Below are 226,005 nucleotides of genomic sequence, written 5' to 3' on the forward strand. Positions count from 1 at the left end.
CCTGCGTCCCCCCGGCCCTCACATGGCGGGCGAGGAAACGCAGCCAGATCCCTGCCTGCTCCGCCTCCCAGGTGCGGTCGGCCAGCGCGCCGCCGTAAACGGAGGGGATGAACCGGTCGAAGAGATGGGCCTCGATGGCCGAACTGTCCGGGAACTGCCGCGGGTCGAGCAGCTCCATCGGATCGGCCCGTGTGTCGCTGTACGCCGCACGGGCCAGGCCGACCATGAGCGGGGTCGACAGTGCTCGGCGCACGTGCCTCGCCTGCCCGTCCTCCTCGCCCAGCCGCGCGAGCACCGGGTCCCACGTTGTCAAGGTCCCCTCCCCCGACTTGACCTTGCGGCTGGTGCGGGGCAGATACTCGGCGAGCTGATCCACGGTGAGCCGTTCCAGCTCGACCACGGCCGTTGCCGTGAGGACATCGCTCTGTGCCACGGCCTGCTCAAAGGCCGTGCTCCGGCTGGTGAGCACGAAGCATGCGTCGCGGCCGAGACTCGCATTGAACTCGGCCAGTGCCGTGGCCTGTGTGACCGTCGGGATCTCGTCGAAGCCGTCGAGCACGGGCAGGATCCGCCCGGTCTCCAGGAGCGCCTGTGCGATCGCCCGTCGCTGGGCGCCGCGGGCGGCAAGGCTCGGATGGCGGTCGGAGACGAGCGCCGCGGCCCACTGCCACAACCCCTGCTGCCGCGGGTCCCAGGAGGCGAGCGGGAAGATCACGGGCACGGGACTACCCTTGAGCGCCTGCCGAGCGAAGCGCAGTGCCAGCGCGGACTTGCCCCCGCCCGGCGGGCCGAGAACGACGAGCCGACGCGAGGGAATACGCTTGTACACCTCGTTGATCTCGGCGAACTCCCCCTCGATGTCGGGTATCTGGCCACTGTCCCGGCTGATGTTCTCCCAGTGGTCGACGAGTTCGGGATCGCCCTCGCTCCAGCGGACCCGCAGCGGGATGGGATCGTGCACCCGGGAAAGCCGTTCCTCCCGGTCGTACATCGTGCGCAGCCTCCCGGCCAGCTGCGTTGCGGCGATGTCTAGTTGACGCTCGGAGAACACGCCACGCCGGCCCCGGCGTGCCCGCACGTGGGCGACGCCGAGATACGCGGCCACGACCAGCAGACAGGCAGCGACCGTCCAAGCGGGGCCGGGGCGGCGTCGGCCGAGGTCCGACACGATCAGCGCGACAGCGGCGAGGGCCAGGAACAGCACCGCCACGGGCCGCAGCAGCCCATGGATCTGGGGGCTCTCCGGGCGATGGACATGGAAGTGCACGCCGCCGTGGATCGCGCCGGCCTGGATGAGGTTCTCGACGTAACCGCCGTCCATGCGGTTGACGACCGTATGAGGGACACGCCCGAAACGGCGCGCAAACCACTGCCCCCTCGGCCCCCTCATGAGCCCTATCGTGCCATCGCCTCGATCAACTCACGCTGCCTTTGCAAGTCTCGATCAGGTGGGCGCGGTTCAGCCCTGGAGGTTCTCCTCGACGGTGAAGTCATCCAGGTCGGCAAGAACAGCGTCGCTCTCTGTCGACAGGCCGGAGCGGCGAACAGGGTGGCGGCGATACGCAAGGCCAGGGGCAGGCCCGCACAGGTTGACGATGGCTGCGGCTGCTTCGGGGGCATCCTGAACACGGGTGTCGGCGGGTCCGCGGGCCTGTAGGACGGCCTGGTGCAGCAGGGCGCTGGACACGACGGTGTCGAGGACCTTCAGGTCGTGCGGACGGGCGTGGCGGCGTGACCTCCGGGGGCAGCACCACGGTGATGTCGCGGCCCTGGATCGCCTCGTGGAAGAACACTCCGCCGCTGATCGCGTTGGACACGTTCCCGTCCTCGCCGGCTGTTCGACTCAGTCTTGCGTCGACCGCGTCTCGCCTTCGGCGGCAGGTGGAGGAGGAGCGGAGGCGGTGAAGGACAAGCCGGAGAAGTCCCGGCCCTGCAACACTGTCCCGTACTGGGTACCGCCGCTGATCGTGTTGCGGACGCCACCGTCACCGGTACGCACCAGCTTCGCCTGCTCATGCCACTGTTGCAGACCAGCAGAGAATTCCGTATCCACCACTGCCCGCACTGCCAGCGCGGTGCTCAGCGCCTGCGCACGCGCCGCATCCTCGGGTTCCTCCCGAAGCCTGGCGAGCTCCGCCTCCCCGGTGCTGACCGCTGGGGCCTGGGCGGATTCGCCTTGGCGACGCCCGAACGGGCGGCGCACCAGCGTGGTCAGCCCCACCCAGGCCTGTCGCCCGAGTTCACCGCCGGCGCCCCCTGCCAGCGCCGCGAGCAATGCCACCGAAATCGGATCCATGCTGTACCACCCTCCGTAGCTCATGCTGCACCGGGAGTGGACACACTACGAGAGGCCGCAGTGCAGAGGGCGCCGATCCGGCAATCCGCCCTGGGACCCGGCAGCGCCCACAGACAGACCAGACCTCGCCGTCTACACCGAGAGCACGTTTTTCGAGACCGGCCGTTGCGAACCGCCGCACAGGGGTACGCGACGGCGTTGGAATTGCCGGACTCCGGTACCTCGGCGGCCTGGCCCGTCGCCGCCGCTGTGGTGGCTGCGGTGCACTCGCAGTTGCCCGTTGAAGGACCTCGCATCGCTCCAGATGCGCACGCTGCACCGCCGACGCTGCTCCTGGCGAGGCCCTCCCCGCGCAGCAGCCTGTGTCATCTGGCCCGTGCAAATAGTGCGCTGCATCCAGCGACACCCCAGCGGCCTCCCGACGACCGCCACCGCCGACCGGGTGTGATCCTCGCCTGCGCCGGCCTCGGCGGTCAGCCGGTCAACGCCTTCGTGTTCCGTTCACCTGCACGCGTGATCCCCAACTCTTGCCGCACCCGGAATCATGCTCCATGAACCGCGTAAATCTATAGGAAAAGGGCAATATGCTTCGACACCGTGTCGTGGTGCGGCACCTGACCCGCGCCACCGTGACCTCGTGCTGCGCCGCTGCTCTCGCCCTCACACAGACGGTGCAGGCCCACGCGGCGAGCCGCACGGTCAACTTCAACTACCAACACATCTGGAAGACACCCGAGTTCGAAACGGGTATCCGCGGCCGCATCCACTTCACCGTCAAGAAGTGCGACCACCCCAACGGGGACATGACCGTGCTGCTGAGGCGCACTGATGGCTTCAACTACGTCGTGGGCAGCCGGAACATCAAGTGCCGCGCTGGCCACACGGCCAACTGGGACGACGATCCGGCGGGGACCTACGAGTTCGAGCTCGGCAAGCTCGACGACTACAAGTTCTTCAAGGGCACCGCCACCTACTCGTTCAACGCCGCCAGGTAGCCGCTGGAGCCGGGCTCGGGCCGGTACCCGGTACCGGGCGCCGGCTCCCGGCGCGGCGAAGGCACAGGGCTCGCGGCCGCTCGCCGGTCCGCCCTCGGCCGTGTACCGGACACTCCAGCACTCAGCCGGCCAGGCCCTTGACGGCAAGGTCGTCGACGACGTGCCGCAGCGCGGCAAGCGCGGGGTCCGCCGACGGATCGGAGGCGGCGACGGCGGCCTGGATGGCGCCCAGGACGCGGGCGACGTCGAGCAGCCGGTACTCCTGGGCACAGGAGATGCCGAACTTCGCGTCGCAGTACACCTCCCACGAGTCTTCCCTGCCAAGTCCAGCGTGTCGACGAGTGCTGTCAGCTTGAAGCGTCAGCCATAGGCTCGCCAGGGGGCCCAGGCTCGTCGGCTGCGGGAAGGCTGAGGGTGGCTTGGAGTCCTCCGGCTGGGCTTTGGCCGAGGTGGAGGGTGCCATGGTGGAGATGGGCCTGCTGTTCGACGAGGGCGAGGCCGAGGCCGGAGCCCGGCGCGCGGGTTCGCGGGCCGCGGGTGAAGCGCTCCTTCATCGCGTGGCGTTGGTCCGGGGGGATGCCGGGCCCGTCGTCGCTGACGGTGATCCGGACCGTGCCGGCCTCGTGGGTGAGCTGGATGTCGACGGTGCCGTCGGGGCGGCCGTGGAGGGCGGCGTTGTCGAGCAGGTTGTCAACCGCCAGGCGCAGTCCTACGGGCCAGCCGGTCAGCGTCGCGGGGGTGCTGCCGTTGAGGCGATAGGTGGTGGGGTGGCGGCGGGCCGCGTGGCTGACAGCCTCGTGGAGGAGTGCACCGAGGTCGACGGGGACACGGTCGGGCAGGGCGTGCGCGTCGCCGCGCGCGAGGGTCTGCAGCCCGGTGAGGAGGGCAGTGATGCGGTGGTGCTCCGCGCCCATGGCCTCCAGTGCGCGGGTGCGCTGTGGTGCGGGGAGGGTGGGGTTGCGCTGGAGGGTCTCGATGGTCATGCCGAGGCTGGTGAGGGGGGTACGTAGCTCGTGGCCGGCGTCGGCGGTGAAGCGTCGGGTGGCTTCCATGCTGGTGCGCAGTTGGCGAGCATGCCGTTCAGGGCGCGGGAGAGGTCAGCGACTTCCTGGGGGCCTGTCACGGTGGGGAGTTGGGGGCCTGTGGTGTCGGCACTGATGGCGAGCGCGCCGGTCCGCAGGCGTTGGAGAGGCTGGAGGATGATCCTGGTGATCAGCCACACGCCGACGGCCGTGGCCAGAGCGGCGGCGAGGGTGACGGCGACGACGATGGCGGTGTTGTCGGCGACACGGCGTTCGATGTGGTCGATGTCCTGGAGGACTTCGAGGCGGTCCCCTGTGGCGTTGAGGGGCTGGGTCAGGGTGCGCCAGGTCTGTCCGTCGGCCTCGATGGTGCTGTAGCCGTCACGGCTGGGCAGCGGGGGCGGGGTGGGCGGAGTCTCGCCGCGCTGGGCGATGACCTGCCCGTCGGAGATGAGGCGGACCAGGCTCTGGCTGCCGGCCAGCAGGCCGCCGTAGTCGTCCCGGCCCTCGTCAGCACCCTCGTGGTCCCCCTGCCCCAGGAGCTTGTCGGCGTCCTGGCGGACCTTTTCGGCGCGTGCGGTGAGCTGGCGGTCGACGTCGGTACGGTCACGGTGGTCGATGCGGGCGACGATGACCAGTCCGGCGAGCGCGACCACGACCGTCACCAGTACCGCGACGGCGGCGGTGATCTGGGTGCGCAGGCGCCGCTTCACGGGCCGGTGCGCAGGACGAGGCCGATCCCGCGGACGGTCTGCAGGATCCGGGGGCGGCCGTCGGCCTCGAGCTTCTTGCGGAGGTAGCCGATGAAGACGTCCACCACGTTGGTGTCGACGTCCCAGGTGTAGCCCCATACCTGTTCCAGAAGCTGGGCACGGGAGAGGACCTGGCCGGGCCGGTGCGCGAGGGCGAGCAGCAGGTCGAACTCGCGGGTGGTCAGGTGCAGGTCCCGCCCCGCGCGGGCGGCCACCCGCCGGGCCGGCTCGATGGTGACGTCGCCGATGACCAGGGGCCGTACGGCGGTCGACTCGTGCAGGCGGACTATCGCGTGCAGGCGGACTATCGCGTGCAGGCGGGCGGCCAGCTCGGCGATGGAGAACGGCTTGACGACGTAGTCGTCCGCGCGGGCCGCGAGTCCGGCGACCCGGTCGTCGACCTCGTCGCGGGCAGAGAGCATGCACACCGGCAGCGTCCGGCCCTGGGCTCGCAAGGACTGTACGACCTCAACGCCGGACAGGCCCGGCATCGTCACGTCCAGGACGATCACCGACGGCAGCCGGTCGGCGACCTGCTCCAGCGCGTTCTCGCCATCCTCGGCGAGGCGGACCGTGAAGCCCTCCAGCCCGAGCCCCAGGTCCAGTGCCTCGCGTACGCCCGGGTCGTCGTCGACGACGAGCACCTCCGGCTTCCTGCCTGCCGCCAGCCCCGGTCAGGACCAGGCCAAGCCCGGCGACGACACCCCCGGCGACGGCGAACACGTCGGCAAACCCGGAGAGAACAAGTAGCTCTCGAAGCCATCGAACCCGTATGCCAGGCGTCTCAACGGCGGCGCCGCGTACGGGTTCGGATCGCGCTCAGGGTTTTGTGAACCCGCGCGCTTGCGGGACGAGAGCACCGTACGAGGCTGGTCGGCGAGTTGCGTGTTGGTGGTGCGTGCGATGTTCGCGCAGGCGGGAACACAGCGGTCCAAGGCGGGTCCCCGGTGCCGACGCGGTGGCAGAGGGCCTTGTCACGGTTGTAGCCGCACATGAGGACAGCGTGAATTGCCCGCCGCGCGGCCGGCCCTGACACGTCGGCGCCTGCGGCGAGATCGGCGTGAAGGGCGGCGAGAGTATCGGCGGTGGCTCGGGCGGTCTCGATGCCGAGGAGCTCGTGGATGCCGGCGTGGCTTCGCGCTAACGGTGGAGTCGGGTATGGGAACTGTCCGAATGCCTGGCGGTTCGCGCGTTGAATTCCTGGGTCTGCGTCTCCGCTGTGGCTCGGGTGAGGATCTCGTCCGCAGTCTCCGCGGGTGACTGCTCGGAGGTGTCGATCCACAATCCGACCCGGGGCGTCTCTCGTTGGAGAATCCGGTCCAGTGGATCGATCTCCCATGCGTTGTAGGCGGTCTTGGGTCTCGCGGCGTCTCGTGCCGCTATGGCCTTGGGCTGCGGCACGAGAACGATGACGTGCAGGGGGCGGTTGCGGATCTGCGCGATCATCTGGGTGAGGTGGTCACCCAGGATGACGTCTTGAGCGACCACGGTGAAGCCGGCCTCGAAGTACTGGTCGATGACCTTCGCCGTCAGGCTGTGACGCAGTCGGAGTTGCCGCAGTGCTTCGTCAGATGGATCTGCCGTCATCTCGGCACGGCCGTTGATGACCATGCGCCGGAACTGGTCGCCCCGCACGTGCACGGACTGCGGGAGTCGTTCGGCCAGCATCTGCGCAACCGTCGACTTGCCTGCGGCCGGGATGCCGGTGATGAGATAGATCGCCTGGTCAGGGCGAGGTTCAGGACTGGTCGGCTGTGTCACAGGGCTGGATTCTCCTTGATACGGCTGCTGACGTCGACAGCGTAGGCGGCCCGGTCCCCAGCGGATGCCTGCTGCCACTGGACGGCGACTTTGATGTGGACGCCGAGCAACCGGGCGAGGATCGCGGCGGGGAGTTCGGTCGCGAGAGTGAACAGCGCGGTGGAGCGATCCTTTTGGGGCCGGATACCGATCTTGTGGAGACGGATGCCTATCTGACTGTCCCTGAGGGGAAATTCTGTCCCTGAAGTTCTTCAGCCCGAGCGGCTGGAGCGGCTGCGTGCGCAGATACGGGGCCCGGCCGCATGGGCACAGGGAAGCTCCGTTTGTGTCCTGGAGCAACGTTCAACCCGCACGCGACGCGTGGTCTTCCCGGATCCGCAGGCGGGTTCCCGTGCGTAGACGTCCAAGAATCCGGGAACCCGGACGCTTCCAACAGCAGCAAGGCCGACCAGGACCCCAGTACCTGGCAGCCGCCCGCCCAGGGCTACCTCTGCCCGCCCTGACCTGCTCGGCCAGCCCGCCGACCGGCAGCACCCGGAGCCGGTCGGTGAGGCGGAGCAGACCCGTTATGGCGACGGATGGCTGATCGAGATCAGCCTCAAGAACCCGAGCTCCGAGGGCCCGCTGAGCGCGAAGGAGTCGACGCCTTCATCGCGTCCGGGGATCAGCCCCCGCCACGCGTGGCGCCGGCCAGGCCCCGCCCCGTCCCTCGCTCCAGGGCGGGTTTACGGAGACGAGACGCGCGCATAGATGGCCGTATCTGGCTGGCGAGTTGAGCGTTGTCGGGTTCATGCGGGCGCCGCGCGGCGGCGCGCTCTTCATCACGGAGGTGGCACAGATGACGCAGTGTTCCGGGGCGGCCCAGCACCCGATCCCGCCTGCGGTCCAGGAAGCGTACGGGACGGCCGATCTCAGTTCGATGCCCTTGTTCGGCGGGGGGTTCATCAATTTCGGCTATTGGCAGGACATCGACCTCGACCAGCCGCTGAGCGAACATGACCGGATCTGCAGCCAGCAGGCCCTGTACCGTCACGTTCTCAGTGCTATGGCGCCCACCGAGGGACTACGGGCACTGGAGGTCGGCTCCGGGCTGGGGGTTGGCGCCGCGGTGGCGCTCGAGGAGTACGGCTTCGCGCACGTCACCGGCATGGATATCCATCCACAGCAGCTCAGGCGGGCTGAACAGGCCAACTCCGCACTGCTGGCTCGCCGCCCCGAACGGTTGCTCTTCGCCCACGGCGCAGCCGAGAACATGCCCTTCGGCGACGGCACGTTCGACTGCGTGTACAGCGTCGAGGCCGCCCAGCACTTCCGCGACCTCGGGGCATTCGCTCAGGAGACCGCACGCGTGCTGCGGCCTGGCGGTCGCGCCGTCGTCACCAGTTTCTTCGTCCCCGACGCCGATCCGGCCCGGACCGGGCGGCTGGCTGAACTGCTCGACACCTTCGCCACCGGCCTGGACGTCGCGCATACCGTCCCCTTGCTGACCAGCAGCCTCGAGCGGGTCGGCCTGACGGGGGTCTCTGTAACCTCGATCGGGGCGTCGGTGTGGCCCGGCTGGGACCGCTGGCTGGCGGGAATGTGGGAGCCTGGCACCTGGCCTCGCAACTTCCTTCGGGCCTTCCGCGAAGGCACCCTCGACTACTTCACGGTCACCGCGGAACGCCCGGCGGTCTGACGGGCCCGAATCGACCGGCGGCTCGCGCTCCGCACGGCTCAGGTCGGGCGGGGCCGGGCTCGGTTGTCGGGAGTCGAGCCGGCCCGGACGGAAGTCCAGGTCGACGACGTTCACGTTCGGCTGTGCGAGGACCTCGGCGTCCAGCGCCGCCGCCTGTGCCGCCAGGTCCTCCAGGGTGTAGCCCTGTCCAGCGGGCGGGCCGCGAGGCTGTCGGGGAGCATCTCCGCATACGTGGCCGCCTCTTCGCCGTAGATCCGGCCGAAGTCGCTCACCTCTGGCAGCCGAAGGACCAGGCCTCGATGTCGCGGTAGTGGATCGGTCCGCGGCTACGGCCGACGTTGCTGCCGACCAGGTGCAGGCGTTCGGCAGGCCATCGGCGGCCGGTGAATCCGGCGAAAGTTTCGGCGATTTCACCTGCCGAGGATCGATCTCCTCGGCGGGCTCGGGCCAACGTCAGATGGGGGCGCAGGGGCCGGTCTTCGAAGGCGACACCGCAGTTCTTGACGGCGGTACGCACATCGGCAGCGAGCATGTGCAGCTCATCCAGATCTCCGTCGATTCCGCTCCACAGCACCCGGTCGTCGAAGTTTCCGCTACCGCGTAGGGCCAGACACAGTGGCTTGTGGTCCGCCGCGAGGTCGGCGAGAGGCGGTCGCAGGAGCGGAACTGCCTCGGCGGACAGTTCCCCGAGGAACGCCAGGGTGATGTGCCAGTCTTCTATGCGGTTCCACCGCATGTGCGGGTGCGTGGCATAGGCGGGGCGCAGCGTTCGGGCCAGCTCTTCCTTCGCGTGGTCTGGCGGGGCAAGGGCGATGAAAACCCGAACTGTCGTCGGCTGAGTTGGATCGTTCACACCGGACTTCGTACCGCACTCGGGTCGTGGATGCGACAGCCCGGGTACTGCAACGCCTGCGCCGCCTTGCAGCGACGCCACCCCAGACATCGCCCCAGCCGCAATCCACACGCTCGCCGGCTACGAGTGGATCAAGAAAAACTCCCTGGGAGAGCACCACGATGGCGTTGCAACTGCATTGATGGCGTTGCAACTGCATTGGCAGTACTCGAGCTCGCCGTCGGATGTCGAGTGGCTGGACAGCCAGTGCCAGGACGGCTGGCGCAGAGCGGCGGTCAGCCCCACTCCTGTAGCGGGCAAAGTTCCTGGGCCCCCAAGCCTGGCGGGCCGTTCATCTCGGCGGTGCCGCGGACTGCTGGCGGGGCGGGCTGGTCAGTCGTGATCGGGCCGGGCGTGAGAGAGGGTGGCATCGGTGTCGTCTCCCTTCGGATGTGCCGTAGCCCCGGGCTGCGGCACGATGGGTTCGGGCTGCGGCACGACGGGTTCGGGAAGAGTGCGGAACAACAGCCAGCTCAGTGCGGGCATGAGGATGAGTGGCGACAGGGCGGCCTGGAGGGATGTCGCGTCGGCGAGGCTGCCGATGAGAGGGCTCGCCAGACCGCCGATGCTGACGGTCAGACCGAGTGTGATCCCGCTGGCGGTGCCGACGCGCGAGGGCAGGTAGTCCTGTCCGAGCGTGACCTGCAGCGAGAACGGGACGTACAGGCCGGCCGAGGTCAGTGCCACGCACAGGTACAGGGCCGGCCCGGGTACGAACACCACCCCCGCGACCGATCCGGCTGTGAGCAGGTACGACCAGCGGGCAACGGTGATCCGGTCCCAGCGGTCGGCCAGCGCGCCGCCCAGCACAGAGCCCACCGCGCCGCCCAGGTAGAGCACGAACAGCGCCGCGGTGCCCGCCGCCGTGCTGCCGCCCATGCGCTCCTTGGCGTACAGCGAGATGAAGGTGCTCAGGCCGACGAAGACGATCGACCGGCACACCACGGCCAGCGACAGCTTCACGAACGAAGCTCTGTCGTCGACCCCGGCCCACACAGCCGCACCGGCCCCGGCGGACTGCTGCTGCTCCAGCGCACGCAGCACGGGCAGACACAGCACGGCACCAACGAGCGCCGGCAGCACCAGCAGCGGCGTCAGGCGCAGACCCCCGGTAGCAACAACAGCGGCGACCATGAGCGGGGCCGCCGCAAAGCCGAGGTTGCCGCCCACAGAGAACCAGCCCATCCCACCGTGGCTGCCCCGGCCGGCGATCCGGGCGACCCGCGCGGACTCGGGGTGATAGGCAGCCACTCCGACTCCGGACACCGCCACGAACACGAGGGTCAGCGCGTAGGGGCCACCCACCCCGCTCAGCGCGATACCCAGGCCGCCGAGCAGTGTGCTGACCGGCAGCAGCCAGGGCATCGTCCAGCGGTCGGTGAGGACACCGAACACCGGTTGCACCACCGACGACAGGAGGGAGGCGGCGAGCACGATGCCCGAGACAGCGGCATAGCTGTAGGCGCGTTCGGCGACGAAGAACGGCACCAGGGACGCCACGGCGCCCTGGTAGATGTCGACGCAGGCGTGCCCGACGGACAGCAGGGTGATTGATGTTTTCCTTCGCACCCCGTCATGGTCGGCGCCGGACACCGTGTCGCGCTTCCGATAAACTGCCAGACGATGACGAAAATCCGCCATGAACCGGTCGCGCCGACCCGCACCCAGCGGCTGGCGCCCGGCGCCGCGATAGACCCCCACCGCCACGACGACCACCAGATCGTCTACGCCGGCCGCGGTGTGCTGGCCGTCACCACCAGCGCCGGCTCCTGGGTCGCCCCGGGCACCCGTGCAATCTGGGTACCGGCCGGGACAGTGCACGCCCACCAGGCCCACGGCGAGCTCGAACTGCACCTGGTGGGGCTGCCTGCGGACGAGAACCCGCTCGCCCTGGAGACACCGGCTGTACTCGCGGTGAGCCCACTGTTGCGCGAACTGATCGTCGCCTACACACGCACCCAGGACGACCACAGCCCCGAACGGGCCCGCCTGCGCGCGGTGTTGCTCGACCAGTTGCGGGCCTCGCCCCAGCAGCCACTGCACCTGCCCACACCGACCGCTCCCCTGCTGCAGACCCTGTGCGACATCCTGCGCGCCGATCCGGCCGACAGCCGCACCCTCACCGAACTGGGCCGCGAGATCGGGGCGAGCGACCGTACCCTGTCCCGGTTGTTCCGCAGCGAACTCGGCATGACCTTCCCGCAATGGCGCACCCAACTACGGCTCCACCACGCACTGGTCCTACTGGCCGACAGCACGCCCGTGACCGCAGTTGCGCACCTGTGCGGCTGGTCGTCCGCCAGCGCGTTCATCGATGCCTTCCGCCGCACCTTCGGCCACACACCGGGCGCCCGGCCGAGGGACTGACAGAGCGCAGCCCGCGATCCTTGCCGTGGCCCTGCTCCGCCCAGGCTCACGCTTTGCGGGACAGAACCTCATGGCCCAGGGTGCCGACTTCCCGGCGGAACGCGCGCCGGAGCAAGCCCCGCCGGAGAGCCGGACTCAGTTACCCACGCCGAGGCCGGACATGAACGCGGACGGGTATCGGTCGCCGCGCGCCGCACCCGGCGGGACCGCCTTCTCGATCTCGGCGAGGTCGTCCGCGGTGAGGTTCAGCTCCATCGCGGGCAGCGCCTCGGCCAGCCGCTCGCGGGTGCGAGCGCCGACCAGCGCGACAATGTCCTCGCCCTGTGCGGCAACCCAGGCGAAGGCCAACTGGGCGACGGTGCACCCCTTCGCCTCGGCGACCCGGCGCAGCGCCTCCACGAGGGCGAGGTTGTGTTCCACGTTCTCGCTCGAGAACCGCGGGCTGAAGGCGCGGAAGTCGCCGGGGCCGGCGCTGTGACCGGCGGACCAGTGGCCGGAGATGAGGCCGCGACCGAGGACGCCGTACGCGGTCAGGCCGATGCCGAGCTCCCGCAGCGTGGGCAGGATCTCAGCCTCCACCGCGCGGGACAGAAGCGAGTACTCGATCTGCAGGTCGGCGACCGGGTGTACGGCGTGCGCCCGGCGGATCGTCGCGGCGTCGACCTCCGAGAGGCCGATGTGCCGCACGTACCCGGCGTCGATCATCTCCTTGATCGCGCCCACCGTCTCCTCGATCGGCACCGCCGGGTCCAGCCGGGCGGGACGGTAGATGTCGATGTGGTCGGTGTCCAGCCGGGTCAGCGAGTAGGCCAGCAAGTTCTTCACCGCCTCGGGGCGGCCGTCCTGCCCGCCGAACTCATGACCCGGTCCCCGCAGCTGACCGAACTTGACACTCAGTTGGTAGCTGTCCCGGTCCCGGCCGCGCAGCACCTCGGCGAGCAGCAGCTCGTTGTGGCCCATGCCGTAGAAGTCGCCGGTGTCGATCAGCGTGACACCGGCCTCCAGCGCGGCGTGCACGGTGGCGATACTCTCCGCGCGGTCGGTCGCGCCGTAAGCGCCCGACATGCCCATCGCACCCAGGCCCAGCGCGGAAACGGCCGGGCCGGTGCTGCCCAGGGTTCGTGTCTGCATCGCGTTCTCCTTCGTCGTCGGTCTGGCACCCACCCTGCGCCCGCGCCGCGACGTGCGGGAGCGGAGCGTTCATCATGGGAGAGCCGCTCCCTGGCTCCGCTTGCCCCCGCGAGCGACCATGGGGCCATGCAACGTGACCAACTCGCCGACTTCCTGCGCCACCGCCGCGAGGCGATCAGCCCGGGCGAGGTCGGTATCGCCGACGGCCCCCGCCGCCGCACCGCCGGCCTGCGCCGGGAAGAGGTGGCCACGCTCGCCGGCATGTCGGTGGACTACGTCGTACGCCTCGAGCAGGGACGCAGCAGTCAGCCCTCGACCCAGCTGCTCGGCGCGCTGGCCCGGGCGTTGCGCCTCTCCGACGACGAGCGCGACCACCTGTTCCACCTGGCCGGCCACCGGCCCCCGCCCGCCGACGGGGTGGCCCGCCTGGCTCGCGCCGGCATGATGCGCATGCTCGATCTGCTCGGCGACACCCCGGCCCTGGTGCTGTCCGACCTGGGCGAGGTCCTCGCCCAGAACCGGGCAGCCGTCCTGCTGACGGGCGACCTCACCGGCTTCCTCGGCGACCGGCGCTACGTCGTATACCGCTATTTCACCGACCCCGCCGCCCGCGCCGTCCACCCGCCCGAAGAGCGGGAGTACCACGCCCGCCAGCTCGTGGCCGACCTGCGCGCGGTCGCCGGCCGCCGGTCCGGCGACCCCACGGTCGCCGGACTCGTCGACCGGTTGCAGACCGCGAGCGCCGACTTCCGCCGACTCTGGGCCGAGCACGAGGTGGCGGTCCGGCGCGCCGACCGCAAGACCTTCCAGCACCCGCGGGTGGGCCACCTGGTGATGGACTGCGAGACCCTGGTCACTCCCGACCAGGGTCAGCAACTGCTGGTGCTCACCCCGGCGGACGCCGAGGCCCGCGAGCGGCTGGAGCTGCTGCGGGTACTCGGCATCGAGGAATTCCCCGCGGCGGCGACGGACACGCCCCTACGGTGAAGCGGCCGACCGCGGGTCACCGGCCAAACCCGTCACCCGACCCGTCGGACAGGCCCTAATTCTCGGCCGCCCGCCCGGCCGCCACGTACCCCTGGAGCATCGCGCCGAACTCGTCCGCCGCGATGTCGCAGTCCTGGAACTGCCCGTACAGGTCGATCAGCCGGACGGTCTTGGTGCTGACGCGCTCGGCCGTGGCGGAGGAGGTCGCCAGGGAAAACCCCGACCCCCACTGCTGCGAGTCGGCGTGCCACGCCGCCAGGTACGTCTCGGCGGCCTTGGCGGAGGCGATCCCCAGAAGCAGGGTCTCCACCGCCCGCCGGAGATTCTCGTCTCCGGCGGGCTCCCTGGACGCGACCCAGTCCTCGTCCTCGTCCAGGGCGAACGTCCACACGACCGGGGCGATGGACCCTGTCATCACTTGCCTTTCGGGACGAAGGTCAAGGGCTGGTGGACACTTGGTGCAGCCCTCACTGCGTATTTCCGGCGCATGACGGGTCAGCAAGGGGAGACATTGTCTCGTCTCGGTACGCAGAGGGGGCGGCACGAAGGGGCCTTTTGCTTGGTGATCTGCGTCTCTGGTGGGCCTGGCCAGGGCTCGTTACGGCGAGTTCCAGGCAGAGGTTTAAGGCAAGGATCAGTCAAGTACCGAAGCTTCAGAGCACAGGGGCAACGGTGACTGCCCATGCCGGCGAACCGGAATCGGCGGCCGCGGATTCGCTGGAGGAACGCGTGGAGGAGCTGCAGGATGAGAATGCGCAGCTTCACGATGTGATGTGCTCGCGCGTCGTGGTGGACCAGGTGCTCCGCTCATGATCGCCAGGACAGCCCCTAGTGCTGGACTCCGTGGACGAGGTGCAGGTCGGTGGCGGTGGAGGCCGCCAGGGCGGAGAGTTGCCCCGAGCCGGCCACGGGGGGACGCTGCCCCCGCTGAGGCCGGGCGTACTGCGCGAGCCGCTGCAGCGTACCGCTCCTTGTCGAAGCCGGGTGGCCGGCCACCGGTGCTCCCGGCCCGCAGACGGCCGGCCGCTTGGTCGGCTTCCCGCTGCGGCGGCCGGGCGATGACCTAGAACAGGGCATTCACGCCTTCCTGAATCATCGTCAGGTCTGCTGCGACCGCGGCGGTCGCGTGGACGCCAGGGGCGATGAAGCCAAGCCAGCGTAGGAGGATGTTACGGCGCGGCTCGTCGCGGGCCAGTTCCGTCTGCACCTGTTCGGCGGCCGCGACCAGCTCCGCCCCGTCCTCGTAGTACTCCTCGTTGCGGCGGAGTTCGTCCAGCAACAGGCCGACCGCGGCGCACAGTTCCGTGACGGCCTCGGCGTGTTCGGCCGGCGTCTGAGTGCCCGTCACCGTGGCACGGCCCAAGGCGACCATGCTCTGCTCGATTCGCACATCCCGGCCGGCCTGGATGCCGCTGACGTGCCCCGCCTCCCTACGCGCCCCGTGAGCCGACATCATGTCACCTCTGTTTTACCGGCTGCGGGTTGTTCCACTGGTGGCCGCTGCCTCCGGCACGCACGCTGGAGTCCTTGATAGAGATGTCGCGCCCCGCGAACAGACCGGAGTTGTAGATGGAAGTCTGCCGCTGGATCAGGTCGCTGGAGTCGATGTTGTGGTCCTCCAGGAACTGCACGAGGGCGTCCAGCACACGGTGTTCGATCGTCTTGGCGTACAACTCCCGGTCCAGCGCCTGGAAGTACCGGCAGAAGAGCCAGTCGCTCGCATCCTCCCGGAGACTGAACTCCGCGCCGTAGTCGAAGGACCGCAGGCGGATCCAACGCTCCTGTCGGCGTTGTTCGCGGCGCCTGGCGAACGGCGCACAGAGGTCTCCGAGGATCGCGAAGGGCGCACGGACCAGTAGGATCGGGGTGCGTACCCCGGCCTCGGCAACTAGCTGGCACCACTGCCCGAAGGTGGGTGAATCCAACAGCCTGTCCACGGTCCGGTACTTCTCCCGCACTGGCGCGAGCAGACAGTTGCTGCCCTCGATGAACGCGGTGTCGCGGCCGGACAGCAACGCGCATCTCAAGAACAGGGTACTGACTAGTTCGCCGCTCCAGCCGGTGACCCGGATCGCCAGATAGGGTCGCGCCTGGCCCTTGCCGTCCTCACGCAGCTCGCGCAGGAGTGCGTCCGAAACCTGCGCCCCGGGCGGTCCGGCCAAGTTGCGCAGCACCTCGCCGCGGGTGCGGTCGTCGATTCCGATCAGCAGGTCGGCCCCGTTGACCAGGAGCACATCGGAGATGTCCATGCCCGGCAGCTTGAGGGCCCCGACCCGGGCGGAGATATGGGCGTTGAGCTCGTGGATGGTGAAAGGGATGACCTGCTTGCCTGCCTCGGGACGTCCGGTGTTCAGGGCGAACGACCAGCTTCTGAAGGTCTCCCCGTGCCCGACGAAAGGCTCGAAGCGCGAGGAGACTATGACGTTGCCGCGGTCACGGAGTTCGATGGCCTCAAGGCGTGCGGCATCCCTGACCCCTGGTGGTCGGGGGGCGTACTTCGGATCGAAGTTTTCCCGCTTCAACTTCCGGGAGACGACGCCGTAGTGCACCGAAAGCAACTCGGCGGCCACGACCACCCAGGCCACGAGCAGACCCAGGAGAAGAGATGCCCCGTAAGTGAACGGCAGAGTGACCACCATGACGACCAGCAGGAGGAGGAGTACGACATCCCGCCGCTGCTGGCGAGTGTGGGCGGCCAGGGCGTGTCGCAACACGCAGCCAAGGTCCACGCCGGGCGAGGAAGCGGCGGCACGCCGCGGCTCGTGCACGATCCGGGCGACCGCCTTGCGAGCGAGCCCGATGTCGGTGTGCATCGCGGCGCACAGGTATCGGGTGACGTCGTAGGAGAAGTGAGGGGGTGCCCCCGCCGCGGACGGCGGCTGCGGCATGGGAGGGGGAGAAATCGGCGTACGCGCCGTATCGCGCGCGGGCCGGGCAGGCCAGGTGGGCGGAGGAGGAACGGGTGGGCGGCCGCGAGGTGCGCCGCCGTGTGGGTCGACGGACGGGTTCATCGCTTCTGCCTTAGGGAGTCGTTCAATTGCGCCACATACGCGTTGACATACTGAGCGTGATCGGCAGATCGCCTGAGCGTTGCCCATTTTACTCCGATTTGCACACTCTTTCTCAACTTTGATTCCCGTAAGCCCGGAGGTCACAGGAGACCAAGCGGTGGCTGCGCCGGACGTCCCGCGTCCGGGCGGGTGGTGGTTCGAACGGTGCCGGATTACGACCGCCGGCCGTCCCTCTGGCGCCCCGGCCGACTGGCGTTACCGGCCTCAAGTGCTTACCCAGAAGCCGTTGAACTCGTGACGCGGCTGTACCGGTTCGGTTTCGACACCGTAGACCACAGTCCGCTGAGCGAATCCTGGACCGGTCAGTTCGTGCCGCCGAAGATTGACCGGACAGGGATCCGCGGCTCACCTCGTGGCCGGGTGCCTGTAGGTGGGGAGAGCGGCCTGCTCCGAACGGCGTCGGCTCGCCCGGCTCGCTATGGCGCGTTGGTGAAGGAGCGGCGGTAGGAACGGGGCGGCACACCACGGCGGCGCACGAACTGTTCGCGCAGGACGGCCGCGCTTCCGTATCCGACCCGGTGGGCGATCTCCTCGATCGTCAGGTCCGTGGTTTCCAGGAGTTCCTCGGCGCTGCTCAGTCGCAGGCTCCGGAGCCAGGCGTGCGGGGTGGTGCCGGTCGCGGCGGCGAAGCGGCGGGCGAAGGACCGTTTGCTCATCACGGCGCGTCGGGCCAGTTCCGCGACGGGAAGCGGTTCGTGGAGGTGCTCACGGGCCCAGGCGAGCACCTCGGCGAGACGCTCGTCCTGGCAGTCGTCAGGGACGGGGGAGGTCAGGTACTGGGCCTGACCGCCGTCCCTGTGGGAGGGCAGCACCATGTCGCGGGCGACGGCGTTGGCCATCGCGGCCCCGTACTCCCGCCTCAGCAGATGCAGGCACAGATCGAAGCCCGCGGCGGCTCCCGCACCCGTGGTGATCCGCCCTTCGTCGATGTACAGGGCGTCGGGGTCCACAACGACGTCCGGGTGGCGGCGGGCCAGCAGTTCGGCGAATCGCCAGTGCGTGGTGGCCCGTCGGCCGTCGAGCAGGCCAGCAGCGGCGAGCGCGAAGGTGCCGACGCAGTGGGCCGCGACCAGCGAGCCGCTCTCGTGTGCGGCCGACAGCGCGTCAAGCACAGCGGGACCGGGTGGCGTACGGAAACCGGCCCATGGCAATGCGATCGCCAGATCAGCGGCAGCCAGCCGGTCCAGGCCATGCGCGACCGTGAGCGGCACGCCGAGGTCGGTAGGGACCGGCCCGGGCCGGTCCGCGCACAGCACGAAGTCGAAGCCGGGCAGCCCCTCCCCGTGAGGGCCGAACACCTCGGCAACGATGCCGACGGCGAGCATGCCGACACCAGGGGGAACGTACGCGGCAACGGTCACGAAGGGCGGCACAGGAGCAGTGTGGCACGAATGGCACGAATCCTGCGATGAGAGGCAGCAGTGCCACTCGTCAGTGGCCGACCCGCCCGGAAGGATGGGGGACATGACAGACGCACCGCTCGGCCGCAGCGCCGTGTACACGATCCTCACCACCGGCTACGTCGGCTCCACCGGACCTGGAGTCGCCGCCACCGTCTCCTACGTCGCCGACGGCGGCCGGCATGTGGTCTTCGACCCGGGCATGGTGGCGAGCCGCGACCACATCCTCGGCCCGCTCGCGGAGTTGGGGCTCGGCCCCGACGACATCACCGATGTGGTGCTCAGTCACCACCACCCGGACAACACCATGAACGTGGGCCTGTTCGGACGGGCCACGGTCCACGACCACAAGGTGGAGTACCTGGGCGACCAGTGGAGGAACCGGGACGCGGAGGGCTACGAACTGACCCCGTCGCTGCGGCTGATCCGCACGCCGGGACACAGCCTCGAGGACATCACCCTGCTGGCCGGCACGGACACGGGCGTGGTGGCGTTCGCCGGCGACCTGTGGTGGCACTCGGACGGCCCCGCGGACGACCCGGTAGCCCCGGACCGCGAGGTACTCCGCGCCTCCCGGCTCCGCGTGCTGGCCGCCGCGGACCTGATCGTGCCCGGCCACGGCAGCCCCTTCAAGGCCGACATCACCGCGCCACGCTGACCAGCCTTCGGCGGCAATGAGTCAAGGTTCGCTGTCACAGGGCAGGGGCGCACGGCTCGGTGACGATCGCGAACGAGGTGGTCACCATCAGGACCGCCACGGCCGGAGGCATCGCCGTGTGGGTGGTCTGGCCGTGTGCCATGCCGTTGCGGATCTTGCGGCCGTAGTCGAGGTACTCCGCCTGCCGGGCCGTCAGGACCCCCGCCCCGGCGCCCTGCTCGATGAGCTTCCGCAGCGGCTTCTTGCCGGCGTCCGGGATGCGGTCGCGCAGCACGATCTCCACCGCGATCAGGAAGTGCATGACCGCCACGGCGGAGAACTCGTAGCAGACGTACGAGTGGCGCAGCAGCTCGCGGGCCGTGTGCAGGACCGTCGCCGCGGCCTCGGGTACGCCGTCGGGCACGGGCAGGTCCTCAGCGAGGTCGTGCATGTCGGCGTAACTGTCGACGAAGTGGTGGGCGCTCGTCCGGCACCGGGAACGGCAGCCGCTGGGCGGTGATGCGCGCAGTCCGGCAGTTGCGCCCACCAGGCAACAGCGGCTCTTCCCCGGGGCCGTGGTGACGTTGTGCCGCAGTTGGCCAGTGCTTCCCGAAGCGCGGCTGGTCGTGGACTCGTGTTGCTTGGTCGTTGGCCAGAACGTCGCGCCGTGGCTGGCCAGTCCACAGGCGCTTTGGTCACGCAGCGCACATTGAACGGTCTGCCGCGGAAGGAGCATCGGCTTAGGTCACTGGGTGGGATCATGAGGAGGATGGCCGAGATACCCGCCCTGATCACCGCCCACTGGCCGGTCGCGCCGTCCGGGGAGACCGACTGACTGCTGCAGTTGACCAACGGCTGATCGAGATCCTCGTTCAATACAGGCCAGCGAGAGCGGACACTCGCTGCCTGGGGTACTACAGCCCGTTGATGCTCGGCACCACCGACTTCCGCCCTGGGCCCGTTGAGGCAACTGCTCGATCCGTGCCCGCTGTCATCAGTCAGCGACACACCCGGACCAACGATCGGATAATTCGCAGAAAGCAGCCTGGTTGATCCCGGCGGGCCCGTATCGGACCTTAGCGCCGGGCCAGCGCCAGCACACTCAGACCGAACATCAGGACTCCCAGGGGGAGATGGACCGACGGGACGTGCGCGATGCCGAGCAGGACCTGGACCGAGGCAAGTACGAGGAAACCGGAGGCGTGCCAGACAGGCCGGGGCGAGCCGCCGCCCGGCTTCCACGCCAGCACCGCGGCGAGCACATACAGCATCGACGCCCCGTACATCACACGGGCTCCGACACTGTGCAGCGTCTCTCCGTAGGACGAGGTCAGCAGCAGTCCGGCGGAGACCGCCTGAAGGAAGATGGTCAGGGTCTGCAGGGCGATCGCGATCTGCAGGAACGAGGCGCTGCGCTGTGCGTTCGCTGTCGCCGTCACCTGAGTGGCCATGTCACAGTCCTCTTTTCCGCCCTCGGGCAGTAGATCGATAAGGTCTCACCAGCCCGACGACGCGGGCCTGCGAAAGGTAAGGCGAGGGGGCGGCCGGAAGATGGGGACTGTCGGGAGCACCGATGGGATAGCCGGCGAGCGACACCAACTGATCAATGTCGCTTACCGGTTGCTCGGTTCGGTGACCGAGGCCGAGGACGCGGTACAGGATGCCTACGCACGCTGGTACGCGCTGCCACGAAGTCGGCAGGAGGAGATCCTGTCCCCCGGCGCCTGGCTGACGACGGTGACCAGCCGCATCTGCCTGGACCTGCTCGGCTCGGCGCGGGCCCGTCGTGAACGCTATGTCGGCGCGTGGCTGCCCGAGCCGCTGCCCGACCGCACCGAGAGGGACCGCGCGGGCGGCGCCGGCCCCACCGGCCCTGCGGACCCTGTCGACCAGATCGTCCTGGACGAGTCGGTGGCCATGGCCTTCCTCGTCGTCCTGGAGTCGATGACGCCCGCCGAGCGGGTGGCGTTCGTCCTGCACGACGTTTTCCGGTACCCGTTCGCCGAGATCGCCGACGTTCTCGGCCGGACCCCTGCGGCCTGCAAGCAGCTGGCGGCCTCCGCCCGGCGGCGGGTGAGCGTCGCGCGCACTCCGGTGACGGCGACCGGCCAGGCCGACGTGGTGAGGCACGTCAAAGAGGCATGGGAGACCAAGGACATCGCAGCCCTCGTCGATCTCCTCAACCCGGCCGCCGTGATGACCGCCGACGGCGGCGGCATGGTCGGCACGGTCCTGCGCCCGGTCGAGGGCGGCGCGCGCATCGCCCAGTACATGGTGGCCATTGCCGACAAGGCTCCTGGGCTCGAACTCCTGGAGCGGTCGGTCAACGGTGTGCCGGGCCTGGTGGCCCAGCGCGCCGGCGTCGTCGTGACCGTAGCCTCTTTCGACGTCTCCGACGGGCGCGTCACCCGGATCTGGGCGGTCCGCAACCCGGAGAAACTGCGGCCGTGGGCGCGGGAGGGCTAGAGCCTGTCCGGCGCATCATGTGACTACTAGGCTGCGACGATGGAACGCATAACCGATGTGCCCGAGAGTCCCGCCCAGTCTGCCGATCCGGCCCGGGTGAATGACTACGACAGCTTCGCCGAGGCGTACTCGGCGGAAACCGAGAACAACCTCGTGAACGCGTACTACGCGCGGCCCGCGATGTTAGCCCTCGCCGGAGACGTGGCCGGCCGTCGGATCCTGGACGCCGGCTGCGGCTCGGGCCCCCTGTCCGCTGCACTGCGCGACCGCGGTGCCGTTGTCACCGGCATCGACGCCAGCGCCGGGATGCTGGCGCTGGCCAGGCGGCGGCTCGGTGACGACGTAGCCCTGCACGTGGTCGACCTGAGCGACCGCCTGCCGTTCGACGACGGTGCGTTCGACGACGTGGTCGCGTCGCTGGTGTTGCACTACCTGGAGGACTGGGGGCCGACGCTGGCCGAGTTGCGGCGAGTGCTCAGGCCCGGCGGCCGGCTGATCGCGTCGGTGGACCACCCTTTCGTGGCCTACACGTTCCAGGATCCTCGGCCCGACTACTTTGCGACCACCAGCTATACCTTCGACTGGACGTTCAACGGGCAGTCCGTCCCGATGAAGTTCTGGCGCAAGCCATTGCACGCGATGACCGATGCCTTCACCACCGCCGGTTTCCGCCTTTCCGTCATCAGCGAGCCGCAGCCCGACCCGGCCGCCATTGAGCTGTTCCCCGACGCCTTCCATGACCTTTCGACCAAAACCTGCTTCCTGTTCTTCGTCGTCGAGGTACCGCCGTCGGCTACCGGCTCGGACGACTACTGAGGTTTTCGGTTCGGGGTGACGACCTTGCGGGACCGGGATCAGCCCTCGGAGGTTCGTAGTCGTAGCCCTCCGGTCGCTCCAGCTCTCGGTCTGGTCGTCGACGGTTGCCGGTCGCCGGTCGCCGGTCGCCGGTCGCCGGTCGCCGGGTCGAAACCACGGTCGCGGACGGTCGTTTCGGTGGCTGGATCGTGGCTGGATCCGCGGCGGATTTTCTGTGTTTCCGCTCAAGGGGCAAGCGATAAGTGCGGTGCGCGGACACAGGCACAGGAGGCCGGACATCCGATCTGTCCGGCCCAAGCTGGTGGTGGAAGTCGGCGTCGATGTCGCCCGAGACGCCTGCGGCCGATGGCACCATCCCGCACGCTGGCACCTTGCACGCCCCGACCTCTCCCCCGCCTGACGTCGCCACACTGACACGACACGGCGCGTCGGGCCCCGGCCGGAACCGATCCGCAGACTCCGCCGGCATCTACGCAGTGGTCCCGTGGCGAAGGGCCGCGGGAGCGGGCCTCAGGTCTGGGAAGGCGGTGTGGTGAGGTCGAGGGTGAGCGGGGCGGTGTCGCCGGTGCCCAGCCGGCCGAGCGAGAAGGCCATGGAGGCGCCGACGGTTTCTGGCGTGCGGAAGGACTCCGTAGTGCCCACCTAGAGGAAGTGCTCGCAGATCGCTTCCGGAGTCGGGTCTTCCTTGAAGAGCATGCCGTCTGTGGCCCCCAGGAAGATCCGCCCCACCCGGCGACCGGCCGCGTGGAGCAGCTCCCCGGTGCAGGGCACCCGCTCGTGGGCCAAAAACGCCACCACAGACGCGACATGCCGGGCGGGGAACAGTGACGTGAGGAGGCTGGTCATCTGTTCGTCGCCCTGGACCGCCTCCAGGGACATACGGGTACCGGCGATGGGGACGACCGCGTTGACCTTGATCCCGTGCGCTGCGCCCTCGGCCGCCAGCGAAGTCGTCAGCCCCAGGACGGCGCCCTTGCCCGCGGCGTAGACACTGAGCCCAGTGTCGCCGAACAGCGCATCCGAGCACGTGTTGACGATGCGCCCGTAACCGGATGCGACCATGTGCGGCCAGACCGCACGCAACATGTTCAACGTCCCGCCCACGTGCGTGTCCAGCACCCGGCGGCACTCGTCGTCGGAGAGCTCCGTGAGCGGCCGCAGGATCGAGATCCCCGCGTTGTTGACCACGATGTCCAGCCGCCCCCACTGCTGGTCGGCGGTGGCAACCAGTGCCTGCGCGCCGGCCGTAGTGGAGACGTCGTGAATGTCCGCGACGGCCTCGCCGCCCATCGCGAGGATTTCCTCGGCCACCGCATGCGCGGGCGATGCTGACGACCCACGACCGTCAATCCCGGTTCCCACGTCGTTGACCACCACCCTCGCGCCCCGCGTCGCCAAGAGCATCGCGTGCTCCCGGCCCAGCCCACGCCCAGCACCGGTCACCACCGCTACACGACGGTCGAACATAAGCGGGTCCACCGCGTTCATCGGTCCTCCCCAAGAAATGCCCTACCGGGTCCGCCCGGAAGCGAGCACCCCACCCAAATCGGCCCGTACGTCCGGCACCTGCCCATCGGCCGCGATCCACGCAAGGACACCTGGGATCCCGACCGGAGCGGGCTGCCCCCGCTCACCGTCGTCCCACTCTGGCCCGCACCAAAAGGTCCCGGCAGGGAGCGTGGCGGCCGGACCGACGCACGCGGCCGCACCACCCCTGCCCCCAAACGCTCCGGCGCGCGCCGCTGCGCGAGCGCACGTCAACTGGCTGCGAACCGGCACACAGTAGCGACTTCCCTGGGACACGACGGCCCGGCTCCCCGGGCAGCCTTGCTCCGGATTCAGCGAACCCGCGCGCCTCGCGTCGCGCCGCACTCAAGGGACTGTTCACCGAGCACGGACTGACGGCGTCGTGGGCGCGGTCACCGACGCCCTCCCCCACAGCCCGCTGCCTCGACGCAGCCGTACGCGGCGATGGTGGCGGTGTGCCGACCGTTCAGCAGGACCCGGCCCAAGTCAGGCTCGACCATGCGGTTTGATCAAGCGCAGCAACGTGGTCTTGCCGCATCCGGAGGGGCCCACCAGGACCGCGGTCTCTCCTGACCCGGCCTCGAAGCTGAGGTCGTCCAGAGCCAGGGCCCCGTCGAGGTAGCCCTCGCTCCCCGGTCGAAGCGGATCAACCGCCCTTCCTCGCGCGGGTTCAGGACCGCCGCTTGTGGTCATGGCGCCACGTACACGCCCTCCCGTGAGAGTCGATCGCGCATTACCGATGACCGGGTTCGCCGTAGTGCGCGAACAGCGCCAGCTGATCTTGGATCCAGGGGTTGAACGCCAGCAGCTGGCCCTGTACCCAGGGGTCGGGGCGGTGCTTCGCGACCTGGCCGCCGTCCAGGCTGCGGGTCGTCGTGTCCGCGGTCACGACAACCCGCAGCGCCTAAAGAAGGGCAGGTCCGCCGTCGCAGCCATGGAGCAGCGGACACTGCAAGGAGGAAAGACCATGAAAGAGGATCACCTGAATGTTGACGAATAGGTGGGCGAGGTCCTGAAGGAGCGCTGAGTGTGCGGAATCGTTCCGATTGGCTGGCGCGCCTGTGGCAGGGGGCGTGGGTGGGCCGTTGAAGCCCAGGACTCCCGGATTGCCGGAGCCTTGGACCCCGCCCCGTCTGTGCGACCCGTCTGTGTGACTCGACATCGGGTCGGACTCGTCGACCGAAGAAGACTGCCGGCCACCGGGACAGGAGGATCGCTCCTCACCCGCAGACGACCGAGTCACCCGGCGGAGGTCAGGACCGCCCCGCGTGCCGGCCGGAGCATGCTCAGCCGCGGTAGGTCTCCAGCAGCCGCAGCCAGACTTCGCCGAGGGTGGGGAAGGCGGGGACGGCGTGCCAGAGCCGGTCGAGGGGCACCTCGCCGGCGACCGCGATGGTGGCCGAGTGCACCAGTTCCCCGACTCCGGGGCCGGCGAAGGTGACGCCCACCACGGTGTTGCGGTCGGTGTCGATGAGCATGCGGGCCCGGCCACGGTAGTCGTCGCCGTACTGGTGGGCGCCGGCGACGCGGGCGAGGTCGTAGTCGACGACCTCGATGCGGCGTCCGCTCTGCTCGGCCTCGCGGCTGGTCAGGCCGACGGAGGCGACCTCGGGAGTGGTGAAGACGACCTGGGGGACGGCCGCGTGGTCGGCGGTGGCGACATGCGCGCCCCAGGGGGCGTCGTCGATGGGCTCTCCCTTGGCGCGGGCGCCGATGACGGTGCCGGCGATCCGGGCCTGGTACTTGCCCTGATGCGTCATCAGGGCGCGGCGGTTGACGTCGCCGACGGCGTAGAGCCAGCCGCCGTCGACGCCGGTGACCCGGAAGGTGTCGTCGACGGTCAGCCAGTCGCCGGGGGTGAGACCGACGGTCTCCAGGCCGACGTCGCGGGTCTGCGGGGCGCGGCCGGTCGCCAGCAGGATCTCGTCCGCGGCCAGCTCCCTGCCGTCGGACAGCGTGATCCGCACCTCGCCGTCCTCGCCGCCCTCGCGGGCCATGGAGGTGACGGTGGTGCTGAAGCGGATGTCGACGCCTGCTTCGCGCAGTCCGTCGGCGACCAGTTCGCCGGCGAACGGCTCCATCCGCTCGAGGAGCCCGTTCTCGAGGACCAGCATGGTCACCTGGGAGCCGAGGGCCTGCCAGGCGGTGGCCATCTCGACGGCCACCACACCACCGCCGACGACGGCGAGGCGGTCGGGCACCTTGTCGGCGCTGGTGGCCTCGCGGCTGGTCCAGGGGCGCACGGTGTCGAATCCTGGGATGGGAGGCAGGGCGGCGCGGGTGCCGGTGGAGACGGCGACGGCGTGCCGGGCGGTCAGGGCGATGGTGTCGCCCTCAGAGGTCTGCACGGCCACCTCCTTGCAGCCGGTGAGTCGGCCGTGGCCGCGTATGAGGTCGACGGAGACCGCGTTCAGCCAGTCGGCCTGGTCCTCGTCCTTCCAGTACGAGGACATCATGTCGCGGTGTGCGAGGACCGCCTCGACGTCCAGCGGCCCCGCCACCGCCGGGTCGAGTCCGGGGACGCGGCTCGCGTCGGCACGTGCCACCACCGGCCGCAGCAGCGCCTTGCTCGGGTCGCAGGCCCAGAACGAGCACTCTCCGCCAAGGAGTTCGCGCTCCACGATCACGGCGCTGAGCCCTGCGGCGCGGGCGCGTTCGGCCACGTTCTCGCCGACCGGCCCCCCGCCGATGACGATCACGTCGTAGGTGCGGGCTGTCTCGTTCATCACTGCTGCGTTCCTCACTGCTGCGTTCCTCATTACTTCGTTCCTCACTGTTTCGTTCCTCATTGCTTCCGTGGCTCGGTCGGACACTCCGGCGGCCGCGGCCCATTACCGGCCCTGTTTGCCGTTTCCCGCCGCCGGACGGCCCCGGGCTGCCACGCCGCACGGGGCCGAGGGGGCGGTCGCGGGTTGGGACGGCCCCGGCGGCAAAGCCGTCTCTCGGCCCCGCGGCGCTCACGGCGGCCGCTCGGCCGGGGCGGCCCTGTGGCAGCCGACCGCCGGGCGGCGGAGAGCACCCTGGCGCTCGGCCGGCGGTCCGGTGCCGGCCTTCGGCCCGGGCCGCGAGAACCACTGGGCCGGACCGGCTGCCATCCGGGCCGGACACGGCCCGTTGCAGCCCTTGGACGGCGGCTTGTGCGGTGGTCAGCGGCCTGGCAGGCGCTGCGAGACCTCCTGGAGCACCCAGCCGTTGCCGTCCGGGTCGCTGAAGGTGAGGAAGGAGCCGTAGGAGGCGCGCTCGGGGTGCAGGCCGGCCAGCCGCTCCTGGCCGGGGCCGCGGTGGGTGACGTCCCCGCCCTCGTGGCCGTGGAAGACGCCGCCTGCGTCGTGGAAGATCTCGCTGACCTCGATGCCGCGGCCGGTGAGCTCCGCGCGGGCCTCCTCGATGTCGGAGACGATGAGGTACAGGCCCTGGAACGAGCCGGGTGCGATGGGGGTCATCCCCTCGCCGAAGATGATCGAGCACTCGGAGCCGGGCGGCGTGAAGTGCACGATCCGGAAGTCCTCGTTGGCCGTGTGGTCGACGTCCAGGCGGAATCCGACCTTCTCGTAGAAGGCCTTGGCCCGGTCGATGTCGGAGACGGGCAGCACGATCATTTCGAGCTTCAGATTCATGGGGATGTCCTTGTTTCTTGACGTCGGTGGATTACGCCCAATGCGTCACCGGTTCAACAGGTAGTGGTCACGGCCGGGGCGCGTCGCCGCCTCCCGGCTGTTGCGGCGGACGGCGGTGACGGCCGGAGGGGTGGCTCGTCGGCGGCCCGCGGCGCGGGATAGGCTTATTCGGATCAGCGGTCCACATAAGCGGACCACTGATCCGAATATATGGACCACTGATCCGGATAGTCAAGGGGGGCCGATGCGGGCCGACGCCAGGAAGAACCGCGACCACCTGCTCGCGGTAGCGGGCGCCGCCATCACCGAGCAGGGCGTGGACGTGTCGCTGCGCGACATCGCGCGCAGGGCCGAGGTCGGACTCGCGACGCTGCTGCGTCACTTCCCGACACGCGAGGCGCTGCTCGATGCCCTGCTCCACACGAGCTTCGACGAGCTGACCGCCAAGGCGGGCGCCCTGGAAACGTCCAGCTCGCCCGACGACGCTCTCGTTTCGTGGCTACGCGACTGCGTCGCGTGGACCACCGAGTACCGGGGCGCGGTCGTGCTGATGGCAGCCGCCATCGAGGACACCGAGTCCGCACTCCACGCTTCGTGCGTCACTCTGCGCGCGGCCGGCGCGCGGCTCCTCACCCGTGCCCAGGCCGCGGGCATGGCGCGGACCGACATCGACGGCGCCGACCTGTTCGCGCTGGTGGAGGCGCTCGCCTGGCTCGGCGACCAACCCTCGCTCGCGCCCCGCGCCGATCACCTCTTCGCCGTCGTCGCAGGCGCGATCCTGACCAGCACAGCGAGCAGCGATACCGAGGCAGGAACGCCACCCTCGCACCCGTAGCTGAAACCGCCGCGCACGCCGACCGGGCGCACCCAGCCGCACGCCCGGCAAGAGCGGATCGACACCGAGTTAGTACTACAGCCGTAGATCGTGATCTTCATGCTTGAGCGGCTTGACGCCGGTAGTGGCTGGTCTGGGATCGGGCCTGGTGGCGGCGTCGCCAGACGGACCAGCGAAGTCGGTGGACAGGGTCAAAGACGGTCCGGTTGACGAGCGTGATGAACAGTCGTTGGATCTCGTCACAAGTGAGCGGTTTCAGCTCGTCGGGCGAGGGATGACCCTCGTGTTCGTTCGCGCGGAGGACAGCGAGGAAGGCATGCGCGAGCATGGCCAGGGTGACCCAGCGGGACCAGGACGGGTAGCGGCGGACCTGGTGCTCGTCCAGGGCCGCCAGGCCCTTGCCGGACTGGAATAACTCCTCGACCCGCCACCTTGACCCAGCGACGCGCACCAGGGTGGTCAGCGGCACTGCGGCAGGCGAGTAGCAGCGGTAGTAGGCACGTTCGCCGGTGCTGCGGTTGCGGCGGATCAGCAGCTGCCGGCTCCCGGGCCGGGGATCGGTGAGGTCGATGGCGGCCCAGTCGTAGAAGCGGTGGCCCTCGGCTCCGGCCCCTGCGGACAGCTTCTGCCAGGCGCTCTTGGGCACCTTCCTGGCCAACATGTCGGCGCGAAACCTCCCGGCGCCTGTGGTGACTTCGTGCGAGCAGGCCACCGCGAGGACGTAGCCGGTGCCGCGTTCCTCCAGCGCGGTGCGCAGCCTCGGGTTGTCGCCGTAGACCTCGTCTCCCGCGACCCAGGCGGCCCGATGGCCGGCGTCGAGGAATCGGGTGACCGTGCGAGCGGCCAGCTCCGGCTTGGTCGCGAACTCCGTATTGTCACCGAGGCCGGCGGCCCGGCAGCGGTCGGGATCGGAGGTCCAGGAACGCGGAACATAGAGTTCCCGGTCCACTGCGGCGTGCCCGCGGCGGCCGGCGTAGACCAGGTAGACGGCGACCTGGGCGTTCTCGATCCTGCCCGCGGTGCCGGTGTACTGCCGCTGGACTCCAACGGTGTCGGTGCCCTTCTTCACGTCGCCGGTCTCGTCGACCACCAGCACCGCCTCGTCGTCGTGCAGATGCTCCACCACGTAGTCACCCACCTCGTCGCGGACCTGGTCGGCATCCCACTTCGCCCTCTCGAGCAGGTGCTGCATGTCGTCCGGGGTCCTGTCCCCGGCCCACTCGGCGATGGTCCAGCAGTTCTTGCGCGGCAGGTCCGACAACAGGCCGAGTACCAACTTCCGGGCCCGGCGTCGGGATTCGACCCGTGTGAAGCGTCCCGCTATCCGGCTCATCAGGCCCTCGAAGGCCTCCCGCCAGCAGGCAGGGTCTACGCTGTGACCTGCGGCCACCGCATGATTGTTTGTCTTCACACACCGATGATCAACGGTGGCCGCACCCGTCTCCACACCGCGTCAGGTCGCGCAGCGTCTGCCTGCCGTCCTGTGTATCGGAGGGCTTGTGCAACGTGGCGAAGTCTGGTGGGTCCAGTTCGACGAGCGGAGGTTGGTCGTACTGCTGTCAGGAGACGACGCGTCCGGGTTCCAGGTGATGCAGGTCGTCGCTCCGGCGGGCCTCGACATCAGCGGTCTGGGCATCGAAGTGACGGTCGGCGCCGGTGAAGGGCTGCCGCTCGAAGGCGTGCTGCGGCTCGCGTTCCCGCGTCCGGGCTTCACCCCGTGCACGTGGCTGACCACCGTGTCCCGGGACGACCTGATAGAGCGGGCGGCCGTCCTGTCCTCCAGGAAGCTCAGCGAGATCGACGATGCCCTCCGACTTGCTGAACAAGCACAGGAGCGGACCCCGGCAACGACCGCGAAGCTCAGCGAGATAAGGGACGCCCTCCGTCGCGGTGAACTCGGTTAGACGGAGAAGGAGCCGACGCCCGCGACGGCATGGGCGATCTCGGGCGAGATGATCCACGCTGGACACCTGCCGCCTCGACGCCCCTCACCATCGAGATCACGATCTACGGCTGGAGTATTAGCCAAGGCGGTAAAAGTCAGCTGCTGGAGGTCCGGTTCGCCTGCCCGGACATCACCCGGGCCTGCGACCTCGCCCGCACGTTCGCCGATCTCATCCGCCATCGGCGCGGATACCTTCTTCTGGAGTGGATCCGCCAGGCCGAACAGGCCCCCCAAGCCGATGCAAGGCTTCGCCGGCTTCCTCCGCCAGGACCTCGACGCCGTCCCCGCAGGCCTCACCCTGGAATGAGCGTTGTTCAACCGGAATTCGCTGGTCATGGGGCTGGCGTGGGCAGGGGCTGAGATGCTCGTGCCGGTCGTGGGTGTGATCGGTAGCAGGTGATCATCCGACACATTCCCGGTTCGCCGGAATCGCGATGCCGGGCCGGGATTGCCTCACTGCTGGTCTGGGTGATGCAGCGGAGGGTCGTGCTGGCCGATCGCGCCGAACGGCTGCGCAAGGAGCTCGCCGAGATCGATGCCGAGGTGGCCCGGCTGGAGGCAGCGGAGGTGGTGATCGGGCAGTTCATCGAGGCCGAGGGGAACGGGCAGGCCGACGACCCGGCTGTGGTGCAGGAGTTGGAGCGAGTGACGACGACTCCTGGTGCAGGCGGGATGCTGCTGGTCCCACATCGCGAGCCGGACATGGACGAGAGCGCGCTGCGGGACCAGCAGCATCCCGGCATCGGCCCCCGCCAGCCCTGTGACCTGTAGCTTTAGGTCGGACGGTGCCTATTGTCGGTGCGGTGCGCTTCACTGTCCGCCATGGAGCTCACGCAAGCGACCGTCAACGACCTGCTGGCCCAACTCGGCCCAGGAGACAGCTACATGTATCTGCCCAGCGACCTGGACCCGCAGGACCTGACCGACCTGCTCGACGGCAGGTACGGCGCCGCGCGCACCCTTGTCCTCGATGGCTTCACCGATCCGACGGTCGACGAGTCCAGGGGCGCGGCTCTTCTCGTCCCCTTCGAGGACCGGGCCGTGAAGATAAGGGCGTGGGCGTACGGGGATCAGTGGGTCGGCACGGGTACGGCACGGGACGCCAAGGGAGCCGAGCGGCCGGTGTTGGTGGTCGCTCACAGGGAAGTGCCAGAACCCTTGGCGGTCGCTCCGGATGAAGACGAGGACGTCGACTGGATGGAGCGGCTCATACGGATCACCGGCTGGACACGGCCCGCCCAGCGGCCGGACGTGGACTGGGCGGAGGTGGAATCGCGTCTGGGCACCGCGCTGCCGAGCGACTACAAACGCATGGTCGAGACGTTCGGCGAAGGCGCCTTCGACGGATACCTGGACCTGAACCAGGAGCCGTGGACGGATCTCAGAAGGGACGGTCTGCTCATCTGGGCGGGCACTGAACACGAGGACCTGTACTGCTGGAGGGCCGACGGTGACGACCCCGACCGCTGGCCCGTCGTGGTCCGGTCCTTTGACAACAAGGACGTCCCCTTTGACTGCCAGGCCGCGAAGTTCGTCTGCCGCATCCTCATCGACCCGCACCACCCATTCACGATGGCCCGCTATTTCGACACCCACTGGTTCATGAACTACCGGGAAAGCGGCTGACCGAACCCCGCCGCCAACGGCCCCGGCTCTCCTCCGAGCCTACGAGGCACTCCAGACCCGGCATCGCGATTCCGGCGAACCGGGAATGTGCCGGATGATCACCCGCTACCGATCACACCCACGACCGGCACGAGCATCTCAGCCCCCGTCCACGCCAGCCCCATGACCAGCGAATTCAGGTTGAACAACGCTCAATGGAGTGCGGGGATCGTCGAGGGGCATGTGAACCGGGTGAAAGCCCTCAAGAGGGCTATGTATCGCAGGGCGCCCTTTGAACTCCTCCGCATCCGCATCCTCACCCAGCCATGACAGTCACGAAACTTGTGGCGCTGGGTGTTCACGAACTTCCACTGCGGCTCGGCGTCCATGTACCAGGGTGTGCGTCATGGATGGAGTTACTGGGGGCACTGTTTTCGCCCTGATCGGTGTCCTTCTCGGGACCGTGGGAGCCCTCGTCGGGCAGCATCTGGCAACCCGCGTCGAAGTCAACGCGATCGGCAGCAGCGCACGGACGGAGTCCGCGCTGAGCGCAAAGAAGCCATCCTGGGCTTCCTGGCTGCCGCGCAACGAGTCGAGCTGATACTCGATCGCAGAGAACTTGGCCTGTCGGCTCCTGAAGACCCACAAGACGAGAAACTGCATGACCTGTGGCTGGCGAAGAAGGCCATTGAGTTGGCCTACACACACGACACGGGCCAGGCTGCCCATGACTACACCAAGGCGCTACATGCACCCATGCGCAACACCGTTGCGCCTGAGCTTGCTCCCACCGAACGGGACTCTCGCTATGCTCATGCAAGCGGCACGCGACGCCTTGGAGAGCGGCCGCCCGAGGATCCAGCGATGATGCCCAACCGACTCGTCAGCCTCTCCTGCCTACCCTGTGATCGCGATCTTGGCGGAACTGCAGACAGAGTCTTGTAAACGACGAGGGGCGCTCCCCTTTCCTGAGTTGATTACGAGTTGATGGTTGTGGGGATGGCGGGGAGCGCAGAGTGCACGGCGGCCAGCCAACTGTGAGGTCGGCGGGCCGGCAGGGTGCCTATGCTGACGCACCATGGAACAGGAGCTGGAGACTCCTTTGACCGGGGCCCTGCCAAGGTCCGCGAGAGCCTCGGCTTTCAGCACGGTGAGAACCGGACTGACTTCCGGGCACGTGACTGGTCGCCCGCCCAGATCACCGCTGCGGCGCAATTGCTGCGCCGACTGCACGACGCGACCGCCGACACGCCGATCGCGGGCGGCGAGGAGACGGTGTGCCACAACGGTTTCTCCCCGCTCGACGTCGCCTTCGTCGACGGCCTTCCTGTCTCCGCCTTCGCCTTCGACCAGGCCGCTCCTGACCCCCGCATGACCTCGCCTGTTCCGCCTGGCTGTGGCTACTCGGCGCCGACATCGCCCGCCCTCTCGACCGCCAACTGGCCCTGCTGCGTACGTTCCTGGACCTGTACCCAGGGCGCCCGCCTTGGCGGTCAGCTCGTCGAAGCTCGTGTGGAGCAGGGCATCGAGCAGCGCCTCGCGTGTCGGGAAGTGACGCAGCAGCGTCGCGAGTCCGACCTCGGCCCTGCGCGCGATGTCGCGCAGCGACACGTCCACGCCCTGCTCGGTGATGGCGGCGCCCGCTACCGCGAGCAGGTGGTCGCGGTTCTTCCTGGCGTCGGCCCGCATCGGCCCCCCTTGACTATCCGGATCAGTGGTCCATATATTCGGATCAGTGGTCCGCTTATGTGGACCGCTGATCCGAATAAGCCTATGCCGCACTGCGGGCAGGAGAAAACGATGCCGACACACACGATGAGGGCGGTCCGGCTCCATGAGCACGGCGGCCCTGAAGTTCTGCGTTACGACGAGGTGCCGATTCCCGAGCCGGGACCGGGCGAGGTGCTCGTTCGCGTGCACGCGGTCGGCGTCAATCCTCCGGACTGGTACCTGCGCGACGGGCTGACCAACCTGCCTCCGGAGACGAGGCCCAAGTTCAGCTTGCCCGTGATTCCGGGGACGGACCTGTCGGGCGTCGTCGAAGCCGTCGCCGCGGACGTGGACGGTCTCTCCGTCGGTGATGAAGTCTTCGGCCTCCTTCGCTTCCCCAGCTTCGACGGCAGCACATATGCCGAGTACGTGGTCGCGCCTGCGTCGGACCTCGCACTCAAGCCGGCCGGCATCGATCACGTGCACGCCGCCGGGGCGCCCATGGCCGGGCTCACCGCGTGGCAGTTCCTGATCGAGCTCGGCCACGATCACCCGTCGCCCTTCCAGGCGGCACAGCATCGTCCGGTGCCACTCGGCGCCAACATGACAGTGCTCATCAACGGTGCCGCGGGCGGCGTGGGGCACTTCGCGCTGCAGCTGGCGAAATGGAAGGGTGCACGTGTCATCGCGGTGGCGTCGGGCGCGCATGAATCGTTCCTGCGCGAGCTCGGCGCCGACGAGTTCATCGACTACACCAAGAGCCGTCCCGAGGAACTCGTGCACGACGTCGACCTCGTTCTCGACGCCGTCGGTGGCCCCGACAGCAAGCGATTCCTGCGCACGCTCAAGCGCGGCGGCTCCCAGTTCCCCGTGTTCTTCGGCGAGTTCGACGAAGAGGAGACCGTGAAGCTGGGCGTCACAGTCACAGGCACCCAGGTCCGCTCGAACGGCGCGCAGCTCGCCGAACTGGGACGCCTGCTCGACGCGGGCACGGTCCGCGTCGCGATCGACAGCACGTTCGCGCTCGCGGATGCCCGAGCCGCGCACGAACGCGCCGCCCGAGGGCACATCCAGGGCAAGATCGTGCTCACGGTCGCTTAGGAACGAGCCGTTCCACCGACGCGTCCGGCACTCGTCCGCGGGGCACCGGTGGCCATCGAGACGCCGATGCGGAGGGCTTGGGGCGCGTCTTTCGACTAGGGGATGTTGTGAAAGTGCTGGTCACAGCCACTCGTTGAGGACTGTGACCAGCACCGTCGCCTCTAGGGCGGCAAGGGGCCGGTCAGTGCACCAGCAGGTTGATCACACCCGTGAGGTCCTCCTCGCCGCTGCCCTCGGCTAGGCGACGGCGCATCAGCTCGAAGTAAGGGCTGAGCAGTTCGGGACTGACGCCCTGCTGCTCGGCTGTGCTCAGGAAGGTCGGCGTGCCGGCCACCTGCATGGCGAGAGTGGAGACGACACCCTTGGTGTAGTCGCCGCTCCGCAGATGGTCGGCGGTCTGATGAACTGCCGGGGCCATAGCGACGAGCCAGTCGGCGAGCATCGGGGCGAGTGACGTGGGGTCGATGTCCTCCTTGTGGATCAGGGCAAAGGCGTGTGCGACCCCGGCGAACATCCCGTACATGGCGCTGAGCAGAGCCATGTCGTGCAGGGCCGCGAAGCCCGCGTCCATGCCGACGTAGGTGGTGCCGGCCGGGATGCCCAGGGTCTCCTGGTGCCGCTCGAACAGCTCCCGCGAGCCGCTGCAGAAGACGTAGCTGCCGGCTTCCGGGACGCCGATCATCGGAGGGACAGCCATGATCCCGCCGTCCAGGTAGCGGGCGCCGCGTTCGTTGGCCCACTCGGCGCGGGCGCGGGCCTGGGCAGGGGTGCTGGTGGTCAGGTTGACCAGGTCCGTGTCGGCCAGGTCGATGCCAGCCAGCACCTCGTCGACCGAAGAGTCGTCCAACAGACAAACAATGACCAGGGTGTTCGCTGCGACCGCCTCAGCGGCGCTGTCCGCGACCCTTGCACCCTCGGCGGCGAGCGCCGCGGCACGGGCCGGCGTGCGGTTCCAGACGGTGAGCCGGTGGCCGGCGGCAAGCCAGGTACGGGCCAGCGCGGTGCCCATCGCGCCGAGTCCCAGCATCGTGACGGGTGTCTTCTCAACAGCATTCTGTGTCATGCCGATTAGGCTGGTCACAGGCTCGGGGGTGATCAAGTACGCACTTCGGAGTGGGTGGTTACCCTGGGGTGAGCGAGCACGTCAGGAGGGTGGGGCATGACGACACTGAACCGGCCGGGCGCACCAGACGGACACGTCTGCGGGATCGACACCGTGATGGAGGTGATCGGCGGCAAGTGGAAGGTGCTGATCCTCTGGGCGCTCCACGAGCGCCCCCACTGCCGCTTCGGCGAGCTGCGTCGGCTGCTTCCGGGGATCACCGAGAAGGTGCTGTCCTCTCACCTACGCGAGATGGAAGCGGACGGCGTCGTGCACCGCGTCTCCTACGACGAGGTGCCGCCCCGCGTCGAGTACTCGCTGACCGAGGACGGCACGCGCCTCAACGACGCACTCCAGCCGCTGGCCGCCTGGGGACGCGAGCGGTCGACCGCTCGAGGACTGGAAGAGGGGGCGGGCTAGGCGTTTGGTGAAGGTGCTGGTCACAGCCACTCGTCCAGGACGGCGACCAACACACTCGCCTCGTAGCGGACGGCAAGCTGGTCGTATCTCGTGACCACCGCCCAGTTGCGCTTGAGGCGGTTGATCCCGCATTCGACGGCATGGCGCTCGCAGTAGCTGAACGGGCAGCCGGCAGGCTGGGCGGACTCAAGCCGGGCGGCCGGTTCGACCGCACGAGGATGCAGGCCCTCATGGCGGCCGCCTGGTTACATGACCAAACGGTGAGGGCTGCCGCGTGAGCCTCAACTCCCTTACTACGGTGTCCGGATACACCAGAACACCACCGCCGACAGCCCGGCCGACGCCGGGGCGGCGAAAAAGTTGGTGTGCGGGGCCGACGGAAGCGGGTAACGTCTTCGTCATGTTCTTCCAGACGCCGATTTACGAGTGAGAGCGTGATGGGCCCCTGCTGACGTCCTTCGACGTCGCCGCCCGTCCCCCACCGATGAATCCGTAGATCACTTCAAACCATTACCGGGAGAACCCGTGACCGTGAGCAAGAACATCAACAACCCCGTGGGCATGGGCGGCGGCCAGCGCAAGAAGCTGTCCCGCGCCGAACGGCAGAACAACGGTCCGCACCGGAACCTCGACCGCCAGGGTGCAGCCGACCAGAAGGCGGAGCTGGTGCGCAAGATGCGCGAGAAGGCAGGCGCAGCTGAGGGCGCCGGGCAGGCGGGCGACGGCTCCGCACAGAGCTGACGCACCGCCGCCGCAGGGCGGCACCGCACGAGGCAGGGCCCGGACCGCGACGCGCGGTCCGGGCCCTGCTGCCGTATCGGGGCCCTGCTGCCGTGCCGGGCGCGGCCGGTCCGGGTCAGCTCTCGGCCGACCACCCGCGTCTCAGCTGACCACCCGCGGCAGCCGCAGATTCGGCAGCACCGTCACCGCCACCACCCCGAGCTGCACCAGCAGCTCAGCGCGTTCCCCGTGCCCAGCCCGGGCGACACCACAGCCAAGGCCTGCCCCGCATCGTTGAGGCGGGCGGCTGAGGAAGCGAGGGCTCGCCGCCTACCCTCAGGTCATGCAGCCGCCTCAGGATCCGTCGAACGTCACGCATGTCCTTGTGGCAGCCTTTCCGGCACGTCTTGCCGGTGCCGTGCAGAGCGTCTTGGCGGTGATGCCGGACGCCAGGCTCGCGCCAGCGGAGTCATTCGAGGTTGTTGAGGTGCAGGGCGAGACCGTCGCCATCCCCTACCGGATCTACAACGAGGAGCCGGAGACCGGCGGCTCGGAGCGGCCACTGACCGAAACCCAGCAGATGATCTTGCATTGCCTGTACTCACGGCACAGTGATGGGAGGGTCCGCCAGCGCCACCTCGAAAAGATCATGGCGTCGAGCGAGCCATGGGTGGTCCCATTCGTGGTGCAGTTGGCCGGCGAGTACGTGCTGGAGATCCTTGACGCGATCGGCCTGGGTGTTCCCGGCCTCGCTGCCCCGGGGTCGGCTGACCGCAGGCTCTATGGCGAGTTCATCGAGCGCAATCCAGACTTCTTCGCACGCACGGAGCGACGCGTGGTGAGCTACTGGTCGTGCTACTACCGTCGGAAATATGAAGTGTTCGGGACGTATCCGGGGTCAGCGCTGATGGAGGCGTTCCGGGCCGCCGCGTCAGAACACGCCGGCGTGCAGTGGCCGCGGCGCACACCGCCGCCGTCGGCGACATGTTCGGCGGGTCCGCCTTAGGACTCCTCACAAAAGTGGTGGACTTGACCTGGTCAGAAGTCGGTGTCGCGCACGAGACCGCCGGGTATCGGGACGCGGTCAGCCGCGTAATCGCACGCGTCAAACCCGGCGACGTCGGCGACCATCCCCGGGATACTGGTCGCCCATGGATGAGGTCGAAGTCGTTGTCGCCCATTCCGAGCGCGCGACCCTGCGCGTCGGCGACGTGTTTCTGAAGGTGGACGCCGATCAGGCGCGCATCGACGTCGAGGTCGAGGCGATGTCCCTCGCGCCGGTCCCGACCCCGGAGGTCCTGTGGCGCAAGCCGCCCGTGCTCGCGATCGCCGCACTCCCGGGGACGACGCTTGGGCGCCTCGGCGGGCCGTCGACCGGGTCGTCGGCGGCGTGGGCCGCGGCGGGCACCGCCATCCGGAAGCTGCACGACGCGCCGCTGCCGCCCCGGGCCGGCCGGGCCGGCCGGAGCATCGTCGCGTTGGCGGCGGAACTCGACGCAGAGTGCGAGTTGCTCGTGACGAACGGCCTCCTGCCCGCTGACCTGGTCACCCGCAACCGCCAGGTCGCCGAGGCCGCGCTCCGGCCGTGGACTGCGGCGTTCACGCACGGCGACCTGCAGATCGCGCACGTCTTCGTCGAGGGCAACGAGGTCACGGGCATCATCGACTGGTCCGAGGCGGGCCAGGGTGATGCCCTGTACGACCTCGCCACCTTCACGCTCGGACACGAGGAGCACCTCGACGACGTCGTCGCCGGCTATGGCACCGACATCGACCTCGACGTGATCCACGCGTGGTGGTCGTTGCGAAGCCTGCTGGTGGTTCGCTGGCTGACCGAGCACGGCTTCGACCCGTTCGCGCCGGGCTGTGAGGTCGACGTGCTGAGATCCCGGATGTGAGGCTGCGCGGCCCGACTGCTACGACCGCGTTCTGACGCATCGAGCAGGCCACCCCCCTGGAGCGATCGCCCGCCCTTCCTCCCGACAAAGTGCGGTGCGCAGTCGTCGCCGGCAGATGACGGCGCAGCCGAGGGTGACGAACGCGTGGTGGATGTCGTCGCGGATCTCCCAGCGGATGCGCAGGCGGCGGAACCAGTGCAGCAGCGCGATCGCTCCTTCCGCGACCCAGCGGTACACGCCCAGGCCGGAGCCGTGCCCGGTGCCGCGCCGGGCGAGGCGCGGGGTGATCTGGAACCGGCGGACCTGTCCTGGTAGACCTCGTGGTCATAGCCGCGGTCGGCGTACAGATACCTGGGGCGGCTCAGTGGCTGGCCGCGCTTGCCGCCGATCGGCGGGACGGCCTGGATCAGCGGGATCAGTTGCTGACGTCGTTGCGGTTGCCGCCGGTGGTGATTGCCGCGAGCGGGATGCCGTGCGCCTCGACCATCAGGTGGTGCTTGCTGCCGACCTTGCCCCCGGCCACCAGGGACGGACCGGCGGCCGGCCCACACTTCATCGCGCGGATGTGGCCGGGGTCGACCGCTGCGCGGGAGGGGTCCAGCAGGTCTGCGGCCCGCAGCTCGGACAGCAGCAGCTCGTGCCGGCGCTGCCACACCCCGGCCTCGTTCCAGTCCCGCAGCCGTCGCCAGCAGGTCATCCCCGAGCCGATGCCCAGCTGTCGTCCAGGTCGTAGGCGTCTGGATAGTCGCAGGATGCTGCCAGCATCAACGAGAACTGACAGGCCGTCATTCCCGGAGGTCCAGAAACCTCCTTTTGTCAGGAGTCGTAAGCGCAGTCGTCGTCCTACCCGGCGAGGGCGAAATTGTGTAGGCGGGCGATGCCGAGCATGGCGTGGTGGACGCCGTCGCCATTGAGGCGGCAGTCGCGCAGGATCTTCCAGGTCTTCATGCGGGCGAAGACATGCTCGACACGGGCGCCGACTTGCCTGTGCGAGCGGTTGTGCGCCTCTATCCAGGCCACGAGCTCGGCTTCCCTCTTTCACGGCGGTGAGGGATGAGGAGCCCGGTGCCCTGGTAGCCACCGTCGGGGATGGTGACCGCGTGGCCCACAGCGGCCTTGGCGCCGGATCCCGCCCATGCCTTGCAGTCGTCGCGGTTACCGGGGTAGTGGTCGGCCGATCACGACGACCAGGCGACTGTCGGCGTCAATGACCACCTGATGGTTGGTGGAGTGCCGATAGTTCTTGGACTGCTTGGCCACCGTGCGGTCGCGAGTGGGCACCAAAGTGCCGTCCACGATCAGCACAGCGTCATTCCGGAAACGTCTGCGGGGTTGGAGAGCGAGATGCGGACCGAGCTGGTCGATGACCTGGTCGGCAGCGGACTTCCAGCCACCGAAGAGGGGTGCCAACTGGCGCATCGTCAAGTTGGTACGCCAGTACGTTACGACCAGCATGACCCGGTCCTGGAACGGCGGCCCCAGGGCCGTCCGCAGCGGACCACATCGGCGCCCTCGCGCCGCAGTGCGCTCACCAGCCCCCGGAGCTGTCGCGGACGCGGACTCGGCCCCGTGAACTGGGCTATCCACGAAGGCTCCGCCGCTGAGATCACACCAGGCACGCCAGACACACCAAGATCATCTCACTCGTCAGTCATTGCGGGACAAGCCTCAGCGCGTGGCTCGCACTGAACGCTGCCCGGCGTGCCCCAGCAGCCCGTCCGGCGAGCCCGCTGCATGCGCCGCGGCCCCGGTGCCAGAGGCAGCCGGGTCCTTGATGCGCGGGCGCGCCGGGGGCTTCTTGGCGCCCTCACCGACGACGGCGCCATCGCCACCGTGGTCATCGGCTCCGACCGCCAGGTCGTGTGAGCCTGCTCCTTCAACGACCACCTGCTCCTTCGACGAGGGCCTGCTCCTTCAACAACGGCACCTGGGCACCGAAACAGATCACCCTGCCCGAGGATCTCCTGACCGTGCCCGCCACCGGCGAGGCCGGGCACGGCACTGGCCGCACCGGTGGGAGCAGCACGTCACCAGCCGGCTCTGTGCGCAGCCTCACAGCGCTCGCACCTGCCAGGAACACGTCGGGCCCGGTCCTCCGGTGGGAGGGCCGGGAACTCGCGCGTTTGGCGTAGGGGGGTCGCCTGTCAGGGCCACAGCGCTGTGGTGAACAGATTTTTCAACCCTGCATCGGGTACACGGCGTCAGGGCGGACAGCCGCTCCGCCCAGTGACCGGCGTGAAGGAGAACCTGATGGACGGGATCGTCCTGCTCAAAGACGACCACAAGACGGTGGAGAAGCTGTTCAAGCAGTTCGAGAAGGCCGGCGACACTGCCCACACCGAAAAGCGGAAGATCGCCGACCAGGTGATCCAGGAACTCACCACCCACACCTGGATCGAGGAGAAAGTCTTCTACCCGGCTGCCCGGGAAGCCGCACCGGACACCAAAGACCATGTCCTGGAAAGCATCGAGGAGCACCATGTCGTGCTGTGGATGCTGTCCGAACTCAAGAACCTCGATCCGGCCGACGAGCGGTTCGACGCCAAGATGACTGTCCTCATCGAGAACGTACGCCACCACGTCGAGGAAGAAGAGAAGGAGTGGTTCCCCGAGGTCCGCAAGGCCATGGGCCGCAACCGCCTCACCGAACTCGGCGAGCAGATGGAGGAGGCAAAGAAGAAGGCCCCCCATGACCCCTTGGCCGTACCCAGCGCCGACGAATAGTCCCTCCGCTCTCGCACCTCACAGGCCTCGGCAGCACGGCACACGTCCCGTCATGCTTTGCTTCCCGAAGCCACCCGCTCGGGCTTCGAGGGGGGTGGGGCGGCGGCTCATGTCACGCGGTAGCGGGCGGCAGTTGCTGGCGCAGGGGGAGGCCGAGTCCTGGTGTGCCGTCCGTGCCGGGTCTGAATGAAGTCGGATACCTTGATCGACACTGCGAGTTCCTTCCGATCCGTTGGTGATGCGAGCACGAAGACTGCTGCTAATCCTCAGAGCCGGAGCCGGCGGATGACCGCGTACGTTCCTGCTGTCGCGGCGGCCGGTGCGGTGGCGAGCGCCGCGGCTGCGGTCAGCCGGGCGTCACAGACGCGGACGGAAGGGCGCGGGGCAAGCTTTTCCGGGTGGCCGGCGGGGGCGGGACCATTGAGGCCGAGCGCCAGGGCCTCGGCCAGATGCATCGCCTGCCGTCCTGTGTCTCCTTGGGTGATCCGAGTGCGGCAGCTGAACCCGTCGGCGACGATCATCGCGCGGGGAGCGGCGTTGCGGGCGGCGCCGAACACGTGATGCGGCACAGCTTGGCGCCGCAGGCCGTGCCGCAACCCGCGTGACAGCAGCCACGAGCGTCTGGCCGGGCACGTTGCACACCCCGGTGCTTCTTCCTGAGCACCCGCTCTTCGAACGCTCCGCCATGCGAGAGGGCCGGACTCGCTCGCCCTGTGACGGGGACACAGGAGACAAGAGCCGTCGTGGCGACCAGATCGGTGCAGTGCCAAGCCCCCGCAACCCGCATCGGCGCACACCGCCCGGCCAGCTGTGACTGCTCGTGTCACGGCGCCCTCGAGAAAGACCTGGACCTCGGCCAGCCGCCATCCAAGCGAATCCGTCCGCGTTCACCAACCTGGGCTGCCGGCAGCGACCGAAGCGACAAAGAAGGCCAAGCGCACACTCACCCCAAAGCGAGTAGCAGCAGGGATCACACTCAGTGATCCTCCAGGATGCGCGCACCCGAGGGGACTGCTTCGCTGGTCAGGCCCGCTCTCCCCGTTCACAAAGGAGTGATCATGAGCGCAACAGACCCTACCCGTGGTTCTGCCCAGCAAATGCGGCAGAAGGTCCAGGAGATGGAAGAGGCCGCCCAGCGCGCCTCCGACCCTCAGGAGCGCCAGAAGCTGCAGGACAAGGCCCGCAAGCTGCGCGAGCAGAGCGAGCGGCAGGGCGGCCAGTCTGAGGGCATCGACCCCACGATCTGACACCCCCGCACGACGCCGGCCGGCAGACTGTCGCATACCCCTCCCCCGCGACGGACTGCCGGCCGGTCCGCGTAGCCGCCGTGCCGAGGGCAGCATCCTCCAACCTCACAAGGCCTGTCCACGGGCACCCGCTGGGACGCAGAGCCGGGCCAGGGGCGCGCGCGAGCAACGGGATTCATGGACAACGCCTGGAGTCGGTCACCTCTGCCGACCCGACGGCTCGACCAGTCTCACTCCAGCAGCTCTTGGTGCCCCAACCGACCGAACGCCCATCCCCCAGGGGCGTTCGCCGGCGGCCACGGTCACTGCGCGAACAAGAGTCGTCCGGGCGCACTGCAGACGGCTGCCGACCTTTAAGGGGGCTTCTGATCTGGGTAGTTGGTGTTCTGGGATGTCTTTGTGACTGGCGCCGTTGGTGGTTGTTGCATGGGGTGTGAGTGTTCGTCCGCGTAATAGTCGTAGACGGTCTTGAAAGGCGGGAAGTCGTGCCGCAGGTACTCCCACGGGATGCCGGTGCGGTTGACGTAGAGGATCGCGTTGACGATCTCTCGCAGGTCGTGCACCCGGGCCGCTGTGCCGGGTCCGGCCCAAGCCCAGCGGGCGTCGGACACGTCACTGCGGTACGGGCGGAAGTGGGAATCGGACGGCACGACCCAGCAGGTCCTCGACCCGCTACGCGACAAGACCCGGCGGGCGCAAGGCCACAGTGCGGGGCCCACCGCGGCCGTGGTGGACGCGCAGAGCGTGAAGACGTCGGCAAACGTCGCCGAGACCAGCCAGGGCATCGACGCCGGCAAGAAGATCAAAGGACGCAAGCGCCACCTCATCACCGCCACGTTTCCGGTCTGGTCCTGGCTGTCCTCGTCACTGCCGCGAACGTGCACGACACCACCGGCGGCAAACAACTGCTCGACGACCTGGCCGCAGCACCTCCCAGTGTGACCAAGGTCTGGGCCGACGGCGGCTACCAGAACAGCATCTTCAACCACGGCGCCGGGCTGGGCAGCGATGTCGAGGTGGTGCAGGGGCCGCGCGCCAAAGGGTTCGAGCCGCTGCCGAAGCGGTGGGTGATCGAGCGGACCTTCGGCTGGTCGATGCAGCACCGCCGCCCGGCGCGGGACTCCGAGCCCTCCCGCAAAGATCCCGCACGATGATCCACTGGGCGATGGCTAACGAAATGTCCCACGAACTGACCGGGGAATCCACAGCAACCTCGCGAATCGAAACAGACATCCCACTCGCAACAGGCTGAACTTTGATCAGATGCTCTCTAGGAGCTCGTACCAGGGTCAGGGCTGTCACGGCCCGCCGGAAGAGCGCTGACGATGCTCGCTCTCGCGCACCTCTTGGGTGTGGCGGCCGATGTCGGTGACGCGATCCGCGAGGTCGGGATGAGCGGAGCGCAGGTGAGGGCCTGCCTCGTTGAGGGGACCCAGGAGTTGGGCCGGATCGCTGTTCCCGAGTGCGGTGTGCAGAGCCGTGAGCGCGTCCGTCGCGGCGAGGGGAAGATCCGGCAGAGCGGTGATGGTCCCGGCGAGCTGGCGCAGCGCGGCGGCGTGTTCATGGGCCCAGGACGCTACGGAGCGGTCCGCGGCACGTCGGCCGCGGGTGGCCTGTACGCGCTGTTCCTTGGTGGTGCCGGTTTCACCGGGACGCACGCGCAGGTAGCGGCGCTCGGCAGCCTGGCGGCTGGAGACGCCGAGGGGGTGGGCCAGGTCGGCCCAGCTGGCGCCGGCCTTGCGGGCCGTTTCGATCAGTTGGGGCTCCCAGCGGGCCAGCTGTTCACGTACTTCGCGCAGGAGCAGCAGCGCTGCTATGGCCTGCTGGGGGTCGTCGGTGGAGGCGACGTCGGCGGTGTGTGCTGTGCGCATGGCCTGGGCGATGGCCTCGATGGCGGTGGCCGTGGCCGTGAAGGAGGCCGGTGTGGGAGTGCTGTCGTCGCTCATCGCCTCTCCTTCGCAGGTCGATGCCGTTCATGGGCCCGTCATCCGTTGGATGACATGCAGCTTGTCGTCGTTCAGATGACATGCTACAACGGAGTCAGGTGAAGCGCATTGGCAGCAACTGCCTGAACTCATCTGGAGGTGTTTACCGTGTTGATGCGCACCGACCCGTTCCGTGAACTCGACCGGCTGGCCCAGCATCTGATGGGTCCGGGAACGTGGTCCCGGCCTTCCGCGATGCCGATGGACGCCTACCGAGACGGCGACCAGTACGTCATCGCCTTCGACCTGCCGGGCATCGACCCCGACGCGCTCGACATCGACGTCGAGCGGAACATGCTCACCGTGAGGGCGGAGCGACGCCCCCTGCCGAGGTCCGAGAGCGCCCAGACGGAACTGTCCGAACGGCCTCTGGGTGTCTTCTCCCGCCAGCTCGTCCTGGCCGACACGCTCGACACCGAGCGCATCTGCGCGGACTACGAGGCCGGCGTCCTGACCCTGCGTATCCCGATCGCCGAGCGAGCCAAGCCCCGCAAGATCAGCGTCCGCAGCACCGGCGAACGCCAGGAGCTCGACGGCTGATCCGCCGCTCGCAAGTCCGCCGACCGGGCCCAGGACGAATTCGCCCACGATCCCGCCCTGGGCCCCGGCGGCCCCGGCCCCCTCGCTCCACGCCGGAAAGCCCGTCCTCGCAAGGAATGCGGTTCACGCGAGGAAACCGGTCCACCGCAGGAAATCAGTCCACGCAAGGAAAGTCGTCGCGCCTCATGACCCTCGTCTCTCCCACCGCGCCCTCGGCCCCGAAGACAACTGTCACCTTCGTCCAGATGCTGGAAAAGGTGCGCTACGAAGGCGCCTACCCCACCCGCCGACAGGCACAAGACGTCCTACGCCGTGTCCTTGAGGCCCTCGGCCGCCAGCTGACAGGTGACGAGCGCGTGGAACTCGCCGCCCGTCTCCCCCGGGAAGCAGCCGGCTTCCTCGCCTCGCAGATCCCCACCAGCCAGCCACTGACCGGCTGGGGCTTCGTGAAAGACCTCGCCGAACGAACGGGCGGCACTCTGGCGACGACCCGCTGGGACACCGGAACGGTCCTCGGCGTCCTCGCCCGCCTCGCCGGTGACGACCTGACCGCCCGGATCATCGGGCAACTCCCCGACGGCTACGCCCTGCTGTTCGGACGGGCCCAACTCGTCCGGGCCGCCTGACCGCCCGGCCAAAGCCAACACCGTCACCGGACAAGAACGGCACACATGTCCGCGGTGACCGTCATGGCCGTAGTGCCCGCGCCCGGCTGCGGCGGCGGCCACTACCTTCACCCACCGCTGGCCTCTGCCCCAGCTGACTCGACACCCGGCCTGCCCCGCATCAACGACGACAACGTGGCAGCCATGGCCGCATGACCAGACAGCAGCCACGCCCAGCAGGCTCCGGCGCCCGTACAGGGTGACGAAGACAGGGCACGCTCCGGATGAACGACGCAGCGCCTCTGCTTGGCTGCGGGCTGGGCGCGTTGTGGGTACCGACAGCACAGATCCCGGCAGCCAACGGGCTGCCGGGATCAAAAGTGGTGCGCCTACTTGGACTTGAGCTGCTTAATCCTCGGGCTTCAGCCCGAGGTTGTAGATGGCGTTGAGGATCAGCAGGCCGCCGGTCAACGCGGGGACTGCCCACTGGAGGAACGTCAGGTGACGCTGCGCTGTGTCGGTGTCGAGGGGGTGTTCGGCGGCCCTCTCCGCGTTCTCGGGACGGTCGGAGGAGGCAAGCTCGAGCTTCTTGCCCAGTACGCGACTGGAGGCCGTGGCCGCCAGCGCCGCTCCGGTCAGGACCGTCTTGGCCAGCGTCGAGGGTGCCCCTTGCCTGCTCGGTTGGTGCGAACGGCCTCATCCTCGTCACGCTCCAGCCCACTCGATTGCCGCATTCAGGGCGGGGACTTCGCCGCCGATATCGCAGTGATGCACCCACAACCGCCAACGCCGACGACCCATCACCTGCCTCGGGCGCGCAGCTCCTCCAGCCCGGCTGCCAGCCACCTCGCGCCCGATACCTCGCGAGACCTGGCTTTCGAAGAGTGTGACCTCATGTTGCGCGTCGTCGAGGAACTCTGCGCCCGCGGACTGGTCACAGTGGGCGCCGCTCAGACTCTAGGTGATGTCACCCAGTTTGTCGTCGGCCTTTCCGCCGGGTTCTCCGCCTGGGCGCCCAAAAGGCTCTTGAACGCCACACGCAGCTGGTCCAGTTCCGAGCCCTGATCGCCTCCGGCGTCACGTGCCGTGTCGGCCTTGGGTCTACCTCCGCCGCCGTGAGGATGCCTTCTTTGCCGCTGTCTTCTTGGCTGCGGACTTCTTCACAGGGGACTTCTTCGGCGAAGCCGAGGACTTCCTCGCCGCTGACGTCTTCTTCGCGGGAGCCGACTTCTTGGCAGGTGCCTTGCGGGCAGCGGCCCTCTCAGGACGACGCGCGCCGCCTCGACCGCGCCGAGAACCCCCATCGCTGTCGTCGTCCGGCTTCCGAGCTGCGCGGCGACGCCGGGAAGCGGGCCTTTCCGGCTCCTCTTCTTCCTCCGGCTCCTCTTCTTCCTCCGGCTCCTCTTCTTCCTCCGGCTCCTGTTCGCCTTCAGGCTCCTCCTCGTCCTCCCCCGGCTCCTCCTCCGGTTCTTCTTCCTCGTCCTCTTCGTACTCGTCCTCGGCTTCCTCCCCCTCTCCTTCTTCGGGCTCTTCGCCCTCCGGCACTTCCTCTTCCTCGTCTCCCTCCTCCGGCTCTTCGTCGTCCTGCGGCTCCTCCTTGCCCTTGCTGCCCATGCGCTCGGTGCGCTGGTGCAGGGAGTCGGCCAGATCGGCGAGTTTGCGGTCGGCCGCCGTGGTCATCGCCTTCCGCCCGGCCTCGAGTACCTCACCGCGGAGCTGCTCGTTGAGGTCGGCGAACTGGGGGAGCTCACGCAGCCTCTTGACGCCCTCCGCCAACAGTTGCTGTGGTTCCAGCCCGAACCGGCGGCCGGCCAGGTAAGTCGCCATCGCGAACGCGACTCGTCCCTTCTTCGTCCGGCCCACGACATACCCGCCGAGAACTGCGGCGGCAAGAGCGATCTTGGGTACATCAGCCATCAGATTTCCCTTCAAAGGGCTACCGAGCAGACGCTTCGGCTGGCGAGTGGCGCCCGCACACGGGCCCCGCACCTCGCAGGCAGAGGACTCCAATGGAGCAGCGGCCGGTGGCCGCGCTCGTCGCTCCGCCCCTTCCCAGTCTGGGCGGTGCTTCCAGCAGCCGCATGCGGAGAACAGAACGTCACAGGGCCGCAACCGCGAGGCTGCCCATGCGTGCGGCGCGCTGGGCCAGGAGCTCGCTCTCGTCGCGCTGCCCGCCACAACCCTGGCGGCCTGGATTGTGGCGGGCCATGATCCGGCGCAGGTGCGCTTCGTCGGTGAGCACCTGCCCGAGGAAGACGGAGTACCGGGCAAAGTCAGCGAGCCGATGCTCGGCTTCGTCCCCGGCCGGACCGGTCAACCGAAGACGGGCGGTGTCGGCCCCGAGATCAGGTGTCGACCGCGGGCGAGCGCGTCTTCGGCCTGGACCTCGGCACGGAAGCCGGAAGGGCGTTGCGCAGCAGGAACGGGCGTGCGCATGGTCTGCACAGTGCTGCCTCTGGCGGGCACCATGCCGTCGAGCCGCAGCTGCCGGATGGCTGCCGATCACCACGGATCAAGTGGCGGGAAGGAGTCGTCCTTTCACACGAACAGGGCGGCGTACGCCGACGCGGGTCGGTGTACGCCGCCCTGGGGCGGGACGAGTGGCGGGAGGTGGCCCGCGCTGTCATGTCGGCTATTTGGGGTCGCGGTTGAACTGCGCCTTCGACCAGCGGTGGCCGAGGACGGTCAGGCCCAGGCACCAGGCGAGGGCGATCCACCAGTTGTTGCCGATCTCGGTGCCCAGCAGGAGTCCGCGCAGGGTCTCGATGGCGGGGGTGAAGGGCTGGTACTCGGCGATCGGCTGGAACCAGCCGGGCATGGAGTCCAGCGGGACGAAGGCGCTGGAGATGAGGGGCAGCAGGATCAGCGGCATGGCGTTGTTGCTGGCGGCTTCGGCGTTGGGGCTGCCCAGGCCCATGCCGACTGCGATCCAGGTGAACGCCAGGGCGAACAGCGCGAGCAACCCGAATGCTGCCAGCCATTCCAGGACGGTGGCATCCGTGGAGCGGAAGCCCATGGCGACGCCGACGGCCCCGACGAGGACCACGCTCATGATCGCTTGCAGCACGCTGCCGGCGACGTGCCCGAACAGCACGGAGCTGCGGTGGATGGCCATGGTGCGGAAGCGGGCGATGATGCCTTCGTTCATGTCGGTGGAGACCGAGACGGCGGTGCCGATCGTGGTGGAGCCGATGGTCATCAACAGGATGCCGGGGACGATGTAGGCGATGTAGGCGGAGCGGCCCGCGCCGCCGCTCATGGTGTCGCCGAAGATGTACACGAACAGCAGCAACAGCATGACCGGAGTGAGCAGCAGGTTCAGGGTGAGCGACGGATAGCGGCGGGCGTGCAGGAGGTTGCGGCGCAGCATCGTGGAGGAGTCGCGTACCGCGAGGGAGAAGGAGCTCATCGGACAGCCTCCTTGGGCTGGTTCGGCTGGGCGGGCACGGTGGTGGAGCCGGTGAGAGCGAAGAAGACGTCGTCGAGGTCGGGGGTGTGCACGGTCAGCTCGTCGGCCTCGATGCCGGCGGCGTCCAGCTGGTCGAGGAGGGAGCGCAGTGCGCGCTGGCTGCCGTCGCTGGGGATCTGCAGCGACAGCGCTTCGTCGTCGCGGGTGCCCTCGCGCAGTGCCGAGGCGGCGGACTGGTAGGCGGCCGGGTCGGTGAAGCGGAGGCGGACGTGTCCGCCGGGGACGATCCGCTTCAGCTCGTCGGCGGTGCCCTGGGCGGCGATCTTCCCGTCGCTCAATACGGCGATGCGGTCGGCGAGTTCGTCGGCTTCTTCGAGGTACTGGGTGGTGAGGAAGACGGTGACGCCGCCCGTGACGAGCTCGCGGATGATCTGCCACATGTTGTGGCGGGAGCGGGGGTCGAGGCCGGTGGTCGGTTCGTCGAGGAAGATGATCCGCGGGCTGCCGACCAGGGTCATCGCGATGTCCAGGCGGCGCTTCATGCCGCCGGAGTAGGTGGAAGCGGGCTTCTTTGCGGCTTCCACCAGGTCGAAGCGTTCCAGGAGTTCCGCGGTGACGCGCTGTCCCTCGGACTTGGGCAGGTGGTGCAGGTCTGCCATGAGGAGCATGTTCTCCTCGCCGGTGATCAGCCCGTCGACGGCGGAGAACTGCCCGGTGACACCGATCGCGGCCCGCACGGCATGTGCCTCTGCGGCCAGGTCGTGGCCCGCGACCTGGGCCTGCCCGCCGTCGGCGGTGATGAGCGTGGACAGGATCTTCACGGCGGTGGTCTTGCCGGCACCGTTGGGCCCGAGCAGCGCGAACACCGACCCGGCCGGGATGCTCAGATCGATGCCGTCGAGGACGGTCTTGTCGCCGTAGGACTTGCGCAGCCCGTTCGCCGCGATGGCCAGGTTGGTCATGAGGGATGCTCCTGTTCAGGGACCGCCGGCGGTGGTGTCGCCGTGGGTCAGAGGCTGCGGGCGGTGATGTCGCCGTGGGCGGTGGTCGCGTGGATGGTCAGGCCGGCGGCCGCCCCGTCGGTGTTCTGGAGCGTGTTGTTGATCCGGCCGTAGGAGGTGCCGGCGTCCAGGGCGGCGGAGACTCCGCGGGCGGCACCGACGACGATGTCGCCCATCTGGGTGCTCAGCGTGAGCGTGCCGCGGGCGGCCTCGGCGATGTTCAGGTCGCCCTTCTGGGTGCTGATCTCGCCGGGCCCGTTCAGGCGGCCGACCGTGATGTCGGCGTCGAGGCCGGTGAGGCGGGCGCTTGCGGCCTCGTCGAGCTTGACCGAGCGGTAGCCGCCCGCGAAGACGACGTCACCGAGTCGTCCGACGCCGCGGAATTCGGCGGCGGCCGCCTTCGCCTCGATGTGGGAGCCGGCGGGCAGCTGGACGGTGACCTCGACGGATCCGGAGTGTCCGAGGGCCCGGTTCTTGGCCTGCGGGGCCCCGATCCGCAGGACGCCGTCGCTGTAGGAGACCGTGATCTCTTCGGCTGCCTTCACATCGCGGCTCTTGGCGGCGTTCGCGGGCAGGACCTCGATGGTGGTGTCGGCCCGGTCGGCGGCAATGAACTGGATGCGTCCCGCGGGGATGTCGACGACGGCGGAGACCGGGGCGGGGGTGTCGAACTTCTGCATCGTGTGCTCCTTGTTCTGTGTTGCGCGCCCTTGCGGCCCGCTTTTCCAACGGCAGAAACGCTACGTTGCATTCAAGGTTCTGGCAACAGAGTCATTGCGCAAGATTTTCATCATCGCAGGTCAACACTCAAAACTTGTTGCAATGACCTCACGCCTAACGCAACACCCTCGCCTGGGGATCGTTGCAATGAATTGAGAGTGAACGCTATAGTGGGGGACATCGCAGACCGACGAAGGAGACCGTGATGCCGGGAGGCAGACTCACCCAGGAGGAACGCCAGCAGATCGCGCTGGGACTGGCCGACGGCCTCGCCTACGCGGAGATCGCCCGAGGCATCGACCGTCCGACCTCGACGGTCACGCGTGAGGTGATGCGCAACGGCGGCCCCACCGCCTACCGCGCCGACCTCGCCCACCGCGCCACCGAACACCGCGCCCACCGGCGCAGGCAGGCCGCGCCCCGGGACCCGAAGGCGCCCCCGCAGCCCTACGGACGCGACGAGGAAGCGGTGCGCGAGTACGAGGAGGTGTTCACCACCGTCATCATGGCTTCGGGCGCGCCCAAGATGATGTCCCGGGTGCTGGCCTGTCTCTTCACCACCGACGCGGGCAGCCTCACCGCGTCCGAACTCGCCCAGCGCCTTCAGGTCAGCCCGGCGTCCATTTCCAAAGCGATCGCGTTCCTGGAGAGCCAGGGCCTCGTCCGCCGGGAACGCGACGAACGCCGCCGAGAGCGCTACGTCGTCGACGACGACGTCTGGTACCAGTCCATGATGGCCAGCGCCCGCTCCACCGCCCAACTCGTCGAAACCTCACGGCAGGGCGTCAGCATCCTCGGCCCCGGCACCCCCGCCGCCATCCGCCTCGAGAACATCGCCCGCTTCCTCGACTTCGTCTCCGAAAGCATCGCCCGCGCCGCGGAACAGGCCCGCGAAATCCTCCACACGAAACCCGGAACAACCCCAGACAGCACCACCTGAGCCACCATCAGGTCGCCGGCAGAAAGGCAAGCACGCGCCCGCCGGACAGCTTTCACCCGCGGCAGCAAGAGCATGAACCGCCTGCCCGTCGCGTCACGGCGCATTCTCCAGGACGCCTGATCGGGCACACCTGGTGCACATGCCCGGGCGGTCCGTTGTCAGAGGCGGACGACGACCAGGGCGATGTCGTCGCGGCCGCCACCGGCGACGCCGAGCCCCGCGAGCAGGGCGTCCGCAAGCCGCTCGGGAACGAGGTCGGTCAAGCCGCCCAGCGTTTCCCCGAGCCGGTCCAGGCCGGTGTCGATGTCCTCCCCCCGGCGCTCGATCAGCCCGTCGGTGTACAGGACGAGGGCGTCACCACGGCGATAAGGGGCGCTGGCCTGCGGGCGCGGCACAGGCTCGGGCCGCGCACCCAGCGGCGGATCGGTGGCCTTGTCCAGCAGTTCGCACGTGCCGTCGGCGTGCAAGAGCACCGGCGGAGGGTGGCCGGCGCTGGAGTAGACCAGCAGTTTCGACCGGGAGTCAATGAGCACCGTGACCGCGGTGGCCGCGAGTGCGCCCTCCACCGAGCGGGCGTACATGCCCAGCACCTCCAAGGCCTGGGCGGGCCCGGCCACCCCCCGGCTCGCCGCAGACAGGGCGCTGCGGAGCATGCCCATGATGGTGGCGGCCTCCAGACCGTGCCCGACGACGTCACCGACGGCAACGGTGAACCGCCCCTCGGTCAGGTCAACGGTGTCGTACCAGTCGCCGCACACGTTCAAAGAGCCGATCGCAGGCAGGTACCGCACCGCCACATTTTCATGACGGGCCAGATCCGGGGAGTGCAGCATCGCCTCCTGCAATGTGACCGCGACTTCCCGCTCCCTCGCGTGCGCCGCCCGCAACTCCTCATTCAGCCGCTGCAGCTCACGGGCCCGGGCATACAGCTCGGCCTCCATCCCCTCCTCCCGCTCGGACAGCCGCCCGCCCTCCCCGCGGCTCCGAAAGCGGCGGGCCTGCACAAACGCGGTCACGTCCTCCACCCGGTGGATGATCCACGCCACATGCCCGTCCCGGTCAACAACGGGGGTGTTCACCGGCGACCACCAGCGCTCCTCGAACACCCCCGGCCGCGCGACCACGGGGATGTCGTACTTCTGCACCGCCATCACGTCCGCGGACCCCGTGGCCAGTACCCGCTCCAACGAGGCCCCCAGATTCCGCACCCCGTCGGCATCCGGGTCGGCCGGGTTGTCCGGGAACGCCTCGAACACATGCTGGCCGACCAAGTCCTCCCGGGTACGGCCGGTCGCCCGCAGATACGCCTCATTGACATCCACGATCACCAGATCTGGCGCCAGCACCAGATACGGGCTCGGCGTCGCGCCGAACAGCAACCTGTAGTCCAGCTCGGGCCTCACACGCTTCCGCCCCGTGCGCATCCTCGGCCTCGGCGGCCCTATATCTTCCACGCTACGCAGCATCAGCACGCTCCGCACGGCGTGGCGCCCACCCGAGGCGGACGGGGCGGGCGCGCCGTTCCTTCGGCGGCGGGGCGGGCTCGTGGCGCGGTCGACAGCTCGGTGTCTCCCGCGCGGGGCAGGCCGGCTCGGGGCGGTCCGGTGCCCAGCGGGCGGCGGTGATCGGTCATCGGCCGGTTCTTCCCTGGCCTCCCCGGGGGCCCTCCGGGACCCGCCAGCGCCGGGCCGGTATTGCGCCAGGGAGTCTCCGGGCCGGCCGACGGCCGTCACCGACGACGACCTGGCGCAGGGAGTACTGGTACATCTGCCTGGCGCTGATCTTCGCGATATCCATCACGCAGGCCACGCGTTCCCCAACTGGGAACCCATCGCAGCGCGAGCGTCGGCGAACCCGCGGCGACCGCCCAGCGCCCTGCCCCCTCCGTGCATTCCGTCAGCCCGTGCGTGGCATTTCGTCGATTCCTCGAAATCGGCCAGTACGGTCTCGCCATCACTCTCCAGCAGGGCGGACAAAACTCTTTTTTCGGGTACGCGGACATGGGTGCCGCCGTCGGTGGCCGACAAGGAACGAGGACGGAAATGCGTGACATCGGTAGTGTCGGCGGGCACAGCTCCCCTCCTGGCACACCACTGCGCGGACGGGTCGCAGTCGTGACCGGCGCCGCACGCGGAGTCGGTGAGGCCCTGGCACAGCGCCTGTCCGCCGCCGGAATGCTCGTCGCACTGCTCGGGCGCGAGGAGGAGACCCTGCGGCGGGCGGCCGCCTCCTTGCCGAACCGAAACATCTACGTCGAAGCCGACGTCACCGACCACGCCGCGCTCGAGGACGCCGCCCGACATGTGGACAACGAACTGGGCCCGGCAAGCGTGGTCGTAGCCAACGCCGGCATCGCCGCCGGCGGTCCATTCACCCGCACCGCGGCCGACCTGTGGCAGCGGGTCATCGATGTCAACCTCGTCGGATCCGCCAACACCGCCAGAGCCTTCCTCCCGCAGCTCACCCACACCCGCGGCTACTTCCTCCAGATCGCCTCCACGGCCGCCTTCGGCTCCGCACCCATGATGAGCGCCTACTGCGCCTCCAAAGCCGGCGCAGAATCCTTCGCCCAGGCACTGCGCGGCGAGGTCGAGCGCGACGGCATCACCGTCGGCATCGCCTATCTCCACTGGACCGGCACTGCCATGGTCGCCGGCATCGACGACCACCCCGTCCTGCAAGCCCTGCGACGGAACCAGCCCCGCTTCGCACGCCGAGTCCACACCCCCGCCCAGGTCGCCGACTGGCTCACCACCGGCATCACCCACCGCGCCCACCACATCTACGCACCACCCTGGCTGCGCTGGTGCCAGCCTCTGCGGCCGCTCTTCCCCGCGGTCGTCGCCCGGATCACCCGGCGCGAACTGCGGACCCGTTCCCACACCGAGCTGGCAGCCGACGTCACGGTCCTGGGCGCCGGCGGTCTCGCCGACTGGAACTCCTTCCTGTCCCGCAAACACCTCTAGGCGTGGAAAGACCCTGGGCGACGACGCCGGTTCATCGGGTTCTCTCTGTAACGCTTTTCGTGCCTCGAACCAAGAACAAGTGAAGTGCCTTTGAAGAACTCCGGTACACCTCCGACGAGGAGGACCGGGATGCCTCCGACGAGAAGGAGTCGCCTGTGGATGGCGCGGAACGGTTACGGGGTGGGCCCGCCGCAGCAGTACGTGACCCGCAGCTCTTCGAAGAGTTCTACCGGCGGCACGTGGACGCGGTGATGCGTTTCGTGGCCCGGCGCGTCGACGACCCGCACACCGCGGCCGACCTGACGGCCGAAATCTTCCTCGCCGTCCTCGACTCGGTCCATACCTATCGCCCACACCTCGGCAGCGAGACTGCCTGGCTGTACGGCATCGCGCGCAACGTCGTGTCGTCGGAGCGCCGCCGGGTCGCGCGGGAGGCGGAACGCGATCTGCGCTTCTCCGGACGGCGGTTGCTGGAGGCTGACGACATCGTCCGCCTTGAGGACAGGCTCGACGCGGAGAGCCCCGGCCGGCATGCCCTGGCGGCGCTGGCGAGACTTCCCGAGGGCGAGCGGGCCGTCATGGAGCTCGTCGCGGTGGATCAGCTCACGGTCACGGAGGCGGCGGCCGCGCTGGGCATACGCCAGGTCACGGCCCGGGTCCGGCTGCACCGGGCGCGCAAGGCCCTGCGGGAGGAGGCGGACGTCAAGGCCGCGAAGACGAATCCCGTGGCCGCGCAGGCAAGCTCCCCGGGAGCGGAGACGCCGGACGCATCGCTGTTGTACGTCACAAGGGGAGAAGCATGAGCATGAGGACGACGTTCGAGGACCGGCTACTGGGTGAGCTGAAGCGGGAGATCGAGCTGCGCGAGGCCGGAGTAGCCAGCACCGGAACGGCTGAGTTCAAGACGGGCGAGGGCAGGGCGAAGGCTGCCGTGGGTCGTCTGTTCGCTCCGCTCACTCCGCGCCGGATGGCTGCCGTTGCGGCGGCCTGTACAGCGGCCTGGCTCGCCGCGGTGATCATGCCCGGTTCGCCGGCCGGCTCGAACGCGTGGGCGGTGGATCCGGTCGGAGACGGCAGCGTCAAGCTCACCGTCCAGGACCAGAACATCAGTGTCGCGGCCCAGCGCGAGCTCGCGAGGAAGGTGCGCCCATGGGGCGTTCACGTGACCGTTGACGTGCTCGCTCCCGGCTACGTCTGTGAGCGCAGCAAAGTCGCCTCTCCGCTCGTGGCGAGTGATGAACACGGCAACCGTGTACCCGTCATTCCTTTTAAGTCCAGCTGGGACGTCACACTGCGCCGGGGCAACGTGCTGACCTTCGAGAACACCAAAGGCAGCTCCCAGCCTCGCGCGGTCGAGTTCTACGAGACCAGGAGCGAGGCCGAGCCCTGCGTTCCGATGAAGGTTGTCCTGCCGGACGACTAGCCGACGGAATTCACAAAGTCGCGTCGACGACCGCGGAGCCGTGGTTCCCCGGGCCGCAAGGCAACCAGGGGAACCGCACATGACGCACGATCAGCCTGCAGCGCGGACGATGGGCATGGCGAATTCGCCCCCACCTCTTGCCCCTGCTTGGACCAAGCACAGCCGCTGAAGATCACACGGGTGCCCGCGGTGTAAAGCGCCTCATCAGGCGTGTCCTGTCTTCGCCACCCTGTGGCCGCATCTTCGACGGCCGGATCAAAGGCTACGTATGGAACCCCCACCCCTCGTCCCTCCTTCCCCAAATCGGACACGCTCTGTAATGCAACAACTACCCCCAGCTACCATGTCGGCCGGTCTGTCGCGGTTGGGCTGGCTGGATGCGTTGCGCGGCATCGCGGCACTGGTTGTGGTGTTCGACCACTCTTCGTACGCCTTCATGGCGGAGTTCCGGCGGGAGTTGATGCCGCAGTTCAACACCAGCCGGTACGGCATCATGGTGTTCTTCCTGGTGAGCGGCTACATCATCCCCGCGTCGCTGGAACGCCGGGGCTGTGTCCGGACGTTCTGGATCGGACGAGTATTCCGCATGTACCCACTGTGGGCGGTTGCCGTCACCGCGGTCCTCGCCCTCCACCTGATGGGAATCGCCGAGATTCGCACCGGCTTGGGCAGGCAGAGCCTTGCCGCCGTGACCGTCGCCCATGTCACCTTGCTCCAAGAGCTGCTGGGGACGCCCAGTCTCCTTCTTGTCCTGTGGACGCTCTCGTATGAGATGGCCTTCTACCTGCTGGTGGTTGCTCTCTTCACGGTCCGCCTTCATCGGCGGTCGGCAGCGGTCGCCGTCACCCTGGCCGTGCTCGCCGCCGTATGCGGGACGGCAGGGGTCGTGCTGCCGGTCTCCGCCCTCTCTGGCGCGGTGGGCACCGGCCCGCTGGTCGCGGTTGCCTCGATCACCATGGTGGTCGCCCTCTGCTGTGCGAGTGCCGTGTCACCCGCGCTTCGCGTGTTCGGGGGCGTGTTGGGCGGGGTGCTGGCGCTTGTCCTGGCCCCCTTCAACGGCACGGTCCCTCTGTGGGAGGGCCTGGTGATCCTTGCCGTGATGTTCCTCGGCACCGCCGCCTACCGGGCCGAGCACGGTCAGAGCACCTGGCGGTACGCTGCGTGCACAGCCGTCGTGGTGGTGGCCTGCGCGGTGGGGAGTGCGTACCGATACGGCGACGGGCCTCATTTCACACGGCGCGGCTGGATCGTGGCATTCCTGCTGGCAGTGCTCACCTTCGGTGCCGGACTGGCGTTGCGCCGCCGGCGGGTACCGCGCTGGCTGACCGGGCTGGGAACGATCAGTTACTCGGTCTATCTGGTGCATCCGGTGCTGTTGGCGGTGACCGACGGCACGATCGGCCGGTGGCGGCGGGACAATCTCATGCTCGAAGTGGCGTTCTTCGCCGTGCTGCTTCCCCTGTGCGTGCTGACTTACCGTTACATCGAAGCACCAAGCCAGACATGGGGCCGAAAGCTGGAACACCGCGCTTAGCCGCCGTGCCGAAGGCCCGTGCCGCATGCGTCCCCCCATCCTGTCCGGAGCACCGCAGCGCCCCGGACCGATCAAGGTCGAGGGCACTTTGACGGCAGATAGGGGTCAGCGGGCGTTGCCCCGGGCTCACACCGGTCAAGGCCGCGTTCCCCAGAGGCTCGCCGTTGGCCAGGTCGCGGTTCATGACTCCTGTATGTCCGGCGCCGGTGAAACCGTTGCACCGGCCGCCAACAGTCTCTCCGCCAGCGCGCGGCAGCGGCCCCCGAGCTCCGGAGGATCGAGTATCTCGAAGTCGTACCCCAGCAGGAGTACGTGCATGAGCACGGCGTCGAGGCTGGCGGCGGTACGGCTCGACCCGCCGCCGTCGTACTTCGCTTCCGGACGGGTAGTCGAAACCGGCTTCGACCTCGTCGCGGCAGGCCCTGGCAAGCGCCATGAGCGCCTCGGGGCCGACCGGCGTGCGGCCTGCGCCGAAGAACTCCACCGAGCTGGAGAGCGCGCGCACCTCAGGCCGCAACCGGGCGGGCAGCACCTGGTCGAGCTTGGTCAGCGCCCGGAGCGCGGCGTCGCCGGAGCCGGCGACCGCGCCACGCGCACCGACGAGCAGCGAGACCGCGGTGGCGGTCGCCTCCTCGTCGTCGAGAAGCAGTGGCGTCGGGAGGAGCAACCTCGGGCTCAGGGTGCTCGATTAGGCTGATGGGGCAGCCTACGAGGAGGAGTTACCAAGCCGATGATCAGGCTCTCGCTGCCCATCACCACTGAACGGCTCACACTGCGTCCGTTCACACCGGACGACCTCGAAGACCTGTATGCGTACCAGAGCCTCCCCGAGGTCGCCCGCTACCTCTTTCGGCCGCCGCTGACCCGTGACCAGTGCGTGCAGAGTCTGGCGCGGCGCGTGGCCGGCACGGCATGGGCCGAGGACGGTGATGATCTGGTGGTAGCCGTCTGCCGCACAGGCGGGGCAACGGTGGTTGGCGAGGTCGTCCTGAAACTGGCGAGCGCGCGGGCCTGCCAGGCTGAAATCGGCTGGATCTTCAACCCCGCGTACGGCGGCCGGGGTTACGCGACCGAGGCAGCATCCGCGACCGCCTCGCTGGCCTTTGCCGAGCTGGGCGTCCACCGGCTGTTCGCCCGACTCGATGTGCTCAATAGCGGGTCGGTGCGTGTGTGCGAACGCCTTGGCATGCGCCGGGAAGCGCACCTCGTCGAGAACGATCTCGACGGCGAGCGGTGGGGCAGCGAGTACGTCTATGCGACGCTCGCCCACGAGTGGAAGGCCGATCGGGCCTGATGCTGTGACCGGATAGGTTCACCGGCTGGCCTCGTGGCCTGCGGGTGTATGAGTCACCGCTGCTCCCGGGTTCGGCTGGTCGCAGGGCTCATCGACGTTGTTTTGCGTGGTTGTAATCAACTTGCTGTCGCCCCGGCGGCCGGGCAAGGTCTGGATCATGCTCGGGCTGCGCACCTTGGAATCAGACGACTGGCCCCTTTGGCGGGAGTTGCGACTGGCAGCGCTTACTGACGCGCCCTATGCGTTCGGATCGACGCTGGCCGAGTGGCAAGGCTCCGGTGATCGAGAGGAACGCTGGCGTACCCGTCTGTCGATCCCTGGCGCGCGGGATCTCGTCGCGCTCCTCGACGGCCTTCCGGTGGGCATGGTCAGCGGAGTGCCGGGCGGGGAAGCAGAGAACGTGGAGTTGATCTCGTTGTGGGTCAACCCCACGGCTCGGGGCCAAGGCGTGGGTGACTACCTGATCCAGGCGGTCGAACGGTGGGGGGCGGAGCGCGGTGCCAGGACGCTGCGGTTGTCCGTGATGCCGGACAACCGCAAGGCGGTCGCGCTCTATGAGCGGCACGGTTTCACGGACACGGGTGAGTCCGGCAATCTTCTGCCCGCCGGCGTTCGCAGGGAGCGGGTCTTGGCGAAGAGCCTGGCCACCGTCTGAATCTCCGCGCCGGCGCACGGCGAGGTCTCCTGGTTGGTCAGGCTACGGCGGTGTGTGGGCGTCCGCCCCAGCGGATGCCCTTCTCGCCGCGACGCGGGCGCGTTCCTTGCGCCGGCGACCAGACGTCGGGGTGGCGGGCGTGGGCGTTGCGCCAGCGCAGATGGCGGTGCAACTGGCGGGTCTGGACGGTGTGGTGGGGGTGGTTCGGGTGGGGTGGCTCGGGTTGGCCAGGGTGAACTGCCGCAGCGGACCGAAGCGCGCCCGTCCGTTGTCCGTTGTCCGTTGTCCGTTGACGATCCGGCGCTCAGCCGGCGAGTACTGGCATGCGTACTGCCGCCGGCCCGCGGCCCACCGCACCCCTTCTTCAGGAAGGCGCTGACTGCGTCGAACTCGAGCAGGCCGCCGACGGCGATCCCGGCTGTTGTACGCGGCGTAGAGTTGCCCCATGGCTCGGCCTCGACAGTTTGACGAAGAAGAGGTTGTGCGGGCTGCCCGCGATCAGTTCTGGTCTGTGGGCTACAACGGCACCTCCATCGACGACCTGAGCGCTGTAACCGGCCTGGGTCGGGGAAGTCTGTATGGAGCCTTCGAGGACAAGCACGCGCTGTTCCTGCGGGCTCTGGACAGCTACAACAGCGACGCACTGAGAGCCTGGCGCACAGCTCTGGGCGGCCCCGGACCGGCCCTGCCCATGCTGGAGCGGCATGTACGCAATGTCGCGGACGGCATCATCGGGGACGTGGAACGCCGCGGCTGCATGATGGCCAAGATCGCGGCGGAACTGTCGGCCGTCGACGAGGGCGTGGCCGAGCGAATCGCCGCGGTTGTCCGCGGGCTGCACGGCGCGCTGCGGGGCTGCATCACGCGGGCCCAAGCGGAAGGCTCTCTGGATGCTGATGCGGACCCAGACAGCCTCGCCAGCCTCCTGCTTGCCGTGCTCCGGGGACTTGAGGCCCTGGGCAAGGCGGGAGCCACTCCCGAGGTCGTCAACGGGGCTGCTGAGCAGGCCTTGGCCCTCCTTCCCCGTGTTTCGCCGGACGAGCATGCGCCGGGTACCAGGTCCTCGACTGGTGCCTGACGTCGCTACGGCGCCACAAAACGGCTGTCGCCGGCGCGCCGCCGACCCAGCGTCACAGAGAGGGGCACAGGAACGAAGCGCCATACGGGTGCCAGATCCCTGGTATCGCGTGTCTGCGGACACGCGATGGGATGTCACTCGTCGCCGGCCGCCCTCGCCTCGGCGGCCCGATCAGGCGACGCGGACAACTCCTCCGCACCGAATGCTGCACCTGCCAGGCCCCGGCCACCCTCGGCAGCCTCTGTCCTGCCTCGCTGACAACCACTGGTGGCCCTGAAGTCGCACGACATGTGTGGCTCAGGCATCAAACGCCCGGCTTTCGCCGGCAGCTTGTCGGCTGCCGGCAGGACTCCTGTACGGGCAGCGCCGGCTACCAGGGGCGGACGAGGACGGTGCCGATCTTGCCGGGCCGTACCGCGTGCTCCACGGCGTTGCCCAGCTCGTCAAGGCCGTACGTTGCGGCCACGTCGAACTGGTCCTTGAGCGTGAGCGCGATCAGCTTCGCGGTGGCGACGTCGGATGCCCGTCTGTCGGCGGAGGCCTCGGACAGCCACCGGCCGATGTTCTTGCCCCGTAGCGTCAGCGACTTGTGCAGCAGCGTCGACGCATGCACCGAGATCGGCTCCTCGCCGATCTGCCCGTAGCTGACCAGCTTCCCGCCCGGCGTCAACAGGTCCAGAAGGCTCTCCGCCAGCTTCCCGCCGATCGGGTCCAGGGCCACACTGACCGGACGGCCGCCGGCGGCTTCGCGGACCTCGTCCGCCCAGCCAGGATGCTCTGTCGCCACGACCGGCACGTCGGGGAATCGCTTGCGCAGTTCGGCGGCGCCGCGGTCGCTGCGGACGACGTTGACGAGCGCCAGGTTGTGCACCAGGGACGCGCCCGTCAGCAGCCGCCCGACCGACGAGCCCGCGGCGGTCTGCACGAGAAGACCGTCGTATCCGAAGGCCGGGTGCTCCTGCGCCTCACGGCGCAGCATCACCGTGGTGAGCGGGTTCACCAGCATCTGCGCGGCGACCTCGTCCGACAGCTCGTCCGGTACGGCGACGAGCGCGTCGGCATCCGCCACGATCCACTGGGACCAGGCCCCCGGCTGCGGGAAGACCGTTACGCGGCCGCCGACCGTGACGCCCGGCGCCACCCGTGTTCCCGGGCCGATCGCCTCCACCACGCCGGTGGCCTCCACCCCGGCGGGAACCGGCTTTGTCGCCTCCTCGGGGTAGGCCTCTACGGCCTGGAGATCACCAGGGTGCACCGGGAAGGCGGTGGTGCGGATGAGGACCTGACCGGACCCGGGCGCCGGCTCCGGCTCCTCGATGACGGTCAGGACGTTGGCCGGCGACCCGCCACGGGTGTAGACGACACGACGGTTCATGATGCTCCTCCTGCGCGCTGGAGTGTGGGAGCCGGGGCGTCAGCCGACGTCCTGCAGCAGCAGGTGCTTTGCACTGAGCGCACCGTCCAGCTGCATCAGCCGCCCGCCGTCCCGCAGACCGCCAAGGTCCAGGGCGGCGAATCCGAATTCGTCCAGCAAGCCGGCCACGGCCGTCTTCGCGTCGGCGTCGTCGCCCGCGTAGAAGGCCACCTGTCGGCCCTCGGCATGCCGCGGGTCCGCGGCGATGAACGTGGCGAACAGGGTGTTGAGAGCCTTCACGAGCCGGGCGCCGGGAAGGTGGCGGGCAACCCACTCGCTGCCCGTGAGGTCACCGACGTCGTACCGTCCCCGCCAGGGGTTGGCCGCCGCGAACTGATTCGTCGTGTCGACGACGATCTTCCCGGCCCAAGTGGTGAGGCCTGTCAGTTCCGGCACGGCGAAGAACGGCACCGAGAGGAAGACGAGCTCCGGCTGCACCGCCTCCTCGGCCGTTACCGCACGGGCCTTCGGCCCCAGCCTGCCCACGAGGGCTTCGAGAGTCCTGGGACCCCGGCTGTTGCCGATGAGTACCTCATGACCGTGGCGGACGGCCTTGTCGGCGACCGCCTGTCCCACCTCTCCTGCGCCGAGTACGCCAATGGTGCCGTGTGTGCTCATGGTGCTCTTCCTTGATCGTGTGCAGAGACCGCGCGGGCTGCCCGGCATTGGCTCGTGCAGCCGACCCGGCCTGCAGAGGGGACCGTGCGCCTCCGCCTGTCAAGTGATCCACCGCCTCCACCCTTGCTCTCGCCGGTGGCGGGAGTCTTCGGCGATTCCATTTCCTGGGGCCTTCGGTGCTGTGCCGTGACGACGCCTACTCGCGGTGCGGGTTGAAGTCCAGCAGGACCTTGCCGTTTTTCTGCAGGTACGCGAGGGCCTCGGCGAAGTCCTTGGCCTGGTGGACGGGGGCGGAGGGCAACGTGAGCTTTCCCGCCGCGACCAGCCGCGCCGACTCCGCGCCGATGTCCGGATGACGGGGCAGGTACTCGTCCTGGTACATCCAGAACTTTGTTGTGGTGATGTTCTTCGCCCTCAGCACGTTACGGTCGGGCGTGAAGGGCTCGCCGCTCATGTAGCCGTAGATGAGCAGCAGGGCGCCGTCGGTCAGCACGTCCAGCAGGAGCGAGGTGGCCTTTCCACTGACGCCGTCCAACCCCAGCAGCACGGGATCGTCGCCGATGGCCGCACGCACGCGCACGGCCACGTCTGGGGAGTCGATCAGCACGATGTCGGCGCCGAGTGCCTCGAGTTCGGTGACGAGCTCCTCGCGGCGCACGATATTGATCGTGCGAAGCCCGCGCTCCTTGGCGAAGGCGATGACGGACCGACCGACCCCGCTGTTCGCCGCGTTCTGCACCACCCAAGAGCCGGCCGGAAGGTCACGCGACTCCACCAGCAGGCCTGCGGTAGTGGGGTTGATGGTGAGCATCGCCGCCTGTTCGAGGCTGATGGCCCGGTCCACGGCGGTCAGCTTCGCGGCCTCCGCCAGGACCTGTTCGGACCAGGCGAAGGTGCCGAAGGGAAGCAGGACCGTATCGCCGGGGCGGATGCGGGTGACGCCCGGTCCGACCGCCAGGACCGTGCCGGCTCCCTCGTTGCCGATGACACTCGGCAGTTCGGGGCGGACCGGATAGACGCCCCTCGCCAGGAGCAGGTCGTGGTGGTCGAGCGGGGCGTACTCAACCTGGATCAGCGCCTGCCCGGCGGCAGGAGCCGGAGGCTCGGGAACGTCCACGACCTTCAGACTCTGCTCCGGCTCGCCGAACTGCGTGAGGTGAATGGCGAGCATGGAACTCATCTCCTTGCAGTAAGTGCGGACGCAGAACGAGGCGCGAGGCGTCCTCGGCTCCGCGCCGCAGGCCCTTGCCGTTGGAGAGTCCCGGGGCGCGGGTCCGCATCGGGCCCCTGAAGTGACCGCCCAGTGCTCGGAGCCAAAGCCGAGGGAGCGAGCACGGCAGCCGCGGCGAAACCGAGCACCACGTGCCACGCATGCTGGAGCAGAGCCAGGCCGGCCACCCCGGAGGCGTTGCCGAACAGGCGACGAGCATGCGGGCTGCCCAGCACCGGCTCGTCCAGCGACCGGCGGCGTGTTCAACCTGCCGAGTGCTGCAAGGCAGTCTGCGCGCCTCCGCCCCTCAAATGATCCACAGCCATCCGGTGACACTCTCGGCAACGGGAGTCACAGCACTTCCGCCCCGAGGAACTGCTACACATATCCGGTTTTGTACCTACCAGTAAATAACTCGGATCCGGAGTACGCAACCGCGGATCCTTGTGACGAGCCGCCGGCTCTCCGAGCATCGCGAAGACCTGTTCGACATAGTCTCGCCTGGGAATATCTCTCACCTCTCCGGCCGGCCCCGGAGCGAGGTCACATCACGGCGTCGGTCTGAAGCGGGCCCGCAGTGATGCGGAGCGTCCGGATACGGACCGGCTCTTCCCGGTCGAGGTAGAAGATGTGCGTGAACGGGGCGCGCACCACCTTGTCCGGTTCGCTCTTCCTGGCCATGGTCGCCTCGCCGCGCAGCAGGCGGACGCCGTCGTCCGCGGTCCAGAACTCCAAGACCTCATGGGTGATGATCAGCGGCGCGTCGATCTTGACGAAGAACGCTTTGATGGCCTCGGCGCCGTGGATGTGCGCGGTGCCGAAGAACATGTCGGTGTTCTCGGTCAGGGGCGCGAAGCCCTCACCGAACTCCAGGGTGTCGATGGCGTCCATGAACTTCAGGACCCAGCTGGGCACGGCCGTCGCTTGTGCGGTGTCGTCTGTCATGGTGGTGGCCTTCCGATCAGGCTGCGGCAGGCAGGGCGGCAAGGAAGGCGTCGATCTCGGCGTTGACACCTTCGGGGTTCGTGCGGGCGGCGAGGTGGGCGGTGTGCTGGAGCAGCCGCAAGGTACTGCCCTCGATGGCGTCGGTCATCTTCCGCACCACGTGCACGGGGAACTGGCTGTCCTCCTCGCCGGCGGTGTTCAGGACGGGCATGTCCCTCATGCTGTTCAGGCGGCGGCGCTCGTCCTTGCGGCCGATGAGGATGCCGCGCAGCGCCCACGCGACCGACTTGCCAGTGCGTGGCCATGGTCAGTCCTCTCCGCGACCCCCGGGGAGACGTTCGGGATTCCTAGCAGCGTCCCAGTAGCGTAACGCTACTAGTTTCAAATCGCTACTACGCCGTGCCTCAGGCCGAAGCGGTCAACGGCGTCCCGAACCGGGGTCGCCCGGCGCCGCGGAGGCCGCTCCCCTCCCGCCCGTCCCCTGGTCACCGCCCTCCTCGGCGGACACCGGCCGCAGCGTCGAGGCCTCCACCGGCTGGTGACAGCTGCTGCACGCGAGATACGGATTGGTCGGGTTGCCGCACACTGTGTGCATCAGTGGGTGATGTGTGATGTCACCGCCGGTCGCATGGGTCTCGGCCCAACGCGTGATGGCCGCGATGGCGGGAACGACGAGTTCGCGGGCGCTGTCGGTGAGCTCGTACTCGTACCACGGCTTGTCCGAGCGGTAGGCGCGCTTGGTGAGCAGGCCCAGCTCGGTCAGGCTGTTGAGCCGCGCAGTGAGGATGTTCGCCGAGATGCCCAGGGCTCGCTTGATTTCGCCGAACCGGCCGACACCGAAGAACACCTCCCGCAGGATCTGGTAGTTCCAGCGCTCGGAGATCGCGGCCAGGAACTCCTGCCCGTGCTGGAAGGTGACGTGACTCCTGCGGTCGGACACGGCTTCTCCTAGTTTTGAATCAGAAGTAGTTCTGAAACGTTACTAGTAACCCTTGTCCGGGGCAGCCACGCCTGAGGGGTCGCGAAGACAGGCGAGAGCCGGTAGGCGTCCCCGTGCGTGATCACGCGGCCGGCGGTGGGATGCGGGAAGTGGGTGCCCAGCACCAGGGTGTCGGTGTCGGCGAGCGAGCCGAGCAGCTTGCGGCGCGAGGCCTCGGACCGCTCCGGGTGGATGTCGACGCAAGAGCCGATGGAGGGGTGGGCGAGCTGGACCGGGTGATGGATGCAGTCTCCGGTGATCAGCGCCGTCTCTCTTTGGTGAGGAAAAGGCCCAATGGTGGGACCGCGCGGACGCCCCCTACCCGGACTTCGTCGACCACCGCGCCGGGACCGACCGCAACATCGCGCTCTACATCCTCGAACCGGGGGTGCCGTCCACGATGAGCACCGTGTCCTTCGCGAAGCGGCGCCGGGGTTGTAGTGCTGGCAGCGGACCGAGGTGCTTCATGATGCGGTCGACCGCGGACTTCGAGATGCCGCACAGCAGGGCGAGCTGGCGGATCGTCAAGTTCGTGCTCCAGTACGCCGTGACCATCAGCATGCGGTCGTCCAGTGACAACTCCAGGGCCGGCCTCGGTGGACAGTATCGACGCCCGCGCGACGCAGTACCGTCACCGGTTCGCGAACTGGCGGGGACTCAGCCCGGTGAACGGGGCTGTCCAAGACGGCTCCGACGCCGTGATCACACCAGTCACAGCGAGATCATTCCACTGCCGCTGATCCCCTCGGCTCGTGAGGGCGGGTTCCGGAAGTGACGGCGAGGATGTCGCGGATCGCTTCGCGCAGGCTTCCGAAGTGGCGGTGCACGCCGTCCACCGCGACGGGTGCGTTGACCCCCCACACCGTCATCCCGGCACGCAGTGCGGACCGCACACCGGAGGGTGCGTCCTCGATGACCAGACAGTCCTGCGGGTCGGCACCGAGCCGCTTGGCAGCCAGTAGATAAGGGACAGGCGAGGGCTTGCCCTCCTCGACGGAGGCGGCATCAACGATGATGCTCGGGACCGGCAAGCCGGTCCGGGCGAAGCGGCCGCGCACCCGGTGCTCGTAATTCGACGTCACCAGCGCCCAAGACTCCGGCGGCAGAGCGTCCAGCAGCTCGGAAGCACCGTCGAAGGCCGCATACACGCCGGACCGGACGTCCTCGTCCTCGAGTTCATGCAGCGCGGCCAGGCACTCCTGCGGGTCACGGTCCGGAGCGACCTGCGCGAAGGTCTCCATCGGCCTTGTCCGCAAGGCCACTTGGTAGACCTCACCGGGGTCGAGTCCGTATCGCTCCGCCCACACCCTCCAAACCCGGCGCTGGTTGTCCACAGCATCGATCAACGTGCCATCGACATCGAACAGGACATACTTCTTGGCTCCAGGCTGAGCAGGTTCACCAATCACACCCTGATCCTGCCATCAGGCCCCGAGCAGGCAGTCTGCGGGACAGCCGGGCAAGTCGATGGAGCGGCCGCGCGCCTTGCTGAGCCTAGGTCCAGGCGGTCCACTTGTGCCATCGGGTCTGACTCCTACGTGAAGTCACACCTGATGCATGGCACTCCTCACACCACCGGCGATCAGTCTTGCTCGTCACACTGGATGCGGTCGCGGAACTATCGCGTGGGTCGGGTCCATCCAGGGTCCCTGCCGGTCACGGCCAGTGCCCGGTCGGACAGGGGCTCATCGGCCCCTTGCGGCACCTCACCGGCGGTTCCCCCTCGAGGCCATCGCGTAGGCCCACCGCTACCTGGAAGCCGGCGGCCAGGTCGGCAAGATCGTCATCTCGGTCACGCCCGAGGCCGGAACGTCCTCGTGACGTTCGACGCTTTCCCAAGAGAGGTAACCCGGCAACTAGAAACTCGTTCCAGTCGGCAGCACGGCATGCGCGATGCCGGTGAGGTTGCCCTGCGCGACGAGGATCTCCCTGCGGTTCGATCCGTCGAGACCGGCCGCGTAGACGTTCCCGGCGAGGTCGGTCACGTACATGCGGCCGCCGTCCGGATCGAGGGCGATGCCGATGGCTTCCATCAGGTGGGTCAAGAGGATCTCGGGTGTCCGCTGCGCGTCCGGCGGGTGCATCGGCGAGCGGTTCACGCTGTTGCCCCGCGGCGGGTCCCCGCGATCCGTCCAGTAGAGCATGCGCTCCGCGAGGTCGAGCTCCAGGTCGATCGGCTCCGGCAGCCCCTCGAACAGCACCTCGATGTCGCCGCGTTCGGCCGCGCTTTCCCCGGCGGGCAGGCTGATTCCGGCCCGCAGGATCTTTCCGAGTCCCGCGTCACTGGGGCCCTTCTGTGTCCAGTAGAGGTGTCCGCCGGCCGGGTCGACGGCGACTCCCACACACCACCTGGTCTCGTCGCGGCGGTCATCCTCTCCCTGCCCCGTCTGCACGAGGGTCTCGACGTGCGAGCCGTCGAGGTCGCAGCGCATCACGCGCATCCCCTCGCGATCGCCCCAGTACAGCTTCCGGCCGACGGCTTCGAGATACAGCTGCTTCGGCGTGTGCGTGACGCCGCTCGGGACGATCGTTGTCCGGTTGCCTCCGTCCAGGTCCACGCGTTCGATCGAGCCGTCGTTCTCCGGCGGAAGGCCCATGTTCGTCCAGTAGACGTGCCCGGCCAGGACATCGATGGCGACCCCGTCGGGGATCCTGCACCCGGTGACGATGACCTTCTTGTCGGAGCCGTCGGGGTTCACGGAGAACAAGCGACCGCCACTGCTGGCCTCGAGCACGAACAGTCTTTCCTGGCGTTGCGTCACGCTTCCTCCTTCGGCCCGCGACCGGCTGTGGCGCTCGGGCCGGACGGGTCGTGCTGGGCGCGCACGGCCAGCAGGGCCGAGAGCATCGCGTCGCGCCGGGCGGCCAGTTCATCGACCGAGCGGCCGCCCGCCTCCTCCAGGACGCCGCCCACGATCTCCTCCTTGAGCTCGGGCGTGAACTCGGGGATGCCCAGTTCCTGCCAGGACGCCACCATCCGCGGCATGAGGGTGTCCATGAAGTGCTGGATGCCGCCCTCTCCTCCGCCGAGATGCCACAGCAGATGGGGACCCATGACCCCCCATCTGAGCCCCGGCCCCCAGGACACCGCGTCGTCGGAGTCCGCCACGTCGAGCACTCCCTCTTGGACCAGGTACACGACCTCGCGGTACAGCGCGGCCTGGATGCGGTTGGCGACGTGCCCGGGAAGCTCCTTCTTGAGGTGAATCGGTTTCTTGCCGATCGCGGCGTAGAACGACATGACGTCCCGGATCGTCTCCGGGGCGGTCCTCGTCCCGCCGACGACCTCGACCAGCGGGACGATGTGCGGCGGGTTGAAAGGATGACCGATGACGGTCCGCTCCGGACGTCGGCACTCGGCCTGGATGACGCTCATCGTGATGCCCGACGAACTCGACGCGATGATCGCGTCCGGCGGGGTGGCGTCGTCGATGTCGGCGAACAACTTGACCTTGAGTTCCGGGCGCTCCGGCGCGTTCTCCTGTACGAAATCGGCGTCCGCGACGGCCTGACGCAGGTCCGCGGTGAAGCTCAGGCGGTCGGGCGAGGCTTCGGGCGCGAGTCCGATCGAGGCAGCCGCGTCCCATGCCGCCTCCACGTACGAACGCAGGGCCGTCTCCGCGGTGGGGCCGGGGTCGGTCGCCGTGACGTCGAAGCCTCGGACGAGATAGTGCGTCGCCCAGCTCGCACCGATCGTGCCGGTGCCCACGATCGCCACGCGGTGGACGGGTGTGTGTACGTTCATGACTGGTCACTGCTCCTGAAACTCGGACACGGGCTGCGGGGGAAGAGCGGCTGCGGCGGCCGGTATCAGCGGCCGTGCCAGACCGGGGCGCGTTTCTCGGCGAACGCCTGTGCGCCTTCCCGCGCGTCCTCGCTGGCGGCCAGTCCGCTCGTGAGCTCGTCCTGGCGTCTGAACGCGTCGCTCTCCTTCAGGCCCTGTGTCTCGCGCAGGACCTCCTTGACGGCCGCCAGTGCAAGCGGTGCGTTCCGCGCGACGCGGCCCGCGAGCTCCCGGGCCGCGTCCAGCGCGGCGCCGGGCGGGGTCAGCTCATTGACGAGCCCGTACTCCTTGGCTTCGACGGCGGTCAGCGGCTCGCCCGTCAGCAGTACGCGCGCGGCGACGTGGTACGGAAGTCGGCGCGGCAGCCTGACCAGTCCGCCCTCCGCCGCCACGAGACCACGCATGACCTCGGGAAACCCGAAGCGGGCGTCCTCCGCGGCGACGATCAGGTCGCAGGCGAGGACCAGCTCGAAGCCACCGCCGAGCGCCCAGCCCTCGACCGCGGCGACCAGCGGCTTTCGCACCGACGCGCGGGTGAGCCCGCCCAGGCCCCGGCTGGGCAGCAAGGGCAGCTCGCCCTTGGCGAACGCCTTCAGGTCCATGCCCGCGCTGAACACCCCGCCCGCGCCCGTGAGGACGCCGACCGACAGCTCCGGGTCCGCGTCGAGCAGATCCACGGCCGCCGCGAGCTGTACCGCGGCCTCGTGGTCGACGGCGTTCTTCTGCGCGGGGCGGTTGATGGTGATGGTCAGTACGCCGCCGTGACGCTCGTGGAGCACCAAGTCGGCAGCTTCGGGCGCCGTGCTCATCGCGGCCCCTCGGCTTCCGTCGGGCCGGGAATCGCTCCCTGGGCGCGCAGCTCGGCGATCTCGGCGGGGCCGAATCCCAACTCGGCGAGGATCTCGTCGTTGTGCTCGCCCAGGTCCGGCGCTCGCTTCGCCGGCACCTTCGGCACCCCTCGGATGTTGACCGGGCTGCTGATGGTTTCCGCCAGCCCGCTGACTCCTTCCAGCGGCACGACGATGTCGTTCGCGCGCAGCTGCGGGTCCTGCGCGGCCTCCTCCGGCGTCTGGATGAGGCTGTACGTGACGCGTTCCCGGGTCAGGGCGTCCCGCCAGTGGGCGAAGGGCTGCGAGCGGAACTCGGCGTCGAGCAGTTCGCTCAGCGCGGCGGCGTTCTCGACGAAGCCCTCGATGTCCGCGAAACGGGGATCCTCGAGCAGCTCGGGGTGCCCGATGGCCCGCGTCAGTCCCGGCCAGTGCGGGGGTGAGGCGACCAGCATGAACCACTCGTCGTCCGCGGTCCGGTAGGGGTTGATCAGCGGGTTCGCCGGCGCCTTCCGGTCGTGCAGCTCGAACGGTGTGCCGCCGGCGAGTGCGCCGGCCACAAGCGTTCCCGTGGCCCAGACGCCCCCGGCGAGCAGCGACGTCCCGACACTGGCCCCTTGTCCCGTCCGCTCACGGCGGTACAGGGCGGTCACGACCGCCGCGTAGATCGCGATCGCCGACATGTAGTCGCCGCTGCCCCAGACCGGGACCGTCGGCGGGGCCCCGGCGTCCCGGGTGGAGGCCAGCAGCCCGCTGCGCGACCAGGCGGCGGTCAGGTCGAAGCCCGGCTGCCCGGCGTCGGGACCGGCGTCGCCGAAGCCCGTGATGTCGGCGTAGACGACCCGCGGGTTCCAGCCCGCGACCTCCTCGTAGCCGAGGTGCAGCTTCTCGCGCGTGCCGTGCGGGAAGTTGGTGATCACCACGTCGGCCCAATCGACGAGGCGTTTGAGTACCTCGGTGGCCGCCGGTGACTTCAGATCGATCACCATGCCGCGCTTGTTGCGGTTGGCGAGGTGCCAGCTGTAGTTGGCCTGTGCCCGGGGGCTGGGCGGGACCGAGCTCAGCCGCCGTTGGGGGTCGCCCCTTCCCGGCGGCTCGATCTTGATGACGTCCGCTCCGAAGTCGGAGAGCACGGTGGCCGCGGCCGGTCCCGCGATGAAGCTCGACACGTCGAGGACCTTCAGGCCGGTGAAGACGGATTCGTTGGTCATTGTCGTCACCTCACGAAGGCGCTGAGGCCGCCGGTCACGGCGCGTCCGACGATGAGGGTCTGGATCTCCCGGGTGCCTTCGTACGAGTAGATGGCCTCGGCGTCGGCGACGAAGCGGCCGACCTTGTAGTCGAGGAGGATGCCGTTGCCGGCCAGCAGTTCCCGCGCCCACCCCACGTTCTCGCGCATCCGCACGGTGCAGTAGGCCTTCGCCAGGGCGGACTGTTCATCCCGGAACACCCCGGCGTCCTGCAACTGGGCCAGGCGCGTCATCATCCCGCACGAGGCCGTGGCGTTGCCGAGCATCTTCACGAGCAGGTCCTGCACGAGCTGGAAGCCCCCGATGGGGCGCCCGAACTGTTCCCGTTCCTTCGTGTACTGCAGGGCGATCTCGTAGGCGGCGAACATCACGCCCACCGCCTGCCACGCCACGCCGCTGCGTGTCTGGCGCAGGATCTTGGCGGTGTCCTTGAACGAGTGCGCGTTCTGCAGCCGGTTGGCCTCCGGAACGCGGCAGCCGTCGAGCACGATGTCGGCGTTCTGCACGATCCGCAGCGCCATCTTGTTCTCGATCTTCGTCGCGGTGAACCCGGGAGTGTCCTTCTCCACGACGAAGCCCAGCACATGACGGGTCTCGACATCGCGGGCCCAGATGACGACCAGGTCGGCGAAGGTCGCGTTGCCGATCCACCGCTTCGCGCCGTCGAGGATCCATGTGTCGCCGTCGCGGCGCGCGGTTGTCTGGAGGCCGCCGGCCACGTCGGAGCCACCGTGCGGTTCGGTCAGCCCGAAGGCGCCGATCTTCTCGAAGCGGCTCATCGCCGGCAGCCACCGCCGCTTCTGTTCGTCGGAGCCGCAGGTGAGGATGGTGCCCATGGCCAGACCCGTGTGCACGCCGGCGAACGTGGCCACGGACGCGTCGACATGCGCCAACTCCAGCGCGAGGAAGCCCGCGAGGAGGTTGCTCGGCCTGGATTCCGGGGAGTCCGGGTCGGCCCAGTCCATAAGACCGAGCCTCCCGAAGCCCTCGACCAACTGGAAGGGGAACTCGGCCCTGGCCCAGTAATCATCGACGATCGGTGCGACCTGCGTGCGGAGGAACTCGCGGACGGACTCGAGCTGCTCTCGCTCCCCGTCCGACAGCAGTTCCTCGTAGGCGAAGAAGTCGGCGGGCAGCAGCCCCTTGTCCAGGTAGGGACCGGACGGTGCCGGCAAGGTCGTTGTACCGCTCACTGCAGTCTCCCTCAAGCGCTGTGGGGGCGTGCCCAGAGACCCGCGCCCGTCAGAGCTTCCGGGCCTGGCGTTTCAGTACTCTGGCCCGATTAGACGCGGATCCCGGGCCGATCCACCCGGACCCGCGCCGCGCAGCGATGCTGTTGTCGCCACGGATCACTCCAGTGGCCCGTCGCCGCCCGGTGCGGGAGAGGTGAGGCAGGACTGCGAGGTGCCCGGGACGGACGCGGGCAAGCCTGCCGGTGAGCGGGAGGTCTACCGGGTACTGGAGGAAGTCCACACCCTGGCCGGGTGCCGCATGCGGGATCCAGTGCATCGGGTGCGCGGGATCCTGGTCCACTCCACCGCCGTCGCGGCGGGCCCGCGGACGGGGGCTGCCGAGCCGGGCCATGTCCTGGCCGGCCGTGCGTACTCCTCCCGGAAGATCCGCGAGTACCTGCGCGAGCGGCAGATCCCGCACGCCTACCCGGAGAAGCCTGACCGGGCCGGACACCGCCTCCCCGCGGCTCGGCCGGATGACGTCCGCCCGGATTCGACCATGGGTGATCTCCTTCGAGGCTGGTTGCCGCCTCGTGCTCGCGCCCCGCCGGGTGGGTGATGCCGCCCGGCGCGGACCACGAGGTACTACAGGCGGGCGGCGAACGCGCTGATGTGGGAGGCGACCTGGTCGGGCACCTCCAGTGGCGACAGGTGGCCGGTACCGTCGAGTTCGGTGAGGGTGGCAGTGGTGATCAGAGGAAGCAGGTGGTCCCGCAGGATCTGCGGCGGGTCCACCTTGTCGTCGCTGCCGGCCAGCACCAGGACGGGGACGTCGATCGCACCGACCCGGTCCGTGAAGTCCTCGACCAGCGCCTGTCGCGGCCACGCCATGCGCGCCGCCTCGCCTGCCCGGGAACTGTCCTCGTGAACCTGCCGGCGCACCTCGGCGGACAGCTCGCCGTTGGTCAGTACGAGATCGATGCTTTGGTCGATGGGTCTCGCCGTTGTCGTAGGCGTGCGCCAGCGTCTCCTGGAACTCGTGTGTCACACCGAACGGAGCCGGCGGGGCGGGTGCGACGAGCACTACGCCCTTCAGTCCGGCGGGGCGGCGAGAGGCGAGCGCCTGAGCCACCTTTCCGCTCATCGAGTGGCCCACCACGACGTATTCGCCGTGGCCGAGTTCGTCGATGACGCGCTCGGCGTCGTCGGCGAGCTGCTCGATGCCGTAGGGGCCAGGAACCTGGGTGGACTCACCCCAGCCGCGGTGGTCGTACGAGACGAACGCCCGCGCGGGGCTGAGGAGTTCGATGACCGGTCGCCAGGTGCGGTGGGAGCCACCCCAGTAGTGGAGGAAGACCAGGGTCGGCCCGTCGCCCTCGCGGACGTGGCCGTAGATCCGCCCGTCCTTCACGTTGAAGTACCGGCCGATCGGGGTGTAGGTGGTCACGGTGTCGTGTTCCTTACTTGGGCCGGTGCTGAGCCGCTGTGCTGCGGCCGCTGTCGGCGTGAGCCTCGGCGGTGGGCCATGCTGCGCATGGCTCCATCGTCGTCCGGCCCTTCTCGATCAACCACAAGCTCGTATGCCACCCTTCGCAATTTTCGGGACACACAAGCGGACGGTCACTCGCTGACCGACAGAGCCGCGCCGCTGCCCTCGGTGACCACGGCCGATGGCTGCGATCACGCCGGCGCCATCCCCCCCACTGCTGCGCTGATACGGCTGCTCGGGTTGCTGGGGCATGGGAACGCTCCGGGCACACCGTTCACCCTGCCCGTCCGAGCCGCACAGCCGACGCATTCACCGGCCATGGGCCGCCAGACATTCCTGCGGTTCCCGGGCAGCCTGTCCAGAAAGTTACGGTCGTAGCCTTGGAGCCATGGCTCCCCATCGCGTCGCGGTCCTGGTGCTGCCCCTGGTGCTCCCCATCGATCTCGGCATCCCTACGCAGATCTTCAACGCGCGGCCCAACACCCCGTACGAACTCACGGTGTGCGGCGGAGCCCGTGGCAGCATCACGACCAGCACCGGGTTCACGGTCGGAGACACAGCAGGACTGCCTGCTTTGGCCAGGGCGGACATGATCATCGTGCCCGGCTACTGGGAATATCAGCGGCCACCGGCACCCGAGGTCACGGCAGCTCTGAAACTTGTCTTCAGCCGAGGCGCCCGCATCGCCTCCATCTGCACCGGCGCCTTCGCACTGGCCGCGGCCGGGCTGCTCAACGGCCGTACGGTCACCACGCACTGGGCCAGCGCCGACGAACTCGAAATGCTCTACCCCCAGGTCCGGGTGGACCGCAGCGTCCTCTACATCGACGACGATCCCCTGCTGACCTCCGCGGGCGTGACCGCCGGCATCGAGCTGTGTCTCCATATCGTCCGCAAGGACCTCGGCGCTGCCGACGCCAACGACATCGCCCGCGAACTGTTCGCCGCACCGCGACGGCGGCCAGGCCCAGTACATCACCCAGCCCCTGCCCGAACCCACCGCTCACACCCTCGCCGACACCCGCGACTGGGCCCTGAGTCACCTCGACGAAACCCCTCACACTGGAGGTTCTTGCCCGGTACGCTCGCGTCTCCGCCCGCACCCTGGTCCGCATGTGGCGCCAGGAAACCGGCATCACCCCACACCAGTGGCTGCTCACCGCACGCATCAACCACGCCCGCGAACTCCTGGAAGTCACCGACCTCGGCATCGAACAGATCGCCGCCCAAAGCGGCCTCGGAACCAGCACCAACCTCCGTGCTCGATTCCGCGACACCCTCGGCACCACACCTTCCGCCTACCGGCGGACCTTCCAGGAAACAACCATGGCGGGGCCCCAAACCCGCCAGAAGTGAAACCCAAGAACCTGCGCGCCGAGGTGAGACAGGTCGACCGTGGCGGCGGCTCGGATGTCCCGAAAGGACGTCGAGGACACCATGGCGTTCAGCGCCCTGCACGGCATCCGCCCCATGACCGAAATCGTGCCACTGGACCGCGCGGACGAGGCCTACCAGAAGATGCTCGCCGGCAAGGCCCGCTTCCGGATGGTGCTCACGGCCGGCTGACACCCATCAGCCGGTGCCGCTCTCCAGTCACACCCCGCCTCGGCCAAGTCCCTCACTTCCGATCCGAGGCCACCCGGCCGAGGCGGATTCCGGCAGCGCCTGCCCTGGTCCGGTTGTTGCGGGCTTCGTCCTGCTGGCCGTGGGATCCGCGGGCCCCCGCCTCCAGAAGGCTGCGCTCGTGCCGGCAGCCGCGGACCTGGGTTGAGCAAGACGCGCATGGGGTCTGCGAGGGCGCGAGGTTGGATGCGAGCCGGGATGGCAGCACCGCCTCAAAGGCTTAACGCAAAATCAGGAAGGCCGTCGAAGAACTGATCGCCGAACGGGGCAGCGACAAGCCCTCGGGCTCGTGGTGGCATCTCGTCTTCTCCGGACCATGGAAACGATCAAGGGTGAGGGCTTGTTGTGCCTGAGCGTCCCAGTTGGCAATTGCGCGCTCCGGTTGGCCAACGTGACGCTCAGCGGCGCGGTGCGGCGATGGGCCGGCACCGCGTCGGCGGGATGTCGGCCGTCCGGCGGGACTGTCGGTGATCCATAGGCGATGTGTCGGTGGCCGCCGGAACCATGGGGGTCGAGTTGCCCAAGGGAGCAGCCGCAGCCGCCTTCCACAGCAAGGGACCCCCGTCACCATGTCATCCACTTCCTCCACCCCGCCATGGAATGTCCAACGGCTGCCCGGTGCCGATGGCCGCGTCTTCCTGGTCACCGGCGGCAACGCCGGCATCGGGTACTTCGTCGCGGAGCAGTTGTCGGCAACCGGAGCCACCGTCGTACTCGGCAGCCGAAATCCGGCCAAGGCCGAGGCCGCCACGGCCTCGATCCGTGCGCGTGTCCCCGGTTCGCGGGTGCGGGCCGTACGGCTGGACCTCGCCGACCTCTCGTCGCTCGAAACAGCGGTGGAATCGCTGGAGGTGGAGCGTCTTGACGCGGTAGTCCACAACGCCGGCGTCGCGCTTGACGACCCTCCGCGCGAGGAGACCGGGGACGGTCACGAGCTCATGTTCGGCACGAACCACCTCGGGCACTTCGCCTTGACCCAGTGGCTGATGCCGCTGCTGTCGGCTGCGCCGGCTGCCCGCGTCGTGACCATGGGCAGCTTCGCGGCAAAGTCCGAGCGGCTCGACCTGGACGACCTGCAGTCCCGGAAGGACTACCAGCCCAAGCGCACCTACGGGCGCTCCAAGTTGGCACAGATGTACTTCGGCGTCGAACTCGACCGCCGCCTGCGTGCTGCCGGCAGCACGGTGGCGAGCGTGGTGGTCCATCCCGGCGGCGCGCTGGACTCCCTCACCCCGTCGCGGCCACCGGTCCATGTGCGAAGTACCGGCGCCCGGCTGAGCGCGGCACCTGCGGCCCTCCTCCTCCAGGGCAAGCACGCCGGCGCATGGCCCGCGGTCCGAGCGGTGCTCGACCCGGCCGTGCGTGGAGGCCAGCTGTGGGGACCGCGCGTCTTCGGCCTGCGCGGCGAGCCCCGACGTGAACCGGTGTGGGACCACCTCGCGGACCCCTCCGTCGCGGCGCGGTTGTGGGACGCGAGCTGCGATCTGATGGGCACCGACCTCAGCACCATCTCCGGATAGCTCAGGCACGCGCGCGTTGGCCAACAGGTTGGCGAGCAGTTCCTGGGCACCTGGGGTGTGCAGCACGACGGTCTGGACGCGTGGGTGGAAGGCGTCGAGGTCGAGGATGTCGCGGGCGGCTGCCGGGTCGTGCAGGCGGTCGCGGACGTCTTCGACCCGGACGGCCGTGGGCGGTGGCCCGTCGTTGAGGTGCAGGCAGCCGAACGAGATCAGGCGGGCTCCACGCTCTCCCCGCCTCATCGCCCAGGAAGGTCGCCATCCGCTTGCCGAGCAGCGTCTGGCCCGGCTTGTTCCACCGCGTGTCGCGCGAGCCGAGCGCGTCGATCACGGCGAGGTCGCCACCCTCGTCGCGGGCGAAGGCTCGGGTGGGCAGCGCGGCCTTGCCCACCGGGTTGGCGGCGACCACCTCGTCGGTGTTGGCCGGCGTCCCGTCCGGCGTCACGATCACCTGTCCCGTGAGCGTGACCGCGTCGCCCGCCGGGTACGGCACGCGCATGGTCTCCACCACGCCGCTGAGCATGACGGCGAAGCCGACTGCCGCGATCACCGGAGCGGTGAGGGAGGCCGCCCGGCGCGAGTTGGCGCGCAACTCCGCCCGCACGCGCGTCTGGACATCCCCGAGGTTTCTCCGCTCGTCGCCCAGCTCACCGCGGCCGAGGAGCAGCTCTCCGCTGCCCACCAGGAGCTGCGCAGTCTCATCCGGGGGCTCAACCCGCCGGTGCTCGCAGACCACGGCCTGGTCGCCGCCGTTCAGGACCACGCGAGCCGCTTCCCCATCCCGGTCACCGTCGATCTCCAGTTGCCGGGAAGACTTGCCCGGCAACTCGAGCAGAACCTCTGGTGCGACTCGGCCGGCCAGATCACCGACAGCTCAAGGACGGTTCTTATCCGAAGGACGCCAGAAGTTCGCGCTCTCTGTCCGGGGCGAGTCCCGCGCGGCGTGGCCGGTGCAGTCCCTGCTCGCGTTCCCAGCGCAGTGTGTCGGCGAGGAGGCCGGTGCGGGAGCGGTGGCGCAGGCCCGCGGCAGTGGCGGCGGATCCGTCGCGCGCCGCCCAGCCCTCCCACCCCGGTTCGACCACCCACATGGGCAGTGAGTCGGGTCCCATGTACTGGGCCACTCCGTGCGCGAGGAGCTGCTGGGACGGCACGGTGATGACCGCTCCGGTGTGTCCGCCGACGCTGCGGGACAGCTCGATCCACTCGGCGAAGGGCACAGCCGGGCCAAGCGCGTTGTAGGTGCCTGTGGTTCGGTGTTCTGCGATGTCGAGGAGCCATGTCGCCAGGTCGCGCACGTCGATGGTCTGCGTCGGGGCGTTCGGGGTGTCGGGGACGAGCAGCGGCGCGTGGGGGGCTCGGGCGGCGCGGGCGACCCAGTAGCCGGAGCGGTCGCTGTGGTCGCCGGGCCCGCCGATGAGTCCGGCGCGCGCGATCAGGAGGCGGTCGGCCAGGGCCGTCCGGGTGAGCGTTTCGCAGGCGGACTTGGCCTCGCCGTACCGGTCACGGTCGACCTCTTCGCGGTCTGTGGCGGGCAGCAGGGCGGCGGACTCGTCAGCACCGGGCTCACCGTGGGAGGCGTATGCGCTGACCGAGGAGACGTAAATCCAGTGACGTGCCCGTGCGCCCAGGGCCGCAACTGCTTTCCGTACGAAACCGGGTTGCCAGGAAACTTCAAGCACAGCGTCCCATTCCCGGCCGGGCAGGGACGCGTACGCGGCGGGGTCTCGCCGGTCTGCGGCCACCAGGCGCGCGCCTTCCGCCACGGGACCGCTGTCGCCACGGGCCAGGCACGTCACGCGGTGGCCCCGGTCGAGGGCCTGCCGGGACACTTCACGCCCCAGCCAGGCCGTACCGCCGAGGACCAGGATCTCCATGCGCTCCATGGCGGAACTCAATCAGCACGGCCCGATCACGCCAAGAGGCTTCTGCCGAGGGCAGAGCCCGCGTCTGGCGTTGCATCCCCATCCTCCAGCCGTCAGCTGCGAGCACTGCCTGCTGGTCCGGCACCACATCGCAACTCCCCGCAGCTGCGGCAGGACCGGTTCCTGGACGAGGCACGAGAGACCGCGGGCCCGATCCGGCTGATGCGTTTGTTCGGCAGCGTCTCGCGCACCGCGATCCACTACGTCCGCGCGGCGGCCCACCCCGAATGCCTCACCATCGACCCCACCCAGGTGTGAGCCTTACTGACGCCGCTGGCCAAGGACACAGAACTCGTTGCCTTCGGGGTCTGCCAATACAACCCACGATTGATCACCCTGGCCGATATCGACACGCTGTGCGCCATGAGCCACCAGACGAGCCACCTCGGCGTCCTGGTCGTCAGGCCTGAAGTCGAGATGCAGTCGGCTCTTGGCCTTCTTGCTCTCATCAATCCGGACGAAGTCCAACCCCGGCAGGCGATCCGGCTCCGGGCGGATCTCGAACTCGTCATCGGAGGAGTGGACCACTACCCAACCAAGAGCCTCGGCCCACCACTGTCCCAGGGCTGCCGGATCTACCGAGTGAACAATTACCTGTTCCCATTCCAAGGTCATCCGCAGAGCTTAGACCTACCGGGGCTTCGAAAAACAGGGCACTCAGGCCTCCCTCATCGGGCTGAACCCGGGCACTTTTCCCCCGCGGAACAACCGCCACCCACAGGCTCGGCACACACCAGCGTTCAGATTCCGCGAACCCGGTGGTTTCGGAGTACGACCGCTGCGCCGCCTCCGAAGTGCTTGTCACCCGGTGTCAGTTACGGTAGCTGAATCTCGGCCCGGGCGGTCACGACCCCGTCGCGGTCCTGCGTTGCACGTGGTGCCTACCGGCCCCGCTGGTCGTGCATCCATCCCACCCGGGCTTGGCTGTACCGCGTCGGTCTGGCGAAGCCCAAGCGTGTGCCGGCGCTCGCTCAGGAGCGGGCGCTGGACCGGGTTATGGCCGCCGGGCCGACCCGCCTCGCTTGCGGCCGGCGCTTTCACAGCTGTCTGCCGCTCAAAAAGTTCGGCTCCCGCCTTCTCCGGAGCAACGCCGCGAAGCATTCCGGCAGATGTCAGGCGTTCCACCATTCGTCGGTGCCACAGCCGACCTCGTAGTGCCACCATCCTTCGTCTCGCCCCCGCTTCAGGAGGGCCTTGATCCCGGCGAAGTCCGCGCCTGCCGGTGCGGTGAAAGCCACCATGGGGAAGTCCTCGCTGAAGACCTCGCCTCCGAGCCCGAACGCCGAAAGGCGCTGACGCACCGCCTGCGGCCTACGTCCGAGGGGACCGGTGGGCACGGGCACCACACGGATCGTGCAGTTGCCGGAGGAACTGACCCGGTGGACAGCCCAGTGGAGCCCGTCGGAGTCGGTTCGGTACCGCACTACATCGCCCTCGGCGATCCCGTCCTGAAGGAAGGGAGCGTTCTGCACACTCGCCGTCTCGTCGCCGAGTTTCGTCGCCCACAGGCCCTCGGTGTCCTGCGGGAACCACCCCTCGCGAGGGATGAACCGGAAGCGGACCTTGATCTTCTCGACCACGTTCTCCATGACGGCCATCATGCGCCGATCGTCAATGACGCCTCGCACCAGGTCTGAGCTGGAGCCCATAACATCCGGACTCTTATGGTGCGGCCGCAGTGGCGGTGCGAGCAACGATCTCTCGAGAGGTCGGGACACCCAGATTGACGGCTCCCTGCTTCCGGGCGATCTGCGCGTCGAGTTGGGCGATCGTTTCGTCGGCGTGGGTGAGGCTGCTCTGCAATCCTTCGATCTCGCCGAGCCAGCCCTCGCGTTCGGCTTCCAGAATCCGTGCGAGGAGGTCGTCGCGGATCTCGACGAGCCGCGGACGCTCCGTCGCGTGAACGATCAGGACGGAGCACCCCACGCAGGCTTCTCTGAACTACCGCACTCGACCTTCGGTGCTGGTGTCAGCGCCTCGCTCGGATCTTGTTGCCGCCTGGTCGTGGCTGTCCCGGTGCCTCGGTCAGATCATGTGGTTGGGCTTCCGGGTGTGCGGAGGGTTCGGCGGATGGCGTTGCGCAGCCAGTGGTGGGCTCCGTCGGCTGTGTGTCGGGGGTGCCAGGCCATGCCGATGGTCAGTGGAGGCAGTTCCAGGGGGATGTCGAGGAGAAACAGTCCGAGGGCGATGGCGTCGTCGGTGAGGGGGGAGGGGGCGGCGCCGGGGGGTGCGGCAGGTACGAGGCAGACGACGTCGCTGCGGGTGGCGAGGGTCATTGCGGCCAGGTGGCTGGGGAGGACGAAGCTGACCCGGCGGTGGAGGTTCTGCTCCGCCAGGGCGGTGTCGAGGGGGCCGCTGAACCGGCCGCGGCGGCTGACCGCGACGTGCTCGGCGGCGGCGAGCCGGGCCGGGGTCAGGGGTCCTTCGGTGAGGGGGTGGCCGGGCCGGACGGCCGCCATCATGCGGAGGCTGACCAGTTCTTCGACCTGGGTTTCGGGGTCCACGTGGTCGATGGATCCGATCTCCAGGTCTATCCGGCCGTCGCGCAGGGCGGTTCCGGCCTCCAGTTCCTCGGCCCGGAGCCGGAACGAGACCCCCGGCGCTTCCTGCTGGGCCAGGTGCAGCAGTCCAGGCGCCAGTGCCGCGCCGACCAGGTCGGCGGCTTGGAGGGTGAAGGTGCTGCGCAGGTCGGCGGGGTCGACGCCTGTGCCTGGGCTGAGCAGTGCTCCGAGGCTGCGTACCACCGCGGCGGCTTCGTCGCGCAGGGACTGGGCGCGTGGGGTGGGGACCATGGCCTGTCCGGCCCGGACCAGGAGGGGGTCCTGGAGGATGCGACGGAGGCGGGCGAGGGTGCGGCTCATGGCGGCGGGCGAGGTGTGCAGGCGGGCGGCGGCGCGGGTGACGCTGTGCTCGGCCAGGAGGGCGTCCAGCGCGATGGCGAGATTGGCGTCGATGACCGGCTCTGGGCTGTTCACCAGCATCATTCCATTTCAGTCAATGATTCCGTGCTGAAGTTCCCATTGTGGCAACACGGTTGCCCTCCGCAGGATGAGGGTCGTACCGATCCGGCACGACCTGCGAGGCTTTCATGATCGTTATTACCGCTCCCACCGGGAACATCGGCCGTCACCTGCTTTCCAGGCTCCTGGAGTCCGCCCCCGCCGCGGGTGAGGAACTGCGCGTGATCGTGCGCGACCCCGCCCGGCTTCCGGACGCGGCGCGCGGACGTGTCGAGGTGATCACCGGCTCGCACGCAGACACCGAGGTCCTCGACCGGGCCTTCGAGGGTGCGGACGCCGTCTTCTGGCTCGTCCCCCCGGACGCCTCCCTGGCCCCGCACGACGCCTACAGCGGCTTCACCCGCCCCGCCGTGAAGGCGCTCGCCGTCCACGGTGTCGGCCATGTCGTCGGGGTCTCGGCGCTCGGCCGCGGCACCCCGGTCGCCGACCGCGCCGGCCTGGTCACCGCCTCCCTCGCCATGGACGACCTCATCGCCGGTACCGGTGTTGCCTACCGGGCCCTGGCCAACCCGTCCTTCTTCGAGAACCTCCTGGAGGAGTCCGACTCGATCCGCGACAAGGGCGTCTTCACCGACACCGTCGACGCCGACCGCAAGGCCCCCCTCGTCGCTGTCGCCGACATCGCGGCCGCCGCCGCCGGCCTGCTGCTGGACCGCTCGTGGACCGGCACCGGCAGCGTCCCGGTCCTCGGGCCGGAGGACCTGTCCCCCAACGACCTGGCCCGCATCATGACCGCACAGCTCGGCCGCCCCGTCCGCTACGAACGCCAGCCGCTCGACGAGCTGTACACCACCCTCGTCGGCTACGGCCTCAACGAGGCATTCGTCCAGGGCGTCGCCGACATGAAGCGAGCCAAGGACGAGGGCCTCGACGCCGGTGTCGCCCGCACCCCGGACACCGCCTCCCCCACCGGCTTCGAGCAGTGGTGCGCCCAGACCCTCAAGCCCGCCGTCCTCTCCTGAGGGCCCACCACCCGTCGCCGGAACACATGGTGCCCAGCGCACCAAGACCACCTACACCTTTGGAGACGTCCTGATGCCCACTGAGGAAACCGAACCGCCGGTCACGGCGTTCATGCTCGTCAAGACCACACCCGAGTGGCTCGCCCTGACCGTCCAGGAACGTGTGGACGCCTTCACCACCCAGGTCCTGCCCGCGATCGAGGCCAGGACCAGCGGCGTCAGGTCACGCTTCTACGACACGGAGTTCTACTCCGCTCGCGTCACCGACGTCTGGGTGTGGGAAGCGGAAGACCACCACGCCTACCAGCTCCTCATCGACGCACTGCGCGAAACCCCGTTCTGGGACCGCTACTTCGAGGTCGTCGACCTCCTCGTCGGCACCGAGAACGGCTACGCCCGCACCTACGGCCTCGAACCCGTCGCCACCATCACCACCTGACACGCCGCCCACACCGACCGCGCGACTGATCCGATGTCCTCCTGCCACAACCGGCCATGGACATCGGACCAGGAAGAACGAGAGATATCGGCTGTCCGGACAGGCGCCGTAGTCGTGCTCGATGCGCCGGCGGACCTTGGCCAGTCGGATCAGCTCAGAGATGGCCGTGTCGGTCGGCAGGTTGGACAACCAGTACTCGGTGGGTGCCTCGGCGCCGTCGGGCCATTCGATCAGCAGCCGGCAGTCCGGCAGGATCCCGTCCCACCAGCCTTGTTCTGCCGATGCCGTGGCTTTGATCGGGCGCTCGACGGCTTTGCCGGCCGTACGGACGTATGGCGGCGAAGCGGGAACGTAACTCTCCTCGTGAGCCCTGGCGCCAGGCGAGGGTGGTGAAGCCGTTCGCTCGGGTCCCGCCAAACACGGCCTGGGCCTGCACCACTTCGAAGGCCGTTCCTGGTCCGGCTGGCATCACCACATCACCCTGGCGACCGCCCTCCCACGCCTTCCTCACCGAACAGCGCCTGTCCCCAAATGTCCCCGGACCAGCCTCACCCTTTACCAAGTCCTCGACACCCTCCAGAACACCCTGAGGTGCTGGACAGGCAACGGAGCTGACTCGGCTCAGGCGGTGGCGGCCAGCGGGGCAGTGGCTTCCCAGACGAACCCGTCCGGGTCGCTGAACGGGCCGGCGGCGCTGGAGAGCACGAGCCGGTGCGATCCGGTGCCGTCGGCGGGGACACCCGCGTCCTTGGCGAGAGCACGGCGCTTGTACAGGGCCAACTTGACGGGGCCCGACCCGGTGGCGAACTCGACGTACTTGCCGCCGAAGCTCTTGCCCACGGTGAGGCCCTGCTCGACGTAGAACTGCTTGCTGGCCTTCACGTCCTCGACGCCCAGCAGGAGCACGAGCTCGTCGAAGTCCCGGGTGACCGGGCCAGTGTCCTTCTTCGTCGACGTCGCGATCTTCCAGATCGTGCCGTCCGGGGCCTGAACGGTGCCGCCGTAGCCCCACAGCGACTTCGAGGCGGGCTTGAGGGCGGTGGCGCCGGCGTCGAGGGCCGCACCGACGAGGGCGTCGACGTTGCCCGGCTGGGACACCACGAGCGACAGCGTGAAACCACGGAAACCGGTGGTGGGGGCCTCGGAGGCGCGCAGGCGCACGTGCGACGAGTCCAGTCCGAAGGCGGTGGAGTAGAAGCGGGCGGCGGCCGTGGTGTCGGCCACCTCAAGGGTGACGGAGGCGATGGAGTTCATGTCTTCGACGATAGGGGCGGCCGGGTCACCGATGCTTCTCCAAAACTGCCCAGTTCGGCCGCGGCCCCGAGCCACGGGCCCGAGCGGCCTTCCGACCGCCGCGGGAACCCACCTGGACGGCGGCCGGTAGCTGCACCACACCGTCACCAGCGACCCCGACTACCGTCGACGTCCTCACGCTGATCGTGCCCTGCGCCCGCGAGCGCGGCTGCGTCGGCCGGCAACTGGAGGACGAGCGTGACCTGCTGGAGCTCCTCGCGGACCTGCACTGTGGCTTGCTGACGACGCTGGGGTGGGGTTTACCCCCGTGCGGGTGGGCCAGTCAGCCGGATACCGGGCCAGGACCGTTGCGAAGATCATGAGTTCCGAAGCTGACAAGACGGACAGGAAGGAGCGACCGTGCTCAGCAGGAACTCACCGGTCGAAGAAGCCAGGGCGCCCAGGTGGCGAGCAAGGAGCAGGCGCGCCACGGCCGTTGTTCTGCTCGCCCTGGTGGCCGGCACGGAGCTGGCTGCCGGCCCTGTCGCTGCCGCGCCGCATGCAGCCGACCGCGTGGATGGCGTGTGGCGCTTGGACGGCTACGGCACCGTGCTGTCCGTCGAGGACGGGCGGCTGCGGGAATACCAGACGACCGCCGTCAGCTGCCTGCGCGGCGACACCGCACGGCGCACAGGCCAGGCCGGCAACTCGGTGATCTATACCGGCGACGACACGACCGTCTACCGGATACGCCCCGCAGCGGGCAAAGCCGGCGCGACCCTGCACTTCGACGGCTCGGTCGGCGACCGCCGGCTGCGGCGCCTTCCGGCACTGCCTGCCAGATGCACCGAGGCTGCACCGACGGGAGCGCTGGCGACCTTCGACGTCTTCTGGCAGACCTTCGAGGAAAACTATCCCTTCTTCGCAGCCAAGAAGACCAACTGGCAGACAGTCAGGGACCGATACCGTCCAAGGGTCTACGACGGGATGCCGGACACCGAGCTTTTCGCCCTTCTGCGGGAGATGGTGCTGCCGCTGTACGACGCGCATGTGGGTATCGACGCCGGTGACACCGGGAGCTTCGCGCAGAGCCGCCCCGGCACTATGCCCCCCGGCCCCGGACTCGACCAGCAGGCCCAGCGCTTCGTCGAGCAGCACGACCTCGCCGGCATGCGGCTGCGGACCTTCGCGAACGGCCGTATCGGGTACGCCCGGTTGCCGGACGGAACCGGCTACCTGCGGGTCTCCGGCTTCGGCGGATACGACGGCGACAGCCCTGCCTACGCGCGCAACAGCGCCGTCCTGGATGAGACGCTGAGCCAGGTGATCAGGCCGGGGCTCCGGGGTCTGGTGCTGGATCTACGGATCAACGGGGGCGGTTCCGACGCGCTGGCGCTGCAGATTGCCGAGCGCCTGACCGATCCCGCGTACGTGGCCTACGCCAAGCGGGCACGCAACGACCCGATCGACCCAGGTCGCCACACCCGCCCGCAGCCGGTACGCGTCCGGCCGGCAGCCGACCGGTTCCGGTACACCGGCCCAGTCGCAGTGCTCACCGGCGGTGAGACCTACAGCGCCGGCGAGACCCTCACCCAGGCCCTCATACAGCGCCCGGCGAGGACCGTACGCATTGGACAGAACACGCAGGGCGTCTTCTCGGACGTTCTGGAGCGCACCCTCCAGAACGGCTGGTCCTTCGGCCTGCCGAACGAGGAGTACCTCACCCCGTCCGGCGGCAAGACCTTCGACGGCGAGGGCATCCCCCCTGACATCCGCACCGGCAACTTCCTTGAGGAGATCGCCAACGGAACCCACGACTCCGCGTTCACACAGGCTCTCGCGGTAATACGGCGCCGCGCCGAGTAATGCCGTTCCCGTCCCCTTGCCCGACAGCAATGCCAGCGGCCGGGTGCTGTCCGTTCTCGTGGACATCGACCCCAGCCTCGAGTGGTTCGTATCGGCATCCCGGAGCCGTACGCCACTCGGCGCACCGAGGCCATGGCCGACCGGGACAACGCCTTCTGGGGCGAGGCCATCCCCACCATGGAGGAGATAACCGGCAGGAAACCGCGTTCGCTGGCCAACTTCCTGTCCGACTACGCGACCGCATTCGCCCGGCAGCCGATCTGAGCTCTCGGAGGACCAGGCGCGCCCACGAGATCATTAACGCAATTGCGGATATAGCCTCACATTTCCCACCTGGTACTCCGGGGTTGGACAAACCTGCTCAACTGCCCACCCGACGACACGGCCCGGAGGAAGTAGCTGGGACATGGCGTCTACACGTACACGGTGGGAGATGTCGTGGATGTCGATCTGCGCAAGCTGCGCTACTGCCTGGTGGTGGCCGAGGAGTTGCACTTCGGTCGGGCCGCCGAGCGGCTGCACATCACCCAACCGGTGCCGTCCCGGCAGATCCGCGCGCTGGAGCAGGAGCTGCACGCGCGGCTGTTCACCAGGAACAAGCAGACCACGGTGCGCGCCTCAATCCGACTCTGGCTCCGCCGATGACCCGCCGGATACTCCCCTAGGCATGGTCGAGTCGGTCGGCCATGCCGGCCAGGTCGTCGGCGTGCAGGTCGAACCCGTCCGAGGAGGTGGGCGGGTCGCCGACGGGGCGGGCGACGTAGGCGGTGCGCAGGCCAAGGCTCTGTGCTCCGCGCAGGTCCCAGGCGTGGGCGGCGACCATCAGGAGCCGCTCCGGCGGTCGCCCGGAAACGGTGACGGCCAGCTGGTAGACCGCTGGGTCCGGCTTGTAGGTCCGGGCGTCTTCGGCGGACAGGGCCTGGTGCCAGCGCAGTCCGGCGTGCGCGTTGAGACCCAGCAGCGCCGTCCGGCTCGCATTGGAGAGTCCGATCAGCGGGAACCGTTCGGCGAGCCGGGCGAGCCCTGCCACGGTGTCAGGCCACGGCGGGAGCCTGCGCCCCGACAGGGCCAGCGCCGCTACGGCGGCCGGGTCGTCGACTCCGACGGCGTCGGCGACGAGCCGGGCGGCTTCCAGGTCGAGGACGTCGCTGGTGAGGTAGGGCCGGACGCCGTCGAGGATGCGACGTTGCTCGCGGTCGATGTGCTGCTGCCACAGCGACAAAAGCTGCTCGACCCTGGGATCGTCGAGGGATGGGTCGAGTTCACGAATGCCGGCGCGGATACCGGCGGGTTCGTCGACGAGCGTGCCGAGCACGTCGAACACGACGGCATCGATCTCCAGCTCTGACATGGGCGAGGTCTCCTGGACGAAGCAGGGGCGTAGGAGTGGCTGTTCACCGAACGCAGCGGGAAGCACCCTGATTCCCGAACCGCACGACCTGTGCGGCAACCGCATCAACGTCGCCGACCATCGCGCCGCCAAGCCGCAACCCACGACCGGCGCAGCGCCTCTGCTTGACTGCTGGGTGGGCGCGTTGCGGGTATCGGACAGCACAGATCCCGGCAGCCAGCGGGCTGCCGGGATCAAAAGTGTTGCGCCTACTTGCGCTTGATGGCGTCCTTGGCCTTCTCCTTGGCCGCGCGCAGGTCGCCCTTGGACTCCTCGGCGTGCCCCTTGCCCTTCAGGGACTCGTTGCCCGCCGCACCGCCGACGACCTTCTTGACCTTGCCCTTGGCCTGCTCGCCGTTGGCCTGGGCCTTCTCGTCCGCAGCCACAACCACTCACCCCTGTCTCACTCGAAAACGGTTCACTCCCCTCTCACCCCGAACTCCACTCTCAAACGGAAGATTGCCGCACGGGCTTTTCGTAACTCTGGGATCTCTGAAAACTACATAAGATCCGCAGGAGTGGAGATCGTTCCGCAGGGCACACGACGGCTCGGAGGTTGATAACTATGGTTCCTGTTCTTCTCGTTCTTCTGCTCGCTCTGATCCTCTTCGGTGCCGGTTTCGCACTCAAGGCCCTGTGGTGGATCGCTGTCATCGTGCTGGTCGTGTGGGTGCTCGGGTTCGTGATCCGTCCTGCGGGAAGCGGCGGTAAGCGGGGCCGCTGGTACCGCTGGTAGGCGGGCACTGATCACGACCTGACCTCGGTGGGCCCCGACGCCACCTCTCGGGGCCCACCCATGTCCCGTCTCCCTGTCACGGCGGGACGAAAGCGGTGATTCTGTTGATTCGGGGTAGTTGGAGGCCATGGCCGGAGGATGCCGTGGCGCCAGGAACCACGGCCTCCAGCACGGCACCTCCGGCCATACATATTTCCTCCCGACATAAATGTGTGGGGTCCGGGAGGCAGGGCACCCGGCCTTCTGAGAAAACGTCACCGAATTCGATGACGTCTGTACGACTTTGCAGTTCAACTGCGAGGGCAGCAAAAAAATCTCGATGAGGGAGCCGTTTTATGAGTGACAGCATCTGGGGCTACCAGCCGACCACCGGCCACACCGCGGGCACCGACCTGATCGGATACAAGGTCGAGGCCACCGACGGCAGTATCGGGAAAGTCGACAAGCACTCGGACGACGTCAACTCCTCGTACCTCGTCGTCGACACCGGCGTGTGGATCTTCGGCAAGCACGTTCTGCTGCCGGCCGGGACCGTGAAGACGGTCGACCAGGCCGAGCGCAAGATCTATGTCGACCTCACGAAGGAGCAGATCAAGGACTCCCCGGAGTTCGACAAGGACAAGCACGCCGGTGACGCCGGCTACCACGAGCAGGTCGGCAGCTACTACCAGAGCCACCGACGCGTCTGACCTCACAGCGCCACCCCGCAAGTGGGGCCGACCAAAGTGTCTTTGGTCGGCCCCACTTCTCGTGCGCCAGCAAGCGTCGTCAAGCGGATGGCCCGGGGTTGCCGGCTCCGTTCCCGGATCGTGTGGTGTGCATTCCCTGAACGGGGGTACGCGCCTGGTGCCGGTCTCCAGCAGCCGGCGGCACGGGGGCTGGATACACGTGGGAGGGCCCTGAGATGACAGTGACCGAGGCAACAAGAGCGCGGACGGTGGCGCTGCCGGAGATAGCGGACCCCTCGGGGGTCGCTCCCAAGGATGCCCGTCAATTGTCCCGGCTGTTCTTCGACAGGCTCGCCGTTCTGGAAGAGGGCACGCCCGAATACCAGTACGCACGTAACACCCTCATCGAGATGAACGTCACCCTCGTCCGTTTCGCGGCCGCGCGCTTCCGCAGTCGCAGCCAGGACGAGATGGAGGACATCGTCCAGGTCGGCACGATCGGGCTGATCAAGGCCATCGACCGGTTCGAACTCACCCGCGAAGTCGAGTTCACCTCCTTCGCGGTCCCCTATATCGTCGGTGAGATCAAGCGCTTCTTCCGCGACACCTCGTGGGCCGTGCACGTCCCTCGCCGCCTACAGGAAGCCCGCATCCAGCTCGCCAAAGCCACCGAGGAGCTCCAAAGCAGGCTTGACCGCATGCCCACGGTCAAGGAACTCTCCGAGCTGATGTGCCTGAGCGAGGAGGAGGTCAACGAAGCACGTCTGGCTTCCAACGGCTACACCTCCTCCTCCCTCGACGCCACCATCAGCTCCAGCAACGACGGCGAAGCCGCGCTGGCCGACTTCATCGGAACCGACGACAACGCCCTCGAACTCGTCGAGGACTTCAACGCCCTGGCCCCCATGATCGCCGAACTCGACGACCGCGAACGGCGCATCATCCACATGCGGTTCGTCGACGAACTCACCCAGGCCCAGATCGGCGAACACCTCGGCGTCTCCCAGATGCACGTGTCCCGCCTGCTCTCCCGTACCCTCGCCAAGCTGCGCGAAGGCATGCTCACCACCAACTGACCCCACTCGTTCGCAACACACCGGCGGCGCTCCGCACCCTGCGAGGGTGGGGAGCGCCGCCCGTTCATTCCAGCAGCCGGGTACGAGGCGGCCGAACGCAAAATCGCTCGGCCGGCCGAGCGGACGCACTCGGCTTGCCCGTCGCCTTCCGCGTCCAGACCCTCGAAGCTGGGCCCGATCCCCACCAGGCGCCGGATGTCGGCATCGACCTGGGCGTCACCCTGCCCATCACTCTGTCGGAGGGCGAAACGCACGAGCCCGGCGAATGGCTGACCCGCAAGGAGCAGGCCGGGCGGGCCCGCGTGATGCACGCAACGCAATCGGGGTGATCTCCGCGTGGAAGGATCTCGACGGGAGTACCGGCGCGGGGATCGGGGATGAACGGAATGATCGGGAGCGTGTTCCGGACTGCGGACGTGCCTGCGGACAACCGGTTCGACTATTGGTGGGAACTGATCGGCCGGACCCGCTCAAGCGAGATCATCAGTGCTCACGCCGCTGACTTCTGGGCGGAGTACCGGCTGATGGAGTTAGGTCCGGTGGCCGTGTGGTCGGCGTCGTTCCTGCCGTCGCGTTACCGGCGGAGCCCGAGAATGGTACGTCAGTCCGATCCCGAGACGTACCACCTGACGCTGCTGCTGGACGGCGGACTGGCTCTCGACCATGCCGGGCGGACCGACACGTTCGGTCCACGTGACCTGCACCTGGCCGACAGCTCACGGCCGTACGATCTCCGGTCGACGGGCGATCGAGAGCACCACGTCGTCAAGGGAGTGGCCGTGGACTTCCCCAAGGCGCTGCTGCCCCTGCCACCGCACCTGGTCCGGGGGTTGCTGGGCCGGGGGTTGTCGGGGCGGGAGGGCCTCGGTGCTCTGCTGACGGACTTCCTCGTCGGCCTGGACCGGCAGGCCGACACTCTCCAGCCGTCCGACGCGCCACGTCTGGGCACAGTCGTACTCGACCTGCTGTCCGCCTGGCTGGCCCAAGTGCTGGACGCGGAGACCGCCCTGTCCCAGGAGACCCGCCGGGTGGCCACGGCGGAAAGCATCCGGGCGTTCATCCGACAGAATCTGCACGATCCGGAGCTGTCGCCACCCGTGATCGCCGCCGCGCATCACATATCCCTCAGCTACCTGCACCGGATCTTCCAGCAACAGGCGCAGGGCGAAACGGTCGCGGCCTATATCCGCAGTCAACGGCTGGAAGGCGCCTGCCGCGACCTGGCCAGCACCTCACTGCGCACCACTCCCATCTACGCCGTCGCCGCCCGCTGGGGCTTCCTCCACGCCTCCGACTTCACCCGCACTTTCCGCACCGCCTACGGCCGCTCCCCCAAGGAATACCGCCTTCAGGCGCTGTACGTGCCGGAGTAGACGCTCAGCCAGGCGGCATCAGCCGGCTTCAACCGCTTCAGGCCTCGCCTCGACTCGTCGCGCCGTACGCCGATGCCGCGACGGGTACGCGGACAGACCACCGCCGCCCCAGTCCGGACCTTTCGGCTGTAGACGCAGCGTCAAGGAAGTTGGACGTATTGCTAACGACAGCCGGACAGCAGCCCGTCATTCTTGATCCGTCGACAGCCGTCATGGATCGCTGGGTGAACAGGTCAGGGAAGCGTGGACAATTACAACTTCGGCTGGGTCACGTCGCACAAGTACAACAACAGCGCGAACGCCTCCATCTGGATGGCCGGGATGATGCTGGATCCCTCCAAGCCCGCACTCTGCCCGTGAACGGCTTCAGCAGCAACATAGGTGTGGACGGCGTCGGGGCCGGGTGGAGGACTGTGCCTGGGTAACGCGGTTCCTCAGACCGTCATCGTCGAGTAGGCGGTGGCACATGACGCCCGGCTGAGCGCCCAACGCTCGCAAGGCGGGGCAAGTCCAGGCAGATCAGCTCCAGCCGTTGACCGGCGACTTCGGCTGCCCCACCGAGCCACCGCTCCCGACACCGCGTCCGGGACGGTGCCGAGAACCAGCACTCATCACATCACAACCGCCGCTGGAATCACTCCGATCACCACGAATACTCTTCTGGAGAAGACATGATGTGGAAACGCATATTCGCAACGTCCGCAGCCACGCTGACACTCCTCGGTGGCAGCATGCTGGCCACTGCCGCACCGGCACAAGCAGATGGCACCTGCCCTTCGAACGCCCTCTGTATATGGGATTCGACGTCCTTCGGCGGCCTCAGAATCCTGACACGCAGCACCAACACCTGCTTCAACATGGGGAAGTTCGACTTCGGTTACATCCGGTCCTACGACAACAACCTCTCCGTCAACGGCTACGTCCACAACTACGCCGGATCCGGTGTCTGGTACCAAGCCCGCACTCTTCCGGCCGGCGGGTTCAGCAGTGACATCGGTGTTCCGGGACTCGGCGGTCTCGCGGAGGACTGGGTCTGCATGGGTTCAGCAGATCTGAGCGACTTCGTCTACTGACCTTTTCGGATTGGCTTCGGGGGATCTGGGGTGAGGGTCAGTCCGGTTTCGGTGAGGTAGCCGTCAATGAGCTCGGGGTGACGCTGGATGTGGGCGAGCCCTCGGCGGAGGGTGCGGGTGAGGTGGTCGGGGTCGGTGAATGCGGTGTTGGCCATCGGCCCGTGCCGTAACCACGACCAGATGCCTTCCACGGGATTCAAGTCCGGGCTGTAGGAGGGCAGCTGGATGATGGTGAGCCATTCGTGGCTGCCTGCGTACTCCCGCAATCCGGCAGCACGGTGGGTGTTCAAATTGTCCCAGACGACAATGATCGGGGCGCCGAGCTGCAGGTGCGCGCGGACCAGGAGGTCGCGGTAGTCCTGCCAGGCGAAGCTCTTGCGTGCTCCTTTGAGGAGCAGGTGGAAGCGGGGCCGGTAGATCAGCCGGGACCTTTCGCCGGGCCGGTAGCAGCACAGTGCGGCGACCGAGATGCGTCGCCGGGACCGTCCGCGCACTCTGACTACGGGAGTCTGTCCGCGCCGGCCCCAGGTGCGGGCGTGTGGCGGCGTCATCGCGAACCCGGCCTCGTCCTCGAAGACGATGTAGGCCCCGAGCGCCGCCGCGGCACTTCCACCTGCGGCCACACGTCCTTCTTCCAGAGCTCGACCGCATGCTCGTCGCGTTCCAGCGCGCGACGGGCCGGGCTCTGCCAGGACCAGCCGTGGCGGTGCAGCAGCCGCCACACTCCCGCGATCGAGCAACTGACCTGGAACTGGCGGCCGATCAGCGTTCTGACGCGTTCCAATGTCCACCGCTGGTCTTCCCAGCTATGCGCGGCCGGCCCTTTGGCCAGCTCCTTTTCCAGCAGGGCGAACCGTTCGTCCGACAGCTTCGGCAGTTTCGCAGGTCCCTTCGACTTCAGACCCTCGATACCGCCTTCACGCCAGTTGCGGCGCCATTGCTCCACCGAACGCTCGCTCACCCGCAGGTCTTTGGCGATGTCCGAAGTCCTGTCACCTCGTGCGAACCTCACCCCGGCCTCCAGCCGGATCCCTTCACGCGCAGCCCGCCGCTCAGCGGTCAGGCCCCCACCATCCGCGTACCGCATAGCACCGGCCTACCGCAGGGATCACCCAACGTCACCACCCGAAGGCAACCCGAAAAGGTCAGTAACTCGTGCTGCACGGCACGACAGAGCGCGAGGGGCCCGCATGCCGCATGGCGGGCCCCCTCGGCATGGCATCGCTGCCGACACTGTGCGAGATGTCGAGATCAAGAAGTTCCTTGAATGGGTGGTGGCAGTGGCCGTGGTGCACAGAACGCAGATACGGAACATACTGCGGCGTGGTGTCGCAGGAGTACTTCTCGGCGCGGCCGTGACGTGGGGGTGTCAGCCCGTGGCTTCGGCGGACAACGGAACGGTCACCCGTACCGCACTCGCCTCCGACACGGAATTCACCACAGGGGGCGCTGTCGAACTGATCGGACGATCGATAACGCTGGGCGCCGGTGAATCGCGGCACGTGCGCGCCCGGTTGGAGGCGACGAGTTCGACGACCGCGGTCGTGGGGATGACGAACGCCATCCGATGTGTGAACTCGTCAGGCGTCACCGTAGGTGTCAAGTCGGCCTCCGCACGCAATCACGAGGGCTACGACACGACCTCGTATGCGACGGCAGGACACCTGCCGATCTACGCGGACCTGCTCTTCACCGCGCCGTCGGCGGGTACGTACAGGTGTGGCCTTGTCGGGTCGACATACTCGACCTCCGGTTCCGCCTACCACCTCACCGCGGTTGCGGGAAACACCTGGATCGAGATCAGCGACACCGCCCAGGTCGGCGCGGGATGGTGGCAGAACCCCTCGTGCGAAAGCGCCGATACCAACGGTGCCTGCACATACGTCGGCGGAGGGGCGGCGGATTCCGAGGCATGGGTCTTCTACGGCGACGGCACACCGGCGTCCAAATGGGAGGCTCACCCCTCCGCGAGAACCGTCGACGCGCAGGCGAACCTCGAGCTGACGACATGTCCCGTCGGCACCGCTTCCTGCGCGAGTGCGATGCAGGATCACCCTCGCGGCGAGAACGCGGTCGTGGACCTTCGATTCGACTTCATCCAGCTCGACACGACTGGGCACGCCTGCGCGACTCATCAGCAGTCGTCACGTAAAACCATCACGGACGACGCCCATCACTCCGTGAGCTACTTCGCGCTCTCCGACATCCCGATCAACTCGGCCTGCGGCACACGGACATTCATCATGCGCATCTACGTCAAACACGTCGAGGGGCAGACCCTCAAGATCGACGGCGTGCAGAGCGGGGTCACTTCGCTGACGAACGGAATCGCGTTCAATCGCTTTTCCTGACGCCGCGCCGCAAGCGACATCCGGCGTACAGCGGCGCTTCGCCGGACGCGTCGAAGCGCCTGAGACCGCAGCATCCGGCCGCGTAGATCGCTTCCGATCCACGCGCAGTCCGCGGTGAAGTACGTCCAGGACCCGTCGCTACTCACCAGTCGTTGATGACCCTCTTCATCGGCGTTGACCTGCGGGTCCTGGTGGAGGGTCTCGTGCGACAGGATGTCCCCGGGCAGGCAGAAGTCCTCGCAGCGGTGGCGCTGGTTGAACACGGCCGGGGCGTACGTCGGGGTGTGGATGTCAGCGCGCCCGCACGATGTGAAATCTTCTCCACGCGTGGTGGCGGATGATGCCGAAGGAGAAGCGGACGCTCACGAGCGCGGACCGCGATCCGCCAGGCCCGGCCCCACGCAGATGATCAGTATCGGAGTACGGCTCAAGGGGGAAGGCGGCGCATGGCGAGCGTAGACATGGTGGGAGGGGATGCCGGTGAGCGGTACCCCTGGGTCACCATCGAGGCGTGGGCCAAGGGTGGGGAGGCTGAGCGGATCGGCGCGGTCGGTGAGGCGCTCGCCGCGGAGGCTCAGCAGATCGAGGAACGACTGAGGGTCCTGCATCGCGACCTCACGTTCGTGCAGCGGGTCCTGGCACTCACTCCGGGGCGACCGTTCATGGAGCGACTTCTGGCCCTGAGTCGTCAGGTGCGCTATTCGGGGGCGAGCGACGAGCGCCTGCTCGCGTCGCTGATCGCGGAGGCGCAGTCCCTCGACGACGCGCTGTACGTCCTGCGGCATCCGGAAGGCGAAGAGCACCATGCGCTACGGGCCTGTCTCTTCCACGAGTTGCTCTTGCGCGGGGCAGCCCCCGACAAGCTGGTCCCCCACGCCACCCAGCGCCCCGATTTCCGCCCGTTCCACTGGAGCGGCCTTTCCTGGTTGCCGGCCCGGCTCTCGGAGATGGAGGGGCCGGACCTGAGGGCGTGGTTGCCGAACCGTCGCTATCAAGGGGGTGCCTCCGGAACCGTCCCGACGATGAAATCGCCGACGCCTGTCGATGTGGCTGCACGCCGGGCCGGCGCCGCCCACCGCGTCCGGGAGGCCACGCCCGCGCATCTGGCCGACCTGATCGGCCGGCCGGCCAAAGACGGCAGATGGTGCGACCACGAAGCACGGGTCTTCGTTCTGGACGAGCCCGTCTCTCCGGAGAATCTGCCGGGAGTCGTGACCACGTTGCCGTTGGACTGCTTGCAAGGGCTGGGTGAGCGGGACCGGTTCGAGGGTGAGGCATGCACGCTCGACTCGGTCTGGCTGACGTTGTTCATGACTGCCTCGGCCGGCGGATTCGGCTCAGCGGGCGTCCACGGTGCCTGGGGGCGTTTCAGCGCGTGGCTCTCCCTCGCGGGACTGTGCGGAGCCGAGTACCCCGAGGCAAGCGCTTCCGAGGTCGAGGAGCTGGCCCGGGCCTGTACGTGGTACCGGTTCGAGGCCGACACCGAATGGTTCCACAACGACCTGGACGACTACGGCATCGTCGCCCTCTCCCCCGACGGCCGCCGTATCGCCGTACTCGCCGCGACGGACACCGACTGAACCGTTCCGGCCCGGACCCCTGGAGTCCGTCTTCCTCTCCGTCCCCAGGGGCAGGATCGGCTTCTTCCCGGGAGCCCAGGTCAACACACCCCAGGTACGTTGGCCACCGTTCGCCCACTGCAATCAGCGCACGCCTTCACCGTCCGCGCCGCGGAAAGCGCCGCGCTGGACCGCGGAGTTGCCCGAGCTGCGCGACGGGACACCCCTTCGGCATCCGGTCGTTGATCTCGTGGTCGGTCGGGAGGCACGGTGCAGGGGCGCGTGTGCCCGGCGCACCTGCTCCCGAGACGTGCTCCGGCGCACGTATTCCCGTCGGTGAAACGGGGTGCCCGTTCACCTGTCGGGTCGTTAGTTCGGTTATGGGTAGATTTAGTTCGAGCGGACGGGCCGTCGTCCGCACTGTCACAGCATTCCTGCTCCTCGCCGCCACGGCCGTGGCCGGTCCCACCGCCACCGCCGATAGCGGCAGCCACTCGGCGCCGTCGGCGGATCCCGCGGCGATCCGCGAGTGGAACGTCATCGCCACCGACACCATCACCGCCAGCCTCGGCGCCCGTCCCTCCGGGCAGGCCGCCATCTGGCACGGGTTCGTCTCGGCCGCCGTCTACAACGCCGTGGTCGGTATCGAGGGGCGCTACGCCCCGTACAAGTGGCATGCGCGCGGGCCCTCCACCGCATCCCCCGAGGCAGCGGCCGTGACCGCCGCGCACCACGTACTGCTCACCTACTTCCCCGCCTCCCGGGCCCCGCTCGATGCCGCATACGCCGGGTCGCTCGCCAAGATCCCCGAGGGCCAGGCGAAGAGGCAGGGCGTGGCCTTCGGGGAACGTGCCGCCGAGCACCTCATCGAACTGCGCGAAGGGGACGGCCGGTTCGCACCGGTGGAGTTCACCGCTTCGCCCGCGCCCGGCGTCTGGCGGCCCACCCCGCCCGCCTACCTGCCCTTCATCGACACCTGGCTCGGCAGGCTTCGCCCGCTGCTGCTCACTTCCCCGGATCAGTTCCGGCCGGGCGGGCCGCCCGCTCTTTCCTCGGCCCGCTACGCCGAGGATGTGAACGAGGTGAAGACCATGGGGGCGAAGAGCGGCTCGTCCCGCACTGCCCCGCAGACCGAAACCGCCCTGTTCTTCGGGGGCAACCTGGTGGTGCAGTTCCAAGAGGCGTTCCGGGACTACACCGCCCGGCACCATCTGGGCATCGCCGAGACAGCGCGGCTGTTCGTCGCGGGGAACGCGTCGGCGACCGACGCCGTCGTCGCCACTTGGGACGCCAAACTCCACTACGGATTCTGGCGGCCGATCACGGCGATTCATCTGGCCGACACCGACGGCAACCCCGCGACCGAAGCCGACCCGCAGTGGCAGCCGTTGCTCGTCACACCGCCGCATCCCGACTACGTCAGCGGCCACGCCGCGGTCGCCGGCGCCGTGACCCAGACCCTGAGCGGGATTCTCGGGACCACACGCCTCGACCTCAACGTCTCCTCCGAGATCACCGGCACCACACGACACTACGAATACGCCGACCAGTTCAACAAGGACATGATCAACGCCCGCGTCTGGTCCGGAATCCACTCCCGCACGGCGGACACCGCAGGCTGCCGGGCCGGCAACCGCGTCGGCGCCTGGACATTCACCCACTACTTCCAACCGCTGCACTCACCGCGCCTGCACGCCACGCCGCCGATCCAGCCGACGTGCCCGCTCGGCAGCGCGAGCTGACGAGACCCGGCTCGATGCACCTGGGCTTCTGGGGCGCCCGATGGTCCTGGGCGCCCGCAGGCGGGCCATGACCTGCGCCGAGGCGAGTGCGTCCCCGGCCCCGCCGGGGTAAGGACGAACGCCGGGCGGGCGGCACCGCCCCATCGCGGACACGATGGATGGTGGTGGCCGCTGGGCCGCGAAACCGTCGTTCAAGGCATGACCGTCCAGCACGCCGCCGGGGCCACTTGTGGCGGCCCCGGCGGCCTCGAACCAACCCCTCGGGAGGGTCCATGCACGGCGGCATAGTGGGCCAGGTAGATCTCGGCCTGTTCGGCTGAGCTGCCGGTGGCCGGCGGCCGGCCCTGGGGCGTGTCCGATGGGTCGGCCGGGCGGTCCGCCGTGACCAGCCACGACGTGCTGCGTAGCCGGACCGTGCCGTCCGCCGCCTCGTGGTCGCGCAGAAGGCCCGTCAGGGTGCGGCGGGCGCGGGCCCGTGCAGTCGCGTCGGCCTGCTCCATCAGGTGGCGACCGGGGCCCGTTCCCAGCAGGAACTCCGCCGCGTCCTCGGCTCCGTGTCCCCATGCCCCGTACGTCTGCGCCTGGTTGATGGTGATGCCGGTGAACCCAGCCACGGTGAGGACGTGGCGGATACGGTCCGGGGCGGCCAAGGGCTGTCCCGGTCTCCCGAAGTCGCCGAGCGGCAGGAAGTCGCGCAGTGACGCCACCGCCGCCACCCAGCCGTTGAGCGTGGCATCGGCCGGGCAGACGAACGCCAGGCGCCCGCCGGGTCTCAGCGCCCGGCCGACGTTGACGAAGGCCGCTAAGGGGTCGGCGAAGAACATCACCCCGTAGCGGCTGATCGCCACGTCGAACGCGCCCGCCTCGAAGGGGTACACCTGCACGTCGCCTCGCGTGAAGGAGGCGTTGGCGATGCCCTCCCGCTCCGCGCGGGCCGGTCCGTCACCGCCGAGGCGGGCTGCGCCAAGGGGCTGTTGCACACGCACTTCGCAGGGCTCGATGAGTTCGTGGCCGAGCTCTGCCTCGACCGGTTCGCGCGGACGGCGGCGAAGGCGCAGGCGCTGTCGGGGCTCGCCGGGCAGGGCACTGTGGCGCGGAACCTCGACGCCGTCGCCCTCGCGCTGTTCGACTCCGGCGGCCCGGCCATGTCGGGCCTCGCCATGACCCGCCCCGCCGCCGCGCTGCGCATCCGCGAGGCTCTGGTAGACGGGGCGCCCGGCTTCACCGCGATCCAGGAGGCCATCACCGGCTACCTGAAGGCCGAGCGGGGGCTCGGCCGGGTGGCGGAGACCGTCGACCCGCGCACCGTGGCCCTCGCCATCGTCGGCACCGCCCACCACCTACTGATGACCAGCTGGCCGGGCGCACCTGACCCACGACCGCATATGGCGCGCCTGGTGGCCGCGTTGGTGGACAGCTAGGGACTGTCCAGCGAGTCAGGAGCGGAGCCAGAGACGTACGGCAGCAACGGTCACCGGTAGGGACGGGTCCGGCGCGCCGGATCGTGACCGCCAACGCGTACGGCGTCGCTGCGGCTTCGGCGTCCGGGCGGGCGGGCTCGGCGACTTCATCGCGGGCGCGGGGCCCACGGTCTGTGGCGTCTGCTCGGGCTCGGGAACCGGCGTGTGCGCACCGTCGCGGGCGGGCGGCCGGAAGGGAGGCCGCTCCGGTGGAATGGGCCGGCCGACGATCCTGTCGGGGAGGCGCGGGTCGGATTCCAGAGCCTGCCACACGCGGTCTGGGGCATCGAAGGGCGGCGGCGGGCGCCCCTCGGTCAGGGCTGCGAAACCGGCGGCAATGCGGTTGAGCTCGGTGAGACCGGCGGCCTCGCATGCGCGGCACGCCGCCAGCAGGGCCACCGCACGCTGGGTGGAGGGTCGGCAGCGCCGATGGCGTGGACGAGGCGGGGTCGAATGGGTCGGCAGCGCCGATGGCGTGGACGAGGCGGGGTCGAATGGGAGCAGGCCGTGCACATTGCCACCGACGCTGACGCTGCGCAGGTCCGGCTGGGCAGTCGCCCAGCCCCATTTCTCATCGTTCGTAGGCGAGCCGGTGCTCTCTTTCTGCTTGCTCCTGCACGAGGCGAGCGAGGCGTCCGGCTTCGGTGCGTTCGGCGGGTGTGAGGTCTGCTTCAGGACGCGGTCCGGCGCGGGCGGGGCGGGCCGGACTGCACCAGGTAGCAGTCGAGTTGGGGCTCTTCGTCCAGCCGGGTGTCCTGCTGGCGTGCCTCGTCCGCGCCTTTGGCGCCGGCGAACGCGTCCGCGAGGTACGGACCGAAGCGGTCCGTCGCCCTCGCCGTGGATCAGGTGAAGGCGGTGCTCAGCGTGTCCCCGGTCTGCGAACAGGCACCCGGCGATGTCGTCCCGGTCAGCCCGCCGCCGTCCGCTGCCGCGCCACCAGGGAGTCACCGGGTGTCCGACCGCCATCCCGGGGCACTCTGGAGCGTACGACCCGGCGATTACCCGGCGTCGCGGCGGATGGACAGAAAGGCGGCGTGACGTGCGGACTGTCGGAGTGGAGGAGGAGCTCCTCCTGGTCGACCCGGAGACCGGAGAGCCGAAGGCGCTGTCCACCGCGGTGCTCGCCCGGGCTGAGCAGGTCGATCCGGACCAGGACGTGTTCGAGAAAGAGCTGCACGGCCAGATGCTGGAGTTCGCCACGCATCCGCAGACGGACATGGCGGCCCTCGGTGCGGAGATCGTCCGTTGCCGCAAGGAGGCGGCTCGGCACGCGGGGGAAGCCGGGTGTGCGGTGGCAGCACTGGCCACCTCTCCCCTGCCGGTCAGCCCCTCCATCGCCATGAACCGCCGCTACCAGTGGATGGCCGAGCAGTACGGCATCGCCATGCAGGAGCAGCTCACCTGCGGATGCCATGTCCACGTAGCTGTCGAGTCCGATGAGGAGGGCGTCGCGGTCGTGGACCGCATCCGGCCCTGGCTTCCCGTGCTGGTCGCACTCAGCGCGAACTCCCCGTTCTGGCAGGGCAGGGACTCGTCCTACGAGAGCTACCGCAGCCGCGTATGGGGGCGCTGGCCGTCGGCCGGTCCCACCGAGCTGTTCGGGTCGCCGGAGCGGTACCACCGGCAGGTGGCGGACATGGTGGCCACCGGCGTCATCCTCGACGACGGGATGGTGTACTTCGACGCACGCCTGTCCCACCGGTACCCGACGGTGGAGATCCGGGTCGCGGACGTCTGTCTGCACCCGGACACCGCCCAGTTGATCGCCACGCTCGCCCGCGGGCTCGTGGAGAGCGCCGCGCGCGACTGGCGGGCGGGCCGGGAACCGGAAGACCACAGCGTGAGCCTGCTGCGGCTGGCCGCATGGCAGGCCGCCCGGGCCGGCCTGTCGGGGGAGCTGCTCCATCCGGTGACCATGCGGCGGCTGCGGGCCGAGTCGGTAGTGCGTGCTCTGCTGGAGCACGTCGGTGACGCCCTGGCTGACGCAGGTGACCTTGACCTGGCCCACGAGGCCGTGGCCGAGCTGCTGGAGCGCGGCAACGGTGCTCGGGTGCAGCGCGAGCTGCTGGAGCGGACCGGGAGCCTGCGCGACACCGTCACCGAGTGCGTACGCCAAACCCAGGGGTGAGCCCTCAGCCTGCACGACGGCCTGCACTACGGGCCGTCGTCGCACGGCTGACTGCCGATTAGCTCCACGCCGCCCCCGTGAGGCCGTGCCGACATCCTCCGACAATGCGGGACGAGCGTGCGCAGGGTCGGCGTCCGAACCGGGCAGAGCCGACCGGGCAGGGCGGTCTTCTCGCCCTGCCCGGTCCGGGTCCGGAGCGACGGGCAGTGCTCCGGGTCCAGCCCGGCCGGCCCTCGATCATCATCCAGACCCTCGTGCCCACGCCTGAGGCAGTACCGGCGTCGGATCCGGTGACAACGTGAGGTCCGTTGCCGGTCGCCGGTCGCCGGTCGCCGGTCACGGTGCAGGAATCAGTCCGGGCCGCGCGTGGGCGCGCGTTGCCGTGTCAGGCCGGGGCCGGCCTGGAACGGCGCGCGGGTCAGGTGTCGTCGGACGTGGCCCACTCGACGAACTGGATGATCACTCCGTTGGGGTCGGTGATCTGGAACAGGCGCTCACCCCAGGGTTCCTCGCGCAGCGGCATGGTGATCTCGACTCCCGCCTCGCGCAGGCGCTTCTCCTGGTCGTGGAGGCCGTCGGCGAGGGTGAAGGCCAGGATCAGGCCGGCGGCGTGCCGGTCGCGCTGTTCGGGCGGCAGGACCTGGGTGCCGCGGGCGAGCAGGACGATGTCCACCGCGTCGGCGCGGGTGAGGGAGGCGAAGCCGTCGGCGGCGGCCTGGACGGTGTAGCCCAGGTGGGCGGTGAGGAACGCCTGGGAGGCGGCGACGTCGGCGACGGTGAGCGAGACGGTGGACGCGGTGATCTGCAAGAGGGTCTCCCTGCTGAACGGGTAGGGCGGGCTGCGGAGCCGGTGGCGGTGGCGGGTCAGTAGCCGCGGCGGCGGGGGATGTTGCGGACGACCCGGGGCTCACGCCGTCCCCGCACGGCCCGGTCGGCGGCCAGGCGGCGAAGGTCGTAGCCCCCGCGCGGCGCGGGGTCGCGGACGTCGCGCCCGGCCGGGACTTCGCCGAGGCCGATCGTGAGGGCAGAAACCGTGGTGCGGTCGAGTTCGAACATGCACTCTCCTCTCCGTTCCCTCGTCGCAAACTTGCAACGGACGTAAATTTAGCCTGGTCTACATGGGGGCGTCAATATAAAAATGCCACGAGGGTAAGATTGCTCCATGGGTACCGAGATCACATCGCCCGCACAACCCGTCGGCCTGCGGGAATCCAAGAAGCACGAGACCCGGCAGCTCATCTCCGACCACGCCACCCGGCTGTTCCTCGCCCAGGGCTTCGAGCAGACCACCATCGCGGAGATCGCCGCCGCCGCCCGCATGGCCAAGAAGACCGTCACCAACTACTTCGCCCGCAAGGAAGACCTGGCCCTGGACCACCAGGAGGAGTTCACCGCTTCGCTGGCCAACGCCGTCGCCGACCGCCGCCCCGGCGAATCGGCCCTGGCCGCCCTGCTCCGCGCCTTCCACGACTCCCTCGCCACCCAGAACCCGGTCGCCGGGTTCTCCGGCCCGGCCTTCGCCCGCATGGTCGCCGACAGCCCCACCCTGACCGCCTGCCTGCGCGGCCTGCACGACCAGCGCGAACACCGCCTCGCCCAAGCCCTGGCCGACGCCACCGACACCACACCCGACGACATCACCGTCCACATCGCCGCCGGGCTGCTGGGCACCGTCCACCGCGTGCTGTTCCAGCGCATCCAGGACCTCACCCTGGCGGGCCACCCCAATGACCGGATCGCCCACACCATCACCGCCGAAGCCACCCAGGCCTTCGACCTGCTGGAACCCGCCCTCGCCCACTACGCCACCGCCTGAACCACCCGCTTCACCCCACGGCCGGGGTCAGCGCTGACGCCCTCACCCCGGCCGAAACGCCGCACATCGAGTCATCTGACACAGGACACGTGTGTCATCGGGCCCCGACGGGTGCGAGTTCGCACCAACCAAGTCCGCACCAACCAAGTCCGCACAGTGAGACGGCAGGTCTTGATCGGTGACTTCGCCGAAGAGGACGCGGACGACTACCTCGCCCGTCGCCTGTCCCGCGACGGGCAGCCCCTCATCGCAGGCGACATCCGCGCCGTCATATCCCGCCGTTCGCACGGCTTGCCGCTCCACCTGGACCTGTCGGTCACGAGATATCCGGAGACCCGCCGCACCGGCCGTACCCCGCAGTCCGCAGTCCGCCGACTTCGAAGCCGACTTCCCGGCGCTGGTCTCCCGCACCCTGTCCGACCTCACCCCTGGCGAACGGCACGTCCTGCGCTCCGTCAGCCTCCTGGACTCCTTCGACGTGCCACTCGTGACCCGGGCCGCGGGGACGGCCCACGACGCGCCAGCCCTGCGGCTCACCGAGCGGCCCTTCGTCCGCGAAAACCCTGGTACGTGCCGTGGAGCAGCGCGGCCCGCGCCGCCAGGTGCTCACCCGGATCGCTGGGCAGTTTCAGGGAGGCCAGCACGGTCGGACGGACCTGCTCCCACGTCTCGCCGTCCAGCAGCTTCGCCCGCGGGTCGCCCGAACCAACACCGCGGGAGCGCCGTCGTCGGCACCATGGAAGCCGTCACCCCGAAGGAGTGGCTGGCTGTCCTCGCGGTCAGCCTCGACGCCGTCCACCACACCGGCCGAGCCGCGCTCCGGCACCTGCGCGCCGCGCGGGGCTCCAACGTCGGATCGGCGGGAGGGCTTGGCGGCGACTACGGCATGGCCGCCTACAACGCCGCCAAGGGCGCGGTGGTCAACCTCACGCGCGCGATGGCCCTTGACCACGCCCCCGAAGTCCGCGTCAACGCCGGCCACCCCGGATTCACGCTCCACTCCGGGATCACCGCGGGCGCCACCCCTGACACGCCCGTCGTGCGGTCCTTCGCGGAACGCATCCCCTTGGGCCGCGTCGCCGAACCCGACGAGATCGCGAGCGTCGTCGCCTTCCTCGCGGGCCCCGATGCGCTATATGACCGACGCTCAAATCCCGGTCGACGGGAGCCTCACCGCTGCTACCGGGCAGCCCCGCATCGGGATGTGAACGCGTCCTGACACACCCCGAACCGGTGGGCCGCCCCGTCATCACCCGTGTCACGTACGCCGAAGAGCCCGTCAGGACACACGGCGGTTGCTCCGTGAGCCGGGCCCTGAAGCGCGCTGTGCGCGACGAGCGGGCCCACCGCCGACGGACCGCGCGCGGTACTCAACTCACCTGCAACCTTGGAGAGTTACTCCTCCTATCTCAGTTCCCTGCGAAGATCAGGGGATGGCCAGGAACGACGCCTCTACCGCCGTCCCGACACCGCGTGGTCGGGGCGCGTGCGCCGCCTCGGGTCCGAGCCCGGACAGCACGTCCGGCGCGACCTGATCACCCTCAAGGCGGCCGGAGTGCTCGACGGCTTCCTGGACCTCGACCCCGCCGAGGCGGTCCGCTCCACCGTCCTGCGCCGGGACGAGTCCGCCGACGCCGGCAGTACTCGGCCTCGAGCTCCGGCTTGCGCGCGAGGTTCGTGGCTGTCGCCCTGCTACGCCCTGGTGTCTGCCGGTCCCGGTTGGTGTTCCTCGGTGTCCTGCCCGGCGGCAGGGGCGGGTTCCGTTGGTTCGGTTGCTACGACGACCACCTGGTCGTCGGCACTCCATTCGCGGCGCTCGCTCTTGTCGGGGTTGAGCCGGATCCCGTGGTCCGGGGGAATCGCCCGGCGGTCGTGACGGCGGTAGCCGATGGCACATTCACCGCGGTCGCGCGCAGCGGCCACGACAGTGGCGAAGGTGGTTTCGCAGCCCGTCCGGACGTAGTGCCCTGCCTGTCGCAGGCAGATCGTGCTGCCATCGGCGGAGAACAACTCGTCGAACACGGGCGCCAGATGCCGATTCTGCGCGATTTGCGCCAGGAGTAGTCCGGTCAGCTCTCCGCTGACGATGACGTCGGAGCCGGGATTGACGGGTGCCAGGGGCCGATTGCGGTCGTCGGTGAGTTCGGTGATCACGCGCATTTCGCGTCCGGTACGTTCTTCCAGCAGCCGCAGGGCCAGCAGGGTGACCAATGTCCGGTCGTCGGGGCGGTCAGGACCGTCACCCGGCTCGGGGCCGAGGACGATCAGCCCGTCGTAGGGGGCGAGGTCGAGCCCGAGCAGGGTCTCGGGGCGTGACAGGTCGGCGGACTGGAACCGCACGGCCAGCCGGGCGGCCCCCGATTCCGGTTCCCGCGTCGGCCCGGGCACGGCCCTGTCCGTGACTACGTCCAGGACGGAACCCGGCCGGGCCGTGCGCCGCAACTGGTTGACGACGAGGGGCGCCCGCCGGTTCCAGCCGAGCAGCAGCAGGTGCGCGGCATCCTCCGGCGGTGGCTGGGCCATGGCGATCGCCGACGGCTCGACAAGGTGCCGGCAGTCCTCCGGCCGTGCCGAACCGTCGTCGCGTGTGAGGACTACCAGGCGACTTCCTGGTGCTACGAGTGTGGCGGCGGGCGGATTCAGCAGCGTACGTCCCTCGGCGGTGAGCAATCCGACCACACAGGACGTGGCATGGCCCAGAAGGGCCGCTCCGAAGGGACCCCCGTGGAAGGCGGTCGCTTCGGCGAGGTGGAACTCGTCGCCGGCGAAGTCGAGCAGATCGCGCAGGACGAGGGACAGCCCGGGGCGGCCGACGCACTGCGCGATCAGCCTGGCCGTGACGGTGTCGGTTTCCAGGACAGTGCCGCGCGGGCCTGCGGCCAGCCGGGCCGGTGCCCGGTAACGGTCGTCCAGTACCGCGGCCAGCACCGGCGGTCCGCCGGTCCCCTCGCCGAGCACCGCCCGCAGTGCCAGCAGAACGCGCAACACCTCGGCGTCGGCCGTCGGTTCGCCGGACGGCAGCACCAGCACGGTGCTCGCCGTCTGCGGGCTGACCAAGGCGAGCACGCCGGGGTCGCTGGCGGGACCGCTGCGGCAGACGAGCCGGGTCCGGCCGGCCGGACCGACGTGAGCGGCCAGCGCCCGCTCCATCTCGGTCTTGTCCCTCTCGGCGAGCACGACGACAGCCCGTGGCCGGTACGACGACTGGGCGGCGACCAGCTCACCCACGACCGTGGACACCTGGTCCGACCAGCCGAGCACGACGGCATGGCCCTGTTCCAGCACCGTCGACCGTCCGCGGCTCAACTCCGCCAGCCGCTCGGCCAGGCCTGTGGTGATCACCCCGACAAGGGTCGACACGCACAGCAGGGCGACGAGCCCGAGCAGGGCCGACAGCAGCATGCGCAGCGGTGTGCCGGTCACCGTGCCCAGTCGCAGTGTCTCCGCGCTGCTCCGCCACACGGCCGCCAGCCGGCCCGACAGTGACCGCGGCGAGCCGGGGTCCGTCCACACCAGCAGCGCACTCACCGGGACGACGACGGCCAGGCAGATGATCACCAGCCAGCCCATCAGGGTGCCGGTACTGCGGGCCAGCGTGCGGTCGAACCAGTAGCGTGCCCGGTCCTGTAACGAAACCGGCCGCCGGTCCTTCGAACGTTCCACTCCCGTCCCGCCTTTGTCTTGTACCGCGCTGCCTGCGGCAACCGTCCTGGAGGGGTGTCTGTCGTGCCGGTCGGCACGACGCCCGGCAGTGCCGGCCGGCACTGCCCGCCACCGCACAGTGCTGCGTTCGGTACCGGGACACGCGGTATTCGGGAGCCGATTCATTCTTTCGGGCAGGCACCCCGCCGGACGAGCCGACCAGGGCCGACCCGGCGGCCGACCTATTGGAGGCCGAGGCGGTTGCCTCCGTGTCCGGCGAGGAAGAGCGAGAGCGGGCGGTCGACGGGACACGGCCGGTGCGGCCGGTGCCGCGCCGGGAAGGTCCGCGCCGGATGCTGCCGCCGAACTGACAGGGGCGGCAGTGGTGGTGCGACAGGGCGCGCACCCCTGGAGCAGCAAGTGCACTGCCTGCTGCAGCGCCTTGGCGGCTTCACCGGCACGGCCTGCTCCAGGGAGGCAGTGCCCGTAGCTCCTGCGTGGCCCGTACAGGCACGCCGGCAGCATTCTGCGCCTGCTCCGGCTGGGCGCGTCGAGCGCGGTCGGCCTTGCGTCGGCCGGCGGTCGGCCTGCCGAGCAACCACAGCACGGCCGCGCCGAGCACGAACACGGCCCGCCCCTACGGCCCCTGCGCCGGGAGGGACGAACACCCGGACAGGCGTCCCGACCAGCCCGGCAACCATCACGCAGCGGACTGCCGCGGTGACCATCTCGGCACGGTCATCGCCCCGTCGGTTGAGGGATGGCCTCCGCCACCGGGTCACCCCCGCCACTCTGCGCACCGTCCGGTGCCACCGACCGCCAGCCCACAGCGGCGCGACCCCATCCCGTGCACCCTTTGACGCGCTCCGAAGAGAGGAGGCGACGATGTCGCGCCCCTCACCGTCCCCGATCCGGCGGCGCGCGCCGAGACTTGAGACACGTTTTACGCAACGCACGCAACTGCGGCCCACGCCATCGCTGTCTGACAGAGAGTCGGGCCCGCCAGGGCCGAAGAGCGAGAGAGCGGGGCAGGTCGTGGGACGGCGCAAGGGCGGCATAGGGATCGCACTCGTCACGAGTGTGATGCTGGTAGGCGCGAGTGCCTGCGGCGGGGGCAGCGGTGACAAGGCGAACGGGGACGACGCAAAGGCGTCGGGAAAGCCGGGGGCGAGCGCCTCTCCGTCACCGAAGAAGCCCGCGGGCCCGCCGATGCTGCTGGAGACGATCACCCCGCAGACGGGAACCACGGTCGGCGTGGCCATGCCGATCTCGGTGGTCTTCACGAACCCGGTGGCGGCAAAGGCACGGGCCGCGGTGGAGAAGCACATGAAGGTGAGCGCCTCACAGCCGGTGTCCGGCGCCTGGCACTGGTTCGGCGACAAGCGCGCCGACTGGCGACCGAAGACGTACTGGCCCTCCGGCACGAAGGTGAAGATCGACGCTGACATGAAGGGCGTCAACAACGGCAACGGACGCTACGGCGTGCACAGTTACACGCACACCTTCAAGATCGGTGACGACGTGCGCGCGGATGTCTCGGTGACCGGCCACACCATGAAGGTGACCCGGAACGGCAAGGTGGTGCGGACCCTGTCGATCAATGCGGGCAGCGCTCAGTATCCGACGTGGAACGGCACGATGGCCGTCATCGACAAGCAGGAGAAGGTCCACATGACCTCCTGCAGCGTGGGCATCAGCTGTGAGAAGGGCAGCCCCAACTACTACGACCTGACGCTGCCCTGGGACGTCCACCTGACCCAGTCCGGCACGTACGTGCACTACTCGACCGGGGACCCCACTCCGGGCAGCGGCAGCGCCCGCGGCTCGCACGGCTGCGTCCACCTGTCCATGTCGGACGCCAAGTGGTTCTACGGCCAGGTCAAGCAGGGCGACCCCGTCACCATCACCGGCTCGCCCCGCGCCAAGGCCCCGGCCGACAACGGCTACGCCGACTTCAACCTGGGATGGGACCAGTGGCTCGCGGGCAGCGCGTCCGGGGAGAAGACGACCGCGACGCTGTGACGCGCCGCGGTGGCGGCGCCGGTCAGCACGCGATGGTGTCGACCGCGAGGCCTCTGCCGTTCTAGCCCTTCGGCCTGATCAGAAACGGCTGGCCCTCCGACACACCCCGCTCGTCCAACCGCTGTTCGAGTTGGGTTCGGCTACGACCCCGCCGAGGCCCAGCCAGTGCTGACCTGCGCACGCGCCAGTACCAGGCCCTGTCACACTTCACACCGCAGGAACGCTACGAACTCGCCGCACAACTTCATCGGCTCGCCGGCATCATCGGCGACACCATCCCCCAGCCGGCCATGGGGAAGGCCATGCAGCACTGACAGGGGATGCCGAGGCGAGCAGGCTGACAGCCAACCTGGCCGATCATCAGCTTCAACTCCTCGCCGCCTTCAATGACGCACTCGGCTCCCCGCGCCTTGCCCCCGCCCTCGCCCGCCCGTCGGCACCTCGCCGCCCCTGTACCCGGCGCCACTCACTGGAGCGGCCGCCAACCCCAATCTGCAATGTCGCGAGGGCGAGACCGACGATCCCGAAAGGCCCCGGCAACTACCGCTCGTTGAACTGGCGGCGCTCCGGACCCATAGCTGGATCTCGCGTTGGCTGCAGATCCAGCAAGTCGCCCAAGACGCGGTTCGCGGCCCAGGCTGTGACTGACAGCCGCTCTCCTCAGTGGGCCACTACAGCACTCTGCCGCTCCAGCTACGGCTCTCCGCGGCGTCCGATCGGTCGGCGCAGCGTCCCGTTTACCGGGGGGGGCCAGTCAGTAGAGGTCGTCTCGTTTGGCGCCGAAGGGCAGAACCTGAGCTCGGTGGGTTCAGATGTTCAAGGGCGGCGAGAGCCGTCAACGGGCGGCGTAGGGCGGTTCAGTCGCCAGACCACGTCGATCCCACTGCCAGAGGGAGCTGCGGGCGGCGTTACCTGTTCACGCCGGACTTCGGTGAAGCCCAACCGGCGCGGAATGGCGGCGCTGGAGGTGTTGGCCAAGTCGTGCGCGACTTCCAGGTACTCCACGTCCGGCAGGGTGAACATCTCGGTGACCATGGCTGCGGTCGCTCTCGTGGCGATGCCCTGGCCGGTGGCGGCAGGGTGCAGCCAGTACCCGATGCGCCGGCCCTGAGGTTCGGCCCCGCGGTAGGTCTGGCACATGCCGATGAGAGTCCCGTCTTTGGCGATGGCGTAGTTGTACACGTCACCGTTTGCCCACTTCGACTCGGACTTCGCGAGGAAGTCCCGGGTGCTCTCCTCGCTGTGACGGGCGACCCACGGCTCCCAGGGGCGCAGGTGGTCCAGAGACTCCTCGATCAACTTGAATGCCGGAGCGAAGTCTCTCTGCCCCCGCCAGCTTCGCAGAACGAAGTCTCCACACTCGATGATCTGCCTCGGTCGCGCCATGACGGCCATGATTGCTCGCGGTACGGCTCTCTGCAACGGGATGCAAAAGAACTGGTGTCGGGGGGGGCGGCAGTGGTTGCCGTGCCGCTGGCCGAGGCCCGGGGTCTGTCAGGGCTGTGGGGTGCGCTCGCGTGCGCCAACGCGTTGCTGGTGGCCGGGCAGCACCCGTCCTTCCGACGCCACGGCTCTCTGCTGGCGGTGGCGGTGGCGGACGGGTTGTACGGGTACTGGCCCGAGGCGGTTCGACCGGATCTCGGCCGCCTGTTTCTTCCGCGCGGTACCCCCGGCCCTGCTCACGCAGGCCCGGCCCGGCGGGAAGATCCTGCTCACTCTGTCGGGCTGGCTCTACGGATACGCACGGGTGCTGCTCACGGTGGCCGATGACGGAACCGCCGAGGGCCAACTGCGCGGTGACACAGTGTCGTTCATGTCGGCGCGCAGACACGCGGCGCCGACGTATGGCAACCCGGCTCACTGGGCCACGGGTCTGCCGGAGAAGGCCCGTACGACGCGGCACAGTCCCGAGCGGATCACCATCGCCACCGATGAAGCGCTCCACCTGCGGTTCCTCGCCCAAAGCGCCGTGTCCGACGCGCAGATGACCACCGTCGGGGACGTGGTGCACCTGGTGGACGTCGTCACTGGCTCCCGCGACCCTCACCCCTGGCGAGGACAGTTGGGCTGTACGCGAGGGGGCCGGTGAAGCTGTGGCAGCGGATCGAGCGTGTCCTGGGCATCCCACTGAAGTCGACGATCAGGTCGTATCGTTCGGCTGAACTGATCAGGAAATCGAGCATTTTCAACGGAGCGCGGAAGCCGCCGTCTGTACCGATCAGCCAGAACGGCAGTTGGGGCTGAAGAAGTACGTCTCTGGGAACGTCGAACCTCAGCCGCCAGAAAGGCTCGTTCGAGGCGTTGAGAATGCGCAGCCGGTAGCGTCGCGGCTCCACTGCCAGGAATGGGTACGCCTTCCCGTTGAAGACCGGGGTGTCCTCGCCTTCCCTCGCGGTCATGGTGTAGGCGAGCGAGCCGTCCTGGTTGAAGGTCCGGTCCCGCAGGATGAGGGGGACCTCGAATGCGCCTCGCGGCAGCCCGAGCCGCTCGTCCACGGGGTCACGAACGAGGTAGAGACCGGGAAGGCCCGCATAGACGTTGAGAGCGCTCATCCCCATGGCGTGATCGTGATACCAGAGCATGCACGAACGGTCGTGGTTGGTGTAGCCGTAGATCGCTTCGTTGGGTTTGGCCCGGCTCGGTTCCAGGGTGGCGTAGTCCTCGGCATGGAAGCCGTGCGGGCTGAACGCCTGCATCGGCAGGCCGTCGGACTGTGGTGCTGTGTAACCGCCGTGCTGGTGTACGACGTTCCACAGTGATCCCTGGTCACGCTGAAGGTCGGCCCGAGATAGCCCATGCCGATCGGCTTGTGAGGATGGTGCGGGTTCGTGGCCCAGTAGCCCCACACGGGTGACGGCCCCAGGTCCCGGTGGAAGCGCCACGAGCCCTGCCGCATCGTGAGCTCGTAGTAGTCGGCACCCGGATAGACGTAAGGATCCGAGATGGCTGTCAGCGGCCTGGGCAGCGGGTCGACGTACTTCTCCAGCGGAGGGGTGCTTGGCGTCCCCGGGGGGGCCGTACACCCTGCCGGCGGGTGAGCCGGCGCCGCATACGCCCGCGCTCCCGGAACACCCTTTGGAAGCATGGCCGCACCCACCGCTCGCCGACTCGGCTGCTTCGTGTGCCGCGCCCCTGGGTCCGATTGGCTCAGGCACGGCGCGCCTCGGCCGTGCGGGCGGCCGCCGGTGGAGGATCGGTGGGGCGGCGGCCTGGCGACGGGCCGTCCGGCATCGCCCACCGCGTGAAGAGGTCCGGCCATGAAACAGTTCGACGACCCGCTGTTCCGGTCTCTCGCCGACCGGGCACTGGAACTCATCAAGGACGACACCCTCGGCGTCACGCCCCCCGCGACGTGACCGCCGCTCCGTGCGGGGACGCGCCGGGCGGCGGCCGCTACGGCGAGGCCGTCTTCCGTCCCGAAGAGGCGGGCGAGGGCGAGCGCATCGACTTCGGCGCCCTCGCCTACGACGGCATCACCATGGCGCGGCTGCGGGCGCTCGGGGTCGGCCCGGGGTGGCGCTGCCTCGACGTGGGTGCCGGCACGGGCACGGTCTCCCGTCGGCTGCTGGCCGAGGCCGGGGTGGCGAGCGTGCTCGCTGTGGACCGCGACGTACGTTTTCTCAGCGCGCGGCCCGTGCCCGGGCTCGACGTGCTGGAGTCCGACATCACTGCCCCCGACTTCGCCCCCGGCCGGTTCCGGCTCGTCCACGCGCGCTTCGTGCTGATGCACCTGCCCGGGCATGACCGCCTGATCACAGCATTGGCCGAACTCGTCGCGCCCGGCGGTGTGCTGGTGCTCAGCGACGCGATCGACCTGACGAGCGACCGAACACCCGGCACGCCGTACAGCGCGGTGATGCGGGCGATGTGGCAGGGGCTGCGGGCCACTATCGGCACCGATGTCTCCTGGGTGCCGTCGTATCCGCATCTGCTGCGTGGGGCGGGGCTCGTGTCCGTCGCTGCCGAGGTCCATGTGCCGCCGCTGCTGCCGGGCAGTCCCATCAGCCACTTCTGGGCGGACACGTGGGAGCGAAGCAGAGTGGCGATGCTCGCCACCGGCCTGGTCGACGACGCGGCCGTCGACGCGGCGCTCCGGTACCTGGGCTCCGACGAATGCGCCGCGCTGTCGGCCGGCATGCTCTCCGCCTGGGGATGGAAACCCGAGGAGGGCCCGCGATGACCCGGCCCGACCCCCAGCTGTGACGCTCAAGATGCCAACTCAGGTACTCACGGGAGGAAGACGGGGCCTGAGCAGTTGGCTCAGCACGGCCCCCTTCGGATCAGGGCTGTGGCTCGGCCTTGCGGGCGTGCTGCGTGGCCTTCCACGTCTCAGGCAGGAAGCGGTGCTTGAGGGCGGTGCGCTTGGTGGCGGCGTCACCGCCGACGACTTCGGCTCGGCCGTCCATCAGGGCAAGAAACCCCTGGCGGGCGACGTCCTTGCGGCTGTTCTTCTTCATGCCGGAGCCGAAGGCGGTGTTGTTCATGCCGGCGCGGGCGTGGAAGGCGCTGTCGGTGGCGCCGGGCATGAGGGTGGTGACATCGGCCCCGTGCTCCTTGAGCTCTTCGCGCGGGCCGAGGGCGAACATGCGGGTGAAAGGCGCGGGAAGGTCCGTAGACGGTTTCGTACGGGGTGGGCATGGTCGCGGGCAGCGACGAGGTGATCAGGATGCGGCCATCAGGCGTTCCTGGAGGACCAGGCTCGCGGCGAAGCCGACGGAGGCGACCGTGGCGGCCACGGCCGACATCGCCACTCCCGGCCGTAGGACGAAGAACAGATAGGGAGCCGCCAGCAGCAGGCGCAGCGGGGTCGCGAGACGAGAGCGCACCGCGGGTGGTACCAGGCGACCCACCGCCATGTCGCCCACGAACATGCCCAGCGCCCCGCACGCGTACAGCGTGCCGGCGGCTTGGGGGGCGTAGGAGACGTAGAGCGAATCGCTGCCGACCACCAGGCCGTTGGGGACCCACAGGCCCAGGTACGTCAGGCGGCGGGGGCGTGAGGACCACAGGAGGGCGTTGGCGCGCCAGGTCGCCGAGAGGGACGGGCGGCCCAAGAAGCGCGGTGGGCGGGCCGTGAGACCCAGGCGGGTGACGAGGGCCGACATCACGTACAGCGCCGCCGCGAGGAGCAGACAGGTCCGTGGGGACAGGAGCGCCAGCAGTGCGCCGCCCGTCGCGAAACCGGCCATCTGCACCAGGCCCCAGAGCATGTTGAACACGGAACGGCCCAGGACATAGCCGTCTTTCGGCAGGATCTCGTTCAGCAGTCCCCCGCGCACTCCCCCGCCCAGCGACGCGACCAGGCCCTGCAGGAGTACGACGGCGAAGACCGCCCGGACCGGCAGACCGGGCAGCGCCAGCACCGCCGTACCGGCCGCGAAGGCGAGGGCGAGGCCGGAAAGGATCGCGCGCGGGGGCAGGCGGTCGGCGCCCGAGAGCAGGAACGTGGCCCCCAGCAACTGCGCCAGCTACGGGCCGAACATGCTCACCGCCGACAGGAGCGGGGAGCCGGTGGCCCGGAAGACCAGCGTGGCGAGGGCCAGTCCGCCGACCGTCTGGGCCGCGGCGAAAGCGGCGAAGGAGAGCAGGAACGGGGCGAACTCCGGGGCGCGGAACAGGGTTCGGTAGCTGCGCATGCGTCGGAGTCTCGGAGCGGCCCAGGGACCTTGTTTGCTCATTCGCCGACACGCGAAAGGTCATAAGGTGCTCATGGAGGCATCGGGAGCCGAACCCGGGGACCGGGACCCGGAACCGGGGATCCACCAGGTCCTGTATCGATCGCGTTCGCCCCGCTTAGCCACCGACAGTGTGAATCCCGATTAACCGCGCAGTCCACGGCAGCAGGCTCCGGCCGTCTCCGGGCCTGCCCATGCGGACGGGTGCTACCGGAGGAGCGGGATCACCGCCTTCACGGCCGGGGTGAGCGGCGCCTCCTGGCCGAAGAGGGCGGAGCCGACGCCGATCGCGACGTGCGCGAGAGCTGTCGTCGCGGCGCACAGGACGCGGCCTGGGTCGCGGTGAGCGCACCGCCGGTCGCGATGACGAGGAAGGCAATGGTGATCGCGGCGGCGGTGACGAGCACCGCGATCAGCGCGGGGACGGGCAGTGGAACATGAAGTCCTTCCCGGCCGGACGTTCGCCCGGCTCACCCCTTCCGCCGCGAACCAGGCCGCCTTACCGGATCGAAACCCGACGCACGATGCACATCACACATGCGTCCCGGCCGCCGCACGGCGCCCTTCCCCGCCCTACAGGGCTGTGCCTGAGCACGCTAATTGGCCAAATGAGCATCACGGTTGGCCACAGTCACAGGCTGGATGCGGGTGAGCCGGGTGACGAACAGAGTCGCGTCGTCCGCCGAGTTGGTGGGGCGTGCGGCCATGAGAGCGTCGCACACCTCGTCCAAGGAAGCCTCGGTGTTGTGTACGGCCCGACGCAGCATGGCGATCCCCTGTTCGAGGTCCAGGAACGTGCTGCGGTCTTCGATCATGCCGTCGGTGTAGAGGACGAGCAGGCTCCCGGCCGGGACGACGTGGTGGGCGTCCTCGTACACGTGGTCAAGCCCCATACCCACGGGCGGCCCGGGGTCGGCCGCCAATATGTCCGCCGACCCGTCCGGGCGGACCAGCAGCGGCGGCGGGTGGCCGGCCAGTGCGAGCCGCAGGTCTCCGGTGACGCCGTCGTAGACGGCGCAGGCGCACGTGGCGGGGAGGTCGTTGTCGGCTCCATCGTCCAGACCGTCGAGGCGGGTGAGGAGCTGGCCGGGTTCCAGGCCCACGGCCAGCAGTGCGCGTGCCGATGAGCGGTAGCGCCCCATGGCTGCTGCCGCGCCCAGCCCGTGTCCCATCACGTCACCGATGGTCAACCCGATCCTCCCGCCGGGGAGTTGCACGGTGTCGTACCAGTCGCCGCCGGCCAGGGTGCCGTTCTGGGCAGGCAGATAACGGTGTGCAGATTCAGCCCAGGGGATGTCAGGCAGGCGTGCGGGCAGCAGCTGGCGCTGGAGGGTCAACGTGGCCAGCCGTTCCCGCCGATAGAGCAGGGCATTGTCGATGGCCATCGCGGTGCGAGCGGCGATGTCGCGCATGGTGAGCACATCATCAGGATCGAAGCCGCCCGGTCTTGTGAAGGCGATCGCTCCCAGGACCTGTCCGGCGGCCAGGAGCGGTACGGCGATTCCGTGGTGCGGCTGTTCCTGGGCCTCGTCCACGCGAAAGGGCACAACGGCGACCGAGCTGATGCACTCACCGACGGGGGCAGATGCCGCGCAGGGCGGCGGCAGATCCCGTTCCGGCTCGCGATGGCCGCTGCCTGCGGAGGTGCTCAGAGGGTGGACCCGCAGGCCGTCGGACGCGTCTGGGCCGGCAGAGCCCGCTCTCTCGGTGGCAGTGCGCGTCGGCAAGTCCGGGTCGCGATGCACTGCCCCTGCGAGGAGATCGACGTTGACCGTCCGGGCGAATGCAGGGACGCAGACTGCCGACAGCTTCGCAGCGACGCTGGCCACGTCCAGGCCCTGACTGAGGGCGGCGCTGATCCGGCTGAGCAGTTCCAGGCGGCGCTGGCTTCGCGCGGTGTCCAGCAGTTCCGCTCTCGCGTCACCCAGGTCGTGCACCACGCCGGCCTGACCCACGATGTGGCCGTCGGCGTCCCGAAGCGGGAAGAGGGTTCCTACGGCCGCGTACGGAGTGCCGTCGGCTCTGATCGCGGCGACGTGCAGACTGTCGATCGTTTCACCGCCGTCAGCGACACGCCGCAGCATGTCCTCGTACGCCTGCGGATCGGGGAGATCCAGGACATCCAGAATGCAGCGACCCAGGTGTGCAGCGACGGGCAGGCCGTTGAGACGGGCGAGGGCGTCGTTGACGAAGCGGTATCGCAGGTCTTTGTCGAGGACGGCCAGACCGATCGGCGACGATTGCAGAAGAAGGTCGACTGCCGCGGGATCACCCTGATGGATCCGCTGGCCGCCAAGGCTCGCTACGGCGACCAGACCCGTACCGGCAACGAGCCGGACCGGCACGGCCCGCCAGCGGACGCTACGGCAAGTACCGTCGAAACAGCGCAGCCAGTCCGTGCGGACACCATCGCCAGCCCGCACCAACTGAGCGACGAGTTCACTGCCGTGGCTGGTGGCTCGGTCCGCGAGTACGGACACATCGCGACCGATGATCTCCGACGGCGGATGGCCGGTCAGCGTCTGTGCCTCGGAACTCCACAGACCGATACGGCCCGCAGGATCGACGAGCGCGATGGCCAGGCCATCGTCGGCTGCCGCCGCGGGCAGGCCGCCCGGCTGCACCTCATACGGCCGTGGTGGCTCATGCGGGACAGACACCGAGACCACCTACCGTGTGTCATCGTTGCGGCACAACATGATCTCCTTGCGGGCGAACGGCATCTTCCGAACCCTGCTCTCGCCCAGCACAAGCTATGGGGCCGTCTCCAATTCTTCCGGGAGTGGCTGGGTGTGTCACTCGGAGGAGTGATTCGGCCAGGGCGGGGGTCACCGACAACCACGACCAGCCCTGTCCAAGCAGCGACCGGGGCCCTCCACGAGCGCGGGTTCAAACTCTCGCCGAGCACCGGAACTCCTGAGCACCGGAGTGGCCGGCTACTGCGCCCGCTACGGCGCTTCCCTCCCCGGCGCCCTCGTACAGCGCGCCGCTGAGCGCGGGATGACGACACTCGCGCCGACCGGCCGGGACACCGTCGCAGGTACGGTCCGCTTCCTCTTCCTCACGGCCGCCGCGGCAGCCGGCAGCCGGCCCGTCCTCGGAGTCGACGTCGCCCGTCGCCCCTCTCGGCCCGCCGGGCCCGTCTGCCGGACGGCCGCGTACGCCCGTACACGGCGGCGTGCACGTGACGGAGCCGCCCCTGCGGACCACTTTGCTCGCACAGAACTTGCTCGCACAGAACGCGGCCGGGTGGACCTGGCTGTGCCTCTGGTGTCCGCCGCGCACGCCGAGGCCGACGGCGCCCTGCCGGTGTCCTGACCTGTCCTGCGCGCGTACGCCGACCAGAACCTGGTGATGCTGCTCGGTCCCACCGCCGAACCGGTCCGGGCCCTGTCCGCCGGCCGCCCCGACGTCGCCGAGCGGCTGCTCGCGCCGGGGCGGGGGCTGGCCGGGGAGCGGCTGCGCCTGGAAGCCGTGTATCCGGGTCGGCAGGGCACCGGCGCGGGCTCGCTACGGCTGGTCGCGCGCACCGTGGGCCTGGCAGACCAGCCCGGGGTGCGCGCGGTGCTGACGAACTGGGCCATTGGAGTACGACGCGGCCCGCATGATGTTCAAGCGCGCCGACGAGCTCCTGGGCGCCAACCGGACCCTCCACGACCTGCGTCACACTGCGCCGCGAGCTCGGGCGCTGACACCGACGAGCGAAGCCCCGGCCTCACTCGAACGGCCGAGCGGCTTGGCGCCAGGACGCACGTGGTCAGAGGGGCTGGAGCCGGGTGCGCAGGAGGCAGAATTCGTTGCCTTCTGGGTCGGCCAGGACGTGCCAGCTCTCGGCGCCGGTCTGGCCGACGTCGGCGGGCCTGGCGCCGAGAGCGAGCAGCCGCTCCAGCTCGGCGTCCTGGTCGCGGTCGGTGGCGTTGACGTCGATGTGCAGTGGGAGCTTCCCGGGCCGCGGGTCGCTGCTGGCGCTGAGGACGAGGGTGGGCTGCGGGCCGCCGAAGCCGGCGTCGGGCGGCCCGATCTGGATGCTTCCGTCGTCCTCCCGGCCGAGTTCGACGTAGCCGAGGACCTTGCTCCAGAATGCGGCGAGCCGCTCGGGGTCGGCGACGTCGATGACCAGCTCACTGATGCGGCATGCCATGCCCGTCAGTGTACGTAGACAAACCGCGATCAGCCCCTGCATTTACGCCAGCACCGAGTTCCGCGGGGTACTCCCGCAGAAACGGTGCAGTAACCGGTCCCGCACAGCGGTCAGTTCACCCGCCCTCAACCTGACATCAGCAAGGTCCCCGCCCATAACCACACCAACGACCGAACTGCCCAACCGTCATGGCAAATACGGTTGCAGTACTGGGCGCCGGACCATGATCAAGCCGGCGAGGAGCCATCCCCCCAGGTGTCGGCGTCTCGCGTCGCCCACCATCTGATGGAGCACCACGTCCGGCTGCTCATCGAACTCGGCGCCTCGGACGCCGCGCACTTGCGCGGCATGGTCCCCGGACAGAAGGTTCTGGGCACCGAGGTGCGGGCCTCCACCCAGACCTCGCCGATCGAGGACACGGTGCCCGGCGGTGAGGAGGACAGGCTGGACGATGTCGATGGCGCGCGCATCGTGTCCCGCCGTGGATTGCTGCCGCGATCCACGGCGTACGGAGCCTGTTGCCCGAACGTGCGATGCGCTGGTCCCGCCATTGCGTCAGAAGCGTGTGAGCGGGCGGGGGTACGGTCTTCGACCTCAATCGTTGCGCTGTTCGCCGCATGATGCGTCGAGACCGGATCCCCCCTGCCCGGCTGTCACTCCGTGTCGAAGTCCGTCCCCCGGGAGACCTTCTCCCACTCGGTGAGCTCGGCCCGCACGGAGTCCAGGTGGCCGGTCAGGAAGTCGACCGCGTCGCCGCCGAGGGCAAGGCGGAGCGGGGTCTTCTCGGCGTCCAGAGCCAGCCGGATCGCCGCCGCGGCCTTCGCCGGGTCGCCGGGCTGACTGCCGTCGCTGCCCTGCACCAGCTGCCGGGTCGGGCCGACTTTCTCCGCGTACGCCGGGTTCTCCTCGGAGAAGTACGCCGCACCCTTGCCGAACAGGTTGGTACGGAACGCGCCGGGCTCCACGATCAGCACCTTGATGCCGAAGGGCGCCACCTCATCGGCCAAGCCCTCCGACAGTTGCTCCAGCGCCGCCTTGGTCGCGCTGTACGCGGAGAACCCGGCGAAGGACAGCTGGCCGCCGAAGCTGCTGATGTTCACGACCGATCCGCTGCCCCGCTCCCTCATCTGCGGCAGCAGCGCCCGGGTCAGCCGCGCGGGGCCAAACACATGCAGCTCGAACAGGTCGCGCAGCTCCCGCTCGGTGGTCTCCTCAAACGCCCCTACCTGGGTGCGGCCGGCGTTGTTCACCAGCACGTCCACCCTGCCGTAACGGGCCAGGACGTCGGCGGCCACCACATCGATCCGCTCGCCGTCGGTGACGTCCAGGCTGATCGCCTCCGCACGGTCCGGGTACGCGGCGACCAGGTCGTCCAGCGCCTCGGTCCGCCGAGCCGTGCCGATCACCGTGTCACCGGCGGCGACCGCGGCCTCCGCGATGGCCCGCCCGAAACCGCTGCTCGCGCCGGTGACCAGCCAGACCTTGGCGCTCTCGCTCATCGTCATCTCCCTCGTCAACTGCCGTTCGGGGCCTCCCCGTCGACAGGTCCCATCCTTCGGCAGGCACCAGGGCGGCGTCCAAGACCCTTTGTGATAGCCATGAGTTATGAACATCCATGGGCGCGATCTGCGCTACTTCACCTCGGTCGCCGAGGAACTGAGCTTCACCCGCGCCGCCGAGCGCCTGTTCATCTCACAACCCGCGCTGAGCAAGCAGATACGGATGCTGGAGAAGCAACTCGGCGCGGTCCTGTTCGAACGGGACCGGCGGACAGTGCGGTTGACCGCGGTGGGGAAAGCCCTGTTACCGCACGCCCGCGAGGTACTGGCCGCCTGGCAGGCCGCGGAGGCGGCGGTAGAGGAGGTGAAGACCGCCGAGCGATGCACTCTGGTGATCGGCATGTCCACCAGTCCGGGCCGCGGGCTGCTGCCCGCCCTGCGGACCCGCCTGGTCTCCCGGCATCCGGACGCGCAGCCCGTCCTGCGCCAGGTCAACTGGGCGGATCCCAGTGCCGGGTTGGCGGACGGATCCAGCGACGTCGCCTTCGTCTGGCTGCCGCTGCCGGACGATGACCGATACCAGTATGCGGTGGTGGCCCGCGAACCTCGGCTGGTCGCGCTGCCGGACGGACACCCCTTGGCGGCGCGGGCCGCGTCCGACCCCGAAGGGAAGGTGGACTTCACCGACCTGCTGGAGGAGCCCTTCCTCGCCCTCCCTCCGGAGGCCGGCCCGCTGCGGGACTACTGGCTGGCCCTGGACGCCCGGGACGGTCGTCAGCCGCGGATCGGCGGGGTGGTGGCCAGCGCCGAGGAGACCCACGAGGCGGTCGCCAGCGGCCAGGGGGTGGCGCTGCTGGCCACCGGTAACGCCTCGCTGGTTGTCCGGGACGAGGTGATCGCCGTGCCGGTCCGGGGCATTTCCCCATCCCAACTGGCGGTGGCCGCCGGCCGGGACGACACACGGCCACTGGTCCTCGCCTACCTGGCCGCTGCGCGGGAGGTTGGGGCCACAACCTGTTGATTCGGCGCCTGATGCGTCGTGGATCTCGCCGGCCCTGCTCTCATCGGCAGCCACCACGGCATGCCCAGGCGCCACCTGGATCTGGGGCAGGCCCACACCGCCAACCCGCCGATTACGGCGGCGATATATGTACACCGTTCGAGGAACCCAGCGCCAGCAATGGGATTGCCTCAGGAGCGGGCACCCGTGCCTGACTGTGCGAATCCCAGGCACCGGCCCTGCCGCGCTCCTTCATGGCAGCGCGGGAAGGGGAGCCACCCCGGCGTTCGCGGTGCCGCGAACGGACCATCCGCAGACGCTCGCGCGGCATACAGACGTAGGTGCCCGAGCCGGCACGTCCTTCGAGGAGGCCCTCGATGATCAAGCCGTCCATGGCCCTCTGCATGACGTTGCGCCCGACCCCGTACTTCTCGGCGAGCTTTGCCCGAGACGGCAGGCGCTCCCCTATCCCCCACTCTCCCGCGAGAATCCGTGCACGCAGCACGTCGGCCAATGCAAGGTACGGCGCCTCTCGGGGCATAGGTGACTCTCCGGTTGCTCTGCTACGCGGCAGCTGTTGATTCCAGGCGGCGTTGGCAAACTACTGCACCAGGTGAAAGCTACTGGAGTAGAAATGCGCTCAGTCCACTCCAGCCCTTCGGCTGCCACCGCTACCTCCGTGACCGACAGTCCCGGCGGTCGCTTCGGCGCCGGGAACCACCGGTGGAACAGAGTCACCCGTGTCTCCTCGGCAAGCCGTACCGCAACATCCGCCAGCACATCCGCGTCGTACGACAGCCACACCTGGAACCGGTGGGTGTGCGGGACCTCCGGGTTCACCCGGAACCAGGGCACCCCTGCCGCCCCGAGCGCCTTCCCGACCACCTCCGCGTGCGCCACGTACTCCGGCAGCCGGGGCAGCTCCCGCTCCAGACCGAGGAGCGCGCGCTCAACACCACCGGGTACTGCTGGACTCAAGAGGACGCCCCAAGTGCGGGGGCGCTCCCACAGCCGCGTCCCGTCGAAGTGGACGCCCGCATCCCGCTCCCGCGCGGCCTCGACCACGGCGGTCAGCTCCTTCCACGTCGGCAGGACGAACCCGGGCTCGCGGGGCGGCAGTTCGAGCATCAGCGTGCCGAAGGGCTCCTCGAAGTGGCGGACCTCGTCGGCGTCGAGTAGCCGCGGTTCTGACGTCGGGTGCACCGGTGGCGCGGGAGAAGCGCAGGATGGTGTTGAGACTCATACCGAGCCGCCGGCTGCCGAGTGGCGGACCTCTTGGGCTTCGCAGCGCAAGCACAACGTCACCTGGTGCTGACCGACCGCTTCGCCGTCACTTGAACGACCGACGTCATCCGGCAGTACATCGGCTGAGGTCGACACGGGCAGGAGTTCAGCCCACCGGCTCATGCTCGGGTGAGGACGACGGCGCGCCGGTCCATCGGTGCAGGGTGGCTTCGAGGCCGGTGACGGCAGCGTTGCCGGTGGTGTCGGAGGCCCAGGCGACCACCCCGTCCGGGCGTACCAACACCCCGGTCGGCGTCGCGTGGTCGTCGGTCACGCTGCTCACCCGCCCGTCCCAGGCCGCGGCGAGGCGGGCGAACGCGCCTTCCGGAGTGCGGTCGAGCAGCAGGAACCCGCCGTCGTGACCGTGGTCGGCCAGACGGGAGCCGTCCCTCAGCCACAGGTCGGGGACGAACCGCCCGACCAGCGGATGGTCGCCGAGCAGGTCGATGCGCTGGTCGACTCCGGAGATCTTCTTGACCGCGTAGGTCGTGCCCGCCCGAGTGCTCAGCAAATCGCCGACGACCTCCCGGAGCGCGGCCGACTTGGCGTCCCCGCGCAGCACCCCGATCTGGGCCCGCGTCCAGTCCAGCACCCAGGCGCCAAGGGGACGACGTTCGGCGTCGTAGGTGTCGAGCAGCCCTTCGGGTGCCCACCCGGCGACCACGGCGCCGAGCTTCCAGCCGAGGTTCATCGCGTCGCCGACCCCGAGATTGAGCCCCTGACCGCCGAACGGCGGGTGCACGTGCGCGGCGTCGCCGGCCAGCAGCACCCGCCCCGACCGGTAGGTCGCGGCCTGGCGGGCGTTGTCGGTCCAGCGGGTCGCGGCACCGCGCAGCGCGGTCAGCGTGACGTCGGTGCCCGAGACCCGGCGCAAACTGGTCTGCAACTCCTCGAGGGTGACCGGCGCCACGGGGGTCCCCCCGCGCGAGCGAAGCCGAGCGTGGGGGAGGTCTGCGGGAGGGCCGTCGAACTCCACGGTGACCACCCGCCCGGGCTGCGGCCCGTAGCGGTACGCCCCCCGGGTCGACCACGCCCATCCGTTGGCGAGCTTCTCCGGGTCGGCGATGTCGACGACCGCCAGATGTCCGGTGAGTTCGGGGTCGGTGCCGGGGAAGTCGATGCCCGCGAGGCGGCGCACGGCGCTGTGCCCGCCGTCGCACCCGACCAGCCACCCGGTGCGCACGGCGCCGGCGGCAGTGCCGACGAGCACGCCGTCGCCGGTGTCTTCGAGCGTGGTGACCTCCACTCCGCGACGCACCGGTACGCCGAGTCGCGCGACATGGTCGGCGAGCAGCTCTTCCAGCTCACGCTGCGGCACCAACCTCGCTCCGTCGGCCGCGGTGTGCGCGGCGAGGTCGGGATCGGACCAGTCCACGAGGTCGGCGTCGAGGACCATCCCCGCGAAGTGCCCGGTGAACCGCGAGTCGGGCGCTCGCCGGCCCTCACCGGGTGTCCGGTCGTCGACCATGCGGGTGAACGATCCCACCCGCTCGAGCATCTCTCGCTGCACCTTTTCGGCGGCAGGCAGCAGGCCGCGGCGGTCGAGTGCCTCGGCCGTCGGCATGTTGATCGACTGCGCCTTCATCGCCTCGTCCGGCTCGGCCCGTCGCTCGAGTACCTGCACCGTCGCCCCGGTGAGCGCCAACTCCGCGGCGAGCACGAGGCCCACCGGCCCGGCGCCGACCACGGTCACGTCCACATCCTGGTTCACATTCATGTTCACGAACAGTGTTCTATTTACGAACGGTGTTCGTGTCAAGTTATAGTGGTCGGGTGAACCCGAGAGAGCGACGCGCGGCGCGCCACCAGCTGCCGAACCCCGAGGCCGAAGCAGCCCCCAGGCCGCGGCGGCGCAAGGCCCCGATCACCGTGGAACAGGTCATCGACACCGCGCTGGGCGTCATCGCCACAGAGGGATACGAGGCACTGACCATGCGCCGACTGGCAGGCGCGCTCGACACCGGACCCGCCTCGCTCTACGCCCACGTGGTCAACAAGGCCGACCTCGACGAGTTGCTCATCGGGCGACTGTGCGCCGAACTCGTACTACCCGAACCCGACCCCGCAGCCTGGCGGGAGCAGATCCGCGGCGTGTGCACCCAGGTACGCGACCAGTACCTGAAATACCCCGGAATCTCCCGCGCCGCGCTCGCCATGGCCCCCACCGACCTCGAGACCCTGCGCGTCAGCGAAGGAATGCTGGCGATCCTGCTCGCCGGCGGCGTCGCCCCGCAGGCCGCCGCCTGGGCCATCGACGCCCTCTTGCTGTACGTGGCCGCCTACTGCCTGGAGATCTCCATCGCGAAGCAGCGCAGGGTCCACGACGAGGCGGACTGGGTCGTCGACACCGACGAGCTCCAGCGCCGACTGGCCGCGCTGCCTGCCGAGACCTTCCCTCACACCACCCGCTACGCGGCCGAGCTCACCGCCGGCGAGAGCCACGACCGGTTCGACTTCACCCTCGCCCTGATGATCGACGGCCTCGCACGCCGCTAGCCCGACATCGCCTTCCCACCTCGGTGGGCAGATGAGCAGGACATCGGTCGGGCCCCACGGTCAGACGGCCCCCGATGCGCCCGGTCCCTGAGGCTCGGCATCAGCATCCGTTTGGAACGGACGAACACGCCCCAGCCGATGATCGACACGTTGAACAGCTCGGTGAACGCGACGACTCCGGAGTAAGGCAGGTCGGGTAGGAGCGCAGCCAGTAGAGCAGCGGGACCAGCGCGAGGTCGACGCCTCCGATCCAGGCCACGTAGCGAAAAGGCCGGTGCACAGCGAGCGTGAACACGGCGGCCATCGCCGCCCCGCCCGAGGTGTTGGACAGCAGACCGACCGGGACCATCGCGACGGCGAGGCCGACCGGTCGCCGGCGCCACAGCCAGACCGCCGCACAGTTGTGTGGCTGATTGCTTCACGCGGTGACCTTGGCAATGAGCGCGGCGAGGTTCGCGACGGTCCGCTGGATCTTCTCATCCAAGGTGAGCGACTCGGGAAGCCGCGCACCGACGCCCGCATCCTTCTTGCCCCGCACATACAGCGAGCAGGCGAGGTCGCTGCATATGTAGGCGCCCACGGAGTTGCCCTGCTGCCCGGCCTTGCCCGCCTTCGCGGCGACCATCAGCGAGACGCCGCCGGTGTGGGTGGTCATGCACATCGAGCACATGCTGCGCCGCGTCTGCCAAGAAGTGGCACTGGGGCAGCGCAACGCGAGCGCCACCGGGCGTCCGTCCCGCTCGGTGGCGAGGTAGGCCCGGTCGGGGGCCTGGGGGTCCCGCCAGCCGAGGAAGTCCAAGTCGTCCCAGGGCCGTTCGGCCAGGTCGCGGGGGACGGACAGGCGCTTCGCCTCACCCTTGGTGCAGTTCACGAACGCGGTACGGATCTCTGGCTCGGTCAGTGGCTTCATAAGCAGCAGGCTAATTTGCCTAAATCTATTAGGCAAATGCATGATGGTTATCGCTAGATCGGAGGGAGGTTATGGTTCGAGCAGGGCTGCCCCTGGAGCGCCCGACCCGGCCGGGGACCGAACTGGCCGACGAGGTCTTGGATTCCCTCGACGCTCTGCTGCGGTCGGTAACCGGACCACGCCCTGACCCGCCGGGAGCCGCGCCGCCGGAGACGGTCCGCCACGCCCGCACGCCCGCGCAGGTACTCACGCACTCACGCACCTGAACAATCCGGAAATCTTGATCAACAGGCTGGGACAATGAACACTCAACACGACTGGATCACCACACCTGTCACCGCGGACATCCTGCGCGGATTCCTCGACGTGGAACCGACCGCGCAGGGCCTGCTGCCGCATCGGCTGCCCGCTAGGGCTCGCCGGCAGTCCCTGACAACCAACTGGCCGTGGCCGAGGCCCAGCCCTCCGGCGTGCGGTTGGCCTTCCGCACCCGGGCCACCACCATCGAACTGGACACGCTGCCGACCAAGCGGGTCTACCGAGGTTTCCCGGCCCCGGCGGACGGCGTGTACGACCTGCTGGTGGACGGCCGACTCGCTGCCCAGGCCACGGTGGCCGACGGTAACGTCCGCACGATTGTCGACATGGTCACCCAGTCCACCGAACTGCGTGAAGGGCCCGCCGGTACCGCCCGGTTCACCGATCTGCCGGCGGGTGGCAAGGACATCGAGATCTGGCTTCCGCATACGGAGATCACCGAGCTGATCGCCCTGCGCACCGATGACCCGGTCGAGCCGGCGCCGGACAGCGGGCGCAGGGTGTGGCTGCACCACGGCAGTTCCATCAGCCACGGCTCGAACGCCGCCCACCCGACCGCCATCTGGCCGGCCCTGGCCGCAGCCCAGGGCGGAGTGGAGCTGGTCAACCTGGGGTTCGGCGGCAGCGCGCTGCTCGACCCGTTCACCGCCCGGGCGATGCGGGACACCCCCGCGGACCTGATCAGCCTCAAAATCGGCATCAATCTCGTCAACACCGACGCGATGCGCCTGCGCGCCCTCACCCCCGCAGTCCACGGTTTCCTCGACACCATCCGCGAGGGGCATCCGACCACGCCGCTGCTGGTCGTGTCCCCCATCCTGTGCCCGGTCCAGGAGGACACCCCCGGCCCCCTCGCACCCGACTTCGACGGCGGGACCCTGCGGTTCAAGGCCACGGGCGATCCTGCCGAACGCGCCGCCGGGCGCCTGACGCTCAACGTCATCCGCGACGAACTCGCCCGGATCGTCGAACAGCGGACGGCTGACGACCCGAACCTGCACTACCTCGACGGCCGTGACCTTTACGGCGAGAAGGACTACGCCGAATTCCCGCTGCCCGACGAGGTCCATCCTGATCCCTCGGGACACCGCCGCATCGGCGAGAATTTCGCGCGGCTCGCGTTCGGCGACGGCGGCCCCTTCGCCGCCGAGGCCGACTGATCACATCGCGGTCACGCAGACGGCGTTCGCTACCTGGCCGTAGGGACAGCCTCGGCCTGAACCTCTACCAGGTCGCCCGCGAACCGTTGTTACTCCTCGCGTTCTGGACCAGCGCCTGCCCTGCCTGTTACCGCAACGCCTGTTACCGCAACACGCCAGACCTCCGAGCAGGAGAGGACGGAGAGCAAGCTTGGACATCAACCTCAGCGCCGTGATCCTCGGGCCGCCGAGCTGGAGTCCGAGATGCGTTCTGGCACCGGCTGCTGGGCGGCTCGATCGCGAAGACCGGACATCGCCCGCCTCTCGGCGTTCGTACGGCATCACATCACCATGCACGGCCGGTACTCCCTCCAGCTCCCCGACCTGCCCGGCGGCCTGCGGCCCCTGCGCGACCAGGACGCCCCCGACGACGAATGACGTGGCGCCCTGGCCCCGCACCGCCGGGCGGGAGCAACCTGGGACACATGGCCAGGACCACGGCAGGGCCTGAGCAGTCACCGAATCGGCACGCTGCTTGTCAGCACTGCAAAGAGTGGCAGAGATGATGGCACCGGCCATCCGCCATCCGCCATCCGCCATCCGCCATCCGCCGGCACTCAACCCGCCAGCTCTCCAAGGAGTGCCCAGGTACGGCGCCGGTCGGAGTCTCCGGCGATTTCCGTGCCCGAGAACACCACCTCCGTCGCCCCGGCGTCCCGGTAGCGCCGCACCTCGGCGGCAACCCTCCTCTCGTCACCGATCACGGACACATCGGCAGCCCGTTGACCGCCGGAGAGTTCGATGACCCGTGCATAGGACGGGATCTGCTCGTAGAACGCGAGCTGTTCGACGGCCTTTTCGCGTACGGAGTCGGCATCGTCAGTGACCACACCGTGCACCATCGCGACGATCCTGGGCGCGGGGCGGCCTGCGGCCTCTGCCGCTGCGGTGACGGCCGGGACGATGTGTTCGTCCAGGGCACGCGGGCCGGCCAGATAGGGCAGGATCCCGTCCGCCAGCTCACCACTGGCACGCAGCGCCTGCGGGCCCATCGCGGCGACGAGCAGCGGCACGCCGCCCTCGGCGCCCGGCACACGCGCGGAGATCGGCGTAGCCGCGGTGAGCAGCTCGCCGTGGAAGTCGGCGGCGCCGGTCTCGGTCAACTGCCGTAGTGCGGTGAGGAATTCACGCAGGCGCGCGATGGGCCGTTCGAAGGGAATGCCGAAACCCGCCTCAGTCAGAAGCTTGGTGCCGAGCGCCAGTCCGAGATGGTAGCGGCCGTGCGTGGCCGCCTGGGCGGTCTGGGCCTGGCTGGAGACGAGCAGCGGGTGGCGGCCGAACACAGGGATCGCGGACGTACCCACGTGCAGACCGGGCACTTCCCGCCCCACGACCGCCGCGAGCTGAGGTGAGTCGGCGCCGAAGGTCTGCCCGAACCAGGCGGACCGCAGCCCCGCCGCTGCGGCCTCGTGAGCAAGCCGCACTGTGGCGTCGATCTGGTTGTCGGCGTCGGTCGCGTTGAGCGCTACTCCTATAGCCATGTCAGCGCAAACCAGCGGCGGCCAGCCGCGCATTCCGGTTCTTGTGTGACGGCTCCTTGTCAGTTGTGTGTACGCGGCCGGTCAGTTGTACGTACGCGGCCGCCATGCGCGTCCGGCCCACCGACCCGCTGATCTTGGTGACAGGAAGCCTGCCCTCGTGGCAACTGCCGTGCTTCACCACAAGAAGCCACAACGGCACCCGGCCCACCGCCCCTGAGCAGGGTGCTTGATACTCAACAGGCCCGACTCACCGCGCCGCGGCGCCGCCAGGGGCGAAGCCAAGCCTCGTGCGGCCCCCGCGCGAGATCCAAGGACGACTACGGTGGCCGGCCCGCACAGCACAACCCGCACCCCCGGCCACCAGCACCCTCCCGACCACCCGACCTAAGGAACGCACATGACCCAGATGCCCGGCACGGCCAGATGCGCTCGCGCCATCCTCGTCGTCGTGGGCACAGTGAACGCCGCCACCGTCGCATGGCTGACGGCAGCCGCCGCCACGCTCGAGACCGGCGCCCTGGGCGAGCTGGTCCTGGGCATCCTGCTCCTCGCCGCAATCGTGTCTGCGGCACTCGCCATCGCCTCGTTCACCATCGCGGCGAAATTCACCCACGGCAGCAGCAAGACCCGCACCGGCGCGGCCGCCGTCGGCTGGATCACCATCCTCGCCGGCACCATCGCCCTTCTGACCGACCACCCCATGGGGGCCGCCGGCGCCGCAGCGGGCACACTCCTCACAGCCCTCTCCACCAGAACCGGCACCAGAGACTGGTTCGACCGCCCACGCCTCCCCCGACCACCCCGCAACGCAAACCACTGAACCGCCGGTTATCCCGGCATGTCGGTCCCGGTCGTGACCGATCCGCGGACCATGACCGCCGGTCGTGAACCTCGTCGACCCTCACGGTGACACGTTCGGTGCCGGCCACGTCCAGGACGCCGGGTACAGGCACCCGTGACATCCAGGCCAGCGACGGTGGTCGTCGCTAGCTGAGGCGGGACCGGCGGGGCGAAGCCGATCGCTTCGTCGTACTTCTGGCGGGTCGTCATCACGCAGTGGTGGAGCTGGCCGAGCAGACGGTTGAGCAGGTGGCGGACGACCACCCGGCTTTGCAGACGAGGGTGTCAGCAGACGACGGTGAGCGAGAACGGCCGGTCGCTGTCCACGGCGGCGCTGCCGCCGGCGGACGGCGTCGCGGTGCGGATGTAGAGCGTGTTGGGCCCCCCTTGCCGACCAGGATGGACGAGCTGCCCGGGCCGGGGTCGGTGCCGTTGTTGGTATTGATCGTGCCCAGAAGGGCGCAGTCGGCGAGGTTGCCGTAGATGTCCAGGGCGTAGCGGCCGGTGCCGAGCTTCCGGATCGCCGAGATGCCCGACCCGCCCAGGAGCACACCGTCCGCGCGGACCTTGGCCCAGGCGGTCGGGGCCGCCGCGGCGTGAGACACCTCCCGCGTCTCGGCGGACGCGGACGACACCGCGACCGCGGCCCCGATCGTGAGGGCCATCACCGCGGCCCCGAGGACCAGCTTCCTTGATCCGTTCGTGGTTCTCTCCCTGCCGAAGAATGAATCGGAGCAGGTGGCCCTCCCCGGGTAAGGGCTCACCGGGGAGGACTCTCCTCCCTCCCCGACCGGCAGCAGAAGGCCTCGCGGCGAGAGTCACCCCAAATGATCGAGCTGCCCTATGCGCACATTCACTCGAAAGAGCATTGTCGTCTCCCATCTGTCAGCGAAAGGCATGATGAGGCGAGACGAAGCCCCCACCAGCCGGAACCGACCGCCCAGCCTAGGACCCCGCCGGGCCGGGCTCCTACTGCTGTTGCTGATCCTGCTGCTGGTCTTGTTGCTGCTGGTCCTGCTGTTGCTGATCCTGCTGTTGCTGATCCTGCTGTTGCTGATCCTGCTGCTGGTCCTGCTGCTGGTCCTGCTGCTGGTCCTGCTGCTGCCCTGTTCCGGCAGGCGCGGACCCGTCATTCTGCGGCGCCACACTCTCAGGCGCAGAAGTCTCGGGCTCGACCTGCGAGGAAGGCTCCGCGGGAGTCGGCGCCTGGGGCATTGAGGACTCGCCGGCCGAGGGCGGTGGCGCCGGCTCCGACGACCCCTCCGAAGCCGACTCGGGAGAAGACGGCTCGCCCGAGTCCGGTGGAGGGGTGCCCTCCGACGGCGTCGACTCCCTGCCCGACTCAGACGACCCCGACTCCGACTCCTTATCCGACTCCTTATCCGGCTTCGACTCCTTATCCGGCTTCGACGAGGACGGCTTACCCGGTTCCGACGGCTTCGACGACTTCGACTCCTTGTCCGGCTTCGACGACTTGTCCGGCTTCGACGACTCCGACTCCGGGGACTTCGACTCCTTGTCCGACTTCGACGACTCCGACTCCGACTTCCCGCCCGACTCCGACGGGTTCGACGACTTCGACTCCTTGTCCGGCTTCGACGACTTGTCCGGCTTCGACGACTCCGACTCCGGCGGCTTCGACTCCTTGCCCGGCTCGGACGACTGCGACTCCCTGCCCGACTCCGGCGGCCGCTGCACCGGCGGCGCCGTCTTCTTGTCGTGCGTGCCCCGCTCGTCGCCCTGCTCCCGGGTGAACCAGTCCCCCTTCTCAGGGCCCGCCACCACAAACTTCTTCACCGCATGGGGCGCAGGCGCGACAACGACAGCACCCGAGGGCCGGTATCCGGGCCACGCATGACCCACCCGCTTGGGCGTGCCCTTCTGCTCGGCCGGCGGCGTCAGCGGGTTCCCGCACGCACAGCGCACCCGCGGCACACCACGGTCATCGACCAGGACCGCAGTGCCCGCCTGCAGCACAGCTTGATAGCTGGTGGCAGAGCCATTGCGGTAACCATGATTGGTCACCCGGGTATCCACTCTGAGATGCACCGGAGTCAGGGCCCGCAGATAGTCGGGAACATCAGAAGGCCCTATGTTCAACGCCGCGGCAAACGCCCTGTTCTTCGACGGCTCCGCCTTCAGCGCAGTGATCTGCTTCCCCACATCACAACTGGCGACATTACGTGTCCCGCCGTACAGACCCGGAGCATCACCATCCACACTCCGCGACACATCACTCTCCGCCGAACCAGGCAGCACAGGCATCACCGGCGGCGAAGCATCCTCCCGCACCGTCGACTCCGTAAACGGATCCACCCCCCTGCTCCCCGCAGACTGCAGGAAGACCTCACCCCGCTGTTGATCCGGGGTACCACCGGATCGTGTGAACACAACAACCAGCGCCACCACAGCCACCACCGCAGTGACGATCACCGCCACCCGCGGCACCGACTCCCACCACCTGTCCCGCCCCTCCCCACCACCACCCGCACCGCCCGACGGCCCACCACCCCCGCCACCACCCGACGCCCCACCACCACCCGGAGGCAGAGGCCCGTACTCCGGCTGAGAAGGAGACGCCAACGGACCCGACGGAGGACCCGACGGCCTCCCAGAAACACCCGACGCACCCGAGGAATGACCAGACCCACCATCAGACGGACCCGAAGAACCACCAGACGACGACGGACCCGAAGAACGGCCAGACGCGCCCGAAGAACGATCAGACGACGACGGTTCCACACTCACGAGCTCTACATCCCGCATCAGGACCTGCAGCGCACAGGCCAACCACACACAGCCACCGGGAAACCCGCCACCACACCCGCCGACCAACCGACAACCCCACCCACACGGGAAACCCGACCGACAGGCAAACCAGCAGCACAAGCCGAGACACAGCCACCCACCACCAGCCCCACACCATCACACTCACACCACCAACCCCCCCCCACACCACCATTGTGCGCAACCACCCCGCACACCCCGCAAGCCAGAAAACAACCCGCCTCAAAGAGCGAGCGGTGAAACCCCGCCACAACCAGCCCGGGACCTCCGACGAAATGGCTTACTCCTGAGATGGCAAGTGCGTAGCCAGGGCAGCTGATAGGGCACCGTCGTGCGGACAGGGGACCCCGGAGGGTAGGGCACCGATCACGCCGGGTCTCCGAAGGGAAAGATGCCGAACACATCCGGCCGGGAAACGACGCTCATGCCTGCTGCCGCCCCGGACCTGGCAGCCCGACGATCAATCCGATGAACCCGCTCAATGAGCCGCTCGGGCCAGGCTCGCTCTACTCAAAGCACCGGCTCGTCAAAGGACCGGCTCGCCGATGCCGAGCATGTTCCCCTCACTGTCACAAAACCAGGCACCGCGTTCACCCCGCGCGCCCTTGCTCGGATAGTTCCCTTCGATCTCCGCGACTTGGCCCCTCGTTCGAAACCCGGGCACGTCGACCTCCTCGAATACCACACCGCGCCGTCTGAGTTCCGTCATGACTGCCTCGATGTCGTCGACTTCCCACGCCATCTGAGTGAAGGTGCCGGGCGAGGAGCCCGTCGACTGGAACACCACGAAGTCCGCGCCTGAGCACCGATACAGCAGCCCACCAGGCCGTTCGTCGACCGGCTCCAGACCAAGCTGCTCACGGTAGAAGCGCCGCGCCCGCTCCAAGTCCTGGGCCGGCAGCCTGGTCGCTACGCGTGCCCCGGCCAGAAGGCTCCTGTCATCTGCGTTCATGGCCCCACTGTGCCGGGAGCAGCAGCCGCGCAGGCAATGGCAACAGCCACATGCCGCCATCCGGGCATGGCGGCCTCACCCGACCGGACGGGACCTCACCGGCGCGGACGGCCAAAGACCGGCCGGGCCCACAAAGGCGGCTCCGGGGGCGGCCCGGAGTGCTGCCCGGCAGCAAGAACCTCGGCATCCACCTGGGTCTGTGGATGCGATCCCTGAACGGCACCGCTCGCAGCGACACGCAAAGCCGCCACAAACTCCAGACACGAGCCGTAACGGTCCTCGGGAACCTTCGCCAGCGCCTTCGCCAGAACGGCGTCCATCGCCGGCGGAGTCCCCGGCCGCTTCTCGCTCAGAGCAGGCGGGGAGTCGTACTGATGCGCCCACAGCAACGCTATATCTTCATCCCGCTGGAAAGGCGGCCCACCCGCAAGGGTTTCGTAGACGACGCAGGCAAGACTGTACAGATCGCATCTGCCGTCCACCGGACGTCCCGAAATCTGCTCCGGCGCCACATAATCAAGCGTGCCGACAAATTCACCCACCGTCGTGAACCCGGTCAGCGACAGCGACTTCTTCGTCAAGCCGAAATCCGTGAGATAAACATGCTCAGGATGATCACTGTCCGTTCCCTGAGCAACCAGAATATTGCCGGGCTTGACATCCCGGTGCACCAAATCATGTTCATGAGCCGCATCAAGAGCCGACGCCACCTGAGCAGCGATACGCAACGCAGTCACCACCGGCAACGGACCATCCCGGTCAAGCAGAGCACGCAGATCCAGCCCCGATACATATCGCATCGCGATATACAGAACACCATCCATCTCACCGGCCTCAAAAATCGGCACGATATGAGGATGATCAATCGCAGCAGCCACCCGTGACTCATGCGTGAAACGCCGCCGGAAAATGTCATTACGCGCCATCTCCGGAGCCAGCAGCTTCAACGCGACCATACGATCCAGACGCAAGTCCCGGGCACAATACACAACGGCCATGCCTCCACGGCCGATCTCACGCTCCACCCGGTAACTGGCAATCTGCGTCCCCACCAGACCTGCAGCCCGGCCCGCATACACACCCAGCCCATCCGACGCCGTACCCATCACACGTCACCGTCACCCAACCCCGCCGCGGCCACCCGGGCCCTCGCCCCACCACCGGAACCCGCCTCGAAGGCACATCCCGGCACATCCAAACCGACAAACCGCCCACCCATACTCAAATACTATCCAGCCACCCTCGCAGCCGCCCCACCAAGATCCCCCCCTGCCCCCACCACCCACTCCGGGCCGTGGCTAGGCCGAGCCGTCTTCACGCCAGGCTTCCGGGCCGGCTGCCCCTTCGCCCGAGAGGGCCGCGTCCGTAGCAGCCGACGCCACGCCAGGCTCCTCGATGACCTCCGGCAGCGCCTGTTCGGCCCAGATCACCTTGCCCTGGGGGGTGTACCGGGTGCCCCAGCGCTCGGACATCTGCGACACCAGAAACAGGCCCCGACCTCCCTCGTCCATCGTCGCGGCGTACCGCAGATGCGGCGATGTGCTGCTGCCGTCGGCAACCTCGCAGGTCAGCGTACGGTCACGGATCAGCCGCACATGGATCGGCTCGGAACCGTAGCGGATGGCGTTGGTGATGAGCTCGCTCAGGACGAGCTCCATGCTGAAGCCGAGCTCGGACAGGCCCCACTCGTCGAGCTTTTGGGACATGGCGTCGCGCATCCCCGCGACGGCGGCCGGGTCGAGCGGCACATCCCAGTCGGCGATCCGGTCGGCCGGCAGGCCCCGGGTGCGGGCGATGACGAGGGCGACGTCATCCTTGGGGCGCCCGGGCAGCAGCTCGTCCAGCACAGCCTGGCAGCTCTCCTCGGGCGGCCGGTCAGGGTGACCCGCCAGCGCATCGCGCAGCAGTTCCATTCCCACGTCCAGGTCGCGCTTGCGGTCCTCGATGAGGCCGTCGGTGTAGAGGACCAGCTCGGCGCCCTCCGGGAGGTCCAGCTCGGCGGTCAGGAACGGCATGCCACCGAGGCCGAGGGGAGGCCCGGTCGGCAGGTCCACGAAGGTGACGGTGCCGTCGGGGTGGACGAGCGCGGGCGGCAGGTGCCCCGCACTCGCCATGACGCAGCGGCGCGTCACGGGGTCGTAGATCGTATACAGGCAGGTGGCGCCCACGACACCCGCGGCACTCTCCGTACCCGCCTCGTCCTGGTCGATGCGGCCGACCAGGTCGTCCACATGGCTCAGCAGCTCGTCAGGGGGAAGATCGAGTGTGGAGAAGTTGTGCACCGCGGTCCTCAGCCGCCCCATCGTGGCGGCTGCGTGGAGGCCGTGGCCGACCACATCGCCGACGGCCAGCGCCACCCGACTCCCCGGCAGGGGAATCACATCGAACCAGTCTCCGCTCACGCCCGACTGGGCGGGGAGGTAGCGGTAGCCGACGTCGAGGGCGCTCACCTCGGGCAGGGCCCTGGGCAGCAAGCTGCGCTGAAGGGTGACCGCCAGGGCGTGTTCACGGGTATAGCGGCGAGCGTTGTCGATGCTGACCGCGGCGCGGGCCACCAGCTCCTCCGCCAGCGACATCTCCTCCTCGACGAAGGGCTCGTGCTGCTTGGAGCGCCAGAAGTTGGCCATGCCCAGCACGACGCCGCGGGCCTGGATCGGGGCGGCGATGAGGGAATGGATGCCGTAGTCGATGATCGCCTTGGTGCGCTCCGGGTCCTGCGCGTGCCAGCCCGTGGCGGTCGACAGGTCGGTCACCAACTCGGAGTAGCCACTGCCGTAGCCGCGCGCCTGGGGCGTGGAAGGCAGAAAGTCGATCAGCTGACCCAGTTCGTAGAGCGGATGGTCGTCCCGGATACCGCACACGGCCGTGCGGCGGAGGTCCGTTGCCGTGGGGGCCGGCTCCTCGCCGTGCAGCACGGCGTCGGCCAGGTCCACGGTGACGAAGTCGGCGAAGCGAGGAACGGCGACCTGTGCCAGCTCGTCGGCGGTGCGCAGCACGTCCAGGGTGGTGCCGATGCCGAGTCCGGCGTCGTACAGCAGCTTGAGCCGCTCCCCTGCGATCTCCGCCCTTCCGGTCACCGCCTGCAACTCGGTGGAGTCGCGCAGTGTCACCACCGTCCCCTTGGGGCCTCCGTCGCGATCCGTGGGCCGCTGGTTGACGGCCAGCAGCCGTTCTCCGACAAAGTGCACCTCGTCGGTGGCTTCGCGGCCCGAGACGAGCAGCGCCAATGTGTCGGGGTCGAGGCTCGACAGCTCCGACACGAGCCGTCCCTCGACGTCCGGGGGCAGCTCCAGCAGCCGTCTGGCCTCGTCGTTCGCCAGCACCAGCCGCCCGTCGCCGGCGACGATGACCACCCCTTCGCGCACGGAGTGCAGCACCGCGTCGTGGTGCTCGTACATGCGGGCCATCTCGTCCGGGGCCAGGCTGTGAGTCTGCCGTCGCAGCCGCCTGCCCATCAGCGCTGTCCCGCCGGTGGCCACCGCGAGCGCCCCGGCTCCGGCACCCAGGATGATCGGTAGTTGCCGGGCCACCTGATTGGTCACGCTCTTGACCTTCAGCCCGGCGGAGACGAGGCCCACCACCTTGCCGTTGGTGTTCTCGACAGGGACGGTGGCCTGTACCTCGCGGCCGAGCGGGCCGTTGACGCTTTCCGTGTAGACCTTCCCCTCCAGCGACGGCCCGATGTTGCCCACGAACCGCTTTCCGATTCGGCTCGGCACGGGGTGCGTGTAGCGGATGCCCTTGGTGTCCATGACCACGATGAAGTCGACGCCGGCGGCCTTGCGCCCCGCCTCCGTGAGCGGCTGGAGAATCTTGGTCGGGTCGGGGCTCTGCAACGCCGCCAGGACACCGGGAGAGTGCGCGAAGGTCTGCGCTACGGCTACGGAGCGGCGCTTGGCCTCGGCATCTGTGTCCCGCTTCGACTGCAGGGCGACGGCCAACACGCCGCAGGCCACGAGCAGCACTACCAGAGCCACCTGGAGGACCAACACCTGCCCGGCTACGCTGCGCGGGCTCCTGCTGACCAGTGACCGTGACGAAAGACGTCGAAAACGGGCGAAACGGCTCGCCATGCGACCTTTCTAGCACTGGTGATCCCGAGTGGCCAGGGCCCGCCCGAGGAGTGACACTCACCTGGCTGCTCTCCTGCCCCGTTAAGCCACACCAGACTCGATGGCCCGCACGGCCACAGCGACACCGACTGCACCGGCGGCCACAGCAAGTCGGAGCAGGTCGGGAGCCGCCGCGGGGCGCGGCGTGTGCCCACGTTGCCGCGCTCAGATCACCCCGCCCAGCGCGGCTGTCGCGAGGCGCTGCGCAAGCGTGGCGCCGACGCAAGTGAAGCCGTCAACTACTCAGGCATTTACTGAAGGGATGTCCGCCGGTCCCGACTCATGAATCTCCCCGGACCGTCCTCGGCACAGGAACAGCAGAGATCGCCGAGTCTGCCCCGCCGCACCCGTCAGTCGGGGCCGGCTTCTGCGGGCGTGTGCGCGGTGGGGCGGTGCGGCCTCCGCAATGTCCGCCGGAGCGTTTCGAAGGCGGTGGGGCGTGGCCGGTCCGGCAGAAAGTCACGGATGCGAAGGGCGCATTCCGCCGGGGTGTGGAGGCTGCTGTCGATGTCGAGGTCATGCAGCTCGTGGGAGTGCACCGCGCCGTACTGCATCGCGGCCAGTCCCGGCTGCCGGTCACCGCGCTCGCTCTCGCGGCGCTCCAGCTCGGGCAGCGGACAGCGGACCCCGACCAGGACTGTGTCTTCGGGTACGAGCAAGTCGAGGAGGTCCAGCAGTCTCCAGCGTCGGCTGAGCGGATAGTCGACGACGAGGTTGTTGCCGCCCGCGGCCATACCGGCGACCGCGCGGTGAAACCCCTTGGCGGTGCGGTCGATCTCAGGCTGGAGTTCCTCATCGGATATGTCGCGTTTGCAGCGCATGGCGTGGAACGCGTCCACTGGCATGTGGAACCACGTCCCGTCCAGGATGTCGAGGAGTGCGCGGGCCATGCTGGTCTTGCCGGAGCTGGACGTGCCGTTGAGCAAGATGACCATGCCTGCGGCTGTGGTGTCGGGGATCCTCGCGTGGACCAGGTCCGCGGTGCCCGGAACCGCCTCGATCGCCATGGTGCCTTCCTTCCGCCTGTCCCCCAGCGCAAGGCTTGAGCCGGGTGTGCCACCGTCCCGATCATCGCAGGCGCCCTGTCCGTCGCGTTCCATGTCACGGCTACGGCGACGGGCGCGGGCATCGGGCATCGGGCAGGCCAGCTGGTCGGCCCGCAGAGGATGTGCCCCCGTTCGCGTTCGAACGCGGCACCAGGGTGCTGCCGACGCACGCCTCCCGCCTGTGGCCCGTCGCCGTCCATGTGGCCCATCGCCCCAGGCCACCCGACTCGCGTGGATCGGTCGGACCGTCGGGCGTACCAGCGCAATGCCCCGGGCTCCGGCGAGGGGTGCCCGGGGCTGGTGCTGTTGCTGGTGCGGGAGGGCACCGGCGGTCCCGGCCAGGTACTCCTCGTTATCCGAACTGGCCGGGCTGGTAGTCGCCGGCGGGCTGCTGGACGATGACGTTCACGCGGTTGTAGGCGTTGATGAGGGCGATGAGGGACACCAGGGCGGCGAGCTGGTCCTCGTCGTAGTGCTTGGCGGCATTCGCCCAAGCCTCGTCCGTGACACCGCCGGCCGCGTCGGCGATGCGGGTGCCCTGCTCCGTCAGCTCCAGGGCAGCGCGCTCGGCGTCGGTGAACACCGTGGCCTCCCGCCAGGCCGCGATCAGGTTGAGGCGCGTCGAGGTCTCCCCGGCGTGCGTGGCGTCTTTGGTGTGCATGTCGGTGCAGAAACCGCAGCCATTGATCTGACTGGCGCGGATCTTCACCAGTTCCTGCGTCGCGGCCGGCAGCGTCGAGTCCGAGACCGCCTTGCCTGCCGAGTTGATGTACCTCAGGAACTTGGCTCCGACCGGGTTGCCGAAGAGGTTCAAGCGAGCGTCCATGATGAACTCCTATGCCTTGCTGGTGGTTACACCTCCCTGACGGAACAGCTCGGCAAGATGTGACAGGAACGCAGGAACGAACGAATGTGACGTGCGTCTCCCCTCCCGCACAGCGGCAACGGCAGCGGCGGCGGCGACAGCTCCCGTGGTGCACCGTTCACGTTGCGGTGCAGAAGGCGCGCGGGGGACGTGGGGCGGCGTACCGGACGCCGCCGTGGAACCCGTCGCCCGCCCCGGCGCGGGGCCGGGGCGGGCGACGGGTTCCCGGATGTCAGAGCGATGTCATGACGTGCTTGATCCGGGTGTAGTCCTCGAAGCCGTACGCGGAGAGGTCCTTGCCGTAGCCGGACTTCTTGAACCCGCCGTGCGGCATCTCGGCGACGAGTGCCATGTGGGTGTTGATCCATACGCAGCCGAAGTCGAGGTTCTTCGACATCCGCATCGCCCGTGCGTGGTCCTTGGTCCACACCGAGGAGGCCAGTGCGTAGTCGACGCCGTTGGCGTACTGCACGGCCTGGGCCTCGTCCGTGAACGACTGGACGGTCATGACCGGGCCGAAGACCTCGTTCTGGACGATCTCGTCGTCCTGCCGCAGGCCGGAGACCACGGTCGGGGCGTAGAAGTAGCCCTTCTCGCCGACCCGGTGGCCGCCCGCCTCGATCGTCGCGTGCTCGGGTAGGCGCTCGATGAAGCCGCTGACCTGGGCGAGCTGGCCCGCGTTGTTGAGCGGTCCGTACAGCACGTCCTCGTCGTCCGGCTGCCCGGTCTTCGTGTCGGCCGCGGCCTTGGCGAGGGCGGCGACGAACTCGTCGTGGACCGACTCGTGGACCAGGACGCGGGTCGCCGCCGTGCAGTCCTGACCGGCGTTGAAGAAGCCGCCGACCACGAGGTCCTCGACCGCCTTCGCCAGGTCGGCGTCCTCGAAGACCACCGCCGGGGCCTTGCCGCCGAGCTCCAGGTGGACCCGCTTGACGTCCTTGGCCGCGCTCTGGGCGACCTGGATGCCGGCGCGTACCGAACCGGTGATGGAGGCCATCGCCGGGGTCGGGTGCTCCACCATCAGGCGGCCGGTCTCACGGTCGCCGCAGACCACGTTGAAGATTCCGCGGGGCAGGCCCAGCTCCTCCAGGACACCGCCGATGATCTCGGCGATCAGCACGGTGGAGGCCGGGGTGGTGTCCGAGGGCTTGAGGACCACCGCGTTGCCCGCCGCGAGCGCCGGGGCGAACTTCCACACCGCCATCAGCAGGGGGTAGTTCCACGGCGCGACCTGTGCGCACACCCCGACCGGTTCGCGGCGGATGATCGAGGTCATGCCCTCCATGTACTCGCCGGCCGATCGGCCTTCGAGCATCCGCGCCGCGCCCGCGAAGAAGCGGACCTGGTCGATGGCGGGGGCGAGTTCCTCGCTGCGGGTGAGGTGGAGCGGCTTGCCGGTGTCGCGGCTCTCCGCGGCGACCAGCTCGTCGGCCCGTGCCTCCATGGCGTCGGCGATCTTCAGCAGCGTGCGCTGCCGCACGGAGGGCGTGGCGTCGCGCCAGACGGGGAACGCCGCGGCGGCGGCCGCCATCGCCGCGTCGACGTCCGCCGCCCCGGAGAGCGGGGAGGTCGCGTAGACGTCACCGGTGGTGGGGTCCACCACATCGAGCGTGCGGCCGTCCGAGGCGTCCGCGAATGCACCGTCGATGTAGTTGCGGAACGTGCTGCTCATGGAACGTCTCTCCTGGTCAGGCGGCGGTACGGGCGGACAGGTGCTCGTGGACTGCGGTCCAGCGGCCGTCGTCGGCGCGGGCGAAGACGATGGTCTCCCGCTCGTGGACCGTCTCCTCGCCGGCGTCGGTGGCGACCCGGGTCTCCACGTCGTGGCTGAAGACGGCCGTGTCGCCGAAGTGCTGGATCAGCTGTGCGGACGAGGTGCAGCCGAGGATGCGGAAGCCGTCCTGCTCCACCCACTGCTGCCAGAGCGCGCGGTACTCGGCCGTGGAGCCGAGGCGCTCCGGGGTGGTGTGGAAGACGAAGGTCGCGTCCGGGGCGAAGGCGCCGAAGTAGTCGTCGAGGCGGCCCTCGGCGAAGGCGGCGACGAGCGCGTCCGCGGCGTCCTGGATTTCCCGGACGGTGGTGGTGCTCATGCACAGCTCCTGGTCACGGGCGTTCGACGGGCGGGGCCGGAACGCCCGGCGTTCGGTTGCGGGGGTGTCGGCGAGGGCTCAGTGGGCCGCGGCGGGCTCGGTGACGGGCTCCTCGGTGCCACCGGTGATCGGCGGCACCGCGGCGTCCGACGCCCGGACGAAGCGGGGGCCGGCCGGTCCGTACACGGCGCGCGGCTCGGGGAACAGGGCGAGCAGGGCGAGGTAGAGCACGGTCGCGAGGGCGAGGCCGACCGGCAGCGAGATGTCCGCGCCGTTCGCGAGGTTGCCGAGCGGGCCGACGAACTGGCCGGGCAGGTTGGTGAAGAGGAGCGCCACGACGGCGGAGACGAGCCAGGTGGACATGCCGCGCCAGTTCCAGCCGTGCGTGAACCAGTAGCGGCCGCCGCGCTGGCGGCGGTTGAAGACCTGCAGCGCCTCCGCGTCGTACCAGCCGCGCCGGGTGACATAGCCGAGCGCCATGACGATCATCCACGGTGCGGTGCAGGTGATGATCAGCGTGGCGAAGGTGGAGATGGACTGCGCGAGGTTCAGCGCGAAGCGGCCGACGAAGATGAACGCGATGGACAGGGCGCCGATGAAGAAGGTGGCCTGGACGCGGCTGAAGCGCGTGAAGACGCTGGAGAAGTCGAGACCCGTGCCGTACAGGGCCGTCGTGCCGGTGGAGAGGCCGCCGATCAGGGCGATCAGACAGAGCGGCAGGAAGTACCAGCCGGGCGAGATCGCGAGGAGTCCGCCCACGTAGTTGGGGGCGGCCGGGTCGACGTACTTCGCGGCCTTCGACGCGATGATCGACGCGGTGGCCAGGCCGAAGAGGAACGGCAGCAGGGTGGCGATCTGGGCGAGGAACGCGGCTCCCATCACCCGGCGGCGCGGGGACCCGGCCGGAATGTAGCGGGACCAGTCACCGAGGAACGCGCCGAAGGAGACCGGGTTGGAGAGCACGATCAGCGCGGCGCCGATGAACGACGGCCAGAACAGCGGGTCGGCGGTGGAGGCGAAGGCTCCCGCGTAACCGGGGTCGAAGTCGCCCGCGAAGGCGAAGGCACCGAGCACGAAGAGGGCCGACGCCGCCAGCACCGCGATCTTGTTGACCAGCAGCATGAACCGGAAACCGTAGATGCAGACGGCCAGTACGAGCCCGGCGAAGATCGCGTACGCGATGCCGTAGGTGACGTCCGACTCGGGGACGTCGACGAGCCGGTGTGCGCCGCCGACGAGCGCGTCGCCCGAGGACCACACCGAGATCGAGAAGAACGCGATGGCGGTGAGCAGGGAGAGGAACGAGCCGACGACCCGGCCGTGCACGCCCAGGTGCGCGGAGGAGGAGACGGCGTTGTTCGTACCGTTGGCGGGGCCGAACAGGGCCATCGGGGCCAGCAGCAGCGCACCCGCGACGAGGCCGAGGACGGTCGCCGCGAGTCCCTGCCAGAAGGAGAGGCCGAAGAGGATCGGGAAGGCGCCCAGCACACAGGTCGCGAAGGTGTTGGCGCCGCCGAAGGCGAGGCGGAACAGATCGATCGGGCGGGCCGTGCGGTCCTCGTCCGGGATCCGCTCGACACCATAGGTCTCGATTTCGGTGATCGAGGTCGTCACGGGCGCTCCACCTTCCGTTCATGCATGGGCACGGTTCCACAGTGTGTGGCCCTCGCATGTCCAGCGACAATTGTGCCAATCACAGAGCCGTACGCTGTCTTATGTGGCCAGAAACAAACTCACTGTCGAAGATCTGCTCTCCTTCCCGGCACTCCAGCTCTCCGTGAAGGCCGGCAGCGACGGTCTGGGCCGGTCCGTGTCCTGGGCGCACGCCAGCGAGCTCGCCGATCCGACGCCCTGGCTCCTGGGCGCCGAGGTGATCATGACGACAGGTCTGGCGGTCCCCCGTACCGCGGCCGGACAGCGCGCCTATCTGGAGCGGCTGGACGACGCCGGCGTATCCGCTCTCGCGCTCTCCGCGCAGCTGCACATGCCCCCGCTCCACGACGCGTTCTTCCGGGCGGCGGAGGAGCGGGGCTTCCCGGTCCTCGAAGTGCCGCTCGCCGTCCCGTTCATCGCTGTCGCCCAGGAGGTCGCGGCCTCGGTCCAGGAGGACGCCCGGCACCGGCTGGGCGCGCAGCTCCAGGTCTTCGGCTCGCTGCGCTGGCTGGTCGCCGAGAACCTCGACACGCCCGCACTTCTGCGCCGCCTCGAAGCCCTGTCGGGTTACGACGTCTACCTCTGCACACCGCAGGGACGCCCGCTCCTGCCCGGCGTTCCCACACCGGATCCCGGTGTCCTGCCCGCTTCCGTCGACGCTCCGCCGACCGTCCCCGGCGGATTCGTCCTCCCGGTGCCCGCGCCCGGCGGCCCCGCGGGCTTTCTCGTCGCGTACGAGCGTCAGGGCGCCCAGCCCGCGGGGCTCGCCGTCGTCCAGCACATCGCCACCGTGGCGGCGCTGCGGCTGGCGATGGTGCGCAACGAGCGCGAGACGCTGCGCCGCGAGGGCGCGGAGACGCTGGCCGAGCTGTTGCAGGAGGTGCTCGACCCGGAGACGGCGCGCCGCCGGCTCGCCCGGCACGCGATCGAGGGCGACACCGTGCTCCTCGTGGTGCGCCACACCACCGACGAGGCGCTGCTGCGCTGTCTGGAGGACCATCCCCATCTGCTGCTCACCTGGGGCGAGGACCGCTACGTCCTGGGGGCGCCGGAGCTGGCGGTGGCCGTCGGTGAGCTGCCGGTCGTGGCAGCCGGGATGAGCCGCCCCTTCCTGCCGGGCGCCGCACTGAAGGTCGCCCAGCGCGAGGCACTCTGGGCGGTCTCCAAGGCCGTGGAGTCGGGCCGTCCCGTCGTCCGGTACGGCGACGACTCGACGGGCCGGTGGCTGCCCGACGACCCCGCTGTCCTGACCGCACTGGTCGAGCATGTGCTCGGCGAGGTCCTGCGCTACGACGAGACCCACGACTCGCAGTTGCTGGTCTCCGCCCGCACCTGGATGGAGCGCGACCGCCGTACCGAGACGGCCGCGGCGGCGCTCCACATCCACCCGAACACCCTCGCCTACCGGCTGCGCCGCTTCGGCACGCTCGCCCACCGTGACCTGACGTCGACGGGGGCCCTGGCCGAGGTCTGGCTGGCGATCCAGGCAGCGGGGGCGCTGGGCCTCACCGACTAGGACGGCGCCCTACCCCTACATGGGGATATGCGGAAAATGGATCACTATCCCGGTTTGCCCCTTTTCTGGCCCGGCAAAAGAGAGAATCATCGCCCTTGAGCGGGCCGAAGGCCGGCCCCCCGCATCAAGAGGAGAATCCGCGCACCTCGCCCCCCAGAGCCTGACCGCGTGTACCCCAACCCGCCACTTTCCGGCGCGCGGCAGGTCATCGTTGGCACCGCGCCCTGGTCGCGGGCGGAGCCCACGACACCGACCGGGCATTCGGTGCAGAAAGCGAACCCATCATGCGAGTGACCGCTCAGCGACTCCGGGCCACTTCCGGTCCACGTGATACGGCTACCACCCCGACATCCTTTTCCGCCGCCGACGCCGGCATCCTTCTGCTCCGACTCGCCGTGGGTCTGCTGCTGGCCGGCCATGGCGCCCAGAAACTCTTCGGAATCTTCGGCGGCCCAGGGCTCAGCGCGACCGGCAAGGGTTTCGCGGACATGGGCTACCGTCCCGGGGACTTCTTCGCCGGCCTCGCCGGCGCTTCGGAGTTCCTCGGCGGCCTCGGTCTGGCCGTCGGCCTGCTCACGCCGCTGGCCGCGGCGGCCGTGGTCGGAGTGATGATCAACGCCATGGCCACGACGGCACCAAAGGGCCTGTGGGCAGAGAAGGGCGGCTTGGAGTATCCGCTGTGCCTGGCGGTGGCCGCCATCGCCATCGCCGCCGTGGGCCCCGGCCTCCTGTCGCTCGACCGCCCGTTCCGCTGGCGCCACGGAGGATGGGGGCCGGCCGCCGTGGCCCTGTTCCTCGGCGGCATAGGCGCCGCCATCGTGCTGGCCTTGAAGGCGTGAGCACCTGCCCCCCAGCGCGGGCGCCGTACAGGTGCGGTACGGCCGGCGTCTGCGTGCCGCCCCCCATCCACCGCTACGGCTAACCCCAGGCGCCGCTGAACGATTCCCGGCTCAAGGCCCGCGGCGGCGCACCTTTTACGGTGCTGGGCGGGGCTATACAGGACGAAAGTGTGCGATTTGGAGTCGCGGCGGACCATGCCCGACCATGGGCCCCGTCCCGGCGGTCCCGGGCATCAGTTCGATGAGAGGCGCACGACCCCATGCACGTCACCGGAACCGTCCCACAGTCGGCTCCGGCCCCCCAGGAGACCGTCGCGGCCCCCACACCGGCCGAAGACTCCACCGGCGCCACTAGCAGGCACACCCGCCGCTTCGGGCTACCCGTCGCCACCGCCCTGGTCATGGGCAACATCATCGGCGGCGGAATCTTCCTGCTCCCGGCCTCCGTCGCACCGTACGGCACGGTCAGCCTGGTCGCCTTCGGCGTCCTGACCGTCGGCGCCATCGCCCTCGCTCTGGTCTTCGGCCGGCTCGCCGAACGTGACCCGCGCACCGGCGGGCCCTACGTCTACGCCCGCGAGGCCTTCGGTGACTTCGCCGGCTTCCTCGCCGCCTGGGCGTACTGGATCACCACCTGGGTGTCGAACGCGGCGCTCGCCGTCGCCGCCGTCGGCTACCTCGACGTGCTGATCCCGGTGAACGACCACCGCTGGACCGCCTGCCTGGCCGCGCTCACCCTGCAGTGGCTGCCCGCGCTCGCCAACTTCGCGGGCACCCGCTACGTGGGCGCCGTCCAGATCGTCTCCACCGTGCTGAAGTTCGTGCCGCTGCTGCTCGTCGCGGTCGGCGGGCTGTTCTTCTTCGACCCGGACAACCTCGGCCCGTTCCACGCGAGCGGCGGCAGCGTGCCCGGCGCGGTGTCCGCCTGTGCCGCGCTCCTGCTCTTCTCCTACCTCGGCGTGGAGTCCGCCGCCGTCAGCGCGGGAGAGGTCAAGAACGCCCGGCGCAATGTGGGACGAGCCACCATCATCGGCACCACGGGCGCGGCGCTCGTCTATCTGCTGGGCACGCTGTCCGTCTTCGGCACGGTCGCGCACGACCGCCTGGTGCAGTCCACCGCGCCCTTCTCGGACGCCGTGAACGCCATGTTCGGCGGCACCTGGGGCGGCTGGGCCGTAGCGCTCGCCGCGCTCGTGTCGATGACCGGCTGCCTCAACGGCTGGACGCTGCTGAGCGCCCAGACCCCGTACGCGGCGGCGCGGGACGGCTTGTTCCCCGCCGCCTTCGCGCGACGGCGGCGGGGCGTACCGACCGTCGGCGTCGGCGTCACCGTCGTCCTCGCCTCGCTGCTCACCGTCTACAACTACACGTCGGGCTCGGCCAAGGTCTTCGAGATCCTGGTCCTCGTCACCACGTTCACCGCGACCGTGCCGTACCTGCTGGCCACCGCCGCGCAGATCTTCCACCTCCTCTCGGGGCGGCGGGAGCTGGTCGACCGGACGCGGCTGGTACGGGACGCCGTGGTCACGGCGGTCGCGGCCGCCTTCTCGATGTGGCTCGTCGCGGGCGCCGGGTACGCGGCGGTGTACCAGGGCGTGCTGTTCCTGTTCGCGGGGGTCATCGTTTACGCGGTACTGGCGGCCCGGCGGCAGAGGGCGGCCTGATCCGACGGCGGCCGGAGCCGCCGTCGGTGCGCGGCGCTTCCGCTGCGCTCACGCCACCGTGAGGAGCGTCGCCGTGAGGAGCGTCGCCGGCCACCCAGGTCGGTCGCGTTATCGGGGCGTCGACACACAGAACTCATGGCCGTCGGGATCGGCCATCACCACCCAGCTGACCTCGCCCTGACCGATGTCGATTCGAGTCGCCCCGAGGGAGACGAGACGGTCGACCTCCGCTTGCTGATCACCCTGGACAGGTGGAGCGAGGTCGAAATGCAGCCGGCTCTTCCCGGTCTTCGGCATCAGTGGCGGGCCGCCCCACGTGATCTTCGGACCGCCGTGCGGCGAGCGGATCGCGGTCTCCTGGTCCTGGTCCCAGACCAGCGGCCAGCCCAGCGCTTGGCTCCAGAAGTACCCGGCGTCCTGCGAACCGTCGCACGCAAGCGCTCCGATGAATCCGCAGTCAGCAAGGAAGTTGTTGCCCGGCTCGATGACGCAGAACTCATTGCCTTCGGGGTCGGCGAGCACCACATGACCCTCCTCCGGGCGTTGGCCGATGTCGATGTGCCGGGCGCCGAGTCCGAGCGACCTCTCCACAACCTGCTGCTGGTCATCAAGGGACGTGCTCGTCAGATCGAAGTGCATCTGGTTCTGGCCTGTCTTCTGCTCCCGGGTCGAAAGAAACCGGATCCGGAACCCAGTGTCGTCGCTCGGCAGGAGCGCGATGCCGTCGTAGGAGTCGTCGGCCATCTCCCAGCCCAGGACGCCCGCCCAGAAGCGCGCGAGACGGAGCGGGTCGTTCGCATCGAAGCAGAGCGCGTGGAGGTGGGAAGTCATCCCTCGGCATCTCCGATCTACTGACTGACAGCAAGAAGGCTTTCATCCAGGTCGTGGCTGGAGCCTGCCCAGACGGCGCCACCCGGTCAACTCATTAACAATCCGCGCTCAACCGCTGACGTCACAACATCGCCCTCGTCCACCAAGTCACAGGCTCGCGAGGAGATCGTCGAGCGGGGCCGGTACCTGTTCGGGGTCGAGGGCCTCGACGAGGAGGCGGCCGTAGCGGATCTTGCGGCCTCTCTTCGTGCCGAGGAAGCGCCGCAACTGCTGCTGCCGGGGCCGACCGTGGTGTGCGGGCTGGCGCATGAAGGTCTGCCAGGAACGAAAGTCGCCCTCGGCCCGGAGGATCTCCTCGACCCTTGCCGTGCCCAGCGCGCGGATGAGCTCGTCCTCCAGGTCCGTCACGCACACGAAGAAGCCCCGGCGCGGCGCCCGTGCCCGCTTCAGGCCCCGGTCGTAGAAGCGCTGTTCGCCCTCGTCGCACAGTCCTGTCAGGCGCAGGCCGAGGCCGGGCGGACCGAGGAGGCCGGCGTAGCGGCCGACGCTCATCGCCCCGCCCATCGGCACGACGCACACCCCTTCGGCGGCCAGGTCCCGGCCACGCCGGGCGGCCAGCGCCTCAACGGCCGCGAGGTCACTCAGTCCTTCCAGCAGCACCGCCGTCCGCACGCCCAGCCGCACAGCCAGATCACTCGCCGGCCCCTCGGGACCGCCGGTCGCCCAGCCACTGACCGCGTCCCGGAACGCCCGCATCTCCGCCATGGAGCGAGTCTGCACCTCCACCGACGACACGGCACGGGATTATTCGACGGCCCCCGCTCGACACGACCCGCGCCCTCGTCACCGGGGCAGCCATCACCCTGGAAATCCGTCACTAACAACAGAGATCAACACGGTCGACCTTTGAACACCAGGTGCGGAAAGAGTGTTTTGCCCCCCCTTGCCCCTGCGTTCCGCCCGCCAGGCGGTCAGGGCGGCCTCGATATCGGTCGTCCGCCGCAGCACGACCCGCGCGGGCTCATGGACGCCATCCTGTATGTCGACCGGACCGGGATCCCCTGGCGCCACCTGCCGCGCGACTTCGCGCCGCGGGAAACCGTCTACGGGCACTTCGCCGCCTGGCAAAAGGACGGCATCTTCAACCAACTGAACGGTCCTCTAAGCCAGTTGGAGCGGGAGGCCGCAGGCCGGGACGTCGAGCCCCAATTCCGTGCCCCCCAATTCCGTGCCCCTGGTTCCGTACCCCCTGGTTCCATGCGGTCTGCTGCCGAGATGAACGAGCAGATCCGGGCACCCTGGCTGCGCGCGGGCGGAACCCGCCGTGCGGTCAGGCGATGGCGTGACTGAGCCAGAGATCCAGTAGCGGGCGGCTGCCCAGGACCGTCATGCGCGGCTTCTCCGGCCGCAGCCGGCCCTTGACCACCAGCAGCAGGTCCGAGGGCGCGGCGACCACGGTGGCATCGGCCACGCTGGTGGTCGGGAGATTCCGGGTGACCTGCACGCCGTCCGGCGCACAGGTGATCAGCCAACTGGAGAACCCGCCCGCCGGCTCCTCCGCCGACCGGAAGCACAGCGTCTGGCCTCCGCGCGGCACCTCGGAGAACAGCGGGGAAAGGAACTTCCTGGCATCGGGATCCCCACAGGCGCTCAGGAAGGCGTCCACGAGGTGCAAGGCGACTTCCGTGTCCAGCTCGAACGGCAGGCCGGCCATCAGGAAGACGTCACCCCGGTGTACGGCCGCCTCGAAGAGCGCCCAGCGCGACCAGAACTCCTTGTTCTGCTTTCCGCGCGGCGCCCAGACCGGCACGTCGAGGTCCACCCCCTCGAGCGCCCCGACCAGCCGGTCCGCCGGCATGGAAGAGCCAGGTCTGCAGCGCGACCGGCACTGCGCCGTAGGCCAGGCCCCACAGGGCGAGGACGAGGAACGCCCCGACTGTCCACGTCCCGAAGAGGGGCATGAGCAGTTGCGACACGGCGAGGAGCGCCAGCACGGCCGGCACCGTGGGCCGCAATGCCTTGGTGAGCGCCGACGCGGCGGCGAAATTGCCCAGGATTCCGGCTGCGGCGAAGACCAGCAGCAGCGTGCTGATCAGGGTGGGGCCGGCTCCGGTCTGCTGCTGCAGGAAGGGCGCCACGAAGGTGTAAGCGGCGAACTGCGCCGTGATGGTCAGCAAGGTCATCACGAGCGCGACGCGCGCACGGCCGCTCTTGAGCAGGACGCCCAGGGAGCGCAGGGTGACGGCCTTGGTGACCGGGAGGCGGGGCAGGAAGAGTGCCTGGAGGATCACCGGGATCAGGCCGAGCCCGGCCACGATGAAGAAGGCCGCGCCAGCCGAACTGGTGGCCCAGGAGCGGGCCCGCGGGTACGCCCACGACGGTGCCCGATGGAGATGCCGCCGAAGATGAGGGCGGTGGCCCGTGGCGCGAGCTGCTCGGGAACCAGGCGGGTGCCGACCCCTACCGCGATGGCCCAGAAGCCGCCGATGCCGATGCCGAGGAGGGCACGGGCGCCCAGCATGGCGGAGTAGTCGGGCGCCAGCGGCTGCTCGGCGTCTTCGACGGGCAGGGCCAGCTGTTCACCGAGCCCGGCTTCAACGGCTGTGCGCACATGACGGCCAGCGCGGAGGTACGGCCCGGCAGCCCGGTGGAGGGCGCCGCCGACCGGTACCGGCTGTGGGTGCGGACCATGTTCACGGATCTGGCCCGGGAGGCCGGCGTCGCCGACGCCGAGGGCCTGGCGCGGCAGCTGCACCTTCTGTACGACGGCGCGGGGATTTCGGCGCGGATGGACCGCGACCCGTCCGCAGCGACGACCGCCCGCGCGGCAGCCGCCGCACTGTTCGACGCTGCAGTCAAGGACAAGGAACTGGTCGACGCCGGGCAGTAATCCGGTGGGACTCCGAAGCCCCCGCAGAGGACCAGCTCAACCGAGGGCATACACTCCGGCCCCGAAACGCTGGGCGCTGGAAGCACCGACGGATCCTGACGTCCACGCCCATCGCCCATCGCCCATTCAGGGATGAAACACCGCGAGGAGACCACCTATCGCGGCCTTACGCGGTACTGGTGCGGCTGCGCAGGTCGGTGCGGGCGGTGTCGAGGATTTAGTCGGTGGGGGCGGGGTCGGCATCGGCGACGGCGCGTGACAGCAGCAGGGCACCGGCCATCTCGCTGAACAATGGCGCGGCAGGGATCTTGCCGTAGCCCTTCCGTGAGGCCGCCGTCGCACACCTCTCGACGGATCTTGCGGGAGCTGATCGAGGGCGGCGCCGCTGGAACACCGGCGCCGCATCGGTACCGCGCCATGGCGAGCTTCTTCGACCCTGCGGCACAGGATCTGCATCAGCCTTGCATGAAAATGCGCGAGGATGCATACTCTTCCTATGTCTAAGGTCCTCACCTCCCTTCCCGCCGGCGAGCGCGTCGGTATCGCCTTCTCGGGCGGCCTCGACACCTCGGTCGCGGTCGCGTGGATGCGCGACAAGGGCGCCGTCCCGTGCACCTACACCGCCGACATCGGCCAGTACGACGAGCCCGACATCGCCTCGGTGCCGGGCCGCGCGAAGACCTACGGTGCCGAGATCGCGCGGCTGGTCGACTGCCGCGCGGCGCTGGTCGAGGAGGGCCTGGCCGCGCTCACCTGCGGGGCGTTCCACATCCGTTCGGGCGGGCGTGCCTACTTCAACACCACGCCGCTCGGTCGCGCCGTCACGGGCACCCTCTTGGTCCGGGCGATGCTCGAGGACGACGTACAGATCTGGGGCGACGGCTCGACCTTCAAGGGCAATGACATCGAGCGGTTCTACCGGTACGGCCTGCTCGCCAACCCGCACCTGCGGATCTACAAGCCGTGGCTGGACGCGGACTTCGTGACCGAGCTCGGCGGCCGCAAGGAAATGTCGGAGTGGCTTCTCGCCCACGACCTGCCCTACCGCGACAGCACGGAGAAGGCGTACTCCACCGACGCCAACATCTGGGGCGCCACCCACGAGGCCAAGACCCTGGAGCACCTGGACACCGGCGTGGAGACCGTGGAGCCGATCATGGGCGTGCGGTTCTGGGACCCCGCGGTCGAGATCGCCACCGAGGACGTGACGATCGGCTTCGACCAGGGCCGCCCGGTGACGATCAACGGCAAGGAGCTCGCCTCCCCTGTCGACCTGGTCATGGAGGCGAACGCGATCGGCGGTCGGCACGGCATGGGCATGTCGGACCAGATCGAGAACCGGATCATCGAGGCCAAGAGCCGCGGCATCTACGAGGCGCCCGGCATGGCCCTGCTGCACGCGGCGTACGAGCGCCTGGTCAACGCGATCCACAACGAGGACACGCTCGCCCAGTACCACAACGAGGGACGGCGCCTCGGCCGGCTGATGTACGAGGGCCGCTGGCTGGACCCGCAGGCGCTGATGGTGCGCGAGTCGCTGCAGCGCTGGGTCGGCGCGGCCGTCACCGGCGAGGTGACGCTGCGACTGCGGCGCGGTGAGGACTACTCGATCCTCGACACCACGGGCCCGGCGTTCAGCTACCACCCGGACAAGCTGTCCATGGAGCGCACCGAGGACTCGGCGTTCGGCCCGGTCGACCGGATCGGCCAGCTCACCATGCGCAACCTGGACATCGCGGATTCACGCGTCAAGCTGGAGCAGTACGCCGGCCTCGGCCTGATCGGCACCGGCAGTCCCGCCATCGGTGCCGCCCAGGCGGCCGCGACCGGCCTGATCGGCACCATGCCGCAGATGCCGGAGGGCAGCGCCGAGGCCATCGCCTCCCGCGGCGAGGTCTCCGGTGACGACGAGATGCTGGACCGCGCCGCGATGGAGTTCGGCACGGACTGACCAGCCGCGCCGAGCGGAAGGCTCGGCACCCCCGAGGGGGATGCACCACCGGGCAAGGCCGGCTCGGCGCCAACGGCGTCGGGCCGGCCTTTCCCGTTACCCGGGGCTGCGCGCTCTGCGCAGCGCACGACGTATGGATCGCCCCGCCCTCTCCCTCCTACCGAGGGCAGATGGACGCTCCCTGAGGGCAGACGGGCAAGCTCTACAGCCTTGACGTGACCGCGCCACGGCCCTACTGTCGCGACACCCCATGTTCATGTTGACACACAAAGTTCACAGACATGAACACCGGACGCGGAGTAGCAAGCGCGTCCGTCAACGAGCCCACCGAGCCGACGGGAAGGCACCCCCCATGCGCATGCGTACGCTGCTCACCTCCCTGGCCACCGCCACCGCCGTCACCGGCGGCCTGGCCCTCGCGGCTCCCGCCGCGCCCGCCAGCCCTGTTCCCACCGCCGCGGGCGTCGCCAACACGCCCAGCGGCCAGGGCAGTACGAACGTCGTCGCCTCCCCCATGGCGGATCCGTCCGTCGCGCCCGGCGGGAATTTCGACCTCTCGGTATGGCAGCTTCAGGAGCCGGTGGGCTCCCCCGGCTCGCCGACGACGATCCCGTCCTCCCGGCTTCAGGGAGCCAACGGGTTCCAGGACGCGTACTTCTACACGGACACCCGTGACGGCGCGATGACCTTCTGGGCACCGGAGAAGGGCGTCACCACACCGAACTCGAACTACGCCCGCTCCGAACTGCGGGAGATGAACCGCAACGGCACCGCCGCCAACTGGTCGCTCAGCGGCACGCATCAGATGAAGGCGACGCTGCGCGTCGTATCGGTCACATCGAACGTCTGCGTCGGTCAGATCCACCTCGGTACGGGAGGCTCGTCCACCAAGCCGCTGCTGGAGCTGTACTACCGGTCGAGCGGTGACATCGTCCTCGGCACGGAGAACTCGCCCTCCGGAGGGCAGACACTGCACACCGTCGGCCATGTATCGGTCGGCAAGACATGGAACTACACGATCGGGGTCTCGGGCGGCCACACCATCGACTTGACGGTCAACGGGAGCACCACGCACTACGCCATCCCGTCGTCGTTCGACGCCTACAAGCAGTACTTCAAGGCCGGCTCGTACAACCAGTCGTCCTCCGACAGCACCACCAAGGGCGCTCGGGTCGCCTTCTACGGCCTCACCGTCTCCCACAGTTGACGAGCCTCGACGCAGCGGCATCACCTTCCGCGGCGGTCCGGGGAGGTGCGCGCCCCACGGCGCCCCCCGACGAGTGAGGTGATGGCCCGCACCGGCGATCGACGCAAGTCGTGCGTCCGGGATGCGGGCGGCGAGCTCCGTACCAGGGGGCCGGCACGCGCTCCGGCCCGGCCGCGCGTCGGAAGCGGGTACTGAACCAACCGCTTCCGACGCGCGTCAGCCGGTACTGCCGGCACGATCCAGTGCACATGGGGCGGCCAGGATGGCGCCGTGTCGTCGCCGCGCCGACTACGCCATGTCGCTGCCCGCACCCGGCGCGTCAGCCCCCAGCGCCGCGTCGACCACGAGTTTGGCCTCCTGCTGCACCTGGCTGAGGTGGTCGGGACCGAGGAACGACTCGGCGTAGATCTTGTAGACGTCCTCGGTGCCCGAAGGGCGGGCCGCGAACCAGGCGTTGTCGGTGGTCACCTTGATGCCGCCGATTGGCGCGTCGTTGCCCGGCGCCCGGGTGAGGACCGCGGTGACCGGCTCCCCGGCCAGGGTGTCCGCGCCGACCTGGGCCGGGGACAGCTTGGCGAGCAGGGCCTTCTCCTCACGGGACGCGGGGGCGTCGATGCGCGCGTACGCGGGCTCACCGAAGCGGGCGGTCAGCGCGGCGTAGTGCTCCGACGGCGTCTTGTCGGTGACCGCCGTGATCTCGGAGGCGAGCAGGGCCAGGAGGATGCCGTCCTTGTCGGTGGTCCACACCGAGCCGTCCCGGCGCAGGAAGGACGCACCGGCCGACTCCTCGCCCCCGAAGCCGAGCGACCCGTCGGCCAGCCCGTCCACGAACCACTTGAACCCCACGGGAACTTCGACCAGTCGGCGGCCGAGGTCCGCGGCGACGCGGTCGATCATCCCGGACGACACCAATGTCTTGCCGACCCCGGCGCCCGCGGGCCACCGCTCCCGGTGGGAGTACAGGTAGGAGATGGCGGTGGCGAGGTAGTGGTTGGGATTCATCAGCCCGGCGTCCGGCGTGACGATGCCGTGCCGGTCGGCGTCGGCGTCGTTGCCCGTGGCGATCCGGTAGCGGTCGCGCTGCTCGATGAGTGAGGCCATGGCGTACGGCGACGAGCAGTCCATGCGGATCTTGCCGTCCCAGTCCAGCGTCATGAACCGCCAGGTGGGGTCCGTGAGTGGATTGACGACCGTCAGGTCGAGCCCGTGCTGTTCGGCGATGCGGCCCCAGTAGGCGACTGAAGCCCCGCCCAGCGGATCGGCACCGATACGTACGCCCGCCGCGCGGATCGCGTCCAGGTCCAGCACACTCGGCAGATCGGCGACGTAGGTGCCCAGGAAGTCGTACCGGCCGGTGCCGGGTGCGGCGAGCGCCTGGGTGTAGGGAACGCGCCGTACGTCTTTGAGGCCGCCCGTGATGATCTCGTTGGCCCGGTCCTGGATCCAGGAGGTCGCCTCGGAACCTGCCGGGCCACCGCTCGGCGGGTTGTACTTGAAGCCTCCGTCGGCGGGCGGATTGTGCGAGGGGGTGACCACCACACCGTCAGCGAGGCCCGAGGCACGGCCCCGGTTGTAGGTGAGGATGGCGTGCGAGACCGCCGGAGTGGGCGTGTAGCCGTCATCGCTGTCGATGAGCACGGTCACGCCGTTGGCCGCGAACACCTCAAGCGCGGTGACTCTGGCCGGCTCGGACAAAGCATGGGTGTCGGCGCCCAGAAAGAGGGGGCCGTTGGTGCCCTGGCTGTCGCGGTACTCGCAGATGGCCTGGCTGGTCGCGGCGATGTGGTCCTCGTTGAACGCCGTCGCCAGCGACGATCCGCGGTGTCCCGAGGTGCCGAACGCAACGCGCTGCCCCGGTTCGGCCGGGTCGGGATGCAGCGCGTAGTACGCCGTGACCAGCTTGGCAACGTCGATGAGGTCCTCGGGTCCCGCCGACGTGCCCGCTCGCTCATGCTGCATACCTCTGCTCCTCCACATCAGACGACCATTGCCTCACGTTCTCATGCTCCCCCCGCACGCCCGACATGCGCGATACCGCACGGCTGCCATGCCGCAGCCGAAGGCCGGATCCCGCAAGGCGGACAGTTCGGCTTCATCGACGGCGAGAGGCACCCCGTGGTCGGCATCGAGGACGGATGCTGAGGTCACCCGCGTGGCGTCGTCGTACGACCATCACCATCAGCGGCAGCCGGAAGGTCGGCATCCGACGCCGGTCTCCGGCACTTCGACGGCCCCTGAAATCAGCACCTTCGCACGGGTGTTGCGACCGTTGGCGGGTCCTCTCTCAACTCGGCCCCCAGGGGCAGCTGTCGAAGGCGAGGGGGACGGTTCCGCGGCTGGGCCTGCGGGGCTCTGCGCGGGCGCGTGAGCCGTGTCCGGAAGAGTAGGACCAGCGTTGGGCCTTGACCGGGGCACCCGGTGTGGCAAGGGCTGGGAGGCGGGCCTCGCAGCAAAAGGCGCGAGACCCGACTCTTCCCGAGACCCCGGAATCAGGTGCTCAGGCCCTGAATGGGTGCGAAGACCGCGCCGCCGTCGAAGTCCTGGTTGCACTGCACGGCTTGCAGGTTGCCGATGATGACGTCAGCCTGGCCGCCGTAGCGGTGGCCATCGCCGGCGTCAGGCCCGATCACCGTGCAGGAGTTGCCGATCGTCTGGTTGTTGTCCCCGTGCGCGACCCCGCCGCCGAGAGCCATGCCACCGACCATGACCGCTACGGCCGCGGCCTTCTTGAACTTGCTCATCACTACTCCGATTCCTTCGCACGCCGGATCCCTTACGGACCTCGCCTGCACAGTCACAGAAAATAACAGATCGCTCACTTAGCGTTGCAATTGCGGCACTTGCGTGAGCCGTGCCCTGGACACCGCGGGCACCCTGGCACCTGAGCACCCGGCCGTGCTCCCTGGCGCGGCGCGGGCGGCCTCGCCTCCCGCTTCGGCCGCACCCTGCTCTTCGAGGACTCCGACGAGGACCACGACGCCGACGAGCCGGTCTCGATCGTCGAGTACCAAGCAGGGCAGCACCCCCACGAACTGCCCCCACTGCCCGTACCGAACTCCCCACCCTCTTCCGGAAGTTAGCGAGGGATGATGACATCGACAACGGACGCTTTGCCCACCATCCGTTCCAGGAGACGACCGAAATCCAGACCCAGCGGATCACCGAACTCCCCGCCCCGACCTCGGATCAGCTGATCAGCTGATCAGCTGGGAGGCGCAGGGTCTGCCGGCCCCTGCCGAACGCTGAGCGCGGACGTGCGGTGTCCCCCTCGAAAGGGTCCACTTGGATGAAATGCGCCCCGCCCACGCCCTCAAGGAGGGACACATGGACGACATGGACTACTACGATCTCGGCACCCACAGCCGCTCCGTGACCACCTCGTCCCCCGAGGCCCAGCTGTGGTTCGACCGAGGGCTGGTCTGGTCGTACGCCTTCCATCATGAGGAAGCCGTCGCCTGCTTCGAAGCCGCGGCCACGGCGGATCCGGGCTGCGCCATGGCCTACTGGGGCATCGCCTACGCACTCGGCCCCAACTACAACAAACCCTGGGAGTTCTTCGACGAGCAGGACCTCGTACGGACCGTCGAGCGCACCCATGCCGCCGTGGAGCTCGCACACGCGAAGGCGGCCGGTGCCACCCCGGCCGAACGGGCGCTGATCGGCGCGCTGCGCGCCCGCTACCCGCAGGCGGAGGCCGTCGAGGACTGCTCGGTGTGGAACGGTCCCTACGCCGACAGCATGCGTACCGTGCACGAACTCGCGCCCGACGACCTCGACGTCACCACCTTGTACGCCGACGCACTGATGAACCTCACGCCCTGGCAGCTGTGGGACCTGCCCACGGGCGAGCCCGCCGAAGGCGCCCGTACAGTCGAGGCCAGGGCCGTCCTGGAGCGTGCCCTCGCCACGGACGCGGGCAGGCGGCACCCGGGAATCCTGCACATGTACATCCATCTGATGGAGATGTCCCCCGCCCCGGAGGCGGCGCTGCCTGCCGCCGACCGGCTGCGCGACCTGGTGCCCGACGCCGGCCACCTCCAGCACATGCCCTCGCACCTGGAGGTGCTGTGCGGCGACTACCGCGGCGTGGTGGCGGACAACAGCAGGGCGATCGCCGCCGACGAGAAGGTCCTCGCCCGGTCCGGGGCGATGAACTTCTACACCCTCTACCGCTCGCACAACTACCACTTCAAGATCTACGGCGCGATGTTCCTCGGCCGTTCCCAGGTCGCCCTGGAGACCGCCGCCCGGCTGGAGTCGTCCATCTCGGAGGAGCTGCTGCGGGTGGAGAGCCCGCCCATGGCCGACTGGCTGGAGGCCTTTCTCGCCATGCGGGTCCATGTACTGATCCGCTTCGGCCGCTGGGCCGACATCCTGCGCCTGCCGATGCCCGCGGACCCGCAGCTCTACAGCATGACCACCGCCATGCTGCGCTACGCCCGCGGCGTCGCCCTCTCGGCGACCGGCCGGGTCGCGGAGGCCGAGGCCGAGCGCACCCTGTTCCACGCGGCGGTCGCCCGGGTCCCCGAGACGCGCATGCTGTTCAACAACACCTGCGCCGACATTCTCGCGATCGCGTCGGCGATGCTCGACGGTGAACTGGAGTACCGCAGGGGCAACTTCGACGCCGCTTTCGCGGCACTCCTGCGGTCGATCGAACTGGACGACAACCTCCCCTACGACGAGCCGTGGGGGTGGATGCAGCCCACCCGGCACGCGTACGGAGCCCTGCTCCTGGAACGGGGGCGCGTGGCGGAGGCCGAGGCCGTCTACCGGGCCGACCTCGGCCTCGACGACACCTTGCCCCGCGCCTCCCAGCACCCCGGCAACGTCTGGGCCCTGCACGGGTTCCACGAGTGCCTCGTCCGCCTCGGCAAGACGGGCGAGGCGCAGATCGTGGCCCAGCAGCTCAGGATCGCCGCGGCGCAGGCGGACGTACCGATCGAGGCGTCCTGCTTCTGCCGCCTCGAAGCCGTCTCGGGCAGCGGGGAGGCGGACGGCTGCTGTGCGACGGAAGCCGGTCGGGGTCAGTGACCCCGGTGGCCCGGGCGGGCGCCCTGCCACAGGTGCCGCCGTCGGTGGCGTCCTGCTCGCCCCCCTCAGCTCCTGAGTCGGCGAGCGGGCCGCCGGCCTCTCCGATCCGGCTGTTCCGGTCGGCCGAGGTCGGTCCGCGCTGCCCAGTCCCAGGATCGCCGCCGCCCGACCTCACCTCGAAGGCGGATGAAGAGGCCCGGGGCGGGCAGGAGAGGTAGATGGCTGACCTTTCGCAGTTGCTGCAACAGGGCATGCGCCGCCGTCACCTGACCGCGCAGGCTCTCGCCGAGCGGACCGGCATCCGCACTCCCCGCATCCGCGTCTTCGCTCAGGACGGCGCCCGTGGTCCCGTCCATCCCACGGAAGCGGAGCTGGCTGAACTCGCCGCCGCGCTGGCCCTGCCTTTGCCGGAGGTCCTCGACGCTGCCCGCACTCCCGCCGAAGCGTCGCAGGTCTGACACTCGTTGCGGCCTCGTGCGCGCCGCGGCCGGCGCGCACGCCTTGGCGGCGCGGATGATCTGCCCCTGGGAGCGGCGCGGCGTGGAGGAAGCCGCGGCGCCGGCCCCGTGCGCATGCAACGTCGCTGGGCTGCCGCCGGCCTCGCGCGGTAAGGCCCGGGAGGGCGCCCGGCCGGTGGGACCGGGCCAGGCGTTCGGAGGCACGCATGCGTGCGGCCCCTCGGGTTATAGACGTACGAGGATCAAGGCGATGTCGTCGCGGGCGCCGCCGGCCACGTCGAGGCGGGCCAGCAGGGCGTCGGCCAGACGTTCTGGGCTCAGGCGCCTGTGGCGGGCCAGGGCCTCGGTGAGCCGGTGCAGGCCGGTGTCGATGTCCTCGCCGCGGCGTTCGATGAGCCCATCGGTGTACAGGACGAGGGTGTCACCTTGGGTGTAGGGCAGATCGGCCTCGGGGCGGGGGACGTGTTCGAGGCGGGCGCCCAGTGGCGGGTCGGTGGCCCGGTTCAGCAGGTCGCAGGTGCCGTCGGGGTGCAGCAGGACGGGGGGCAGATGGCCCGCGCTGCTGTAGATGATCCGGTGGTTGATGGTGTCGATGACCGCTTGGGCCACTGTGGTGACCAGTGCTCCCTCTACGGACCGGGCGTACAGACCCAGGACCTCCAGAGCTTGCGCGGGTCCGTCGACGGCTCTGACGGAGGCGCTCAGCGCACTGCGGAGCATGCCCATGACGGCGGCGGCCTCCAGCCCGTGGCCGACGACATCACCCACCGCGACGCCGATGCGGCCGTCGGGCAGATCGACCACGTCGTACCAATCTCCGCACACGTTCAGTGAACCGACCGCGGGCAGGTAACGCACCGCGACATCCCGGTGTCGGGCCAGGTCCGGCGAGCGGAGCATGGCCTCCTGCAAGGTGACGGCGACCTGGCGTTCACGGGCGTGGGCCTCGCGCAGTTCCTCGTTCAGCCGCTGCAGCTCCCGCGCCCGCGCGTACAGCTCCTCCACCGCCTCCCGCCCGCTGAGCGCCTCGCCGTCCGCCTGGGGGCGGTCGGTGTGGGGCACGACGAACGCGGTCACGTCCTCCACCTGGTGAATGATCCACACCACCTGCCCGTCCGGGGCGAGCACGGGGATGTTGACCGGCGACCACCACCGCTCCTCGAACACCCCCGCCTGACCTGCGACGGGGATGTCGTACTTCTGCACCGTCATCGTGTCCGGCTCCTTCGAGCGCAGGACCCGGTGCAGCGAGAGATCCAGGTTCCGCACTCCGTCAGCGCCGGGGTCCGCCGGATTGTCCGGGAAGGCGTCAAACAGGTACCGCCCGACCAGATCCTGCCTGCTCCAGCCAGCCACCCGCAGGTAAGCGTCGTTGACGTCGAGGATGATCAAGTCGGGACCCAGCACCAGGTATGGCGTGGGCACGGCCGAGAACAGCGCCTCGTAATCGATCTGCGGTGTCACAGGCTCCGTGCCAGTCCTTTCAGCATCGTCGGTGGGTCCTCCCGCTGCTCCTGTCCTGGCGCACAGGCGATCCTCTGTCACCCTCGGGCGATACCGACAGGAGAGTCAGGGCAGAACACCACAGAAGGTCACGAAAAGGTAGTATCGCCTGAATCATGCCGCATGTCTGTTTGCTTGCTGTTGACGCGGCTCTCGCCCTGACGATCACGACGCCCTTGAAAGAGGGCGGACGGGAAGACCCGAAAGCCCCGGAGGAAGCCGGAGCGAGCCCACGACGATCCCGTGCTTCCGACTCTCCTTACCGGCTGATCCGACGCGGAACCGCCACCGCGACGAGCTTGTCCGGGTTGCGGACGGCGTAGATGCTGGTGATCCTCCCGTCGATGATCTCGACCAGGAAGACGCCTTCTGGGTGGTCGCCGCTGTAGATCACCATCGCGGGCGTGTTGTTGCAGTTGACCACCTTGATCCGCGGGTCCGTCAGCCGTCCCATGCGGAAAATGCTCATGAGGACCGCGGCCACCTTCTCCGCCCCCACCACCGGCCGACGCGCCGCGGTGGTCTTGCCGCCGCTGTCCGCAGTCCAGGTGACGTCCGGTGCGAGCAGCGAGAGCAGCCCCTCCAGGTCACCGGTTGCCGCCGCGGTCATGAACGGCTCGGTGATCCGCGCGGCCTTCGCCGCGCCGACGGGCTCGAAGCGCTTACGCCGCGCCCGCACGTGCTTGCGGGCGCGGTGCGCCACCTGGCGCACCGTCACCCTGGACTTACCCACCGCCACGGCGATGTCGTCGTAATCGAAGCCGAACACCTCGCGCAGCACGAACACCGCACGCTCATCGGGGGTGAGTGTTTCGAGAACCGCTCGGCGTGCTCGTCGGTGCTCACGGGGAGGTGACCTCCTGCGAAGCGGAAGTCGGCCGCTCGGGGCGAGGGCCGCCCTTGGGCCAGCCGATGGAACCCGGCTTGCGGGCCTCGCGGCGGATCCTCTTCGGCACGACGAACTTGCAGGTCACCTCCTTGAGCGCCGCGCCCATGCGGCCGCCGATGTAGACGTTCACCGCGGTGTCGTCCTTGCGGGCGAGCTGTCGGATGGCGGCGCGTCGGCCGAGGCTGACGCACGCCCCCGTGAAGGCCAGGTCGATCACCGTCGGTTCGGTCCCCGCAATGGGGCTCAGCACGGTGTTGGCCGCCTGTGCCCCGAGCGGCCCGGCGGCGTAGCCGCTCATCCGCAGCGGCCGGCCCGACGGTGCGGCGGCGTCGTCGGCCGCGACGATGCGGGCGTCGTCGACGCTGGTCAGCGTCTCGTCGGTGAGCAGCCGGCCGAGCGGGTCGGTGCGCAGCCCGCTCGCCGCCGCCAGCTCCGGCACGCCGAAACCTGCCGCCCAGACGGTCAGTGCGCTCGGACGCACCGCGCCGTCGGCAGAACCGTCGGCAAGGACGACCGCATCCGGCCGGACCTCGGTCACCACGCCGGCCTCCAGCACGGCGACACCGTGCCGGGTCAGCCACTTGGCGACGTATCGGCGCCCCGGCGCGCTCAGGGAGGGGGCCAGGGTCCGGCCACACACGAGCGTGACCGTGCGTCCTTGCTCGGCCAGTTCGGCGGCCGTCTCGATGCCGGTCAACCCGCCGCCGACCACGGTGACCGGAGCATCGCGGGGCACCTCCTCCAGCCTGGCGCGCAGCCGCTGCGCGGACTCGAATTCAGCGATGGGCAAAGCGAATTCGACCGCGCCAGGCACCATTGACGGTGTCGCTGCGGTGCTGCCGACCGCGTAGATGACGTAGTCGTAGTCCAGGGCGCGGCCCGACGCCAGCCGCACGGTGCGGGCGGCGGTGTCGATGCGCGTGGCGCTGTCGACGACCAGCTGGCCCCCGCCGAGCAGCGTGCCGTAGTCAATCGTGGCGTCGCCGCTACGGGCCACGAACTGGTGCAGCCGGATGCGTTCGACGAACTTCGGGCGGGGATTGACCAGCGATCGCAGGCCGCTCGCGTGTGCCAGAGCTGTCACATGTGCTGGCCGTAGTACTTGCCGAACTGCTCAAGGTAACCGGGGTCGCCCGTGTGCTTGTCCCTGTCGAACTCGGGCGCATCCTTGATCTCGTCCTTGGTGCGGTCGACGTAGACCTTCCGCTCGGCAGTGTCGATGCGTGTGATGGTCCCGGCCGGGAGAAGCACGTGCTTGCCGAAGATCCAAGCACCGGTGTCGACGACGAGGTGGGCGGCTCCGACGTCGTCGGAGTGCTTGTCGATCTTGCCGATGCTGCCATCGGTCGCCTCGACTTTGAAACCGATGAGATCCGTTCCCGTCTGGTATCCCGAGGCTGGGTGGTAGCCCCAAATCTCTTCACTCACAACAGAATTCCCTTCCTTTGCTCGACGCGAAGAGCGGACTGCACCCATTGGTCCGTGAATCCATTTCTTCTGTAACCGGGTGCAGGGAGGTTGAGAGTGCAGTGACTTCTGGTGTCACGACCGGGACGTAAGTCCGCGAGGTACCGCCCTGGCCCTACTTCTTGCCCGTGCGGCAGAAACCGGTCGCAGATGGCCTCCAGACAAGTCCCGGCCGGGGTTGGAGACCATCTGCCGTTGAGTGGCCGTGTCGCACTCAGGTGCTACTGGTTCCGCCCGCCGCCAGCAGTGCCCTTGGACCTGCTCTGACCAGGCTGGCCCTGCTGCTTGCTCTGCTCCTGCAGGCCCCGGGCCTGCTCCTGGAGCTTCTGACGCTCCTGCGGGTCGGTCGTGCGCTCCGCGGCTTCGGTCAGCTTCTGGGCCTTCTCGCGCATCTGCTGTGCTCGGTTGCCGGATTCGCCTGCGGCGCTCATAGTCACTCCTTGGACTGTCGGGAAGAACATCGGGCTCTATCAGCCAAGCAGCACCCGATCACACCCGCATGCCGAACCGTCACCGTGCGCTATCACCGCAGGTCGGTCACCCCTCTTCGGCAACGAAGCAGAAAACTGCACAGCGCGAGCCATAGGACTCCCCTTCCTTCAGGAGGGGGAGGAAGTCAACCTGTCCATGAGCGGTCAGCGGCGCGCCAGTTGCCGTTCACCGGCGGCACCGGGTTCGTAGGGCAGGCCGTAGTGTTTGAAGATCGCTTCCTCCTGGTCGGCGGGCAGCACGTCGTCGGTGCCGATCGACGGGGCCTGTTTCACCAGTGCTCTGACATAGCCGACCTTGAGATAGCCCGGCCCGGCGATCGCGTCCTCGAGGGGGACGAAGGTCAGCCGGTGCCGGGTGGGCAGTCCGGTCCGTACGGTGGCCATGGCCGGCTCGTCGGTGGTGGTGTCCACGTAGACCGCTTCGAGGACACCGATCTTGTGGCCCTCGGTGTCGACGACGTCTCGGTTGCGCCACTCGCGGACATCGGCTGCGTGAATCATGGCCTTCCCCTTACGGACGGCTCATCCGCCGGTGGTGAGTCGCACGCCTGGTCTTCCGCGTAAAGCCGATGCAGCGCACGCCGCAGCGCCCGCTGTATCAGCCGCGAGAGCGGCTCACCCTCCCAGGCGGCGACCAGAGCCGCTGCCACGTCCGGAAGCTTGGTGTTGCACTGCCGCGAGATATCCACCAGTAGTTTCCTGGCCGGCCCACGGCGGCACGGGGCCAGGACCATCACCATGCCGTAGGCCTGGTCGATGACCGCACGGCCGGCCAGCGCCCGACGCAGTTGATCGATCTCGGCGCGCAGCGCCACGACATCCTGACCCGCCGGGTCATCCACCGAGGCCTCGGCCCTCAGATCCCACCAATCCTCCGGAAGCATGGTTGTGCGATGCATGGCGTCCGCCTCTCCACGATGTGCGTGCGTCCGGCGTGGCTGAAGCCGCCCCGGAACCTCTGGATGTCGGGCAACTTCATCGGTCATCCGCGGCGTTCACGGTCCCGACGGTCCTCGCGCGTCCAGCGCGCCCGGTGCTGACGGCTGTAGCGACGGTCCCAGCGGTCCTGACGATCCCGGCGGTTCTCGTAGTCCCGGTACTCCCCTAAATCGGAACCGTCACCAGAGATCCAGCCCCCGCCACCACCGCGGCCGTACCGGGTGGCGCCGAAGACCAACACGGCTGCGGCCACCCACCAGAGGGGGCTGAGGAAGCCGAGGCCGAACAAGACCACGATGAGGATGAGAAGCAGAACGAACACGGCGGGCCTTCCCGGAGCGGAACAAGGCATCACTGCCGGGGACCGGGGCCTGTTCGAACAGCATAGTCCTGCCCAGAGGTTGCGGATAGCCGCCCACGTCAGCGTCCTCTGCCAAGACCGGATGGCCACTTGACATCTGTTCAGGGAGTGCGGCGAGGGCTAGCGTGCACAGTACGGCCCGAGCCCCCGGCAGCGTCGATCACCTCTCGCGCTCCTTCGGGGCGCACCTGGCGCATCAGTGCCGGAACCTGTCCCGCCGCCAACGGGCCGCTCCCGCACTCGCCGTCGCTACGCGATCCTGGCGCAGCCTCGATGCGCCCCAAGCGGGCACCGCCCATCTGCTGTCCGCCGCGTCGCACACATTTCACGACAGGCGGTACACATGTACGCGCTGATCGTTCCCGCTTCGACTCCCTTCGTCCTCCTCGCCACCGTGATGGCCCTGTCCTGGTGGGAGGACCGTGTCCTGCCGGCGCCGCCGGCCGAGCCGGTCGACGCTCCCGCCGAGGCTCCGTTCACCCCAGCGGCACCTGCCCACCTCGCAGAACTCCCCCGCGTCGACACTGCGTTGACAAGGGAAGCCGCCGGGCGTTGACTGACAGCACGGCGTAGGGCTATGCCACTCCGAATTGCTCGGGCGCAGCATTCCACCTTCCCGCTTCGCCCGGACCCCGCGGAACTCAGGCACTTCCCGCGATCTGGAGGCCCGGCGATGGTATGGATTCTTCTCCTTCTGCTGATCCTGGTGGTGTTCGGGTTCGGTTTCACCATGCAGGCCCTGTGGTGGGTCGCCGCCGTATTGCTGGTCGTCTGGATCGTCGGCGTCGCGATGCGCGGACGTGGCGGTGGCGGGCGTGGCGTCGGCCGCCGGTACGGCCACAGTCGCAGGTAGCCCACACCAGGGCCCACACCAGGCGCTCTCCCCCCGCCCGCGGGAATAGCGGCCTGTACGGCAATCACCCGCGGGATCCCACCCAGCGAACATGCATGCAGAGGACAGCCATGAGCGTCGGACAGACGATCAAGCACAAGACGCAGGCATTCAAGGGCCGGGTCACCGAACGCATCGGCCGGACCACCCGCAACAGGCGACTGCAGCGTGAAGGCAGGACCGACCAGATCTCCGGAAACCTGAAGCAGTCCGGCGACAAGGCCAAAGACGCCTTCAAGCGCTGACCGCAAGCGCCCCGGGTGGCGCCCACGTCGCGCGGACACCACCCGGCAGGCCACGGGGACGCCGTGAGGGGCGCCCCCGACTCGCAGACCGTCGTCGGGAACTGTGCACCCGCGGGAATGCTCACCCGGTGCAGGCGGAACGGATTGCGGTTCGGCCCCAAGGTGTAGCGCACGGTGGGACAAGTCTGGCTGGTGTCCGTGGATACGTAGCGGATCCGGGTGCCGCGGCTGGTCAGTTGGGTCCACGCCCAGGCATCGTCACCGACACCGTCGACCTGTGCACCGCCACTGAGGCGAACGGTCTACACGTGGTACCGCCGGACCAGCGCGCGGATCCACGAGCCTGCCGGGGATTCTTCGGCTACTGGGGCAGCCACGCGGTCACGAAGCAGGTACCAGGTTGCCGTCCACGATGCCCGCGGCTCCCTCGGACTGCCGGTCATCCGTGGCACGTTCGCCAAGGCCCTCGATCCGGGGATCCCCGGCAACGCGCTGTACGGGCCGGAGGGCGGGCCCCTGCCACCGGGGCCCTCCCTCCGGCCGCTCCGACTCCTGGACGCGGACGACGAGCAGATCAGCCGCGTCAGCAGCGCTCCGAATCAGATGCACGCCTGAACGCCGCTACGCGGAAGCCACAACCGCCCCGGCCATGACCTGGGGAGGGTTGGGGAGGAGTGACGCGAGGTTGTCCCGCACGAAGTCCGACGCCCTCGAGATCGATTCCTCGGCACCGGCCCGGTCCTGGAAGACGCTGGTCGAGACCATCACTCCGTTCCCGGCATCGACCCAGTAGTAGGCCACGAAGCCGGGGACCTCGCGCATGAGCCCCACGAAGCCCTCGTTCACGAGGCGTGCCGCCTCGGCCGGATCGGTCACCCCTTCGTACCGCCGGACTGCTGCGTACATGGCCGATCTCCTCGTGGGTTCTGGGTTCGTCCTCTGCTGAGACTCCTTACCCCTGCGACAGCTACCTCCCTCGCGAGGCGTCCAGCAATCACCGGAAGGGCCGCCCTCGGTGATCCGAACGGCGGCTTCGGCGCCGGATCACAGCCCTGCGCCGGTGTGTCGCGGCCGATCCACGGCAGGCCTCATCACAGAGGAGTAGCGCACGCCCCTCCACACAAGTGATCGAGATGCCGGGGCTCACCCGCCGTCAGTTCCGAGGGTGCCGGTGACGTAGCTGCGGCAGTTCGCGGACTGACTTCGCCCAGCGCCCGGTCCCACAGGTAGCTGCTGGCCGTGGCACATCGGTGTTCAGGACGCCGGCCAGCTGCCAAGGGTAGGGTCGATCGCATTCGCGAGATCGCTGATGTGGATGGTTCGGGCCTTGAGGAGTTGTTGATGGACCACCCGGACCCTCGGCACAGGGCACGCCGGGCCACGTACGGATCCGTTTCCACGCACTTGTCGCTGCTGAGTGACCATCGACTCGGCGAAGTCGTGGCCGCAGCCACCCCTCTCGGTTCCGGCATCGGGGGCAGGTCGGCGGAGCTCGAGGTCGGTGGGACCCGAGTCTTCGTCAAGCGAGTCCCTCTGACGGACATCGAGATGCGGCCAAAGAACGTGCGGTCGACAGCGAACCTCTTTGGGCTGCCGATGTTCTACCAGTACGGGGTGGGCTCAGCCGGCTTCGGGACCTGGCGCGAGCTGGCCGTGCATACGATGACCACCAATTGGGTCCTCGGGAACGAGTACGAGGGCTTTCCGCTGATGTACCACTGGCGAGTCCTGCCGGACATCCCTCCCCAGGGATTCGCCGACATTTTCGGGGGCATCGACGGGGCGGTCGCGCATTGGGAAGGCTCGTCAGCCGTGCGTGAGCGGCTGGAAGCCATCGGCCGGTCCACCTTCAGTCTGGTGATCTTCCTGGAACACGTCCCGCAGACACTTGCCGCGTGGCTGGGCGACCAGCGAGGGGCCGCTTCGGAAGGCGAAGACAGCCAGGGGTACGCGTGGGCGGAGGAGGCCCTGACGCGCGGAGCCGCCTTCATGAGCTCCCGCGGGCTCGTCCACTTCGACGCCCACTTCCACAACGTCTTGACCGACGGCCGGTTGATCTATTTCGCGGACTTCGGTCTCGCCCTGAGCTCCGGGTTCGAACTCTCGCAGGACGAGGCCGAGTTCCTCACCGACCATCTCGCCTACGACGGCTGCTACATCGCGAACCATCTGCTGCGCCACCATCTACCCGACGGCGTGCGCGGCAAGGTGGAGCACGAGGCGTTTCTGCACAACTGGATCGCGGGTGAGAGGTCCGAGGGGGTCCCGCCCGCGATCGCCGCGATCATCGACCGGCACGCCCGGGCTGCCGTCGTACTGGACGGCTTCCACCACCGCCTGCTCAATGTGAGCAAACGGACACCGTATCCGGCCGCCGACATTGAGCGGGCCAGGCCGGGTGGTCGTTCAGCGGGGTAGAGGCGGGCGGGGTTGGCTGAGCAGCAGGCGGACCCGCCCATCGGAACCGGAAGGCTCCGAGATGGTGGTCAGCCGGGACCCCGAGGTTTCCCCGAAAAGCGGGTGGAATGTGCTCAGTGGAATGCCAGGGGCCCGCTCCCCCTGTCGGCGGATGTGTCGATGCGGGTCCGGGGCCAGATTGGCCGGCATGCGAATCCATGCACGTATGACCACCGCAGTGGCTCTTGTCGTCACCCTGGCCGTCGGCTCGGGCACGGCCGCCTCCGCCGCCTCCTCATCCGGCCCGATACCCTCGGCGGCTCATGGTGCCGTGCGGTTTGACCTGCCCGAGCCGACGGGGCGGCAGGCGGTCGGAACCACTGAACTTCATCTCGTCGACCGTGACCGGCCCGACCCCTGGGTCGCCGACAGGGACCGGGAGCTGATGGTCAGCATCTGGTATCCGGCGCGTTCGACAAGCGGATACTCCCGCCAGCCGTACATGCAGCCAGGCGCCGCGCGCTTCGTGGACGAGTCGGGCTCGTTCGGACTGGCCCGTCCCGGCGAGGTGGACTGGGCCGCCACCCGGACGGACGCGGCCTCGATGGCCCCCGCCGACGACCGGAGCAGGCGGCCGATCGTGCTGTACTCGCCGGGCCTGGGGATCCCCCGCGCGCTGGGCACCTCGACGGCCGTGGAACTGGCGAGCCGCGGCTACGTGGTAGTCACCGTGGACCACACCCATGAGACCACTCCGGTGGAATTCCCGGACGGCCGCGTCGAGTTGCAGAAGGAGCCGATGGCCGGAGCCGAGACGGTCAAGAAGGCGGTCGACACCCGGGTACGCGACACCCGCTTCGTCCTGGACCAGCTTGCCGTGCTGCGGGCCGGCCGCAACCCCGATGCTGAGGAGCGCCGTCTGCCCCGTGGGCTGGGCAGGGCGCTCGACCTGGACCGGGTCGGAATGTACGGCCACTCGGCTGGAGGTGTCACCGCGGCGGAGACCATGCGGGTGGACCGTCGCATCGACGCGGGCATCGACATGGACGGCACGCTCCAGTACAACAGCACCGAATTCCTCCCGGTGGCCCTGGAAGGGCTCGACCGCCCGTTCATGCTCATGGGCAAGGCGAGCCAGACTCATCTGAACAAGCCGTCCTGGCAGTCGTTCTGGGACCGCTCGACCAGCTGGAAGCGCGACCTGAGCCTGGAACGGGGTGGCCATTTCAGCTACACCGACGCCCAGACGATCGTGCCCGCCGTGGACGAGCGGCTGGACATCCCGGCGCAGACCCGCGAGCAGTTCATCGGCACCGTGGATCCCGAGCGCAGCACCGCAGCCCAGCGCGCCTACGTCACGGCGTTCTTCGACCAGCACCTGCTGGGCCGGCCCCGACATCTGCTGGACAGGCCTTCCCCGACCCACCCCGAAGTGCGCTTCGTCCGATGAGTGCGGCGGCCTCGGCAGCGGTACGACATCGTCGCGCCGCCGCCAGGTGTGAGGGCTCCTCGCAGCACACGGCCTGATCGCGGTCTGCCGACCTTCCGTTCATCAGGAACCTGGTCAGCCAGGGCGGGAGTGGTGATCGATGCCGGCCGCCGGTCCGTCCGTTCTCGGGCGGACCGGCGGTACTTCAGATGCCGGAGGGCGACGACGGGGTCGTACCGGGTACTGCCCGGCATCAGCACCGGCCTCAGCGCATCCGCTGCCGAACGTTGGCCGGAAGAGAAAGGTCCGCACCGGCTGCGCAGCCGAGGCGGCCGGCCGATCACGGCATGGCGGCCCGCTCGGCCGGCTTCTGGTCATCGCATCATGTCGATGAGTCCACGGGCCCGAGATCGAGCGGGGGTGAGGGAAGTCCGAAGTGGTCGGCGATGATCCGCACCGTGTGGGCGCCATCCGCGTTGAAGCCGGGATCGGCGTCGTACTCGGGGGTGTCCCGGCCGACGATCCGAGCGTCCAGCAGCTCGCGTACGAGCAGGTCGGCCCTGCCTCCGGCACGCCGTGACTCGCGGCGCCGACCGACGTTGAAGTACGTCTGCTCGAACCCGCCGCGGCTGTAGGCGAACTGGAACGGGTGCTCGGCGCAGTGAGGGACCATCCCTTGTTCTTCGCAGGGAATCCCGGCCTTCAGGCCGGGCGGGAATGCGATCCTCGGTCTGGAGGCGCGAAGCGCCGGAGATCACTGCGCCTGTGCGGTGACGGTCATGCCGGGCGCTTCTGGTTCTCGATGTAGTCCTTGACGATGTCCAGCGGTGCGCCGCCGCAGGACCCCGCGAAGTAGGACGGGGACCAGAACACCGAGCCCGTCCCGATCCGGTTGATCCGGCCGGTGTACTCCGCGCGCAGGTAGCGGGAGCTGACGCCTTTGAGGCTGTTGACGAGCCTGGACAGGGCGATCTTCGGCGGGTAGTGCACGAGCAGGTGGACGTGATCGCCTTCGCCGTTGAACTCCCGCAGTTCCGCGCCGAAGCTCTCGCACACGTCGCTCATGATCGCCTCGCAGCGCGTCAGCATCTCGCCGTTGAAGATCTCCCGCCGGTACTTCGTGACGAACACCAAGTGTGCATGGAGGTTGAAAACGACATGATTTCCTCGTCGGATATCGGGATCCGGTTCCCAGCGCGGTGACATACGCCAAGTGTAGTAGGATCAAGCGAACTCGACCGGAGGGGGTGGGCTGGATGATCCGTGCGTACAAGTTCCTCCTGCGGCCCACCGTCCGCCAGGCCCAGGCACTCGCCGAGATGCTGCGCGACCACTGCTCCCTCTACAACGCGGCGTTGCAGGAACGCCGCGACGCCTGGCGGCACCCGTCGAAGACCACCGTCAAGTACGGCGGCCAGTCCGCGCAGCTCAAGGACATCCGGGCGTTCGACCCTGAGCGTCAGGGCCGCTGGTCGTTCAGCTCGCAGCAGGCCACCCTGCGCCGCCTGGACAAGGCGTTCGCCGCGTTCTTCCGCCGGGTCAAGTCCGGTGAGACGCCCGGCTATCCGCGCTTTCGCGGGGTGAACTGGTTCGACACGGTGGACTTCCCCAAGGACGGCGACGGCTGCCGGTGGAACTCCACCCCGCACGACCCGGCCACCCGCGTCCGTCTCCAGGGCGTCGGGCATGTGAAGGTCAACCAGCACCGCCCGGTGGCCGGCCGCGTCAAGACCGTCTCCGTCAAGCGCGAGGGCCGTAAGTGGTTCGTCGTGCTCACCGCCGAACAGGACCAGCCCGAACCGCTGCCCGCGACCGGCAGCGCGGCCGGGATCGATCTGGGCATCGCGAACTTCCTCGCCGACTCCGGCGGCGGGTTCGTACCCAACCCGCGCCACGGCCGCCGAGCGGCCGACAAGCTCCAGGCAGCGCAGCAGGCCCTCGCCCGGTTCCCGCGCCGCAAGGCCAAGGACCGCACCGCCAACCACCGGCGCGCGGTGGGCAAGGTCGCCCAGCTCCACGGCAAGGTACGGCGCCAGCGGCTCGACCACGCACACAAGACCGCCCTCGGCCTGGTCCGCGCACACGACTTCATCGCGCACGAAGACCTCAGAATCCGCAACATGAGCAAGGCCCCCGCACCCAAGCCCGACCCCGACAAGCCTGGCACCTTCCTGCCCAACGGGGCCGCCGCCAAAGCCGGGCTCAACAAGTCGATCAACGATGCCGGATGGGGGGTGTTCCTGACGATCCTGCACGCCAAGGCTGAAAGCGCCGGACGGGAAGTGATCGCCGTGGACCCCCGCGACACCTCCCGCACCTGCCCCGAATGCGGGCACACCGCCAAGGAGAACCGGCCCACCCAGGAAAAGTTCCACTGCGTCGCCTGCGGCCACCACGCGCACGCCGACACCGTGGCAGCCACCAACGTTCTACGGGCCGGGCTGGTCCGTCGCAACGCCAACCCGGCATAGCGAGAAGCCCCCGGCTTCAGCCGGGGGAGGAGTCACGTAGTTCTGCCCGTGCGGGCACCCGCATGCGGGTGTGGACGCCAGGAAAACGGTGTCCACGCTACGCGGATCGCTTGCGCGGTCCGTATAGCGGTAGCCCGTGATATTGCGCGCCAGTTCCCAGGCGGACTCCCCACGCGGGGCGGTGTAGGCGTCGTGCGTCACCCATGCCCAACCGGACGACTCGCCGGTGGCGAGGGCGGGGCGCCCCGCTTCGGTGAAGATGGCGGACACGGTGGGCAAGGTCATGCCCTTGCAGAAGGTGACGAAGGTGTTCGGGGCAAGCCAGCTCACTTCGCGGTCACCTCCGCGGACAGAGGCGGCGCGGGCAGCGCGAAACAGTCGGCGATCACTGTGACGAGACGCTCGTGATCGTCGTAGTGGTGGTCGAAACAGTCGTGCCCGTCGTCGCCTTGTTGTCCGCATTCCGCAGTGGGACCGATGAGGTTCGCGGCCAGGAGTTCGGCAGACAGGTAGTCCGGGTTCTCGCCCACCCGCTGCTGGATGTCCTCGAAGCTGAAGCAGAGGATCGCGCGGCCGTCCCGGTGGTACTCGAATGCGGGCGGGAAGGCCTTGGCACTGCAGGGCTCGGTCACGAACACAACGATCTCCGCGCCCTCCGGGCACATGCCGCTGTAGTCGACGTCGTCGTAGTCCTCGGCATCCCAGTTGTGCATGTCGTGCACAGCCCACGCCCAACCGTTCGCCTCGCCGTACACGAGGGGTTCTCGTAGCCGGTCGCGAAGGCCTCGGGTGAGCGTGTCCAGTGGTATGCCCCGGGCGAAGACGACATTCACCTCGTGGCCGGGGAAGGGGCCCTGTATCCAGTTGGTCATGCGAGCACCCTAGGCGCGGGGACTGACAGCCGGACGCCGCTCGAACTCTGCTTCATCCGGCTTGGATCGCGTGTTGTGGCCGGTGGCGTGACCCACAGGCAGGTGATCGACGGGACTGCACCGGGTTTGGACCGGGGTGCAGTGGGGTGCCCCCCGGTCCAAACCGGCCCTGGAGAAGATCCGCGTCCCCCGGGACCGGACCGGACTGGACAGGGCCGGGCCGGGCCGGGCCGGGCAAGCCACGCTTGGCAAGCCCAGCTGCGCCAAGCGCCCGGATGCGAAGGGGCCTTCACTACGGCAGATCGGGCGCGTACTCAACGTAGAGTGGACTCGCGATCAGGTAGCGAGCCGTAGCTTCACTTCCTCGACGCGCCAGGTTGGCCGTAACCCGAGCGCATCCGCGCATCCAAGCCGACGTCTCCGGGTCTATCTTTCGATCAACTGCCGAGACAAGGGAGACAGTCCCTCGACGCACGACCGGGCCCCGGAGTGCTTCCCCCATGCTTCCGCTGAGGCCCGGGACGGGCGCCAGAGGGTCCTGGTGAGCGGCCAATTCGTCCGCCGTCCAACTCATTGCCCCTGTAGCGAGGAGAGCCATGAACGCGGCGAGTGTGCCGTACCCACCTGTACCGGACGCGATGACAGGAACCACGGGCTGGTCGGCTGCCTCTGGCAGTTGCGCCTGAATTACATGACTGATGGAGCCATGCAGCACCAGACGGATGCTTCCGGGTGTTTCATAACCCTCGACCGGCCTGACCGGATCTATAAAGAGCACCATGCTGCGAAAGGGGCCGTTCAGCGGTACGAGGTTGAGCGGTGCTTCGAACTGGATCCATCGGCCGGGGCGGAGCCCTGGCTCCGTGAACCACTCAGCTTCCAAGTCGATGCGCCGCATCACCTGCTGCAAGTGCCGGAGCCGAGAGCGTTCGGGATCTTTAGACGGCTCCAGGTCGACGCCGCCGATGGGGGTGGCGACCCTGATCGTCCCCTGGCGTCCGAAGCGGCGGGGTTCGGGAACGAACTGCCTCAGCTTCGCATCGGAGAGATAGACGAACTCCCGCATGAGCCCCCCGCCGTGCAGTTGATGGGGTCAGCATAGCGTTGCGGGGGCCGGACAGATTGTGATCGCTCTGGCGGCTTACCCGGCTTCGATGACCTGCGGCTCGTGCGGCTTGGATGTCGGTCACTGAGTCGCCGATCAATACGGCATCGGCGAGCGGGACGCCGTGGCGCGCGCCCGCCTGGAACTTACGTCGTCCGCGGCGAGTTCACAGTTTCTGAGCGGACCTGTCGGCATATGCGGTGCCGGGGGCCCGTCATCAGAGGGTCCCGGTCATCCGGCTCGGCACATGATCGCCCGGACAGCTCCTAGCCGATGAGGGCTTCGGTGATCTGACGGGTGGTCTGCGCGGCGACCCGGGGGTTGACGGCGGCGTACGTGGTGTAGGCGTTCAAGCCGGTGGCCAGGGCCCAGCCGCGGCCCCGGGCCCAGGTGGCGTCGTCCACATCGAGCGCGGCGCGGAAGGCGGCCCGGCTCCGGGCCGACATCAGGGTGAAGGCGATGGTCAGGTCGCGAGCCGGGTCGCCGATGCCGAGTTCGCCGAAGTCGATGACCGCGCTGAGGCGGCCGTCGAAGGTCAGCAGGTTGCCGGTGTGGAAGTCGCCGTGGAACCAGACCGGAGGGCGACCCCATCCGGGAGCGCTCAGTGCAGCGTCCCACAGCTCGGTCATGGCCGCCGTGTCGAACACGTCGTCGACTTTCGCGATGGCTGCCCGCGTCGCGCGGTCCCGGTCGGCCAGCGGCCGGACGGCGACGTTTTTGAGGGCACCCTCGGCTGGGACGTCCTCGGGCGCGAACCGCTGCAGGGCGGTCAGGAACTGGGCCAGTTCGACGGCGGCCTCGGACGAGTCGGCCAGCGCCTCGGCGGTCGCCACCTCGCCGTCCAGCCAGCGGGACACCGCCCATGGCCACGGATAGTCCAAGTCGGGCTCCCCCACGCCCGCCGGTACGGGGATGGCCAGGGGCAGATGCGGGGCGAGCCGGGGCAGCCACTCGGCCTCTTTCCTGGCCTGCCCGGCCGCCCCGGCGTGGCGAGGCAGCCGGACGGAAAGCTCCTCGCCCAGCCGGTAGATCACATGGTCCGAGCCGGCCGGGTCGAGCAGTTCCAGGGACAGCTCGGCCCACTGCGGGAACTGCGTCTCGACCAGGCGCCTGACCAGCGCGGCATCGATGGCGGGGCGGGTGTCCGCAGTTCTTCCGGTTGCCAAGAACGGCTCCTGCGGTCGGCCCGCTCCGTGTGGCGGGCGATCGAGGCCATCACAGTACGTCGCGGGCTCTCCTTTCAACCGGATTACTTGACGGCCTCGGCGCCGCATCCGGGTCGAGTGCCAAGGGGCGTCGGCCAGGACCTCCGGATTGGCTGCGAGCCTCTCGGCGCAAGCGGCAAGACCGCGTTTCCGCCAACGGTTCTGCCGGTAGATCGTCTCCGTGACAGCCGGGTCCACGCGCAGGTCGGACCGGACTCGCCCGGTGCGCGGCGAGCGTCTGGCGGAAGCCCGCGCAGGCCATCTCGCGCGTCTTCCCCGGCGCCTCCGGCACGGCCGCGGCCACCGGGGCGGGCTCAGGCTCGTGGGGCAGGGGTACGGCACGGCGCCCCGCACCGTTTGGGTGCGGGGCGCCGTGGCGTTGGGTCAGGCCGGGGTGACGTTCTCCGCCTGGGGGCCCTTCGGGCCCTGGGTGACGTCGAAGTTGACCTTCTGTCCCTCCTGCAGTTCCCGGAAACCAGCGCTGTTGATGGCCGAGTAGTGCACGAAGACGTCGGGGCCGCCGCCCTCCTGCTCGATGAATCCGAAGCCCTTTTCTGCGTTGAACCATTTCACGGTGCCGGTGGCCATGTTTCGTCCCCTTGTCCAGGGTCGGGGGGCACTGGCTTGTCAGTACCCCTGGGTGAGGTGATCGCCCTGGTCCTCGGGTCCTGCTGCACAGCACGACGCCCGCGGTGCGAACCGCGGGCGCTGAGACTTCGGAACCACGACTGCTGGCACGAAACTAACCGATCCGCAGTCGCCTGGCTACGCGGCGCAACGGAGGCGAGTGACAGCGATAGCGATCAAACATCGGCCGGGAGCCTCAGGACGCTGCGGAAGTCGCCCGCGTGGACACCCGAACGGTCTAACCCGCCGGGCCGATTGTCACTCACTCGTACAGACGGCCGATTTCTACCGAACCCGCTGCTCACGCCGGGTCGCCGTCGGTGGCGGAGAACCGAGTAGGTGGCGGAGAACCGAGGTTCCGTGTCGTAGCACGGCCGACACCGGCCGCCCGTCCACGGACGGGCGGCCGGGCCGTGTCAGCAACGCGTCAGCGGGCTGCCGGACAGTGAGGGTTTCCAGCGCGACGTCTCCCATCCGCTGTCCAGCACGACATCCCCCCACGCGCCATGGCTCGGAACCCCCGCAGTCCGCCCATGGAAAGGAACACACGCCACGAATGATCCGCACTGCACGAAGGATTGATGCGCCATGAAGTTCACCAACGATCTGTATATCGCCTCGGCCGCGTCCTGGCTGCCGGACGTGGTCTCGGTGGACGAGGCCATCGCGGCGGGACTGGTCGACGACGAGCACCGGAACCTGGGCTACGAGTCGATCGCCGTGGCCGACGGCGTCGCCGGCCCCGAGATGGCCGTCCGCGCCGGCCGGCTGGCCCTGGAGCGGGCCGTCGGGATAGAGCGGGACGAGGTCGGTCTCGTCCTGCACTCGTCCTGCGGTTTCCAGGGACACGAGATGTGGCCCGCGGCGGCCTACGTCGCGAACGAGACGGTGGGCCCGGCCGCTCCCGGCTTCGACCTCCAGCAGCGCTGCAACGCCGGACTGGGCTCGCTGTGCCTGGCCGCCGGCTACGTCGACGCCGGTTTCACCTCCGCGGTCCTGCTGACCACCGGAGACAACTTCGCCCCGCCCTGGGTCGACCGCTGGAACGTACAGCTCAACTTCATCTTCGCGGACGGCGGCACCGCTCTGGTGCTGTCCGGGCGGCAGGGCTTCGCGCGCGTCGTCTCCGCCACCCTGGGCGCCGACAACTCCCTGGAGCGGTGGAACCGGGGGACGGCCCCGTTCGCCACCGCGCCCGGCCTCGAAATGCCGCTGCCGTTGCGCGAACGCGGCCTTCAGCACGCGGTCACTCCGGAGGCCGAGGGCTCCTGGGAACGCTATGAGGCCGCCCTCATGGACACGACCCGGCGAGCGCTGAGTGAGGCCCAGGTGGGCGTCGAGGACATATCCCGTGTGGTGATGCCTCTCATCCACCGCGGTGTCTCACCCGAGAACTACGAACTGCTCGGCTTCACCGAGAAGCAGAGCACCTGGGACCTCGGCCGCCTGGTGGGCCACGTCGCCGCGGGCGACCAGTTCCTCGGCCTCGAACACCTGGTCAAGCAAGGCACAGTGGGACCGGGCGACCTCGTCCTGCTCGTCGCGGCCGGCGAGGGATTCAGCTATTCCGCCGCGGTCGTGGAGATCCTCGACGTCCCGTCCTGGTGACAGCCGGCCTCCGACAGCGCGGCGTCTGCCCCCGGTGTCTGCTCCGAGCGACGGACGCGCTCTGCGTGTGGCGGGCCGGGAACGGGCGCGGCGAAGGACTACGTCACGGGTGCGATCGCGGCGGGCCACCCGCGGAAGCCGGTCTCGGCCCCGTCGACCGCGGCCGGCGGACGCGCGCGGGCGGGTGAGCCCGGAGGGGCCCGATCCGAGTGCCCGGTGAGGCAGCGTCGTCTCGGGACCTCCGGGCCCCTGGGGCGGACCGCTCAACGGTCACACGGTGAAGCGGTGGCTTCCCGAGCCGACCTCGAACACCGCGCAGCCGTCCTCCGCGCGCACGAACGTTCCGTGCGTGTGCTGGACGCGGTCGGGGTGATCCGCCGGGATCCACACCTCGGCGGTGGTGTTGGGCGGCACGCTGCACGTCAGCACGAAGCCGCCGGACCGCTGCTGCCACCGGGTCGACACCGGACCGTGGAGAGAGGCGAACGTGGCCCGGGCGGAGGTGACTTCGCCGCCCGGGCGGGGGCGGATGACGACCTGCCGGTAACCCGCTCGGCCCGGAGCGATGCCGGCGATGTTGGCGTACATCCATTCACCCACCGAGCCGTAGGCGTAGTGGTTGAAGGAGTTCATCTCCGGGGTCTGGAAACCGCCGTCCGGCTGGATGGAGTCCCAGCGCTCCCACATGGTGGTGGACCCCTTGTCGATCGGGTACCCCCAGCTGGGGAAGGTGCGCTGGTGCAACAGCCGGTAGGCGACATCGGTGTGACCGGTGTCGGTGAGGACGGGCAGCAGCCGTGGGGTGCCGAGGAAGCCGGTCGACAGATGCCAGTCCTTCGCCTCGATGAGGGCGACGAGACGGTCGGCCGCCGCCTTGCGCAGGGCGTCCGGCACCAGGTTCATGGACAGCGTGAGGACGTAGGCCGACTGCGTGTCGCCCTTCACCTTGCCGTCGGATGCGACGTACGCCGTCTGGAACGCCTTGCGTATGCGGGTGAAGAGGTCGGTGTAGGGCGCGGCGTCCTTGCCCAACTCCGTTGCCATCCGCGCTGCCAGGTCGGCGCTGTGCGCGAAGTAGGCGGTCGCGATGACGTCCTTGGGCGTCTCGTCGGACACGTTCAGCCAGTCGCCGTAGCCGTCGGCCGGCCGCAGCAGGCCGTCACTGTGCTTCTCCAGATACCTCAGCCAGGCGTGCACGGACGGCAAGGCGTCCGCGAGGACCTGTCGGTCGCCGTACGCCTGATAGAGGGCCCACGGGACCGTGACACCGGCGTCTCCCCAGCCCGCGACGCCGTTGCCGAGGTTGCCCACGGCGGGTGCCACGTCCGTGAAGGCACCGTCCGACGTCTGCGCGTCGCGGAGATCGACCAGCCACTTGGTGAGGAAGCGGGCCGACTCCATCGTGTAGGCGGCCGTCGGCGCGAAGACGTTGATGTCGCCCGTCCAGCCGAGCCGTTCATCACGGGCCGGAGTGTCCGTCGGAACGGAGAGGAAGTTGCCGCGCTGACCCCAAGTGATGTTGCTGTGCAGCTTGTTGAGCATCGGCACGTTCGTCTCGAACTCGAACGTGAACGGCGCGGAGGTGTGCATGACCCGCCCGGTCACGGACGTCGTCGACGGCTTGCCGGGGAATCCGGTCACTTCGACGTAGCGGAATCCGTGGAAGGTGAAACGAGGCTCATAGGTCTCCTCACCTTGTCCCTTGAGGGTGTACGTGTCCGTCGCCGCGGCCGACCGCAGGTTCGCGGTGTAGATCGTGCCGTCGGGGTTGAGGACCTCCGCGTGCCGCAACCGCACCGTGGTGCCCGCGTCGCCCGACACGCGCAGCCGCACCGACCCGACCATGTTCTGGCCCAGGTCGAGGACGAAGACGCCCGGCTTGGGCTCGGTGACCTTTCTGGCGGGGAGTTCTTTCGCGATGCGCACGGGACCGTCCACCTGCGCGACGATCTGCTCCGGGACATCGTTGTCAGCGCCGCGCACCGCGAGCCACGCCCGGTCGTCGAAGCCCGGTGAGGTCCACCCGGCTGTCTCTTTCCGCGCGTCGTAGGTCTCGCCCGACAGCAGGTCGGCGGACACGATCGGTCCCGAGGCGGCACGCCAGTCGGGCCCCGACGTGATGCGTTCACTGGTCCCGTCGGCGTACTCCACCTCCAACTGGGCGAGAAGCGCCGGGCGTTCCCCGTACTGGTGCGGACCGAACATGCCGACGTTGCCCGCGTACCAGCCGGGGGCCACATAGGCGGCGAGCGCATTGGCGCCCGGGCGGACGGAGCTGGTGACATCGTAGGTCTGGTACTGCACGCGCTTGCGGTAGTCGGTCCAGCCTGGGGCGAGTTGGTCGCGTCCCACGCGCCGGCCGTTCAGATGCGCCTCGTACAGGCCGAGAGCCGTGGCATACAGACGGGCGCGGCTCACCTTCTTGTGCGGCAGCCGGAACTCGTGGCGCAGTTGGTTCGCGGCGGACGCGACCGGCGCGACCCGGCCCCACGGCCCGGCTCCCCATGCGGCGGCCACCTTTGCCGCCGGCCATCCGCTGTCGTCGAAGTCCGGCTCGCGCCAGCCGTCGGCCGGCTCGTGGTCCGTGGACTTCCACGAGGCGTCACTGAAGATCTTCTTCTCGCCGGAGGCCGTGGTGAGGACCAGTACGCAGATCCAGCCGGCGGGCCCGACGGAGGCGTTGGAGGCGGAGACCGCCAGGGTGTTGTTGCCGGAGTGCACGTGGTCCAGGACGTCTATGACGGCCGGACGACGCCAGCCCTCGTTGTCGGCCTCCAGGTCCGTGCGCGCCACCTCGGCGCCGTCGACGGAGACGGCGTAGACGTTGTCCGCGCTGATGGCCAGCGTGGCCCCGGTGATGTCGTCCGGCAGGTCGACGGTACGGCGGAACCACCGGGTGGCCGCCGGAGCGCTGTTCGCCGGTTCGCCCTCGGGGAACCAGATCCACGAACTGCCCTCCAGGGAAGGGGCCTCCGTGAGGGGCGCGGGAGCGGAGATCCACTTCGCGGACCACTGGGACGCGCCCATCAGGCCGGTCTCCCACCACGAGGGCGCGCTCCACTCCGAGGCGCCACCGTCGGCATCCCACACCCGCACCGACCAGAAGTAGCGGGTACGGGGCTTCAGTGGCGGACCGGCGTACGGGACGAGGACGGAATCGTCCGAGACGACCTTGCCGCTGTCCCACACGTCCGGGTGGGACAGGCCCGCGGCGCTCGATGCGACACGCACTTGATACGCGCTCTGGCGCCGGCCCGGTGCGGCCGAGGCCATCGGCCAGCTCAGGCGCGGGTGGGCCGCGTCCAGGCCCAGTGGTCGCTGAACGTATTCGACGCTCGGAGAGGTGACTCGCAAGGCACTCATGCCCGCCCTTCCCTCGGCAGACGTGGGCGCGGGCGCGGCCACGCCGGGTCCGGCTCCGGCAGCCACGGCGCCCACCGTGGCTGCGGCGCCCGCGAGGATGTTCCTTCTACTGATCACAGCGGCCCCTAGAGGTAGAAGGTGAATCGATTCACAGCGGTGAACGTAGGGGGCGCACGAGACGCGCGTCAATGAGCGTGCGTAGCCTTTGTTCGCCGACGATCAGGCAGCCTGCGGGAACGGACGGAGGCTGTCCGATTCGGCGGTGCCGCACTCGGATTGAACCCTTTCAATTCGAGTGCGGCGCCGATTCCAGCACACTCGCCCATCCCAGTACGAGCACCACGTACGCACCGCCGTCCGCCTCGCCACGGTGGGCAGACGGCGGAGGTCAGCCGAGTACGGGCGGGCGGTGGCCGGCCTCCCCCGTCCAGCCAGGGGTTCTAGGGGTTCTACCTGCCCGGCTGAGGCGGGTCAGACCTTCCAGGTGCGCAGTTGGTCGGCGACGGCGAGGATGCCGAGGCGGGTGTCGCGGATCTTGCTGACGAGGTCGGACAGGGCGCCGTAGGGCGGGTCGATGCCCTCACCGGACTGGTCCATGTACTGGGCGGCGATGAACGCGGCGAACAGGCTGTTGCGGTGCGGGAGAGGCTCCAGGCGCACGATGGTGTGCATCAGCGCGGCCGCCCGCCACGCGGCGTCCGGGTCAGCTGCGGCGAGCGTCGGCAGCTTGGTCTTGTGGCGGGCGATCGCCGCCACAAGCGCGGAGTAGTCCGAGACCGACATGTCCTCACGGCCGAGGGCGGCCTCCTGGACGTCGAGCAGCCAGGAGACGTCGACATAGAAGTGCATCAGGCGGCCGCGGCCCCGTCCCGGCGCTCGGACGGCGGCACCTCGTCGGCGAACGCGTCGTCGAACTCACGCCGCAACCGGTCGGCCCACGCGGTAGCCCCAGCGACGAACTGCTTGCGCTGCATCTCGCGGACGCCGAGGTCGTGCAGGTACTGCTTGAGGCTCTTGCCCTCGGCCGCGGCAGCCGCGCGCACACCCTCGAGCTCTTCGTCGGTGAAGGACACATTCAGTGATGGCATACATCGATGGTACCTAGTTGGTGCCTGGGGCGTCAGGCCCCACACGGTCACGGCGGGGACACCGAGAGAAGCCGACAGCCCCGCCGCCACCAAAACCCTCCTCGCCGACAGGTGTCTCACACCCCACTGCACGGCCCTCGGACCCCGTTGATCAGGCCGTTTTCCGGAGGATCAGCCGGGTGGGAGTGATGACACGGTGAAGCGAGTGGTCGCCATCGTCCAGGGGCGTGGCCGGGATCCGTTCGAACAGCAGACGCGCCATCAGGCGTCCCATGCCCTCGATGTCCTGGTGCACGGTCGTCAGTGACGGTTCGGTGGTCTCCACAAGTGGTGGCAGGTCGTCGAAACCGATGACAGCGACGTCCTCAGGGACCCTGCGCCCGTGCTCCTTCAGTACGCGCAGCGCGCCACAGGCCATCAGGTCCGACGCGGCGAAGACCGCGTCCAGGTCGGGACACCGGGCCAGCAGCTCGGCCATGGCGTCCACCCCGCCCCGCAAGGTGAAGTCGCCCTCGACGATCAGATCGGGTGCGCTGTCCGGCAGCACGTCCCGGTAGCCGTCGAGCCGGTCGACCGCGGCCGCCTGGTTGAGCGGGCCGGTGATGGTTGCGATGCGTTCGCGTCCCTGCGCGACCAGATGGCGGACGGCCTCCCGGGCTCCGCCGCGATTGTCGGCATCGACGTACGTGTACCGGTGACCGCGGTCCTCCGGGCTGAGGACCGGGCGCCCGCCGAAGACGGCAGGCAGGCCCATCCGATCGACCATCTCCGGAAGCGGGTCGTCCCCGCGCAACGAGAACAGCAGTGCGCCGTCGACGTGCCCGCCGCCCAGGAAGTTGCCCACGCGCGGGTAGTCGTCCGGCTCCTCGATCAGCAGCAGCACCAACTGCGCGCCCTGGCGGACGAGTTCTTGACGGATGCCGCGCAGGTGCCGGTCGAAGAACGGGTCGACGAAGAGGCGATTCTGCGGCTCGGTCACCACGACAGCGATCGCGTCGTTTCGCCGGGTGACCAAGCTCCGGGCGGCCTGGTTGGGCACGTAACCGAGCTCGGCCACCGCGGTGCGAACACGTTCGGCGACCGCGGGGCTCACTCGCGGCGAGCCGTTGATCAGGCGCGACACGGTGGACCGTGACACCCCGGACTGCCGGGCCACGTCCTCGAGCGTGGGGCGTTGTCCTTGGGACCGTCCGGTCACATGCGTCCTCCGATCCGGAGCAGTTCTTGCAGAACCTGCTGGGCCTGGTAGCCGTCCTCGAAGTCTGCCAGAGTTCCCGATCTCTGGGATGCGGTTACGGCACCGGCCCAGTCGTGGAGTTGGTCGAGGAAGGAGTCTCCCCAGCCGGTGACTTCTCCCCGTGGATCGTCGAGCCGGCTGGGCCCGAGGAGCTTCACCTGCTCCCAGTCGATCCCGGTCCGCAGATGAAGGACCGGACCGTCCTGCGAGTCGTGGGAAAGGTCGCCGCGGCTTCCCATGGCAGCCAGCGTGAACCCGGTCTCTTCGGGCTGTGAGGCCTTGGAAGCGGTCAGCGTGAAGGACGGGCCGCCCTCGATCCGGCCGCTGACGAAAGCATGATCGTCCACCTCCACGGCGTGACCGCCCTTGGCGGCGACCTTCGTCCGGAGCGCGACTTGGCAGCTCGCGAGATCGACGGGGCTCCGGAAGAGGTGATGGAGCATGTCGATCAAGTGCACTCCGAGGTCACCGAGTGCGCCACTGGTATGGCCTTCCGCCGCGCTGTCGCGCCAGGTGAAGTGCTGACGGGTGAGCGCGCTGGCACGTTTGAAAGCGACGTCGACGTGGACGACGCGTCCGAGCATCCCTTCACCGATGCGATTGCGGGCTTCTCGGATCACGTTGAGGTAGCGGTAATTGAATCCCACGGCGCACACGCCTGGTGCGACCGCGGCCAGGGCGCGCATGTCGGCCGCTTGCAGCAGGGAGACTGCCATGGGCTTCTCGCACAGCACGCTCCTGCCGTACGCGACCGCCTCACGCGCGTAGTCGGCATGTGTTCGGTTCGGCGAGGCGACCACCACACCGTCGGACGCCTTGTACAGCTCGTCGGGGGACGCGAACGCCACCGTTCCCGACGCGCGGGCCAAGGACTGTGCTCTCTCCCGGTCCAGGTCGAATACGCCTGTCAATAACGTGTTCTCACAGGCCGCCACCGCTTCGGCGTGCATGTGGCCGATGTTGCCGGCGCCTATGATTCCCACTCGCATCACGGTAGAACCCCCCTGAGCTCGGACAAGATTGCGTCGGCGTGAGATCTCGCGGACACCTGCGGATACCGGGCTCGGGCCTCCTCGGTACAGTTCCCGACCAGAAGTCCCCGGCCGACGGCGGTGAGCATCTCCAGGTCGTTGCCGCTGTCCCCGAAGGCGAAAGCGTCCGCCTCACTCACCGCGTACAGGCGGCATATGTACTCGACAATGTGACGCTTGCCGCAGTCCCGGGGAAGGAAGTCGACGTCATAGCAGTCGTCCGGATCCCCGGCGGCCGGATTGCAGCGGCTCAGGTTCACACCGAGCGAGAGCCTGTCCGCGGTGCGCCTGATCAGAGCGAGTTGACGAGCGTCCCGCTCGGGATCCTGCGCGAAGTAGTAGTAACTGATCACGCGGCTGCCGGGAGCGCGACAGGACTGTGGAACGAGCGGCACTCCCCGCGTGCGCAGTTCCCGGAAGGCCTCCTCCGCAAGGCCTTCCAAGTGCTCGCCGGTGGTGAGCATCCGCCGTTGCCAGCCCGGCTCCGGCTGTATCCCCGCCTCGCTGATGACGTGCAACTCGGTGCCGAGCGAGCAGGCTATGAAGTGCGGCAGGAAACGGAGGCCGTGCCGACGGGCCTTGCCCAGCACGGACGACAACGAGCTGCCGGTCACCCAGCCGAACAGCAGCCCGTGCCGCTCGCCGGCGTCCTCGAGGTAGTTCTCCAGCGCTTGCCGAGAACGCACCTGTTCAGGTGTGCCGCTGTGCGCCAGGTACGTCTCGTCGAAGTCGGAGAACACCACGGTCCGGACGGTTGACGCTGTCGGCAGCGGGCCTATGTCAGTGAGCGGTGGCACGGAATGCGGCATGCAGGGCTTCGATCACTCGGTCCTGTTCGGAGAGGGACAGATTGTTGTGCAGTGGCAGGTGGAGAACCCTCGCGTGGACCTGCTCCGTCAAGGGCAGGGCGACGTGTGCGAAATGCTTGCGGTGCAACGGTGTCTGCTGACGGTGGGTGAGTACGGGGTAGTAGATGTCCGTCTCCACTGCGTCAGCCGTCCGCATACGTGCTTGGATTGCGTCCCTCGCCTCCCGTCCGGCGGCTACCTGCACGCCAAACAGATGCCACGCGTGGTCGGGTGTGAAGGCGGGCAGGACAGCCGTGCCATCTGCCGCGAGCTCCTCCAAGGCGTCGAGATAGCGCTTGGCCAGGAAGGCCCTGCGGTAGCTGTTCAGGGTCAGGCGTGGAAGAAGCCCGAGGGCGACTGCGGCGGTCGAGTTGTCGATCTTGGCGTTCAGACCGAAGGCATCCTCCTTGACATTCTTCCGCTCCGGGTCGAAGCCGTGGTAGGCGAACCTCCGTGCCGATACGCCGACTTCAGCGTCACGGGTCACCACGGCGCCGGCCTTGCCGGTCAGTCCGAAGTTTTTGTACGGATTGAAGCTGAGCGCAGCTGCGTCCGAGTGTTGTCCGACTCCGGTGACGCCGATGGCCTGGCACGCGTCCTCCACAAGACCCAGGCCGTGGCGACGGGCGATCTCCGCAAGGCCCGGGACGTCGGCGAAGCGGCCGTAGAGATGGACGGGGAGGATGGCCCTGGTTCTGGGAGTGATGGCGGTCTCGACGAGAGCCGGGTCCAGAGTGTGGCGCACGGGGTCGATGTCGACGAGGACCGGGGTGGCGCCACAGGCCCATACGGCGTTCTCGGTGGCCGCGAAGCTGTTCGCGGGCATGATGACCTCGTCGCCGTGGCTGACGCCGACCGCTCGCAGGGCGATGATCAGGGCATCCGTGCCGCTGCTGGTCGCCACCGCATGCGGCACTGCGAGGAACTCCGCCAGGGCGTCCTCGAACTCGCCTATCGCGGATCCGCTCGTCAGTTCGCCGTCGGCCACCACGCGGGCGAAATGTTCGACGGCGATGCGTTGTTCGTCCCGCGTCCACAGCCGCGACTTGGGCAGAAAGGGCACCGGATCGCCGGCCGCACGACGGGGATCCACGGCGAAGACGGAGTCGGGGCCGGACGGATCGAGCCGCCCGACGTCCTCGGCCAGGGAATCGGACAGGGCTCGGTTGGCGAGGCTCCGGGAGCACCGGTACACCGGGACCTCGTGCCGCCGCACTTCCCCGACCAACCGGTGGATGCTTGTGCTGTCGCCGGTGAAGGAGTCGTTCAGGAAGGTGGTCATCGGCGTCTTCACACCTCGGCCGCATACTTGAGGAGCGCAGCGCAGCCGAAGGACTTCGCTGCCTGCTGGAGCAGCTCCGGGCTGGGCTCCTTGAAGTAGAGCAGTTCCCGTCCTGTCCGCATCGCCTGTACGGCCGTCGGCAGTTCCCGGTCGTCCGTGATGTCGACGACGATCAGGTCGTGCGCCGCCCCGACCCTGGCGATCTCTCGTTCGGCGCTGTCCAGATTGTCCGCGTCGACGACCAAGACCTCGTACGAGTGCCCGATCGGCAGTCTCTCGGCGACCGCTCGGCACGCGAACTCGAAGCGGAGATAGGCGTCGAACCAGCTGGGACGGCTCGTGCGACCAGGATCGAAGTAGGAGTCGAGCACCCATTGCAGCCTGACTTCGAGTTCCGGGTGCTTCGAAGTGAAGTACTCGAAGTTTTCCCGCCAGTCCGCGTAGCGCTCCTGGTCCGATTCGGGATGAAACTGGTGATATACGCGGGAATACAGGTTGTGAACGAAGGCCAGGCCGCGTCGGTGCAGACGATAGCCGAGTTCAACGTCTTCGAAGCTCCACTTTTGTATGTTCTCGTCGAACCCGCCGACGGCCAGCAGGTGTTCCTTGCGTACGGAGACGTTGCAGCCGTAGAAGAAGTGCCAGCCGGTGGCAAGGTTGCCCATGTTCTGCGACAGGGTGGCGGTGACCTGGGCACGCTCGTCCTGATCGGCGACCGGGGGAAAAGCCTCAGGAGTGAAAGAGCGTTCGAGGAGGGCGAGATCGACGGCTCCGGGCGCCTGGTAGTCCCGGAAGCCGATGGCCACGATCGCGGGGCGACCACGGTGACACCGGATGTGCTCTTGAACGAAGAGCGGGTCGATGATCTGGTCGCCGTCGACGAAGACAATCAATTCGCCGTCCGCCGCACGGATTCCAGCGTTCCGCGCTGCGGAGCGGCAGGACTTTTCGGTACGCGGCACATAAACGCGCCGGATCCGGTAGGTGAGCGGCAGCGAGTCGACGACCTCGCCGGTGCCGTCCGTCGAACCGTCGTCGACCAGGACGACCTCGAACTCGTCGGCCTCATCGAGTCGCTGATGATTCAGGGACACCAGACAGGGAGCGACAAGGTCCTTCGAGTTGTAAGTGGGGATGACGAGGCTGACTTTCACACGATTCTCCATGGAAATATAGGAGCTGACGGCAGCGGGTTTTCAGCTTCCGGCAACGGGAGCGCTCTTCGGCTTCCCCACGATGCGATGGGCCCTTTGGGGGGCAGAGATGTGTCGCCAACGGATGCTGAGCAGGAGGGCTCGGAGATTCTCGTCGATCGCCATGGCGATCATGACACCGATGATGGCGAGGCCGAGCGGCAGCGAGAGGGCGTACGCCAGGGGAATGAAGACTCCCCAAAGGACGAGGATTCCGACGGCGGCCGGATAGGTGACATGGCCGACGGCGCGCAACGTGCTGGCCGTGGTCATGATCAGAGAGGAACCCGGAAGATAGAGCAAGCCGCACCACAGGAGTAGGCGTCCGGACTCCGCCACCTCCGGGGAATCGGTGAACTGATCCATGATCCACCCGCCCGACAGGCCGGCCAGAAGCGCCAGGGTGAGGGCCACACCCACCCCCACCAGCCGTGTCGTTCTGGTGATGCGTCTGATCCGGTCCAGTTCGCCGGCACCGGCAAGATGGCCGACCGCGATCTGCAGTCCCTGCGAAAGCGCCGAGCCGAACATACCGATCATGTTGGTGATACTCAGCGTGTACATGCGTGCGGCAAGCTCATCGGGGCCCACGGCGGCGATGATGCGCGTGGTGGTGATTTGGGCGGCTTGCCAGAACGCCGGCTCCAGCATGGTGGGCAGGGCGAACGCCATGAGCAACGCGCCGTGCTCCCGCAGCCGCTCCGCACTCGGCGGACGCCGAAACCGGATCCGAATTCTGAAGAAGACCAGCCACGCGCTGAACAGAAGTCCGGCCGCGGTGGCAAGGGCTGTGGACAACGCGATTCCGCGCACGCCCCAGCGGGGCCCTGCCGGAAGCAGGACCAGGAGGTAGATCAGCACGATGTTGACGATGTTCGTGAGCACTGCGGCGAACATGCCCGCTCGGGTGAATCCGTTCGCCGCCATGACACCACCGAACATGGCCACCAGGGAGTGCAGGGCACAGCTTCCCCCCACGACTTGCAGGAAGGTGGTGCCATAACTCAGTAGCGGCCCTCGCAGGCCCAGCAGCTGCGCCATCTCCCTGGCCCATATGAGCAGGACGGCGCTCGCGACCACACCCAGCAGAATGTGCAGGAGCAAGGCTACTGAATAGCATTCCTGGACTTTTCGGTGTTTCCCCTGTCCAAGCATTCTGGCATACACGAGGCTGCCGCCCTGCCCCAGAAAGGAGAACATCATCAACACAAAGGTGGTGACTGTGTTGACGGATCCGACGGAAGCCGCGGCGGCGTCCGATATACGCCCCAGGGCCCAGGTGTCCACAAGCCCCATGCAGTAAGTAAAGGTCAGCTGTAGGAAAATGGGCCAGCTGAGAGAGAAAACTCCTAAATTCACCTTTGGTGGCACGATGACGTTTCTCTCCGCTCCCCCAGATCCCCCGCAGTGATTCTCACCTTGAGAATCCAGTGGATTGCGGTTCCACCGTCTGCGTCGAGCAACTCGCGCCCGCCCCACTGATCAGTTGGATGCTAGCCACCCGATCCACTCGGCGGGAAGAGCCGACTGCATCGACAAACCGGCACCCACCCATTTCTCGTCAAGGCATCGACATCCCCTGTGCGGGAGAAAACCACTTGGAGTGACCCGCAAACAGGGAAAATCCGCCCTGAAGTATTCGATCGCATGGATGCCCTGCAGAGCACAGCGTGACGAAAGGGGCTGGAGTGGCTGTTGTGGTGTGGCCGATCTACCTCTGATCTCGGCCAGTGGTCCGCCCTTCAGGACTCTGCTGAGGATTCCGCGTGCTCGAAGCGGATCACCCCGGAGCGGGCACCACCGCGAACTCGTTCGCCTGACTCAACAGCGCTAACAAGGAGCCGGAGCCGTACTTCGCGCTCAACCTCGCGGGTATGCGCGCACACTCTGAGTTCGCCGGGGACGGCGCGCCGTGGTTCTTCCCTTCCGGGAACCTGGAGTGGGCAGTGACGGACCGGCACGAGGACGCCGAAGTCACCGAAGTAGCGGTGAAACCCCAGTAGCCTCCTGCCTCGTCCTGGGCGGTCACGATCGTCACCGCCGCCGCGAGCCGTGACATCGCCTCTCTGAACACTCGGGCGTCCGGCACTCCGGAGGCCGGCAGGTGGTCCGCGTGACGCCGAGGCGTGGTCACGACGCGTCCTGCGCCACCGTGGCGTGGACCGGGAGACAGGTGAGACCGAGCATGAAGTTGGAGCGGAGGCGGGCCGGCGGGCCGGCGGGTTCGAACGTGATGCCCCGCCGCACGATCTCCTTCAGGAGCAACGCAATTTCCATCTGCGCGGCACCCATCCCGATGCACCGATGCACACCGACCCCGAAGGCGATGTGCCGGTTGGGTGTGCGGCGTACGTCGAATCGGTCAGGGTTTGGGAACTTCTCCTCGTCGCGGTTGGCGGACGCGTTCCACAGCGTCACCGGATCACCCGCGCGGATCAGTTGACCGTGCAACTCGACGTCACGTGTGGCGACGCGCTGCACGTAGGCGTTCGTCGACGTCCAGCGGAAGATCTCCTCCACTGCGGTCGGCAGGAGTCCGCCATCGTCGAGCAGCCGTTGCGCCTGGTCGGGAAAGTCCATGAAGGCCTGGACGGCGGCGGACGCGGTGAAGGGGGTCGTCTCGTTGCCACCCACCGCCACGTTCAGGCAGTTGTACAGGACCTCGTCCTCGGTGAAGCGACGGCCGTTGATCGAGGCTCCCAGCAGAATGCTCACCAGGTCGTCCGAGGGGGCGCGTCGCCTCGTCTCCATCAGGTCCATCATCACGTCGAAGATCTCGACTTGGGAGGAGACCAGCACCGCCGGCGGTGTCGAGTCGCTGTGATACCGAGGATCCTGGAATCCGATCATGGAGCGGGTCAGTGCGAGGAGGTGCAGGGCGTCCCTCCGCTCCAGGCCGAACATCGCCGCCAAAAGCCCGGCCGGCAGTTCGGGTGCGACGTCGGTGGCGAAATCACCGCCGCCGTCCTTCAGCACCCTGTCGAGCGCGGCGTTGACATAGTCGCGTACAACGCGACGGGCCCGGTCCATGAGAGCGGGCAGAAAGGCCCTGTGCACCTGCTGGCGCATCAGCCGGTGCTGCGGGTCGTCCGAGGCGATCAGCATACGGCCGGACGCGGAGTCCGCGTCCCTCCTGTGCGACCCGCCCATCACCGTCCCCCACCGGGACGAGAACAGGCCCGCGTCGACGTAGGCGTCGTGGACGTCCTGATAACGCGTCAGTGCCCAAAACCCGGACGGCCCCACGCCACTGGCGGTGTCGCCGCCGGTGGCATTCCAGTGGACGGGGCGATCACGGCGCAGGACTCGCCATGCCTCGTGTGGGTCCCCGTCGGTGAACAGGTCGAGGTCGGCGAGGTCGATCACCATGGCCGTCATGGTGTGAGCGCCTCCTTCCGCAGCCCGTCGATCAGGCGGGCCTGTTCCTCCAGCACGCTGTGCTCGAAGAGCGCTTCCGGGGTGACCGGTACGTCCAGTTGCCGCCGCAGCAACAGACGCACCCGAACCGCCAGGAGGGAATGTCCGCCGAGCGTGAAGAAGTCGTCCAGGACGCCGACCGACTCGACGTTGAGCAGGTCCTCCCAGATCGTGGCGAGAAAACGTTCGGTGTCGGTGCGCGGGGCCACGTACCGGTTGCGCCGGGAGGCATGATCCCCGAGCATGTCCGCCAGGCGGTGCCGGTCCCTCTTGCCGTGGGCGTCCGTAGGCATCGCGTCCAAGACGATGATCTCCGCCGGTACGAGATGAGCCGGCACCGTGGCCCTGAGGTGGCCGCGCAGCTCCCGCAGCAGGAAGTTCTCCCGGCCGACGACCACGAAGGCCACCAGCCGCTTCTCCCCCGGTTCGCCGTCGCTGAGGACGGCCGCCTCCGACACCGCCTCGTAGCGGCACAGGGCCCGTTCGACCTCCTGTGGTTCCACCCGGTGACCTCGAATCTTCACCTGGCTGTCCGTACGCCCCAGGTACTCCAGCGCGCCGTCCTCACCGGAGCGCACCCGATCTCCCGTGGCGTACATCCGCGTGCCGTCGCCGGCGAACGGGTCGGCCACGAATCTCCGTGCGGTGAGCCCCGGGCGCCCGAGATAGCCACGCCCGACGCCTGGCCCACCCACGTACAGGTCACCCGGCACGCCCGCCGGCACCGGCCGCAGCCGCTCGTCCAGTACGTGGAGCCGGGCGCGGCCGAAGGAGTGGCCGATCGGCACCTGCTCTCCCAGAAGCGCGATGTCGATCACGGGGAAGCCGCTGCACGCGACGGTGGCCTCGGTGGGGCCGTACAAATTGAACAGCTCCCCGGTGAAGCCGCCCTCGCGCAGCGCACGGCAGGTCGCGGGGAGCAGGACGTCGCCGCCGGAACACAGCAACCGCAGTCCAGACAGAGCCTCGCGGTCGTGTCGGGCAAGGTGGTTGAGGGCGATGGCGGGGGCCAACATGGCGGTGATGCGGCGTCGGCGAAGCTCCTTGCCGAGGTCGGTCTCCATCAGCTCCGGGATGCCCGGCACCACGACGACCTCCGCTCCTCCGGCGAAGGAACGCCACACCTCGAAGGTGAAGGTGTCGAAGGAGATGCTCGACGACTGCGCTGTGCGGTCCCCCGGGCGCAGGAGCGGCAACGTGTCCGCGAGCGCGAAGTCGACCATCTGTCGATGTTCCAGCACCACCGCGCGGGGTGTTCCGGTGGAGCCGGATGTGAAGAGCACGCAGGCCGCGCCGGCGGGCTGCGAAGGCGCGAGCGACGCCGGCGGTACGGCGGCCCGGCCGTCGACATCACCGCAGGACCCGTCGGCGGCCGGGCCACTCGGTGTGGATGGCCACTCCAGCACGGACAGACCTGTCTGCGCCATGCGTTCCACCCAGCCGGGGGCGACGAGCACGTGGGTCACCGCGCCGTCGCGAAGCATCTGGTCACGGCGCTGTGCGGGATACACCTCGTCGATGGGAAGGTAGGCGGCGCCGGCCCGCAGGATGGCCAGCACGGCGACAACCACCGGTACTCCCCGCGGCATGTGGACCGCGACGGTGTCCCCGGGGGACACCCCGCGCGCGATGAGCTCGCGTGCCGATGCCCTGGTGGCTTCTTCGAGTTCGCGGTACGTCAATCGGGCGTCGCCGTCGCTGACGGCGACGGCCGTCGGGTGCCGCAGCGCGGTCCGTTCGAACAGTTCGCTCAGCGTGCTGGGCACGTGCGCCTTCATGGTGCGCCTCCGGTGGTGGTGGTCGCGCCGGACAGCGCGTCGGCGAACTCGTCCTCCAGCACACGGGTCAGTGCCGTGGGCGCGGCGAGATAGCTGAGCTTGCCGCCCTCCAGGACCCGGTGGCGCGTGTTCCCGTACGCGTTCCACTGATGCATGGTCTCGGGTGACACTTCCGGGTCCGCGGTCCAGCCGATGGCCGTCAGCGGGCTGTGCACCGGACGCGGCGCCGGGATCCGGTAGCCGTAGCACAGTTCCACGTCCGCCCTCAGGACACGCAGGGCCAGCGGGAGAAGCTCGGGCAGAATCTCTCCTCCGCCCAACGCCTGCGACACGTGGTTCAGTTCGTCGGCGAACTCCTCGTCCGTCATGGACGGGTGGTAGATGCCGCTCACTCCCGGCTCCGGAGCACGGTATCGCCGCTGTGCGTGCAGGTGCGGCGCGGCGGCGGACGACACCACGAGCAGGGTCGCCCGGGGCAGTCCCAGGTCCTCGATGCGGGTGGCCAGCGCGTGGGCCAACAGGGCGCCCATGCAGTGTCCGAACAGCACATAGGGCCGGTCGAGATGAGGAGTCAGGGCCTCGGCGGTCTCCGCGGCGAACTCCGGCACGGTGCGAAACGGGGTGTGCCGGATCCGATTCTCCCGGCCGGGCAGCTGTACAGGGCATACCTCCAGCGGCCCGATCCGGGTCGGCCATCGGCGGTACGAGGAGGCACCCGTGCCCGAATAGGGAAGGCAGAAGAGGCGGGCCCGGGCCTCCGGCGAGGGCGGCCTGAGCAGCCACCGTCCGGTCGATTGCATTGCTGTCCTCCAACAGGCTGTACGCAGACGCGGGCGCCTTGGCGAGGGCGCCGAGCACGCGGTGCGGGCCGCCCCTGAGATGCCTTGCGAGGGCTTTGCGCACCGCGGTTGCGCAGGGCGGTGCGCCTAGGTCAGTGGGCGGCGGGCGTGCCGGACGCGACCCGGTCGACTGTCGCGCGGAAGCCGGCCAAGGCCGTGACCGGGTCCGTACCGTCGGCGAAGAGGCACGAGTTGACCAGGACCGACTGGAAGCCGAGCGCGAAGGCCTGCTCGACATCGGCGGTGGAGCCGATACCACCGTCGAGCATGACCGGGACCGGACTGTCGACGAGCATCTCCCCCATCGGTTCGAGGTGCTGGGGCTCGATGCCCCGTCGAGCCCCGATGGGCGATCCCATCACCCGCACCATCGTGCTCCCCAGTTCCACGCACTGCGCGAAGGTTCGGGCGTCGGGTGTGATCAGCGGCCACACCTCGAACCCGTCGGCGGTCAGTTCCCGGGCCGCTTCCACCACTTCGGCGTTCACACTGAGCTTGAAGCCGGGGTCGAGGACTTCCAGCTTGATGACCCGGATACCGGTCAACTGGGCGGCCTGACGGGTCCGCTTGACCGCCTCCGCCGCGCTGGTGGGGTGGTTGATGTTGAGGACGGGGCTCAAGGCCAGTTCCTCACCGACGAGCGCCATCACGGAACCCAGCGTCGCCGTGTCGTAGCCCACGGGCAGATCGTCGCCCGCGGTGACCTGGTCGATGGTGTGGGTGTTCACGGCGAGATGTCGGCAGCCGCTGGCGCGCAGCATCTCGGCGGCCAAAGAGGTGTCGACACGGTGGGCGGGCTTGGCACCGAAGCAGTGGAAAAGGTCGATCACGATACTCCTCGGAGGCGCGAAGTGGATGGGGTGGGGCGAGAGACGGGGGTGAGCCAGGAGGGACGGTGCGGTCCGTCGCCCAGGACGGCCTCCCGATAGGCGCGGCTCAGCGCGTCCGTCACGGGACGGCCGGCCGCGTACGTGTGGGTGTCGAGACCCGCCACGGACACCAGGCCGCTCGCCGTCCCGGTCAGGAACACCTCGTCGGCGGCGAGCAGTTCACCGGGCTGCACGGGTGCCTCGGCGGTCTCGATGCCCAGGTCTCCGGCGAGGGTCAGGACGGTGTCGCGGGTGATGCCCGCCAGGACGCTGTCCTCGAGCCAGGGCGTCACCAGGCGGCCGTCGCGAACCAGGAAGACGTTGGCGATCGTGGACTCCGCGACCCTGCCGGAGTTCGGGTCCAACTGGATGGCGTCGTCGAATCCGTCCGCGGCGGCGCGTGTGCGGGCCAGCGCGGACACCACATACGTGCCGGTCGCCTTGGCGCGCACCGGAAAGGTGAGCTGTGACGGACGGCGCCAGGGCGACACCGTGACCCGTACGGGTCGGGACGGGGTGTCGTCGGGGGGAAGGGCCCAGATCTCCGTGCCGAGAGTGAAGTGGAAGTCCCGGAGATTCACGCCGAGGCGCGGCTCTCGGGTGTAAAGCACGGGCCGCACGTAGGCGTTGTCCAGTCCGCTTCCGGCGGCCGCGTCCCGCACGTGCCGGCGCAGGGCGGCCAGGTCGTAGGCATGCGGGATGCCCAGCAGGGCCGCCGAGTCCAGCAGCCGCTCCAGATGCGCGTCGAGCCGGAACAACACCGGGCCTGCCGGCGTCGTGTACATGCGGATGCCTTCGAAGACGGCCGTGCCATGTTGGACACTGTTGCTCCCGAACGGCAGGTCCCGCTCCTGCCACAGTCCGTCCATGACCGTGGTGTGGGAGGCTCGCGTGGTCACCATCGGGCCCCCACCTCCGAGGGCCGGTCGGCCGCCGCGAGCACGGCTGCCGCCATGAGGTCCTGTCGGTCAAGGACGGCCGCGTGGTCGCCGGGGAGCAGGCGTACCGAGGAACCGGCCCCGCCCAGGCGCGGCCACACCGTCACATCGGCCTCGCGGGCCAAGGGGTCCTCGGTACCCCCCAGGGCGTGTACCGGGCAGTCCAGGACCACCGGACGACGTGGGTGGCTCGCCACGGCGGCGCAGTCCGCCCGCCACACCGGCACCATCACGGAGAGCAGCTCAGGGTCGTCCAGGACCATGCTGGGCACCGTGCCCTGCGCGGCCAGCGCCGCTGTCAGTTCCTCGTCCGGCAGCGTGTGCACGGCACGTCCGGCCAGCAGGTGAGGCGGTGGGCAGCCGGCGACGACCAACCCGCCCGCGCCGGTGCCGCGTTGCTGCAGCCGCGCCGCCATCTCCGTGGCGATCAGGGCGCCCATGCTGAATCCGAACAGCACCAGTCGGTCGGGGGAACGACCCAGGCCGAGCTCCGCCTCCAATTGGTTCCACAGGTCGTCGGCCAGATCCGTGAAGCGCGCCGCGGCGGTCTCCGCGAAGCGGCTGTCGCGTCCCGCCAGGGCGGGCAGATGACAGTGCCCGTGCTCGCGCAGTTCCGCCACCATCCGGGAGTACGCACCGCGGCCGCCGCCCACGGGCGGGTACAGGGCAAACCAGCTTTCGGTCACTTGGGCGCACCCGCCGTTTCGCGCAGCGCGACACGCAGCCGGCCCAGCTCCTCGACGCTCTCCAGGACTTGTTCGCGCGGCAGCCCGAAGTCCACGAGGCAGCCGAGTTCGGTGATGCCGGCGGCGCCGAGCCGCTCGACCTTCGGCAGGCAGCTCTCCGCACTGCCGAACAGCCCCGAGGTCCCCATGTAGCGGCGCAGCCCGTGCTCCAGGAGCGCTTGGCGGTCCGCTTCGGTCACCTCGTCCGGGTCGATGCCGGCACCCCCGCCCGCGGCGTACTTGCTGAACAGGTCCATGTGGGCGGAGAGATACCGGATCAGCGGGCCGCGGACGCGCTGTTCGACGCTGGCCGGGTCGGATGCCAGGTGGGTGTGGAGCATGCAGGTGACCTGGCGGCCGTCGGTGGGGTGCCCTGCCTCGGTGAGCGCCTGGTGGTAGAGACCGACCCTCTCGGTGATCTCGTCGATCGTCTGCTCCAGCAGCGCGGTCAGGACATGCAGGTTGAGCCGGCCCGCCGTGCGCCAGGTGTCGGGATTGCGGGAACTGGTCAGCCACACCTCAGGGGTGCGTTCCGGGCGCGGGTAGGTCCGTACCTCGACAGGACGTCCGCCCGGTCCTTTGCGGGTGATGCTTGCGCCGTTCCACAAGGTGTGCAGGTCTGCGAGCCTCTCTTCCAGTACGTCCTTGCGGCGTTCGTAGCCCTCGGGGTTGAGGACGAAGTCGTCCGCGTGCCAGCCGGAGGCGAGGGAGATGCCCATCCGCCCCCGGCTGAGCGAGTCCAGAACGCCCCATTCCTCCGCCACCAGCAGCGGGTCGCGCAGGGGCAGCACGACGCTGCCGGAACGCAGGGCGATTCGGCTGGTGCGCGCCGCGATGGCGGCCAGCAGGAGGCCGGGGCTGGGGTAGGGGGCGCCGAAGGGGTCGAAGTGCCGCTCGGGCACCCAGATCGCGTCCAGGCCAAGGGAGTCGGCGAGTTCGGCGCACTCCAGCACGAGGGCGTGTTTGTCCCAGGCGTGGTCGTCGGTGTCGGCGGAGAAGAAGAACAAGCTGACCCTGGGCGTGGACTCCGCGCCGTTCGACGGAATGCCCGCCGCGGGGGCGCCGGCCTCGGGCGCCGGGCCGGCGACCGGCACCGCGCGGTCGGGGGTGGCAACCGTGTGCGGTGTGGTCGTCTCGGGTGTCGCCGTCCCGTTGGCGCGGGTGCGCTCGCGCAGGAGCCGTTCGGCCAGACGGCGGCGCTCGGGACCGAGTGCGTCGAGGGAGGATCGTGGGGTGTCCGTCGTCATGCGCCGGTGTCTCCTTCCAGCTCGGCCAGCCGGGCTTGGACCTCGTCGTCGGACAGGGCGGCGACCTCGGCGAGCAGGGCCGCCGTCTCCTCGTCGTCCTCGGAGGTCCGCGCCGCACCGCTGTCCGGCACGGGTACTCCGAGCCGTTCCAACTGCTCGGCCAGACCCACGACCGTGGGCAGTTCGAACAGGGTGGTCATCTCCAGGCCTTCGGCACCTTCCTTGCGCATGCGCGTGACCATCTGCATGGCCATGAGGGAGTGCCCACCGATCTCGAAGAAGCTGTCGTTCAGCCCGAATTCGTCCGTGCCGAGCAGTTCCGTCCACAGCGCGGCGACGTAGCGCTGCGCGGGCGTGGTGCCGATCTCCTTGCGGGGCGCGGGCTTTTCCGGTGTGGCCTGCGCCCGGGGGGCGGCCTCGGCCTGCTCGGTGCGTACGGTCTTCACGGGCAGCGGGTCGAGCCAGTGCCGGGTCCGGGCGAACGGATAGAGCGGAAGCGACAATCGAAGGCGTTCCTCTTGGGCGTAGAACTCGCTCCAGTCGACGTCCCCGCCCTCCAGCCAGAACCCGGTGAGCAGGTCGAGCAGGTCCTGTGGCTCTTCGCCGCCCTCTCCCGCGAGCGTTGTCAGGGAGGCCGCCTGCGTTCCCAGACCGGCGGCCAGGCGGGTCAGCGTGTGGCCGGGTCCCAGCTCGATGAACACGGAGACCCCATCGCGGACAAGGGTGTTCAGGCCGTCGTTGAACCGTACGGTGTGGCGCAGCTGTCGTCCCCAGTAGTCGCCGTCGGTGGCCTCCTGCGCGGTGAGGTACCCGCCTGTGACGTTGGAGACGACGAGTCCCTGCGGCGCGTGCAGCTCGTGGGAGTCGGCGGCCTGCCGGAACGTGTCCGCGGCCGTGTCCATCAGGGGCGAGTGGAACGCTCGGGTGACCTCGAGCCGCCCGCAGGAGACGCCGTCGGCGCGCAGGCGGGCGGCCAGTTCCTCGACCTCCTGTGGCGCACCGGACACCACCACGAGCTGATCGGCGTTGACCGCGGCCAGGGTGAGATCGCCGGGCACGTCGTCCAGCAGCTTGGCGGCCTCTTCCTCCGCGAGGTTCACGTACAGCATGGCGCCCTCGGGAGTCTCGCTCATCAACCGGCCGCGCCGGGCCACCAGTTCGACGGCCGGCGCGAGGTCCAGTACTCCGCCGAGCGTGGCGGCCACGAGTTCGCCGACGCTGTGCCCGAGCATGGCGTAGGGCCGGACGCCGTAGTCCATGAGGGTGCGGCCAAGGGCCCACTCCACCGCGAACAGCGCGGGTTGGGTGTACTCGGTGGCGGTGAGGGTGGTTCGCGCCTCCTCCAGGGTGGACGCGTCCGGGCGCAGTACCGGCAGCAGGTCGACCCCGGCGCGCTCCTGGAACAGACCGATCACGCGGTCCAGGTGGGCGGCGAACACCGGGTCACCTTGCGCCAGTCGGGCCCCCATGGCCGGAAGCTGGGTTCCCTGCCCGGGGAAAAGGAAGGCGGTGCGCACCGATCCGCGTGCCTGCGCCTCGCGTTGGCTGCGACTGCCGCGTGTGGACAGTCCATAGGCCACGTCGTCCAGGTCGTGGGCGGTCAGGGCGCGGCGCAGCGGGAGTTCACGCCGGCCGGTGGCCAGGGTGTGGGCCACGTCGGCCACGTCGGCGTGCGGGTTCTCCCGAGCCCACTGCCCCAGTGACTGGCTCAGATCCTCCAGCGCCTCGCCGGACTTCGCGGACAGCAGGACGGGGTGACGGCGCCGGCGTGAGGCCCCGCCGGAGCGCACCGGCGGAGCCTCCTCCAATACGACGTGGGCGTTGGTGCCGCCCATGGCGAGGGAGTTCACCGATGCCAGCAGCGGTTCGTCCCCCTCCAGGCGGGTCAGTTCGGTCGCCACCCGGAACGGCGAGGAGTCCAGGGCCAGTTTGGGGTTGGGGCGGCGGAAGTTGACCACGGGAGGAACCTTGCGGTTCTTCAGGGAGAGGACGGTCTTGATGAGACCGGCGATGCCCGCGGCGGCGTCGAGGTGGCCGATGTTCGGCTTGGCCGATCCCAACCAGCAGTACGAGGTGTCCTCGGTCCAGTCGCGGAACGCGCGGGTGAGCGCCGCCACTTCGATCGGGTCGCCCAGCGGGGTGCCGGTGCCGTGTGCCTCAACCATCTGGATGTCCCGCGCGTCGACTCCCGCTCGGCGCAGCGCACGCGCCACGGCGCGGCTTTGCCCGTCCACGCTGGGCGCGGTGAAACTCGCCTTCGCCTGACCGTCGTTGTTGATGGCCGAGCCGCGAATGACGGCGTGGATCTGATCACCGTCCCGCAAGGCGTCGGCAAGCCGCTTGAGCACCACCACTCCCACGCCGCTGCCCACTACGCTGCCGCCGGCGTCGGCGTCGAAGGCACGACAGTGGCCGTCCGGGGAGGAGGTGCCGCCGGGGTTGGCGAGATACCCCGCGGCGTGCGGCATGCGCACCGACGCACCGCCCGCCAGAGCGATGTCACACTCATCGTCGACGAGGGCTCGACAGGCCATGTGCACGGCCACGAGCGAGGTGGAGCAGGCGGTCTGCACGGCGAGACTGGGTCCGCGCAGGTCGAGTTTGTGGGAGACGCGGGTGGTCAGGTAGTCCTTGTCGTTGCCGACCATCGTCTGCAGGTCACCGACCAGGCCGACCACGTCCTCGGCGTGCGGCATCACGTTGTGCAGGATGTACGTGTTCATGGTGGAGCCGCCGAATACGCCGACGAGGGCGTCGTCGCGCCTGCTGTCGTAGGCGGCGTCCTCCAACGCGTGGTAGGCGCATTCGAGGAACACCCGGTGCTGCGGTTCCATGATCGACGCTTCTCGCGCGGCGTAGCCGAAGAACGCCGCGTCGAAGCGGTCGGCGTCCTCCAGCGGTGCGGAGGCGTTGACGTAATAGGGGTCGTCCACCAGGTCTCGGCGGGCTCCGTTGGCGAGCATCTCCTCGCGGCTGTGCCGCACGATGCTCTCCACGCCCTCGCGCAGATTGCGCCAGTACTCGGTGACGTTGTGGGCACCGGGCAGCCGAGCCGCCATGCCGGTGATCGCGATGGAGTCGGGGTGCTCGTGAGCGGGAATCCGAGTCACTGATCGTCCTTCACTGTCGCAGCTGCCAGGGTGTCGGCGGGCCATCGCGGTCGACGCGCCGCAAGGCGGCCAACCGCCGGGCCAGGTCGCGGGGGCGCGGGTACTCGAAGACCTCGTGGACGGGGAAGTCCACGCCGAGCGCGGCGGAGATACGGCCGTGCACCCGGGTCACCACCAGGGAGTGGGCGCCCAGGTCGAAGACGTTGACGTCCGGCGCCACGTCGGGGGCGGCCAGGGCGGCCGCCCAGGCGGCACACACGGCGGCCTCGATCTCGGCCGGGGAAGCGGCATCCGGGAGGCGTTGCGCATGGCGCTCCTCGGCCAGCCGCTCGAGGGCGGCCTCGTCGAGCTTGCCGTTGGCGGTGGTGGGCAGCCGCTCCAGGAGGACCCCCTGCTCGGGGAGCATGGCGGGGGGCAGCCGTGCGGCGACGTGATCCCGGACGGCCCCGAGGTCGATGCCGGTGCCGACCAGGTAGGCGACCAGCCGAGCCGGGGTGCCGATGACGCGTACTTCCGCGGACACGACACCCGGTGCGCTCCGCAGCGTTCGCTCTATCTCACCGAGTTCGGCCCGGTGCCCGCGGATCTTCACCTGGCGGTCCGCGCGTCCGACGACCACGAAGACACCGTCGTGTCGTGCGTACGCGAGGTCCCCGGTGCGATAGAGGACCTCGTCCGTGTCCTGGCACCTGACGAAGCGTTCCGCGGTCAATTCCGGTCGCCGCAGGTAGCCGTCGGCGACACCGGGGCCACCGATGCGGATCTCGCCCAAAGCGCCGACCGGTACCGGACGACCCTGTTCATCGACCAGGTCGATCCGGGCGGCCGCGGTGGCGCTGCCGACGGGAACCAACCGCGGCGGCTCCGCTCCTTCGGGCGGGCGGGGTATTTCGTACATCAGGCAGTTCACCGTGGCTTCGGTGGGCCCGTACCCGTTGAACAGCCGGCAGTCGGGGGCCGCCAGAACGCGCATGCCTTCCGCGGTCACCCCCTTGAGCACTTCACCACCCAGGAGGACGAGTCGCAGATCGGGCAACGGCTCGCCCGCGGCAATGAGTTCATCGGCGAACGACGGGGTGGTGAACAACACCGAGACACGTTCGCGGCGCAGGAAGCGGGCATAGGCCCGGGCGCTGAGCCGGTCCTCCTGACCGGGCACCACGACGCAGCCGCCGAACGGCAGGAAGGTGAAGAGTTCCTGAAGCCCGAAGTCGAAGCCGAGGGAGAGTGTCTGTGCCACCCGCGCCCACGGGCCCAGTTGCCAGGTGTCGGCGCACCAGGCGATGAGCCGGCCGATCTGCTCGTGTCGGATGAGGACGCCCTTGGGCCGACCGGTCGAGCCGCTGGTGTAGACGGTGAAGGCCGCGGCGTCGGGGATCTCCGGTACGTGCGAGCGCGAAGGCCCTGGGGCGTGCTCGTCCCCATCCGCTACGGCGTCCAGGACGACGACCTCGATGGCGGGCTGCGCGACTGCCGCGAGGCGGGCGGCACGGTCGGCCTGATCGGCGGAGGCGATCAGGGCCGCCGGTCGACAGTCCTCCACCATGTGCCGCAGTCGCTCGTCGGGGAAGTCGACAGGCAATGGCAGGACGCCGAGTCCCGCCTCCCACGCCCCGTACAGGGCGACGACGAAGTCGGCCGGAGACGTGATCAGCAAACCGGCCTGTTGCCGCGCCAAGGCCGCGGCGGTCGAGTCCTGCTCGGCGCGGACGGATGTGCCGGCGAAGGCGGTCATGCGGTCAGCTCCTTCCGTCGTCGACGAGGCGCAGCGCGTGGGCGACCCGTTCGACCTGCCGGGTGAACTCGGCGTGGCTCCACACCTGGTGGGGCCCCTGGATCGCGGGCGCACCGGGTGTGTGCTCGGCCACCGCCCTGACCCGCTGAAGCAGCGAAGGCTCCAAGGGCGGGGTCGCGCACCGTCCGATGCGTTCGAGGAGTGCGGCGTCGTGGTCGGACAGGACGGTGAGGTCGGCGAGCCGCGCCCCGTAGGTCCGCTCCGACGCGGCGAGTGCCGCGCAGAACGTGTCGAGCACCGCACGGGCGGTCCGTTCGGTGAACAGGTCGGCGGCGTAGTCCAGCGTGAGGTGGAGACCTTCGGGACCGGGCGTGACCACCAGGTCCAGGTCGTAGCGGCAGCTACGCCTCTCGATGGGGACGGTTCTCAACACGAGTGTGTCAAGGGCGAGTTCGGTCTCGCTGCCGGACAGTGCCTCCAGCAGGCCCCTCACGTCCGGCAGTGGGTTCTCCTGGTAGGTGATGAGCGTCTCGACCAGCGGTGTGCGGCCGGGTTCGCGGTCGGGACGGACGGCCTCAACGGCGCGGGCCAGCGGATACAGACCGGCGTCCATGCCGGCGGTGAGCTGGGCGCGGGCTGCGGCGACCAACGGTTCCAGGAGCCGGTCCGGCTCGACGTCGAGGGCCAGGGGGACCGTGTTCGTGCACAAACCGCCGATGGCCCCGTGGCGCCCGCCGGTGCGGCCGGTCACCGGCACACCCACCACAACGGGCGCCGGCGTGCCGTAGCGCCGCAAGGTGGCGGCCCACAACACGGCCAGGAGGCTGACCGGGTCCTGACCCGCCGGCCCGGGGACGGCAGGGGCGGGCACCCGCGCCTCGACCCGGGCACCCCGGCTGCCGCGGACGGCGGTGCGGGGGAAGTCGGTGCGCACGCCGAGCGACGCGGCGCGGCGTGGCAGCACCTCGCGCAGGAAGGCGTCGCGCTCGCCGGCTTCCTCGGAGTCGAGGTAGGCCCGTTGTTCTCGCACGTACGCGTCGTACGACCCCGGCTCGGGCAGGCGCACCGGGCGCCCGGCGATCAGGGCGGAGTAGGCGGATCCGAGGTCACGGAGCACCAAGGACAGCGACCACAGATCGGTGACCAAGTGATGCACCACGACCTGGTAGACACGCCGCGTCGGGGTCTGCCACCGATACAGGCGCAGCAGTGGTCCTTGCTCGGGGTCAAAGGGCAGCGCGGCCGCCTCGGACAGCTGCTGCGCCAGCCTGTCCTCGGCGACGGGCACCGGCGTCAGGGCGAGGGCATCGCGCATGCGCCGGGTGGACACGGGTTCTCGGCGTCCGTCGGCCCCGGACGACGTGAAGCGGACGTGCAGCTCCGGTTGGTGCTCCAGGGCCGTGCGCAGGGCCTGTTCGAACAGATCGTGGTCGGTGCCCGGACCGGGCTCGCAGGCGAAGGAGATGGTGTAGGCGTCGCTGTCGGGGGCGAGCATGTGCAGGAACAGCAGGGATTCCTGAGCCTTGGACAGCGCGCCGGAGGCCTCGTCGCCTGCCCGGACCGGCGCCGGTTCGGCGGTGCCGACCCGCTCCATCAGGCCCGCGACGGTGGCGCCTTCCAAGAGGTCGCGGACGGGGATGTCCACGCCGGCGTGGCGCGCGATCAGTTCCGTCAGCCGTACGGCGCCCAGCGAGTCGAGGCCGTGCAGGGTGAGCGGCCGATCGTCGCCGACACCCGTGCCGAGCACCTCCCGCACGGCCCGGCGTACAGCGGCTGTGGGGGCCGTGTCGCCCGGAGTGGGGCCCCGGCCGTGGTCGAAGCGGTGGTCGGCGTAGTCACCCGCCAGGTACCGGGTGCGGCACTCGCCGCGTCTCAGCTTGCCGCTGGTGGTCTTGGGCACAGTGCCTCGGGGCACCCCGACGATCTCGTGCGGGGCCAGGCCGAAGGACGTGGCGATGGCACCGGCGATCCGCGCCCGGTCGTCGTCGGTCAGGCTTTGTCCCGGGCGCAGTTCCGCGACGATCACCACGCCCTGGTCGTCCGGTGCGGCGAACGCGGCAACGCAACCGGGGCGCACCGCGGGGCAGAGGTCGACGACGAGCCGTTCGATGTCCTGGGGGTGGTGATTGCGGCCCCGAACGATGATGACGTCCTTGATGCGGCCCGTGACGTGGAGTTCGCCGTCCTGGAGAAAGCCGAGGTCACCGGTGCGCAGCCACTTCTTGTCGCTGCCGCTGACGTTCGCGGCGAACACCTCGGAGGTCAGGTCGGGCCGATTCCAGTACCCGGCCGCGACGGCCGGCCCGTGCACCAGGATCTCCCCCACTTCCCCCGCGGGCAGCGGCGTGCCGTCCGCCCCGCCGACGGCGACCTCGCAGTCACGCGGCACTCCACAGGTGACGACTTCCTCCCCCTCACGGCAGATGCGGGTGCTCGCGCCCGCGCCCACGGGCACCGAGGTCACCAACAACGTGGATTCCGCCAGCCCGTAGCAAGGAACGAAAGCGTCGTCCCTGAACCCTGCCGGGGCGAGCGCCTCGGCGAAGCGGCGGAGCGTGTTGGTGGATACGGGTTCGGCACCGCTGTAGGCGGTCCGCCAGCCGCTGAGATCGAGGCCGGCGGGCAGTCCGTCGCGGTCGACGGTGCGGGCCACGAGTTCGTACGCGAAGTCGGGGGCGCCGCTGGTGGTCACCCCGTACGTGTGCACGGCGGCGGGCCATGCCGTCGGGTTGCGGATGAAGTCGATCGGCGAGGCCAGGTAGGCGTGGCACCCGGTGTGCAGGGGGTGAAGGATGTTTCCGATCAGGCCCATGTCGTGATACGCGGGCAGCCAGCTCAGCACGACGCTGTCCGCGGTGTGCCGGAACGCGTCGCGGATGGCGGTCAGGTTCGCCGTGAGATTGCCGTGCGTCACCATGACGCCGCGCGGTTCGGCGGTGGAGCCCGAGGTGTACTGCAGGAAGGCCAGCGTGTCGGGGGCCGGGGACTCGCTCGGGACATATCGGTCCTCGCCGGTGCGCCACAACGCCGGGGTGGCGAGCGCATCCGCCACGTACTCGGCCATGCCCGCGTCGGAGGTCCAGGTCACCCGGGAACCGCTGTCCTGCTGGATGCGGCGTACCTTGGCGCGGTCCTCCGCGGTGTCGAGCAGGGGGTACACGGGGACCGGGACGCATCCGGCGTACAGGCAGCCGACGAATGAGGTGACGAAGTCGAGTCCGGGCGGCTGGACCAGCAGGACGCGGTCGCCTGGGGCGGCTTCGGCGAGCAGCGCGGCGGCCACCGCGGCCGCCGCGTCGTCGAGTTCGGCACACGTGCGTGAGTCGGTGCGGTCCTTGAGGTCGGTGAGCCAGGACAGCGCGACGGCTGTGCCCTCTCGCTCGGCGCGCGCCCGTATCGCTCCGACGAGGTCGAGCGGGGTCGATGTGCGTGTCAACCGGGTCTCCCTCATCGTTCACCTGCTCGGGCACGGGGGTCGGGTCGCTCGTCGGGCCCCGTCGGCCCCTCGCCACCGGCCCCGGATCGGTCCAGGTAGGCGGCCAGGTCGCGCAGGCGTGGGTTCTCGAACACGGCGACCAGGGGGACTCGCCGGCCCCGTGCGCGACGCAGCCGTCCGGCCAGGCGGATGGCCAACAGCGACTGGCCGCCGAGTTGGAAGAAGTCGTCCGTCGCGCCGACGGGCCGGACACCGAGGACGTCCGACCACACTTCGGCGAGCATGATCTCGGTGGCGCTCTGCGGCGGGACATGGTCCGGACGCTCGCGTTCGGGGTCAAGGCCGTGGTCCGCGGGTGGTGGCAGCGCGGCTCGGTCGGCCTTGCCCGCGGCGGTGGTGGGGATGCGATCCACGGGCACGATCGCGGACGGGATCATGTAGGGCGGCAGATGTGCGCGGGCGACACGGTGCAGTTCGGCCGCGCCGGGCCCCCCGCGACCGGGGACGTAGTGGACGGCGATACCGCGCCCGCCCGGACAGTCGTCCCGCACCGAGGCGATCACCTGGTGGGCGTCCGTCTCCCGGGACAACACGCCCTCGATCTCGCCGAGTTCGATGCGGTAGCCCCGCAGCTTGACCTGCCCGTCGGTGCGCCCGAGGTACTCCAGCCCATCCGGTCCCGGCCGGGCCACATCGCCTGTGCGGTACATGCGCGAGCCGTCCGCGGCGAACGGGTCGGCGACGAAACGCCGGGCGGTCAGGCCGGCCCGGGCGTGGTAGCCGCGGGCAACTCCCGTGCCGGCCACGTATATCTCGCCGGTCTCGCCCTGACGCACCGGCCGCAGCAGGGCGTCGAGGACGTACACCCGTACGCCGGGGAGCGGGGCTCCGATGTGTGGCTGCGGCGCGTCGGCCACGGGCGCGGAAGTCGCGTCGACCGTGCACTCCGTGGGGCCGTACAGGTTCACGGGGATCACCCCGCCGGCGGCGGCCAGGTCGCGCAGCCTGGTCCACAGGGAGGGGACGATGGCCTCGCCTCCGATGAGCAACCGCAGGGGGGTGCGGCCTGGGGCGGGGCTGAAGTGGTCGAGGAGCGGCGCGAGGTGGGAGGGAGTGATGTCCAGGTCGGTCAGGGAGTGGGCGTCGATGGCGGCGGCGAGTTCCGCCGGGTCCGATCGGGTCTTCTCGCCCAGCAGGACGAGGGTGTCGCCGCGGAACAGCCGCAGCCACTGCTGGACGGACGCGTCGAAGGAGATGCTCGCGTTCCAGCCCACGCGGCCCGGGGGCGTTCCCGTGAGCATGCCGCGCTCCAGGGCGTCCAACAGTCGGGGCAGGGATCCGTGTTGGACGGCCACGCTCTTGGGGCGCCCCGTCGAGCCCGAGGTGTAGAGCGTGTACGCGAGGCCGGCGGGGTGCTGCGGGAGCGCCCGCAGATCCCCGGAGGTCGTGGAGGGCACGGAGAGCCGCTCCACGCGCAGCGCCCGTGCATCCGACCCCGTGGGCAGGCGGCCCACCGTGGTGGAGTCCACCAGGACGAGGAGCGCCCCGCTGTCCCTGAGCGTGTAGGAGAGCCGTTCACTCGGGTGGGCGGGGTCGAGCGGGAGATAGGCGGCGCCCGACTTCAGGATGCCGAGCAGCCCGACGACGAGTCCCGTGCCGCGGCCCAGACACAGTCCGACCACGGTCTCGGGGCCCGCGCCGCGGGCCGCGAGGGCGGCGGCGACGGCATCGGATCGGCGGTCGAGTTCGGCGAAGGAGAGGCGTCCGTCCTCCGCGACGACGGCGGTACGGTCCGGGAAGCGGACCACGCATGCCTCGAACCGCTCGTGCAAGGAAGCCCGGTTGTCCGGCTGTGTCCGGGGCTGCGTTCCAGGCGGTGGGGAGTACGCGGAGGGGACCTGGTCGACCGTCGCGGCAACGGACGCCGAATCAGTCATGATGCTCGCACTCCTTTCCGAAGGTGGCCCGGGTCGGCGTGGATGGTTCAGAAGCGAAAGCGAGCCGGTGCCGAGTCGAGCGCGCCCACGGCGGCTGCGAACTGCCGCTCCAGCGAACGCAGTTGGGAGGTGCCGTCCGATCCGCCGGTGTCGCGGACGCGCATGATCTGCTCGGAGAGCTGCAGGATCGGGGTCAGCTCGCCGACGCCGACGCCTTTGCCCGCGAGGTAGGGCAGCGACCAGAAGTCGAAGTCGTACAGCGGGAGCCAGGTGGAGCCGGTGACCCTGTCGAACATGGAATCGGTCAGGTCGGCCGCCTCGCTCGAGGTCATCGTGGCGTGGCTCCAGCTGTAGCCCTCGCCCTCGATGCCGAGCGCCTCCTTGTTCTGGTAGACGGGCGAGCGGGGGTTGGCCCACCAGGCCTGCGCCCTCCAGAAGGTCGGCTTCGTCTCGTTGAGGAAGTCGACGGTGTTGCTCACCGTGCGGGCGTTCTCACCGGGAAACCCGACGATGATGGAGGCGAAGGTGGTGATGTCACGTTCGTTGAGCCGTTCGAGCCCGACGCGGTACTGGCTGTCCTGAGCGAGCTTGTGCATGTTGGCGAGAATCTCGGTGTCGCCGGATTCGATTCCCAGGAACACCCCGGAGCAGCCGCTCTCGGCGGCCAGGTCGAACGCTTCCTCGTCCCGGGCGTTGGAGCATCGGAAGTAGGAGTACCACCGCAGCCCGAGGTCCTCCTCGATCATCATGCGGCAGATTTCCTTGAACCGCTTGGGCGGTACGTTGAAGGTGTCGTCGACGAACACGATGTTCTTGACACCGAGTTCCGCCATGGCGCGCAGCTCCTTGCGCACGGTGTCCACGGACGCCGCCGCCAACGCACCGGCCCTTGAGGGGTAGTCGCAGAAGCTGCACTTGAAGGCGCAGCTTCGGGCGGTGCGCAACTGGGCGGTGACACCTATCAGTTCCGGGGAGAAGCCCGACCAGTCGATGGAGCTGTCGTCGAGATCGTTGCTCTCCGGACGGCGCCGGGTCAGTTGCCACATGCCGTCCGTGCAGTGGATGACGTTGTCGACGGCGGAGATGTCCCGCCCTTCCTTGAGGGCCAGGGCGAGCCTCGCGAGGGTGGTCTCTCCTTGTGATTCCTGCACGTACGAGTCGGCACCCATCGCGTCGAAGAGGTCTTGGACGGTGCCGGTGATGCCGTTCAGGCACAGGTTGTCGACGAGGGGGCCGCCGATCACGATGTGGCTGTCGGGCGAGTGCTCCCGGATGAACTCCACGATGGGCACGACCGGAAGGATGTTGACGTAGAACGTGGTGGTGACCGCCACCACCGTGGGCCGCTGCGCCAGCAGGTCCGCGAGTCGATCGCGCTCGCCGCTGTAGAGCGACACCGGTTCGGCGCTCACGCCGCGCCGGCGAAGAAAGCTGGTCAGATACAGCGCCGCGAGGTTGAAGACCTCTCCGACGTGATAGCGGTCGTGCCGTCCGGTGACGCGATTGCGCAGGGTGCTGAAGGCGTCCATCCACGGCATCGGTCGCCCGTCGACGACCAGATGCTCCTTACGGAAGATCTGGGACTCCGGTGAACTGGGGCCCGCCCGTTCACTCATGACCCGATAGTCGTCGAAGTTTCCCTCGTTGTAGCCGATGACCACGCAGTCGAGGCCGGCCATGCGATGCACACCCCCGCAGTTCGGTCGGGGCCCACGGACGAATCCGTCGCCTTCCCGGGCGCGGTGCCGGGAACGGATGGACCGTACGCGGGGCCGGTTGTACGGGAGTTACGCGCCCGGCGCCCCGCGAGATTTCGCCATTGGGCCGGATGGCGTCACCTGTCTACGCTTGATGATCACTAGAAGGTCCCGTGCCTGCTGCTGCATCCTCGTTGAATGGGGAGCGCAACCCTCGCACTCGCCGGTGGCGGCCCTCGGGGTGCGCCGGCACCCGCTGCGCTGGCGGCGTACCCCGTCACCGGCGACGATCGGGCGCGTGCTCGGGGCCATTGCCGGCGACGCCCTGGACGCAGCGGTGGGGCCTACCTCGCCGACCGGCACCGCGTGGCCACCGCCCCGGCGGGCCTGCGGGTCATCGCGGTGGACGGCAAGGCGCACACCCACTCCGGCACCGGGCACGGCCGGCGGGAATCGCGCGCGATCAAGACCTGCTCGATCGCGGACCGCCTCGGCGGCATCGCCTTCGCGCACGCGAAACTCGCCCTGTGCGTCCACCGCCACCGAAGGCTCACCGGCAAACGCGAGACCCGCGAGAGCATCTACAGCGTGACCAGCCTCGATGCCCACCAGACCAGCCCAGCCGACCTCGCCGCAGCCATCCGCGGGCACTGGGGAGTGGAAAACTCCAGCCACCACATCAGAACGTCACCTTCGCCGAGGACTCCTCCACCGTCCACACCGGCACCGCACCCCGCGCCATGGCCGCCTTCCGCACCCCGCGCCATGGCCGCCTTCCGCAACCTCGCCATCGACGCCTTCAAGGCCTCGAAGCCGGCAACATCGCCAAGACCACCCGGACCATCCGCGACGAACCTGAACGAGCCCTCCGGATCCTGGGCATCACCTACAACCAGGACACCCATGGAACTTGATCAAGCCCTGCCCTGTTATAGATCCTTGCATTTGACATGGACACATGCGTAACCTCACTTCGGTCGCCGACTCGTACGAGCTTCCCAATTCCACGCCTGGTCACTACACGGACATCCTCGCCGAATTTCCACGTCCGCTTTCATCCGAGACCATCAGCTCCCCCCACTCTCGTCCCCCCATGAGGAGTCTTGCGCTCGATGGATCACGCGATCTCGGTTTACACCCTCGGAAGTTTCGAACTGGCCATTCACGGGAAACCCATCCAGCGATGGAAGGCGGGCAAGGCCCGCGATCTCTTCCAGTTCCTGTTACTGCGCCAAGGGCAAGTTGTCTCGCGGGAAACACTCCACGAGTCGCTGTGGCCGGGATCCTACTGGTCGGCGAATTCGAGTTCACTCAAAGTGGCGGTGCACACCCTGCGAAGAGTTCTGGCCAACTGCCAAGCACCGTCCGAGGAGACGAGCTCGCCGTCGCTGCGCCTGGTCACTCGCCAGACCGGCTACACCTTGCAGGCCAGGGGGGTCTGGGTGGACTCCGAGGTCTTCGACGACCTGGTCGACCAAGGACACCGTGCCGAGTCGGCCGGGGCCCATCGCGAGGCGAGCCAACACTACCGGGCGGCCGCCGAACTGTACGGGGGGGACTTCCTGGCAGGATCCCCCATGGAATGGGCCAATGTCCACAGGGAATGGCTCCGAAGTCGATTCCTCTATGTTCTCCAGCGGTTGGCCGAAACCAGTCTTGTGGAAGACGATCCACTCTCGGTGATGCGCTATTGCCGTCGGATCCTTGAAATCGAGCCATACCGCGAGGAGAGCTATCGCATGCTGATGTACACGCATGCTCAGCTCGGGCAGCTCAATCAGGTTCGCCGCTGGTACGACATATGCACAACCCGCCTGCGCGAAGACCTACAAGCCGCCCCGGAACCCGCGACCAGGCTCACCTATTCCCGTGCCATGCACGGCCAACTCAACGCGCACAGCTGGGACTCCATCAACTACCCCACCCACACGGCAGCCCACTGAAATCGGCCGACCAAAGCCTGGCCGCCACCGAATCGCCTTACACTCTCCGCATGATCAGAGAGGCGTATCTGCAGGGGGCCGCGGCCGCCGCCGATCTCATGGGCCGTCCGTCCGTGGCCGCCGCATGGAACGAGCCAAGCGTCCTTCCCGGGTACCGCGTCGCCGGCCTGTGCGGCCATCTCGCGCGCAACATCGTGCTCGTCGAGCCGCTGCTCGCCGCCCCTGCCGGCGGCGCGCACCCCATCCCTCTCCTCGATCACTACACCGGCGACGACTGGCTGGACGCGGACCCTCAGAGTGGGGAGCATCTCGCGATCCGCGAGCGGGGCAAGAAGGCGGCGGCCGACGGCCCCGAGAGTCTGGCAGAGCGCGTGTCCGGCGCCGTGAGCCGGCTGAATCGGGCCATCCCCGCGCAGCCCGCGGATCGGGTCGTCGACCTGCCCGGTATGTGGAGCCTGACGCTCGACGACTTCCTGCTGACCCGCCTGGTCGAGGTGGTGGTCCACTGCGACGATGTGGCGGTGAGCGTCGGCGTGCCGACCCCCGAACTGCCAACCGCGTACTACGAGGAGACGATCGCTCTCCTGTCGCGGCTCGCGATGCGCCGGCACGGGCCGATTGCCCTGGTCCGGGCGCTCAGCCGGAGCGAGCGGGCGCCCGGCACGATCTCCGCCTTCTGACTGCGGCGGTGGTCACCTGGGCGGCCCGCACCCCACGCCGCTCAGTCACCGCGCCGGTTGGTCCATGGCCGCGGCGAGACTGCGCGGACGCATGTCCACCCACTGCTCCTCGACGTACTCCACACACGACGCGTGCCCCGCCGGCCCGTGCACCGTGCTCCAGCCCTTCGGCACGTCGAGGTCCGCGGGCCACAGCGAGTGCTGCCCCTCCTCGTTGCACAGGACGAGGTAGGTGCCGTCGGTGTCGTCGAACGGGTTGCTCATCACAGTCCTCCATGTGTCGTGGTCATCCCGGCCGCGTCGAGCGAACCGGGTCGTGTGGCGCCGCCCAGGCGGGCCGCCGACACCGGCCCGATGCGGGCGAGCGCCTGGCTGTTCCTCATCTCGCCGTCCCGAGGAATTCCACAAGGCCGTCCACCGACTCGCTGTCGAAAAGATCGATCAGCTCGAGGTTCAGACCCAGTTCCGCGCTGAGCCGGCGTACGAGCTGCGCACCCAGGAGTGAACTGCCGCCCATGGCGAAGAAGTTGGCCGAGCAGTCGACCTCCGGCAGACCCAGGACCTCCGCCCACACGGCCGCGATGCGGCCGTGCAGTTCCGTGCGCGGCGCGACCGAAGGCGTGGCATCGCTCGACGGCACGCGGTGCGGCACGTTCTCCGGGCGCCTCGATGGCTTCGTCCCCGCGGCGGGCAGCGACATCGCCGCCTCGGCGAGCCGGGCGAGAGTCGAGTCGGGAGTCGCGACGGCGGCGTCCAGTATCTCGACATAAGCCCGGGCGACGCCGTCCATGGTAGTGGCGTCGAACAGGTCCGTGGCATAGCGCAGGTTCAGGATGTGTTGCCCGTCCGCCTCCTCCCGCACCTCGGCCAGGAGGTCGAACTCGGTGGTGACCTCGCTGCGGTGCAGCAACCGCTCGCTCACCTCCGTCACGTCCACGCCGATCAGACGCAGAGGCTCGCTTTCGGGCACGTACTGGAAGGCGACTTGATACAGCGGGTGGCGACTGCTGTCGCGCGCCGGGTTGATCCGGTCGACGACGTGGTGGAAGGGAGCGTCCCCGTGCTCGAACGCGCTCGAAAGGTCCGTGCGGACCGCGACGAGCAGTTCGGACAGGGTCAACCCCGGGTCGCAGTCCGCGACCAGGACCACGGAATTGACGAAGTAGCCCAGCAGGTTCTCGAGCTCCGGCTCGCCCCGCCCCGCCAGCGGCGTGCCGACCACAGCCCGAGGCTCGTCCGCCCACCGTGCCAACAGGACGTCGAAGACGGCCAGGTGGACCACGAACGGGGAGACCGAGGCGGTGCGGGCCAACTTCGTCACACCACGGACCGCGGCAGCGGGGATCGGGATCTGGCAGAAGGCCGCCGTGAAGCGGCGCAGAGCGGGCCTTGGCCGGTCGGTGGGCAGTTCCGGCGCGCGCACATCCCGCAGCCGTTGCGCCCAGTGCTCGACGGAGGCCTCCAGGGCGGGGGACGCCTCCTCGCGCTGCCACCAGGCGAAGTCCGCGTACTGCGCGGTGAGTTCGGGCAGTTGGGGCCGCCTTCCCTGGACCTCCGCGGCGTACAGTTCGGACAGTTCTCGCCGCAGCAGGACGTCCGAGTCGCCGTCCCAGACGATGTGGTGCGTCACCAGCACCAAGGTGTGCCGCCTTGCTGCGAGCCGGAACAGCACGCCGCGCAGCAAGGGCGGGGACGACAGGTCGAACGGCTTCTCCAACAGTCCTGCCAGGTCGCCGGCGATGGCGTTGTCCTGCTCCTGTCCGTCCCGGTCGCGCAGATCGACGCGCCGCAGCTCGAAGGGCGCGCAGCCACGGATCACCTGCTCGGGTCGTCCGTCCACCGGGACCAGTGCGGATCGCAGCAACTCGTGCCGGTCGACGAGCGCGGTCAACGCCCGCTGCAGGGCTTGTGGGTCGAGCGGGCCGGTCAGCTCCCAGCCGGCGAGCATCACGTACGCCGACAGGCCGGGAACGAGTTCCTCGGCGAGCCAGAGCGCTTCCTGACCGAACGACAGCGGTGCGTTGTCTTCCATCGTCAGCTCCTTCGCGAAAGGTCTTCCGCCAGGGCGCGCCGGTCCGTCTTGCCGTTGGTGTTCAGCGGCAGCCGGTCCAGGCAGACGACGCGTCCGGGGAGCATGTGATCCGGCAGTACGGCGGCCAACTCCTTGCGCAGCCGGTCCAGGAGCGCCTCGTTTTGCCTGTCGTCCGCAGCGTCCCGGAGGTCGGCGGCCTGCTCGGTGACGACGACGCACGCGGCCAGGGCCGGTTCCCCTCGCGCCGTGCTCTGGACGACCGCGGCCGCGTCGCCGATCCAGGGCACGGCCCGCAGGGCGTGGTCGATCTCGCCCAACTCGATCCGGAAGCCTCGGATCTTGACCTGGTCGTCTTGGCGTCCGACGTAGTGCAGTTGCCCGGCCTCGTCCGTGTGGGCGAGGTCTCCGGTGCGATACCAGCGGCCCGGTCTGTCGGGCAGCTGGAGGAAGCGCTCGGCGGTCAGTTCGGGCATGTCGACATAGCCGCGTGCCACCTGGCTGCCGCCGATGAGGATCTCCCCGGTGCGGCCAGGCGCGACCGGCCTCAGTTCCTCGTCCAGGACGACGGCCGGGCTGTGGTCGTAGGCCGTGCCGATGGGGGTGGCCGATGCGGCCCGGGTCACTTCCTCGGCCGTCAACCGCTTGAACGTGTTGTAGACCGTGGTCTCGGTGATGCCGTAGACGTTGCACCATGCGGGCTGCGGTCCGGGCTGGGATCGCGTCCAGGACTGGATGGCCCGGTAGTTGAGTGCCTCGCCGCAGAAGGTGACATTGCGCAGCGGCAGGTTCACCGCCTCCTCCTCCACGACTTCGGCGAGGTGGTGGAAGACGCTGGGCACGATGTGGAGTCGTGTCACCCGGTGGCGCAGCAGCAGCTCGGCCAGGGATTCGGGGTCCTGTTGGGCGGCGCGTGGAACCGCGACCAAGGTGGCGCCGATGGCCACCGCCGCCCACATCTCCCACACGCTGACGTCGAATCCGTGGGCGTGTTGCAGGGGCCACACCTCGCGGTCGGCGAAGTCGAACAGCGGCAGGGCGCCGGCGAGCATCGCGAGGACGTTGGCGTGGGTCACCTCCACGCCCTTGGGCACGCCGGTGGAGCCGGAGGTATACATCACGTACGCGACGGACCCCGATCCGGGCACGGTGTCGTCGGCGGCGGCACCGGCGAAAGGCCCGGGGATCAGGTCGTCGCCGTCGACGTGCAGCATGGTCAGCGCCGCGATGTCGGGTGCGGCACGACCGGACTCGTCGCAGACGACCACGTGCAGCCCGGCGTTGTCGACGATGTGGCGCAGCCGCCGGGACGGATGCGCGGCGTCGAGGGGGACGTAGGCGCAGCCGGCGCGCATCAGGGCCGCGGACGCCACCAGGGCCAAGGGCCCGCGGGCCACGCTCAGGCCGACCCGGTCACCGGGCCGGATCCCCACCGCACGCACTCTGGCGGCCAAGGCGTCGACACATCGGTCGAGCTCGGCATAGGTCAGGCGCACAGGGCCCGCGGACAACGCCGGGCGTTCGACGAACTGTCGGGCGGAGTGGCGCAGGACATCGCTCAGCGTGCGAAGGGACGATCCGAGCGGTGCGGTGTTCACAGGGTCCTCCCTGTCGGGGTGCGGAGCGACCCAGGCCCGCGTACGCCGTCGCCGTACGGCGTGTCCTCGCGCATCGGCAGGGGGTGCGTCTTGCCCTGTGTCCAACGGGCGATGTGGTCGAGGTCTACGGGGCCGGTGCCGGCGGGGCTTCCAGGGATGGTCAGCAGACCGTCCTCGGGACGGGCAGGTGCGACGACCAGGCGCATGGCCGCGCCGAAGTCGGGTTGTGTGACCCGCAGGCTCTCCGGGCAACCGGACAGTCCGACGCCGCGTTCACCCGCGTGGCCTCCCGGCGGGCCGCCGTGGACCGGCGCACCGCCCAGGGGTGTCGGCGCGAGGGCGTTCACGCTCCCCCAACGGGTGGGCTCGGCGCTGCCGGTGCGCTTGGTCAGCAGTGTCTTGGCGCTGCCGAGCATGCCCACCACCAACGCGGCCGGCCCGGGCCAAGGCTTCGGCACCATGTCCGCGGCCAAGGCGTCGAGGAGTCGACGCAGAGGCCGTTCGTGGCCGTTGTAGCAGTAGGTGAAGGCCTCGTCGTACCGCCGGCAGGGACGGGTCAGGGCGGCGAACAGCTCCTCGCGCAGCAGTTCCCGGAACAACACGAGCAGGGCGAGACCGTACTCGTCGTGGTGCGAGGTGCCGCGCCAGGCCAGGACCTCGTCGCGCAGAGCGCGCAGCGGCACGGGAGCGCGCTCGGGCGTGTATCGAAGCGCCAGGTCGCGGTAGTACGCGTACAGCTCGGCGTCCACATCGAGTTGCAGCGCGCCGCAGCGAGCCTCGTCGTGGGGTCCGCCCGCGGCGAGCGCCGCGGCGGCGCGGCGGGACCGGGTGCCGGGGAAGAAGTTCCAGCCGAGGCCCGCGGTTCGACCGGCCGCGTCCCCGTTGTTGCAGCTGATCACGTGTCCGCTCGGTGGTGTCACCAGCCGCGGCAGCTCGTGGGGGGCGAGGCGTGGCGTCGGCCACGGGTCCCGTTCCGAGTCGGAGAAGCCGCGTGGTCCCCCCGCACGCCTCGGATGGCGGCCCGTCACGGTCCAGGCGACGTCGGCCGCCGTGTCCGCGAGAACGGCGTTCAGGGGAGGCATGCCGCAGTCGTTCAGCAGGTCGGCCGCCGCGGCGACGTTCGCGCTCTCGTACAGTCCGACGAGGGCGAAGTCGAGTGCCGTGGGGTCGGTGAGGTTCGCGCTCAACACCAGCGGTCGGCCGCGCAGTTGGTCGACGACCGGGCCCCACCGGGTCTCGCGTACTTCCACCTCGACGTCGTCACCGCCCATGACGCTGACGCGTTCCCGCCGGACGGTGAAAGGCCGGTCGCGGCCCTCGTGCCGATATGTGCCGGGGGTGCTGCCCGGGGTCAGCTCCCGCAACTCGCAGGTGTCGGCCGGGAGCCGGGTGAATCCCCAGGCGATTCGACCGTTGGTACCGGCGACGATCGCGGGCAGGCCGGGTACGGTCACGCCGGTGACACCGGTGTCCCCGACGACGAGCCGGGCGGCGTACATCAGCGACGGGCTGGTCAGCTCCAGGTGCATGTCGTTGGCGAGGACGGCGGTGTCTCCGTCGGTGACGGCCCAGGCGTTGCTGCCGATCGGGCGGCCGTCCGAGACCACCAACGGTCCGGCAGGGCCGGGCGGTTCGGCCATGAGAGCCTTCAACTCGGCGACCGGCAGGGCGGATCGGCACACATCGGGCACCGTGCCGTCGATGCCGACGGCGAACTCGTCCTGCGGGTCGAGCAGGAAGTCCACGACGGCCGCTGGCAGCGTCCGTCGCATCACCTCGACCATGCGGACGTCCTGTCCGTCCGACGAGAGCGCTTGGAACACCCCCTGTGTGACCGCGATGCAGTCCACCGGTGTCCACGCACCGCCCGGGCCGTTCGGTGCGGCGGCGTTGACGCCGTCCGCGTACGCCCGCAGAGTGTGCCGCTGCGACATGGGCAGCAATTCCCAGCAGGCGCGGGCGACGTGCGCGAGCCCCAAGACGCGCTGCCGCACGTCGGCCTGCACGGCTTGAGGACCGAGTACTTCGGCGAGCCGTCCGTGGCTGCGGCGTCGCATGAAGTCCATTTGTTCGCGGCGGTGTCGGGCGACCGTCCATCCGAGGCCGAACGCGGCGGCCGTCCAACTGGGCGCGGTCACGACCGGCCGGTCGAGTGCGTCGGAGGCGACTTCGACGATGCCGTCCGGGGTGCGTAGCCGAGCGGGTGCGGTGGCATTCATCGCGGCACCGCCGCAGGGGACGGTGCGACGGTCGCGTCAGGCGCTTCGGCGAACAGTCGCAGGGTGTCCACGAGGGCGCTCAGGACCGCGTCCGGCCTCTGGGGGTCTGCGGGATCTTCCGTGTGTTCGACGGTGATCCTCAGTGTTCCGGTGTCGTGGGCGAACAGGGTGACGCTCAGCCGCGGGCCGAGCGCGGAGGGCACCAGGAGGTCTCCGTGGTCGTACAGCGGCGACATCCGCAGGGCGGATTCGGCGGGGGCCCGGTATGGCCGGTCGAAGGCGACCACCGCGTCCACCAGGTCGTCGGGGCACAGCCCCACTGCGGCGCAGGGTGGCCCGAGCAGGTCGTCCAGTGGGCTGTCGGCGCACCGGCGAGCCTCGGCGAGCTGGGCCTGCGTGGCCCGCACGATGTCGCGCGGTGTCGCGCCATCGGGCACCGGTACGGCGAGCAGTGTGCTGTTCGCGAAGGGCCCGACGGTGCGCTCGTGGGCGGCGTGCGCTCGGTTGTCGAGCAGGGTGCCGATGCCGACGTGCCGGCGGCCCAGGAGAGCGGCAAGTGCGGTGGCGACGGCGGCGGTCGCCACGACGAAGTCGGTGGCGCCCTCGGTGCCGGCCCATGCGTGCAGCCCGTGCAGCACGGAGGTGTCCAGTTCGGCACCGCGGCGCACATACCGCATGCCGCGCGGAGCGGGTTCCGCGGCGGCGGCCAGGTCTGCTGCGAGATCACGAGCCACGCGCGTCCAGTGGCGGCGGGAGTCGGCCGCCATGTCACCCTGTCGGCCTCCGCGGTGCAGGGCGTAGTCGATGTGGGTGAGGGCGTCGCTGTTGTCCATGTGGACACGGCCTTCGGTGACCAACTGCGTGTAGGCCTCGGCGAGGTCGTCGAGGAGGACCGTTTGTGACACGCCGTCGACGGCCAGGTGGTGGAGATGCAGCACGAGCAGGTCGGCCGCATGACGGCGGCGGAACAGCTGGGCGCGCAGCAGGTTGCCCCGCATGAGGTCGAACGGCTTGAGGTGCGCGAGGCGTACGTCCTTGAGGATGGCCGCGTCCTCGGCCTGCCCTTCGATGCTCACGGGCATGTCCCGCTCCACCAGTTCGACGTCGGCGGGCGCCCAAGGTGGAACGATCACCTGCTGGTGTGCGCCGCCTCCGTCGGGCGTGGGGAAGGCCAGGCGCAGCGCGCCGTGCCGAGTGAGCAACGCGTGCAGCGCGAGCCGCAGGGCAGCGCCGTCGACGGGCGAATCCAGGGCGACGGGCACGACGATGCTGTGGACCGGTGAGGGCCCGAGGGCATCCTCGATGCGCAGCAGCCGCTCCTGCTGGGGCGACACCGGACCTGTGACGCGGCCCGAGGTGCGCGGCCGTTCGTCGGCGGGGGCCGAGTCCTCGCCGAGCGCGGCGATCGTTCGAGTGACGAAGTCGGCGAAGACCGGATGATCGAAGATGAGTCCGGCGGGCAGATCGGCGTCAAGTGCCTTGCGCATGCGGGACATCAGACGGGTGGCGAGCATCGAGTGGCCACCGAGCGCGAAGAAGTGTGCGTCGTCGTCGACGTCGGGGACGTGCAGGAGGTCCTGCCAGAATCGGCGGGCGAAGTCGGCCACCGTACGGGCGTCGCGTCGCCCGTGCGGCACGGGGCCTGTGTCCATCAGCGTCTCTCCCTCCTCGTTTCCCACGGGTTCAGCGCTCTTTGTGTGCCAGTGCGGTGCGCAGCGCGGCCCGCACCAGCGCGATGACCGTCGGCTGGTCCTCCTCGATGAACAGATGACCGCCGTCCAGGTCGAGTCGGCGCAGGGGCTGCTGCGTTTCGCGGGCCCAGCCGGCCATCACCTCGGGTCCGGCCTCGGGGTCGTCGCGCCCCGCCAAGGCGACGATGGGCGTGGACAGGACGGGGCCGGGCGTGTGGCGATAGCGGTCGGCCAGCGCGAAGTCGGATCGCAGCATCGGAAGCAGCAGGGAAAGCATCTCCTCGTTGTCGAGGATGGCCTGGGGAGTCGCCCCCATCTCTCGCAGCAGAGCGATGAACTCCTCGTCCGGCAGGGTGTGTTTGGGGGACAGCGCCCCGCACTCACGCGGCGGTGCGCAGGCCGCGACGATGAGGAGGAGCGGAGGGCGGCCTCGTCGGGCCAGGCCCCGCGCGACCTCGAAGGCCAGGAGTGCGCCCAGGCTGTACCCGAACAGTGCCAGCGGCAGGTCCTTCTGCAGCGGGGCGGTGGCCTCGGCCACGTCGTCGGCGATCCGGTGCAGGTCGTGCTCGAGCGGCTCGCCCCACCGATGGGCCCTGCCCGGCAGGCACAGCGGGAGCACGTCCGCGGTGCCCGCGAGTGCCTTGTCCCAGGTGCGGTACATGACGGGTGAGCCCCCCGCGTAGGGCAGGCACAGCAGGCGTACGGCGCAGTCGCCGGGGGCGGGAGGGGCGGGGAACCACAGGCCCGTCGCGGTGGCCGAGCCGTGGTGGGTGTCGTCACGCGTAGGCACGGGACTGCCTCTCGTAGAGGTCTCGGTAGATGCCGTCGTGCTCGGCCATCAGGTGGTCTTGGACGCCGAGTTGCGCGATGCGCCTTCCGGTCGACGACGACGATCAGGTCGGCGAGGCGTGCGGTGGACAACCGGTGCGAGGAGAACAGTGTGATGCCGTTGGACTGCGCGACAATCTGCCGGGCGGCCCGGACGTAGGCGGTCAGCAGCACGTCCTCGGCCAAGGGAGCGATCGCCGCGGTGGGTTCGTCCAGGACGAGCAGGCACGGCGCGGTACGCATTCTGGCCCGGGCCGGTGCGACGCGCTGCGACGCTCGCGGCCGTGGGGCGGTCGTGCGTCGGCTGTATCCGGGCATCCGTCTCGACGCGTGCACGGACCGGTTCCCCTGTACGACCGGCCACAGCGCCTCCCATTGGTCGTCGTCGAGCAGGAACGCCTCGCGAGCGAAGTCCTGACAGGACCGTACGGGTGCGCGGTTAGGCCCTAGTTACGTGGTTCGCGTGCCCCGTGCGCCGCGGTCACTGCCCCTTGAGGCCCGCCACGACAGGCGCGAACGGCCCGGCCGCCGCGGCGGGCACCGTGACACAGTCGAATCCCCAGCGCTCACGTCGGGCCCGAAGAATGTCGCGGGACCTGGGCCGCGATGCCCACCAGGAAGCAGGCCTGGCGGGCATCAGTGGGTGACGCGGATCGTTGTTGAGTACGTACGTCCCGACGACAAGGTCGTCCGCCACCTCCGCGGCGGCCGCCACCGTAGGCACGGGTGCCAGCCGCTGGTCCACGTGGTCGCTGACGAGCAGTGCGTCGTACCCCAAGTCCACTGCCTGGCGGGCGAGTTCACGCCGCTCCCCCGTCGGTCGCATCACCGTCGCTGACCAGTGCGAACTGAAAACCCCGAGGTTGCGACAGCTGTCCCCTCGTTCGTCCGTGACAGTCGATCGACGCCCTCCACGGGCGGCAGCGAACCGATGATGCCCGTGCACGGACCTCGCCGCGATACCCCTCCTCAAGAGGATCTCTCGTTGCTACGGTGACGTCGCTCACCGCGCATCACGAGGACTTCCCCGTCGTTCCCGCGGAAAGGACGGAACCGCCGTTGAAGCAAGGTGTCGATCCACAACGGGCCAGGCTGGTCGAGGCGTTGCGCGCCCGGCGACGAACGCAGACCCCCCAGACGCTCCCGATGACCGCGACCCAGCAGGGAATCTGGCTCGCCGAGCAGTTGAGCCCGGGCGTCTCGGGGTACCACGACACGGCGGTCCTGCGCATCGACGGCCCCTTGGACGCGGAGGCTCTGCGCTTGGCGTTGGGCGACGCCCGTGCGGTCCACGAGGCGATGCGGTGCCGTGTCATCGAGGCCGATGGAGAGCCCCGACAATCCTTCGACGCCCCCACACCGGAGTTGGCTCACACGGACCTGGGCGCCGTCGATGCGCAGACCCGGGCGGCTCGGATCGAACGATTGACAGCGCTGACCGCTACCGAACCTTTCGACCTGGAGGCGGGCCCACTCTGGCGTGCCCGACTGATCCGGGTCGAATCCGACGAGCACGTGCTGATCCTCGTCTTCCATCACCTGATCAGTGATGGCTGGTCCCATGGTGTGTTGCTGCGCACACTGTTGTCGCACTACGCGGCACGAGCGCAGAACACAGCCCTGCCCCCCACTCCCGATACATCCGCCTACCGCAGATGGCTGCTCTCCCGGGTCACGCAGGAACAGGCCGCGGTGGACAGCGGCAGGGCCCGCGAGGTGGCCACGCTTCTCGCCGAGGCCCCGTACCGGGCAGCACTGCCGGGGCTCAAGGGGCCACCGAGCGATCGGCTGGCGGCCGCTGTGGAACTCCCCGTGTCCGACGTGACATGGGCCTCCTTCGACCGGGCATGCAGGAGAGCGGGGGCCACTCGACACATGGGGCTGACGGGCCTGTTCGGCCACCTCCTTTCCCGGACCCTGAGATCCGAGCGCACGGTCCTTGCCTCACCGGTCGCGATCCGGGACGACCCGGACAGCGCGCATCTGATGGGTTGTCTGATCAATGTGGTGCCCATGGTGCTCGTGCCCCGCCCCACGGCCGACCCCGCGGCGGCACTGGCCGCAGGACGCGAGGCCGTCCTGACGGCCCTCCGGTACGCGGACGTGCCCTATCGTGACGTGGCCCGGGTCCTGGGGCCACTGACCGCGTCGGACGACCCGGTCACCAATGTCGGTGTAGAGGAGTTCAACGCTCCGCAGGAGCCGGTGCGCGTGGGCGATGTAGTGGTCAAGCCGATGCCACGCGGCCATGTCCGGCTGCGGCACGACCTCACACTGAGCGTCGCACGCAGTGGGGCGAGCGCCCAACTCCTGCACCCCGTCCAAAACTGGAACGTGAACGAAATACAGTCCCTCGCACAGAACCTGGCCGAGCTAATCAGTGACACTGCGGCGTCTGTCACCCCGGAAAAATGACATGTACGAGGAGAAGCACTACGCCACCCAGGCAGCGGCCGAACGAACGAACCTGAACACCCATCAACCTTAGCTGACCAGCTGATCAGTACCTCCCCGAGCATCGGGGGACCTCAGCACTCGGGGACCAGGTCACCGGCCGGGTCGCGCAGGCCACGATCGCCGTCCTGGTCCTGGGCCGGCGGCTGGGGGTGCCCGTCGCGGAGGTGCCGGTCCCGGAGGCCGATCCGCACCAGGCGCGGGAGGTCTTCCTGACCGGTACCGCATCGGAACTGGTACCGGCACGGGAGATCGACGGTCACCGCTTCGAGCCGTGCGGGCCGGTGTTCGGCCGACTGGCACGGGCCTTCCACGACACCGTCCGTGGCCGCGCGTTCGGCGACCTGGGCTGGTCGACCGGCGTCTCCGAGCAATGAGCGGGTCGGGCGGCACGCGTAACCACGGCCTAACCTCTGATCGCTAGTTTGGGCCCCGCTTCGAGCACAGCGTCGTCGCCGACCTCGCGGCGCACATCGACCGGTTCGCCGCGCGGCTGAGTGCCCGGGCGTGACCGCCACATACACCGTCACCCGCGGCTGGGGCGTCGACGGGCCACCGTGGTCAGGAGGGATCGAGCGTGCGGAACAACTGCTTCTGGGGTCCGGTGGTCGGCGACGAGCAGATCGCCGCTCTCGTTCGGCACTACGCCGGCCGTCCGGCCGCGCTCGGCGGATCGTCTGCCGCGACCGCACTCTCGCCCCAGCAGAGCGACCTGTGGCGGGCGGCGCGCCCGCTCGTCTCCACGCCGGTGTTCCTGGCGACCGTGGTGTTCCGGCTGCGTGGTCCGGTGCACCGCACGGCGCTGGCCGCGGCGGTCCGGCGACTGTCGCTGCGACACGACCTCCTGCGTACCGTGTTCGAGAACGGCCCGGCCCCGGCCGCACACCTCGGCGAGCCGCCTGAGCTGCGGGTGGTGGAGGCGCCTGACGCGGCCGCGGACACGGCGGAGGAACTCGTTCGCGGCATCGCCCGTACCCCGTTCCGGTTCGGCGAGGAGCCGTTGTTCCGGGTCACGCTCGTCTGCCGCGCCGAGGACGACTACCTGCTGGTCCTGACCTGCCACCAACTGGTGATCGACGGCTACGGACAGAGCCTCTTGCTGCAGGAGTTCACGAGTCTGTACCGCGCCGAAATACGCGGGGAGCCGGATGACCTGCCGGAGATCAAGCAGCCGTACCGGGAGACGGCTCGCCTCCTCCGGAACCCGGACCCGGAGGTACGCCGCGGTGACGAGGAGTTCTGGACGTCACGGCTCCGCGATCTGCCCGTCATGAGCCTGCCCGGCGATCGGCCGGGGCCCGAGGGGGCGACGCTGGCGCCCACCGGGGCCGTCGAGACGGTGCTGCCCGACCCGGACGGCGCCGTCGTCGCCGGGT

204 protein-coding genes and 30 pseudogenes (2 of these 234 only partly in view) are annotated in these 226,005 nt (G+C 69.1%); 91 read left to right on the plus strand and 143 right to left on the minus strand.

Annotated elements, in window-relative coordinates; translation table 11 throughout:
* From GTY58_RS03485 to GTY58_RS03495, 3 genes are all read right to left on the minus strand, one after another.
* A protein-coding gene (locus GTY58_RS03485) for an NACHT domain-containing protein (RefSeq protein ID WP_048894526.1) crosses the window boundary here: on the minus strand, window positions 1–1,321 show its beginning. The gene continues 1,844 nt to the left of window position 1, outside the view; 1,321 of the gene's 3,165 nt are visible here — the first part of the coding sequence; it begins with the start codon at window positions 1,319–1,321; its stop codon lies beyond the left edge, outside the window.
* Window positions 1,322–1,459: 138 nt separating this feature from the next.
* Window positions 1,460–1,687, minus strand: coding sequence for a hypothetical protein (locus GTY58_RS03490; protein WP_010982081.1), 228 nt, complete (start codon window positions 1,685–1,687; stop codon window positions 1,460–1,462).
* A 156-nt stretch (window positions 1,688–1,843) separates the two neighbouring features.
* Window positions 1,844–2,296 carry a hypothetical protein gene (locus GTY58_RS03495; protein ID WP_037651151.1) on the minus strand — a complete coding sequence of 151 codons (453 nt, stop codon included), beginning with the start codon at window positions 2,294–2,296 and terminating at the stop codon, window positions 1,844–1,846.
* Between the two features lie 584 nt (window positions 2,297–2,880).
* Between GTY58_RS03495 and GTY58_RS03500 the strand changes: the two genes are divergently transcribed.
* Complete coding sequence (locus tag GTY58_RS03500; protein ID WP_010982082.1) at window positions 2,881–3,291, plus strand: hypothetical protein; 411 nt, start codon at window positions 2,881–2,883, stop codon at window positions 3,289–3,291.
* A gap of 121 nt (window positions 3,292–3,412) precedes the next feature.
* Here the strand turns inward: GTY58_RS03500 and GTY58_RS03505 are convergent, their stop codons facing one another.
* The 5 genes from GTY58_RS03505 to GTY58_RS03520 form a co-directional block, all read right to left on the minus strand.
* Window positions 3,413–3,592 (minus strand): hypothetical protein, encoded by a 180-nt coding sequence (locus tag GTY58_RS03505; protein ID WP_010982083.1) that lies wholly within the window; start codon window positions 3,590–3,592, stop codon window positions 3,413–3,415.
* A gap of 46 nt (window positions 3,593–3,638) precedes the next feature.
* Entirely contained in the window at window positions 3,639–4,274 is a 636-nt protein-coding gene (locus GTY58_RS40300) for a HAMP domain-containing sensor histidine kinase (protein ID WP_167544185.1), read from the minus strand.
* On the minus strand, window positions 4,271–5,026 hold the full coding sequence (locus GTY58_RS40305; RefSeq protein WP_167544186.1) for a HAMP domain-containing protein: 756 nt from the start codon (window positions 5,024–5,026) through the stop codon (window positions 4,271–4,273). The genes GTY58_RS40300 and GTY58_RS40305 overlap by 4 nt, the downstream gene beginning before the upstream one ends.
* Entirely contained in the window at window positions 5,023–5,709 is a 687-nt protein-coding gene (locus tag GTY58_RS03515; protein WP_010982086.1) for a response regulator transcription factor, read from the minus strand. Before GTY58_RS03515 ends, GTY58_RS40305 begins: the two co-directional genes overlap by 4 nt.
* A 496-nt stretch (window positions 5,710–6,205) precedes the next feature.
* Window positions 6,206–6,826 (minus strand): gluconokinase, encoded by a 621-nt coding sequence (locus GTY58_RS03520; RefSeq protein ID WP_010982087.1) that lies wholly within the window; start codon window positions 6,824–6,826, stop codon window positions 6,206–6,208.
* Between the two features lie 772 nt (window positions 6,827–7,598).
* Between GTY58_RS03520 and GTY58_RS03525 the strand changes: the two genes are divergently transcribed.
* On the plus strand, window positions 7,599–8,504 hold the full coding sequence (locus GTY58_RS03525) for a class I SAM-dependent methyltransferase (protein WP_010982088.1): 906 nt from the start codon (window positions 7,599–7,601) through the stop codon (window positions 8,502–8,504).
* Between the two features lie 268 nt (window positions 8,505–8,772).
* Here GTY58_RS03525 and thpR read toward each other — a convergent pair whose 3' ends face one another.
* Entirely contained in the window at window positions 8,773–9,357 is a 585-nt protein-coding gene (gene thpR, locus GTY58_RS03530; protein ID WP_037651146.1) for an RNA 2',3'-cyclic phosphodiesterase, read from the minus strand.
* A 372-nt stretch (window positions 9,358–9,729) separates the two neighbouring features.
* Entirely contained in the window at window positions 9,730–10,965 is a 1,236-nt protein-coding gene (locus tag GTY58_RS03535) for an MFS transporter (protein WP_010982090.1), read from the minus strand.
* Window positions 10,966–11,019: 54 nt separating this feature from the next.
* On the opposite strand from GTY58_RS03535, the gene GTY58_RS03540 reads away from it, so the two are divergent.
* Entirely contained in the window at window positions 11,020–11,763 is a 744-nt protein-coding gene (locus GTY58_RS03540) for a helix-turn-helix transcriptional regulator (RefSeq protein ID WP_037651234.1), read from the plus strand.
* 135 nt (window positions 11,764–11,898) lie between these two features.
* On the opposite strand, the gene GTY58_RS03545 is transcribed toward GTY58_RS03540, so the two are convergent.
* On the minus strand, window positions 11,899–12,894 hold the full coding sequence (locus GTY58_RS03545) for an aldo/keto reductase (RefSeq protein WP_010982092.1): 996 nt from the start codon (window positions 12,892–12,894) through the stop codon (window positions 11,899–11,901).
* A 126-nt stretch (window positions 12,895–13,020) separates the two neighbouring features.
* Here GTY58_RS03545 and GTY58_RS03550 point away from each other — a divergent pair, with 126 nt between their 5' ends.
* Window positions 13,021–13,881 (plus strand): helix-turn-helix transcriptional regulator, encoded by an 861-nt coding sequence (locus GTY58_RS03550; RefSeq protein ID WP_010982093.1) that lies wholly within the window; start codon window positions 13,021–13,023, stop codon window positions 13,879–13,881.
* Window positions 13,882–13,936: 55 nt separating this feature from the next.
* On the opposite strand, the gene GTY58_RS03555 is transcribed toward GTY58_RS03550, so the two are convergent.
* The gene (locus GTY58_RS03555; protein WP_037651144.1) at window positions 13,937–14,296 is read right to left on the minus strand and encodes a hypothetical protein; all 360 of its coding nucleotides are present in this window, start codon (window positions 14,294–14,296) and stop codon (window positions 13,937–13,939) included.
* A gap of 257 nt (window positions 14,297–14,553) precedes the next feature.
* On the opposite strand from GTY58_RS03555, the gene GTY58_RS03560 reads away from it, so the two are divergent.
* Window positions 14,554–14,694: a hypothetical protein gene (locus GTY58_RS03560; RefSeq protein WP_154696716.1), complete on the plus strand. Its 141-nt coding sequence runs from the start codon at window positions 14,554–14,556 to the stop codon at window positions 14,692–14,694.
* Window positions 14,695–14,944: 250 nt separating this feature from the next.
* On the opposite strand, the gene GTY58_RS03565 is transcribed toward GTY58_RS03560, so the two are convergent.
* The 3 genes from GTY58_RS03565 to GTY58_RS03575 form a co-directional block, all read right to left on the minus strand.
* Complete coding sequence (locus GTY58_RS03565; RefSeq protein WP_244905192.1) at window positions 14,945–15,271, minus strand: hypothetical protein; 327 nt, start codon at window positions 15,269–15,271, stop codon at window positions 14,945–14,947.
* 67 nt (window positions 15,272–15,338) lie between these two features.
* A complete protein-coding gene (locus tag GTY58_RS03570; RefSeq protein WP_010982096.1) occupies window positions 15,339–16,769 on the minus strand; it encodes a hypothetical protein in 1,431 nt (476 codons plus the stop codon).
* A 599-nt stretch (window positions 16,770–17,368) separates the two neighbouring features.
* On the minus strand, window positions 17,369–18,277 hold the full coding sequence (locus GTY58_RS03575) for a helix-turn-helix domain-containing protein (protein WP_010982097.1): 909 nt from the start codon (window positions 18,275–18,277) through the stop codon (window positions 17,369–17,371).
* 139 nt (window positions 18,278–18,416) lie between these two features.
* Between GTY58_RS03575 and GTY58_RS03580 the strand changes: the two genes are divergently transcribed.
* Window positions 18,417–19,010 (plus strand): MBL fold metallo-hydrolase, encoded by a 594-nt coding sequence (locus tag GTY58_RS03580; protein WP_010982098.1) that lies wholly within the window; start codon window positions 18,417–18,419, stop codon window positions 19,008–19,010.
* A 34-nt stretch (window positions 19,011–19,044) separates the two neighbouring features.
* Here GTY58_RS03580 and GTY58_RS03585 read toward each other — a convergent pair whose 3' ends face one another.
* Entirely contained in the window at window positions 19,045–19,440 is a 396-nt protein-coding gene (locus tag GTY58_RS03585) for a hypothetical protein (protein WP_048894527.1), read from the minus strand.
* A 625-nt stretch (window positions 19,441–20,065) separates the two neighbouring features.
* Window positions 20,066–20,440, minus strand: coding sequence for a hypothetical protein (locus tag GTY58_RS03590; RefSeq protein ID WP_010982100.1), 375 nt, complete (start codon window positions 20,438–20,440; stop codon window positions 20,066–20,068).
* 100 nt (window positions 20,441–20,540) lie between these two features.
* On the opposite strand from GTY58_RS03590, the gene sigJ reads away from it, so the two are divergent.
* Both sigJ and GTY58_RS03600 read left to right on the plus strand, forming a co-directional pair.
* Window positions 20,541–21,455: an RNA polymerase sigma factor SigJ gene (sigJ, locus tag GTY58_RS03595; protein WP_010982101.1), complete on the plus strand. Its 915-nt coding sequence runs from the start codon at window positions 20,541–20,543 to the stop codon at window positions 21,453–21,455.
* Between the two features lie 39 nt (window positions 21,456–21,494).
* On the plus strand, window positions 21,495–22,271 hold the full coding sequence (locus GTY58_RS03600; protein ID WP_010982102.1) for a class I SAM-dependent methyltransferase: 777 nt from the start codon (window positions 21,495–21,497) through the stop codon (window positions 22,269–22,271).
* Window positions 22,272–22,781: 510 nt separating this feature from the next.
* Here GTY58_RS03600 and GTY58_RS41250 read toward each other — a convergent pair.
* The 6 genes and pseudogenes from GTY58_RS41250 to GTY58_RS03630 form a co-directional block, all read right to left on the minus strand.
* Entirely contained in the window at window positions 22,782–22,913 is a 132-nt protein-coding gene (locus GTY58_RS41250; RefSeq protein ID WP_255253750.1) for a hypothetical protein, read from the minus strand.
* Window positions 22,914–23,759 (minus strand): SDR family NAD(P)-dependent oxidoreductase, encoded by an 846-nt coding sequence (locus GTY58_RS03610; protein WP_010982103.1) that lies wholly within the window; start codon window positions 23,757–23,759, stop codon window positions 22,914–22,916.
* Between the two features lie 546 nt (window positions 23,760–24,305).
* Window positions 24,306–24,413 (minus strand): annotated as a pseudogene (locus GTY58_RS40310) (ATP-binding cassette domain-containing protein); the annotation flags it as partial.
* A gap of 118 nt (window positions 24,414–24,531) precedes the next feature.
* Window positions 24,532–24,687, minus strand: a complete 156-nt coding sequence (locus tag GTY58_RS03620; protein WP_010982104.1) for a hypothetical protein — start codon at window positions 24,685–24,687, stop codon at window positions 24,532–24,534.
* A gap of 397 nt (window positions 24,688–25,084) precedes the next feature.
* Window positions 25,085–26,524 (minus strand): NAD(P)/FAD-dependent oxidoreductase, encoded by a 1,440-nt coding sequence (locus GTY58_RS03625; protein ID WP_010982105.1) that lies wholly within the window; start codon window positions 26,522–26,524, stop codon window positions 25,085–25,087.
* A 420-nt stretch (window positions 26,525–26,944) separates the two neighbouring features.
* Complete coding sequence (locus tag GTY58_RS03630; protein WP_010982106.1) at window positions 26,945–27,415, minus strand: VOC family protein; 471 nt, start codon at window positions 27,413–27,415, stop codon at window positions 26,945–26,947.
* Between the two features lie 244 nt (window positions 27,416–27,659).
* On the opposite strand from GTY58_RS03630, the gene GTY58_RS03635 reads away from it, so the two are divergent.
* Window positions 27,660–28,250, plus strand: a complete 591-nt coding sequence (locus tag GTY58_RS03635; RefSeq protein ID WP_010982107.1) for a TetR/AcrR family transcriptional regulator — start codon at window positions 27,660–27,662, stop codon at window positions 28,248–28,250.
* 97 nt (window positions 28,251–28,347) lie between these two features.
* Here the strand turns inward: GTY58_RS03635 and GTY58_RS03640 are convergent, their stop codons facing one another.
* A complete protein-coding gene (locus GTY58_RS03640; protein WP_076611994.1) occupies window positions 28,348–29,583 on the minus strand; it encodes an IS701-like element ISSav2 family transposase in 1,236 nt (411 codons plus the stop codon).
* Window positions 29,584–29,749: 166 nt separating this feature from the next.
* Here GTY58_RS03640 and GTY58_RS03645 point away from each other — a divergent pair, with 166 nt between their 5' ends.
* The 4 genes from GTY58_RS03645 to GTY58_RS40315 all read left to right on the plus strand — a co-directional run bounded on the left by GTY58_RS03645 (window position 29,750) and on the right by GTY58_RS40315 (window position 32,401).
* Complete coding sequence (locus tag GTY58_RS03645) at window positions 29,750–30,154, plus strand: type II toxin-antitoxin system PemK/MazF family toxin (RefSeq protein WP_031080431.1); 405 nt, start codon at window positions 29,750–29,752, stop codon at window positions 30,152–30,154.
* A gap of 512 nt (window positions 30,155–30,666) precedes the next feature.
* Window positions 30,667–30,966: a hypothetical protein gene (locus tag GTY58_RS03650; protein ID WP_042492703.1), complete on the plus strand. Its 300-nt coding sequence runs from the start codon at window positions 30,667–30,669 to the stop codon at window positions 30,964–30,966.
* A 51-nt stretch (window positions 30,967–31,017) separates the two neighbouring features.
* The gene (locus GTY58_RS03655; RefSeq protein WP_037651138.1) at window positions 31,018–31,821 is read left to right on the plus strand and encodes an SMI1/KNR4 family protein; all 804 of its coding nucleotides are present in this window, start codon (window positions 31,018–31,020) and stop codon (window positions 31,819–31,821) included.
* Window positions 31,822–32,206: 385 nt separating this feature from the next.
* Window positions 32,207–32,401, plus strand: coding sequence for a hypothetical protein (locus GTY58_RS40315; protein ID WP_137951498.1), 195 nt, complete (start codon window positions 32,207–32,209; stop codon window positions 32,399–32,401).
* 878 nt (window positions 32,402–33,279) lie between these two features.
* On the opposite strand, the pseudogene GTY58_RS03665 reads toward GTY58_RS40315, so the two are convergent.
* Window positions 33,280–33,489, minus strand: a pseudogene (locus tag GTY58_RS03665) (helix-turn-helix domain-containing protein); the annotation flags it as partial.
* 111 nt (window positions 33,490–33,600) lie between these two features.
* On the opposite strand from GTY58_RS03665, the gene GTY58_RS03670 reads away from it, so the two are divergent.
* The gene (locus GTY58_RS03670; protein WP_174514658.1) at window positions 33,601–34,611 is read left to right on the plus strand and encodes an NADP-dependent oxidoreductase; all 1,011 of its coding nucleotides are present in this window, start codon (window positions 33,601–33,603) and stop codon (window positions 34,609–34,611) included.
* A 181-nt stretch (window positions 34,612–34,792) separates the two neighbouring features.
* Here the strand turns inward: GTY58_RS03670 and GTY58_RS03675 are convergent, their stop codons facing one another.
* Window positions 34,793–35,674, minus strand: a complete 882-nt coding sequence (locus GTY58_RS03675; RefSeq protein ID WP_037651136.1) for an NAD(P)-binding domain-containing protein — start codon at window positions 35,672–35,674, stop codon at window positions 34,793–34,795.
* A gap of 96 nt (window positions 35,675–35,770) precedes the next feature.
* Here GTY58_RS03675 and GTY58_RS03680 point away from each other — a divergent pair, with 96 nt between their 5' ends.
* The 4 genes from GTY58_RS03680 to GTY58_RS03695 all read left to right on the plus strand — a co-directional run bounded on the left by GTY58_RS03680 (window position 35,771) and on the right by GTY58_RS03695 (window position 38,751).
* A complete protein-coding gene (locus tag GTY58_RS03680) occupies window positions 35,771–36,133 on the plus strand; it encodes a helix-turn-helix domain-containing protein (protein ID WP_010982116.1) in 363 nt (120 codons plus the stop codon).
* 525 nt (window positions 36,134–36,658) lie between these two features.
* Window positions 36,659–36,874, plus strand: coding sequence for a DUF6243 family protein (locus GTY58_RS03685; RefSeq protein ID WP_010982117.1), 216 nt, complete (start codon window positions 36,659–36,661; stop codon window positions 36,872–36,874).
* A gap of 322 nt (window positions 36,875–37,196) precedes the next feature.
* Window positions 37,197–37,859 (plus strand): hypothetical protein, encoded by a 663-nt coding sequence (locus tag GTY58_RS03690; protein WP_010982118.1) that lies wholly within the window; start codon window positions 37,197–37,199, stop codon window positions 37,857–37,859.
* 145 nt (window positions 37,860–38,004) lie between these two features.
* Window positions 38,005–38,751, plus strand: a complete 747-nt coding sequence (locus tag GTY58_RS03695) for a phosphotransferase (protein ID WP_010982119.1) — start codon at window positions 38,005–38,007, stop codon at window positions 38,749–38,751.
* Window positions 38,752–38,844: 93 nt separating this feature from the next.
* Here GTY58_RS03695 and GTY58_RS40320 read toward each other — a convergent pair.
* Together GTY58_RS40320 and GTY58_RS03705 are read right to left on the minus strand one after the other, a co-directional pair.
* Window positions 38,845–39,466 (minus strand): annotated as a pseudogene (locus GTY58_RS40320) (IS5 family transposase); the annotation flags it as partial.
* A 128-nt stretch (window positions 39,467–39,594) separates the two neighbouring features.
* Window positions 39,595–40,370, minus strand: a pseudogene (locus GTY58_RS03705) (transposase).
* A gap of 82 nt (window positions 40,371–40,452) precedes the next feature.
* Here GTY58_RS03705 and GTY58_RS03710 point away from each other — a divergent pair.
* Together GTY58_RS03710 and GTY58_RS03715 are read left to right on the plus strand one after the other, a co-directional pair.
* Window positions 40,453–40,617 carry a hypothetical protein gene (locus GTY58_RS03710; RefSeq protein ID WP_154696717.1) on the plus strand — a complete coding sequence of 55 codons (165 nt, stop codon included), beginning with the start codon at window positions 40,453–40,455 and terminating at the stop codon, window positions 40,615–40,617.
* A 384-nt stretch (window positions 40,618–41,001) separates the two neighbouring features.
* Entirely contained in the window at window positions 41,002–41,475 is a 474-nt protein-coding gene (locus GTY58_RS03715) for a hemerythrin domain-containing protein (protein WP_010982125.1), read from the plus strand.
* A 266-nt stretch (window positions 41,476–41,741) separates the two neighbouring features.
* Here GTY58_RS03715 and GTY58_RS39450 read toward each other — a convergent pair whose 3' ends face one another.
* Entirely contained in the window at window positions 41,742–42,044 is a 303-nt protein-coding gene (locus tag GTY58_RS39450; RefSeq protein ID WP_137951814.1) for a hypothetical protein, read from the minus strand.
* 489 nt (window positions 42,045–42,533) lie between these two features.
* On the opposite strand from GTY58_RS39450, the gene GTY58_RS03720 reads away from it, so the two are divergent.
* Window positions 42,534–42,722, plus strand: coding sequence for a DUF6381 family protein (locus GTY58_RS03720; protein ID WP_037651134.1), 189 nt, complete (start codon window positions 42,534–42,536; stop codon window positions 42,720–42,722).
* Window positions 42,723–43,168: 446 nt separating this feature from the next.
* Here GTY58_RS03720 and GTY58_RS03725 read toward each other — a convergent pair.
* Window positions 43,169–43,291, minus strand: a pseudogene (locus GTY58_RS03725) (transposase); the annotation flags it as partial.
* Between the two features lie 309 nt (window positions 43,292–43,600).
* On the opposite strand from GTY58_RS03725, the gene GTY58_RS39455 reads away from it, so the two are divergent.
* Window positions 43,601–43,876, plus strand: a complete 276-nt coding sequence (locus GTY58_RS39455; protein WP_010982128.1) for a transposase — start codon at window positions 43,601–43,603, stop codon at window positions 43,874–43,876.
* Between the two features lie 144 nt (window positions 43,877–44,020).
* Here the strand turns inward: GTY58_RS39455 and GTY58_RS03735 are convergent, their stop codons facing one another.
* Window positions 44,021–44,668, minus strand: a complete 648-nt coding sequence (locus GTY58_RS03735) for a hypothetical protein (RefSeq protein WP_010982129.1) — start codon at window positions 44,666–44,668, stop codon at window positions 44,021–44,023.
* A 147-nt stretch (window positions 44,669–44,815) separates the two neighbouring features.
* On the opposite strand from GTY58_RS03735, the gene GTY58_RS03740 reads away from it, so the two are divergent.
* The 3 genes from GTY58_RS03740 to GTY58_RS40325 all read left to right on the plus strand — a co-directional run bounded on the left by GTY58_RS03740 (window position 44,816) and on the right by GTY58_RS40325 (window position 46,068).
* Complete coding sequence (locus GTY58_RS03740) at window positions 44,816–45,247, plus strand: Hsp20/alpha crystallin family protein (RefSeq protein WP_010982130.1); 432 nt, start codon at window positions 44,816–44,818, stop codon at window positions 45,245–45,247.
* A 185-nt stretch (window positions 45,248–45,432) separates the two neighbouring features.
* A complete protein-coding gene (locus GTY58_RS03745; protein ID WP_037651133.1) occupies window positions 45,433–45,873 on the plus strand; it encodes a DUF2267 domain-containing protein in 441 nt (146 codons plus the stop codon).
* A gap of 45 nt (window positions 45,874–45,918) precedes the next feature.
* Window positions 45,919–46,068: a hypothetical protein gene (locus tag GTY58_RS40325; RefSeq protein WP_154696718.1), complete on the plus strand. Its 150-nt coding sequence runs from the start codon at window positions 45,919–45,921 to the stop codon at window positions 46,066–46,068.
* 192 nt (window positions 46,069–46,260) lie between these two features.
* Here the strand turns inward: GTY58_RS40325 and GTY58_RS40330 are convergent.
* The 6 genes and pseudogenes from GTY58_RS40330 to GTY58_RS03770 form a co-directional block, all read right to left on the minus strand.
* Window positions 46,261–46,530, minus strand: a pseudogene (locus tag GTY58_RS40330) (hypothetical protein); the annotation flags it as partial.
* Window positions 46,531–46,953: 423 nt separating this feature from the next.
* Entirely contained in the window at window positions 46,954–47,769 is an 816-nt protein-coding gene (locus tag GTY58_RS03750; protein ID WP_010982131.1) for a hypothetical protein, read from the minus strand.
* 181 nt (window positions 47,770–47,950) lie between these two features.
* Window positions 47,951–48,169: a hypothetical protein gene (locus GTY58_RS03755; protein WP_037651131.1), complete on the minus strand. Its 219-nt coding sequence runs from the start codon at window positions 48,167–48,169 to the stop codon at window positions 47,951–47,953.
* Window positions 48,170–48,484: 315 nt separating this feature from the next.
* Window positions 48,485–49,261 (minus strand): ABC transporter permease, encoded by a 777-nt coding sequence (locus GTY58_RS03760; RefSeq protein WP_010982132.1) that lies wholly within the window; start codon window positions 49,259–49,261, stop codon window positions 48,485–48,487.
* On the minus strand, window positions 49,258–50,223 hold the full coding sequence (locus GTY58_RS03765) for a daunorubicin resistance protein DrrA family ABC transporter ATP-binding protein (protein ID WP_010982133.1): 966 nt from the start codon (window positions 50,221–50,223) through the stop codon (window positions 49,258–49,260). Before GTY58_RS03765 ends, GTY58_RS03760 begins: the two co-directional genes overlap by 4 nt.
* A 47-nt stretch (window positions 50,224–50,270) precedes the next feature.
* On the minus strand, window positions 50,271–50,942 hold the full coding sequence (locus GTY58_RS03770) for a hypothetical protein (RefSeq protein ID WP_010982134.1): 672 nt from the start codon (window positions 50,940–50,942) through the stop codon (window positions 50,271–50,273).
* Between the two features lie 245 nt (window positions 50,943–51,187).
* Between GTY58_RS03770 and GTY58_RS03775 the strand changes: the two genes are divergently transcribed.
* A complete protein-coding gene (locus GTY58_RS03775) occupies window positions 51,188–51,922 on the plus strand; it encodes a helix-turn-helix domain-containing protein (RefSeq protein ID WP_010982135.1) in 735 nt (244 codons plus the stop codon).
* Between the two features lie 158 nt (window positions 51,923–52,080).
* Here the strand turns inward: GTY58_RS03775 and GTY58_RS03780 are convergent, their stop codons facing one another.
* Window positions 52,081–53,325, minus strand: a complete 1,245-nt coding sequence (locus tag GTY58_RS03780; RefSeq protein ID WP_107083234.1) for a SpoIIE family protein phosphatase — start codon at window positions 53,323–53,325, stop codon at window positions 52,081–52,083.
* A 639-nt stretch (window positions 53,326–53,964) separates the two neighbouring features.
* Between GTY58_RS03780 and GTY58_RS03785 the strand changes: the two genes are divergently transcribed.
* From GTY58_RS03785 to GTY58_RS03800, 4 genes are all read left to right on the plus strand, one after another.
* Window positions 53,965–54,888 carry an SDR family oxidoreductase gene (locus GTY58_RS03785; RefSeq protein WP_010982137.1) on the plus strand — a complete coding sequence of 308 codons (924 nt, stop codon included), beginning with the start codon at window positions 53,965–53,967 and terminating at the stop codon, window positions 54,886–54,888.
* Between the two features lie 155 nt (window positions 54,889–55,043).
* A complete protein-coding gene (locus tag GTY58_RS03790; protein WP_010982138.1) occupies window positions 55,044–55,691 on the plus strand; it encodes an RNA polymerase sigma factor in 648 nt (215 codons plus the stop codon).
* Window positions 55,688–56,311, plus strand: coding sequence for a hypothetical protein (locus GTY58_RS03795; protein WP_010982139.1), 624 nt, complete (start codon window positions 55,688–55,690; stop codon window positions 56,309–56,311). The genes GTY58_RS03790 and GTY58_RS03795 overlap by 4 nt, the downstream gene beginning before the upstream one ends.
* 343 nt (window positions 56,312–56,654) lie before the next feature.
* Window positions 56,655–57,845 (plus strand): acyltransferase, encoded by a 1,191-nt coding sequence (locus tag GTY58_RS03800; protein ID WP_237528716.1) that lies wholly within the window; start codon window positions 56,655–56,657, stop codon window positions 57,843–57,845.
* Window positions 57,846–58,025: 180 nt separating this feature from the next.
* On the opposite strand, the pseudogene GTY58_RS41530 reads toward GTY58_RS03800, so the two are convergent.
* A pseudogene (locus GTY58_RS41530) lies at window positions 58,026–58,506 on the minus strand (transcriptional regulator); the annotation flags it as partial.
* A 69-nt stretch (window positions 58,507–58,575) separates the two neighbouring features.
* Here GTY58_RS41530 and GTY58_RS03810 point away from each other — a divergent pair.
* Together GTY58_RS03810 and GTY58_RS03815 are read left to right on the plus strand one after the other, a co-directional pair.
* On the plus strand, window positions 58,576–59,139 hold the full coding sequence (locus GTY58_RS03810; RefSeq protein WP_010982141.1) for a GNAT family N-acetyltransferase: 564 nt from the start codon (window positions 58,576–58,578) through the stop codon (window positions 59,137–59,139).
* 157 nt (window positions 59,140–59,296) lie between these two features.
* Window positions 59,297–59,794, plus strand: coding sequence for a GNAT family N-acetyltransferase (locus tag GTY58_RS03815; protein ID WP_010982142.1), 498 nt, complete (start codon window positions 59,297–59,299; stop codon window positions 59,792–59,794).
* A 37-nt stretch (window positions 59,795–59,831) separates the two neighbouring features.
* Here GTY58_RS03815 and GTY58_RS40335 read toward each other — a convergent pair.
* Window positions 59,832–60,055: pseudogene (locus GTY58_RS40335) on the minus strand (IS630 family transposase); the annotation flags it as partial.
* 184 nt (window positions 60,056–60,239) lie between these two features.
* Here GTY58_RS40335 and GTY58_RS03820 point away from each other — a divergent pair.
* Window positions 60,240–60,872 carry a TetR/AcrR family transcriptional regulator gene (locus tag GTY58_RS03820; protein ID WP_010982143.1) on the plus strand — a complete coding sequence of 211 codons (633 nt, stop codon included), beginning with the start codon at window positions 60,240–60,242 and terminating at the stop codon, window positions 60,870–60,872.
* 370 nt (window positions 60,873–61,242) lie between these two features.
* Here the strand turns inward: GTY58_RS03820 and GTY58_RS03825 are convergent, their stop codons facing one another.
* The 14 genes and pseudogenes from GTY58_RS03825 to GTY58_RS03885 all read right to left on the minus strand — a co-directional run bounded on the left by GTY58_RS03825 (window position 61,243) and on the right by GTY58_RS03885 (window position 73,092).
* The gene (locus tag GTY58_RS03825) at window positions 61,243–62,247 is read right to left on the minus strand and encodes a zinc-binding dehydrogenase (protein ID WP_010982144.1); all 1,005 of its coding nucleotides are present in this window, start codon (window positions 62,245–62,247) and stop codon (window positions 61,243–61,245) included.
* A 39-nt stretch (window positions 62,248–62,286) separates the two neighbouring features.
* Window positions 62,287–62,904: an NADPH-dependent F420 reductase gene (locus GTY58_RS03830; protein ID WP_037651127.1), complete on the minus strand. Its 618-nt coding sequence runs from the start codon at window positions 62,902–62,904 to the stop codon at window positions 62,287–62,289.
* 196 nt (window positions 62,905–63,100) lie between these two features.
* Window positions 63,101–64,075, minus strand: coding sequence for a zinc-dependent alcohol dehydrogenase family protein (locus tag GTY58_RS03835; RefSeq protein ID WP_037651122.1), 975 nt, complete (start codon window positions 64,073–64,075; stop codon window positions 63,101–63,103).
* Between the two features lie 582 nt (window positions 64,076–64,657).
* The gene (locus GTY58_RS03840; RefSeq protein ID WP_010982147.1) at window positions 64,658–65,059 is read right to left on the minus strand and encodes a hypothetical protein; all 402 of its coding nucleotides are present in this window, start codon (window positions 65,057–65,059) and stop codon (window positions 64,658–64,660) included.
* Window positions 65,060–65,075: 16 nt separating this feature from the next.
* Window positions 65,076–65,270, minus strand: a complete 195-nt coding sequence (locus GTY58_RS03845) for an alpha/beta hydrolase (RefSeq protein ID WP_048894528.1) — start codon at window positions 65,268–65,270, stop codon at window positions 65,076–65,078.
* Between the two features lie 207 nt (window positions 65,271–65,477).
* On the minus strand, window positions 65,478–65,999 hold the full coding sequence (locus tag GTY58_RS03850; RefSeq protein ID WP_010982149.1) for a helix-turn-helix domain-containing protein: 522 nt from the start codon (window positions 65,997–65,999) through the stop codon (window positions 65,478–65,480).
* 8 nt (window positions 66,000–66,007) lie between these two features.
* A pseudogene (locus GTY58_RS40340) lies at window positions 66,008–66,310 on the minus strand (hypothetical protein); the annotation flags it as partial.
* A 115-nt stretch (window positions 66,311–66,425) separates the two neighbouring features.
* Window positions 66,426–66,753: pseudogene (locus GTY58_RS03855) on the minus strand (transposase family protein); the annotation flags it as partial.
* A 7-nt stretch (window positions 66,754–66,760) separates the two neighbouring features.
* Window positions 66,761–67,447, minus strand: coding sequence for an HAD-IA family hydrolase (locus GTY58_RS03860; protein ID WP_010982152.1), 687 nt, complete (start codon window positions 67,445–67,447; stop codon window positions 66,761–66,763).
* Between the two features lie 447 nt (window positions 67,448–67,894).
* Window positions 67,895–68,800 carry a hypothetical protein gene (locus tag GTY58_RS03865; protein WP_010982153.1) on the minus strand — a complete coding sequence of 302 codons (906 nt, stop codon included), beginning with the start codon at window positions 68,798–68,800 and terminating at the stop codon, window positions 67,895–67,897.
* Entirely contained in the window at window positions 68,797–69,783 is a 987-nt protein-coding gene (locus GTY58_RS03870) for a 3-hydroxyacyl-CoA dehydrogenase NAD-binding domain-containing protein (RefSeq protein ID WP_010982154.1), read from the minus strand. Before GTY58_RS03870 ends, GTY58_RS03865 begins: the two co-directional genes overlap by 4 nt.
* Window positions 69,784–69,848: 65 nt before the next feature.
* Window positions 69,849–70,631: a crotonase/enoyl-CoA hydratase family protein gene (locus GTY58_RS03875; protein WP_010982155.1), complete on the minus strand. Its 783-nt coding sequence runs from the start codon at window positions 70,629–70,631 to the stop codon at window positions 69,849–69,851.
* A complete protein-coding gene (locus tag GTY58_RS03880) occupies window positions 70,628–71,860 on the minus strand; it encodes a CoA transferase (RefSeq protein WP_010982156.1) in 1,233 nt (410 codons plus the stop codon). The genes GTY58_RS03875 and GTY58_RS03880 overlap by 4 nt, the downstream gene beginning before the upstream one ends.
* 5 nt (window positions 71,861–71,865) lie before the next feature.
* Complete coding sequence (locus tag GTY58_RS03885; protein WP_242432291.1) at window positions 71,866–73,092, minus strand: acyl-CoA dehydrogenase family protein; 1,227 nt, start codon at window positions 73,090–73,092, stop codon at window positions 71,866–71,868.
* A gap of 391 nt (window positions 73,093–73,483) precedes the next feature.
* On the opposite strand from GTY58_RS03885, the pseudogene GTY58_RS40345 reads away from it, so the two are divergent.
* Window positions 73,484–73,608: pseudogene (locus GTY58_RS40345) on the plus strand (IS5/IS1182 family transposase); the annotation flags it as partial.
* Between the two features lie 108 nt (window positions 73,609–73,716).
* On the opposite strand, the gene GTY58_RS40350 reads toward GTY58_RS40345, so the two are convergent.
* Both GTY58_RS40350 and GTY58_RS40355 read right to left on the minus strand, forming a co-directional pair.
* Window positions 73,717–73,962 (minus strand): alpha/beta hydrolase, encoded by a 246-nt coding sequence (locus GTY58_RS40350; RefSeq protein WP_237528717.1) that lies wholly within the window; start codon window positions 73,960–73,962, stop codon window positions 73,717–73,719.
* Between the two features lie 193 nt (window positions 73,963–74,155).
* A pseudogene (locus GTY58_RS40355) lies at window positions 74,156–74,518 on the minus strand (alpha/beta hydrolase); the annotation flags it as partial.
* A gap of 430 nt (window positions 74,519–74,948) precedes the next feature.
* Between GTY58_RS40355 and GTY58_RS03900 the strand changes: the two are divergent.
* From GTY58_RS03900 to GTY58_RS03910, 3 genes and pseudogenes are all read left to right on the plus strand, one after another.
* A pseudogene (locus GTY58_RS03900) lies at window positions 74,949–75,916 on the plus strand (helix-turn-helix domain-containing protein).
* Window positions 75,917–75,979: 63 nt separating this feature from the next.
* Window positions 75,980–76,126, plus strand: a pseudogene (locus GTY58_RS03905) (alcohol dehydrogenase); the annotation flags it as partial.
* Between the two features lie 626 nt (window positions 76,127–76,752).
* The gene (locus tag GTY58_RS03910) at window positions 76,753–77,703 is read left to right on the plus strand and encodes an SDR family NAD(P)-dependent oxidoreductase (protein WP_037651120.1); all 951 of its coding nucleotides are present in this window, start codon (window positions 76,753–76,755) and stop codon (window positions 77,701–77,703) included.
* A 1-nt stretch (window position 77,704) separates the two neighbouring features.
* Here GTY58_RS03910 and GTY58_RS03915 read toward each other — a convergent pair whose 3' ends face one another.
* The 6 genes from GTY58_RS03915 to GTY58_RS03945 all read right to left on the minus strand — a co-directional run bounded on the left by GTY58_RS03915 (window position 77,705) and on the right by GTY58_RS03945 (window position 82,606).
* The gene (locus GTY58_RS03915) at window positions 77,705–78,526 is read right to left on the minus strand and encodes a hypothetical protein (RefSeq protein WP_010982163.1); all 822 of its coding nucleotides are present in this window, start codon (window positions 78,524–78,526) and stop codon (window positions 77,705–77,707) included.
* A 61-nt stretch (window positions 78,527–78,587) separates the two neighbouring features.
* Entirely contained in the window at window positions 78,588–79,574 is a 987-nt protein-coding gene (locus GTY58_RS03920; protein WP_010982164.1) for an NAD-dependent epimerase/dehydratase family protein, read from the minus strand.
* A 309-nt stretch (window positions 79,575–79,883) separates the two neighbouring features.
* Window positions 79,884–80,237 carry a VOC family protein gene (locus GTY58_RS03930; protein ID WP_037651118.1) on the minus strand — a complete coding sequence of 118 codons (354 nt, stop codon included), beginning with the start codon at window positions 80,235–80,237 and terminating at the stop codon, window positions 79,884–79,886.
* A gap of 497 nt (window positions 80,238–80,734) precedes the next feature.
* Window positions 80,735–81,223, minus strand: a complete 489-nt coding sequence (locus tag GTY58_RS03935; RefSeq protein ID WP_037651114.1) for a DUF4265 domain-containing protein — start codon at window positions 81,221–81,223, stop codon at window positions 80,735–80,737.
* Between the two features lie 61 nt (window positions 81,224–81,284).
* The gene (locus GTY58_RS03940; protein WP_010982166.1) at window positions 81,285–81,548 is read right to left on the minus strand and encodes a hypothetical protein; all 264 of its coding nucleotides are present in this window, start codon (window positions 81,546–81,548) and stop codon (window positions 81,285–81,287) included.
* Window positions 81,549–81,652: 104 nt separating this feature from the next.
* Window positions 81,653–82,606 carry a LysR family transcriptional regulator gene (locus GTY58_RS03945; RefSeq protein WP_010982167.1) on the minus strand — a complete coding sequence of 318 codons (954 nt, stop codon included), beginning with the start codon at window positions 82,604–82,606 and terminating at the stop codon, window positions 81,653–81,655.
* 104 nt (window positions 82,607–82,710) lie between these two features.
* Here GTY58_RS03945 and GTY58_RS03950 point away from each other — a divergent pair, with 104 nt between their 5' ends.
* The 3 genes and pseudogenes from GTY58_RS03950 to GTY58_RS03960 form a co-directional block, all read left to right on the plus strand.
* Window positions 82,711–83,604 carry an NAD(P)H-binding protein gene (locus GTY58_RS03950; RefSeq protein WP_010982168.1) on the plus strand — a complete coding sequence of 298 codons (894 nt, stop codon included), beginning with the start codon at window positions 82,711–82,713 and terminating at the stop codon, window positions 83,602–83,604.
* Window positions 83,605–83,677: 73 nt separating this feature from the next.
* Entirely contained in the window at window positions 83,678–84,043 is a 366-nt protein-coding gene (locus GTY58_RS03955; protein ID WP_010982169.1) for a darcynin, read from the plus strand.
* Between the two features lie 415 nt (window positions 84,044–84,458).
* Window positions 84,459–84,633, plus strand: a pseudogene (locus tag GTY58_RS03960) (IS701 family transposase); the annotation flags it as partial.
* Between the two features lie 31 nt (window positions 84,634–84,664).
* Here GTY58_RS03960 and GTY58_RS03965 read toward each other — a convergent pair.
* A complete protein-coding gene (locus GTY58_RS03965; protein WP_010982171.1) occupies window positions 84,665–85,297 on the minus strand; it encodes a glyoxalase in 633 nt (210 codons plus the stop codon).
* A 399-nt stretch (window positions 85,298–85,696) separates the two neighbouring features.
* Here GTY58_RS03965 and GTY58_RS03970 point away from each other — a divergent pair, with 399 nt between their 5' ends.
* From GTY58_RS03970 to GTY58_RS03980, 3 genes and pseudogenes are all read left to right on the plus strand, one after another.
* Window positions 85,697–87,142, plus strand: a complete 1,446-nt coding sequence (locus GTY58_RS03970; protein WP_010982172.1) for a S41 family peptidase — start codon at window positions 85,697–85,699, stop codon at window positions 87,140–87,142.
* A gap of 81 nt (window positions 87,143–87,223) precedes the next feature.
* A complete protein-coding gene (locus GTY58_RS03975; RefSeq protein WP_010982173.1) occupies window positions 87,224–87,406 on the plus strand; it encodes a hypothetical protein in 183 nt (60 codons plus the stop codon).
* A 174-nt stretch (window positions 87,407–87,580) separates the two neighbouring features.
* Window positions 87,581–87,742, plus strand: a pseudogene (locus GTY58_RS03980) (LysR family transcriptional regulator); the annotation flags it as partial.
* 61 nt (window positions 87,743–87,803) lie between these two features.
* On the opposite strand, the gene GTY58_RS03985 reads toward GTY58_RS03980, so the two are convergent.
* A complete protein-coding gene (locus tag GTY58_RS03985) occupies window positions 87,804–88,493 on the minus strand; it encodes a haloacid dehalogenase type II (RefSeq protein WP_037651110.1) in 690 nt (229 codons plus the stop codon).
* A gap of 248 nt (window positions 88,494–88,741) precedes the next feature.
* Window positions 88,742–88,918, minus strand: a complete 177-nt coding sequence (locus GTY58_RS03990) for a CsbD family protein (RefSeq protein WP_010982176.1) — start codon at window positions 88,916–88,918, stop codon at window positions 88,742–88,744.
* Between the two features lie 179 nt (window positions 88,919–89,097).
* Here GTY58_RS03990 and GTY58_RS03995 point away from each other — a divergent pair, with 179 nt between their 5' ends.
* The 6 genes from GTY58_RS03995 to GTY58_RS41535 all read left to right on the plus strand — a co-directional run bounded on the left by GTY58_RS03995 (window position 89,098) and on the right by GTY58_RS41535 (window position 93,458).
* On the plus strand, window positions 89,098–89,268 hold the full coding sequence (locus tag GTY58_RS03995; RefSeq protein WP_010982177.1) for a hypothetical protein: 171 nt from the start codon (window positions 89,098–89,100) through the stop codon (window positions 89,266–89,268).
* A gap of 335 nt (window positions 89,269–89,603) precedes the next feature.
* Entirely contained in the window at window positions 89,604–89,957 is a 354-nt protein-coding gene (locus GTY58_RS04000) for a PRC-barrel domain-containing protein (RefSeq protein ID WP_010982178.1), read from the plus strand.
* A gap of 215 nt (window positions 89,958–90,172) precedes the next feature.
* Window positions 90,173–91,012 carry an RNA polymerase sigma factor SigF gene (locus GTY58_RS04005; protein ID WP_010982179.1) on the plus strand — a complete coding sequence of 280 codons (840 nt, stop codon included), beginning with the start codon at window positions 90,173–90,175 and terminating at the stop codon, window positions 91,010–91,012.
* A gap of 134 nt (window positions 91,013–91,146) precedes the next feature.
* Window positions 91,147–91,341 carry a hypothetical protein gene (locus GTY58_RS04010; RefSeq protein WP_037651109.1) on the plus strand — a complete coding sequence of 65 codons (195 nt, stop codon included), beginning with the start codon at window positions 91,147–91,149 and terminating at the stop codon, window positions 91,339–91,341.
* Window positions 91,342–91,398: 57 nt separating this feature from the next.
* Window positions 91,399–92,385, plus strand: a complete 987-nt coding sequence (locus GTY58_RS04015; RefSeq protein WP_037651206.1) for a helix-turn-helix domain-containing protein — start codon at window positions 91,399–91,401, stop codon at window positions 92,383–92,385.
* Window positions 92,386–93,242: 857 nt separating this feature from the next.
* Window positions 93,243–93,458: a hypothetical protein gene (locus GTY58_RS41535; protein WP_037651108.1), complete on the plus strand. Its 216-nt coding sequence runs from the start codon at window positions 93,243–93,245 to the stop codon at window positions 93,456–93,458.
* Here GTY58_RS41535 and GTY58_RS04025 read toward each other — a convergent pair.
* Both GTY58_RS04025 and GTY58_RS04030 read right to left on the minus strand, forming a co-directional pair.
* Window positions 93,452–94,009, minus strand: a complete 558-nt coding sequence (locus GTY58_RS04025; protein WP_010982182.1) for a transposase — start codon at window positions 94,007–94,009, stop codon at window positions 93,452–93,454. The genes GTY58_RS41535 and GTY58_RS04025 overlap by 7 nt on opposite strands.
* A complete protein-coding gene (locus GTY58_RS04030) occupies window positions 94,006–94,545 on the minus strand; it encodes a winged helix-turn-helix domain-containing protein (RefSeq protein ID WP_010982183.1) in 540 nt (179 codons plus the stop codon). The genes GTY58_RS04025 and GTY58_RS04030 overlap by 4 nt, the downstream gene beginning before the upstream one ends.
* A 289-nt stretch (window positions 94,546–94,834) precedes the next feature.
* On the opposite strand from GTY58_RS04030, the gene GTY58_RS04035 reads away from it, so the two are divergent.
* The 3 genes from GTY58_RS04035 to GTY58_RS04045 all read left to right on the plus strand — a co-directional run bounded on the left by GTY58_RS04035 (window position 94,835) and on the right by GTY58_RS04045 (window position 99,110).
* On the plus strand, window positions 94,835–95,809 hold the full coding sequence (locus GTY58_RS04035) for a hypothetical protein (RefSeq protein ID WP_010982184.1): 975 nt from the start codon (window positions 94,835–94,837) through the stop codon (window positions 95,807–95,809).
* A gap of 446 nt (window positions 95,810–96,255) precedes the next feature.
* Window positions 96,256–97,389 (plus strand): DUF6183 family protein, encoded by a 1,134-nt coding sequence (locus GTY58_RS04040; RefSeq protein WP_010982185.1) that lies wholly within the window; start codon window positions 96,256–96,258, stop codon window positions 97,387–97,389.
* A 434-nt stretch (window positions 97,390–97,823) separates the two neighbouring features.
* Complete coding sequence (locus GTY58_RS04045) at window positions 97,824–99,110, plus strand: vanadium-dependent haloperoxidase (RefSeq protein WP_249374355.1); 1,287 nt, start codon at window positions 97,824–97,826, stop codon at window positions 99,108–99,110.
* Between the two features lie 356 nt (window positions 99,111–99,466).
* Here GTY58_RS04045 and GTY58_RS04050 read toward each other — a convergent pair.
* Window positions 99,467–100,045 (minus strand): annotated as a pseudogene (locus tag GTY58_RS04050) (methyltransferase domain-containing protein); the annotation flags it as partial.
* On the opposite strand from GTY58_RS04050, the pseudogene GTY58_RS04055 reads away from it, so the two are divergent.
* Together GTY58_RS04055 and GTY58_RS04060 are read left to right on the plus strand one after the other, a co-directional pair.
* Window positions 100,046–100,531: pseudogene (locus GTY58_RS04055) on the plus strand (TetR/AcrR family transcriptional regulator); the annotation flags it as partial.
* Between the two features lie 1,078 nt (window positions 100,532–101,609).
* Window positions 101,610–102,698, plus strand: a complete 1,089-nt coding sequence (locus tag GTY58_RS04060; RefSeq protein WP_010982189.1) for a glutamate--cysteine ligase — start codon at window positions 101,610–101,612, stop codon at window positions 102,696–102,698.
* Between the two features lie 418 nt (window positions 102,699–103,116).
* Here the strand turns inward: GTY58_RS04060 and GTY58_RS04065 are convergent, their stop codons facing one another.
* Window positions 103,117–103,506, minus strand: coding sequence for a VOC family protein (locus GTY58_RS04065; RefSeq protein WP_010982190.1), 390 nt, complete (start codon window positions 103,504–103,506; stop codon window positions 103,117–103,119).
* Window positions 103,507–103,562: 56 nt separating this feature from the next.
* A complete protein-coding gene (locus GTY58_RS04070; RefSeq protein WP_010982191.1) occupies window positions 103,563–103,754 on the minus strand; it encodes a hypothetical protein in 192 nt (63 codons plus the stop codon).
* 106 nt (window positions 103,755–103,860) lie between these two features.
* On the opposite strand from GTY58_RS04070, the gene GTY58_RS04075 reads away from it, so the two are divergent.
* Window positions 103,861–104,514 carry a TetR/AcrR family transcriptional regulator gene (locus tag GTY58_RS04075; RefSeq protein ID WP_010982192.1) on the plus strand — a complete coding sequence of 218 codons (654 nt, stop codon included), beginning with the start codon at window positions 103,861–103,863 and terminating at the stop codon, window positions 104,512–104,514.
* A 736-nt stretch (window positions 104,515–105,250) separates the two neighbouring features.
* A complete protein-coding gene (locus tag GTY58_RS04080; RefSeq protein ID WP_052082398.1) occupies window positions 105,251–105,733 on the plus strand; it encodes an SDR family oxidoreductase in 483 nt (160 codons plus the stop codon).
* Between the two features lie 473 nt (window positions 105,734–106,206).
* On the opposite strand, the gene GTY58_RS04085 is transcribed toward GTY58_RS04080, so the two are convergent.
* A complete protein-coding gene (locus GTY58_RS04085; RefSeq protein ID WP_010982194.1) occupies window positions 106,207–108,177 on the minus strand; it encodes a hypothetical protein in 1,971 nt (656 codons plus the stop codon).
* 1,062 nt (window positions 108,178–109,239) lie between these two features.
* Between GTY58_RS04085 and GTY58_RS04090 the strand changes: the two genes are divergently transcribed.
* The gene (locus GTY58_RS04090; RefSeq protein WP_042492717.1) at window positions 109,240–110,178 is read left to right on the plus strand and encodes a L,D-transpeptidase; all 939 of its coding nucleotides are present in this window, start codon (window positions 109,240–109,242) and stop codon (window positions 110,176–110,178) included.
* Window positions 110,179–110,994: 816 nt separating this feature from the next.
* On the opposite strand, the gene GTY58_RS04095 is transcribed toward GTY58_RS04090, so the two are convergent.
* Window positions 110,995–111,573, minus strand: coding sequence for a GNAT family N-acetyltransferase (locus GTY58_RS04095; RefSeq protein WP_048894529.1), 579 nt, complete (start codon window positions 111,571–111,573; stop codon window positions 110,995–110,997).
* Between the two features lie 189 nt (window positions 111,574–111,762).
* On the opposite strand from GTY58_RS04095, the pseudogene GTY58_RS40365 reads away from it, so the two are divergent.
* Both GTY58_RS40365 and GTY58_RS04110 read left to right on the plus strand, forming a co-directional pair.
* A pseudogene (locus GTY58_RS40365) lies at window positions 111,763–112,296 on the plus strand (SAM-dependent methyltransferase); the annotation flags it as partial.
* A 1,234-nt stretch (window positions 112,297–113,530) separates the two neighbouring features.
* Window positions 113,531–114,358 (plus strand): class I SAM-dependent methyltransferase, encoded by an 828-nt coding sequence (locus GTY58_RS04110; protein WP_010982200.1) that lies wholly within the window; start codon window positions 113,531–113,533, stop codon window positions 114,356–114,358.
* A gap of 100 nt (window positions 114,359–114,458) precedes the next feature.
* Here the strand turns inward: GTY58_RS04110 and GTY58_RS04115 are convergent, their stop codons facing one another.
* The 3 genes and pseudogenes from GTY58_RS04115 to GTY58_RS04125 form a co-directional block, all read right to left on the minus strand.
* Window positions 114,459–114,764, minus strand: coding sequence for a hypothetical protein (locus GTY58_RS04115; protein ID WP_010982201.1), 306 nt, complete (start codon window positions 114,762–114,764; stop codon window positions 114,459–114,461).
* An 84-nt stretch (window positions 114,765–114,848) separates the two neighbouring features.
* Window positions 114,849–115,814 (minus strand): annotated as a pseudogene (locus tag GTY58_RS04120) (MFS transporter); the annotation flags it as partial.
* 635 nt (window positions 115,815–116,449) lie between these two features.
* Window positions 116,450–118,513: a SpoIIE family protein phosphatase gene (locus GTY58_RS04125; protein WP_159029031.1), complete on the minus strand. Its 2,064-nt coding sequence runs from the start codon at window positions 118,511–118,513 to the stop codon at window positions 116,450–116,452.
* A gap of 340 nt (window positions 118,514–118,853) precedes the next feature.
* On the opposite strand from GTY58_RS04125, the pseudogene GTY58_RS40375 reads away from it, so the two are divergent.
* Both GTY58_RS40375 and GTY58_RS40380 read left to right on the plus strand, forming a co-directional pair.
* Window positions 118,854–119,429 (plus strand): annotated as a pseudogene (locus GTY58_RS40375) (DNA polymerase III subunit alpha); the annotation flags it as partial.
* 4 nt (window positions 119,430–119,433) lie between these two features.
* Window positions 119,434–119,526 (plus strand): annotated as a pseudogene (locus GTY58_RS40380) (site-specific integrase); the annotation flags it as partial.
* 84 nt (window positions 119,527–119,610) lie between these two features.
* Here the strand turns inward: GTY58_RS40380 and GTY58_RS04130 are convergent.
* On the minus strand, window positions 119,611–119,994 hold the full coding sequence (locus GTY58_RS04130; protein ID WP_010982207.1) for a VOC family protein: 384 nt from the start codon (window positions 119,992–119,994) through the stop codon (window positions 119,611–119,613).
* A gap of 285 nt (window positions 119,995–120,279) precedes the next feature.
* On the opposite strand from GTY58_RS04130, the gene GTY58_RS04135 reads away from it, so the two are divergent.
* Window positions 120,280–120,615, plus strand: coding sequence for a hypothetical protein (locus tag GTY58_RS04135; protein WP_137951495.1), 336 nt, complete (start codon window positions 120,280–120,282; stop codon window positions 120,613–120,615).
* Between the two features lie 32 nt (window positions 120,616–120,647).
* On the opposite strand, the gene GTY58_RS04140 is transcribed toward GTY58_RS04135, so the two are convergent.
* Window positions 120,648–121,493 carry an oxidoreductase gene (locus GTY58_RS04140; RefSeq protein WP_010982208.1) on the minus strand — a complete coding sequence of 282 codons (846 nt, stop codon included), beginning with the start codon at window positions 121,491–121,493 and terminating at the stop codon, window positions 120,648–120,650.
* 106 nt (window positions 121,494–121,599) lie between these two features.
* Between GTY58_RS04140 and GTY58_RS04145 the strand changes: the two genes are divergently transcribed.
* Window positions 121,600–122,514 (plus strand): LysR family transcriptional regulator, encoded by a 915-nt coding sequence (locus tag GTY58_RS04145; RefSeq protein WP_010982209.1) that lies wholly within the window; start codon window positions 121,600–121,602, stop codon window positions 122,512–122,514.
* A 163-nt stretch (window positions 122,515–122,677) separates the two neighbouring features.
* Here GTY58_RS04145 and GTY58_RS04150 read toward each other — a convergent pair.
* From GTY58_RS04150 to GTY58_RS04160, 3 genes and pseudogenes are all read right to left on the minus strand, one after another.
* Window positions 122,678–123,034: pseudogene (locus GTY58_RS04150) on the minus strand (GntR family transcriptional regulator); the annotation flags it as partial.
* A 101-nt stretch (window positions 123,035–123,135) separates the two neighbouring features.
* Window positions 123,136–123,696, minus strand: a pseudogene (locus GTY58_RS40385) (threonine aldolase); the annotation flags it as partial.
* Window positions 123,697–123,883: 187 nt separating this feature from the next.
* The gene (locus GTY58_RS04160) at window positions 123,884–125,494 is read right to left on the minus strand and encodes an FAD-dependent oxidoreductase (RefSeq protein WP_037650615.1); all 1,611 of its coding nucleotides are present in this window, start codon (window positions 125,492–125,494) and stop codon (window positions 123,884–123,886) included.
* A gap of 56 nt (window positions 125,495–125,550) precedes the next feature.
* On the opposite strand from GTY58_RS04160, the gene GTY58_RS04165 reads away from it, so the two are divergent.
* Window positions 125,551–126,273: a TetR/AcrR family transcriptional regulator gene (locus tag GTY58_RS04165; RefSeq protein WP_037650618.1), complete on the plus strand. Its 723-nt coding sequence runs from the start codon at window positions 125,551–125,553 to the stop codon at window positions 126,271–126,273.
* Between the two features lie 59 nt (window positions 126,274–126,332).
* On the opposite strand, the pseudogene GTY58_RS40390 reads toward GTY58_RS04165, so the two are convergent.
* Window positions 126,333–126,673: pseudogene (locus tag GTY58_RS40390) on the minus strand (sensor histidine kinase); the annotation flags it as partial.
* Between the two features lie 18 nt (window positions 126,674–126,691).
* Window positions 126,692–127,183, minus strand: a complete 492-nt coding sequence (locus GTY58_RS04170) for an FBP domain-containing protein (RefSeq protein WP_010982215.1) — start codon at window positions 127,181–127,183, stop codon at window positions 126,692–126,694.
* Between the two features lie 300 nt (window positions 127,184–127,483).
* Between GTY58_RS04170 and GTY58_RS04175 the strand changes: the two are divergent.
* Window positions 127,484–128,661, plus strand: a pseudogene (locus GTY58_RS04175) (GDSL-type esterase/lipase family protein).
* A 243-nt stretch (window positions 128,662–128,904) separates the two neighbouring features.
* A complete protein-coding gene (locus tag GTY58_RS04180) occupies window positions 128,905–129,078 on the plus strand; it encodes a hypothetical protein (protein WP_010982217.1) in 174 nt (57 codons plus the stop codon).
* A gap of 179 nt (window positions 129,079–129,257) precedes the next feature.
* On the opposite strand, the gene GTY58_RS04185 is transcribed toward GTY58_RS04180, so the two are convergent.
* Window positions 129,258–130,181 (minus strand): LLM class F420-dependent oxidoreductase, encoded by a 924-nt coding sequence (locus GTY58_RS04185; RefSeq protein WP_010982218.1) that lies wholly within the window; start codon window positions 130,179–130,181, stop codon window positions 129,258–129,260.
* Window positions 130,182–130,578: 397 nt separating this feature from the next.
* Between GTY58_RS04185 and GTY58_RS04190 the strand changes: the two genes are divergently transcribed.
* On the plus strand, window positions 130,579–131,001 hold the full coding sequence (locus GTY58_RS04190; protein WP_010982219.1) for a hypothetical protein: 423 nt from the start codon (window positions 130,579–130,581) through the stop codon (window positions 130,999–131,001).
* A gap of 229 nt (window positions 131,002–131,230) precedes the next feature.
* On the opposite strand, the gene GTY58_RS04195 is transcribed toward GTY58_RS04190, so the two are convergent.
* Complete coding sequence (locus GTY58_RS04195) at window positions 131,231–131,686, minus strand: hypothetical protein (protein ID WP_037650621.1); 456 nt, start codon at window positions 131,684–131,686, stop codon at window positions 131,231–131,233.
* 313 nt (window positions 131,687–131,999) lie between these two features.
* Between GTY58_RS04195 and GTY58_RS04200 the strand changes: the two genes are divergently transcribed.
* Complete coding sequence (locus GTY58_RS04200; protein WP_107083221.1) at window positions 132,000–132,239, plus strand: hypothetical protein; 240 nt, start codon at window positions 132,000–132,002, stop codon at window positions 132,237–132,239.
* Window positions 132,240–132,707: 468 nt separating this feature from the next.
* Here GTY58_RS04200 and GTY58_RS40395 read toward each other — a convergent pair.
* The 9 genes and pseudogenes from GTY58_RS40395 to GTY58_RS04245 form a co-directional block, all read right to left on the minus strand.
* Window positions 132,708–133,769 (minus strand): annotated as a pseudogene (locus GTY58_RS40395) (DUF6777 domain-containing protein); the annotation flags it as partial.
* Between the two features lie 565 nt (window positions 133,770–134,334).
* On the minus strand, window positions 134,335–134,760 hold the full coding sequence (locus GTY58_RS04210; protein WP_037650627.1) for a VOC family protein: 426 nt from the start codon (window positions 134,758–134,760) through the stop codon (window positions 134,335–134,337).
* 95 nt (window positions 134,761–134,855) lie between these two features.
* Entirely contained in the window at window positions 134,856–135,866 is a 1,011-nt protein-coding gene (locus GTY58_RS04215) for a serine/threonine-protein kinase (RefSeq protein ID WP_078936700.1), read from the minus strand.
* Between the two features lie 192 nt (window positions 135,867–136,058).
* Window positions 136,059–138,833 carry a SpoIIE family protein phosphatase gene (locus tag GTY58_RS04220; RefSeq protein WP_010982224.1) on the minus strand — a complete coding sequence of 925 codons (2,775 nt, stop codon included), beginning with the start codon at window positions 138,831–138,833 and terminating at the stop codon, window positions 136,059–136,061.
* 389 nt (window positions 138,834–139,222) lie between these two features.
* Window positions 139,223–139,879 carry an AAA family ATPase gene (locus GTY58_RS04225; protein ID WP_010982225.1) on the minus strand — a complete coding sequence of 219 codons (657 nt, stop codon included), beginning with the start codon at window positions 139,877–139,879 and terminating at the stop codon, window positions 139,223–139,225.
* Between the two features lie 391 nt (window positions 139,880–140,270).
* Complete coding sequence (locus tag GTY58_RS04230) at window positions 140,271–140,744, minus strand: carboxymuconolactone decarboxylase family protein (RefSeq protein WP_010982226.1); 474 nt, start codon at window positions 140,742–140,744, stop codon at window positions 140,271–140,273.
* A gap of 271 nt (window positions 140,745–141,015) precedes the next feature.
* The gene (locus GTY58_RS04235; RefSeq protein WP_010982227.1) at window positions 141,016–142,455 is read right to left on the minus strand and encodes a gamma-aminobutyraldehyde dehydrogenase; all 1,440 of its coding nucleotides are present in this window, start codon (window positions 142,453–142,455) and stop codon (window positions 141,016–141,018) included.
* A gap of 16 nt (window positions 142,456–142,471) precedes the next feature.
* Complete coding sequence (locus tag GTY58_RS04240; RefSeq protein WP_010982228.1) at window positions 142,472–142,873, minus strand: nuclear transport factor 2 family protein; 402 nt, start codon at window positions 142,871–142,873, stop codon at window positions 142,472–142,474.
* A gap of 78 nt (window positions 142,874–142,951) precedes the next feature.
* Window positions 142,952–144,487: a cytosine permease gene (locus GTY58_RS04245; protein ID WP_010982229.1), complete on the minus strand. Its 1,536-nt coding sequence runs from the start codon at window positions 144,485–144,487 to the stop codon at window positions 142,952–142,954.
* A gap of 103 nt (window positions 144,488–144,590) precedes the next feature.
* Between GTY58_RS04245 and GTY58_RS04250 the strand changes: the two genes are divergently transcribed.
* The 3 genes from GTY58_RS04250 (at window position 144,591) to GTY58_RS04260 (ending at window position 148,545) form a co-directional block, all read left to right on the plus strand.
* A complete protein-coding gene (locus tag GTY58_RS04250; protein WP_037650633.1) occupies window positions 144,591–146,042 on the plus strand; it encodes a PucR family transcriptional regulator in 1,452 nt (483 codons plus the stop codon).
* Between the two features lie 284 nt (window positions 146,043–146,326).
* A complete protein-coding gene (locus GTY58_RS04255; RefSeq protein WP_010982231.1) occupies window positions 146,327–146,881 on the plus strand; it encodes a DoxX family protein in 555 nt (184 codons plus the stop codon).
* 260 nt (window positions 146,882–147,141) lie between these two features.
* Window positions 147,142–148,545, plus strand: a complete 1,404-nt coding sequence (locus tag GTY58_RS04260; protein ID WP_010982232.1) for an amino acid permease — start codon at window positions 147,142–147,144, stop codon at window positions 148,543–148,545.
* 108 nt (window positions 148,546–148,653) lie between these two features.
* Here GTY58_RS04260 and GTY58_RS04265 read toward each other — a convergent pair whose 3' ends face one another.
* Together GTY58_RS04265 and GTY58_RS04270 are read right to left on the minus strand one after the other, a co-directional pair.
* The gene (locus GTY58_RS04265; protein WP_010982233.1) at window positions 148,654–149,376 is read right to left on the minus strand and encodes a VOC family protein; all 723 of its coding nucleotides are present in this window, start codon (window positions 149,374–149,376) and stop codon (window positions 148,654–148,656) included.
* A 147-nt stretch (window positions 149,377–149,523) separates the two neighbouring features.
* Window positions 149,524–150,141: a TOPRIM nucleotidyl transferase/hydrolase domain-containing protein gene (locus GTY58_RS04270; RefSeq protein ID WP_010982234.1), complete on the minus strand. Its 618-nt coding sequence runs from the start codon at window positions 150,139–150,141 to the stop codon at window positions 149,524–149,526.
* Window positions 150,142–150,309: 168 nt separating this feature from the next.
* On the opposite strand from GTY58_RS04270, the pseudogene GTY58_RS04275 reads away from it, so the two are divergent.
* A pseudogene (locus tag GTY58_RS04275) lies at window positions 150,310–150,582 on the plus strand (transposase); the annotation flags it as partial.
* A gap of 124 nt (window positions 150,583–150,706) precedes the next feature.
* Here the strand turns inward: GTY58_RS04275 and GTY58_RS04280 are convergent.
* Complete coding sequence (locus tag GTY58_RS04280; RefSeq protein ID WP_137865319.1) at window positions 150,707–151,198, minus strand: hypothetical protein; 492 nt, start codon at window positions 151,196–151,198, stop codon at window positions 150,707–150,709.
* Window positions 151,101–151,691 (minus strand): MFS transporter, encoded by a 591-nt coding sequence (locus GTY58_RS04285; protein WP_010982236.1) that lies wholly within the window; start codon window positions 151,689–151,691, stop codon window positions 151,101–151,103. Before GTY58_RS04285 ends, GTY58_RS04280 begins: the two co-directional genes overlap by 98 nt.
* Window positions 151,692–151,756: 65 nt before the next feature.
* Here GTY58_RS04285 and GTY58_RS04290 point away from each other — a divergent pair, with 65 nt between their 5' ends.
* The 3 genes from GTY58_RS04290 (at window position 151,757) to GTY58_RS04300 (ending at window position 155,424) form a co-directional block, all read left to right on the plus strand.
* A complete protein-coding gene (locus tag GTY58_RS04290) occupies window positions 151,757–152,266 on the plus strand; it encodes a hypothetical protein (RefSeq protein WP_174514654.1) in 510 nt (169 codons plus the stop codon).
* Window positions 152,267–152,762: 496 nt separating this feature from the next.
* On the plus strand, window positions 152,763–154,217 hold the full coding sequence (gene argG / locus GTY58_RS04295; protein WP_010982239.1) for an argininosuccinate synthase: 1,455 nt from the start codon (window positions 152,763–152,765) through the stop codon (window positions 154,215–154,217).
* A gap of 352 nt (window positions 154,218–154,569) precedes the next feature.
* Window positions 154,570–155,424 carry a polysaccharide lyase family 7 protein gene (locus GTY58_RS04300; protein WP_010982240.1) on the plus strand — a complete coding sequence of 285 codons (855 nt, stop codon included), beginning with the start codon at window positions 154,570–154,572 and terminating at the stop codon, window positions 155,422–155,424.
* A 288-nt stretch (window positions 155,425–155,712) separates the two neighbouring features.
* Here GTY58_RS04300 and pgm read toward each other — a convergent pair whose 3' ends face one another.
* On the minus strand, window positions 155,713–157,383 hold the full coding sequence (pgm, locus tag GTY58_RS04305) for a phosphoglucomutase (alpha-D-glucose-1,6-bisphosphate-dependent) (protein WP_010982241.1): 1,671 nt from the start codon (window positions 157,381–157,383) through the stop codon (window positions 155,713–155,715).
* A gap of 530 nt (window positions 157,384–157,913) precedes the next feature.
* Window positions 157,914–158,165 (minus strand): hypothetical protein, encoded by a 252-nt coding sequence (locus GTY58_RS04310; protein WP_010982242.1) that lies wholly within the window; start codon window positions 158,163–158,165, stop codon window positions 157,914–157,916.
* A gap of 592 nt (window positions 158,166–158,757) precedes the next feature.
* Between GTY58_RS04310 and GTY58_RS04315 the strand changes: the two genes are divergently transcribed.
* Together GTY58_RS04315 and GTY58_RS04320 are read left to right on the plus strand one after the other, a co-directional pair.
* Window positions 158,758–160,458 (plus strand): hypothetical protein, encoded by a 1,701-nt coding sequence (locus GTY58_RS04315; RefSeq protein WP_037650719.1) that lies wholly within the window; start codon window positions 158,758–158,760, stop codon window positions 160,456–160,458.
* Window positions 160,459–160,676: 218 nt separating this feature from the next.
* On the plus strand, window positions 160,677–160,916 hold the full coding sequence (locus GTY58_RS04320; RefSeq protein WP_010982245.1) for a hypothetical protein: 240 nt from the start codon (window positions 160,677–160,679) through the stop codon (window positions 160,914–160,916).
* Window positions 160,917–161,141: 225 nt separating this feature from the next.
* Here the strand turns inward: GTY58_RS04320 and GTY58_RS04325 are convergent, their stop codons facing one another.
* The 8 genes and pseudogenes from GTY58_RS04325 to GTY58_RS04360 all read right to left on the minus strand — a co-directional run bounded on the left by GTY58_RS04325 (window position 161,142) and on the right by GTY58_RS04360 (window position 166,527).
* A complete protein-coding gene (locus GTY58_RS04325) occupies window positions 161,142–162,380 on the minus strand; it encodes a SpoIIE family protein phosphatase (RefSeq protein WP_037650637.1) in 1,239 nt (412 codons plus the stop codon).
* Window positions 162,381–162,678: 298 nt separating this feature from the next.
* A pseudogene (locus GTY58_RS04330) lies at window positions 162,679–163,230 on the minus strand (sigma factor-like helix-turn-helix DNA-binding protein); the annotation flags it as partial.
* A gap of 31 nt (window positions 163,231–163,261) precedes the next feature.
* Window positions 163,262–164,392 (minus strand): FAD-dependent oxidoreductase, encoded by a 1,131-nt coding sequence (locus tag GTY58_RS04335; RefSeq protein ID WP_010982248.1) that lies wholly within the window; start codon window positions 164,390–164,392, stop codon window positions 163,262–163,264.
* Window positions 164,389–164,736, minus strand: coding sequence for a PRC-barrel domain-containing protein (locus GTY58_RS04340; RefSeq protein ID WP_037650639.1), 348 nt, complete (start codon window positions 164,734–164,736; stop codon window positions 164,389–164,391). The genes GTY58_RS04335 and GTY58_RS04340 overlap by 4 nt, the downstream gene beginning before the upstream one ends.
* A gap of 260 nt (window positions 164,737–164,996) precedes the next feature.
* Entirely contained in the window at window positions 164,997–165,206 is a 210-nt protein-coding gene (locus tag GTY58_RS04345; RefSeq protein ID WP_010982250.1) for a DUF6381 family protein, read from the minus strand.
* Window positions 165,207–165,410: 204 nt separating this feature from the next.
* Window positions 165,411–165,767: a PRC-barrel domain-containing protein gene (locus tag GTY58_RS04350; RefSeq protein ID WP_010982251.1), complete on the minus strand. Its 357-nt coding sequence runs from the start codon at window positions 165,765–165,767 to the stop codon at window positions 165,411–165,413.
* The gene (locus GTY58_RS04355) at window positions 165,764–166,165 is read right to left on the minus strand and encodes an ANTAR domain-containing protein (protein WP_042492728.1); all 402 of its coding nucleotides are present in this window, start codon (window positions 166,163–166,165) and stop codon (window positions 165,764–165,766) included. The genes GTY58_RS04350 and GTY58_RS04355 overlap by 4 nt, the downstream gene beginning before the upstream one ends.
* Before the next feature lie 83 nt (window positions 166,166–166,248).
* Entirely contained in the window at window positions 166,249–166,527 is a 279-nt protein-coding gene (locus GTY58_RS04360) for a hypothetical protein (RefSeq protein WP_010982252.1), read from the minus strand.
* A 382-nt stretch (window positions 166,528–166,909) separates the two neighbouring features.
* On the opposite strand from GTY58_RS04360, the gene GTY58_RS04365 reads away from it, so the two are divergent.
* The 3 genes from GTY58_RS04365 (at window position 166,910) to GTY58_RS04375 (ending at window position 167,703) form a co-directional block, all read left to right on the plus strand.
* A complete protein-coding gene (locus GTY58_RS04365; RefSeq protein WP_037650641.1) occupies window positions 166,910–167,122 on the plus strand; it encodes a hypothetical protein in 213 nt (70 codons plus the stop codon).
* A 117-nt stretch (window positions 167,123–167,239) separates the two neighbouring features.
* Window positions 167,240–167,419, plus strand: a complete 180-nt coding sequence (locus GTY58_RS04370) for a hypothetical protein (RefSeq protein ID WP_010982253.1) — start codon at window positions 167,240–167,242, stop codon at window positions 167,417–167,419.
* A 110-nt stretch (window positions 167,420–167,529) separates the two neighbouring features.
* Window positions 167,530–167,703 (plus strand): CsbD family protein, encoded by a 174-nt coding sequence (locus GTY58_RS04375; protein WP_010982254.1) that lies wholly within the window; start codon window positions 167,530–167,532, stop codon window positions 167,701–167,703.
* Window positions 167,704–168,324: 621 nt separating this feature from the next.
* On the opposite strand, the gene GTY58_RS04380 is transcribed toward GTY58_RS04375, so the two are convergent.
* Window positions 168,325–168,609 (minus strand): hypothetical protein, encoded by a 285-nt coding sequence (locus tag GTY58_RS04380; protein WP_010982255.1) that lies wholly within the window; start codon window positions 168,607–168,609, stop codon window positions 168,325–168,327.
* A 435-nt stretch (window positions 168,610–169,044) separates the two neighbouring features.
* On the opposite strand from GTY58_RS04380, the gene GTY58_RS04385 reads away from it, so the two are divergent.
* A complete protein-coding gene (locus tag GTY58_RS04385) occupies window positions 169,045–170,121 on the plus strand; it encodes a hypothetical protein (protein WP_010982256.1) in 1,077 nt (358 codons plus the stop codon).
* 205 nt (window positions 170,122–170,326) lie between these two features.
* Complete coding sequence (locus GTY58_RS04390) at window positions 170,327–171,550, plus strand: lipase (RefSeq protein WP_010982257.1); 1,224 nt, start codon at window positions 170,327–170,329, stop codon at window positions 171,548–171,550.
* Between the two features lie 361 nt (window positions 171,551–171,911).
* On the opposite strand, the gene GTY58_RS04395 is transcribed toward GTY58_RS04390, so the two are convergent.
* Window positions 171,912–172,202: a hypothetical protein gene (locus tag GTY58_RS04395; RefSeq protein ID WP_010982258.1), complete on the minus strand. Its 291-nt coding sequence runs from the start codon at window positions 172,200–172,202 to the stop codon at window positions 171,912–171,914.
* Between the two features lie 104 nt (window positions 172,203–172,306).
* Complete coding sequence (gene tnpA / locus GTY58_RS04400) at window positions 172,307–172,735, minus strand: IS200/IS605 family transposase (protein WP_010982259.1); 429 nt, start codon at window positions 172,733–172,735, stop codon at window positions 172,307–172,309.
* A 50-nt stretch (window positions 172,736–172,785) separates the two neighbouring features.
* Between tnpA and GTY58_RS04405 the strand changes: the two genes are divergently transcribed.
* Window positions 172,786–174,000 carry an RNA-guided endonuclease TnpB family protein gene (locus GTY58_RS04405; RefSeq protein WP_010982260.1) on the plus strand — a complete coding sequence of 405 codons (1,215 nt, stop codon included), beginning with the start codon at window positions 172,786–172,788 and terminating at the stop codon, window positions 173,998–174,000.
* A 326-nt stretch (window positions 174,001–174,326) separates the two neighbouring features.
* Here GTY58_RS04405 and GTY58_RS04410 read toward each other — a convergent pair whose 3' ends face one another.
* From GTY58_RS04410 to GTY58_RS04425, 5 genes and pseudogenes are all read right to left on the minus strand, one after another.
* Window positions 174,327–174,872: a hypothetical protein gene (locus tag GTY58_RS04410; protein WP_010982261.1), complete on the minus strand. Its 546-nt coding sequence runs from the start codon at window positions 174,870–174,872 to the stop codon at window positions 174,327–174,329.
* 292 nt (window positions 174,873–175,164) lie between these two features.
* A complete protein-coding gene (locus GTY58_RS40400) occupies window positions 175,165–175,938 on the minus strand; it encodes an SAVMC3_10250 family protein (RefSeq protein WP_137951494.1) in 774 nt (257 codons plus the stop codon).
* A gap of 94 nt (window positions 175,939–176,032) precedes the next feature.
* Window positions 176,033–176,107 (minus strand): annotated as a pseudogene (locus GTY58_RS41255) (HAD hydrolase-like protein); the annotation flags it as partial.
* A gap of 136 nt (window positions 176,108–176,243) precedes the next feature.
* Entirely contained in the window at window positions 176,244–177,143 is a 900-nt protein-coding gene (locus GTY58_RS04420) for an aminoglycoside phosphotransferase family protein (protein WP_010982263.1), read from the minus strand.
* Window positions 177,144–177,566: 423 nt separating this feature from the next.
* Window positions 177,567–177,770, minus strand: coding sequence for a cold-shock protein (locus GTY58_RS04425; RefSeq protein WP_010982264.1), 204 nt, complete (start codon window positions 177,768–177,770; stop codon window positions 177,567–177,569).
* Window positions 177,771–178,397: 627 nt separating this feature from the next.
* On the opposite strand from GTY58_RS04425, the gene GTY58_RS04430 reads away from it, so the two are divergent.
* Window positions 178,398–179,417, plus strand: a complete 1,020-nt coding sequence (locus tag GTY58_RS04430) for a ketoacyl-ACP synthase III family protein (protein WP_010982265.1) — start codon at window positions 178,398–178,400, stop codon at window positions 179,415–179,417.
* 270 nt (window positions 179,418–179,687) lie between these two features.
* Here GTY58_RS04430 and GTY58_RS04435 read toward each other — a convergent pair whose 3' ends face one another.
* The 9 genes from GTY58_RS04435 to GTY58_RS04475 form a co-directional block, all read right to left on the minus strand.
* A complete protein-coding gene (locus GTY58_RS04435; protein WP_037650651.1) occupies window positions 179,688–182,897 on the minus strand; it encodes an alpha-L-rhamnosidase in 3,210 nt (1,069 codons plus the stop codon).
* A gap of 354 nt (window positions 182,898–183,251) precedes the next feature.
* Window positions 183,252–183,629 carry a hypothetical protein gene (locus GTY58_RS04440; protein WP_010982267.1) on the minus strand — a complete coding sequence of 126 codons (378 nt, stop codon included), beginning with the start codon at window positions 183,627–183,629 and terminating at the stop codon, window positions 183,252–183,254.
* The gene (locus GTY58_RS04445) at window positions 183,629–183,868 is read right to left on the minus strand and encodes a hypothetical protein (RefSeq protein ID WP_037650653.1); all 240 of its coding nucleotides are present in this window, start codon (window positions 183,866–183,868) and stop codon (window positions 183,629–183,631) included. The genes GTY58_RS04440 and GTY58_RS04445 overlap by 1 nt, the downstream gene beginning before the upstream one ends.
* A gap of 151 nt (window positions 183,869–184,019) precedes the next feature.
* A complete protein-coding gene (locus tag GTY58_RS04450; protein ID WP_010982269.1) occupies window positions 184,020–185,066 on the minus strand; it encodes a LacI family DNA-binding transcriptional regulator in 1,047 nt (348 codons plus the stop codon).
* A complete protein-coding gene (locus tag GTY58_RS04455) occupies window positions 185,063–186,094 on the minus strand; it encodes a Gfo/Idh/MocA family oxidoreductase (protein WP_048894531.1) in 1,032 nt (343 codons plus the stop codon). Before GTY58_RS04455 ends, GTY58_RS04450 begins: the two co-directional genes overlap by 4 nt.
* Window positions 186,094–186,879 (minus strand): HAD-IIB family hydrolase, encoded by a 786-nt coding sequence (locus GTY58_RS04460; RefSeq protein ID WP_242432293.1) that lies wholly within the window; start codon window positions 186,877–186,879, stop codon window positions 186,094–186,096. The genes GTY58_RS04455 and GTY58_RS04460 overlap by 1 nt, the downstream gene beginning before the upstream one ends.
* 37 nt (window positions 186,880–186,916) lie before the next feature.
* On the minus strand, window positions 186,917–188,077 hold the full coding sequence (locus GTY58_RS04465; RefSeq protein WP_244905193.1) for a DegT/DnrJ/EryC1/StrS family aminotransferase: 1,161 nt from the start codon (window positions 188,075–188,077) through the stop codon (window positions 186,917–186,919).
* A 197-nt stretch (window positions 188,078–188,274) separates the two neighbouring features.
* Window positions 188,275–189,420, minus strand: coding sequence for a glycosyltransferase (locus GTY58_RS04470; protein ID WP_010982273.1), 1,146 nt, complete (start codon window positions 189,418–189,420; stop codon window positions 188,275–188,277).
* A 42-nt stretch (window positions 189,421–189,462) separates the two neighbouring features.
* Entirely contained in the window at window positions 189,463–190,890 is a 1,428-nt protein-coding gene (locus GTY58_RS04475; protein ID WP_107083240.1) for an MATE family efflux transporter, read from the minus strand.
* Window positions 190,891–191,333: 443 nt separating this feature from the next.
* Here GTY58_RS04475 and GTY58_RS41260 point away from each other — a divergent pair, with 443 nt between their 5' ends.
* On the plus strand, window positions 191,334–191,462 hold the full coding sequence (locus GTY58_RS41260; protein ID WP_255253747.1) for a hypothetical protein: 129 nt from the start codon (window positions 191,334–191,336) through the stop codon (window positions 191,460–191,462).
* Window positions 191,463–191,589: 127 nt separating this feature from the next.
* On the opposite strand, the gene GTY58_RS04480 is transcribed toward GTY58_RS41260, so the two are convergent.
* The 12 genes from GTY58_RS04480 to GTY58_RS04535 all read right to left on the minus strand — a co-directional run bounded on the left by GTY58_RS04480 (window position 191,590) and on the right by GTY58_RS04535 (window position 211,169).
* Window positions 191,590–192,837 carry a cytochrome P450 gene (locus GTY58_RS04480; RefSeq protein ID WP_037650657.1) on the minus strand — a complete coding sequence of 416 codons (1,248 nt, stop codon included), beginning with the start codon at window positions 192,835–192,837 and terminating at the stop codon, window positions 191,590–191,592.
* Window positions 192,834–194,654: an amino acid adenylation domain-containing protein gene (locus GTY58_RS04485; RefSeq protein ID WP_063774042.1), complete on the minus strand. Its 1,821-nt coding sequence runs from the start codon at window positions 194,652–194,654 to the stop codon at window positions 192,834–192,836. Before GTY58_RS04485 ends, GTY58_RS04480 begins: the two co-directional genes overlap by 4 nt.
* On the minus strand, window positions 194,651–195,454 hold the full coding sequence (locus GTY58_RS04490) for an alpha/beta fold hydrolase (RefSeq protein ID WP_010982278.1): 804 nt from the start codon (window positions 195,452–195,454) through the stop codon (window positions 194,651–194,653). The genes GTY58_RS04485 and GTY58_RS04490 overlap by 4 nt, the downstream gene beginning before the upstream one ends.
* Before the next feature lie 131 nt (window positions 195,455–195,585).
* Window positions 195,586–196,323: a ThiG-like protein gene (locus GTY58_RS04495; RefSeq protein WP_010982279.1), complete on the minus strand. Its 738-nt coding sequence runs from the start codon at window positions 196,321–196,323 to the stop codon at window positions 195,586–195,588.
* On the minus strand, window positions 196,320–197,264 hold the full coding sequence (locus GTY58_RS04500) for a branched-chain amino acid aminotransferase (RefSeq protein WP_197586431.1): 945 nt from the start codon (window positions 197,262–197,264) through the stop codon (window positions 196,320–196,322). Before GTY58_RS04500 ends, GTY58_RS04495 begins: the two co-directional genes overlap by 4 nt.
* Entirely contained in the window at window positions 197,258–197,986 is a 729-nt protein-coding gene (locus tag GTY58_RS04505; RefSeq protein ID WP_048894532.1) for an alpha/beta fold hydrolase, read from the minus strand. Before GTY58_RS04505 ends, GTY58_RS04500 begins: the two co-directional genes overlap by 7 nt.
* Window positions 197,983–199,272 (minus strand): LLM class flavin-dependent oxidoreductase, encoded by a 1,290-nt coding sequence (locus tag GTY58_RS04510; RefSeq protein WP_010982282.1) that lies wholly within the window; start codon window positions 199,270–199,272, stop codon window positions 197,983–197,985. The genes GTY58_RS04505 and GTY58_RS04510 overlap by 4 nt, the downstream gene beginning before the upstream one ends.
* The gene (locus tag GTY58_RS04515; protein WP_197586433.1) at window positions 199,269–202,382 is read right to left on the minus strand and encodes a type I polyketide synthase; all 3,114 of its coding nucleotides are present in this window, start codon (window positions 202,380–202,382) and stop codon (window positions 199,269–199,271) included. The genes GTY58_RS04510 and GTY58_RS04515 overlap by 4 nt, the downstream gene beginning before the upstream one ends.
* A 10-nt stretch (window positions 202,383–202,392) precedes the next feature.
* A complete protein-coding gene (locus tag GTY58_RS04520; RefSeq protein WP_010982284.1) occupies window positions 202,393–204,117 on the minus strand; it encodes a non-ribosomal peptide synthetase in 1,725 nt (574 codons plus the stop codon).
* 4 nt (window positions 204,118–204,121) lie between these two features.
* Complete coding sequence (locus tag GTY58_RS04525) at window positions 204,122–207,553, minus strand: AMP-binding protein (protein WP_037650664.1); 3,432 nt, start codon at window positions 207,551–207,553, stop codon at window positions 204,122–204,124.
* 11 nt (window positions 207,554–207,564) lie between these two features.
* Window positions 207,565–209,490, minus strand: a complete 1,926-nt coding sequence (locus GTY58_RS04530) for a non-ribosomal peptide synthetase (protein WP_010982286.1) — start codon at window positions 209,488–209,490, stop codon at window positions 207,565–207,567.
* A 47-nt stretch (window positions 209,491–209,537) separates the two neighbouring features.
* A complete protein-coding gene (locus GTY58_RS04535) occupies window positions 209,538–211,169 on the minus strand; it encodes a PhpK family radical SAM P-methyltransferase (RefSeq protein ID WP_010982287.1) in 1,632 nt (543 codons plus the stop codon).
* A gap of 384 nt (window positions 211,170–211,553) precedes the next feature.
* Between GTY58_RS04535 and GTY58_RS39465 the strand changes: the two genes are divergently transcribed.
* The 3 genes from GTY58_RS39465 to GTY58_RS04545 all read left to right on the plus strand — a co-directional run bounded on the left by GTY58_RS39465 (window position 211,554) and on the right by GTY58_RS04545 (window position 213,810).
* The gene (locus tag GTY58_RS39465; RefSeq protein ID WP_162604337.1) at window positions 211,554–212,153 is read left to right on the plus strand and encodes a hypothetical protein; all 600 of its coding nucleotides are present in this window, start codon (window positions 211,554–211,556) and stop codon (window positions 212,151–212,153) included.
* Between the two features lie 146 nt (window positions 212,154–212,299).
* The gene (locus GTY58_RS04540) at window positions 212,300–213,130 is read left to right on the plus strand and encodes a BTAD domain-containing putative transcriptional regulator (RefSeq protein ID WP_048894533.1); all 831 of its coding nucleotides are present in this window, start codon (window positions 212,300–212,302) and stop codon (window positions 213,128–213,130) included.
* Window positions 213,131–213,180: 50 nt separating this feature from the next.
* Window positions 213,181–213,810: a maleylpyruvate isomerase N-terminal domain-containing protein gene (locus GTY58_RS04545; protein ID WP_037650673.1), complete on the plus strand. Its 630-nt coding sequence runs from the start codon at window positions 213,181–213,183 to the stop codon at window positions 213,808–213,810.
* Window positions 213,811–213,855: 45 nt separating this feature from the next.
* Here GTY58_RS04545 and GTY58_RS04550 read toward each other — a convergent pair whose 3' ends face one another.
* The 7 genes from GTY58_RS04550 to GTY58_RS04580 form a co-directional block, all read right to left on the minus strand.
* Window positions 213,856–214,074: an MbtH family protein gene (locus GTY58_RS04550; protein ID WP_010982289.1), complete on the minus strand. Its 219-nt coding sequence runs from the start codon at window positions 214,072–214,074 to the stop codon at window positions 213,856–213,858.
* Between the two features lie 115 nt (window positions 214,075–214,189).
* Window positions 214,190–215,842: a condensation domain-containing protein gene (locus GTY58_RS04555; protein ID WP_010982290.1), complete on the minus strand. Its 1,653-nt coding sequence runs from the start codon at window positions 215,840–215,842 to the stop codon at window positions 214,190–214,192.
* A 2-nt stretch (window positions 215,843–215,844) separates the two neighbouring features.
* A complete protein-coding gene (locus tag GTY58_RS04560) occupies window positions 215,845–217,437 on the minus strand; it encodes an amino acid adenylation domain-containing protein (RefSeq protein ID WP_010982291.1) in 1,593 nt (530 codons plus the stop codon).
* Window positions 217,434–219,656: a penicillin acylase family protein gene (locus tag GTY58_RS04565; protein ID WP_010982292.1), complete on the minus strand. Its 2,223-nt coding sequence runs from the start codon at window positions 219,654–219,656 to the stop codon at window positions 217,434–217,436. Before GTY58_RS04565 ends, GTY58_RS04560 begins: the two co-directional genes overlap by 4 nt.
* Window positions 219,653–221,308, minus strand: coding sequence for a condensation domain-containing protein (locus tag GTY58_RS04570; protein ID WP_010982293.1), 1,656 nt, complete (start codon window positions 221,306–221,308; stop codon window positions 219,653–219,655). The genes GTY58_RS04565 and GTY58_RS04570 overlap by 4 nt, the downstream gene beginning before the upstream one ends.
* A gap of 31 nt (window positions 221,309–221,339) precedes the next feature.
* A complete protein-coding gene (locus GTY58_RS04575; protein WP_010982294.1) occupies window positions 221,340–222,137 on the minus strand; it encodes an alpha/beta fold hydrolase in 798 nt (265 codons plus the stop codon).
* A gap of 519 nt (window positions 222,138–222,656) precedes the next feature.
* Window positions 222,657–223,004: an LLM class flavin-dependent oxidoreductase gene (locus GTY58_RS04580; protein ID WP_107083223.1), complete on the minus strand. Its 348-nt coding sequence runs from the start codon at window positions 223,002–223,004 to the stop codon at window positions 222,657–222,659.
* 317 nt (window positions 223,005–223,321) lie between these two features.
* Here GTY58_RS04580 and GTY58_RS04585 point away from each other — a divergent pair, with 317 nt between their 5' ends.
* From GTY58_RS04585 to GTY58_RS04595, 3 genes are all read left to right on the plus strand, one after another.
* Window positions 223,322–224,590, plus strand: coding sequence for a condensation domain-containing protein (locus tag GTY58_RS04585; protein ID WP_141666396.1), 1,269 nt, complete (start codon window positions 223,322–223,324; stop codon window positions 224,588–224,590).
* Between the two features lie 191 nt (window positions 224,591–224,781).
* Window positions 224,782–225,006, plus strand: a complete 225-nt coding sequence (locus tag GTY58_RS04590; protein ID WP_010982296.1) for a hypothetical protein — start codon at window positions 224,782–224,784, stop codon at window positions 225,004–225,006.
* Window positions 225,007–225,206: 200 nt separating this feature from the next.
* On the plus strand, window positions 225,207–226,005 hold the 5' portion of the coding sequence (locus GTY58_RS04595; protein ID WP_037650686.1) for a condensation domain-containing protein. 614 nt of this gene lie beyond the right edge of the window; 799 of the gene's 1,413 nt are visible here — the first part of the coding sequence; its start codon is at window positions 225,207–225,209; its stop codon lies off the right edge, out of view.

Source organism: Streptomyces sp. SID5469 (genome assembly GCF_009862865.1).
Classification (GTDB): domain Bacteria; phylum Actinomycetota; class Actinomycetes; order Streptomycetales; family Streptomycetaceae; genus Streptomyces; species Streptomyces avermitilis.

What these genes read in the sequence shown, in the direction of transcription:
- GTY58_RS04545 (WP_037650673.1), top strand. Translation starts at nt 213,181, where the DNA reads ATGATCAGAGAGGCGTATCTGCAGGGGGCCGCGGCCGCCGCCGATCTC.
- GTY58_RS04490 (WP_010982278.1), bottom strand. Translation starts at nt 195,454, where the DNA reads ATGCAATCGACCGGACGGTGGCTGCTCAGGCCGCCCTCGCCGGAGGCC.
- pgm (WP_010982241.1), bottom strand. Translation starts at nt 157,383, where the DNA reads ATGCAGCATGAGCGAGCGGGCACGTCGGCGGGACCCGAGGACCTCATC.
- GTY58_RS04030 (WP_010982183.1), bottom strand. Translation starts at nt 94,545, where the DNA reads ATGCGGTACGCGGATGGTGGGGGCCTGACCGCTGAGCGGCGGGCTGCG.
- GTY58_RS03985 (WP_037651110.1), bottom strand. Translation starts at nt 88,493, where the DNA reads ATGTCAGAGCTGGAGATCGATGCCGTCGTGTTCGACGTGCTCGGCACG.
- GTY58_RS03760 (WP_010982132.1), bottom strand. Translation starts at nt 49,261, where the DNA reads ATGAGCTCCTTCTCCCTCGCGGTACGCGACTCCTCCACGATGCTGCGC.
- GTY58_RS04315 (WP_037650719.1), top strand. Translation starts at nt 158,758, where the DNA reads ATGGACTACTACGATCTCGGCACCCACAGCCGCTCCGTGACCACCTCG.
- GTY58_RS04230 (WP_010982226.1), bottom strand. Translation starts at nt 140,744, where the DNA reads ATGGACGCTCGCTTGAACCTCTTCGGCAACCCGGTCGGAGCCAAGTTC.
- GTY58_RS04390 (WP_010982257.1), top strand. Translation starts at nt 170,327, where the DNA reads ATGACCACCGCAGTGGCTCTTGTCGTCACCCTGGCCGTCGGCTCGGGC.
- GTY58_RS03875 (WP_010982155.1), bottom strand. Translation starts at nt 70,631, where the DNA reads ATGAGCACGGCGCCCGAAGCTGCCGACTTGGTGCTCCACGAGCGTCAC.
- GTY58_RS40400 (WP_137951494.1), bottom strand. Translation starts at nt 175,938, where the DNA reads ATGCGGGAGTTCGTCTATCTCTCCGATGCGAAGCTGAGGCAGTTCGTT.
- GTY58_RS04365 (WP_037650641.1), top strand. Translation starts at nt 166,910, where the DNA reads ATGTACGCGCTGATCGTTCCCGCTTCGACTCCCTTCGTCCTCCTCGCC.
- GTY58_RS03610 (WP_010982103.1), bottom strand. Translation starts at nt 23,759, where the DNA reads ATGAACGCGGTGGACCCGCTTATGTTCGACCGTCGTGTAGCGGTGGTG.
- GTY58_RS04095 (WP_048894529.1), bottom strand. Translation starts at nt 111,573, where the DNA reads ATGGCCGTCATGGCGCGACCGAGGCAGATCATCGAGTGTGGAGACTTC.
- GTY58_RS04380 (WP_010982255.1), bottom strand. Translation starts at nt 168,609, where the DNA reads ATGTACGCAGCAGTCCGGCGGTACGAAGGGGTGACCGATCCGGCCGAG.
- GTY58_RS04160 (WP_037650615.1), bottom strand. Translation starts at nt 125,494, where the DNA reads ATGAATGTGAACCAGGATGTGGACGTGACCGTGGTCGGCGCCGGGCCG.
- GTY58_RS04025 (WP_010982182.1), bottom strand. Translation starts at nt 94,009, where the DNA reads ATGACGCCGCCACACGCCCGCACCTGGGGCCGGCGCGGACAGACTCCC.
- GTY58_RS04090 (WP_042492717.1), top strand. Translation starts at nt 109,240, where the DNA reads ATGCTGGTAGGCGCGAGTGCCTGCGGCGGGGGCAGCGGTGACAAGGCG.
- GTY58_RS03585 (WP_048894527.1), bottom strand. Translation starts at nt 19,440, where the DNA reads ATGCACGACCTCGCTGAGGACCTGCCCGTGCCCGACGGCGTACCCGAG.
- GTY58_RS03590 (WP_010982100.1), bottom strand. Translation starts at nt 20,440, where the DNA reads ATGGCCACTCAGGTGACGGCGACAGCGAACGCACAGCGCAGCGCCTCG.
- GTY58_RS03715 (WP_010982125.1), top strand. Translation starts at nt 41,002, where the DNA reads ATGGACGGGATCGTCCTGCTCAAAGACGACCACAAGACGGTGGAGAAG.
- GTY58_RS03540 (WP_037651234.1), top strand. Translation starts at nt 11,020, where the DNA reads ATGACGAAAATCCGCCATGAACCGGTCGCGCCGACCCGCACCCAGCGG.
- GTY58_RS03965 (WP_010982171.1), bottom strand. Translation starts at nt 85,297, where the DNA reads ATGAACTCCATCGCCTCCGTCACCCTTGAGGTGGCCGACACCACGGCC.
- GTY58_RS04270 (WP_010982234.1), bottom strand. Translation starts at nt 150,141, where the DNA reads ATGGCGGAGATGCGGGCGTTCCGGGACGCGGTCAGTGGCTGGGCGACC.
- GTY58_RS04265 (WP_010982233.1), bottom strand. Translation starts at nt 149,376, where the DNA reads ATGACTTCCCACCTCCACGCGCTCTGCTTCGATGCGAACGACCCGCTC.
- GTY58_RS04480 (WP_037650657.1), bottom strand. Translation starts at nt 192,837, where the DNA reads ATGACGGCCATGGTGATCGACCTCGCCGACCTCGACCTGTTCACCGAC.
- GTY58_RS04260 (WP_010982232.1), top strand. Translation starts at nt 147,142, where the DNA reads ATGCACGTCACCGGAACCGTCCCACAGTCGGCTCCGGCCCCCCAGGAG.
- GTY58_RS04000 (WP_010982178.1), top strand. Translation starts at nt 89,604, where the DNA reads ATGAGTGACAGCATCTGGGGCTACCAGCCGACCACCGGCCACACCGCG.
- GTY58_RS03835 (WP_037651122.1), bottom strand. Translation starts at nt 64,075, where the DNA reads ATGCTCGCCATTCACCTCACGCAGTTCGGCGAGCCGGAGCAGAGTCTG.
- GTY58_RS03720 (WP_037651134.1), top strand. Translation starts at nt 42,534, where the DNA reads ATGAGCGCAACAGACCCTACCCGTGGTTCTGCCCAGCAAATGCGGCAG.
- GTY58_RS03765 (WP_010982133.1), bottom strand. Translation starts at nt 50,223, where the DNA reads ATGACCAACCTGGCCATCGCGGCGAACGGGCTGCGCAAGTCCTACGGC.
- GTY58_RS04565 (WP_010982292.1), bottom strand. Translation starts at nt 219,656, where the DNA reads ATGAATGCCACCGCACCCGCTCGGCTACGCACCCCGGACGGCATCGTC.
- GTY58_RS04140 (WP_010982208.1), bottom strand. Translation starts at nt 121,493, where the DNA reads ATGAGCGAGAGCGCCAAGGTCTGGCTGGTCACCGGCGCGAGCAGCGGT.
- GTY58_RS04550 (WP_010982289.1), bottom strand. Translation starts at nt 214,074, where the DNA reads ATGAGCAACCCGTTCGACGACACCGACGGCACCTACCTCGTCCTGTGC.
- GTY58_RS03880 (WP_010982156.1), bottom strand. Translation starts at nt 71,860, where the DNA reads ATGACCAACGAATCCGTCTTCACCGGCCTGAAGGTCCTCGACGTGTCG.
- sigJ (WP_010982101.1), top strand. Translation starts at nt 20,541, where the DNA reads ATGGGGACTGTCGGGAGCACCGATGGGATAGCCGGCGAGCGACACCAA.
- GTY58_RS03950 (WP_010982168.1), top strand. Translation starts at nt 82,711, where the DNA reads ATGATCGTTATTACCGCTCCCACCGGGAACATCGGCCGTCACCTGCTT.
- GTY58_RS40350 (WP_237528717.1), bottom strand. Translation starts at nt 73,962, where the DNA reads ATGGCGTGGCCGCGACAGGCGCTGGTCGAGGACTTCACGGACCGGGTC.
- GTY58_RS40315 (WP_137951498.1), top strand. Translation starts at nt 32,207, where the DNA reads ATGGATGGAGTTACTGGGGGCACTGTTTTCGCCCTGATCGGTGTCCTT.
- GTY58_RS03955 (WP_010982169.1), top strand. Translation starts at nt 83,678, where the DNA reads ATGCCCACTGAGGAAACCGAACCGCCGGTCACGGCGTTCATGCTCGTC.
- GTY58_RS04485 (WP_063774042.1), bottom strand. Translation starts at nt 194,654, where the DNA reads ATGAAGGCGCACGTGCCCAGCACGCTGAGCGAACTGTTCGAACGGACC.
- tnpA (WP_010982259.1), bottom strand. Translation starts at nt 172,735, where the DNA reads ATGTCACCGCGCTGGGAACCGGATCCCGATATCCGACGAGGAAATCAT.
- GTY58_RS03695 (WP_010982119.1), top strand. Translation starts at nt 38,005, where the DNA reads ATGGATGAGGTCGAAGTCGTTGTCGCCCATTCCGAGCGCGCGACCCTG.
- GTY58_RS04115 (WP_010982201.1), bottom strand. Translation starts at nt 114,764, where the DNA reads ATGTTCGCCCTCGGCCCGCGCGAAGAGCTCAAGGAGCACGGGGCCGAT.
- GTY58_RS04180 (WP_010982217.1), top strand. Translation starts at nt 128,905, where the DNA reads ATGCGTTCTGGCACCGGCTGCTGGGCGGCTCGATCGCGAAGACCGGAC.
- GTY58_RS04570 (WP_010982293.1), bottom strand. Translation starts at nt 221,308, where the DNA reads ATGGACACAGGCCCCGTGCCGCACGGGCGACGCGACGCCCGTACGGTG.
- GTY58_RS03670 (WP_174514658.1), top strand. Translation starts at nt 33,601, where the DNA reads ATGCCGACACACACGATGAGGGCGGTCCGGCTCCATGAGCACGGCGGC.
- GTY58_RS04195 (WP_037650621.1), bottom strand. Translation starts at nt 131,686, where the DNA reads ATGGCCCTCACGATCGGGGCCGCGGTCGCGGTGTCGTCCGCGTCCGCC.
- GTY58_RS41535 (WP_037651108.1), top strand. Translation starts at nt 93,243, where the DNA reads ATGGGGAAGTTCGACTTCGGTTACATCCGGTCCTACGACAACAACCTC.
- GTY58_RS04440 (WP_010982267.1), bottom strand. Translation starts at nt 183,629, where the DNA reads ATGCACTTCTATGTCGACGTCTCCTGGCTGCTCGACGTCCAGGAGGCC.
- GTY58_RS03680 (WP_010982116.1), top strand. Translation starts at nt 35,771, where the DNA reads ATGACGACACTGAACCGGCCGGGCGCACCAGACGGACACGTCTGCGGG.
- GTY58_RS04410 (WP_010982261.1), bottom strand. Translation starts at nt 174,872, where the DNA reads ATGACCAACTGGATACAGGGCCCCTTCCCCGGCCACGAGGTGAATGTC.
- GTY58_RS03810 (WP_010982141.1), top strand. Translation starts at nt 58,576, where the DNA reads ATGATCAGGCTCTCGCTGCCCATCACCACTGAACGGCTCACACTGCGT.
- GTY58_RS04075 (WP_010982192.1), top strand. Translation starts at nt 103,861, where the DNA reads ATGGGTACCGAGATCACATCGCCCGCACAACCCGTCGGCCTGCGGGAA.
- GTY58_RS04135 (WP_137951495.1), top strand. Translation starts at nt 120,280, where the DNA reads ATGGAGCACCACGTCCGGCTGCTCATCGAACTCGGCGCCTCGGACGCC.
- GTY58_RS03690 (WP_010982118.1), top strand. Translation starts at nt 37,197, where the DNA reads ATGCAGCCGCCTCAGGATCCGTCGAACGTCACGCATGTCCTTGTGGCA.
- GTY58_RS03800 (WP_237528716.1), top strand. Translation starts at nt 56,655, where the DNA reads ATGTCGGCCGGTCTGTCGCGGTTGGGCTGGCTGGATGCGTTGCGCGGC.
- GTY58_RS03500 (WP_010982082.1), top strand. Translation starts at nt 2,881, where the DNA reads ATGCTTCGACACCGTGTCGTGGTGCGGCACCTGACCCGCGCCACCGTG.
- GTY58_RS03845 (WP_048894528.1), bottom strand. Translation starts at nt 65,270, where the DNA reads ATGCCCGTCCTGAACACCGCCGGCGAGGAGGACAGCCAGTTCCCCGTG.
- GTY58_RS04210 (WP_037650627.1), bottom strand. Translation starts at nt 134,760, where the DNA reads ATGAACGCAGATGACAGGAGCCTTCTGGCCGGGGCACGCGTAGCGACC.
- GTY58_RS03635 (WP_010982107.1), top strand. Translation starts at nt 27,660, where the DNA reads ATGCGGGCCGACGCCAGGAAGAACCGCGACCACCTGCTCGCGGTAGCG.
- GTY58_RS03995 (WP_010982177.1), top strand. Translation starts at nt 89,098, where the DNA reads ATGGTTCCTGTTCTTCTCGTTCTTCTGCTCGCTCTGATCCTCTTCGGT.
- GTY58_RS04530 (WP_010982286.1), bottom strand. Translation starts at nt 209,490, where the DNA reads ATGACTGATTCGGCGTCCGTTGCCGCGACGGTCGACCAGGTCCCCTCC.
- GTY58_RS04185 (WP_010982218.1), bottom strand. Translation starts at nt 130,181, where the DNA reads ATGGCTATAGGAGTAGCGCTCAACGCGACCGACGCCGACAACCAGATC.
- GTY58_RS04190 (WP_010982219.1), top strand. Translation starts at nt 130,579, where the DNA reads ATGACCCAGATGCCCGGCACGGCCAGATGCGCTCGCGCCATCCTCGTC.
- GTY58_RS04405 (WP_010982260.1), top strand. Translation starts at nt 172,786, where the DNA reads ATGATCCGTGCGTACAAGTTCCTCCTGCGGCCCACCGTCCGCCAGGCC.
- GTY58_RS04220 (WP_010982224.1), bottom strand. Translation starts at nt 138,833, where the DNA reads ATGGCGAGCCGTTTCGCCCGTTTTCGACGTCTTTCGTCACGGTCACTG.
- GTY58_RS03630 (WP_010982106.1), bottom strand. Translation starts at nt 27,415, where the DNA reads ATGAATCTGAAGCTCGAAATGATCGTGCTGCCCGTCTCCGACATCGAC.
- GTY58_RS04235 (WP_010982227.1), bottom strand. Translation starts at nt 142,455, where the DNA reads ATGAGCAGCACGTTCCGCAACTACATCGACGGTGCATTCGCGGACGCC.
- GTY58_RS03825 (WP_010982144.1), bottom strand. Translation starts at nt 62,247, where the DNA reads ATGAACCGTCGTGTCGTCTACACCCGTGGCGGGTCGCCGGCCAACGTC.
- GTY58_RS04255 (WP_010982231.1), top strand. Translation starts at nt 146,327, where the DNA reads ATGCGAGTGACCGCTCAGCGACTCCGGGCCACTTCCGGTCCACGTGAT.
- GTY58_RS04585 (WP_141666396.1), top strand. Translation starts at nt 223,322, where the DNA reads ATGACCGCGACCCAGCAGGGAATCTGGCTCGCCGAGCAGTTGAGCCCG.
- GTY58_RS03935 (WP_037651114.1), bottom strand. Translation starts at nt 81,223, where the DNA reads ATGATGGCCGTCATGGAGAACGTGGTCGAGAAGATCAAGGTCCGCTTC.
- GTY58_RS40300 (WP_167544185.1), bottom strand. Translation starts at nt 4,274, where the DNA reads ATGACCATCGAGACCCTCCAGCGCAACCCCACCCTCCCCGCACCACAG.
- GTY58_RS04070 (WP_010982191.1), bottom strand. Translation starts at nt 103,754, where the DNA reads ATGTTCGAACTCGACCGCACCACGGTTTCTGCCCTCACGATCGGCCTC.
- GTY58_RS04510 (WP_010982282.1), bottom strand. Translation starts at nt 199,272, where the DNA reads ATGACGACGGACACCCCACGATCCTCCCTCGACGCACTCGGTCCCGAG.
- GTY58_RS04555 (WP_010982290.1), bottom strand. Translation starts at nt 215,842, where the DNA reads ATGGAAGACAACGCACCGCTGTCGTTCGGTCAGGAAGCGCTCTGGCTC.
- GTY58_RS03655 (WP_037651138.1), top strand. Translation starts at nt 31,018, where the DNA reads ATGGAGCTCACGCAAGCGACCGTCAACGACCTGCTGGCCCAACTCGGC.
- argG (WP_010982239.1), top strand. Translation starts at nt 152,763, where the DNA reads ATGTCTAAGGTCCTCACCTCCCTTCCCGCCGGCGAGCGCGTCGGTATC.
- GTY58_RS03735 (WP_010982129.1), bottom strand. Translation starts at nt 44,668, where the DNA reads ATGAGCGACGACAGCACTCCCACACCGGCCTCCTTCACGGCCACGGCC.
- GTY58_RS03815 (WP_010982142.1), top strand. Translation starts at nt 59,297, where the DNA reads ATGCTCGGGCTGCGCACCTTGGAATCAGACGACTGGCCCCTTTGGCGG.
- GTY58_RS03775 (WP_010982135.1), top strand. Translation starts at nt 51,188, where the DNA reads ATGCCGGGAGGCAGACTCACCCAGGAGGAACGCCAGCAGATCGCGCTG.
- GTY58_RS04040 (WP_010982185.1), top strand. Translation starts at nt 96,256, where the DNA reads ATGGCGAGCGTAGACATGGTGGGAGGGGATGCCGGTGAGCGGTACCCC.
- GTY58_RS04375 (WP_010982254.1), top strand. Translation starts at nt 167,530, where the DNA reads ATGAGCGTCGGACAGACGATCAAGCACAAGACGCAGGCATTCAAGGGC.
- GTY58_RS03830 (WP_037651127.1), bottom strand. Translation starts at nt 62,904, where the DNA reads ATGAGCACACACGGCACCATTGGCGTACTCGGCGCAGGAGAGGTGGGA.
- GTY58_RS03750 (WP_010982131.1), bottom strand. Translation starts at nt 47,769, where the DNA reads ATGGCTGATGTACCCAAGATCGCTCTTGCCGCCGCAGTTCTCGGCGGG.
- GTY58_RS04240 (WP_010982228.1), bottom strand. Translation starts at nt 142,873, where the DNA reads ATGAGCACCACCACCGTCCGGGAAATCCAGGACGCCGCGGACGCGCTC.
- GTY58_RS04310 (WP_010982242.1), bottom strand. Translation starts at nt 158,165, where the DNA reads ATGAGCAAGTTCAAGAAGGCCGCGGCCGTAGCGGTCATGGTCGGTGGC.
- GTY58_RS04370 (WP_010982253.1), top strand. Translation starts at nt 167,240, where the DNA reads ATGGTATGGATTCTTCTCCTTCTGCTGATCCTGGTGGTGTTCGGGTTC.
- GTY58_RS04080 (WP_052082398.1), top strand. Translation starts at nt 105,251, where the DNA reads ATGGAAGCCGTCACCCCGAAGGAGTGGCTGGCTGTCCTCGCGGTCAGC.
- GTY58_RS04350 (WP_010982251.1), bottom strand. Translation starts at nt 165,767, where the DNA reads ATGATTCACGCAGCCGATGTCCGCGAGTGGCGCAACCGAGACGTCGTC.
- GTY58_RS04355 (WP_042492728.1), bottom strand. Translation starts at nt 166,165, where the DNA reads ATGCATCGCACAACCATGCTTCCGGAGGATTGGTGGGATCTGAGGGCC.
- GTY58_RS03640 (WP_076611994.1), bottom strand. Translation starts at nt 29,583, where the DNA reads ATGAGCCGGATAGCGGGACGCTTCACACGGGTCGAATCCCGACGCCGG.
- GTY58_RS04395 (WP_010982258.1), bottom strand. Translation starts at nt 172,202, where the DNA reads ATGGTCCCTCACTGCGCCGAGCACCCGTTCCAGTTCGCCTACAGCCGC.
- GTY58_RS04225 (WP_010982225.1), bottom strand. Translation starts at nt 139,879, where the DNA reads ATGGCGATCGAGGCGGTTCCGGGCACCGCGGACCTGGTCCACGCGAGG.
- GTY58_RS04455 (WP_048894531.1), bottom strand. Translation starts at nt 186,094, where the DNA reads ATGCGAGTGGGAATCATAGGCGCCGGCAACATCGGCCACATGCACGCC.
- GTY58_RS03575 (WP_010982097.1), bottom strand. Translation starts at nt 18,277, where the DNA reads ATGCTCGCCGTCGGCATCGTTGCCGAGGTGTTCGGCCCTCACGGGGAG.
- GTY58_RS03920 (WP_010982164.1), bottom strand. Translation starts at nt 79,574, where the DNA reads ATGGAGATCCTGGTCCTCGGCGGTACGGCCTGGCTGGGGCGTGAAGTG.
- GTY58_RS03795 (WP_010982139.1), top strand. Translation starts at nt 55,688, where the DNA reads ATGAGCATGAGGACGACGTTCGAGGACCGGCTACTGGGTGAGCTGAAG.
- GTY58_RS03650 (WP_042492703.1), top strand. Translation starts at nt 30,667, where the DNA reads ATGCAGCGGAGGGTCGTGCTGGCCGATCGCGCCGAACGGCTGCGCAAG.
- GTY58_RS04520 (WP_010982284.1), bottom strand. Translation starts at nt 204,117, where the DNA reads ATGACCGCCTTCGCCGGCACATCCGTCCGCGCCGAGCAGGACTCGACC.
- GTY58_RS03820 (WP_010982143.1), top strand. Translation starts at nt 60,240, where the DNA reads ATGGCTCGGCCTCGACAGTTTGACGAAGAAGAGGTTGTGCGGGCTGCC.
- GTY58_RS04215 (WP_078936700.1), bottom strand. Translation starts at nt 135,866, where the DNA reads ATGGGTACGGCGTCGGATGGGCTGGGTGTGTATGCGGGCCGGGCTGCA.
- GTY58_RS04445 (WP_037650653.1), bottom strand. Translation starts at nt 183,868, where the DNA reads ATGCCATCACTGAATGTGTCCTTCACCGACGAAGAGCTCGAGGGTGTG.
- GTY58_RS03785 (WP_010982137.1), top strand. Translation starts at nt 53,965, where the DNA reads ATGCGTGACATCGGTAGTGTCGGCGGGCACAGCTCCCCTCCTGGCACA.
- GTY58_RS04425 (WP_010982264.1), bottom strand. Translation starts at nt 177,770, where the DNA reads ATGGCCACCGGCACCGTGAAATGGTTCAACGCAGAAAAGGGCTTCGGA.
- GTY58_RS03675 (WP_037651136.1), bottom strand. Translation starts at nt 35,674, where the DNA reads ATGACACAGAATGCTGTTGAGAAGACACCCGTCACGATGCTGGGACTC.
- GTY58_RS04385 (WP_010982256.1), top strand. Translation starts at nt 169,045, where the DNA reads ATGGACCACCCGGACCCTCGGCACAGGGCACGCCGGGCCACGTACGGA.
- GTY58_RS03840 (WP_010982147.1), bottom strand. Translation starts at nt 65,059, where the DNA reads ATGACAGACGACACCGCACAAGCGACGGCCGTGCCCAGCTGGGTCCTG.
- GTY58_RS04130 (WP_010982207.1), bottom strand. Translation starts at nt 119,994, where the DNA reads ATGGCATGCCGCATCAGTGAGCTGGTCATCGACGTCGCCGACCCCGAG.
- GTY58_RS04345 (WP_010982250.1), bottom strand. Translation starts at nt 165,206, where the DNA reads ATGAGCGCCGCAGGCGAATCCGGCAACCGAGCACAGCAGATGCGCGAG.
- GTY58_RS04430 (WP_010982265.1), top strand. Translation starts at nt 178,398, where the DNA reads ATGAAGTTCACCAACGATCTGTATATCGCCTCGGCCGCGTCCTGGCTG.
- GTY58_RS03945 (WP_010982167.1), bottom strand. Translation starts at nt 82,606, where the DNA reads ATGATGCTGGTGAACAGCCCAGAGCCGGTCATCGACGCCAATCTCGCC.
- GTY58_RS03550 (WP_010982093.1), top strand. Translation starts at nt 13,021, where the DNA reads ATGCAACGTGACCAACTCGCCGACTTCCTGCGCCACCGCCGCGAGGCG.
- GTY58_RS03555 (WP_037651144.1), bottom strand. Translation starts at nt 14,296, where the DNA reads ATGACAGGGTCCATCGCCCCGGTCGTGTGGACGTTCGCCCTGGACGAG.
- GTY58_RS03580 (WP_010982098.1), top strand. Translation starts at nt 18,417, where the DNA reads ATGACAGACGCACCGCTCGGCCGCAGCGCCGTGTACACGATCCTCACC.
- GTY58_RS40325 (WP_154696718.1), top strand. Translation starts at nt 45,919, where the DNA reads ATGTCCGCGGTGACCGTCATGGCCGTAGTGCCCGCGCCCGGCTGCGGC.
- GTY58_RS03770 (WP_010982134.1), bottom strand. Translation starts at nt 50,942, where the DNA reads ATGCAGAAGTTCGACACCCCCGCCCCGGTCTCCGCCGTCGTCGACATC.
- GTY58_RS03910 (WP_037651120.1), top strand. Translation starts at nt 76,753, where the DNA reads ATGTCATCCACTTCCTCCACCCCGCCATGGAATGTCCAACGGCTGCCC.
- GTY58_RS04540 (WP_048894533.1), top strand. Translation starts at nt 212,300, where the DNA reads ATGGATCACGCGATCTCGGTTTACACCCTCGGAAGTTTCGAACTGGCC.
- GTY58_RS04500 (WP_197586431.1), bottom strand. Translation starts at nt 197,264, where the DNA reads ATGGTGACCACGCGAGCCTCCCACACCACGGTCATGGACGGACTGTGG.
- GTY58_RS41260 (WP_255253747.1), top strand. Translation starts at nt 191,334, where the DNA reads ATGCGCGCACACTCTGAGTTCGCCGGGGACGGCGCGCCGTGGTTCTTC.
- GTY58_RS04170 (WP_010982215.1), bottom strand. Translation starts at nt 127,183, where the DNA reads ATGAAGCCACTGACCGAGCCAGAGATCCGTACCGCGTTCGTGAACTGC.
- GTY58_RS03570 (WP_010982096.1), bottom strand. Translation starts at nt 16,769, where the DNA reads ATGCCGCAGCCGCCGTCCGCGGCGGGGGCACCCCCTCACTTCTCCTAC.
- GTY58_RS03870 (WP_010982154.1), bottom strand. Translation starts at nt 69,783, where the DNA reads ATGAACGTACACACACCCGTCCACCGCGTGGCGATCGTGGGCACCGGC.
- GTY58_RS03625 (WP_010982105.1), bottom strand. Translation starts at nt 26,524, where the DNA reads ATGAACGAGACAGCCCGCACCTACGACGTGATCGTCATCGGCGGGGGG.
- GTY58_RS03600 (WP_010982102.1), top strand. Translation starts at nt 21,495, where the DNA reads ATGGAACGCATAACCGATGTGCCCGAGAGTCCCGCCCAGTCTGCCGAT.
- GTY58_RS04005 (WP_010982179.1), top strand. Translation starts at nt 90,173, where the DNA reads ATGACAGTGACCGAGGCAACAAGAGCGCGGACGGTGGCGCTGCCGGAG.
- GTY58_RS04535 (WP_010982287.1), bottom strand. Translation starts at nt 211,169, where the DNA reads ATGGCCGGCCTCGACTGCGTGGTCATCGGCTACAACGAGGGAAACTTC.
- GTY58_RS03930 (WP_037651118.1), bottom strand. Translation starts at nt 80,237, where the DNA reads ATGACCTTGGAATGGGAACAGGTAATTGTTCACTCGGTAGATCCGGCA.
- GTY58_RS03545 (WP_010982092.1), bottom strand. Translation starts at nt 12,894, where the DNA reads ATGCAGACACGAACCCTGGGCAGCACCGGCCCGGCCGTTTCCGCGCTG.
- GTY58_RS04145 (WP_010982209.1), top strand. Translation starts at nt 121,600, where the DNA reads ATGAACATCCATGGGCGCGATCTGCGCTACTTCACCTCGGTCGCCGAG.
- GTY58_RS04320 (WP_010982245.1), top strand. Translation starts at nt 160,677, where the DNA reads ATGGCTGACCTTTCGCAGTTGCTGCAACAGGGCATGCGCCGCCGTCAC.
- GTY58_RS03495 (WP_037651151.1), bottom strand. Translation starts at nt 2,296, where the DNA reads ATGGATCCGATTTCGGTGGCATTGCTCGCGGCGCTGGCAGGGGGCGCC.
- GTY58_RS04300 (WP_010982240.1), top strand. Translation starts at nt 154,570, where the DNA reads ATGCGCATGCGTACGCTGCTCACCTCCCTGGCCACCGCCACCGCCGTC.
- GTY58_RS03745 (WP_037651133.1), top strand. Translation starts at nt 45,433, where the DNA reads ATGACCCTCGTCTCTCCCACCGCGCCCTCGGCCCCGAAGACAACTGTC.
- GTY58_RS04015 (WP_037651206.1), top strand. Translation starts at nt 91,399, where the DNA reads ATGATCGGGAGCGTGTTCCGGACTGCGGACGTGCCTGCGGACAACCGG.